General features: G+C 55.5%; 204 protein-coding genes, 1 tRNA gene and 8 pseudogenes (2 of these 213 cut by a window edge). 114 read left to right on the plus strand and 99 right to left on the minus strand.

The window, feature by feature from the left end; genetic code table 11:
• The 4 genes in view from DK510_RS03355 to DK510_RS03370 are tightly spaced (at most 28 nt apart) and all read left to right on the plus strand, a layout consistent with a single transcriptional unit that may run on beyond the window.
• Positions 1-1411, plus strand: the 3' portion of a protein-coding gene (locus DK510_RS03355; RefSeq protein ID WP_109310908.1) for a tripartite tricarboxylate transporter permease. 122 nt of this gene lie to the left of the window's left edge; only the last 1411 of its 1533 coding nucleotides appear in the window; its start codon lies beyond the left edge, outside the window; the stop codon is at positions 1409-1411.
• Between the two features lie 7 nt (positions 1412-1418).
• Positions 1419-2903, plus strand: coding sequence for an aldehyde dehydrogenase (locus tag DK510_RS03360; RefSeq protein ID WP_109310909.1), 1485 nt, complete (start codon positions 1419-1421; stop codon positions 2901-2903).
• Between the two features lie 28 nt (positions 2904-2931).
• Complete coding sequence (locus DK510_RS03365; protein ID WP_109310910.1) at positions 2932-4167, plus strand: Tm-1-like ATP-binding domain-containing protein; 1236 nt, start codon at positions 2932-2934, stop codon at positions 4165-4167.
• Positions 4164-5819 carry a sulfatase-like hydrolase/transferase gene (locus DK510_RS03370; RefSeq protein ID WP_109310911.1) on the plus strand — a complete coding sequence of 552 codons (1656 nt, stop codon included), beginning with the start codon at positions 4164-4166 and terminating at the stop codon, positions 5817-5819. The genes DK510_RS03365 and DK510_RS03370 overlap by 4 nt, the downstream gene beginning before the upstream one ends.
• A 456-nt stretch (positions 5820-6275) precedes the next feature.
• Here the strand turns inward: DK510_RS03370 and DK510_RS03375 are convergent, their stop codons facing one another.
• Positions 6276-6929, minus strand: coding sequence for a TetR/AcrR family transcriptional regulator (locus tag DK510_RS03375; RefSeq protein ID WP_109310912.1), 654 nt, complete (start codon positions 6927-6929; stop codon positions 6276-6278).
• A 109-nt stretch (positions 6930-7038) separates the two neighbouring features.
• On the opposite strand from DK510_RS03375, the gene DK510_RS03380 reads away from it, so the two are divergent.
• From DK510_RS03380 to DK510_RS03415, 9 genes are all read left to right on the plus strand, one after another.
• Positions 7039-7908: an ABC transporter permease gene (locus DK510_RS03380; RefSeq protein ID WP_109310913.1), complete on the plus strand. Its 870-nt coding sequence runs from the start codon at positions 7039-7041 to the stop codon at positions 7906-7908.
• Positions 7905-8693, plus strand: coding sequence for an ABC transporter permease (locus tag DK510_RS03385; RefSeq protein WP_109310914.1), 789 nt, complete (start codon positions 7905-7907; stop codon positions 8691-8693). Before DK510_RS03380 ends, DK510_RS03385 begins: the two co-directional genes overlap by 4 nt.
• Positions 8690-9787 carry an ABC transporter ATP-binding protein gene (locus DK510_RS03390; protein WP_109310915.1) on the plus strand — a complete coding sequence of 366 codons (1098 nt, stop codon included), beginning with the start codon at positions 8690-8692 and terminating at the stop codon, positions 9785-9787. The genes DK510_RS03385 and DK510_RS03390 overlap by 4 nt, the downstream gene beginning before the upstream one ends.
• Before the next feature lie 17 nt (positions 9788-9804).
• Entirely contained in the window at positions 9805-10866 is a 1062-nt protein-coding gene (locus tag DK510_RS03395; protein ID WP_109310916.1) for an extracellular solute-binding protein, read from the plus strand.
• A 60-nt stretch (positions 10867-10926) separates the two neighbouring features.
• Complete coding sequence (locus DK510_RS03400; protein WP_109310917.1) at positions 10927-12987, plus strand: FAD-dependent oxidoreductase; 2061 nt, start codon at positions 10927-10929, stop codon at positions 12985-12987.
• Positions 12987-14219 (plus strand): aromatic ring-hydroxylating dioxygenase subunit alpha, encoded by a 1233-nt coding sequence (locus DK510_RS03405; RefSeq protein WP_109310918.1) that lies wholly within the window; start codon positions 12987-12989, stop codon positions 14217-14219. The genes DK510_RS03400 and DK510_RS03405 overlap by 1 nt, the downstream gene beginning before the upstream one ends.
• The gene (locus DK510_RS03410) at positions 14212-15774 is read left to right on the plus strand and encodes a trimethylamine methyltransferase family protein (RefSeq protein ID WP_109310919.1); all 1563 of its coding nucleotides are present in this window, start codon (positions 14212-14214) and stop codon (positions 15772-15774) included. The genes DK510_RS03405 and DK510_RS03410 overlap by 8 nt, the downstream gene beginning before the upstream one ends.
• Positions 15767-15943: a hypothetical protein gene (locus DK510_RS23140; protein WP_234998868.1), complete on the plus strand. Its 177-nt coding sequence runs from the start codon at positions 15767-15769 to the stop codon at positions 15941-15943. Before DK510_RS03410 ends, DK510_RS23140 begins: the two co-directional genes overlap by 8 nt.
• A 145-nt stretch (positions 15944-16088) precedes the next feature.
• A complete protein-coding gene (locus tag DK510_RS03415) occupies positions 16089-16619 on the plus strand; it encodes an aminotransferase class III-fold pyridoxal phosphate-dependent enzyme (protein WP_234998869.1) in 531 nt (176 codons plus the stop codon).
• On the opposite strand, the pseudogene DK510_RS23580 reads toward DK510_RS03415, so the two are convergent.
• From DK510_RS23580 to DK510_RS03435, 4 genes and pseudogenes are all read right to left on the minus strand, one after another.
• Positions 16590-16769 (minus strand): annotated as a pseudogene (locus DK510_RS23580) (hypothetical protein); the annotation flags it as partial. The gene DK510_RS03415 and the pseudogene DK510_RS23580 overlap by 30 nt on opposite strands.
• Positions 16702-16884 carry a hypothetical protein gene (locus DK510_RS03425; RefSeq protein ID WP_109310920.1) on the minus strand — a complete coding sequence of 61 codons (183 nt, stop codon included), beginning with the start codon at positions 16882-16884 and terminating at the stop codon, positions 16702-16704. The gene DK510_RS03425 and the pseudogene DK510_RS23580, both read right to left, overlap by 68 nt.
• Before the next feature lie 12 nt (positions 16885-16896).
• On the minus strand, positions 16897-17763 hold the full coding sequence (locus tag DK510_RS03430) for a trimethylamine methyltransferase family protein (RefSeq protein WP_255414851.1): 867 nt from the start codon (positions 17761-17763) through the stop codon (positions 16897-16899).
• Complete coding sequence (locus DK510_RS03435; RefSeq protein WP_109310921.1) at positions 17711-18577, minus strand: LysR family transcriptional regulator; 867 nt, start codon at positions 18575-18577, stop codon at positions 17711-17713. Before DK510_RS03435 ends, DK510_RS03430 begins: the two co-directional genes overlap by 53 nt.
• A 96-nt stretch (positions 18578-18673) precedes the next feature.
• Here DK510_RS03435 and glyA point away from each other — a divergent pair, with 96 nt between their 5' ends.
• The gene (gene glyA, locus DK510_RS03440; protein WP_109310922.1) at positions 18674-19981 is read left to right on the plus strand and encodes a serine hydroxymethyltransferase; all 1308 of its coding nucleotides are present in this window, start codon (positions 18674-18676) and stop codon (positions 19979-19981) included.
• Between the two features lie 174 nt (positions 19982-20155).
• Here glyA and DK510_RS03445 read toward each other — a convergent pair whose 3' ends face one another.
• Positions 20156-20872, minus strand: a complete 717-nt coding sequence (locus tag DK510_RS03445) for a glutathione S-transferase (protein ID WP_370246164.1) — start codon at positions 20870-20872, stop codon at positions 20156-20158.
• Positions 20873-21466: 594 nt separating this feature from the next.
• Between DK510_RS03445 and DK510_RS23145 the strand changes: the two genes are divergently transcribed.
• Both DK510_RS23145 and DK510_RS23150 read left to right on the plus strand, forming a co-directional pair.
• Positions 21467-21865: a transposase gene (locus tag DK510_RS23145; RefSeq protein WP_255414858.1), complete on the plus strand. Its 399-nt coding sequence runs from the start codon at positions 21467-21469 to the stop codon at positions 21863-21865.
• Positions 21795-22027: pseudogene (locus DK510_RS23150) on the plus strand (transposase); the annotation flags it as partial. The gene DK510_RS23145 and the pseudogene DK510_RS23150, both read left to right, overlap by 71 nt.
• Positions 22028-22081: 54 nt before the next feature.
• On the opposite strand, the gene DK510_RS03455 reads toward DK510_RS23150, so the two are convergent.
• From DK510_RS03455 to DK510_RS03465, 3 genes are all read right to left on the minus strand, one after another.
• The gene (locus DK510_RS03455) at positions 22082-22447 is read right to left on the minus strand and encodes a hypothetical protein (protein WP_109310923.1); all 366 of its coding nucleotides are present in this window, start codon (positions 22445-22447) and stop codon (positions 22082-22084) included.
• A gap of 290 nt (positions 22448-22737) precedes the next feature.
• The gene (locus DK510_RS03460; protein WP_109310924.1) at positions 22738-24111 is read right to left on the minus strand and encodes a hypothetical protein; all 1374 of its coding nucleotides are present in this window, start codon (positions 24109-24111) and stop codon (positions 22738-22740) included.
• Between the two features lie 115 nt (positions 24112-24226).
• The gene (locus tag DK510_RS03465) at positions 24227-25129 is read right to left on the minus strand and encodes an AraC family transcriptional regulator (RefSeq protein ID WP_109310925.1); all 903 of its coding nucleotides are present in this window, start codon (positions 25127-25129) and stop codon (positions 24227-24229) included.
• A gap of 146 nt (positions 25130-25275) precedes the next feature.
• Here DK510_RS03465 and DK510_RS03470 point away from each other — a divergent pair, with 146 nt between their 5' ends.
• The 4 genes from DK510_RS03470 to DK510_RS23165 are packed head-to-tail and all read left to right on the plus strand — an operon-like array spanning position 25276 to position 26887.
• Complete coding sequence (locus DK510_RS03470) at positions 25276-25839, plus strand: SDR family NAD(P)-dependent oxidoreductase (protein ID WP_234998871.1); 564 nt, start codon at positions 25276-25278, stop codon at positions 25837-25839.
• On the plus strand, positions 25731-26015 hold the full coding sequence (locus DK510_RS23155; protein ID WP_234998919.1) for a hypothetical protein: 285 nt from the start codon (positions 25731-25733) through the stop codon (positions 26013-26015). Before DK510_RS03470 ends, DK510_RS23155 begins: the two co-directional genes overlap by 109 nt.
• Positions 26016-26042: 27 nt before the next feature.
• Positions 26043-26552 (plus strand): SDR family oxidoreductase, encoded by a 510-nt coding sequence (locus tag DK510_RS23160; protein WP_234998872.1) that lies wholly within the window; start codon positions 26043-26045, stop codon positions 26550-26552.
• Positions 26552-26887, plus strand: coding sequence for a hypothetical protein (locus tag DK510_RS23165; RefSeq protein WP_234998874.1), 336 nt, complete (start codon positions 26552-26554; stop codon positions 26885-26887). The genes DK510_RS23160 and DK510_RS23165 overlap by 1 nt, the downstream gene beginning before the upstream one ends.
• 608 nt (positions 26888-27495) lie before the next feature.
• Here DK510_RS23165 and DK510_RS23460 read toward each other — a convergent pair.
• Both DK510_RS23460 and DK510_RS03480 read right to left on the minus strand, forming a co-directional pair.
• Entirely contained in the window at positions 27496-27621 is a 126-nt protein-coding gene (locus DK510_RS23460; RefSeq protein WP_255414853.1) for a hypothetical protein, read from the minus strand.
• Between the two features lie 92 nt (positions 27622-27713).
• Positions 27714-27953, minus strand: a complete 240-nt coding sequence (locus tag DK510_RS03480; RefSeq protein WP_109310926.1) for a MarR family transcriptional regulator — start codon at positions 27951-27953, stop codon at positions 27714-27716.
• 884 nt (positions 27954-28837) lie between these two features.
• On the opposite strand from DK510_RS03480, the pseudogene DK510_RS03490 reads away from it, so the two are divergent.
• The 4 genes and pseudogenes from DK510_RS03490 to DK510_RS23585 form a co-directional block, all read left to right on the plus strand.
• Positions 28838-29197 (plus strand): annotated as a pseudogene (locus DK510_RS03490) (DDE-type integrase/transposase/recombinase); the annotation flags it as partial.
• A gap of 333 nt (positions 29198-29530) precedes the next feature.
• Positions 29531-30136 carry an outer membrane beta-barrel protein gene (locus DK510_RS03495; RefSeq protein ID WP_109310927.1) on the plus strand — a complete coding sequence of 202 codons (606 nt, stop codon included), beginning with the start codon at positions 29531-29533 and terminating at the stop codon, positions 30134-30136.
• A gap of 233 nt (positions 30137-30369) precedes the next feature.
• Entirely contained in the window at positions 30370-31017 is a 648-nt protein-coding gene (locus DK510_RS03500) for a sulfotransferase family 2 domain-containing protein (RefSeq protein WP_160116438.1), read from the plus strand.
• Positions 31018-31159: 142 nt separating this feature from the next.
• Entirely contained in the window at positions 31160-31309 is a 150-nt protein-coding gene (locus tag DK510_RS23585; protein WP_370246192.1) for a DDE-type integrase/transposase/recombinase, read from the plus strand.
• 169 nt (positions 31310-31478) lie between these two features.
• On the opposite strand, the gene xylB is transcribed toward DK510_RS23585, so the two are convergent.
• A complete protein-coding gene (gene xylB, locus DK510_RS03510; protein WP_109310930.1) occupies positions 31479-32915 on the minus strand; it encodes a xylulokinase in 1437 nt (478 codons plus the stop codon).
• A gap of 120 nt (positions 32916-33035) precedes the next feature.
• On the opposite strand from xylB, the gene DK510_RS03515 reads away from it, so the two are divergent.
• The 7 genes from DK510_RS03515 (at position 33036) to DK510_RS03545 (ending at position 40572) form a co-directional block, all read left to right on the plus strand.
• Complete coding sequence (locus DK510_RS03515) at positions 33036-34061, plus strand: LacI family DNA-binding transcriptional regulator (protein ID WP_109310931.1); 1026 nt, start codon at positions 33036-33038, stop codon at positions 34059-34061.
• 94 nt (positions 34062-34155) lie between these two features.
• Positions 34156-35457 (plus strand): sugar ABC transporter substrate-binding protein, encoded by a 1302-nt coding sequence (locus DK510_RS03520; protein ID WP_109310932.1) that lies wholly within the window; start codon positions 34156-34158, stop codon positions 35455-35457.
• A 107-nt stretch (positions 35458-35564) separates the two neighbouring features.
• The gene (locus tag DK510_RS03525) at positions 35565-36431 is read left to right on the plus strand and encodes a carbohydrate ABC transporter permease (protein WP_109310933.1); all 867 of its coding nucleotides are present in this window, start codon (positions 35565-35567) and stop codon (positions 36429-36431) included.
• Between the two features lie 12 nt (positions 36432-36443).
• The gene (locus DK510_RS03530; RefSeq protein WP_109310934.1) at positions 36444-37274 is read left to right on the plus strand and encodes a carbohydrate ABC transporter permease; all 831 of its coding nucleotides are present in this window, start codon (positions 36444-36446) and stop codon (positions 37272-37274) included.
• A gap of 12 nt (positions 37275-37286) precedes the next feature.
• Positions 37287-38291: an ABC transporter ATP-binding protein gene (locus DK510_RS03535; protein WP_108859808.1), complete on the plus strand. Its 1005-nt coding sequence runs from the start codon at positions 37287-37289 to the stop codon at positions 38289-38291.
• The gene (locus tag DK510_RS03540) at positions 38288-39061 is read left to right on the plus strand and encodes an L-iditol 2-dehydrogenase (RefSeq protein ID WP_109310935.1); all 774 of its coding nucleotides are present in this window, start codon (positions 38288-38290) and stop codon (positions 39059-39061) included. Before DK510_RS03535 ends, DK510_RS03540 begins: the two co-directional genes overlap by 4 nt.
• A complete protein-coding gene (locus tag DK510_RS03545; RefSeq protein WP_109310936.1) occupies positions 39061-40572 on the plus strand; it encodes a mannitol dehydrogenase family protein in 1512 nt (503 codons plus the stop codon). Before DK510_RS03540 ends, DK510_RS03545 begins: the two co-directional genes overlap by 1 nt.
• A 229-nt stretch (positions 40573-40801) precedes the next feature.
• Here DK510_RS03545 and DK510_RS03550 read toward each other — a convergent pair whose 3' ends face one another.
• Positions 40802-42397, minus strand: coding sequence for a GMC family oxidoreductase (locus DK510_RS03550; protein ID WP_109310937.1), 1596 nt, complete (start codon positions 42395-42397; stop codon positions 40802-40804).
• A 109-nt stretch (positions 42398-42506) separates the two neighbouring features.
• On the opposite strand from DK510_RS03550, the gene DK510_RS03555 reads away from it, so the two are divergent.
• From DK510_RS03555 to DK510_RS03575, 5 genes are all read left to right on the plus strand, one after another.
• Positions 42507-43745 carry a TRAP transporter substrate-binding protein gene (locus DK510_RS03555; RefSeq protein ID WP_058273422.1) on the plus strand — a complete coding sequence of 413 codons (1239 nt, stop codon included), beginning with the start codon at positions 42507-42509 and terminating at the stop codon, positions 43743-43745.
• A gap of 66 nt (positions 43746-43811) precedes the next feature.
• Positions 43812-44477: a TRAP transporter small permease gene (locus DK510_RS03560; protein WP_058273421.1), complete on the plus strand. Its 666-nt coding sequence runs from the start codon at positions 43812-43814 to the stop codon at positions 44475-44477.
• Entirely contained in the window at positions 44477-45835 is a 1359-nt protein-coding gene (locus DK510_RS03565; protein ID WP_058276698.1) for a TRAP transporter large permease, read from the plus strand. Before DK510_RS03560 ends, DK510_RS03565 begins: the two co-directional genes overlap by 1 nt.
• An 11-nt stretch (positions 45836-45846) precedes the next feature.
• Positions 45847-46626, plus strand: a complete 780-nt coding sequence (locus DK510_RS03570) for an IclR family transcriptional regulator (protein WP_109310938.1) — start codon at positions 45847-45849, stop codon at positions 46624-46626.
• 765 nt (positions 46627-47391) lie between these two features.
• Positions 47392-47997 carry a YrbL family protein gene (locus tag DK510_RS03575; RefSeq protein ID WP_109310939.1) on the plus strand — a complete coding sequence of 202 codons (606 nt, stop codon included), beginning with the start codon at positions 47392-47394 and terminating at the stop codon, positions 47995-47997.
• Between the two features lie 41 nt (positions 47998-48038).
• Here the strand turns inward: DK510_RS03575 and DK510_RS03580 are convergent, their stop codons facing one another.
• Positions 48039-48692 (minus strand): YrbL family protein, encoded by a 654-nt coding sequence (locus tag DK510_RS03580; protein WP_109310940.1) that lies wholly within the window; start codon positions 48690-48692, stop codon positions 48039-48041.
• Between the two features lie 436 nt (positions 48693-49128).
• On the opposite strand from DK510_RS03580, the pseudogene DK510_RS03585 reads away from it, so the two are divergent.
• A pseudogene (locus DK510_RS03585) lies at positions 49129-49883 on the plus strand (IS5 family transposase).
• Here the strand turns inward: DK510_RS03585 and DK510_RS03590 are convergent.
• The 5 genes from DK510_RS03590 to ugpB all read right to left on the minus strand — a co-directional run bounded on the left by DK510_RS03590 (position 49878) and on the right by ugpB (position 55006).
• Complete coding sequence (locus DK510_RS03590; protein ID WP_234998875.1) at positions 49878-50837, minus strand: glycerophosphodiester phosphodiesterase family protein; 960 nt, start codon at positions 50835-50837, stop codon at positions 49878-49880. The pseudogene DK510_RS03585 and the gene DK510_RS03590 sit on opposite strands and share 6 nt — an antisense overlap.
• Positions 50837-51892, minus strand: a complete 1056-nt coding sequence (gene ugpC, locus DK510_RS03595) for a sn-glycerol-3-phosphate ABC transporter ATP-binding protein UgpC (RefSeq protein WP_109310942.1) — start codon at positions 51890-51892, stop codon at positions 50837-50839. The genes DK510_RS03590 and ugpC overlap by 1 nt, the downstream gene beginning before the upstream one ends.
• Before the next feature lie 3 nt (positions 51893-51895).
• A complete protein-coding gene (gene ugpE, locus DK510_RS03600) occupies positions 51896-52732 on the minus strand; it encodes a sn-glycerol-3-phosphate ABC transporter permease UgpE (RefSeq protein ID WP_058274572.1) in 837 nt (278 codons plus the stop codon).
• A 20-nt stretch (positions 52733-52752) separates the two neighbouring features.
• Complete coding sequence (gene ugpA, locus DK510_RS03605) at positions 52753-53634, minus strand: sn-glycerol-3-phosphate ABC transporter permease UgpA (protein WP_058274560.1); 882 nt, start codon at positions 53632-53634, stop codon at positions 52753-52755.
• 61 nt (positions 53635-53695) lie between these two features.
• Positions 53696-55006, minus strand: a complete 1311-nt coding sequence (ugpB, locus tag DK510_RS03610) for a sn-glycerol-3-phosphate ABC transporter substrate-binding protein UgpB (protein WP_109310943.1) — start codon at positions 55004-55006, stop codon at positions 53696-53698.
• A 173-nt stretch (positions 55007-55179) separates the two neighbouring features.
• Here ugpB and DK510_RS03615 point away from each other — a divergent pair, with 173 nt between their 5' ends.
• The 9 genes from DK510_RS03615 (at position 55180) to iolB (ending at position 65155) form a co-directional block, all read left to right on the plus strand.
• Complete coding sequence (locus tag DK510_RS03615; RefSeq protein WP_109310944.1) at positions 55180-56082, plus strand: LysR substrate-binding domain-containing protein; 903 nt, start codon at positions 55180-55182, stop codon at positions 56080-56082.
• A 76-nt stretch (positions 56083-56158) separates the two neighbouring features.
• Positions 56159-57157 carry an inositol 2-dehydrogenase gene (gene iolG / locus DK510_RS03620; protein WP_109310945.1) on the plus strand — a complete coding sequence of 333 codons (999 nt, stop codon included), beginning with the start codon at positions 56159-56161 and terminating at the stop codon, positions 57155-57157.
• A gap of 136 nt (positions 57158-57293) precedes the next feature.
• Complete coding sequence (locus DK510_RS03625; protein WP_058274571.1) at positions 57294-58235, plus strand: sugar ABC transporter substrate-binding protein; 942 nt, start codon at positions 57294-57296, stop codon at positions 58233-58235.
• Positions 58236-58316: 81 nt separating this feature from the next.
• Positions 58317-59441 carry an ABC transporter permease gene (locus DK510_RS03630; protein WP_058274556.1) on the plus strand — a complete coding sequence of 375 codons (1125 nt, stop codon included), beginning with the start codon at positions 58317-58319 and terminating at the stop codon, positions 59439-59441.
• Between the two features lies 1 nt (position 59442).
• Positions 59443-60261 (plus strand): ATP-binding cassette domain-containing protein, encoded by an 819-nt coding sequence (locus DK510_RS03635; protein ID WP_058274555.1) that lies wholly within the window; start codon positions 59443-59445, stop codon positions 60259-60261.
• A gap of 81 nt (positions 60262-60342) precedes the next feature.
• A complete protein-coding gene (gene iolD, locus DK510_RS03640) occupies positions 60343-62175 on the plus strand; it encodes a 3D-(3,5/4)-trihydroxycyclohexane-1,2-dione acylhydrolase (decyclizing) (RefSeq protein WP_109310946.1) in 1833 nt (610 codons plus the stop codon).
• Positions 62172-63071 (plus strand): myo-inosose-2 dehydratase, encoded by a 900-nt coding sequence (gene iolE / locus DK510_RS03645; protein WP_109310947.1) that lies wholly within the window; start codon positions 62172-62174, stop codon positions 63069-63071. Before iolD ends, iolE begins: the two co-directional genes overlap by 4 nt.
• A gap of 47 nt (positions 63072-63118) precedes the next feature.
• Complete coding sequence (locus DK510_RS03650; RefSeq protein WP_109310948.1) at positions 63119-64300, plus strand: phytanoyl-CoA dioxygenase family protein; 1182 nt, start codon at positions 63119-63121, stop codon at positions 64298-64300.
• 48 nt (positions 64301-64348) lie between these two features.
• The gene (gene iolB / locus DK510_RS03655) at positions 64349-65155 is read left to right on the plus strand and encodes a 5-deoxy-glucuronate isomerase (protein WP_109310949.1); all 807 of its coding nucleotides are present in this window, start codon (positions 64349-64351) and stop codon (positions 65153-65155) included.
• 9 nt (positions 65156-65164) lie between these two features.
• Here iolB and DK510_RS03660 read toward each other — a convergent pair whose 3' ends face one another.
• The 3 genes from DK510_RS03660 to iolC are packed head-to-tail and all read right to left on the minus strand — an operon-like array spanning position 65165 to position 67827.
• Complete coding sequence (locus DK510_RS03660; RefSeq protein ID WP_109310950.1) at positions 65165-66004, minus strand: class II fructose-bisphosphate aldolase; 840 nt, start codon at positions 66002-66004, stop codon at positions 65165-65167.
• Positions 66001-66837 carry a 5-deoxy-glucuronate isomerase gene (locus DK510_RS03665; RefSeq protein ID WP_109310951.1) on the minus strand — a complete coding sequence of 279 codons (837 nt, stop codon included), beginning with the start codon at positions 66835-66837 and terminating at the stop codon, positions 66001-66003. Before DK510_RS03665 ends, DK510_RS03660 begins: the two co-directional genes overlap by 4 nt.
• 9 nt (positions 66838-66846) lie before the next feature.
• Positions 66847-67827 carry a 5-dehydro-2-deoxygluconokinase gene (iolC, locus tag DK510_RS03670; protein WP_255414854.1) on the minus strand — a complete coding sequence of 327 codons (981 nt, stop codon included), beginning with the start codon at positions 67825-67827 and terminating at the stop codon, positions 66847-66849.
• Between the two features lie 115 nt (positions 67828-67942).
• Between iolC and DK510_RS03675 the strand changes: the two genes are divergently transcribed.
• Positions 67943-69046 (plus strand): Gfo/Idh/MocA family protein, encoded by a 1104-nt coding sequence (locus DK510_RS03675; RefSeq protein WP_109310952.1) that lies wholly within the window; start codon positions 67943-67945, stop codon positions 69044-69046.
• Positions 69047-69085: 39 nt separating this feature from the next.
• Complete coding sequence (locus tag DK510_RS03680; protein ID WP_109310953.1) at positions 69086-70219, plus strand: Gfo/Idh/MocA family protein; 1134 nt, start codon at positions 69086-69088, stop codon at positions 70217-70219.
• Here DK510_RS03680 and DK510_RS03685 read toward each other — a convergent pair whose 3' ends face one another.
• The 3 genes from DK510_RS03685 to DK510_RS03695 form a co-directional block, all read right to left on the minus strand.
• Positions 70220-71218, minus strand: a complete 999-nt coding sequence (locus DK510_RS03685) for a LacI family DNA-binding transcriptional regulator (RefSeq protein WP_108859781.1) — start codon at positions 71216-71218, stop codon at positions 70220-70222.
• 268 nt (positions 71219-71486) lie between these two features.
• Positions 71487-72326, minus strand: a complete 840-nt coding sequence (locus DK510_RS03690) for a hypothetical protein (protein ID WP_109310954.1) — start codon at positions 72324-72326, stop codon at positions 71487-71489.
• A 74-nt stretch (positions 72327-72400) separates the two neighbouring features.
• The gene (locus DK510_RS03695; RefSeq protein ID WP_109310955.1) at positions 72401-73315 is read right to left on the minus strand and encodes a LysR family transcriptional regulator; all 915 of its coding nucleotides are present in this window, start codon (positions 73313-73315) and stop codon (positions 72401-72403) included.
• Between the two features lie 100 nt (positions 73316-73415).
• Between DK510_RS03695 and DK510_RS03700 the strand changes: the two genes are divergently transcribed.
• The 4 genes from DK510_RS03700 (at position 73416) to DK510_RS03715 (ending at position 77532) form a co-directional block, all read left to right on the plus strand.
• The gene (locus DK510_RS03700) at positions 73416-74375 is read left to right on the plus strand and encodes a tripartite tricarboxylate transporter substrate binding protein (RefSeq protein WP_109310956.1); all 960 of its coding nucleotides are present in this window, start codon (positions 73416-73418) and stop codon (positions 74373-74375) included.
• A gap of 69 nt (positions 74376-74444) precedes the next feature.
• Complete coding sequence (locus DK510_RS03705; protein WP_109310957.1) at positions 74445-74912, plus strand: tripartite tricarboxylate transporter TctB family protein; 468 nt, start codon at positions 74445-74447, stop codon at positions 74910-74912.
• A 6-nt stretch (positions 74913-74918) separates the two neighbouring features.
• Positions 74919-76433 (plus strand): tripartite tricarboxylate transporter permease, encoded by a 1515-nt coding sequence (locus DK510_RS03710; RefSeq protein WP_109310958.1) that lies wholly within the window; start codon positions 74919-74921, stop codon positions 76431-76433.
• The gene (locus DK510_RS03715) at positions 76426-77532 is read left to right on the plus strand and encodes a lyase family protein (RefSeq protein ID WP_109310959.1); all 1107 of its coding nucleotides are present in this window, start codon (positions 76426-76428) and stop codon (positions 77530-77532) included. The genes DK510_RS03710 and DK510_RS03715 overlap by 8 nt, the downstream gene beginning before the upstream one ends.
• Positions 77533-77595: 63 nt before the next feature.
• On the opposite strand, the gene DK510_RS03720 is transcribed toward DK510_RS03715, so the two are convergent.
• Genes DK510_RS03720 through DK510_RS03730 form a run of 3 tightly spaced genes read right to left on the minus strand, consistent with a single transcriptional unit; the run spans position 77596 to position 81124 of the window.
• Entirely contained in the window at positions 77596-78372 is a 777-nt protein-coding gene (locus tag DK510_RS03720; protein WP_109310960.1) for an enoyl-CoA hydratase-related protein, read from the minus strand.
• Positions 78373-78374: 2 nt separating this feature from the next.
• Positions 78375-79688 carry a hypothetical protein gene (locus tag DK510_RS03725; RefSeq protein WP_109310961.1) on the minus strand — a complete coding sequence of 438 codons (1314 nt, stop codon included), beginning with the start codon at positions 79686-79688 and terminating at the stop codon, positions 78375-78377.
• On the minus strand, positions 79688-81124 hold the full coding sequence (locus DK510_RS03730) for an amino acid adenylation domain-containing protein (protein WP_234998880.1): 1437 nt from the start codon (positions 81122-81124) through the stop codon (positions 79688-79690). The genes DK510_RS03725 and DK510_RS03730 overlap by 1 nt, the downstream gene beginning before the upstream one ends.
• A 343-nt stretch (positions 81125-81467) precedes the next feature.
• Here DK510_RS03730 and DK510_RS03735 point away from each other — a divergent pair, with 343 nt between their 5' ends.
• From DK510_RS03735 to DK510_RS03755, 5 genes are all read left to right on the plus strand, one after another.
• Complete coding sequence (locus DK510_RS03735; RefSeq protein WP_109310963.1) at positions 81468-82298, plus strand: DUF6502 family protein; 831 nt, start codon at positions 81468-81470, stop codon at positions 82296-82298.
• A 2-nt stretch (positions 82299-82300) separates the two neighbouring features.
• Complete coding sequence (locus DK510_RS03740) at positions 82301-83170, plus strand: DUF5666 domain-containing protein (RefSeq protein WP_109310964.1); 870 nt, start codon at positions 82301-82303, stop codon at positions 83168-83170.
• Between the two features lie 256 nt (positions 83171-83426).
• Positions 83427-84311 (plus strand): phytanoyl-CoA dioxygenase family protein, encoded by an 885-nt coding sequence (locus DK510_RS03745; RefSeq protein WP_109310965.1) that lies wholly within the window; start codon positions 83427-83429, stop codon positions 84309-84311.
• Between the two features lie 127 nt (positions 84312-84438).
• Positions 84439-85563 carry a GDP-mannose 4,6-dehydratase gene (gmd, locus tag DK510_RS03750; protein ID WP_109310966.1) on the plus strand — a complete coding sequence of 375 codons (1125 nt, stop codon included), beginning with the start codon at positions 84439-84441 and terminating at the stop codon, positions 85561-85563.
• A 10-nt stretch (positions 85564-85573) separates the two neighbouring features.
• The gene (locus DK510_RS03755; RefSeq protein WP_109311183.1) at positions 85574-86551 is read left to right on the plus strand and encodes a GDP-L-fucose synthase; all 978 of its coding nucleotides are present in this window, start codon (positions 85574-85576) and stop codon (positions 86549-86551) included.
• 33 nt (positions 86552-86584) lie between these two features.
• Here the strand turns inward: DK510_RS03755 and DK510_RS03760 are convergent, their stop codons facing one another.
• The 7 genes from DK510_RS03760 to DK510_RS03790 form a co-directional block, all read right to left on the minus strand.
• Positions 86585-87724, minus strand: a complete 1140-nt coding sequence (locus DK510_RS03760; RefSeq protein ID WP_234998882.1) for a DUF2793 domain-containing protein — start codon at positions 87722-87724, stop codon at positions 86585-86587.
• 184 nt (positions 87725-87908) lie between these two features.
• On the minus strand, positions 87909-88802 hold the full coding sequence (gene galU, locus DK510_RS03765) for a UTP--glucose-1-phosphate uridylyltransferase GalU (protein ID WP_109310967.1): 894 nt from the start codon (positions 88800-88802) through the stop codon (positions 87909-87911).
• A 310-nt stretch (positions 88803-89112) separates the two neighbouring features.
• Positions 89113-90918, minus strand: coding sequence for an ABC transporter ATP-binding protein (locus DK510_RS03770; protein ID WP_109310968.1), 1806 nt, complete (start codon positions 90916-90918; stop codon positions 89113-89115).
• 1 nt (position 90919) lies between these two features.
• Positions 90920-91849, minus strand: a complete 930-nt coding sequence (locus tag DK510_RS03775) for an ABC transporter permease subunit (protein WP_058274595.1) — start codon at positions 91847-91849, stop codon at positions 90920-90922.
• A gap of 10 nt (positions 91850-91859) precedes the next feature.
• The gene (gene oppB, locus DK510_RS03780) at positions 91860-92783 is read right to left on the minus strand and encodes an oligopeptide ABC transporter permease OppB (RefSeq protein ID WP_058277210.1); all 924 of its coding nucleotides are present in this window, start codon (positions 92781-92783) and stop codon (positions 91860-91862) included.
• 65 nt (positions 92784-92848) lie between these two features.
• Positions 92849-94477, minus strand: coding sequence for a peptide ABC transporter substrate-binding protein (locus DK510_RS03785; protein ID WP_109310969.1), 1629 nt, complete (start codon positions 94475-94477; stop codon positions 92849-92851).
• Positions 94478-94881: 404 nt separating this feature from the next.
• A complete protein-coding gene (locus tag DK510_RS03790) occupies positions 94882-96105 on the minus strand; it encodes a lytic transglycosylase domain-containing protein (RefSeq protein ID WP_370246169.1) in 1224 nt (407 codons plus the stop codon).
• 199 nt (positions 96106-96304) lie between these two features.
• Here DK510_RS03790 and DK510_RS03795 point away from each other — a divergent pair, with 199 nt between their 5' ends.
• Genes DK510_RS03795 through DK510_RS03820 form a run of 6 tightly spaced genes read left to right on the plus strand, consistent with a single transcriptional unit; the run spans position 96305 to position 102836 of the window.
• A complete protein-coding gene (locus tag DK510_RS03795; RefSeq protein ID WP_200833203.1) occupies positions 96305-97267 on the plus strand; it encodes a ubiquinol oxidase subunit II in 963 nt (320 codons plus the stop codon).
• Positions 97264-99354 (plus strand): cbb3-type cytochrome c oxidase subunit I, encoded by a 2091-nt coding sequence (locus DK510_RS03800; protein WP_109310971.1) that lies wholly within the window; start codon positions 97264-97266, stop codon positions 99352-99354. The genes DK510_RS03795 and DK510_RS03800 overlap by 4 nt, the downstream gene beginning before the upstream one ends.
• Positions 99351-99983: a cytochrome c oxidase subunit 3 gene (locus DK510_RS03805; RefSeq protein ID WP_109310972.1), complete on the plus strand. Its 633-nt coding sequence runs from the start codon at positions 99351-99353 to the stop codon at positions 99981-99983. The genes DK510_RS03800 and DK510_RS03805 overlap by 4 nt, the downstream gene beginning before the upstream one ends.
• A complete protein-coding gene (locus DK510_RS03810; protein ID WP_058277205.1) occupies positions 99976-100302 on the plus strand; it encodes a cytochrome o ubiquinol/quinol oxidase subunit IV in 327 nt (108 codons plus the stop codon). The genes DK510_RS03805 and DK510_RS03810 overlap by 8 nt, the downstream gene beginning before the upstream one ends.
• Positions 100303-100335: 33 nt before the next feature.
• Positions 100336-101316, plus strand: a complete 981-nt coding sequence (locus DK510_RS03815) for an HlyD family secretion protein (protein WP_109310973.1) — start codon at positions 100336-100338, stop codon at positions 101314-101316.
• Complete coding sequence (locus tag DK510_RS03820) at positions 101313-102836, plus strand: DHA2 family efflux MFS transporter permease subunit (protein WP_109310974.1); 1524 nt, start codon at positions 101313-101315, stop codon at positions 102834-102836. The genes DK510_RS03815 and DK510_RS03820 overlap by 4 nt, the downstream gene beginning before the upstream one ends.
• Here the strand turns inward: DK510_RS03820 and DK510_RS03825 are convergent.
• Both DK510_RS03825 and DK510_RS03830 read right to left on the minus strand, forming a co-directional pair.
• Positions 102833-103195, minus strand: coding sequence for a CrcB family protein (locus tag DK510_RS03825; protein ID WP_109310975.1), 363 nt, complete (start codon positions 103193-103195; stop codon positions 102833-102835). The two genes, DK510_RS03820 and DK510_RS03825, sit on opposite strands and share 4 nt — an antisense overlap.
• Positions 103192-103683, minus strand: a complete 492-nt coding sequence (locus tag DK510_RS03830; RefSeq protein ID WP_234998883.1) for a CrcB family protein — start codon at positions 103681-103683, stop codon at positions 103192-103194. Before DK510_RS03830 ends, DK510_RS03825 begins: the two co-directional genes overlap by 4 nt.
• 132 nt (positions 103684-103815) lie before the next feature.
• On the opposite strand from DK510_RS03830, the gene DK510_RS03835 reads away from it, so the two are divergent.
• The 3 genes from DK510_RS03835 (at position 103816) to DK510_RS03845 (ending at position 107922) form a co-directional block, all read left to right on the plus strand.
• Entirely contained in the window at positions 103816-105396 is a 1581-nt protein-coding gene (locus DK510_RS03835) for an FMN-binding glutamate synthase family protein (protein WP_109310976.1), read from the plus strand.
• A gap of 61 nt (positions 105397-105457) precedes the next feature.
• Positions 105458-105997 (plus strand): RNA polymerase sigma factor, encoded by a 540-nt coding sequence (locus tag DK510_RS03840; protein WP_109311187.1) that lies wholly within the window; start codon positions 105458-105460, stop codon positions 105995-105997.
• Positions 105994-107922 carry a VWA domain-containing protein gene (locus tag DK510_RS03845; RefSeq protein ID WP_109310977.1) on the plus strand — a complete coding sequence of 643 codons (1929 nt, stop codon included), beginning with the start codon at positions 105994-105996 and terminating at the stop codon, positions 107920-107922. The genes DK510_RS03840 and DK510_RS03845 overlap by 4 nt, the downstream gene beginning before the upstream one ends.
• 43 nt (positions 107923-107965) lie before the next feature.
• Here DK510_RS03845 and DK510_RS03850 read toward each other — a convergent pair whose 3' ends face one another.
• Genes DK510_RS03850 through DK510_RS03865 form a run of 4 tightly spaced genes read right to left on the minus strand, consistent with a single transcriptional unit; the run spans position 107966 to position 111876 of the window.
• Positions 107966-108616, minus strand: a complete 651-nt coding sequence (locus DK510_RS03850; RefSeq protein ID WP_109310978.1) for an ABC-type transport auxiliary lipoprotein family protein — start codon at positions 108614-108616, stop codon at positions 107966-107968.
• Positions 108613-109929 carry an MlaD family protein gene (locus DK510_RS03855; RefSeq protein ID WP_109310979.1) on the minus strand — a complete coding sequence of 439 codons (1317 nt, stop codon included), beginning with the start codon at positions 109927-109929 and terminating at the stop codon, positions 108613-108615. Before DK510_RS03855 ends, DK510_RS03850 begins: the two co-directional genes overlap by 4 nt.
• A 5-nt stretch (positions 109930-109934) precedes the next feature.
• Entirely contained in the window at positions 109935-110750 is an 816-nt protein-coding gene (locus tag DK510_RS03860; RefSeq protein ID WP_109310980.1) for an ABC transporter ATP-binding protein, read from the minus strand.
• Between the two features lies 1 nt (position 110751).
• Positions 110752-111876 (minus strand): MlaE family lipid ABC transporter permease subunit, encoded by a 1125-nt coding sequence (locus DK510_RS03865; RefSeq protein WP_109310981.1) that lies wholly within the window; start codon positions 111874-111876, stop codon positions 110752-110754.
• A gap of 296 nt (positions 111877-112172) precedes the next feature.
• Here DK510_RS03865 and DK510_RS03870 point away from each other — a divergent pair, with 296 nt between their 5' ends.
• The 3 genes from DK510_RS03870 to DK510_RS03880 all read left to right on the plus strand — a co-directional run bounded on the left by DK510_RS03870 (position 112173) and on the right by DK510_RS03880 (position 116399).
• On the plus strand, positions 112173-113705 hold the full coding sequence (locus DK510_RS03870; RefSeq protein WP_109310982.1) for an alkaline phosphatase family protein: 1533 nt from the start codon (positions 112173-112175) through the stop codon (positions 113703-113705).
• Positions 113706-113835: 130 nt separating this feature from the next.
• Positions 113836-115701: a PAS-domain containing protein gene (locus DK510_RS03875; protein WP_234998885.1), complete on the plus strand. Its 1866-nt coding sequence runs from the start codon at positions 113836-113838 to the stop codon at positions 115699-115701.
• Positions 115701-116399: a response regulator transcription factor gene (locus DK510_RS03880; RefSeq protein ID WP_058274613.1), complete on the plus strand. Its 699-nt coding sequence runs from the start codon at positions 115701-115703 to the stop codon at positions 116397-116399. Before DK510_RS03875 ends, DK510_RS03880 begins: the two co-directional genes overlap by 1 nt.
• Positions 116400-116470: 71 nt before the next feature.
• Here the strand turns inward: DK510_RS03880 and DK510_RS03885 are convergent, their stop codons facing one another.
• The 5 genes from DK510_RS03885 to DK510_RS23590 are packed head-to-tail and all read right to left on the minus strand — an operon-like array spanning position 116471 to position 120101.
• Positions 116471-117694 carry an HlyD family type I secretion periplasmic adaptor subunit gene (locus DK510_RS03885; RefSeq protein WP_234998887.1) on the minus strand — a complete coding sequence of 408 codons (1224 nt, stop codon included), beginning with the start codon at positions 117692-117694 and terminating at the stop codon, positions 116471-116473.
• Between the two features lie 57 nt (positions 117695-117751).
• Positions 117752-119245, minus strand: a complete 1494-nt coding sequence (locus tag DK510_RS03890; RefSeq protein WP_234998889.1) for an ATP-binding cassette domain-containing protein — start codon at positions 119243-119245, stop codon at positions 117752-117754.
• Positions 119167-119628 carry a hypothetical protein gene (locus DK510_RS23170; RefSeq protein ID WP_234998921.1) on the minus strand — a complete coding sequence of 154 codons (462 nt, stop codon included), beginning with the start codon at positions 119626-119628 and terminating at the stop codon, positions 119167-119169. Before DK510_RS23170 ends, DK510_RS03890 begins: the two co-directional genes overlap by 79 nt.
• Before the next feature lie 9 nt (positions 119629-119637).
• Positions 119638-119898 (minus strand): hypothetical protein, encoded by a 261-nt coding sequence (locus DK510_RS23175; protein WP_234998891.1) that lies wholly within the window; start codon positions 119896-119898, stop codon positions 119638-119640.
• Positions 119895-120101 carry a hypothetical protein gene (locus DK510_RS23590; protein ID WP_109310983.1) on the minus strand — a complete coding sequence of 69 codons (207 nt, stop codon included), beginning with the start codon at positions 120099-120101 and terminating at the stop codon, positions 119895-119897. The genes DK510_RS23175 and DK510_RS23590 overlap by 4 nt, the downstream gene beginning before the upstream one ends.
• A 114-nt stretch (positions 120102-120215) precedes the next feature.
• Between DK510_RS23590 and DK510_RS03900 the strand changes: the two genes are divergently transcribed.
• Complete coding sequence (locus tag DK510_RS03900; protein WP_109310984.1) at positions 120216-120431, plus strand: hypothetical protein; 216 nt, start codon at positions 120216-120218, stop codon at positions 120429-120431.
• Between the two features lie 13 nt (positions 120432-120444).
• Here DK510_RS03900 and DK510_RS03905 read toward each other — a convergent pair whose 3' ends face one another.
• The 3 genes from DK510_RS03905 to DK510_RS03915 all read right to left on the minus strand — a co-directional run bounded on the left by DK510_RS03905 (position 120445) and on the right by DK510_RS03915 (position 125612).
• Positions 120445-121758: an HlyD family type I secretion periplasmic adaptor subunit gene (locus tag DK510_RS03905; RefSeq protein WP_109310985.1), complete on the minus strand. Its 1314-nt coding sequence runs from the start codon at positions 121756-121758 to the stop codon at positions 120445-120447.
• Complete coding sequence (locus DK510_RS03910) at positions 121758-123455, minus strand: type I secretion system permease/ATPase (RefSeq protein WP_109310986.1); 1698 nt, start codon at positions 123453-123455, stop codon at positions 121758-121760. The genes DK510_RS03905 and DK510_RS03910 overlap by 1 nt, the downstream gene beginning before the upstream one ends.
• Before the next feature lie 897 nt (positions 123456-124352).
• Entirely contained in the window at positions 124353-125612 is a 1260-nt protein-coding gene (locus tag DK510_RS03915; protein WP_109311189.1) for an aminotransferase class V-fold PLP-dependent enzyme, read from the minus strand.
• A 557-nt stretch (positions 125613-126169) separates the two neighbouring features.
• Here DK510_RS03915 and DK510_RS03920 point away from each other — a divergent pair.
• The 8 genes from DK510_RS03920 to DK510_RS03955 all read left to right on the plus strand — a co-directional run bounded on the left by DK510_RS03920 (position 126170) and on the right by DK510_RS03955 (position 133732).
• Positions 126170-127909 (plus strand): ABC transporter substrate-binding protein, encoded by a 1740-nt coding sequence (locus DK510_RS03920; RefSeq protein ID WP_058274618.1) that lies wholly within the window; start codon positions 126170-126172, stop codon positions 127907-127909.
• A gap of 82 nt (positions 127910-127991) precedes the next feature.
• Positions 127992-129041: an ABC transporter ATP-binding protein gene (locus tag DK510_RS03925; RefSeq protein WP_109310987.1), complete on the plus strand. Its 1050-nt coding sequence runs from the start codon at positions 127992-127994 to the stop codon at positions 129039-129041.
• Position 129042: 1 nt separating this feature from the next.
• Positions 129043-130119, plus strand: a complete 1077-nt coding sequence (locus DK510_RS03930; RefSeq protein ID WP_109310988.1) for an ABC transporter ATP-binding protein — start codon at positions 129043-129045, stop codon at positions 130117-130119.
• On the plus strand, positions 130116-130979 hold the full coding sequence (locus DK510_RS03935; protein WP_109310989.1) for a carbohydrate ABC transporter permease: 864 nt from the start codon (positions 130116-130118) through the stop codon (positions 130977-130979). Before DK510_RS03930 ends, DK510_RS03935 begins: the two co-directional genes overlap by 4 nt.
• Positions 130976-131773, plus strand: a complete 798-nt coding sequence (locus DK510_RS03940; RefSeq protein WP_109310990.1) for a carbohydrate ABC transporter permease — start codon at positions 130976-130978, stop codon at positions 131771-131773. The genes DK510_RS03935 and DK510_RS03940 overlap by 4 nt, the downstream gene beginning before the upstream one ends.
• A gap of 8 nt (positions 131774-131781) precedes the next feature.
• Positions 131782-132186 carry a DUF2160 domain-containing protein gene (locus tag DK510_RS03945; RefSeq protein WP_058274638.1) on the plus strand — a complete coding sequence of 135 codons (405 nt, stop codon included), beginning with the start codon at positions 131782-131784 and terminating at the stop codon, positions 132184-132186.
• A gap of 66 nt (positions 132187-132252) precedes the next feature.
• On the plus strand, positions 132253-132648 hold the full coding sequence (locus DK510_RS03950; RefSeq protein WP_058277187.1) for a BlaI/MecI/CopY family transcriptional regulator: 396 nt from the start codon (positions 132253-132255) through the stop codon (positions 132646-132648).
• On the plus strand, positions 132635-133732 hold the full coding sequence (locus DK510_RS03955; RefSeq protein WP_109310991.1) for a M56 family metallopeptidase: 1098 nt from the start codon (positions 132635-132637) through the stop codon (positions 133730-133732). The genes DK510_RS03950 and DK510_RS03955 overlap by 14 nt, the downstream gene beginning before the upstream one ends.
• Before the next feature lie 320 nt (positions 133733-134052).
• Here DK510_RS03955 and DK510_RS03960 read toward each other — a convergent pair.
• The 3 genes and pseudogenes from DK510_RS03960 to DK510_RS23185 all read right to left on the minus strand — a co-directional run.
• Positions 134053-134214 (minus strand): annotated as a pseudogene (locus tag DK510_RS03960) (glutathione S-transferase N-terminal domain-containing protein); the annotation flags it as partial.
• A 208-nt stretch (positions 134215-134422) separates the two neighbouring features.
• On the minus strand, positions 134423-134566 hold the full coding sequence (locus tag DK510_RS23180; RefSeq protein WP_234998892.1) for a hypothetical protein: 144 nt from the start codon (positions 134564-134566) through the stop codon (positions 134423-134425).
• Positions 134567-134952: 386 nt separating this feature from the next.
• Complete coding sequence (locus DK510_RS23185; RefSeq protein ID WP_234998894.1) at positions 134953-135129, minus strand: hypothetical protein; 177 nt, start codon at positions 135127-135129, stop codon at positions 134953-134955.
• Between the two features lie 665 nt (positions 135130-135794).
• Between DK510_RS23185 and DK510_RS03970 the strand changes: the two genes are divergently transcribed.
• The 4 genes from DK510_RS03970 (at position 135795) to DK510_RS03985 (ending at position 140362) form a co-directional block, all read left to right on the plus strand.
• Positions 135795-137000, plus strand: a complete 1206-nt coding sequence (locus DK510_RS03970) for a YcaO-like family protein (RefSeq protein WP_109310992.1) — start codon at positions 135795-135797, stop codon at positions 136998-137000.
• Positions 136997-138355 (plus strand): TfuA-like protein, encoded by a 1359-nt coding sequence (locus DK510_RS03975; protein WP_109310993.1) that lies wholly within the window; start codon positions 136997-136999, stop codon positions 138353-138355. The genes DK510_RS03970 and DK510_RS03975 overlap by 4 nt, the downstream gene beginning before the upstream one ends.
• Positions 138342-139637, plus strand: a complete 1296-nt coding sequence (locus tag DK510_RS03980) for a hypothetical protein (RefSeq protein ID WP_109310994.1) — start codon at positions 138342-138344, stop codon at positions 139635-139637. The genes DK510_RS03975 and DK510_RS03980 overlap by 14 nt, the downstream gene beginning before the upstream one ends.
• 149 nt (positions 139638-139786) lie before the next feature.
• Positions 139787-140362: a pentapeptide repeat-containing protein gene (locus DK510_RS03985; RefSeq protein WP_186437474.1), complete on the plus strand. Its 576-nt coding sequence runs from the start codon at positions 139787-139789 to the stop codon at positions 140360-140362.
• Positions 140363-140417: 55 nt separating this feature from the next.
• Here the strand turns inward: DK510_RS03985 and DK510_RS03990 are convergent, their stop codons facing one another.
• Entirely contained in the window at positions 140418-142187 is a 1770-nt protein-coding gene (locus DK510_RS03990) for an adenylate/guanylate cyclase domain-containing protein (RefSeq protein WP_255414857.1), read from the minus strand.
• A 94-nt stretch (positions 142188-142281) separates the two neighbouring features.
• Positions 142282-142884 carry a GNAT family N-acetyltransferase gene (locus tag DK510_RS03995; protein WP_109310996.1) on the minus strand — a complete coding sequence of 201 codons (603 nt, stop codon included), beginning with the start codon at positions 142882-142884 and terminating at the stop codon, positions 142282-142284.
• A 278-nt stretch (positions 142885-143162) separates the two neighbouring features.
• On the opposite strand from DK510_RS03995, the gene DK510_RS04000 reads away from it, so the two are divergent.
• Positions 143163-144005, plus strand: coding sequence for a fumarylacetoacetate hydrolase family protein (locus DK510_RS04000; RefSeq protein WP_109310997.1), 843 nt, complete (start codon positions 143163-143165; stop codon positions 144003-144005).
• Positions 144006-144060: 55 nt separating this feature from the next.
• Here DK510_RS04000 and phnY read toward each other — a convergent pair whose 3' ends face one another.
• Together phnY and DK510_RS04010 are read right to left on the minus strand one after the other, a co-directional pair.
• The gene (phnY, locus tag DK510_RS04005; RefSeq protein ID WP_109311190.1) at positions 144061-145509 is read right to left on the minus strand and encodes a phosphonoacetaldehyde dehydrogenase; all 1449 of its coding nucleotides are present in this window, start codon (positions 145507-145509) and stop codon (positions 144061-144063) included.
• Positions 145510-145695: 186 nt separating this feature from the next.
• Complete coding sequence (locus tag DK510_RS04010; protein ID WP_109310998.1) at positions 145696-146715, minus strand: GlxA family transcriptional regulator; 1020 nt, start codon at positions 146713-146715, stop codon at positions 145696-145698.
• Between the two features lie 150 nt (positions 146716-146865).
• Between DK510_RS04010 and DK510_RS04015 the strand changes: the two genes are divergently transcribed.
• The gene (locus tag DK510_RS04015; protein ID WP_109310999.1) at positions 146866-147546 is read left to right on the plus strand and encodes a GntR family transcriptional regulator; all 681 of its coding nucleotides are present in this window, start codon (positions 146866-146868) and stop codon (positions 147544-147546) included.
• 13 nt (positions 147547-147559) lie between these two features.
• Here the strand turns inward: DK510_RS04015 and DK510_RS04020 are convergent, their stop codons facing one another.
• The 7 genes from DK510_RS04020 to DK510_RS04050 form a co-directional block, all read right to left on the minus strand.
• The gene (locus DK510_RS04020) at positions 147560-148516 is read right to left on the minus strand and encodes an ABC transporter ATP-binding protein (RefSeq protein WP_109311000.1); all 957 of its coding nucleotides are present in this window, start codon (positions 148514-148516) and stop codon (positions 147560-147562) included.
• Positions 148513-149490 carry an ABC transporter ATP-binding protein gene (locus DK510_RS04025; protein ID WP_109311001.1) on the minus strand — a complete coding sequence of 326 codons (978 nt, stop codon included), beginning with the start codon at positions 149488-149490 and terminating at the stop codon, positions 148513-148515. The genes DK510_RS04020 and DK510_RS04025 overlap by 4 nt, the downstream gene beginning before the upstream one ends.
• Before the next feature lie 4 nt (positions 149491-149494).
• A complete protein-coding gene (locus DK510_RS04030) occupies positions 149495-150400 on the minus strand; it encodes an ABC transporter permease subunit (RefSeq protein ID WP_082637042.1) in 906 nt (301 codons plus the stop codon).
• Positions 150397-151404: an ABC transporter permease subunit gene (locus DK510_RS04035; RefSeq protein WP_109311002.1), complete on the minus strand. Its 1008-nt coding sequence runs from the start codon at positions 151402-151404 to the stop codon at positions 150397-150399. Before DK510_RS04035 ends, DK510_RS04030 begins: the two co-directional genes overlap by 4 nt.
• The gene (locus DK510_RS04040; RefSeq protein WP_109311003.1) at positions 151404-152498 is read right to left on the minus strand and encodes a Xaa-Pro peptidase family protein; all 1095 of its coding nucleotides are present in this window, start codon (positions 152496-152498) and stop codon (positions 151404-151406) included. The genes DK510_RS04035 and DK510_RS04040 overlap by 1 nt, the downstream gene beginning before the upstream one ends.
• Before the next feature lie 67 nt (positions 152499-152565).
• Positions 152566-154149, minus strand: coding sequence for an ABC transporter substrate-binding protein (locus DK510_RS04045; protein WP_109311191.1), 1584 nt, complete (start codon positions 154147-154149; stop codon positions 152566-152568).
• 225 nt (positions 154150-154374) lie between these two features.
• Positions 154375-155295, minus strand: a complete 921-nt coding sequence (locus DK510_RS04050; RefSeq protein ID WP_109311004.1) for a LysR family transcriptional regulator — start codon at positions 155293-155295, stop codon at positions 154375-154377.
• A 344-nt stretch (positions 155296-155639) separates the two neighbouring features.
• Here DK510_RS04050 and DK510_RS04055 point away from each other — a divergent pair, with 344 nt between their 5' ends.
• From DK510_RS04055 to DK510_RS04065, 3 genes are read left to right on the plus strand one after another with little or no spacing between them, the layout of a single operon-like run.
• The gene (locus tag DK510_RS04055) at positions 155640-159359 is read left to right on the plus strand and encodes a calcium-binding protein (RefSeq protein WP_160116440.1); all 3720 of its coding nucleotides are present in this window, start codon (positions 155640-155642) and stop codon (positions 159357-159359) included.
• Between the two features lie 59 nt (positions 159360-159418).
• Positions 159419-161176: a type I secretion system permease/ATPase gene (locus DK510_RS04060; protein ID WP_109311006.1), complete on the plus strand. Its 1758-nt coding sequence runs from the start codon at positions 159419-159421 to the stop codon at positions 161174-161176.
• A complete protein-coding gene (locus tag DK510_RS04065) occupies positions 161173-162543 on the plus strand; it encodes an HlyD family type I secretion periplasmic adaptor subunit (protein ID WP_109311007.1) in 1371 nt (456 codons plus the stop codon). The genes DK510_RS04060 and DK510_RS04065 overlap by 4 nt, the downstream gene beginning before the upstream one ends.
• 70 nt (positions 162544-162613) lie before the next feature.
• Here the strand turns inward: DK510_RS04065 and DK510_RS04070 are convergent, their stop codons facing one another.
• Complete coding sequence (locus DK510_RS04070; RefSeq protein ID WP_109311008.1) at positions 162614-163231, minus strand: TetR/AcrR family transcriptional regulator; 618 nt, start codon at positions 163229-163231, stop codon at positions 162614-162616.
• Positions 163232-163438: 207 nt separating this feature from the next.
• Between DK510_RS04070 and DK510_RS04075 the strand changes: the two genes are divergently transcribed.
• The 5 genes from DK510_RS04075 to DK510_RS04095 all read left to right on the plus strand — a co-directional run bounded on the left by DK510_RS04075 (position 163439) and on the right by DK510_RS04095 (position 167980).
• On the plus strand, positions 163439-164368 hold the full coding sequence (locus tag DK510_RS04075; protein WP_109311009.1) for an AEC family transporter: 930 nt from the start codon (positions 163439-163441) through the stop codon (positions 164366-164368).
• 101 nt (positions 164369-164469) lie between these two features.
• Positions 164470-165303 (plus strand): S-formylglutathione hydrolase, encoded by an 834-nt coding sequence (gene fghA, locus DK510_RS04080; RefSeq protein ID WP_108859720.1) that lies wholly within the window; start codon positions 164470-164472, stop codon positions 165301-165303.
• Positions 165304-165306: 3 nt separating this feature from the next.
• Complete coding sequence (gene sthA / locus DK510_RS04085; protein ID WP_109311010.1) at positions 165307-166764, plus strand: Si-specific NAD(P)(+) transhydrogenase; 1458 nt, start codon at positions 165307-165309, stop codon at positions 166762-166764.
• On the plus strand, positions 166761-167216 hold the full coding sequence (locus DK510_RS04090; protein ID WP_109311011.1) for a YaiI/YqxD family protein: 456 nt from the start codon (positions 166761-166763) through the stop codon (positions 167214-167216). Before sthA ends, DK510_RS04090 begins: the two co-directional genes overlap by 4 nt.
• 143 nt (positions 167217-167359) lie before the next feature.
• Positions 167360-167980, plus strand: a complete 621-nt coding sequence (locus DK510_RS04095; RefSeq protein ID WP_109311012.1) for an HAD family phosphatase — start codon at positions 167360-167362, stop codon at positions 167978-167980.
• Between the two features lies 1 nt (position 167981).
• Here the strand turns inward: DK510_RS04095 and DK510_RS04100 are convergent, their stop codons facing one another.
• Positions 167982-169220 carry an MFS transporter gene (locus DK510_RS04100; RefSeq protein WP_109311013.1) on the minus strand — a complete coding sequence of 413 codons (1239 nt, stop codon included), beginning with the start codon at positions 169218-169220 and terminating at the stop codon, positions 167982-167984.
• A 146-nt stretch (positions 169221-169366) separates the two neighbouring features.
• Here DK510_RS04100 and zapE point away from each other — a divergent pair, with 146 nt between their 5' ends.
• On the plus strand, positions 169367-170425 hold the full coding sequence (zapE, locus tag DK510_RS04105; RefSeq protein ID WP_109311192.1) for a cell division protein ZapE: 1059 nt from the start codon (positions 169367-169369) through the stop codon (positions 170423-170425).
• 77 nt (positions 170426-170502) lie between these two features.
• Here the strand turns inward: zapE and DK510_RS04110 are convergent, their stop codons facing one another.
• From DK510_RS04110 to DK510_RS04125, 4 genes are read right to left on the minus strand one after another with little or no spacing between them, the layout of a single operon-like run.
• The gene (locus DK510_RS04110) at positions 170503-171777 is read right to left on the minus strand and encodes a folylpolyglutamate synthase/dihydrofolate synthase family protein (RefSeq protein ID WP_109311014.1); all 1275 of its coding nucleotides are present in this window, start codon (positions 171775-171777) and stop codon (positions 170503-170505) included.
• On the minus strand, positions 171774-172706 hold the full coding sequence (gene accD / locus DK510_RS04115; protein ID WP_109311015.1) for an acetyl-CoA carboxylase, carboxyltransferase subunit beta: 933 nt from the start codon (positions 172704-172706) through the stop codon (positions 171774-171776). Before accD ends, DK510_RS04110 begins: the two co-directional genes overlap by 4 nt.
• Before the next feature lie 60 nt (positions 172707-172766).
• On the minus strand, positions 172767-173663 hold the full coding sequence (locus DK510_RS04120) for a CPBP family intramembrane glutamic endopeptidase (protein WP_109311016.1): 897 nt from the start codon (positions 173661-173663) through the stop codon (positions 172767-172769).
• Positions 173656-176754: an ABC transporter transmembrane domain-containing protein gene (locus DK510_RS04125; protein WP_109311017.1), complete on the minus strand. Its 3099-nt coding sequence runs from the start codon at positions 176752-176754 to the stop codon at positions 173656-173658. Before DK510_RS04125 ends, DK510_RS04120 begins: the two co-directional genes overlap by 8 nt.
• 245 nt (positions 176755-176999) lie before the next feature.
• Here DK510_RS04125 and DK510_RS04130 point away from each other — a divergent pair, with 245 nt between their 5' ends.
• The 3 genes from DK510_RS04130 to DK510_RS04140 all read left to right on the plus strand — a co-directional run bounded on the left by DK510_RS04130 (position 177000) and on the right by DK510_RS04140 (position 179749).
• Positions 177000-177761: a DUF6478 family protein gene (locus tag DK510_RS04130; protein ID WP_109311018.1), complete on the plus strand. Its 762-nt coding sequence runs from the start codon at positions 177000-177002 to the stop codon at positions 177759-177761.
• Positions 177762-177772: 11 nt separating this feature from the next.
• A complete protein-coding gene (locus tag DK510_RS04135; protein ID WP_109311019.1) occupies positions 177773-178132 on the plus strand; it encodes a hypothetical protein in 360 nt (119 codons plus the stop codon).
• 90 nt (positions 178133-178222) lie between these two features.
• A complete protein-coding gene (locus DK510_RS04140; protein ID WP_109311020.1) occupies positions 178223-179749 on the plus strand; it encodes an MFS transporter in 1527 nt (508 codons plus the stop codon).
• Positions 179750-179797: 48 nt separating this feature from the next.
• Here DK510_RS04140 and DK510_RS04145 read toward each other — a convergent pair whose 3' ends face one another.
• The 7 genes and pseudogenes from DK510_RS04145 to DK510_RS04175 form a co-directional block, all read right to left on the minus strand.
• Positions 179798-181138, minus strand: a complete 1341-nt coding sequence (locus tag DK510_RS04145) for a S41 family peptidase (RefSeq protein ID WP_058277149.1) — start codon at positions 181136-181138, stop codon at positions 179798-179800.
• Positions 181139-181144: 6 nt separating this feature from the next.
• Entirely contained in the window at positions 181145-182275 is a 1131-nt protein-coding gene (locus DK510_RS04150) for a murein hydrolase activator EnvC (protein WP_109311021.1), read from the minus strand.
• Positions 182272-183789 (minus strand): 2,3-bisphosphoglycerate-independent phosphoglycerate mutase, encoded by a 1518-nt coding sequence (gene gpmI / locus DK510_RS04155; protein ID WP_109311022.1) that lies wholly within the window; start codon positions 183787-183789, stop codon positions 182272-182274. Before gpmI ends, DK510_RS04150 begins: the two co-directional genes overlap by 4 nt.
• A 103-nt stretch (positions 183790-183892) precedes the next feature.
• Positions 183893-185536: pseudogene (locus DK510_RS04160) on the minus strand (sulfatase-like hydrolase/transferase).
• Between the two features lie 75 nt (positions 185537-185611).
• Complete coding sequence (gene nqrM, locus DK510_RS04165; RefSeq protein WP_058277146.1) at positions 185612-185848, minus strand: (Na+)-NQR maturation NqrM; 237 nt, start codon at positions 185846-185848, stop codon at positions 185612-185614.
• A gap of 15 nt (positions 185849-185863) precedes the next feature.
• The gene (locus DK510_RS04170) at positions 185864-186889 is read right to left on the minus strand and encodes an FAD:protein FMN transferase (protein WP_109311023.1); all 1026 of its coding nucleotides are present in this window, start codon (positions 186887-186889) and stop codon (positions 185864-185866) included.
• 67 nt (positions 186890-186956) lie between these two features.
• On the minus strand, positions 186957-187142 hold the full coding sequence (locus DK510_RS04175) for a hypothetical protein (RefSeq protein WP_109311024.1): 186 nt from the start codon (positions 187140-187142) through the stop codon (positions 186957-186959).
• 121 nt (positions 187143-187263) lie between these two features.
• On the opposite strand from DK510_RS04175, the gene DK510_RS04180 reads away from it, so the two are divergent.
• The 3 genes and pseudogenes from DK510_RS04180 (at position 187264) to DK510_RS04190 (ending at position 190185) form a co-directional block, all read left to right on the plus strand.
• Positions 187264-187788 carry a CBS domain-containing protein gene (locus tag DK510_RS04180; protein ID WP_109311025.1) on the plus strand — a complete coding sequence of 175 codons (525 nt, stop codon included), beginning with the start codon at positions 187264-187266 and terminating at the stop codon, positions 187786-187788.
• 84 nt (positions 187789-187872) lie between these two features.
• Entirely contained in the window at positions 187873-188886 is a 1014-nt protein-coding gene (locus DK510_RS04185) for an NAD-dependent epimerase/dehydratase family protein (protein WP_109311026.1), read from the plus strand.
• A 72-nt stretch (positions 188887-188958) separates the two neighbouring features.
• Positions 188959-190185: pseudogene (locus DK510_RS04190) on the plus strand (nucleotide sugar dehydrogenase).
• Between the two features lie 44 nt (positions 190186-190229).
• Here DK510_RS04190 and nqrF read toward each other — a convergent pair.
• From nqrF to DK510_RS04220, 6 genes are read right to left on the minus strand one after another with little or no spacing between them, the layout of a single operon-like run.
• Positions 190230-191453, minus strand: coding sequence for an NADH:ubiquinone reductase (Na(+)-transporting) subunit F (nqrF, locus tag DK510_RS04195; RefSeq protein WP_109311027.1), 1224 nt, complete (start codon positions 191451-191453; stop codon positions 190230-190232).
• 10 nt (positions 191454-191463) lie between these two features.
• Positions 191464-192072 (minus strand): NADH:ubiquinone reductase (Na(+)-transporting) subunit E, encoded by a 609-nt coding sequence (gene nqrE / locus DK510_RS04200; protein WP_058272100.1) that lies wholly within the window; start codon positions 192070-192072, stop codon positions 191464-191466.
• Positions 192072-192725 (minus strand): NADH:ubiquinone reductase (Na(+)-transporting) subunit D, encoded by a 654-nt coding sequence (locus DK510_RS04205; RefSeq protein ID WP_109311028.1) that lies wholly within the window; start codon positions 192723-192725, stop codon positions 192072-192074. The genes nqrE and DK510_RS04205 overlap by 1 nt, the downstream gene beginning before the upstream one ends.
• A complete protein-coding gene (locus DK510_RS04210; protein ID WP_109311029.1) occupies positions 192725-193540 on the minus strand; it encodes a Na(+)-translocating NADH-quinone reductase subunit C in 816 nt (271 codons plus the stop codon). The genes DK510_RS04205 and DK510_RS04210 overlap by 1 nt, the downstream gene beginning before the upstream one ends.
• The gene (locus tag DK510_RS04215; protein ID WP_109311030.1) at positions 193533-194741 is read right to left on the minus strand and encodes an NADH:ubiquinone reductase (Na(+)-transporting) subunit B; all 1209 of its coding nucleotides are present in this window, start codon (positions 194739-194741) and stop codon (positions 193533-193535) included. The genes DK510_RS04210 and DK510_RS04215 overlap by 8 nt, the downstream gene beginning before the upstream one ends.
• Before the next feature lie 5 nt (positions 194742-194746).
• Complete coding sequence (locus tag DK510_RS04220; protein WP_109311031.1) at positions 194747-196090, minus strand: Na(+)-translocating NADH-quinone reductase subunit A; 1344 nt, start codon at positions 196088-196090, stop codon at positions 194747-194749.
• A gap of 288 nt (positions 196091-196378) precedes the next feature.
• Here DK510_RS04220 and DK510_RS04225 point away from each other — a divergent pair, with 288 nt between their 5' ends.
• From DK510_RS04225 to DK510_RS04235, 3 genes are all read left to right on the plus strand, one after another.
• Positions 196379-197494, plus strand: coding sequence for a class I SAM-dependent RNA methyltransferase (locus tag DK510_RS04225; RefSeq protein WP_109311032.1), 1116 nt, complete (start codon positions 196379-196381; stop codon positions 197492-197494).
• A gap of 94 nt (positions 197495-197588) precedes the next feature.
• Positions 197589-197665, plus strand: a tRNA-Pro gene (locus DK510_RS04230).
• A 436-nt stretch (positions 197666-198101) separates the two neighbouring features.
• Positions 198102-198308 (plus strand): hypothetical protein, encoded by a 207-nt coding sequence (locus DK510_RS04235; protein WP_109311033.1) that lies wholly within the window; start codon positions 198102-198104, stop codon positions 198306-198308.
• Between the two features lie 335 nt (positions 198309-198643).
• Here DK510_RS04235 and DK510_RS23190 read toward each other — a convergent pair.
• Positions 198644-198819 (minus strand): annotated as a pseudogene (locus DK510_RS23190) (IS3 family transposase); the annotation flags it as partial.
• Between the two features lie 170 nt (positions 198820-198989).
• Between DK510_RS23190 and DK510_RS04240 the strand changes: the two are divergent.
• Complete coding sequence (locus DK510_RS04240) at positions 198990-201782, plus strand: bifunctional aconitate hydratase 2/2-methylisocitrate dehydratase (RefSeq protein ID WP_109311034.1); 2793 nt, start codon at positions 198990-198992, stop codon at positions 201780-201782.
• A 37-nt stretch (positions 201783-201819) separates the two neighbouring features.
• Here the strand turns inward: DK510_RS04240 and DK510_RS04245 are convergent, their stop codons facing one another.
• The 6 genes from DK510_RS04245 to DK510_RS04270 all read right to left on the minus strand — a co-directional run bounded on the left by DK510_RS04245 (position 201820) and on the right by DK510_RS04270 (position 208089).
• The gene (locus DK510_RS04245) at positions 201820-202752 is read right to left on the minus strand and encodes a hypothetical protein (RefSeq protein ID WP_109311035.1); all 933 of its coding nucleotides are present in this window, start codon (positions 202750-202752) and stop codon (positions 201820-201822) included.
• 6 nt (positions 202753-202758) lie between these two features.
• Positions 202759-204072, minus strand: coding sequence for a TRAP transporter large permease (locus DK510_RS04250; protein WP_109311036.1), 1314 nt, complete (start codon positions 204070-204072; stop codon positions 202759-202761).
• A gap of 4 nt (positions 204073-204076) precedes the next feature.
• Complete coding sequence (locus tag DK510_RS04255; protein ID WP_109311037.1) at positions 204077-204610, minus strand: TRAP transporter small permease; 534 nt, start codon at positions 204608-204610, stop codon at positions 204077-204079.
• Between the two features lie 68 nt (positions 204611-204678).
• Positions 204679-205656, minus strand: coding sequence for a TRAP transporter substrate-binding protein (locus DK510_RS04260; RefSeq protein WP_109311038.1), 978 nt, complete (start codon positions 205654-205656; stop codon positions 204679-204681).
• A 52-nt stretch (positions 205657-205708) separates the two neighbouring features.
• Positions 205709-206959, minus strand: coding sequence for an FAD-binding oxidoreductase (locus DK510_RS04265; RefSeq protein ID WP_109311039.1), 1251 nt, complete (start codon positions 206957-206959; stop codon positions 205709-205711).
• Positions 206956-208089 (minus strand): enolase C-terminal domain-like protein, encoded by a 1134-nt coding sequence (locus DK510_RS04270; protein WP_109311040.1) that lies wholly within the window; start codon positions 208087-208089, stop codon positions 206956-206958. The genes DK510_RS04265 and DK510_RS04270 overlap by 4 nt, the downstream gene beginning before the upstream one ends.
• Positions 208090-208188: 99 nt before the next feature.
• Here DK510_RS04270 and DK510_RS04275 point away from each other — a divergent pair, with 99 nt between their 5' ends.
• Positions 208189-209109: a LysR family transcriptional regulator gene (locus DK510_RS04275; RefSeq protein WP_109311041.1), complete on the plus strand. Its 921-nt coding sequence runs from the start codon at positions 208189-208191 to the stop codon at positions 209107-209109.
• On the opposite strand, the gene DK510_RS04280 is transcribed toward DK510_RS04275, so the two are convergent.
• Positions 209070-210764 (minus strand): thiamine pyrophosphate-binding protein, encoded by a 1695-nt coding sequence (locus DK510_RS04280; RefSeq protein ID WP_109311042.1) that lies wholly within the window; start codon positions 210762-210764, stop codon positions 209070-209072. The two genes, DK510_RS04275 and DK510_RS04280, sit on opposite strands and share 40 nt — an antisense overlap.
• Positions 210765-210872: 108 nt before the next feature.
• Here DK510_RS04280 and DK510_RS04285 point away from each other — a divergent pair, with 108 nt between their 5' ends.
• From DK510_RS04285 to DK510_RS04330, 9 genes are all read left to right on the plus strand, one after another.
• Positions 210873-211577, plus strand: coding sequence for a GntR family transcriptional regulator (locus DK510_RS04285; RefSeq protein ID WP_109311043.1), 705 nt, complete (start codon positions 210873-210875; stop codon positions 211575-211577).
• Positions 211574-212293: an aspartate/glutamate racemase family protein gene (locus DK510_RS04290; RefSeq protein WP_109311044.1), complete on the plus strand. Its 720-nt coding sequence runs from the start codon at positions 211574-211576 to the stop codon at positions 212291-212293. Before DK510_RS04285 ends, DK510_RS04290 begins: the two co-directional genes overlap by 4 nt.
• Before the next feature lie 117 nt (positions 212294-212410).
• Positions 212411-213109: a 7-cyano-7-deazaguanine synthase QueC gene (gene queC / locus DK510_RS04295; RefSeq protein ID WP_109311045.1), complete on the plus strand. Its 699-nt coding sequence runs from the start codon at positions 212411-212413 to the stop codon at positions 213107-213109.
• Complete coding sequence (gene queD, locus DK510_RS04300; RefSeq protein WP_109311046.1) at positions 213109-213462, plus strand: 6-carboxytetrahydropterin synthase QueD; 354 nt, start codon at positions 213109-213111, stop codon at positions 213460-213462. The genes queC and queD overlap by 1 nt, the downstream gene beginning before the upstream one ends.
• Positions 213459-214160, plus strand: a complete 702-nt coding sequence (gene queE / locus DK510_RS04305; RefSeq protein ID WP_109311047.1) for a 7-carboxy-7-deazaguanine synthase QueE — start codon at positions 213459-213461, stop codon at positions 214158-214160. The genes queD and queE overlap by 4 nt, the downstream gene beginning before the upstream one ends.
• Positions 214161-214176: 16 nt before the next feature.
• Positions 214177-214641, plus strand: a complete 465-nt coding sequence (gene queF, locus DK510_RS04310; protein WP_108859684.1) for a preQ(1) synthase — start codon at positions 214177-214179, stop codon at positions 214639-214641.
• Between the two features lie 225 nt (positions 214642-214866).
• Positions 214867-216723, plus strand: a complete 1857-nt coding sequence (locus tag DK510_RS04315; RefSeq protein WP_109311193.1) for an SLC13 family permease — start codon at positions 214867-214869, stop codon at positions 216721-216723.
• Positions 216724-217156: 433 nt separating this feature from the next.
• Positions 217157-217678 carry a hypothetical protein gene (locus DK510_RS04325; RefSeq protein ID WP_109311049.1) on the plus strand — a complete coding sequence of 174 codons (522 nt, stop codon included), beginning with the start codon at positions 217157-217159 and terminating at the stop codon, positions 217676-217678.
• 232 nt (positions 217679-217910) lie between these two features.
• Positions 217911-219899, plus strand: coding sequence for a PA14 domain-containing protein (locus tag DK510_RS04330; protein ID WP_109311050.1), 1989 nt, complete (start codon positions 217911-217913; stop codon positions 219897-219899).
• 6 nt (positions 219900-219905) lie between these two features.
• Here the strand turns inward: DK510_RS04330 and DK510_RS04335 are convergent, their stop codons facing one another.
• From DK510_RS04335 to bioB, 6 genes are read right to left on the minus strand one after another with little or no spacing between them, the layout of a single operon-like run.
• A complete protein-coding gene (locus tag DK510_RS04335) occupies positions 219906-220664 on the minus strand; it encodes a methyltransferase (RefSeq protein WP_160116441.1) in 759 nt (252 codons plus the stop codon).
• Complete coding sequence (locus DK510_RS04340; RefSeq protein ID WP_234998898.1) at positions 220661-221242, minus strand: pimeloyl-ACP methyl esterase BioG family protein; 582 nt, start codon at positions 221240-221242, stop codon at positions 220661-220663. The genes DK510_RS04335 and DK510_RS04340 overlap by 4 nt, the downstream gene beginning before the upstream one ends.
• A 35-nt stretch (positions 221243-221277) precedes the next feature.
• Positions 221278-222564 (minus strand): adenosylmethionine--8-amino-7-oxononanoate transaminase, encoded by a 1287-nt coding sequence (gene bioA, locus DK510_RS04345; RefSeq protein ID WP_109311053.1) that lies wholly within the window; start codon positions 222562-222564, stop codon positions 221278-221280.
• Entirely contained in the window at positions 222561-223181 is a 621-nt protein-coding gene (gene bioD, locus DK510_RS04350; RefSeq protein ID WP_109311054.1) for a dethiobiotin synthase, read from the minus strand. The genes bioA and bioD overlap by 4 nt, the downstream gene beginning before the upstream one ends.
• Positions 223178-224311, minus strand: coding sequence for an 8-amino-7-oxononanoate synthase (locus DK510_RS04355; protein WP_109311055.1), 1134 nt, complete (start codon positions 224309-224311; stop codon positions 223178-223180). The genes bioD and DK510_RS04355 overlap by 4 nt, the downstream gene beginning before the upstream one ends.
• Complete coding sequence (gene bioB, locus DK510_RS04360) at positions 224308-225288, minus strand: biotin synthase BioB (RefSeq protein WP_109311056.1); 981 nt, start codon at positions 225286-225288, stop codon at positions 224308-224310. Before bioB ends, DK510_RS04355 begins: the two co-directional genes overlap by 4 nt.
• Before the next feature lie 389 nt (positions 225289-225677).
• On the opposite strand from bioB, the gene DK510_RS04365 reads away from it, so the two are divergent.
• Positions 225678-227657: a bifunctional 2',3'-cyclic-nucleotide 2'-phosphodiesterase/3'-nucleotidase gene (locus DK510_RS04365; RefSeq protein ID WP_109311057.1), complete on the plus strand. Its 1980-nt coding sequence runs from the start codon at positions 225678-225680 to the stop codon at positions 227655-227657.
• Between the two features lie 102 nt (positions 227658-227759).
• Here DK510_RS04365 and DK510_RS04370 read toward each other — a convergent pair whose 3' ends face one another.
• The 3 genes from DK510_RS04370 to DK510_RS04380 all read right to left on the minus strand — a co-directional run.
• Complete coding sequence (locus DK510_RS04370) at positions 227760-228869, minus strand: AI-2E family transporter (RefSeq protein ID WP_109311058.1); 1110 nt, start codon at positions 228867-228869, stop codon at positions 227760-227762.
• 6 nt (positions 228870-228875) lie between these two features.
• The gene (locus DK510_RS04375) at positions 228876-229679 is read right to left on the minus strand and encodes a TIGR03084 family metal-binding protein (protein ID WP_109311059.1); all 804 of its coding nucleotides are present in this window, start codon (positions 229677-229679) and stop codon (positions 228876-228878) included.
• 86 nt (positions 229680-229765) lie between these two features.
• On the minus strand, positions 229766-230686 hold the 3' end of the coding sequence (locus DK510_RS04380) for an acetyl-CoA carboxylase biotin carboxylase subunit (protein WP_109311060.1). Its footprint extends 1053 nt past the window's final position; the window shows 921 of its 1974 coding nt (coding positions 1054-1974); its start codon lies off the right edge, out of view — the gene reads right to left on this strand; its stop codon occupies positions 229766-229768.

The raw sequence follows: 230686 nt of genomic DNA on the forward strand, positions 1-230686 counted from the left end.
CATCGCAATCCTGTTGCCTGCCACCTTTGCGTTCGAGCCCATCGTAGGACTAACCCTGTTATTGGGTATCTACGGCTCGTCCATGTATGGCGGAGCCATTCCCGCGATTCTGATCAACGCCCCCGGCACAGCGGTGAACGCGCTGACCACTTATGACGGATATCCCATGACCAAACGGGGGCAGGGCCACCGTGCGCTGTCTCTGGCGTATTCGGCCTCGTTCTTCGGCGGCGTTTTTGCGATCATCTGTCTGATGGTTTTGTCACCGGTTCTGGCCCTTGTTGCCCCACATTTCGGCAGCCGCGAGATTTTCCTGGCCGCGCTATTGGGCATCATTCTGGTTGTGCTGGCCCATCGGGGGCAGATCTTTGCCGCTGGTATGCTGGCGGCATTTGGCATTTTCCTGAATTCGGTCGGGCTGGAGCCCGTGAAATACACTCGCCGGTTCACCTTTGATCAAAGTTGGCTGGCTTCGGGTATTGATCTCATTGTGGTCGTGCTGGGTCTGTTTGCGATTAGCCAGGCATTTCTGCTGCTATTGGAAAAGAACCACGCGCCAGGCGACACCCATGTAAGTGGCAATATCTCTGCCGGCCTCAAAGAACTTCTGGGCGTGAAACGCGTTGCTACCGTGTCCTCAAGTATCGGTGTTTTCATGGGCATGGTGCCGGGCACGGGCGAGTTTACATCGCAATTTTTATCCTACACCTATGCTCAAAAGACGTCAAAGAATCCAGAAAAGTTTGGTGATGGCTCACCCGAGGGCCTTGTGGCGTCCGAGGCAGCTAACAACGCGGTTCCGGGCGCTGCAATGATTCCTCTGCTGGCTCTGGGTATTCCCGGCGAGGCACTGACGGCGATGATGCTGTCGGTGTTTTATGTCCACAACGTGATCCCCGGACCGCAGCTGTTCGAAAATCAGATGGATTTCGTATTGGCCCTGTATATGGCGCTGATCCTGCTTAACGTGATCGTTCTAGTGTTCCTGCTGTTTTCTACGAATCTGCTGCTGAAGATTATCCAGATCCCGACCCGGTTCCTTGGTGTCATGATCCTGATACTTGCCTTCGTGGGAGTTTACAGCCTGCGCAACTCGATCACCGATTGCGCCATTGCAGCCGGGTTTGGGGTCTTTGGGCTGATTCTCAAACGGCTGGACCTGCCGATTGTTCCAATCATTTTGGGCATGGTTCTTGGCGGCATCATGGAAACCAAGCTGCGCAGCGCAATGGCAAGGGTCAAAACGCCGCTCGATTTCATTGACCGGCCTATCGCGGCCATTCTGTTTGGCCTGATCGTTCTGATCATGATCCTGCACTGCCGAACGCTTTATTTCGAATTCAAATACAAACTGCGGCCGGAACCTACGATGCAACCCGTGGATTCCGATAATCCGAACCAGCAAGGATAAGCGACCTATGGATCAACTTGCTATAGATACGCTACGTGGTCAGCCCGTACCGGCACGGAGCCTTCTGATTGATGGGCGTCACGAGGCTGCAGTGGCAGGAGGGCAACTGGATGTCATTTCTCCAATTGACGGTCAGGTTCTAACGCAAATTGCCGAGGGCACCCCCGAGGATATGGAGCGGGCTATTGCGGCGGCCCGCACGGCGTTTGAAGACGGACGCTGGTCGCGGGCTGCACCTTCTGTACGCAAGAAGGTGTTGTTGAAACTGGCCGATCTGATTGAAGAACACGCTTTGGAACTGGCCGTTCTGGGCGTGCGGGACAACGGCACTGAGATCAACATGGCCATGAAGGCCGAGCCGATGTCGGCTGCGGGCACGTTCCGCTATTATGGCGAGGCCATAGACAAGATCTATGGTCAGATTGCGCCCACAGCTGAAAATGTGCTGGGTCTCGTGCACCACGCGCCTGTCGGCGTTGTCGGGGCGATTGTGCCTTGGAACATGCCGATGATGATCGGTGCGTGGAAGATCGCGCCGGCGCTGGCGGCGGGCAACTCGGTGGTGTTGAAACCTGCGGAATCGGCCTCGCTATCACTTTTGCGATTAGCCGAATTGGCGCTTGAGGCAGGTGTGCCGGACGGTGTCCTGAACGTTGTCACAGGCAAAGGCAGCGTGGTTGGTGAAACACTGGCCCTGTCGATGGATGTTGACATCATGGTTTTTACTGGTTCGGGTGCGACAGGGCGGCGGCTTCTGGAATATTCCGCGCGCTCGAACTTGAAACGCTGCTACTTGGAGCTTGGCGGAAAGTCCCCGAACATCGTGTTCAACGACGCCCCGGATCTCGCGCAGGCGGCCAAGGTCTCCGCCGCAGGTATTTTCCGAAATTCAGGTCAGATTTGCGTCGCGGGATCGCGCTTGCTCGTTCAGGAGGATATTCATGAAGACTTCGTCGCCGAGATTGTCAAACACGCGCAAGCTTTCCGCGTCGGCGACCCGCTGGATTTGAACACACAGATCGGGGCAGTGCACTCATTGCCGGAATTGAAAAGCAATCTGGATTTTGTCGCCCAAGCCGAAGCGGAAGGTGCTGAGCGCCGTGCCGGCGGTGACCGAATTCTGACGGAAACGGGCGGTTATTATATGGCACCCACTGTAATGAACGGGGTCAAACCCACCGACAATCTTTTCCGCAATGAGGTCTTTGGTCCGGTTCTGGCCGTGACACCGTTCAGGGACGAAGATGAGGCACTGCGCCTGGCAAATGACAGCGTTTATGGATTGGCCTCGGGCGTGTGGACTGCAAACCTGAGCCGTGCACATCGCATGGTGGCGGGCATCCGCTCTGGCGTCGTTCACGTCAATACTTACGGCGGTGCTGACGCCACTGTGCCTTTAGGTGGTGTAAAACAGTCGGGCAACGGCCACGACAAGTCTATGCATGCAATGGAAAAGTATTTCGATCTGAAAACAGCCTGGATTCAGCTGTAAGACGATAGCCTGCAAGGAGAAGATTACCATGGGCGAAAAGACTATCTTGCTGATAGGCACCTATGACACCAAAGACCCCGAGATGCGATACATCGAAGAATGCATCACTGCGCAGGGTGGCAACGTGCTGACCATGGACGTCTCGGTTCTTGGGGATCCAACCACGCCCACAGACATTTCCAAACATGATGTGGCCGCGGCCGGTGGTATGACCATAGAAGAGGTGATCGCGCTCGGTGACGAAAACAAGGCTTTTCGCGTGATGTCGCAGGGCGCAGCAACGCTTGTGGCACAGGTCTACGCCGACGGCAAATTTGATGGGATGCTCGCAACTGGTGGCACAATGGGGACCGATCTGGCGCTGGATTGTGCGCAGGCTTTGCCAATGGGTGTGCCGAAATATATCGTCTCCACCGTCAGTTTTTCACCGCTGATTCCGCCGCACCGTTTGGCGCCGGATATTCAGATGATCCTGTGGGCGGGCGGGCTTTATGGTATGAACTCGGTTTGCCGCTCATCGCTAAGTCAGGCCGCAGGCGCTGTTTTGGGCGCAGCCCGCGCGGTTCAACGCCCTCAGCGCGATCGCCCGATGATCGGGATGACTTCGTTGGGCTCATCCTGCCTGCGTTATATGAAAACTTTGAAACCTGCTTTGGAAGAACGGGGATACGAAGTGGCCGTGTTCCATTCAACGGGTATGGGCGGTATGGCATTTGAGAAGCTTGCGGGTGAGGGCGCGTTCTGTTGTGTAATGGATTTCTGCATGCAGGAATTTGCCAACATGCTCGCAGGTTCGCTGGTGTCCTCGGGGCGTGACCGGCTGACAAATGCCGGGCGCGTGGGCGTGCCGCAAATGGTGGCGCCAGGCGCGCTGGATCTTTTGGATTTTGCTGGTTGGCAGGACATTCCCGACCAATATGCCGACCGCCCGTTCCATGAACATAATCGCCTGATCAAAAGTGCGGTGTTTAGTGCAAAAGAGCGACGGGCCGCTATTCGGGAAATGGCTGGTCGTCTGAAACAGGCTACCGGCCCAACCCATTTTTTCCTGCCCACCGGCGGTGTTGAGGAATGGGATCGCGAAGGTCAGGAAGCGCATGACCGGGAAGCGCTTGCCGAAATGGTTGACGAGGCTCGCAACGTGATGCCTGCGGTTGCATCAACTACGGAAATTGACGCCCATATCAATGACGACGCCTTCTGCGAAGCGGTACTCAAACAGTTCGACAAATGGATGAATGACGGGGTGGTTAAGGCGACATGACCAGAAAAGCCAAAAACATCCTGTTTATCATGTTCGATCAGCTTCGGTACGACTACCTGAGCTGCACCGGACATCCGAGTTTGAACACCCCCCATTTGGATGCGCTTGCTGCCAAGGGAGTGCGGTTTTCCCATTGTTATGTTCAATCGCCCATCTGCGGGGCCTCAAGAATGAGCTTTTACACAGGGCGTTACGTACACAGTCACGGCGCTGCCTGGAATAATTTTCCGCTCAAGGTTGGAGAGGTCACTCTGGGCGATCATCTGCGCGAACGTGGGATGGATAGTTGGTTGATCGGAAAGACGCATATGAGCGTGGATCAGGCAGGGATGGATCGTCTGGGCATTTCGCGCGATGGCGTTATCGGAGCACGTGTCGCGGAATGTGGTTTTGATGTCTTCCTCCGTGATGACGGCTTATGGGGTGAGGGGCCGCAAGGCTTTTATGACAAAAGACGTTCGCCTTATAATGAGTATCTGAAAGGGCAGGGGTATGAGGCTGAAAACCCCTGGCAGCACAATGCCAATGCCGGGGTTGATGAAGATGGTGGTGTCGCTTCGGGTTGGTTTATGCGGCACGCTGATAAGCCTGCAAACATCAAAGAAGAAGATAGCGAAACGCCGTGGCTGACGGGACAGGCGATTGAATTTATTAAAACGCAGGATGCAAATTCCGCTGGGCCATGGATGTGCCACCTGTCCTATATCAAGCCGCACTGGCCTTACATTGTTCCAGCGCCGTATCATGACATGTACGGGACGCAAGATGTTTTGCCAGTGGTTCGCTCGGATGGCGAGTTACATAATCCTCACCCTGTCTATGATCAATTCATGCAGAACGAAATTGGCCAAACCTTTAGCAAGCCGGGTGTGCGTGAAAAGGTGATACCCGCCTATATGGGGCTGATCAAACAGGCTGATGATCAGATGGGTCGCCTGTTCAATTGGCTAGAAGAGAGTGGCCACATGGAAGACACGATGATCGTCGTGACCTCCGACCATGGGGACTACCTCGGTGATCATTGGATGGGTGAAAAGGATCTCTTCCATGATCCGTCGGTGCGCGTTCCACTGATCATCTATGACCCGTCACCAGAAGCAGACGCAACACGCGGCACTGTTTGTAGCGCACTGGTCGAAAGTATTGATCTGGCGGCAACATTTGTTGATCTGGCAGGTAGCGATGTCCCGGATCACGTTATCGAAGGCGGCTCGCTACTGCCGTTACTGTATGGTCAAAACCCCAAGGCATGGCGCGAGTATGTGGTTAGCGAATATGATTATTCTGCCACGCCCGAAGCCGCGGCTCTGGGCCTTGACCCCAAACAAGCACGCCTGTTCATGCTGGCGGACAAGGATTGGAAATTCATCTTTGCCGATGGTGGGTTTCGCCCGTTATTGTTCGACCTGAAAAACGACCCTAAAGAGTTGAATGATCTCGGTGCCGACTTGGGCCATGCCGAGGTGATCAACATGTTCATGAAGCGCTTGTCAGAATGGGCGCGCCGTCCATCGCAACGTACAACAGTTTCAAATGAAACGTTGATGAAGAAGCGAGGCGGGAGTGCGGCTGATGTCGGTATTTTTATCGGTGTTTATGATGAGCGTGAATTGCCCTACGACGTAATAGAGAAAACGATCAGACGTCGGTGAGACATGCTGGGGTTTTGTCATGTTGTGGGTCTTTTGCGGATCTGTCGCAAAGTTGTTTAGGCAGTTGCGATGACCCCATTCAACTATCTTCAAGGCAACAACGCAAACAACAACAACGAAAAATGAGAGTAAACGGCCTGGATCCGAGAACATAGTTAATCAGCACCAGGCTTTTCAAATTCGGCAAAAAAAATGGGTGGTATGGCACGTAGTTCTCTCAAAAAAACGACCCATAGGTCATACCGACGTTTATTGGATGGCATTGTCGGGTTATTGAGCAGAAGGTATGTATTGGTTGTTGGTGCACATGCAACATTTCTCCAGCGCAAAGCGGGCGTCGAGTTTCATCAAGCGCAGGCTGGGTGCCACTTGGTTGGTAGGGGTCTCACCACTGCCAGTCGTCGGTTTTCGAAAAAAAGGCTTTGTCTCTAAGTCAAATCTGAGCGTCGCTAAGGCTCATAACACGAATTTGCCGGGAAAAAGTCCGCCTAAAAACCTTCGAATAAGTTCAGCAGAGCGTTGTCGCGAAAAAATCTGCACATCGGTAAGGTAATTTACCCACATACCTTCCAGCAAGGCCAGCGTTCCGCTGGTGGCATCATCCACCAAGTTCGGATCATGTCCGTTTTGTTGGGCTATCTCCATGAACGCAAGTCGCAAAGTCTCGACGAGTTTAGGGTCCTGAGTGCTACTGTAACGGGCAATACCTGGGTGTGAGCTCGCGATGCCGCGGAATGCATGCCAGATTTTCGTTGTTCGTGGATTGAGTAAGGCTTCAGACAGATCGGCCTCAATCACAGCCATCACTCGGTCTTCGGGTGATGCATCCGAGCCCAGATCGGTCAATCTGTCCATCTCGGCATAATACTCGGTACTGAAATGCTGGGCCGCTGCCGTCAGTAAATTGTCCTTCCCCCCGAAATGCAAATGGATCATTCCGCGCGACAGACCGGAGCGCTCGCAGATGCGACTGACCGAGGTATCGGTAACTCCAATATCAGCAATAGTATCCAGTGTAGCCTTGATCAGAAGCTGCCTGTTGGCTTCCGGATCGCGCTTCGAACTACGCTTTCTTCCTTTGGGTTCTGTCACTCTATTAAATGATTCCATAAGCTTAGGGTCTTCTCATGTGGGCGGCTCACAGGAAGATTGACACGAAAGGCCTTTCTGGCGCAACATTAAATGGACGATCGTCCATTAGAGACTCGTAAGTACCGAGATGGGAGATAGGGTGATTTTTCGTAGCGAAGCGTCCCGGGGTTATACCCTCAGCGCACCAGCCACGGCATACGTGGGCTTTCTGGTGGCGGCGCCTTTGGTGATCCTGATCGCCTATTCGTTCTGGACCCAAACCTACGTAACGCTCGACAAGACACCGACGTTGAAAAACTATAGCGACGCGCTTGCTGATCCGCTGGTTCGACACTTAATGCTAAGGTCGATCTGGATTGCCGGAGCAGTTACGGTGGTCACTGTCGCATTGGCCTATCCCATCGCCTACTTCATCGCGATGAAGGCCCGGAAAAAGACTATCTGGCTTCTGCTCATCACCATTCCGTTCTGGTCCAGCTATCTGCTGCGCGTATTTGCCTGGAAACTCATCCTTGGGTTCAACGGGGTGATGAATTCTGCACTGCTGATGCTTGGTCTGATCGACGAACCGCTCGACTTCTTGCTCTATAATGAATTCGCCGTTGTGCTGACGCTTGCTCATGCCTGGGCACCTTTTGCGATCCTGCCGATCTATGTCTCGTTGCAGAAGATCGATCCAAGCCTGTTGGAGGCCGCCACAGACCTCGGCAACAGTCCTTTGCAACGCTTCATGCGGGTGACGCTGCCGCTGACGATCCCGGGGATCATTGCTGCTTGCCTGATCATCTTCATTCCGACTGTCGGCGACTACGTAACGCCCGCACTGGTCGGCGGATCGGACGGGAAGATGATTGCCAATCTTATTCAGGTGCAGTTCGGGGCCGCCAACAACTGGCCTCTCGGCGCCACACTTTCGCTGATCGCGATGCTGTCGGTCGGCTTCGTCGCCATCGTGTTTGTCATTACCGCCACCCAGCTTGGGAGGAGGATCAGATGAAGCGCCCCTCGACCCTGACAGCCTATGCTTTTCTGTATTTGGTTTTTCTGTACCTGCCGGTTCTTTTCCTACCTTTGTTCTCGTTCAACAGCGGTACAATTGTTGCCTTTCCGATCAAGGGCTGGACGCTGGACTGGTATCGGAAGCTGGGCGAGCAGGATACGTTGATTCAGGCCCTTTGGAATTCGCTGGGTGTCGGCACGGTCGTCGCACTTCTATCCACCGCTATGGGGCTGTTCGCTGCGCGCGCCTTTGTTCGCTATCGTTTTCGGGGTCAGCGTGCAGCTGAAGGACTGGTGATGCTGCCTTTGGTTATTCCGGGCATTATCGTAGCTTCGTCAATGCTGGTTCTGTTTCTGTTTCTCGGCCTCAAGCCATCTCTGCTGACCGTTGTTCTGGGCCATACGTTCCTCGCCTTGCCATTTTCCGTTTCGATCTTGAAGTCCGCGTTCGATGACTTCGACGCGTCGCTGGAGGAGGCATCTTACGATCTGGGTGTCGGTGTGTTTGAAACCTTCCGCCGCGTGACGCTTCCGGTTGTTTCCCCAGGTATCATAGCTAGCATGCTGGTCACGTTCACGGTCAGCTTCGATGAGTTCGTCCTAGCCTTTTTCCTGTCCGGCAACCAACCAACCCTGCCGGTCTATATTTGGAGCCAAATTCGTTTCCCGGCCAAGCTTCCAAACGTTTTGGCCTTGGGCTCTATCCTGCTGCTTACCTCGGTTCTGCTTTTGGTATTGGCCGAGTATTTCCGGCGCCGCTCATCCGCATCAGAGGTCCGATGACAGACAGAAACATCATAGAACTCAGGGGCGTCGAAAAGCGCTATGGCACATTCCTGGCGGCCAGCGGGATCGATCTCGATCTCAAAGAGGGTGAGTTTTTCTCACTCCTCGGTCCATCGGGATGCGGCAAGACCACGGTGTTGCGGATGATCGCGGGTTTCCAAGAACCGACCGAGGGCACTGTGCTGATCGATGGTCAGGATATGGAAGGTGTCCCGGCCAACAACCGCCCAACAAACATGGTCTTTCAAAGTTACGCCATCTTCCCGCACCTGAACGTCGGGAACAACGTGGCCTATGGATTACGGGGCAAGGCCCCCAAGGCAGAGATCGACCAGCGCGTATCCGAAGCGCTAGAAATGGTCGAGCTTGGAGGTCTTCAGGAGCGCGGCGCAAGTGAGTTGTCGGGTGGGCAGCGGCAAAGGGTAGCGCTCGCCCGGGCGCTGATCATGCGACCCAAAGTGTTGTTGCTGGACGAGCCCTTGTCCGCTCTCGACAAGAAATTGCGCGAACAGATGCAGTTTGAAATGCGCAACCTGCAGCAATCGCTTGGCATCACTTTCGTGATGGTCACACACGACCAATATGAGGCGATGACCATGTCCGACCGCATCGGTGTGATGTTCGACGGACGGCTCAAGCAGGTGGACACACCAACCACGCTTTATGCCCGTCCTTGTGATCAGCAAGTGGCCAGTTTCATCGGTGAAATGAACATACTGCCTGCCCAGTTGTTGGGTGAAACCGGCGATATGTTGTCGATCGATGCAGCCGCCTTCGGGCGGATTGAGATTGAGAGAAACCCCAACGTTGCGACCAGCTCTAAAGACATGAACATCGGTATTCGCCCGGAACAATTGGAAATCGCTGCTGAAAAGCCCGAAGACTATCCATCAACAGTTCAGGGCACTGTCAGCAACGTCGCATTCTATGGCGAGAACATTCACTACCACATTCAGGTGGCGGGAGCTGAGAAACCAATCTCGGTCTCAGTTCCAAACTATTTTCACACGGTCGATTTCAAACGCGGCGACGCAGTTTGGCTGGGGCTTCAGGGGGCAAGCGTGATCGATCTAGGTACAGACACAAAGTAAAATAGTGGGAGGATAAAATGAGACTTCAGGGAATTGCGGCCTTCGCATGTGCGACGGCGATAAGTACGGGAAGTGCCATAGCAGGTGGCGCCGATCTGACGGTTTTTGACTGGTCGGGATATGAAGATCCCGGGTTCTTTGCCAGCTACATGGAAAAATACGGGAATGAGGCACCAAGCTATTCCTATTTCGGAAGTCAGGAAGAAGCCTTTACGAAACTGAGTTCGGGTTTCACGGCGGATCTGGCGCATCCTTGTTCTGACGCGGTCCGGAAATGGGTCGCAGCCGACCTGATCCAGCCGCTGGATGAAAGCAAACTGACCAACTGGGCCGATGTTCTGCCCGAGATCAAGGAGGTCGACGCCATCGTCCTAGACGGCAAGCTTTACATGTTGCCGTTCGAGTGGGGGAACACGGGCCTTATCTATCGCACCGACAAAATCTCAGGCGACGATATCTCGCTGCAAATGCTGGCGGACCCGGCTTATGCAGGCAAGATCGCCGTCCCGGATGCCGCGTCATCTGCGTACGCCCTGGCTGCGCTGGCCACTGGAAACGCCGACGATTACACCAATCTGAGCGACGAGCAGTTCAAGGAAGCATCTGATTTCCTGCGCTCGATCCACCCGAACATGCGCTTTTACTGGTCCGATGCGGGTCAATTTGATCAGGCCATGACCAGCGGTGAGATCGAATTGGGTTGGGCCTGGAACCAGTCAGAACTGAACCTGATCTGGAACGAAGTGCCTGCCGCGATGATGCGTGATGTCGATAAGGGCATCGCGACTTGGGCGTGCGGCTACGTGCATCTGAAGTCTTCCACGACTCCGGTCGATCAGGTCTACGATCTGTTGAACGCGCTCACTGACCCTGCCAGCGGTCAGTACATCATCGACAACTGGGGCTACCCACATTCCAACGCAAAAGCGTTCGAAGTTGCCGATCAGGCCAACATCGAAGCCTATGGTTTTGCTGACCCAAAAAGCTTCTTCGAAGGCAGTTTGTTCTTTGATGCGGTAAATCCCGAGCTTGAGGCGAAAATGCTGGCAGAATTTGAACGGATCAAAGCCGGCTTCTAACACAACCACATTTCCGGGGCCTTACGGCTCCGGATCCCAGATACAGGAAAACGCGTGAACATGTCGAACGCGAACCCATATGCTCTGCTTTTCGAACCGGTTCAGATCGGACCAGTCACAGCCAGAAATCGCTTCTATCAGGTGCCGCATTGCACCGGGCTGGGGCATGTGCGACCGCGGGCGGATGCCGCCGTTCGTGGGATGAAGGCCGAAGGCGGGTGGGCGGTGGTTTCCAATCAGGAGACCGAAATCCACCCAACCTCAGACTTATCTCCTTATGCCGAGGGGCGGCTGTGGGACGGGCGCGATGTGCCCGCGTTGCGGCTGATGACGGATGCGGTACATGCGCATGGGGCGCTGGCAGCTATCCAGCTGGTGCACAATGGCAACCATGCGCAGAACCTGCTGACCCGGGCTCCGGTCCTTGCACCTTCTGAGATGTCCGTCGATACGACGCATCCCAAGCAGGCGCAGGCCATGGATAAAGCTGATATTCGCGAGTTCCGCCGCTGGCACCGCGAGGCCGCCCTGCGCGCAAAAGATGCCGGATTTGACATCATTTACGTCTATGCCGGACACAACATGACTTTGGCGCAACATTTCATGCTGCCGCATATGAACCAGCGTAGTGATGAATATGGCGGGTCGCTCGAAAATCGTGTGCGCCTGACACGCGAACTACTGGAAGACACCCACGAAGCTGTAGGTGACAGCTGCGCTGTGGCGCTCCGTTTTGCCATTGATGAGATGGTGGGCGCTGACGGCATGCAGGCTTCAGAAGAAGGCCGTGCCGTGGTCGAGCTTTTGGCCGATCTTCCTGACCTATGGGATGTGAACGTTGCCGACTGGTCCAATGACAGTGCCACAACCCGCTTTCAACCGGAGGATGGCTATCAGAACGCGTTTCTGTCGCACGTCAAACAGATCACACGGAAACCTGTGGTTGGTGTCGGTCGCCTGACGTCCCCCGATATGATGCTGTCGATGGTCAAAAAGGGAATTGTCGACCTTATCGGAGCGGCGCGACCTTCCATCGCGGACCCATTCATTCCCAAAAAGATTGAAGAGGGCCGCATTGACGAAATCCGCGAATGCATCGGCTGTAATATCTGCGTCTCATCTGACAATCTGGGCATCCCGATCCGCTGCACTCAAAACCCGACCATGGGTGAGGAATGGCGCCGCGGTTGGCACCCCGAGATCATTGCGCCGAAAAAGAGCAACGCGGATACTTTGGTTATTGGCGGTGGCCCCGCCGGTCTTGAATGCGCCACGCAATTGGCAAGGCGAGGATATCAGGTGACCTTGGCCGAAGCCTCAGCTGAATTTGGTGGACGTGTTGCAAAGGAAAGCAAACTTCCCGGCCTCGCGGCTTGGTCGCGCGTCGTCGACTATCGCCTGAATGACCTAAAGCAGCGCGGCAACGTCCAGTTGTTCACTGACAGCAGGCTTAATGGCGATCAGGTCACAGAACTTGGTGTCGAACACGTCTTTGTGGCCACCGGCAGCCATTGGCGCACTGATGGCATGGGGCGCAACACCCAACGCCACCAGCCCACGATTAAGTCCGATGCCAAAGTGCTGACGCCTGATGATATTATCAGTGGCATTCTACCTCCGGATGGGCCGGTAATGATCTATGATGATGACCACATCTATCTGGCAGGGGTAATCGCCGAAAAACTGGCGACTGCAGGATACCAGGTGGTCTTTGTCACGCCGGAGAGTTTAGTTTCAACTTACGCCGTCAGTACTTTGGAGCAGCCTCGCATTCAGGCCCGTCTGATCGAGCTTGGCATCGACATTCGCTGCAATCAGGTATTGACCGCTGCTGAAGGCGACATGGCGCGCATCGGGTGTGCCTTTACCGGTCGCGAAACGGATATTCCGTGTGCCTCGACAATTCTAGTTACCGAGCGCCATCGAGAGACAGCGCTTTATGACAGCTTGCGCGGGCTCAGGTTGAAGACCCTCGAGATTATTGGCGATGCCGCGTCTCCGGGGTTGATCGTGGACGCAGTCTTCGCGGGCCACCGCGCGGCACGCGATTTTGAACGCCCAAAGGCAGAAGCAGACAAGGATTGGTTTCGCCGCGAGATAATCGATTTGGAGGAGACGTGATGAACAGCCGACCGTTTGCGTTAGATGCTTTGATGGCCTCGCACCAGTACGGCCACGCGCTGCCGCGTGAATTCTATACCTCGCAAGACATCTATAACTATGACATTGCCCAGGTCTGGAACCGTAACTGGCTTTGGGCAGGGCATGTCGGCCAAATCCCAAACCCCGGAGACTATTTTCTGTTCGACTATGGCCCGGAGAGCATCATTATTGTTCGCGACCGCGAAGGCGAAGTTCGCGCTCATTTGAACGTCTGTCGTCATCGTGGATCTCGCGTCTGCACTGAACAGTCCGGCAACTCCCGTGTTCTTGTTTGCCCGTATCACGCCTGGACATATGAGCTTTCGGGAAAACTTCGTGCAGGCCATAACATGGGAGAACACTTTGACCCATCCAAATTCGGGCTCTTTCCCGTTCAGGTGAGTGTCTTCAAGGGCCTGATCTTTGTCTGTGCCGATGCAAATACACCATCGCTTGATCCTGTCCTCAGCCAACTTTCGCCATTCGTCGAACCCTATGGCTTGAACGATCTGAAAGTGGCGCATACGGCGTCATTTCCCGTTCCCGCAAATTGGAAACTAGCAGTTGAGAACTACCTTGAATGCTATCACTGCGGGCCAGCGCACAAAGAGTATTCTCGTTCTCATAGCCTGAAATCGCCGCAAGACATGGCTGGATTGGTGGAACCGCTTAAAGCAAGGGCTGAGGAAGTCGGCCTGACACCTGGTGAATTGGCGCTTGTTGGCGAGGCTGCGCCCACCCCATTCACCAGCGGGTACTATCGGCGCTACCCGCTTTACCAAGGTTACAAAACCGGCAGCAAATCGGGCGAGGCGCTTGCGCCATTGCTTGGAACGCTGAAAGGCTTCGACGGTGGCGCAACTGACTTTGATATTGGTCCATTGAATTGGTTCCTGATCTATTCGGATCACATGGTGGGTTACCGCTTTGTTCCACGTGGTCTGCAGGAAACCGACATTCAGGTGGTCTGGCTGGTTCGCGCTGACGCCGAAGAAGGCCAAGACTACAACAAAGAAGACCTGACTTGGCTTTGGCATGTCACATCTTTGGATGACGAACGCATCATTCGCCACAACCAGTCCGGCGTTAATTCTCAATACTTCCAACCGGGCCCCTTGGGTGAAATGGAAACCGCGATCCAGGATTTTTACGATTTCTATTTCGCCATGATCAGCCCGGAACCAGAACAAAGGATGGCCGGTCATGGCTGAGGTAAAATCACGCCGTCGCGGTGGCGGCGGGCGTGCCGCGCGCATAAAAGTGCAACAGGCAACCACGGGCAACGAGGCCGTGCGTGGAGGCTTAAGCGGCGGGCGCTATAAGCCGTTGACCCAATCAGATATGGAGAATATCCACCAAGCGGCCCTGACCGTTCTGGAAAACACCGGCGTCACCGACCATTTCCCGGAACTGCTTGATCTGCTGCTGCCCAAGGGTGCGGTGATGAATGACCTCAATCGGCTATGCTTCCCGCGCGCCCTGATGGACGACATCCTGGCTGGTGCTGCCAAGGAATTTTACGTCTATGCCCGCGGAGAGCGTGAAGGCAAAGACGACATGCATTGCTCGGCAGAAAGCGTTTACTTCGCCAACTCTGGCACCGCCGTCACCACCTTCGATTCCGAGACCAAAACTTATCGCCCTTCGGTCCTGCGCGACGTTTATGATTTCACCCGTCTGGTGGACTGTTTGGACAACATCCATATGCTGGGCGACACGGTTTTGGCCACCGACGTGACCGATGATTTCGCTCACGACATGAACACCATATATGCAATGCTCGCAGGCAGCCAAAAACCTGCCTGTCTGACCTTTCGCGACCGTAGCCACATCCCACATGCCATTCGCATGTTCGATATGGCGCAAGGTGGCGATGGGGCTTTCATGAAGAAGCCAAGCGTCATATTTGGCGGCTGCCCTATGGTTTCCCCCTTGCGGATCGGCAAGGAGAACATGGAAATCCTGATTGATACAGCCAAGTTGGGCCTGACGGTTGATCTGGCAGTGCCTCCTCAGGCCGGAGCCACAGCTCCCGCGACGCTTGCGGGAACACTGGTTCAAACCGTGGCCGAAACACTAGCCTGTGTTGCCATTGTAAACCTCATCAAACCGGGCTGTCCGGTCTGCTTCGCCGCCTGGCCTTTCATCACTGACCTGCGCAGCGGATCGTTCACCGGCGGCAGTGGCGAACAGGCACTGATCGGGGCGGCAGCCATTCAGATGGGCAACTTCTATGGCCTTCCCACATCCGTTGGCGCAGGTATGACTGATGCCAAAATACCCGACGCGCAATACGGGTTGGAAAAGGCGCTAACCTTCACGCTTGCCGCCCATGCTGGTGCCAATCGGCTGTGCGAGTTCGGCGGGATGATCGGCAGCCTGATGGGATGCAGTTTTGAAAGCATGGTCATCGATGACGAAGCAGGTGGTATGATCCTGCGGTCGTTGCGCGGGATAGAGGTCACAGATGAAACCATGGCGGTGGATGTGATCCACCAATGCGCCATCGACCCAGGTCATTTCCTCGGCAACCCACACACGCTGAACTATATGAACACCGAATTTGTCTACCCGCGGCTCATGGATCGTGAGCGTACAGATACATGGGAAAACGAAGGCAAAACTGATCTGTTGGACCGCGCCCGTGACAAGGCCAATTCCATTCTCGACAGCCATTTCCCCAACTACTTCGGCGCTTCAGACGCTCAGGTGCGTGAAGAGTTCCCAATTGTGATGAGTGCAGAAAGTATGGCCCGCCGTGGATAACTCTAACGCCAAGCACTGGGACAACGACCACTTCCTGCACCCGTGGGAAGGGATGGCAACCTTGGGCAAAAACGACCGAACATTTATTGAAGGTGCCAGCGGCATCCATGTGGTGAACGAAAAAGGCGAACGCTTGATCGACGGACCGGGAGGCATGTGGTGCACCTAGATCGGTTATGGGCGAGAGGAGATTGCAGAGGCCATGGCTGAGCAGGCTCGGAACCTTGCTTATTTCTCGCCCTTTAACAACTCCAACTCGACTACCGCGCGGTTCGCACGCGAAATCGCCAAACGTGCGCCGGGCGACTTGAACAATGTCTTTTTTACCACCGGCGGTTCTACTGCGGTTGATACGGCCATCCGGTTTGTCCATTTTCCGCAACAACCTCTTGGGACGCCCCGAGAAAAAGAAAACCATTTCACGGCAAAAAGCTTATCATGGAAGCACTTATCTGGCGGCCAGCATCAGTGGAAAAGAGCGCGACAGGCTTTGGCTAGACAAGGCGGATGACCTCGCACATTGCCTGCCAGACGAGAATCCGCTTTATCTTGCGCCAGGTCAAAGCGAAGAGGGCTTTCTGAAAGAGAAAGTTTCGGATCTGGAAAACGCCATTGTGACGCTGGGTCCAGAAAATGTTGCCGCGTTTATCACCGAATCGGTTCTTGCCTCTGGTGGCGTGATCGTGCCGCCAAAAAAGTATCACGAAAGTTGCCCAAACATCTGCAGGAAGTATGATGTTCCATACATTTCCGACGAAGTAGTGACGGCTTGCCCAGGCCTCCAAAAGCGCCATCGTGTCACCGGAACCATGAACGATCATCCACTCGTCTTCGCCATTGTTTGACACGATGGTATCATCCGCGATGTCGCCCGCTTCGGTCAGAATACACAGACAAGCCGCCTTGCCAGGCGTGATAGGCAACAGATCACGTGTAGTCAGGTGAATCCAGCACAGCCTGTGCATCGGCGCCGCGCACTGCCTCATGTTCATCATTCGGGTTGGAATCGTAGCTCCAGGCCGTACACATTCCGTTCCAATCTTCTAGGCCGGATCCAAGCGCCGTGTAGCGGGAAGGGAGCGCAGATGTGAGGCTGAGTTCTTCGGTCATCTATGTTCCTTCCTAGTACCATTCGTCGGGCATTGCGGCCTTGCGCTCAGAGACAAACGCCTCAAGCGCGGTTTGGGTGCGGGTGTTCATTTCGGGTTGTTGGTAGTCTGCCAGCATCTGCTGCCAGCAAACTGAAGCCCGTTGCTCTGATGTTTGGAAACCGGATTCGACCCAAGCCGCATAAGGCCCGGCGTCGGATATTTGTGGTTCGAAATTGGCCGAGGTGTAATGGCGCAGGGTGTGACTGGTAGACAGGAAGTTTTTACCCGGTTCGGTTTCCAGATAGGCGTCGCGGCCAAAGGCCTCGTCGTCGGTCTCGAACCCCTGCAACAGTTTAAGCATTGCACCGCAATGATCGAGGTCCATGACAAATTTCTCACACGACATCACCAGCCCACCTTCGAGCCATCCCGCCGCATGCCAGACCTGATGCCCGCCAGACAAAAGCGTCGCCCATATCGCGCCGGCACTGTCCTGCATGGCCTGCCCATCGGGCGAATTAGAGGCGGTAATCTGCCCTCCGCCAGAGCGCACGGGAACACCTAACCTGCGCCCTAGTTGGCTGAGCGCCATGGTCGTCATATTCGCTTCGGGGGACCCGAAAGTCAGCGCACCGCTGCGCAGGTTCATCGTGGAATGAAAGCTGCCGAAGACGACTGGGCAGCCGGGGCGAACCAGTTGAGTTAGTGCGATGCCGACCATCGCCTCTGCCAATGTCTGTGCCGCTACCGCCGCTGGGGAAAGTGGTCCCATCGCACCGGCAAAGATTGCGGGGGACACGCAGACGCATTGATTGGCCCTAGCATAAGGTCTGGAATGGGCCAATCTAGGACAGTAGCGACAAAACCTGTTGGGTTTCGGTTCTCTGTCTGGAGGCATCAGGGATTTGGTAAAAAAGAAAACGGCCACTGAGGCATGAATGTTCGCTTGCCGGTCTAAGCGAATTATTGGCCAAAGCATCTTCGATTAAGCAGAGATGTCCCATCAAAACACCTGCGCCTGCCTTCGCCTCTTCTACGGCCAAACTATAGAGCGAAAACTGCGGGCCGTTTCGTGATTCTTTCAGAGTAACGCCAGTTGCCTCTGACCAAATGGTCCAGTCATCGGCCCATGTCTGATCGTGAAGAAGGACCATTGTATCAAGCGCATCCCTGCGCTCCAAAAGTTCTGGTGCGCAAACGGGAACGATTTCATCGGCACAAATGGGGATTTGCGTGTCAGTTCCGTCAGGATCTCCGATGAAAATCGCCAAGTCGAACAGTTCCCGTGACAGGCTAGGCGGATGCTCCACTGCCGTGACCGAAAAGTTGACTTCGGGAAAATGCACCCTGACCCGGCTCAACCTTTTCGGCAACCAAAGCTGCGCGACAGATGGCAGGGCCGCAATATGAAAATCTGCTTTGGGCTTGAGGTTGCGCAGCGCGCGCGTGGCATCCGCCAGCCCGTCGAAGGCGGAGGTGAAGCTTGCTTCCAAAGACGCGCCTGCCTTGGTCAACGCGATGCCCTGCGCATTGCGGCGAAACAGCGGGGTGCCCGCCCAGCTTTCAAGTGTTTTGATATGCTGCGATATCGCGCCGGGCGTGACGTTCAACTCCTCTGCCGCGGCGACAAAGCTGACATGTCGCGCCGCGGCCTCAAAGGCGCGCATGGCATTTAACGGAGGCCCTTTGGGACGCTTGGGTGCAACACTCACTTCCTTAGCCTTAGTTTTTCTACGTCAAGAAATAGCAAATCTAATTTGCGCTGTCACGGTTCCACCGTCAAAACATTCTGAAAAGGAGGACGGCCAATGACACTTGCAGAACGACACTGGGTGCCAAGCACAAGCGAAACACTGGTTCAGGACATCGCTCGGAAAACATCAACTGCCACATCTGACGGTCTTCTGGCGCGGATCGAAGCACTGGCCGAACAGAACCGCATGATCCACGAGGAAGAGTGCTTCAACCTCAACCCCGCAACCAACGTGATGAACCCCAAGGCCGAGGCGCTTTTGTCCTCAGGTATCGGATCACGCCCGTCTTTGGGCTATCCCGGCGACAAATACGAAATGGGGCTGGAGGCGATTGAGGAAATCGAAGTGATCGCCGCCCAGCTCTGCGCGGATGTCTTCGACGCCAAATATGCAGAGGTGCGTGTGCCTTCTGGCGCGATTGCCAACCACTATGGCTTCATGGCGACCTGTAAACCAGGGGACACGATCATCGCTCCCCCCGCTTCGATCGGAGGCCATGTCACGCATCATGTTGCTGGCTGTGCGGGGCTCTATGGGCTACGCACTATCGAAGCTCCGGTCAACGCTGATGGCTATACCGTCGATCTAGAGCAGTTGCGTGCTTTTGCCTTGGCCGAGACGCCTAAGCTGATCACAATTGGTGGCAGTCTGAACCTGTTTGAACATCCTGTGGCTGAGGTGCGTGCGATCGCGGATGAGGTTGGCGCCAAGGTCATGTTCGACGCCGCGCATCAATGCGGTATTATCGCGGGGCGCGCGTGGTCAAACCCTCTGACCGAGGGCGCGCATTTCATGACAATGAGCACCTACAAGAGCCTTGGCGGACCCGCGGGCGGGCTGATCGTGTCCAATGATCCCGCAATCGCACAAGCCTTGGATGCGATTGCCTTTCCCGGCATGACCGCCAATTTCGACGCAGCAAAAACTGCAGCATTGGCCGTCACGATGCTGGATTGGAAAGACTTTGGTGCGGCCTATGCGAAAGAGATGATCGCCATGTCGCAAGCCTTGGCTGTCGCGCTGGATGCGCAAGATGTGCCTGTTTTTTCGGGTGCCCAAGGGCTCACCAATTCTCACCAATTTGCAGTCCTGGCAGAGCCCTTTGGCGGCGGGCAAGCTGCCTCGAGGATTCTGCGCCAAAACGGGTTTCTTGCTTGTGGAATCGGCTTGCCGTTGGCGCCGGTTGAGGGGGATATGAATGGTCTACGGATCGGCACACCAGAGCTTGTCCGCTGGGGTTTGACGTCGGCGGATGCCGAGCATCTGGCCGCTTTGATCAAACGCGGGTTGAGAAACGAGCAGGTGGGCGTTGACGTTGCGTCCTGGAGGCGCGAGCTTCGAAAGCTCTGCTTTGTCCATTAACAGCATCCGGGCACCTTAGCCGTCGCAGCAAGCAGTAGAAATGTCACAAGTACATAGAGTCGGAGTATGTCCAGAATTCGCACTCGCGGCGAATGGCAATTAAGCGGGTTGAAACCGCAGTGATGAAATGACGTGGTCAATGTCCGGGTTGGGCTGTGATACGACGTTTTGGGCTCAACCGTTGAACAAAATCGGAGCATCGCCTTCTGACCAAGTTGCGTATTTATTCATCACGAGCAAAAATACTTCACTGTCCAGGAAATGATCCAGCCACGCCGTTAAATTCGGCCAATCCTGTGCACCAAACCACGCCCGGTCTATATACGCAAACTGGCGAACAAATGGTAGAATCGCCAGATCGGCAACGGTGGGGTGATCTCCGAAAAGCCAGGCCTGCCCGACTAACCGCTCGTCGAGGCTGAGTAAGTAGCCTGCTGCTTTCCTGCGTTCCTGTTTGGCGTCTAAATCCGGATACCGCGTGGTGTATTTTGCGTGATCTAAAGCCGCCTTGAATGGACCATCATTTACCGTAATCAGGCCCCAACCTTCTTGAGGCATGTTCAAAAGCCGTTGAGGATCATTTTGTTGGAGCGCCCAAACCATGATTTCCAAGCTTTCATCAATAACTTTGTCTGGAAGTCGAAGCGTGGGCACTGTTCCGGATTGGGATGTTTGTAAGAAGGCCTCTGGTTTATTCCGTAAGAGAATTTCGCGCAGCTCGACTGTAACTCGAGAACTCGCCAATGCGAGGCGGGCCCTTATCGCGTACGGGCAGCGACGGAACGTCCACAAGATTGGTTGGTGAGCCATATGAGGATCTATCTCCAATCTACCAGCTGGGTCAAACCTCACATCGTTTCCCAATTGGCACTCTTGCTTAAACGCAATCATATTGTGATATAGAGTCACGTGACACTAAATGTTATGATCTTTTGATTTTTCTCGATTTGAAAAAATTCAACGCAGCTAACCGCTGACGATGTCCTACCAATGGTGTGTTGAGACCCGTGCGGCCCACGTTGATCATTTGACAGGGCAGGGGGTCGACGCGTCATAGCGCACTCACCCCGACCCGACATTAAACTATGCGATAGCAGACGGCCTTGCGGTCTGAGGTGTTTGTATTCGCCGAGCGTCAGGGGGCCAAAAATCTCTCGTATCTGATCCGGTCCATGGGTAAGGCTCGAAGAAAAAGCCGTACCCTTGGTCCGGTTCAAGCCTATCTTACTCATGTGCCTCAAGCAGAAATCGCGAAAATCTCGGTTCTTCCCACACGGCTCGCGTGGGTCCGTCCAAAATTTTCCAAATTTCAGCCTGACCCCCAGCCCTCGGAGCTGAGAGGCCGGGATGCCGGATACCGCATCGTCGAAAGACGACGTCATCATGAATGCAAAAGTCGCAGAAACCACAATGTAACAAACGCAGATTACCTATCGGCGCGACATGCGTAAGTTCAATCACTGATGTGACCCACATTTTGAAAGCATCCGACAAATCGACAGAAAGTGGCGAAACAACAGGAACAAAAACGAACACGCTGCGCTTAAGCGTCTCCTGGGCTTCCGGCAAAGCTTCCGATCTTTGCGATCGGCAAAGGCGACCTTGAGCAGGATTGAGACCATCCGAACCATCAAACACGGCCAGCTCTATTACAAGCAACGAGGTGTCAGAGGTGAGATCGAGTTCATCGACAGGCTTTCAAAGCCGTCGCGTGAACCCAAGTATCACCCGCTCTCAATGCAGACTAAAAAGCTAACGCAAAAGCTCCCCTCGGCCATACCGGGTGCGAACGAGGCCGTGGGTGCAATAAAGGGCTTGCATCGAACAAAGAACACCTTGGGAAAACGGGTACTGCAAAAGCTTCAATACCCGGTTCGGGGATGAGTTTTAGAATGGTGAGAATTTCTACAGCCTAAGCGAAGTCCAATTCCTGATCGAATAATGGAGGAACCCTACAACACCAAACGACCGCGCAGTGCTCTGGGCTACCGCCCTCCGGTTCCGGAAACCATCGTCCAGATAGACCAGAGGTCAATCATTCACTAGTTGTCAAAATGGGCCACTCAAGGGTGGGTAATCAATATCCTTTGTATCGATCTATCAAAGCTCGGGCTGCGCTGACGCCTCATCGTAGACTGGTGTTTGCTGATGTGACACGAGCTTCCAAACATCTGCATCGTTCAAATAGGTCGACGCACATAGTGCGTGGTAAATCGGAGCGTCAGGACGCTCGGCTGAAACCCGATATGCCAGAACAGCTATCTCACCTTTGAGATTGAAATGTCGGTCGCTCATTCGAACCGTCCGCCATCCTGCCGTTCCTTGTGCACCAGTCGTGCCGCGTTGTATTTTCGCCGGGTACGGGAAGATCATCATTGCATCTTCAGACATTTCTGAATGTGCGGAATCGAAACCGTTTAACCATAGCCGCTCTTCTGTTGCCCAAAGTTGATCTTCAGTGGTCATTTCCCTCTCCTTTATTGCGTTTGCCTCAATGGAATATGGCGCTTTTTGAATTCAGCTTTTGAATCGACCCCATGAATTTGGAAACAAGAACAATTTCTTTCATAGGTTAGGCGTTCTGGACCTAGCCGTCACCTCAAATGGTGTTCTGGGCGCTATCGGGTCAAATTTCCAGGGTCTGCGAACCATTAACGCCACTTCAGTTGATCTAAGCGAGGAGGCGAAGTCGGCTTCGTTCGGACATAACCGAGTGTTGAAAGCGTTCGGTTTTCCATTCCTTGGTGCAATCCTATTCAACCAGCAGGAACCCCAAAAATAAAAACCGCTCCGGAAACAACACTTAGCGCCAAAAAGGCAGCGGCTTTTTTCTCGTCACCCTTACGCTTACGTGCAGCTTCAAATGCGACCAGGCATTGAAGGGCATAAAACAAGGCAAAGGCACGGCTTGCCAAGGCAATCACCTGGTCAACATCAGTCGACCACAGAATGCCGATTCCAACCAGCGCAATTAAACCATAGGCGTGGTTGGGGTTTACGCGATCATGAGTGATCTCGCCGATCAGGCCGGCATCCCCAATACTGTCTGCAACAGATGCGCTAAATTGGCTGGCTGTCGCAGCAATTGTCAAAGAAATCGGCAGTATGCCCGCGACCAAAGCCGAGACAGATATAACAGCAGCAACTCCCTCTCCCTGAGACAGATCTATCAGCAGCGGCGAAAGGAGTATGAAGAAGAAAATGTAAATAATCCCGGAGAGCAATTGCGCATTCCACATCGCCTTAATTCTGGTCTGCGCATCAAATTCCTCGCCCATGAACCTTGTCGTTTCAAATCCCTGCACAACAATCAGCAACCCGAGAAGAACAGGAAGTGACTTAAGCTCGAATTTGCCAGCAGCTGACAGAAAGTCGCCCGGCCCGACGATCTTCCCGAATGCAAAAACCGCAAGAGCCGCAAGAAAACCAGCTATCACTGATAGATTTAAAGCTGTCGCATAGCGTTCAACGCGGGCAACTTTTTGCGCTCCACCGCTCCAACCTAATAGCCCAATCACTATCAAAAGACTTATCGCGATGGGTTTTGCTAACTCTGGCCGGTCGATATTTGCGCCCTGTAGGACAAAGTGCCCGAGAAGGGCAAGGTAATAGGAAACGGAAATGAAGTAGGCAAATGCGAGAACAATATGACTGAGTTGCTCAATCGAATGCAGAACATGATCCTTGTCAGCTGCCAATTGTGGTTCGACAACTCTGATGTTGTAGCGAATTGTCCATCCAATCAGCATTGCCACAAGAATTAACAGCGCCATCGCAAGCGCAGCAAAGCCCCCGAACTCCCGGGCAAGCAGAGGGGCGGAAACCAGAAAACCACTCCCGATGATTGAGGCGAGTGGGGTAACAGTGGCGCGCCAAATCGCGGTTCGTGAAAACGGCGCGAACAGCAATCCCACAAGAACGACTGCTCCAATGGCCACAAAGGCTATTGTCGGTATCAAATCAACAGACCTTTCCGCTTCAGGCGTGTTCTTCGCCTCTTGAGAAATTCTATCCGAGTTAATTTCTTCTAGCTGTGTTTCGGCCTTTTCCCTATGATTAATCCAAGCACTGATTTTTTTGTCTGTTGTTGAGGAAATATCCTGAAAGGCTCCATTGCGCGTTGCGGCCATCCATAGAGATGCCACTCTCAGACGTGCGGTGAGTGACCAATTTGACGAAGCGGCACCACAGTACTAGCGATGACCATGAAGGTCGGCTTTGGGACGGATCTGTAACATGTTGCTATTACTTTACAGGAGCTTTGTTGCGATCTTGACGCGGCGACTTGCCAAATTTGCGAGAGTATTCCCGGGAAAACTGTGCCGAACTTTCATACCCAACCCGCAATGCGATCACTGATACTTTCGTCTTTGTAGTCCGAAGCGCATCCCGCGCCCGAAGCAAACGCAAGTCTTTCTGGTATTGTAAAGGCGACGTCCCGGTTATTGCTTTGAACTGTTCAAAAAAAACGGAGTTACTCATACCGATACGCTGTGCCAGATCGCCGACTACAATTGTCTCCGACAGGTTGCTTTGAATATCACGGGTCGCCTCTTGAATACGACTGGCTGCGCTGTCGTGCCAAAGAAGCCTTAGGAGGACCTCAGCGTGACGTCCGATTAACAGTCGGGCATGGATCTCGCGGGCCGTGATCGGGGCCAACAAATGACGCGTGTTCTTTGCTTTGCACTGCACAAAGTATCGCAACAGTGCATCTTCCAGGCCTTCATCCATGTCGCGTCGGAAAATGGAAAACGGGTCTGACGCAGCTCTATCAAAGGTTGGAATTACGGCGGGTGCCAAAGACCGCAGCTGATCAAGGTCTAGCGGGAAGACCAGCGCGATATAAGGCCGATCAGGCGATGCTTCCGTAATCCGGGAAACAACCGGCAAGGCATGGCTCACGATCAGGGATTGACCGGCACACACTTTGAGTAGTTTAGCGCTGGTTCCAACTTCCTTCGCGCCTTGCAGGATCAGGCAAAAAAGCGGGCGATAGACTGTTGCATCCAGATTGGTTGTCACCTCATGCCGCAACAAGTGTGTGTTGGAGTGCTCGTCGTGCATTGAGCCCCGCTTCACACCAGCGGCGTCCAGGATTGAGGCCACATGTGACAATAACGTCTCGCTGATCGTTGCCTTTGCCATGTGGCGACGGATACCACAGTTGGATATTCAGGTATATCAAAAAACTAAAGTTTGTGGAGGATTGTGCAAGAAAAATAGATAATTCTAAAAGATTAACACGTTCTTTTAAAGTATTGTGCTTCGATCAAGTCGAAGAGGGCTATGACATGATTACAATTCTGATCACTGGTGCCTCGTCTGGCATCGGGGCGGCAACCGCCAGACAATTTCAGGCAAACAGTTGGAATGTGGTCGCCACAATGCGCGATCCTTCTGGCAGCGTCGAACTTGGCAAGCTCGACAATGTTCACCTGACGCGGCTCGACGTAACAGATGCGGGGTCAATTGCTTCATCTGTTGCAGAAAGCATTGACCGATTTGGTAAGATCGATGTCCTTCTCAACAACGCGGGCTACGGTGCCTACGGCCCGCTTGAGGCATTCCCGATGGACCGCATCCGGCGACAGTTCGACACCAATGTAATCGGCCTTTTGGAAGTCACAAAAACCGTTTTGCCTCATATGCGCGCAAACCGCACGGGCACTATTGTCAATATCTCATCCATCGGGGGGGGTAGATCGCGTTCCCGCTCGGCATCTGTGTTCGTATTGTCGAACCGGGCGTGGTCAATACAAACTTCGGAGGCAGTTCGTTTGATTTTGCTATCGACGACAGCCTTAAGGACTATACGCCGACGGCCGAAGCCATGGGTCGCCGGTTTGGTGAACTGACCTCAAACCCATCCGCACCCGAAGCCGTGGCCGAAGTAATTTGGAAGGCAGTCAACGAAACGGGAAATCGCCTGCGTTTCCGAGCTGGTCCGGATGCTGAAACGCTTCTTGATAGACGAAAGGCCCAGGACGATGCGATGTTCATAAACGGCATTAAGGGCTTTATGGGACCGTAACCACGCCCAGCACTGCAGGAGTTTCAGATGATGTATAGAAGAGCGATTGAACAAAGTGGTTTGGCCGTTGTTACCGGCGCCGCAAGCGGTGTTGGAAAGGCAGCAGCTCAGAAGTTCATGGAAGACGGGCTGGGCGTTGTGCTAGTTGATCTACCCGGCGAGGCGCTGGAAAACGCTGCTGCGGACCTGAATGCGATATCAGGGGTGTCTGTTAGCGTGGCGGCAATACCAACCGATGTCAGTGACGCAACCGCCATGCGCGATACGGCAGATCAGGTCTTTGGGCTTGGTGAGGTTGCAGTCCTGATGAACAATGCCGGGATCGCAATTCCATCCGGCAGTTGGGAGAATTCGGAGAACTGGCGCAAACTGCTGGAGGTGAACCTTTTCGGAGTCATGAACGGCACCCATGCCTTCCTGCCGCGGATGACAGCGGCAAACCGCCCTGCTGTCGTCATCACACCGGTTCAAAGCAGGGGATCACCACACCACCCGGTAACCCTGCATACAATGTCAGCAAAGCTGCGGTTAAGGTGATGACAGAGATGCTGGCCCATGACTTGCGTGAAGCAGGTGCATCCATCTCCGCCCACCTCTTCGTGCAGGGATTTACCTATACCGGTATGATACAACGGTTCATGCCCGAGAAGCCTGATAGCGCCTGGACCAGCGAACAGGCGGTCGAATACCTTGTGCGGCGTATGTCGGTAGGAGATTTTTACATCCTTTGTCCGGATAACGATGTCTCTGCGGAGCGCGACGTCAAACGCGTAGAATGGGCGTTGGGAGACATCACAAATAATCGCCCGGCCCTGTCCCGCTGGCACCCTGAATTTTTGGATGCATTTGCCCAGCACGAAGCCTCTGGCTAAGTGTCCCAAACGGCGGTGCTAATGAGAAAAGCTCGTGATTCTTGGAATCTCTGCGTTGGAGTTCAGATTCCATGAAGGTAGCAGTCCCAGCAAACTGCCAGTTTGCCGGGTATCCAATTTTGCGATTGCAGCGAAAGCCCGGCCTGAAGGCCCGCACCGTAGAGTCGGAGATGGTCGTTGGATGCTGCCATTGGGCCTATTACGTGGGCCATTGACCCTGGATTCTGCTCTCGTTTCTGCTGCAAAGCAAAGTAGTTTCAAGCCTTGAATTGGGCGGTTTGAGCAGGATAGGAAGCTGATTGGCACATCCCCCTCTATCTCTGCGCATGTGGTAGGAAATGACGAAAGCAACTCGCGCCGGACCAAATGCCTCAATTTTAGCTGCGTGACGGAGATATATGGCGACGGGGGAAACCCAGTGAACCCTGTGGGACTTTGTTCGAAAGATGGAACGAAATTGACGAGTTCCATTGCTGCGAACATAAACACTCCCAGCGATAACATTTCATAGCAACTTCATTTGAGTTTTGTCCGACATCTAATCTGAGAACTGCCACGGGAGAATTCTCCTTGGCCAGATACTTAGTCCCGGCGTCTGTTGGATCAGATCAATCTGAAGCGTCGGTTTCACCACTGCCCGATACCATGACGTCGTTGAACGTGCTCTGAACTTCGAAGTAGGCGCGGATTTCCTCATCTGTGAAACGCTCAACAAACTGCGTCATACGAGTCATCTAGGTCGCGCGTATCCCTTCGATTGCCGCTTTACTCTCTTTTGTGAGGCGATGGAAGTTCAAAGTCCGGTACTGAGGGTTTGGAAAGACTTTCAAGAGTTTTCGTCAACAAGATCTTTAAGGAGTCGCCCAACCAGTTGGCGCTTCACCTGCATGATTTGAGTTAATTCAGGCGCCGTTGCTTGTTGCGCCGATAGCAAAACCTCGAGAATGGCACGTTCTCCGACACTAACGCCTGTGCCATCCAGGCCCGCTTCTACGCGTGTTTTTATGTAACGCAACAAGGGTCGGGTCAATTGTATCCCGGCAAACAGCATCTCAGCAGGCGACATGTTATCGGTGTCGGTAGCGATTTGCGAGCGCCCTTCAAATTAGTTGTCAACGGAGATGACGCTTTCCTCTAGCACCCTATGTACCCAACAAGGCCCCAAAACTCCAGCGGTGGAACAAACTGATGCCTGATGATATGCGTGTAAAACTCACAGATCCAAGATCCCGGAACCCGCTTGTGTTTCCGGATGGCACTCAATGATCCTGCGACAGTGTTTTTGTCGGAGGTCATAGATCACCCTAATATCAAAATCGGCGACTGGACATACTAAAATGATCGCAGTCTGCCGGACGATTATGTTGAAACCCTAGCGCCCTATCTGTTTCTAGGAGCGCCTGAGAGGTTGAGTATCGGCCGCTCCTGTCAAATTGCTCAGGGTGTGCAATTCATAACCGCGACAGCCAATCACCCAATGGCCGGTATCTCAACATTTCCGTTCGCCGTCTTTGACCGTGACCGGATAGGCGGCTACCGGGCTTCATTGCCAAGGGGTCGAGACACCAAAATTGGTCACGATGGCTGGATAGGCAGAGAAGCTGTGTTGATGCCCGGTGCAGAACTCAGATGTGGTGCAATCGTTGCTGCAAGAGCAGTGGTTCGCGGAAAGATATCAGACTTTGCAGTTGTCGCTGGAAGCCCGAAAAAGGTCATTCGAATGCGGTTTTAACCTCCTGAAATTTCAGAACTTCTCGAGATCGCCTGGTGGTTTTGGGATCCCAACAAGATCGCAAAAACCTGCATTTGATTGAACAGGGCAATGTCGCTGCTTTGGCAAGGTGTAGCAAAGATAGGACTCTAGAATAAAAGCCACTTCAGCTTAGTTCATGTAATATAGCTTCAGTATCACAACGCAGAATTGGTGCTGCATGCTTGTGGGTTTCGGCCCGCAATAAACCGGGCGCCACGAAGTTCTTCGCCCGGATGCTGGAAGTTAATGAGTTGCCACGGTCGATTGTTATCGCCAAAAGCGCCTCCAATACTACGGGCCTGAAGGCAATCAACAAAATGCTGAGCAGCTTCGGCTGCCCGATACCAATCGAGATGGTGAGGCGAAAGTACTTGAACAACATCATCGAGCAGGGCCACTGTTTCATCAAATGGCAAACTCGGCTAATCCTCGGTGTCAAATCACTAGCCTTTGCCGCTTCGACATTAGTAGGCATCGAAGTGCCAAACATGATCCGTAAGGGACAGCTCATGCCAGGAATCTGTCCTTTCAATCAATTCGTTGAACTGGCTGCATAAGTACGATCCGGTCACTGAAATAACGCATCGCGTTCAAAATTTTTCGAAAGAGCTGATCCGTTGTAAACCCTTTGCCATTGACGGTCGAGCCACCAGCGGATGAATGAGTTCTGATAGAATGGACATCCACTGATCTCTCGTCTGGCAGGATTTTGAGATGGAAACCATCAAGAGATTAGCAAGAAACTTCGCGACAGAACCGCACCCAGGTCTCCCGCATTTCAAGATCATTGCCGCCTTGTCACAGCATTCGTAGCATAACTGTGGTTTCGGATTCTATGCCTAGAACAAAGCGAGGCATCTGCGATAAGGTAGGGACTCATTGAAGTTGCTATGGGTCTGATCAGCATGACAATGCGCATCTACGTCGTCGCCATGGTCGTTGCTGGGATGTGCCCGGCGACCTCGCTGGCAGACAAAAACAATAATATCGGTGCAGTAACGCAGTTCAAAAAGCCAGCTGTAGTATCTGCTGCGGGGGTCGACTGGACCGGTTTTTCCGTCGGTTTAGAGCTTGGCTATGCTCCTGATGTGGAAGACTCGAGTGGACCGATTTACGGTGCGAAATTTGGTTGGGACTACGATTTTGGCAAGGTTATTGTCGGATATTTCTTGCAATACACCCGGACGGAACTGGACATTGACCCTGGTTTCGAACTTGGTTCGTACACTCGTTTTGGTGCGCGCAGCGGCTTCGACAGTGGGTTGAACATGTACTATGCCAGCGCCGGCTATGCAGAACTCGACACACACGCTAGTGGCGATATTAACCCCGGCGAGGGTAGGGGTTATTTCGTTGGTCTTGGTTATGAACGTTTCATCCGCGAGAAGGTCACGCTCGGCGCTGAGTTGGTGTATTCTGAATACTCGGATTTTGAACGTGAATTTAAAGATTTGGGTGTGGCCACACTCTCTTTTTCATTGAACTACAGATTTTGAGTCCCAGCGGTATTATTTTCGGTATTCGTGGCTTCGCTTTGAGCTTTGTAGTATCAGCGCAGTATTGATGCCCGTTGAGAAAGGACGGCCAAATAGAAGAACACATCATGATATCATGATAATGCGCTTTTCTTACTTGCCGCCGGAGTGTAGCATCGGGCTAGCGCAGGTTGCGCGAGTTTTTCGACGCACTTGCGCCCTACCTGTTCTCGGCAAGGAGGCGCAGAACGTCGGTGCCAATCTATCCCACGCTAAAGACCGCCTTTGTTCATATTCCAAAAACCGGAGGATCAACGATCTCCACTATCATGCGTCGTCCGAAGTTTGGAAGTCTGACTAAACAAGAGCCTTGTCCCACGGTAAACAAACACGCGTCTGTGTTTGTACATCTCGATCAATTGGGGCTGGAAGCGCAGAACTACTTCAAATTTAGTTTTGTTCGAAACCCCTGGGACCGATTGGTATCCGCCTATCACTATATTATCGTACGGCGTAAGGAATTGGACTTGGTGGTGAATCACGCCACGTTTGAGAGCTTTTTGGGTTCGTTTGTTGAAGAGCCGTTACATTACCTCAACATACCGTACTTCAAGCCGCAATCTAGTTTTCTCGTAAATGACAATGGAGATATGCCATTGGACTTCCTCGGTCGCTTTGAGACATTTGAGAAAGACCTCAGCGAAGTGCTTAGAGAGATTGGCAGTAGGCGTATGTTCTTCCGGCACCGAAAAAAATCTAAGAGACGCGACTACCGAGAATACTATTCTGCTGAAAGCAGTGAAGCAGTTGGCGAGATATACATCCGCGATGTCCAGAATTTCGGGTATGACTTCAATGACGGCTTAATTCGCAGCAAAAACTTCTCTCTTCGAAAATTGTAGAACCGGGTAGTGCCCGCAGACGAAGCGCCGACTTGTTTCTGCTCGAATTTGAAGCCTACCTCTGTGTTATGGACAAAAGGCGGATGTAAAGTGCGGATGGGATTCCGGCTCAATGCCGAACTTGCTGCGCTGATCTGCTACAATCAGGTCCAAAAATTCTAACACCATGATCGAACAGGATCACAGATTCATCAAACGACGTGTACGGCACATGTGTGGGTTCAATTCTTTGAGATCGGCTTCAGCCTCACTGGATGGCATTGTGGTAGCCAACATCATCCAGAAGAAATAACCCTCTAGTGATACAACCTCTGTCTTTCGGATGTTTGCTGAGATCGCAGAATAACTGCGTCTACCATAACGCTGACTCTGGTCTATCGAAAATCTTGCGACACAACCGGTGTTTATCCTAAAAAACGAAAAACTGATTCACACGACAAATGTCAGGGATTGTACCGAGGTCAGTCGACCGCACTCACCGCATTGTAAAGTCGGCGAAACAAATTTAGCCTGTCGTGCAGCGCTCCGAGATCAACTGGTTCAAACCTGTCTTTTGTTTCGGGCTGAACCGCCAGATCGGCAATACCAAAGGTACCAACTCCACAGGCGGCCAAAAGGGCTGCGCCATAGGCGGGGCCAGAATCCGATCCTACTGAGCGTATCACCGGCTTTCCTGTCACCGATGCAATCAGGCCCAACAAGAGGTCCGATTGACTACCGCCGCCGATGGCCGCTAGTTCCGGTAGATTTTCTACAGTGTCTCCGAAGCTCTGCGTGGCATCAGCAAAACAAAAAGCAATTGCCTCGACCACGGAACGACAGAGATCCGCGCGCGTTGTCGAATCCTCAAGACCAAAGAAACAGGCACGAATATGCGGATCCCCGAGGGGGCTGCGTTCACCCGTCAAATACGGCAGGAAAATCGGCCCGCGATCACCGCTGACAGTTTCAGCAAGCGCAACAACTTCGGCAGCGGACAGCTCCAATTGACCACCAATCCACGAAATCGGCCTTGCGCCGTTCAGCATAGCGGCCATTTGATACCAACGGTCGGGCAATGTGTGCGCAAACGCATGCACATAGCGTTCAGGATTGGGCTTGAACCGACGGTCCGCCACGAACAACTGGCCGGACGTCCCCAGAGAAATGAACCCACGTCCCGGTTCGGTGGCGCCCAGAGATACCGCCCCTGTTGCTGCGTCTCCGCCTCCGGCAACGACGGGCACGCCGGGTTTCAGCCCGGTTTCAGCTGCGGCTTGCGCCGTCACGGTTCCGACGACGACGTGACCGTCGAAAACCTGCGGCAGCCAATCGGGCGCGACATCTGTGGCTTCGGCAACTCCGACATGCCATTTTCGCGATGCCTGATCGAGCCACATTGTACCGGCTGCATCGGACGTGTCGGTTGCCAACTCTCCATGCAGGCATAACCCGATGTAATCCTTGGGCAGCAGGATATGAGCAAGTCGGGCATAGTGTGCCGGCTCATGTTGTTTCAACCAGGCGATTTTGGGTGCCGTGAAACCCGGCAAAGGGAGGACGCCAGAGATATGACCAATCTGCGGCTGGGCTTCGCGCAGTTCATCGCATTCACGTACCGCTCTGCTGTCATTCCACAGGATCGCCGGGCGGATCGGGCGCAGATCGCGATCCAGCAAAACGGCCCCATGCATCTGACCGGACAACCCGATGGCCTGCACCTCAGACAGCGTGACTTGTTTTGCAAGTTGGCTCAATGCATCGCGTGTCGCCTGCCACCAAATATCCGGGTGCTGCTCTGACCAACCAGGCTGCGGCGAGGAAGTCTTTATGTCTATTGAAGACGTTGCAAGAATTCGATCGGTATCCGCACAGACAAGTTTGACCGCTGACGTTCCGATATCAATCCCGAGAAACATTCAATCCCCTTGCCCGCAGAAACGCCCGGACCTTGCATGGCTATTGATTTTTTAGCGCGCGCAAAGAATATGTAAAAATATGATAAGATCAAGGCGGCTCAGATCCGCAGGCAGACTGACATGACCAAAATAAAGAATATGGAAGAGTTCGCAGCCCTCAGTGGCATCTCGCGGCCTACGGTATCCAAGTACTTTCACGATCCCGACAGCGTTCGCCCGACAACGCGGGCCCGTATCGAAGAGGCGCTGGAGCGGTTCGACTATCGCCCCAATATTTATGCGGTGAACCAGAACCGGAAGCTAACCAAGAATATCGGCATCGTGGTGCCCTATCTGGCTGATCCGTTCTTTGCTGAAATCGCGCGCTATTTGGAACAAAGCTGTATCGCGGCGGGGTATCGTCCGTCCCTCTTTAGCTCTCATGGTGAACAAAAACTGGAAAACGACATTCTGGACGGGCTGCAATCCATGAAGCCTGCCGGGGTTTTGTTGGCGCCATTGGGACGGACCTCAGACCAATCAGTGATCGAGAGATTCTGCGCGAATGTGCCGACTGTTTTGTTCGACAGTAACCTTGATGGTCTGGGTGCCGCGTTTATCGGGTCGGACAATTTCAGCTTTGTGTCGCAAACCGTGGAATACATGATCCGGACGGGCGAGCCCCCGTCATTCTTCGAAATGCGAACGCCTGCAAACCCGAACGCCAATAAACGCCGAAAAGCCTATGTTGAAGTCATGGAGCGTCTCGGGTTCGAGCCGCATATCATCAGAGTCGACGGTAAGGGCTGGGCGTTTGAAGAGATCGGTCACAAGGGCGCGCTGAAAGTTCTGGCGGAAAATGAGCTGCGAACAAACTCGGTCCTGTGCAGCAATGACCGGCTGGCAATCGGTTTTCTGGCGGCTTGCTACGAACAAGGGATTCGAGTCGGTCGACGGGAAGATTGCGCGCTGCGTCTGGCTTCAAATGACGATCATCCCTTCGCGAAATTTACGTGTCCCTCTCTGACCACGGCTGCGCATGATTATGACAACGTTGCCGGGCGTAGCGTCGAAACTCTGTTCGAACTCATTGAAAGTGGAGGGAAATTTGAAACACGGTCGGAAACGTTGTTCCCTGCAAGGCTGGTTTTGAGGGATTCCGCGTAATCCTAAAATTTAACGCGCGTAAAGTTTTCATTGACGGCGCGACAATTTTTGCATTACGTTCTCTGTACGACATCCAAGCTCAGGGAGGACAGGGATGTATTTGAGAAACGCACTTCGTGCGGCGACTGCAATGACACTCGTCGCGACGGCAGCAGCTCATGCGGATACCTTAACAATAGCGACCGTGAACAACGGCGATATGATCCGGATGCAAGGCTATACCGATAAATTCACCGAGGCGACCGGCATTGACGTCGAATGGGTGACGTTGGAAGAAAACGTGCTGCGTCAGCGCGTAACTACCGACATCACGACCAAGGGCGGTACGTTCGACATCATGACAATCGGCATGTATGAGACGCCGATCTGGGGCGCGAATGGCTGGCTGGTACCGCTGGATGGCCTGTCCGAAGAATACGACGTTGGTGACATTCTGCCAGCGATGGCAGGTGGGTTGAGCCATGACGGAACGCTTTTCGCGGCGCCGTTCTATGGTGAAAGCTCGATGATCATGTACCGCACTGACCTTATGGAAAAGGCGGGCATGGAAATGCCTGATGCGCCGACCTGGCAGTTCATCAAAGAAGCCGCCGCCGCGATGACCGACCGCGACGCCGAGATCAACGGCATCTGCCTTCGCGGCAAAGCCGGTTGGGGTGAAGGCGGAGCCTTTATCACTGCGATGTCCAATTCATTCGGTGCCCGCTGGTTCGACGAAGAATGGAAGCCTCAGTTCGATCAGCCCGAGTGGGCAGATACACTGAATTTCTACGTTGCAATGATGAACGAATCCGGTCCTGCCGGCTATGCCACCAATGGGTTTAACGAAAACCTGTCGCTGTTCCAGCAGGGCAAATGCGGCATGTGGATCGACGCGACAGTTGCGGCGTCTTTCGTGACCAACCCTGACGACTCTACAGTCGCGGATCACGTAGGATTTGCGCTGGCACCTGACACCGGATTGGGCAAGAGGTCCAACTGGCTTTGGGCGTGGGCACTGGCTATTCCTGCTGGCACACAGCAAGAAGATGCTGCCAAGCAATTCATCGAATGGGCGACCTCAAAGGACTACATTGAGCTAGTGGCCGAAAGCGAAGGATGGGCAAACGTTCCCCCGGGTGCGCGTACGTCTCTGTACGAGAATCCGGAATACCAAAAGGTTCCGTTCGCCAAGATGACACTGGACTCAATCCTGTCAGCTGATCCGAACAGCCCGACGGTGAAACCCGTCCCGTACGTTGGCATCCAGTTCGCCGCAATCCCGGAATTCGCAGGCATCGCCACACAGGTGAGCCAGGAGTTCTCGGCGGTATATGCCGGACAGCAAACGGTTGAGGAAGCACTTGCCAAAGCGCAAGCTTTCACAGCCGAAGAAATGGAAGCCGCCGGTTACTGAGGCATCCTCCCAACGGGTGGGCAGAGGTCTGCCCCCCGTTTCAACCCTTCCACAATTCGCGTTTTTCTCGCAGGCTGAGTTATGCCTGAACAGAGAGGGTTTGCCTAATGGCTACTCAACATTCCCGATCAGTTGCCCGCCTGATGATGGCACCAGCAGTGGTCCTGCTGCTTGGCTGGATGCTCGTGCCTCTGACGATGACGCTGTATTTTTCTTTCAAGAAATACCTGCCGCTGCGTGGAGGCGATCTGGGTTGGGTCGGGTTCGACAATTACGTTCGTTTCGTATCCTCCAGTTCCTTCTGGCCCGCGGTCCAAGCAACATTGGTGATCGTTGGCGGCGTGCTGGTGATTACGGTCATTCTGGGCATTCTGCTGGCCATGCTGCTGGATCAACCCATGTGGGGGCAGGGCGTTGTCCGCATCCTTGTGATCGCGCCATTCTTTGTCATGCCGACCGTATCAGCTCTGGTTTGGAAGAACATGTTCATGGACCCGGTGAACGGTTTGCTGGCCCATCTGTGGCGCTTTTTCGGGGCTGAGCCGATTTCGTGGCTGTCCGAGGCTTCGATGACCTCGATCGTTATGATCGTTTCCTGGCAGTGGCTGCCCTTTGCGACGCTGATCCTGCTGACCGCTATCCAGTCTCTGGACAGTGAACAGCTGGAAGCGGCCGAGATGGACGGTGCGCCGGTGCTTAAACGCTTTTATCACATCATCCTGCCGCATCTTGGTCGCGCCATTACGATTGTGATCCTGATCCAGACGATCTTTCTACTGTCGATCTTCGCCGAGATTTTCGTGACCACCGGCGGCGCCTTCGGCACCCGTACACTTACCTACTTGATCTTCCAGCGCGTGTTGGAAAGCCAGAACGTTGGCCTCGGATCAGCCGGTGGTGTCTATGCAATCATCCTGGCCAATATCGTTGCCATCTTCCTGATGCGCATCGTTGGCAAAAACCTGGACGCGTGAGGAGACAAAACCATGGCCCGCACCGTCACGACACAACGCAAAACACTAAACACCGCCCTTGCCTGGGCCGTAGGTCTGCTGATCTTTTTCCCGATCCTCTGGACGATCCTGACCAGCTTCAAGACCGAGGCACAGGCGATTGCAAGCCCACCGATCTTCCTCAACTTCGACTGGACGCTCGAAAATTACGCCATCGTGCAGGAACGCTCTGACTATATGCGGTTCCTGTGGAATTCAGTCATCATCGCAGGCGGATCAACACTTTTGGGTGTAATCGTCGCGATACCCGCAGCCTGGGCGATGGCGTTTGTTCCGTCCAGACGCACCAAGGACATTCTGTTGTGGATGCTGTCCACAAAGATGTTGCCCGCAGTTGGTGTTCTGTACCCGATTTACTTGCTGTTCATTCAGCTGGGATTGCTGGACAGTCGCGGCGGGCTGGTCGTGGTGCTGATGCTGATCAACCTGCCGATCATCGTCTGGATGCTCTACACCTATTTCCGCGAAATTCCGGGGGAAATCCTCGAAGCGGCACGAATGGACGGTGCGACGCTGAAAGAGGAAATCCTTTATATCCTGACGCCCATGGCCATCCCCGGCATTGCATCGACCGTTCTACTGAACTTCATCCTTGCCTGGAACGAGGCGTTCTGGACCCTAAACCTGACGGCCGTCGATGCAGCCCCGCTCACCGCATTTATCGCCAGCTATTCCAGCCCTGAAGGCTTGTTCTTTGCCAAGCTCAGCGCGGCCTCGACCATGGCGATTGCACCCATCCTGATCCTTGGCTGGTTCAGCCAGAAACAACTTGTCCGCGGCCTGACTTTCGGCGCTGTGAAATAAGGAAGACTTCGTATGGGACGTATACAACTCAAGTCCGTGACCAAAAGCTTCGGCGACGTAGAGGTCATTCCCCCGCTGGATCTGACCATCGAAGATGGCGAGTTCACCGTATTTGTCGGCCCCTCGGGTTGCGGCAAGTCCACTCTGCTGCGCCTGATTGCGGGACTGGAAGACATGACCTCTGGCTCCATCGACATTGACGGCGCCGACGCAACCGACGTGCCGCCTGCCAAACGCGGGCTGGCGATGGTGTTCCAATCCTACGCCTTGTATCCGCACATGACCGTTCGCAAGAACATCGCATTTCCGCTGCGCATGGCGAAACTGGATCAGGCTGAGATCGACAAGCGAGTTGAAGGTGCGGCGAGCGTTCTGAACCTGACCGACTACCTGGATCGTCGTCCCGGCCAACTGTCTGGCGGGCAACGTCAAAGGGTGGCCATCGGTCGGGCCATTGTACGCGAGCCGGCTGCGTTCCTGTTTGATGAACCGCTGTCGAACCTGGACGCCGCCTTGCGCGTTGGCATGCGGCTGGAAATCAGCGAACTGCACGAACGTTTGGCGACTACGATGATCTACGTCACCCACGATCAGGTCGAAGCCATGACTATGGCCGACAAGATCGTTGTGCTTCAGGCAGGTGTGATCGAACAGGTAGGCAGCCCGTTGGAGCTGTACCGAACGCCGCGCAACCTGTTTGTTGCAGGCTTCATCGGTTCGCCCAAGATGAACTTCATCGAAGGCCCCGAAGCAGAAAAGCTCGGTGCCCAGACCATCGGAATTCGCCCTGAACACATTGCGGTGTCTGAATCTGAGGGAGACTGGTCCGGCGTCGTAAGCGTTTCTGAGCACCTAGGTTCTGACACTTTCTTCCACGTCCACGAAACAGGGTTGGCCGAGACCATCACCGTCCGAGCAGATGGCGAGGTCAGCTTTCGCCACGGCGACCGTATCCACCTGACGCCACGCTCGGATGCCATCCACCGGTTTGACGCGAAAGGTCTGCGGTTCGAATGACGCGTCTGACCGGAAAAACTGCCCTGATCACCGGGGCCGGGCGGGGCATCGGACTGGCGTTTGCCAAGGCTTATGTGGCTGAGGGCGCGCGCGTCGCCATCGCGGACATAGACGGGCAGCGCGCGCAGGAGGCAGCAACTGAGATCGGCGCAGCCGCGTTGGCCGTCGAGATGGATGTGACCAGCCAACAAAGCATAGAAGACGCCGTCGCACGAACGGCTGCACATTTTGGCCCAATCGACATTCTGATCAACAACGCGGCCATCTTCTCCGCTGCTCCAATCGTTAAAATTGAGCGTGCTGACTACAATCGCGTTTTTGACATCAACGTTGCTGGCGCGCTGTTTACGATGCAGGCCGTTGCGCGCCACATGATTGATCAAGGGACCAAAGGTCGGATCATCAACATGGCATCGCAGGCGGGGCGTAGGGGCGAGCCGTTGGTCGCCGTGTACTGTGCCAGCAAAGCCGCGATCATATCCTTGACCCAATCGGCCGGGCTGAACCTGATCTCTCATGGGATCAACGTAAACGCCATTGCACCTGGTGTTGTTGATGGCGAGCACTGGGATGGTGTTGATGCGTTTTTTGCAAAGCACGAAGGCAAACCACTGGGCCAGAAGAAACGCGAAGTGGCTGCAGCCGTTCCTTATGGCCGAATGGGTCGGGCCGAAGATCTGACCGGGATGGCAGTATTTCTGGCTTCTGAAGATGCAAAGTACATCGTCGCACAAACCTACAATGTTGATGGCGGAAACTGGATGAACTGATGGACCCTGTGGCGAATGCAAAACCTTCGGTACGGCTACGGCGTGACAGTCTTTCAGACCTGCCAGAGATTGTCAGGACACCGACCTATGCCCGCTCTGACCTGACACCGGGCATTGTCCATATCGGACTTGGCAACTTTCATCGCGCGCATCAGGCCTGGTATATTCACCAGTTGATGCAGCTGGGCCAGGCCCATGACTGGGCAATCATCGGGGCAGGTGTTCGAAGCTATGACGCAAACATGCGAGAGCGACTGTTGGCGCAGGACTGCCTGACAACGCTGATCGAACTGGACCCAAAAGGAATGTCCGCCGAAGTGATTGGTCCGATGATCGATTACCTGCCGATCGAAGACGACAATACCGCGCTTATCCGGACAATGGCCGACCCGGCCATTCGGATTGTTTCGCTGACTGTAACCGAAGGTGGGTATTTTCCAGACGCCGACACTGACGCGTTCGATACGGATCACGCAGATATTCGGCACGATGCCGAGAACCCGGAGCAGCCGCGTACGGCTTTCGGCGCCATGGTCGCGGCGCTCAGGCAACGGCGTACAAATGGTTTGAAACCCTTTACCGCTCTCAGCTGCGATAACCTTCAAGGTAACGGTGGGATTCTGCGAAACTGCGTTGTTGGTTTGGCGCGTCTATCCGATCCGGATCTGGCCGATTGGATCGATCAGAATGGAGCGTTTCCGAACTCGATGGTGGACTGCATTGTTCCCGCAACGACCGAGGAGGTCGTAGCGCAATGCCGGGCACTGGGCGTCGACGACCGCGCACCGGTCACGCATGAGAACTTTCGCCAATGGGTGATTGAGGACAATTTCTGCGCTGAACGACCGCCCCTTGAGCAAGTTGGAGTAACCCTGACGCAGGACGTCCACAGCTATGAGGCGATGAAGCTGCGTATATTGAACGGCGGCCACCAACTGCTCGCAAATGTCGGGGAGATTCTGAATGTGCCCACAATTTCAGACTGCATGCAGGACCCGGACATCGTGGCGTTTTTCTGGAAAGTTCAGACGGAAGAAATTCTGCCTCAGGTGGAAGCCGTCCCCGGAACCACTGCCGCCGAATATCTTGAGTTGGTTGAGAGGCGATTTTCCAACGACACCATCCACGACACAACACGACGCGTGGCGTTTGATGGATCTTCACGACACCCGGGTTTCTTAATGCCGTCGCTGCGCGATGCACTTGCGTCCGGGTCGTCCGTAAATGGGCTTGCGCTGGCCGAAGCATTCTGGTGCCGGATGTGTGCAGGCATTCGCGAAGATGGTTCAGAAATTGCCCCAAACGATCCCCATTGGGAGCATTTGCAAAAAACCGCACTGGCTTCCAAGGCCAATCCGATTTTGTGGATTGAACAAAGCCAGTATTTTGGTGACTTAGGCCGCGACACGCAGTTCACAGACGCTTTTTCCACCTGGCTGGCTGCGATTTGGCAACGTGGTTGCCGCGAGGCGATAGCTGACTTTACCGCTCTTGAGCCAAAGTCCCACTGATTCTGCGGCAGGCATGCTTCAAGCCAATCTCTGTGGTAGAGGCCAGTTTGGCACGAGGTTTAATGATGGCTGAAAAATAGGCACTCTTTGAGCGTTCTATTCTGGCTGTCCAAAATGCGTAAGCGCCGTAGGCCATTGTCTTCGACATGCCCGTGGAACTTATGGAATCTGACCATCTTGTACAGGTCAGATCCAGGCACGGATAAGGAAGGTCACAAAAAGCCCAAAATCACTTGTTTGCGCATAGCAACACACTGGCTTTTTCACCGATCATGATTGCTGGAGCATTAGTGTTGCCGCTGACGATTTCCGGCATGATTGAACAGTCGGCAACGCGCAGATTTTCGATTCCTTTGACCTTCAGGTTTGGATCCACAACAGAGCTTTCCGAGGTACCCATCGCGCAGGTTCCTGTCGGGTGATAGATCGAGACGGAATTAGAGCGCGCCCAATCCAAAGTGCCTTCGTAGTCATCGCGGGACAGATCAGAGGTTGGCCGGAACTCTTCTGAAATCTTAGAAGCCAGTGGATTATGCCGGGCGATGTCCCGCGCGATGTTCACGCCGTCGACGATCGTTCTGCAATCAGTTTCCGTCGACAAATAGTTTGGAATGATCTTGACGTAACTGGCCGGATCGGGGCCATCCAGACGCAGTTCTCCGCGGCTTTCCGGCCTCAGCTGACAGACGGACATTGTGAAGGCAGAAAACGGGTGCACGCCCTCTCCGGGGCTGTCGGCGGACCAGGGTTGAACGTGGAATTGAATGTCAGGAGTCTGAACTTCCGGGCGGGTTTTCAGAAATCCGGTGGCCAGGCTGGCCGCCATTGTCATAGGTCCGGCCCGGAATAGCGCGTATTTCAGCGCGATCCGTGCCTGATTGAACAGGCTGCGCACTTCATCATTCAGCGTTGGCTCGTTGCATTTGAAGACCAGGCGTGCCTGCAAGTGATCCTGCAGTCCTTTGCCGACGCCGGGCAGCGAATGAACGGGTTCAATGCCGTTGGCCTTCAAGTGATCCGGGTCTCCGATGCCTGACAACATCAAAATCTGAGGTGAGTTGATGGCACCACCGGACAAGATGATTTCGCGGCGCACTTTGATCGACTTCACTTCACCTGATCGGTCGCGATAAAGAAGACCGGTTGCTTTTTTGCCGTCCAGTTCGACCTTGGTTACCAATGCACGGGTGATGATGTTCAGGTTTGGCCTGTTCCTGATCGGTTTGAGGTATGCAATGGCCGCACTGCAGCGACGCCCGTTCCGAGTGGTCAACTGGAAATAGCCAACGCCTTCCTGATCGGCCCCATTGTAGTCAGGATTAAACGGGTAACCCGCCTCTTGGGCGGCGGCGACCCAGGCGTCACAGATCGGTCTTTGAATGCGCATGTTGGATACCGACAGCGGGCCGCCTGTACCGTGAAATGCGTCTTCGCCGCGCTCTTGATCCTCGCTGCGTTTGAACAGAGGCAAGACGTCATCCCAACCCCAGCCGACGTTACCCATCTGACGCCAGCGGTCATAGTCCTCTTTCTGACCGCGAACATACAAAAGCCCGTTCAACGAGGATGATCCCCCAAGAACCTTTCCGCGTGGCCAATCAATCGAGCGTCCATTCAAACCTGGGTCTGGTTCAGTGCGGTAACACCAATCCAATGAGGGGTTATGCATGGTTTTGAAGTATCCAACCGGTATGTGAATCCACGGGTTGGTGTCAGGTCCACCAGCTTCCAACAATGCCACTGTTGTGCTGGGGTCAGCGCTTAGCCGATTGGCAATGACGCAGCCCGAAGAGCCTGCTCCGACGACTGCATAATCCACCTCCATGACGGTCTCCTCTCAAGGTAACTGAAAAAAACACTATGCAAATTGCCGGAACTATACTAGCATTTTTTGATACAAAACGTCTCAATAATTGCGATCAGGGAGGTAAGCAATGGAGATCGGTAAGAAACTAAGCGGTGTCTCACGGCGGGATTTTTTCCGCGTAGCCGGGCGCTATGGCATGAGTTCAACGCTGCTGGCGGCAGGTGGATTTGGCGGCGCGATGAGTTTGGCCAATTTGGCGCAAGCCGCAGAATCAACTTATGAAAAACGGTTTTCGAAAGAACCTAAACACACGCTGAAATTCGGCGCTTCGGGCTTCAACACGCGCAACCTGCTGATCGAACGGGCTGGGGCCATCGAATTCGCCCGAGATCTGGAAGAACGCACTGACGGTGAGATTCGGATCGAGTTCATTGGCGACAACCAGATCTGCGGACAACTGAGCTGTGTTGAGAAGACTCAGCAGGGAATCGTCGACATCTATGCGGCGTCGACCCAGAACTCTGCGGGCGGTGCGCCATATCTGAACGTGCTGGACTATGCCTATATGTTCCCCAGCAGGGCGGCGCAGTATCATTTCTTCTACAGCCCCGACAGCCAGCGTATTCTGCGAGACCCCCTCGAAAAGCGCCACGGGCTGAAATTCCTGTTCACCCACTGTGAACTGCGCGGTCTGCAAATGGGCTCGACCTTCTCTGACAAGCCAACTGTCACCAAACTGGAAGAACTGTTCGGGACGAAGAACCGTGTGACAGGGACACAGCTTGGCCGGATCGCCATGCAGCTGCTGAACCTGAATCCCGTTCCGGTGGCATGGGAAGAAACACTGGACGCACTGAAGACCGGCCTGATCGACGGAGCGGAAACTTGGGCATCAGCCGTTGCCTACGCAAACATGGCTCCGGTCGTCTCGCAATCCGTCAATCTAAAATTCTTCTGCGGTACTGAACATACGTCAATGTCGGCCAAAGTGTTTGACGGTCTTGGCGGTGAACTTCAGGACGCGGTTATGGAATCGTCCTATTTCACGCAGGCCCTTATTCAGGGTGCAAACGAAGCTGCACTGCTGAACACGGTTGGTTTCTCGGAACCACAGCTGCCTAACACCATCTTTGCGGAAAACGGTGTACGTGCAGCATTCCTGCCGGACGATCAGATCAAACTGGCCGAGGAAATGTGTGCGCCGAACTTTAATCCTGAACCCTGGGCGCAGTGGCGCGAGCGGCTGAACAAATGGGCCGGTGGCATCGACACCTATCAGGAAATCTACGACATCGCGCGGCAGATCCCAGCAGACACACTGCCCGAAAACGTTGAGCCCCGCCGTTGGTGGAAAGGCGCGGCCTGATCTAACATTTCGAACCGGCCCCTCGCGGGCCGGTTTCTCTAAACACCGACTGGGAGGACGGGGTTCATGTCACTATGGGCAGATATCGGGGCAATATTCAGCGCCTTGCTCACTCGCGATTCATTCGAAATCCAATCCGCATTGGAATCCGACGCCGCCTGGGTTGTCGGCACTGTTGCCGCCGCGCTCGGCGGTTTTCTTGTAATGCTGATCTATCGCAAAGTGCCCTTTATTGAACGCCACTTCGAACGGTCGATCATGGTCTATTCCTACCTTGCGATTGCGCTGATCATCTTCTGGGGTGTGATTGACCGCTTTGTCTTTAACGATCAGGAACCCTGGTCTACCACCATTCCTCCGCTTCTGTTCATGATAATGGCCTGGTTTGGTGCGTCCTATAATGTCCGCCTGCGCACGCATCTTAGCTTCAGCGAGTTTCGCACCGCGATGCCACGCGGCGGTCAACTGGCGTGTTTGTTTTTGGATGCCATTTTGTGGTTCATCTTTGCAGTAATCGTCATCGTGACCACAACACGCCTCGTTGCGCTGTCAGCATCGAATTTTCAGATCGTACTTGGGACAGACAACATCATGCAGTGGTGGTTTCTGTTGGCCGCGCCTGTGTCCTTCTTTTTGATGGTCGGTCGCGTGTTTCAAAACCTTGCTGACGATCTGCACAATTGGAAAACCGGAGAGCCGCTGATCAAGCAGGCCGTGATAGGGGCAGACTGATGACAGACGGAACTTTAGTTACACTTATTTCGCTGGGCGTGACGTTTCTGTTCATGTTGGGCGTGCCGGTGCTGCTGGTCATCGGATACTGGGTGATCGGATGCTCATTCGTTCTGGGGCTGACACTCGACAATATGGGTGCAGAGCTACTGAACGTGTTCAACAAAGGCTTCGCCTTGTTGGCGATGCCGCTGTTCATCCTGACCGGCGACCTGATCAACAAATCGGGGATCGCGCGGCGGCTGAGTGATTTTGCCTATTCCTGTTTAGGCTGGATACGCGGCGGGCTGGCTATGGCATCGCTTGGGGCGTGTGGATTGTTTGCCGCGATTTCCGGGTCGAACTCTGCAACGACCGCAACGATCGGTTCAATGCTGCACCCTGAGATGGTCAAAGGCGGCTATGACGAACGCTTTAGCGCGGCCACGGCGGCGGCGGGCGGTACGGTTGGGATCATCATTCCTCCATCCATCATCTTCATCGTCTACGGGTTCTTGATGAACCTGCCCATTTCTGAGCTGTTCGTCGCCGGTATCATACCTGGTGCGCTTATGGTTTTTGGTATGCAATTCGCGTGCTGGATCATCTGTCGGATCAATGGATGGGGGCACCTGATTCCGCTGCAACTGAACCGGATTCTCAAAACGGCATTTGGTGCATGGCTCGGCTTTTTCGCCATCGGCCTCGTGCTATGGGGCATCTATACAGGCAAGTTCTCGCCGACCGAGGCGGCGGGTGTAACCGTTGGTTTCTGTGTCATCGCGGGCTTGGTCAGCTATCCGATCAACCGGATCATGGGCGCGCGGGATAATATCTCGCCCACAGACAAAAGCTTTGCCGAAATGCTGGTTGTCGAAGGCTTCACGATCCCTGAGATCCCCTCGATCGTGATCCGCTCCGCCCAGATCACGGGTATCCTTGCGCCGCTGATTGCGATCTCGGTGGTCATGCAGCAAATTCTGTCGCTGCTTGGAGCACAACAAACGATCGGAGATTTCGTGACTTCGATGGGGGGATATTACGCGGTCCTTTTCACATCGATGGTCATCGTCTTCTTCTCAGGCATGGTGCTAGAAAGTCTGCCGGTCACGATTATCCTTGCGCCGATCCTCGCGCCAATTGCTGCGTCGGTAGGGGTCGATCCGATCCACTTCTCGGTGATCTTCCTTGTGGGTGCGTCAATTGGGTTCATCACGCCGCCTTATGGCCTGAACCTCTATGTTGCGTCCGGTGTGACAGGCGTGCCTTACTTCCGGCTGCTGCGCTACACTGTGCCGTACCTTGTGGCGTTGCTGTCTGTGTGGATTTTGGTCTCTCTGGTGCCTGATCTGGCCTTGATCTTGTTGCCAAACAACTAGAGTTTAGCGGGATGGCAAACGCAGACACGCGAGAGAAAGAATCCCAAATCCCGACGAACCTGCGTTTGCTATTGATCCTTGAAGAGGTTGCAAAGCGCGGGGTCGCAGTCAAACCGTCAGACCTGATTGAATCATTGGGTCTGGCGAAACCGACAGTCCATCGCCTGCTTCTAACGGCTGAGGCCGAAGGGTTCCTACAACGTGATCTGGATGGCCGATCCTATGGTCCCGGGCCACGTTTGCGGCAACTGTCGGTGAACACGGTCTCGTCGGAGCACCTTCGAACGGCCCGCCTTGCGATCCTTCGAGGTGTCGCCGATGAAATTGGCGAGACCTGCAACCTCGCCATCCCGGATCGGGAAAGTATGATTTATCTGGATCGGGTGGAAACAAAATGGCCCTTGAGGATTCAATTGCCGATTGGCACTCAAGTTCCGTTTCATTGCACGGCCAGTGGAAAGATGTATCTTTCTACGCTTCGTCAGAACACGCTGGACGGGTTTCTCTCCGCTCGCAAACTGAACCCAAGTACAAAAAAAACAATAACTGACCCTGATGCCCTACGCGCCGAAGTCATGGACATTGCAAAAAGAGGGTACTCAACGGATGACGAAGAATTCATGCACGGGATGGCCGCCGTAGCTGTCCCGGTCATAGATAAAAACAACAGACTCGTGGCCACACTGTCAGTTCACGCTCCAACCCAGCGCCACGATTTGGAAAGTTTAATGCGGTTCGTCAATTTGCTGGAGGTCGGAGCCAACAAAATTTCGGGATTGCTCGTATCATAGATACGTTTTGAAAGAGTCATCACTTAGTGAATCATCAACAATATTCTGGAATGCCCAGTCAGTGACGGTACCTGTATCTAGGTCAGACGTGACCATGCCTTCATGCCAGTTGAAAAACGCTCTCTCGCCGCGTCTAATTTCAAAACCATCGCCTTTGGCTATAACGTGAGGCTGAAGGGTCAGAAGAACTTTTGATGTTTGTAGCGCACGGGCTGCGGGATAACTGTGTCCGCCCGATAAACCTGACCATACGCGTTTTATAGCGAGAGCCTAAGTGTCTGCTATCGATAGTGGATACCACGAGGAACTCTAAGAGAAAGCGGAAGGCGTGGTTAAAGGCCACTGCAGTGCCGCGTGAAGCAAATGCAAGAAAATTCCGCGATGGCGACTTCTGCATAGATTTCGAAGCATAAGGTGCTCCTAGAGTTGTAGACGCTTTGCGGCCGATTTGTGAGGCAACTGTCAAACGGTATCGCTGCGAAAGCCAAGACCAGGTTCGCTCGAATTTGAAATACTCCCTTGATGCCTTCAACTACATCCGCCGTTTGAAGTCACTGAGCGGCTTCAAGGCAATCAAATACTTCCGCAAAATCTGGACTTAAGAACCGTACTGATTCACTATCGATACGTTCCGCAAGATGCCGGTACTAAATGTCTGGTTTCGGCATCTGGTTGTCGTCAAACATGAAACGGACTAATTGAAGACTTTGGTTTGAGAGTATCACTGTAATCGGTGATCTTCTTTGTTAGGATCGGCAAAACAACATGATAAACTTAAGTAAAATTCGGCCATTGCGAAGAAGCCGCAACTACGAAATTTATCAGCATCCGTTTATTGAGCGCGCGCTGTTGAAAGTCCGGGTGGATGAACCGGTGCGTAACCACGTAATTCCTCGTTATGCCGAGAGGCGCTATGGCAACCTCCGTCAGTGGAACCGGGAATCAAACGAATACTTAGCCGCGTTGACACGAGGCTGCCCCGAGATTGAACGCCTTGCGGATTTTATGGGGTATGCTGCAACATCTCAAGGACCAGCACTAGTGGTCGAAAAGATGACCGGTCCTGATGGCGATTTGGCGCCAACGCTGGAGTCGGAACGGGCCGCATTGGGCGATGACATGTCAGAGCGCAAGCAGTTGCACAGTGAATTCATGGAACTCATGGACGACCTTGAACGTGGCCGGATTATCGTGGGCGACCTAGGTTTTGAAAACATTGTACGGGCGCAAGAGCGCAATGGAAAACTGGTCGTTATCGATGGCTTGGGCGAAAGAGTGTTGTTTCCGCTGACGCTGGTTTCTGACTTAGCATTCCGCAAATCCATCGAGCGCCGCCGGACGCGCATGGGCCAGGCATTTGGCCTGGGCTGATAGAACCCTCTCTACGGCAATTAACTGGGCTAGTCTGACGACTAGCCCTTTGCGGCGTCTATCAAGTCAAAGAACTTTTTTCGAACTTGGCCAAGCTTGCGGTCATTGTAACTGCGAACCCATCTTCGCAGAGGAATGACTTGTTTAGACCCAAAGCTGTCAATCCAGACCCATCGCCCGGCTCCGTCGGGCCAAGTTTGATAGACAAGATTGCCAGTGTTCTTGTTGCTTATGATGACACGTTCATCTGACAGTTGGTCGAAGTGACTATTGAGATCGCTCAAATGCTGAGGGGTGAGACGATCTTCCGCAATCAACTGACCCAGGCTTGGGGAAAGCTGTCCATCCGGATCAGAAATGCGTTCATATACCAACGCCAAACCTTTGTCTGTTGGTGCTGTGCCAAACACTCTGCAAACGGGCATGACGTCCGGATTTTTCTGATGGCGGATCATCAGAAAAAAGGCTTCATCAAACTCACGCATGAAACCCTTAAAAGCGGTAGCTCTGCGAAACAGTCGGTCATACCACTTGTCGGTTACAAGCCTCGAACCTGCATCCATTGTATGAGGTTGCGGAACCTTTAACAGCAACCCCTTATCAAATGGGTGTTCATATACGAATTGCCTGTTTCCCTTCGCGATAACAGGGCTGTTTCCTAGTTCAAGCAGAATGGGATTTTGGTGGCATTTCATATTTTCTGTTTAAGTTGATTCCGGACCAGCGCAAGTTGTTTTTTGACCATTGATATTGTTACGTTAAACGCCGGGGACAATTGCGATCATGGTGCTTGGAATTCAAGCTGCACAGGGACGGTCAACATCTTGATTGTTGCCGGGAACCTATGGGGTCGCCGCAGTACCTGTTGCTACGCCCCAGCGGATGCGCCAGATTTCTGGAAGGGTCATGTCCAAACGCTGACCACTTGGCTGAACCATCCGACACTGCCTGCAAGCAATGTTATACAACTTGGAAATACCGGTGCGGTGTCCTGAACTTTTCAGATCTTGCGACCCTTTCGCGCGCCCGTAGTTTTCCAATTCGTTGGGGTTTCAGGTTCAGCGCATGGCACAGTTCGCGCTCCATTGCTTTCAGCTCGGGGGTTGTCCGGATCGAGAGGTATCCAAGCGGTTGGGCGTCCACACGCATTCTTTGCGCAAATGGGTGAAGCAACATTCAGACCCCTGCCTGAAGACGCACGGCAAAACTGGGGGCGATAGCAAACGGGTCTGAGTGGGACTGTCTTCATCTACCGTAATGGTTTCCGCTGGCGACACGCGCCTGCTGAATATCGGCCTCACAGGACGCTACATAGCTGGTGGAAACGCTGGAACGAGAACGGTATCTTCGCTCGGATGATGACCGGGTTGGCCGATATGCATAGCAAGAAAAAGTCGTCAATGATCGACTCGATCTTTCTCAAAGCACAACGCACCCCGACTGGCATGGCTGCAAAAAATGAGGCGTGGCTGCCTGTTCGGTCGAGCCAAGGGCGCCAAGAACACTATGCTGCACGCGATCTGTGATAACCATGGGCGTCGGCTCAGCCTCTTCTTTACCGCAGGGCAAGTCCGCGATTACATCAATGCTGGGGCTCTGCGCAGCAGAATGCCAAATGTGGGCCGGCTTCCAGGAGATCGTGGCCATGATGCTGACGGGTTCCGAGACGCGTTGAAAGACAAAGGGGTACACGGCTGCATCTCTGGTAGAAAACAACGCAGGACATTGATAAAATTTGAAAAGCGAAGATACAAACTGCAAAACCGCATCGAGATCATGCTTGGTAGGATTAAAGATTGCGGGTGAGTGGCAACCGCCATGACCGGTGCCCAAGGTTCTTTCTGTCAGCCATCGCACTCGCAGCAACCGTCATGTACTGGTTATGAATACTGATCCCAGTGGATGGCACTCCACCTCATCCCCAAATCCGACAGATGCCTTTGAACCCGGCCGGGATAGTCGGATACGATTGCGTCCACGCCTAGATTAGTCATCTTGCCAATGTCTTCGTGTTCATTGACTGTCCACACTGCGACGCACAGGCCCAGCTTTTTGGCCAGAGCCACGCTTTCTGCAGTCACATCCGCAAAATACGGGCACCAAAGCGCACCGCCCGCTTCTTTGACCAAATTTGGAATTTCATCGCGACGGCCACGAAAATCCGGACAAACTGCTTTTGATGAGTCCTCGCCCACATCATCCGCGTTATCGGGAAGCTGCGTCAGGTACGAAGACGGCATATCAGGGGCCTGTCGCTGACATTCCTCCAATAGAGCCCAGTCAAAGCTGTGCAGAACCGCACGCGACGACATATCCTTGGCGCGAACGTCTTGGAGAACCCGCCCGACGAAGTTCTGTCTGTAAAACGCATCGTGTGTCAAATCAGGATCAGACTTTAGTTCGAGCATCAGACAGGCATCGCTGTATTTTGGGTCATCGACCAGTTCCAGCAGGTTTATCAGCGTTGGAACACGAACACCGTCCATTTGGGCCTGGTCTGGAAAACGACGACCATAGGCCGAATGCCCATCCAACCGTCCGATGTCGAATTGCCGAATCTGTTCGAGGGTCAACGAGGAAACCTTTGGCTCCTCTCCCACCAAAAATCGACCATTGGCGTCACGAAATGTCGGTGCGTGCAGTCGGTGGTTATGGGTTATGACCGGAACGCTATCTGCGGTCAGAACGACATCAAATTCCAGAAGCGGGACGCCGATGGACAGCGAAAAGTCAAAGCCAATCATGCTGTTTTCAGGTAAAACGCCGCGGGCACCCCGGTGCCCCACAACCCGGATCAGGTTTTCACCGCCGCGAAAGGCTTCAACCTGTGGAAACGTCATCAGCTTTGCAGCCTTTCGCCGGTTGATTGGTCAAACAGGTGCATATTCTCTGAGGCAATCGAAAACCGCATGTTCGGATGCTGGCCTTCGATTGGGTGGACACCCGGAAGGCTTATCGTAATCGCGCTGCCAGAGCCTATGAGCTGACCGTGCAATAGAGTGTTTGCCCCCAACGGTTCCGCAATCTGGATTGCTGCTTCCAACGGACCGTTTTCGTCCAATAACAGATGCTCTGGTCGTATCCCCAACTTTACCGCGATATCAGGCCCCTGGGATGCGCCGACCTCAATTTCTCCGATCCTGACCGTCCCGTTTTCACGTCGGGCATCAAACACATTCATCGCAGGGCTGCCAATAAACTGCGCTGCGAACAGAGTTCTGGGAGTTTCGTAAACTTCCAAGGGGGTCCCGATTTGCTCGGCGATACCGCCATTCATCACGATCATTCTGTCGGCCATCGTCATGGCTTCGACTTGGTCGTGCGTAACGTACAGGGAGGTGACTCCAAGCTTTTCCTGGAGCTCTCGGATTTCCAGACGCATCTGAACACGCAGTTTGGCATCGAGGTTCGAGAGCGGCTCATCAAACAGGAAGACTGCCGGTTCGCGGACAATGGCACGGCCCATGGCCACCCTTTGGCGTTGACCGCCAGACAGTTGTCTGGGCTTACGATCCAGCAAAGGTTCCAACTGCAATAGCTTTGCCGCGGCAGTCACCTTTTGATTGATCTGATCTTTGGGAAGTCCGGCAATCTTCAGGCCGTAACCCATATTCTGACGCACGGACATGTGCGGGTAGAGCGCATAGTTCTGGAACACCATCGCGATGTCCCGATCCATTGGCTCTTTGTCGTTGGCCCGTTCCTCGCCGATCCGGATTTCTCCGGACGTAACCGTTTCCAGCCCCGCCACCATTCGCAGCAGCGTGGATTTACCGCAGCCCGAGGGGCCGACGATCACGATGAACTCTCCGTCTGCGATATTGACATCAATACCGTGGATCACATCCGTCGGGCCAAAACTCTTTTTGACGTTCTCTAGGGTTACTGTTGCCATTTCTTATTTCTCGCTATCGACAAGGCCGCGGACAAAGAGCTTTTGCATCGACACCACCACGATGACCGGCGGGATCATTGCCAGAATTGAGGTCGCCATGATCGTCGGCCAATGCGCAAAATCATCACCCGACGGGAACATCTGCTTGATGCCCATCACGATGGTGTTCATTTCAGGGTCTGTCGTGATCAGCAGCGGCCACAGGTATTGGTTCCAGCCGTAGATGAACAAGATCACAAACAGCGCCGCGATATTGGTCCGGCTCATGGGCACCACGATGTCGATGAAGAACCGCATCGGTCGCGCGCCATCCACGCGGGCAGCTTCGGCCAGTTCATCAGGGATCGTCAGGAAGAACTGACGGAACAGGAAGGTCGCCGTTGCCGAAGCGATCAGGGGAAAGATCAGACCGTAATAACTGTTGAGCATGCCAAACCCGGCAACTACCTCGAAGGTTGGAACAATCCGCACCTCGACCGGCAGCATCAGGGTCAGGAAGATCAGCCAGAAAAACGTCGTACGGCCTGGAAACTTGAAGTAGACAATCGCAAACGCTGACAGCAGCGAGATGATGATTTTGCCCACCGCGATGCCAATTGCCATCACCAGGCTGTTGAACAGCATCGTCGCAACGGGCACGTTTACACCCGAGAACAGCGCCGCTTTGTAGTTCACCCAGAACTGATCACCCGGCACTACGGGCATAGGTGGCGAAACGATGTCTGCCTGGGTCACGGTCGAGGCTACAAAGGCCAGCCAGATCGGGAAAAAGATGATCAAAACGCCTAGGATCATGAATGCATGGGTAAACCATATGCCTACGCCGCGTTTTTCGACCATTCCGTGTTGTTGGGCTGCCATCAGTAATGCACCCTCTTTTCCACGTATTTGAACTGAATGACGGTCAGTAGGCCGACAACAATCAGCAAGATAACAGATTGCGCCGAAGATGACCCAAGATCTTGCCCGACAAACCCATCTGAGAAGACCTTGTAGACCAGGATTGTTGTCGCCTGTTGCGGGCCGCCGCCGGTGATTGTGTGAATCACCCCGAAGGTTTCAAAGAAGGCATAAACAACGTTTACCACCAGCAGGAAGAATGCAGTCGGGGACAGCAGCGGCAGCACAATCGTGAAGAACCGGCGCCAGAAATGCGCGCCGTCAATCGCCGCCGCTTCGATGACCGAGCGGGGAACGGATTGCAGCGCTGCAAAGAAGAACAGGAAGTTATAACTGATGCGGCCCCAGGCCGAGGCGACAACAACCAACCCCATAGCTTCGGTATCGTTCAGGACATGGTTCCAATCATAGCCAAGCTGGCTGAGATACCACGCCACCACACCAACGCGTGTATTGAACATAAACAGCCACAGCACACCAGCCACGGCGGGGGCCACGGCATAAGGCCAGATCAGCAATGTGCGATAAACACCCGAACCTTTAATGAGCCTGTCCGCGATAACTGCCAGAAATAGCGCCGGTATCATTGAGCAGAGCGTCACAAGCGTCGAAAACACGGCGGTTGTGACGAAAGATGCGCGATAATACTTGTCGCTCAGCAGGAACTCAAAGTTGCCGAGCCCCACAAACTGCGACGACAGACCGAACGGGTCGGGAATGAACAGGGACTGCCACACCGCCTGACCGGCGGGATAAAAGAAGAAGACGGCGGAAATGATGACCTGTGGGGCGATCAGCGCCAATGGCAATAGCCAGCCGCGAAAGGTGACGCGTTTTTCCATCCTGAATTTCCACCGAAGAAAGATAATGCGGGCCCGAAAAGGGCCCGCATGAAGTTATGACTTATTGATTGGCGGATTCGAAGCGGCGCAGCAGCGCGTCACCACGTTCCTTCGCGCTATCCATCGCTTCCTGAGCAGTTTTCTCACCGGCCCAGACGGCCTCAAGCTCTTCGTCGATGATACCGCGGATCTGGTCGAATGATCCCAGACGCAGACCTTTGGAATTTGCTGTCGGCTCTTTCGCGGTCATCTGGATCACAGCGATGTCGGTGCCGGGGTTTTCGTCATAAAAACCTGCCGCACGTGTCGCATCACCCGCTTCGGCCGTGATTGGAAGGTAGCCGGTGTTCTGGTGCCAGGCCGACTGCACGTCGGACGATGACAGGAAGCTCAGGAACTCTCCGACGCCCTTGTACTCCTCAGGGTCATGACCTTCCATTACCCAAAGGGATGCGCCACCGATTATGGTGTTCTGCGGCTCACTTGTGACGGCTTCCCAGTAGGGCAGCGGACGGACGTCGAAATCGAACTCGGCCTCTGCCTTAATGCCCGCGTAACCTGCCGAACTTTCAGTGAACAATGCGCATTCGCCTGACCGGAAGTTCGCGCCACCTTCGTTTCTGCGACCGGTATAGATGAACTTGCCATCCTTGGCCCAATCACCCATCGCGGTCAGGTGTGCCACTTGCGCCGGACCGTTCAGCATCAGCTCGGTATCCAGACCGGCAAAACCGTTGTCCTGAGACGCGAATGGAACGTCGTGATAGGCCGACATGTTTTCAAGATGGATCCAGCTCTGCCATGCCGTGACCAGCGGGCAGTCTTCGCCCCCAGCCTTGAGCTGTTCAAGTACGTCTCCAACCTTTTCCCACGTGGACAGATCCGTGTCTGGATCAACGCCTGCCGCTTCGAACGCATCGCGGTTGACCCAAAGAACTGGTGTGGATGAGTTGAAGGGCAGCGAAAGCATGTCCCCGTCAGTGGTCGTATAGTACCCTTTGACGGCACCGATATATGCGTCGGGATCAAAAGACGCGCCACTTTCAGCCATCACTTCGTAGACCGGTCGGATCGCACCTTCGGCTGACATCATCGTTGCCGTGCCGACCTCGAATACCATCAGGATTTGCGGCTGCTCACCCGCGCGGAAGGCGGCGATGCCCGCGTTCAGGGTTTCCGAGTAGTTGCCCTTGTGGCTTTCGACCACGACAAACTCGTCCTGACTGGCGTTGAACTCTTCCACTTGGGCTTTGACAAGCTCACCAAGGCGGCCGGTAAAGGCGTGCCAGAACTGAACCTCGGTTTGTGCCATTGCCGCCACTGGGGACAATGCAGTTGTTACGGCGAGAGCGCCGAGAAAATTCTTTTTCATGATTCCTCCCATGCATCAGGTTCGATGCTTCGTTGAATACCGACCGCAACGGGTAAACGGCACACATGACGATTTCACGACGTTAACGTTACAGAAATATAATTCAAGCCCAATTTACTGGATAAAAAAATAACATAGTGTTATGAGGCGAGGGCGGTAGATTGGGATCGGTAATGAGTCAAATTCTTAGGGTCCGGCAGTTAGAAGCCCTTATGGCTGTCACCACCAACGGCTCTGTTACGGCGGCAGCGACCGACCTGGGGGTGAGCCAGCCAGCCGTCAGCAGGTTGCTTTCGGATCTTGAAAAGTCACTTGGGTTTCAGCTTTTCGATCGCCGCGAAGGCCGTTTGATGCCGACACAGGAAGTGCGGTATCTTTTGCCCAGCGTCGAGCGCGTTCTGGAACTGATGAAGCAAATTTCTGACGTCAGCCAGGACATCACACAGCGTAAAGCAGGGCACATCCGTGTTGCATGCCTGCCCGGGTTCGCCACCAGCCATTTGCCCGATGTTGTCGCCAGATTCTTGAAGGATCGGCCCGGCGTCACCCTGACGATCGAACCTGACAGACCTGAGCGCATTCTTGAATGGATGATCGGCGAGCAGTATGATTTCGGGATCACCGACAGCTTTAACGGTCACCCCGCTGTCGAAAGCTGGGATATCGAGGTCCGGACGGTTTGTGTGTTCCCCACCGGAAGTGAATTGGAAAACCTCTCTGAGGTTACACCGACGGACCTCGTAAACAGCAAAATTATCCACACCCGACGCGACAGCGACTTTTTCGGACGGCTCTCAAAAGCATTTCAAAGTGCCAATGTGGAATTGAATTCCCATATTGAAGTCAGGCAGTTCACGGCGGCATGTGAATTGGCCGTTAAAGGCGTTGGTGTCTCCGTCGTGAGCGAACTTGACGCCGTCCAATACGCAGCGCTCGGATTAAGCTATCGACCGTTCAAGCCATTCTTGCCGCATACTCTCTCGCTTGTTCGCCCGATTTTGAAACAACCTTCACTAGTGACGTTGGAATTCATCGAGCAGTTCCGAGACAGCCTTGAGCCTTTCAAAGCAGAATAGGGCCGTCGAAATTAATTCTTGCAACCGGTTGCAAAAAAATTGATTGTGTCACCTGAGAATTGATTCGGGGGACCGTATGTTGAAGATCGGATTGCTGGGGGCCGGACGTATCGGTCGCGTGCATGCGGAAGCGATTTCGGCACACCCCAAAACCGAATTGACAGTTATTTCAGATGCGGTGAATGATGCCGCTGTCGGATTGGCTGCTGAGTACGGGGCCAGGGTGCAAAGCTCTGACGAGATTATCGGTGATTCTACGATTGATGCGGTTCTGATCGCAACGCCAACAGATACGCATTCCGACCTGATCGAAGCGGCAACGCAGGCCGGCAAAGCGGTCCTGTGCGAAAAACCCGTCGATCTAGACCTTGAGCGAGCAAAAATTTGCCAAAAAGCTGCGGGCGCGACTGGTCAACCGGTCATGCTTGGCTTCAATCGTCGCTTCGACCCAAATTTCCAGGCGCTCAAAGCCGCCTATGATGCGGGCGAGGTCGGTAAAGCTGAACTCTTGTCCATTACGTCGTTTGATCCGGCGCCGCCTCCGGTAAGTTATGTCAAGGTATCGGGCGGGTTGTTCCGGGACATGATGATTCATGATTTTGATATGGCCAACTACCTGACGGGGCAAATTCCTGTCACCATTTCAGCCGTGGGAACCTCGGTCGTCGATCCGGAAATAGGGCAGGCCGGTGACGTGGATACGGCTGTGGTAACAATGGCTTACGCGGATGGTAGCCTCGCTGTTATCAAGAACTCGCGGCGGGCAGCATACGGATATGATCAACGGGTCGAACTGCTAGGCTCAAGAGGCCTTTTGCAGGCGCATAATGTCCTTGAGAATTCAATTGTTAAATCAACGGCCGACGGTGTGACCGGAGCGAAGCCAACATACTTCTTTCTTGAACGCTACATGGCCGCTTACCGCGCCGAATGGGATGCGTTTACGCGTGCCATTCAGTCCGGCTCGGACGTGCCGGTAACACTTGAGGATGGTGTCGCGGCGTTGGCAATGGCCGAAGCCGCAACGCGCTCGGCGAAGTCCGGAAGGCCCGTGGCGATGGAGGAAGTTTTTTGAAACCGGTTGCAAAATGATCGGATTTCCGGAAACTGAAGGAAGCCCGGTCACCGATCGGAGCAGACGAGATTCGGTTTAGCCGAATGGCCGGGCAGACCCGGCACCAAGATTGAATTTTCTATTGGGAGGAATGGAAATGAAAAAAATCGTTAAAGGTGTGCTGATGGCCAGCGCAGTCGCATTTGCCGGCGCCACAGGCGTTGCGGCAGAAGGCGAGAAGTATATTCTGGTCAGCCATGCTCCGGACAGTGACAGCTGGTGGAACACCATCAAAAACGGTATTGCCCTGGCGGGCGATCAGATGGGTGTTGAGGTCGAATATCGCAACCCGCCTACCGGTGACCTTGCCGACATGGCGCGGATCATCGATCAAGCCGCAGCTTCGGGACCCAATGGTATCATCACTACGCTGGCCGACCCGGACATTTTGGAAGGTCCGATCAAAGCCGCCGTGGATTCCGGTATCGACGTCATCATCATGAACACTGGCACGCCGGAAAAGGCGCGCGAAGTTGGTGCGCTGATGTATGTCGGCCAACCGGAATATGACGCTGGATTGGCCGCTGGCCAGCGCGCCAAAGACGATGGCATCGGCTCGTTCCTGTGCGTGAACCACTATATCGTGCAGCCATCCAGCCAAGAACGCTGCCAGGGCTTTGCAGACGGTCTGGGCATTGAACTGGGTGAGCAGATGATCGACGCGGGTCAAGACCCGGCCGAGATCAAGAACCGAGTTCTGGCCTACTTGTCGGCAAACCCCGAAACGGAAGCCGTTTTGACACTTGGCCCGACATCGGCTGACCCAACCATTCTGGCGCTGGAAGAAAATGGCATGGCCGGTGACATTTACTTCGGCACCTTCGATCTGGGTGGTGAAATCGTCAAAGGCATCAAAAGTGGTGTGATCCAGTGGGGCATCGACCAGCAGCCCTTCCTGCAGGCCTACCTGCCAGTCGTCGTGATGACGAACTACCACCGCTACGGCGTTCTGCCGGGCAACAACATCAACTCAGGCCCCGGTTTCGTGACCGCTGACGGGTTGGAAAAGATCGAAGAGTTCGCGGGCGAATACCGCTGATCTTCAAGACGGTGCGGACGCATGACGTGTGTCCGCACCACCTGATGCAAGCATTCAGACGAACGCGCCAAGGAGGCAACAATGGCTGAGTCAGCGCAATCCGCAGTCGGTGGTGACGAGCGGGTAAAAGAGATATCACCTCTACGCCAGGCCCTGATACGCCCCGAATTGGGCGGAATGGTTGGCACAGTCGCGGTATTCACGTTTTTCCTGCTGTTCGCTTTTGACAGCGGCATGTTCACCAGCCAGGGCGTGATGAACTGGTCCGTGGTTTCCGCGCAGTTCATGATTATCGCAGTTGGTGCCTGTTTGCTTATGATCGCGGGGGAGTTTGACCTTTCCGTCGGCTCAATGATCGGGTTCGCAGGCATGATGATCGCGATTTTCTCGGTTACTCTTAGCTGGCCGGTCTGGATTGCCATCATGGTGACCTTTGTACTTTGCGTCTCAATTGGGGCGCTGAACGGCTTTATCGTCGTGCGCACCGGATTGCCCAGCTTTATCGTGACACTGGCCTTCCTGTTTATTCTGCGTGGTTTTACCATTTTTCTGCCGCAAACAATCGAGCGGAAAACAATCATTGGCGGCATTCGGGATGTAGCCGAGGGCGATTGGCTGGCATCGGTGTTTGGCGGCAAGATAGGGCAGGGCTTTTTCGTCTGGTTGGGTGATAATGACCTAATCGGAACTTTTGAACGCGGCACGCGCGAGGGTCAGCCGGTGGTTGACGGTATCCCCATGCTGATTATTTGGGCCATCGCGCTTATCATCTTCGGCCATGTGCTTCTGACCAAAACAAAGTTTGGCAACTGGATCTTCGCCTCGGGGGGTGACGCTGAGGCTGCGCGAAACTCGGGTGTTCCGGTGAACAGAGTCAAAGTTCTGATGTTCATGTTCACCGCCTTCTGCGCGACGGTTTTTGCGACCTGTCAGGTTATGGAATTCGGTTCCGCCGGTGCAGATCGCGGGTTGCTGAAGGAATTCGAGGCAATCATCGCCGTGGTGATCGGCGGTGCGCTGCTGACCGGCGGTTATGGCTCGGTCCTTGGGGCGGCGCTTGGGGCATTGATCTTTGGCGTGGTGCAGCAGGGGCTGTTTTTTGCCGGGGTCGAAAGCTCTTTGTTCCGGGTGTTCCTGGGCGTGATCCTTTTGGGTGCCGTGATCCTGAACACTTACATCCGTCGCATCATCACAGGAGAACGCTGAGATGACCGAAGATACCAATTTCCATCACGGTGATGTGCAGGGTCAGGATCCGATTATCCGGATGATCGACATTGAAAAGCACTTTGGCTCTGTGATTGCTCTAGCCGGGGTCAGCTTTGATCTGAAGCCGGGTGAGTGTCACTGCCTTCTGGGTGACAATGGTGCAGGTAAATCGACCTTCATCAAGACGATGTCCGGGGTCCATAAGCCGACAGCTGGCGAGATCATCTTTGAAGACAAACCCATGCATTTTGAGGACCCGCGTGATGCCATCGAAGCCGGGATCGCAACAGTACACCAGCATCTGGCTATGATCCCGCTGATGAGCGTCAGCCGCAACTTCTTCATGGGCAATGAACCCACGCGCAAAGTCGCCGGGATCAGCTTTTTCGACAAGAAGTTGGCCGACGAAATCACCATGGAAGAAATGCGCAAAATGGGTATCAACTTGCGTGGTCCCGATCAGGCTGTGGGTACGTTGTCAGGTGGTGAGCGTCAGACGGTTGCGATTGCACGGGCCGTGCATTTTGGCGCTAAAATCTTGATTTTGGACGAACCGACATCGGCTCTTGGCGTGCGCCAGACTTCGAACGTTTTGGCGACCATCGACAAAGTGCGCAGTCAGGGTGTGGGTGTGGTGTTCATCAGCCACAATGTTCGTCACGCGCTGGCGGTCGGCGATCGGTTTACAGTGTTGAACCGGGGTAAAACTCTGGGCACTGCCAAACGGGGTGAGATTTCGCCCGAAGAACTACAGGACCTGATGGCAGGTGGTCAGGAATTGGCTCAGCTGGAAGGGTCTTTGGGCGGAACGGTCTGACGCGGTCCCGCGCAGACCCAGCTTTCGAAAAACTGGTATTCAACGGACTGGCCGGGTGGCCTTGAGTTGAAAGGGATCAATATGGGCAAAACTATCAGACTGACCGCAGCGCAAGCTCTGGTTCGCTACCTGGGCGCGCAGATGAATGAGGCAGGAGAGCCGTTTATAGCAGGTGTCTGGGCTATTTTCGGCCACGGCAACGTGGCTGGCCTGGGTGAGGCGCTGCATGCTGTGAAAGACAGCCTGCCGACCTATCGCGGCCATAACGAACAGACGATGGCGCATTGTGCTATCGCGTATGCGAAGCAGATGCGGCGCACGCGCGCGATGGCGGTGACGTCGTCCATCGGGCCGGGCGCGACCAACATGGTGACAGCCGCCGCCTTGGCGCATGTGAACCGGTTGCCGGTGTTGATCATCCCCGGGGATATCTTCGCGACGCGCGGTCCTGATCCTGTGTTGCAGCAGATCGAGAGTTTTGGGGACGGATCGGTCAGCGCGAACGATTGTTTCAAACCTGTCAGCCGTTACTTTGACCGCATCTCAAGGCCAGAGCATCTGCTAACCGCACTGCCAAGGGCTTTCCGCACGATGACGGACCCGGCTGATTGCGGACCGGCGACACTGGCCTTCTGTCAGGACGTTCAGGCCGAGGCCTACGACTATCCTGAAAGCTTCTTTGAGCCGCGCGTCTGGTATCAGCGTCGCATTCGCCCTGACGAAGGTGAACTGGCCCGCGCCGTCGCTGCCGTCAACGCGGCAAAGCGCCCGGTCATCGTGGCCGGGGGCGGAGTTCACTATTCGGGCGCGACGGACGCGCTGCAGAGTTTCGTGGAAACGCACAATATCCCGATCACCGAGACACAGGCAGGCAAGTCTGCTCTTGCATGGGATCACCCGTTGAACCTCGGGCCCGTAGGCGTGACTGGCGGCGAACCGGCCAATTCTGTTTGCGCTGAAGCGGATCTGGTGCTGGCCGTTGGCTCGCGCTTGCAGGATTTCACCACCGGGTCTTGGGGTTTGTTCTCAAACCCTCAGCGCGAGATGATCTGCCTGAATACCGCTGCCTATGATACTGAAAAGCACGGCGCGATGCCCCTGCAATCAGATGCGCGCGTTGGGCTTGAGGAGCTGGGTTCGGCTTTGCAAGGATACCATGCCGATCCTGTGGCAGATACGCTTAAGGCGGGTTGGTACGGCAAGGTCGACAAACTGACCGATGCCCCTGGCGACGGCAATGCGCTGCCGACCGATATGCAGGTGGTTGGTGCGGTTCAGCGAGCCTCGAACAACGATACTGTCGTCATGTGCGCGGCGGGCACCATGCCCGGAGAACTGCACAAGCTGTGGAAAGCGCCGCGTTCGGGTGCCTATCACATGGAATATGGTTTCAGTTGCATGGGGTATGAGATTGCCGGTGCGATGGGCATCAAGATGGCGCAACCGGATCGCGATGTGATCTGCTTTACCGGCGATGGCACCTATATGATGGCGAACTCGGAAATGGCTTCGGCTGCGATGATGGGCATCTCGTTCACCGTGATCATTACCGACAATCGCGGCTTTGGCTGTATCAACCGTCTGCAGATGGGCACAGGTGGAGCCGAGTTTAACAATCTGCTGGATCATGCTGTGCACGAGAACCCCTCGGCCATCGATTTCGCGGCCCACGCCGCGGCAATGGGCGCGACCTCGGTCAAGGTCAGCTCGATTGCGGAACTGGAAGACGCGCTTGCCAAGCGTGGCGATATCAAAGGGCCTTATGTGGTGGTCATCGACACCGATCCGTACCCCTCGACCGAATATGGCGGGACGTGGTGGGAAGTGGCGGTTCCGGAAGTCAGCATCCGCCCCGAAGTGAACGAAAAACGCGCGGCCTATGAGCTGGCGATTAAGGAAAGAAACACGAAATGAGCGTGAAAATCGGGATTTCTCCGATCGCCTGGCAGAATGATGATCTGCCAGATCTGACGGCGTCGTACACGATGGAACAGGCCCTTAAAGAGGCGCGTGAGATTGGCTATACCGGCGTCGAGCGCGGCCAGAGGATGCCCGGCGATACAGAAGGGTTGCGTGCTTATCTGGATGGCAATGACATTGCGCTCTGTGGCGGGTGGTGCTCGGGCGAATCGCTGATCAATGATTTTGCGGCAGAACGCGAAGCAGTTCGGGAGCAGGTTGAACAGTTTGTCGCCTTAAACAGCCCTTGCATCGTCTATGCGGAATGCTCGAACACCGTGCAGGGTCAGGCTGGAACACCGGTCAATAGGCGTCCGAAAATGTCCAGGGATGAGATTTCAGCCTATGCAGCCAAGATCACCGAACTGGCGAAATGGATGGCCGACCAAGGTATGCCGATGGCCTACCACCACCATATGGGCACGATCATCGAGAACGAGGATGACGTGAACTGGCTAATGGAAGGTTCAGGTCCCGAGGTGAACCTTTGTTTTGACACCGGCCACCTGCTATTCGGTGGTGGCGATGTGATGGCAACGCTGAACCGTTGGGGCGATCGCCTGCATCATGTGCATTTCAAGGACATCCGCCCGGCCATTGTGCAGGACGTAAAAGAAAATGACCGCAGTTTCCTAGACGCGGTCGTTGCCGGAGCTTTCACCGTGCCGGGCGATGGTTGTATCGATTTTCAGGCTGTGGCGAATGCCCTCAAGTCCATGGACTACGACGGCTGGATCGTTGTCGAAGCCGAACAGGACCCGGCCAAGGCGCCGCCATATGAATACTCCAAGAAAGGTTACGAGCATATTCTCGACGTCTGTGGACGGGCAGGATTGGAGGTCCAATTGTAACTACCCCCTGCGGGGCGACACCGAAGCCATGAAAAAGGAGAAATCTCATGGTAAATCAGGAACTAGGTTTTGTCGGCTACTTCGACCGGGAATCCTGTGATCTGGATGAATTCAAGGTGTTGACCTCGCAAAACCTTTTGGCCGAGGACGTCCCGCACGCCGCCGCGATCGAAAAGAACGTTCCAGTCTATGACATGGACGAGCTGCGTCCTGCGCTGGAAAACGTAGGGAAGCGCAAGGCTCTGCTGACTGAGTGGGGCCATGTGTTGGACAAATCGTCAGGCGTGATCGTTCTGAAACGTGCGTTCGCGGATACCTCAGTGATTGACCGCGGAACCGATGTCTTTCGCCAGATCATAGTTGACGAAAGACAAAGCGACGCTGGAGTGGGTGACCACTTTGCGGCGTCCGGGGCCAATGATCGGATCTGGAACGCCCTGCAAAAGCAATGTCTGCGCGACCCCGAGGGCTTTGCCCTCTATTTCGGGAACACGGCTATTGCTGCAGCCTGCGAGGCGTGGTTGGGGCCAAACTATCAGGTCACGGCACAGATCAATCAAGTGCGTCCAGGCGGTAAAGCGCAGCAGGCGCACAGGGATTACCACCTTGGATTTCAGAGCGCAGAAAGTGCTGCGCGCTATCCAGTGCACGCACATCTGGTCACGGCATCACTGACGTTGCAGGGGGCGGTTGCCCATTGCGACATGCCGATTGAAAGCGGCCCGACCAAACTGCTCCCATTTTCGCAGCTTTATCCCCCGGGCTATCTGGCGTTTCATAACGAAGATCATCGCGCATATTTCGAGGACAGCTATATCCAGCTGGCGCTGGACAAGGGGGATGCTGTGTTCTTTAACCCTGCGCTGTTTCATGCCGCTGGTGAAAACTGCAGTGCAGATATCGACCGGATGGCGAACCTGCTGCAAATCTCATCCGCCTTTGGCCGCGCGATGGAAACCGTTGACCGGCGGTCCATGTCTGAGGCGGTGTTTCCTTCGCTTATTGCGTTGAAACAACGTGGTGAGCTGATCGGGGCCGAGCTGGATGCAGCCATCGCCGCCACGGCAGAGGGATACCCGTTCCCAACCAATCTGGATACGGACCCTCCGATCGGTGGAAACGCCCCGGAAAGTCAGGCCGACATTTTGCGTCGTGCTGTGTCCGAAGGCTGGACCGAGCAACAATTGGCCGAGACATTCTCGGCGCTGCAAACAAGGCAAGCTGCCTGAAGGAATACGGGCGGGCATTCCAAGCCCGGCCAACACGGAGAAAAACACATGGCGGACCTGCTCAAAAAGCCCTTTGGGACCAGAGGTAAAGTGCATGACATCACTCCGGCTAGTGCCGGGTGGCGCTATGTGGGGTTTGGGCTTTACCACCTTCGGGCAGGCGATACAGTGGCCGAGGCAACGGGTGATCGCGAGGTCATTCTGGTTATTGTCGAGGGCAAGGCCCGCATAGCTGGGGCTGAGCGTGACTGGGGTGTTCTGGGCGATCGGATGAACGTTTTTGAGAAGACGCCGCCGCACTGTCTTTATCTGCCGAACGGCACAGAATGGACGGCCACAGCCGAAACGGATTGCGTGATTGCGGTGTGTACTGCCCCGGGCAAGAATGGCCACTCTGCGCGACGCATCGGCCCCGAAGGCATTACTTTGACCGAGCGCGGCAAGGGCGTAAATACGCGCTATATCAACAACATCGCGATGGAGAATGAGGACTATGCTGATAGCTTGCTGGTGACCGAAGTTTTTACGCCAAACGGGCATTGGTCATCGTATCCCAGCCATCGACACGATGAAGATGATTTTCCGCGGATTACCTATCTGGAAGAGACCTACTATCACCGTCTGAACCCGGCGAATGGGTTCGGGATTCAGCGCGTCTATACCGATGACGGGCAGTTGGATGAGACTATGGCTGTATCCGATGGCGATGTTGTTTGCGTGCCCCGCGGTCATCACCCATGCGGCGCACCTTATGGGTTCGAGATGTATTATCTGAACGTTATGGCCGGACCGCTGCGCAAATGGCGCTTTGTTCCGGCCCCCGAAGTTGAATGGATCATGGAGCGCGACGCGTAACGCCCACGCCTACCTTTGCGCAGAGGAACCAAAGCCCCGAATGACCATGCGGGCTGCCGCCTCAACCGGGTCGTGGGTCTCTTTCAGGATCGTCACGCGGTCAAATCTGTCAGGGTCTCGGTTGACTGCCTCGCGCAGCGCGTTACCAAATGCCATGCGCAGTTCGGTACCGATATTAAACTTGCAGATCGACGTTTCCCGCGCCAACCGGCTGCGTTGTTCCACAGGCACGCCAGAGCCGCCATGAATGACCAACGGAACATTTGTCGCAGCGTCGATTTCGGCGATGCGAGCCTTGTCTAATCCGCCTTCTTTGTTCTGTTGCAGATGAACGTTTCCGACTGAGATAGCCATTGCGTCCACGCCGCTTTCACGAGCGAACTGCGCGGCCTCGTTTGGGTCTGTCCCGTTCGATCCTTCGCCGCCGGAATAGCCGACAAAACCGATCTCACCTTCGCAGGAAATACCGGCCGAATGGGCCATTTCGGCAATGGCAGCAGTTTCGTCGATGTTTTGCTGCAGCGGCTTGCGTGACCCGTCAAACATGAGCGATGTGAACCCGCTGTCCAATGCGATCTTGCAGTCCTCGAATGTATAACCGTGATCCAGATGGGCCACGACCGGAACCGAGGCATTTTCCGCAAGGAAATGAAACATCTTGCCCAGAACAGGCAGGGGTGTGTGCTCGCGGCAGCTTGGACCAGCCTGAAGGATCACCGGCGCATTTTCCGCCTCAGCTGCGGCTACATAGGCGCGCATATCCTCCCATCCCAGCGTAACAAGCCCGCCAACAGCGTAGCCGTTTTCGTATGCGGGGGTGAGGACGTCTTTGAGTGTGGCGAGGGTCATTTGAATTTGGCAATCATGTCTTTGATGCCTGGAATGGTCTCGACCTGATAGGCATGGGTTGGTTGGAAGTACTGGACCAGAGAACGCTGAGTCAGACCGCCAAGGATGGTGAAATAGTACATCTCGTATCCCGGCAGAACACAGCAGGGGTGATAGCCCTTGTCGATGCAGATCGTTGAGCCGTCGACGATGTGATAGGCGTCGCCCGGTTCGTTGTCCTCACGCTGCAGCATCTGAAGGCCCGACCCCCAGTTGGGTTTGAAACGGAAATTGTAGGTCTCGTCGTGCCGCGTCTCGTCGGGCAGACGGTTCGTGTCATGCTTGTGGCTGGGGAAGCCGGACCAGCCGCCCTGACCCACGGTGAACAGCTCACTGATCAGCAGACGACCCACTTTGTCGTGCTGTTTCTGACCGAGGATGTGCTTAATTTTGCGATGCGTTTTAGTGTCGTCGCTGCCGTATTGCACGAGGTCGTGTTCACGCACATCGAACGGATCCAGTACCTTGCCGTACTTGGCGCCCGCTATGAAGATTTCGGTTTCATCCGACACGCAGACCAGTTGGACCTTAGCGCCGACCGGCACATAAACGCCTTCCGGATCCCCATCCCAGACGTCTTCGCCCCGCTTGCCCAGCTTGGCGAACTGCTCGCCTTCTACATCGACATCGACACTGCCCGTGGCGGGCACGATACACGTCTCATAACCGGGCACCTGATACTCAAACGCTTCGCCCTTTTTCAGTTTGACGATGTTGAAGTAATTCAGCGGAACCGTTGGATCATCGGCGTCGACGATCGGTTTGTTCTGATTGTCATAGGGAGCGATGTGCATGAGAGGTTCCTATGTCGTTGGGCCGGGATGGGCGGCAAGAAATGCGTCCAGTTCCGGAGTTGTTGGCATGGCCGGAGCGCAGCCGGGCCTGGACACGACGATCGAGGCACAGGCTGAGCCGCGCATAACCGCTTCTTTAGGCTCGCTTCCAGCGGCGATCGAGGCCAGCAGGCCGGCCATGAAACTGTCGCCAGCACCGTTGGGTTTGACGGCCTCTACCGGATAGATGCCGGTTTCGATTTCCTGCCCATCCACCAGAGTTACCGCGCCTTTTTCGCCCATCTTGTAGATCACGATCCGGCCCGGTTTCGCCGCCAACTCCTTGGCTTTGGCGAAGCCTTTTTCGATGCCGCCTGCCATGAAACCAAATTCTTCGTCATTGCCGACGATTAGATCGCTTGCTTCGCCCGCGCGCGACAGGACTTCGGCGGCCACCTCAGGTGATGGCCAACTGTAGGGGCGGTAGTCTATGTCAAAAATTACCGGCAAACCCGCCTTGCGTGCGTTTTCGAACGCGCGAAACGTGGCGCTGCGCGAGGGTTCAGCGGCAAACACCGTTCCGGCAGATATCACGGCTGAAAATTTGCCGTAGTCGACCTTGTTCATGTCATCCTCGGTCACCTGAAAGTCGACTGCGCCGTTGCGGTAGATGACATTCTGAAATTCTTCGATCCGGCTTTCGTAAACGGCCAGAGACATGCGGTATTCACCACCGACGACGCGGATATAGGATGTGTCTACACCGTAGTGAGCAAGTTTATTCAGGCAGAAGCGGCCAACCGCATCATCTGAGACTGAAGTGATCAAGGATGCCTGGCTGCCCAGTTTGACCAGCCCCGCGCAGATATTTGCCGATGAACCGCCCAGATCGGCGTGAAACGTGTCGGCGTCTTCGCTTTTAACACCAACGGGATCGGCATACAGGTCCATGCCCGCGCGCCCAAAGACCGCGAACCGGTTTCTTTTGATACCGTTTATCAAAGCGCTCACGTCATGTCCTCCGGCAAAAATGGGCTGGCGAGGATCGTTGGTCCTTGCGTTGAATCGATTCACACGATACTGATTTTGCAACCGGTTGCAAATACATTGTTCGGAGCCGTTGCAGATGCCTGAAATCGGAATTGGAATAATCGGCGGTGGCTATATGGGCAAAGCTCATTCAGTCGCGATGTCAGCCGTAGGCGCAGTGTTCAACACAGCCTTGCGGCCACGACTTGAGATGATCTGCGCCTCCACGCCCGAAAGCGCCGAGCGATACCGCGCGGCTTACGGCTTTCGTCGCGCGACCTCGGATTGGTCAGTGCTGGTCAATGACCCGGCAGTGGATGCTGTCGTGATTGCCTCGCCTCAAACAACGCACAGACAGATTGCAGAGGCCGCGTTAGCCTTGGGCAAGCCTGTGTTGTGCGAAAAACCCCTCGGATCTTCTTTGTATGATGGGCGCGCAATGGTTGCCGCGGCCGAAGCCACGGGCGTCACCAATATGGTCGGGTTCAACTACGTCAGAACGCCCGCAACACAGTTTGCCCGTCAGTTGATAGCCAACGGTGAATTGGGGGACATAACCTGGTTTCGCGGCGAGCATACTGAGGACTTCTATGCCGACCCCGACGCTCCGGCTACATGGCGAACGTCCGGAATGGCCAACGGCACAATTGGGGATCTTGCCCCACATATGGTCAACGGTGCTTTGGCCCTGATCGGTCCGATTGTCGAGGTTATGGCCGAAGTCGAAACGGTTCATACTGAGCGCCCAGGCGGCACCGTCACCAATGATGACCACGCGCAAATCATGTGCCGGTTTGCCAGTGGCGCGATGGGCAATATCTATGTCAGCCGCATCGCGACAGGTCGAAAGATGGGTTATGCCTATGAAATTACAGGCACCAAAGGCGCAATCCGTTTTGATCAGGAAGATCAGAACGCCCTGTGGCTCTATCGGCGCGAAGGACTAGAGGAAGAAAGGGGCTTCACTAAGATCCTGACGGGTCCGGCGCACCCCGACTACGAGCCTTTCTGTCAGGGCCCCGGTCATGGAACAGGTTATCAGGACCAGATCATCATCGAGGCCAAAGATTTTCTTGAGGCCATTCACACGGGCAAAACGATTTGGCCCACATTCCGTGATGGGCATGAGGTCAACTGCGTTCTGGCCGCCGCGTTGAAATCGTCAGAGCAGCGGCAGTGGCAGGACGTCAGTACCGTCTGAACACAAAAACTAAGAGATCATCTAAGAGAGACGAGAACCATGGCAAAGCTGAAATGGGGCATGATTGGTGGTGGTGAAGGCAGTCAGATCGGACCCGCACACCGGTTAGGAGCGTTGGCGGACGGGATGTTCGAATTCGCTGCGGGTGCTTTGGATCACCGACCCGAAGTCGGGCGAGAATATGCGCAACGGCTTGGAGTGGCGTCGGATCGTGCCTATGGCGACTGGCAGGAAATGCTGGCCGGGGAAAAGGACCGTCCCGACCGGGTTGATCTGGTGACAATCGCCACTCCGAACTCCACCCACTTTGAGATTGCCAAAACGTTCCTTGAAGCCGGGTTCAATGTGCTTTGCGAAAAGCCAATGACAATGACCGTGGAAGAGGGCCAAGAGATCGTTCGCGTTGCAGAGGCCTCGGGCAAGATTTGTGCCGTTAACTATTGCTATTCCGCTTATCCGATGGTGCGCCAGGCGCGCGCGATGGTTCGCGCCGGGGATATTGGCAAGGTTCGCCTGGTTGTGACGAATTTCAGCCATGGCCACCATGGCGACGCGACTGACGCCGATAACCCGCGCGTACGCTGGCGCTATGATCCAGCGATGGCGGGTGTGTCTGGCCAATTCGCCGATTGCGGTATCCATGCGCTGCACATGGCCAGTTTCATCAGTGACGATGAAGTCAAAACCTTGTCTGCAGATATGGCGTCTACGATTTCAAGCCGCGAACTTGAGGACGACGCCATGGTCAACTTCCGGACCGAAGGCGGTGCTGTCGGGCGGTTGTGGACCTCTTCGGTGGCAATTGGGCGTCAGCACGGGTTTGATATTCAGGTGTTTGGCGAAACCGGAGGTCTTCGCTGGACGTCCGAGCAACCCAATCAGTTGATTTATACGCCTGTAGGTGGCCGCACGCAGATCATCGAAAAGGGCGAGGGCGGTCTTCACGACGATGCGCAACGATTGTCCCGTGTGGCGATTGCCCATCCCGAAGGGTTCCCGCTGGCCGTTGCCAACATCTATTGCGATCTTGCCGACGCTATTCGCGGAGAGGCGCGTGATGGTCTGCCTACACCTGCCGACGGGGTGCGGTCGATCGCAGCCGTGCATGCCGCAGTGGCGTCTGCGAAAAATGACGGGGCATGGACGGACGCGCGCCCACCGATGTTTCGCTGATCAGGGTCGGGGCCGCAATGTGCCCCGCTCGATCACACGGCAAGGGAAAATTCGGGCCTCGGGATAACGCTCGGGGTCTTTCAGCATCTCTTCGACCAGATCGACGGATGCGGTAATTATTTGCTTGATTGGCTGATGAATCGTCGTCAGGTCCACGCTTTCCCAGCGCGACATCTCCATGTCGTTCAGGCCGATGATGCCGATGTCTTTGCCCGGTTTCAGCCCGTGATCGGATAATGCGGACAGGGCACCTATGGACAGAATGTCGTCGCCGCAAAAGTACCCTTCTGCAGGGCCTTCCGCCAGTTGCTGAAGCATTTCTTCTCGCCCAGCTTCAAATGAATAGGCGCCTGCGAAGCAATGCGTCACTTCGAGTTCCGGGTGCTTTTCAACTTCTTCCATGAAGCCGCGATACCGATCCATCGCCGATGTCGCATCTTTCGGGCCGCCCAGATAGCCGATACGGCGATACCCCCGCGACGACAGCTCGCGCGCGGCCATGCGTCCGCATTCAACGTTGTCTATGCCTACAACATGCACCTCAGGTGACGTCGCAGATCGACCGAAAGTGTGCACTACCGGAACACCTGCATCGTGGAACGCCTTGGCAAAGCTAGGGGGCAAGGTAGATGAGGCGACGATGGCGGCATCCACAGAATACTGCCGCAGCATTCGGACCGAATTTGTCGGCTCGGTTTCGTCGGTCAGGTTCACGATCAGCGGGCGCAGGCCGCGTTCCTGCAAAGCGCGGGTGAACTGGTCAAAGACCTCAAGAAAAATGGGGTTGTGGAAGTTGTTAGAAATCAAACCGATCAACTTGGTGCGTCCGGTTGTCAGCGAAGAAGCCAAGGCGTTTGGGCTATACCCCAGTTCGGCTGCAGCCTTCTCCACCTTGCTACGTGTCTTTGGTGAGACGGACGCGCCTTCGGTAAAGGTCCGCGATACGGCAGAGCGGGATACACCGGCCAGTGCGGCCACTTCTTTTAGGGTCACACTCATGGCGGGCACCGATGGGTTCGGGGATGGCTTTCAGTCAAATTCATGGGAAAATACTACGCCCTATTGCGTCGGGTTTGCAATCGGTTGCAAGGGTGTGTTGAAAAGACGTTGGGTTCCTTGCAAAGAAGCATCGAAAATCTCAAGCCCTCCGACTTGGATGCAATCTATGGATTCAGACGCTGTATCGAAGGGGGTTTAGGCAAGCACATCGCTCTTAACGACCCTGACATTATGTGGCCTGCAACTTGAGAATGCCCCTTTTCCGACCTCATTGAAGCAATGACCATTCAAGACGGTTATCTCCGCACACTTCAGCCCGAACACGCATTGCCCCGCCTTTGGTGGGCGCAGCGACAATTGTGCCTTCTTTGACCGGCGTCAAGGGTGTTGTCGTCCATCGCAGTCTTTGTTCCATGGTAACATGCTTAAGAGGGCGCTGCAGACTGGGTTCTTCGTAAAAAACGGGGCGATGAGGTGCATAAACGTTCAGGGACGTCATCTTGTAGGCGGTGAACACATCAAACGGCTTACTCCGTTTTATGGCCGCCCGCATGGAATACCTCCACGCATCCAGACCTGCTGGTGACACATAGAGAATAGCTATTGCACCGGCCATAGAATGCAGCCTCAGCCAATTACTGTTCTCAGTCGAAGTGAGTGCAAGGTTGTAATGCGCGCGGTGGCTGAAACGTTGAACATAGCGACGTGTCCAGGGAAAGCAGCCGAAGGGCGAAACCCCCAAATAAACGACGTCCGCATCTTTTGGAATTTCAGGAATGGTCAGGTCTTCGGTCAACGCGGAGACATCATCCTCCAGAACCAATGCCGGGAACATTTTGAGTGACTCAAGCGCTGCAAGGTGGGCGCGGGCGCAGTTTAAGGCATGGCTTTGTCCGGCGCTGCCTTCTGAAAATGAAAAACTGATGTCGTGCTTGTTCATCAAGTTGGTCATATGAAGCCGTCTGCTATTGTTATCGGGTAAATTGATGACCAGGCAGTCTGCGACGATTGCGCTCAACTTTTTCATTTTGGTGTCCGTCAGCTGCGCCACGCAATTCGCGCAGCCCATGAATGATCGTGGATCGGGGGTTTCAAGATGCTTGAGCATCGGCTCTGTTGCAATCGTTGCTTTGGCCTATGCATGGCATGGGACATGGGCCTGAATCCGCCTGGCAACGATTGTCAGGCAAGAGACAAAGTTGGGCTGTTTTTGCATAGCTCGGACGCCTGCCAAAAAAGAACATCCTCAAAATCCTGAAGCGCCTGTGACTTCTCCTGCGTTGCGGGGTACAACAAACCAAAGGTCATCCAACGCTCTGGTACGATCGGAACCAGGGCCAAACGTTCTTTTGTTTCCTGTGCTGCGACCAACTCGTCAGCAATGGTTATACCGGCGCCTTCCGCGACAAGCGAACAGGCAAGTTGGGACGCCGCGACTTCGCAGGTATGTCTGGGATTGACGCCCGCAGACCGGAAGATGTCATCGAGCTGTTCGCGCAATAGAAGCCCGTTCATCAGCCGAATGACCGGCTCGCGGGCGAGATCAGTGGCGGTTACCGACTTGCGATCAGACAATGCATGCGCAACCGGCAAAACGGCCTGCGCCCGCACCCGCAGCAGGGGTTTTGTCCTGACGCCCGGATGCTCGACCGGCAATGCCCCGATGCCGATGTCATATTCACGTCCGGCAAGCCATTTGCTGGCCTCTCGCCGCGCCCGGATGTCCAGGGTTACGTTTGTATCAGGGTGGGCTTGCAAAAACATCGCAAGTGCAGGCGCCGAAATTGCCCGTGCGATACGCGGCATCGTGACTACGCGCAGTGTTTCCGTACGTCCGGCTTTAATCTCTGCAGCGATGCGGGGCACTTCATCAAGGTTGTCCAGGATACGCCCGGCTTCGCGGTAGAATGCCAACCCTTCGCGTGTCGGTGTCAAGTTGCGGCCGCTGCGGTCAAACAGGGTCAGGCCCAATTCCGCCTCAAGCCCGGAAATCAGTCGGCTGATTGCAGGCTGACTCAGGTGCAGGATTTCAGAGGCAGCAACCAGCGTTCCTTCGGAGAGGGTGGCACGAAAGGCGCGAAGGGCTTTGATGTTCATCAGGCAGACTCTTTACTATTGCGCAAGATAAGATAACATCTTTGCATTTTTATTAACATTTAATTTAAGCTAATTTTGATCGCATCTTAGGGAGGATGCTATGAAGCGTAGAACAATTCTCACTGCTGTTCTGGCGGCAGTAACCGTGACTGCAACAGCAACAGCAAGTTTCGCAACCGACTGGCCGAAACGTCCGATCAACCTGGTTGTTCCTTACAAAGCCGGCGGCGGTACAGACGCTTATGCACGCGCTATTTCGGCAGCAGCCGAAGGCATTCTGGACGTTCCAGTTGTCGTCGTGAACAAGCCCGGCTCGGGCGGTCTGAATGGTGCGAACTCGGTCGTGGGTGCACGCCCTGACGGCTATACATTGATGATGACTTCGGGCGGTTCGTTCCTGTTGTCGACCATGACACGTGACACCGATATCGATGCGCTGGACAGCTTTGAGTTTGTTGCTCAGGTAGGTCAGCTGCAAACGTCGCTGATGGTGCCGCTGAACAGCCCGTTCGAGTCCGTTCAGGACGTGATCGACGCGGCCAAAGCCAACCCCGGTCAATTGCGTTGGGCCCATTCGGGTCGCGGAGGCTTCCACCACGTTGGCGGCATGGGCTTCCTGGCCAGCAATGACATCGAAGCGCAGGATGTACCGTTCAAAGGTGGCGGACCGACCCGCGCGGCACTGATCGGTGAACAGGCCGACTTTGGTTTCCTGGGTGTTCAGCAGCTGGCAGGGTTTGAAGAGCAGCTTCGCGCCTTGGCCGTCAACAGCCAGGAACGCGATGGCATCATGAAAGATGTGCCTGCATTTGGCGAGCTGGGCATCCCGTTTGCCGCTGTTTCTTCGCCGGTAATCGTTTTCGCTCCGAAGGGCACACCGGCCGAGGTCGTTGCTGCGATGGAAACCGCGCTGGAGCAGATCGCCGCGAAACCTGAATTTGCCGAACTGCTGGCCTCGCGCGGAACAGGCCCGGTCTATCAGAATGGTGCGGACGCAAAAACAACGCTGTCCGCCATGAAAGAGGACGCCGCTCCCCTGGTCGAAAGTCTGACCAACTAAAGTCCTCGGGGCCGGGTGGATATTCTTCCCCCGGCCTTTTTGTATCTAACGCAATCAGGGAGGAACGATATGCGCGCCTATGCAGAAGGCCTTGTGCTTGCCCTTATTTCCATCGTTGCCATTTGGGGCGCCTGGCAAGTGCCAGCAGCTTCGCCGGGGGATACCTGGGCTGGCATCGTACCATTTTCAGCATCCATCGCGCTGCTGTTTCTGTCCGGCCTGTTACTGTTAGGCGCCGTCCGTCAACCGGCTGGCGATACCGGTCAAGAACAGGATAACGGCGCAACCCTGCAGATCATCGGCCTGTTCATCATTGCCCTGATCTATCAGCAGTCATTCCGCTGGTTTGGCTATCTTTTGCCAACAGCGATCGCTGCGCCGGTCGTTTTGTACTTCTTCGGAGTTCGCAGCTGGATCGGTCTGGCGGTTTCCGTCGTTCTGTGCCCGTTGATCTTCCACCTCATCTTTTTTGTGCTGCTTGGTGTGTACCCGCCTTATGGCGAGGTCTTTGACCTGCTCAGCTGGATACAGGGGTAAATCGTCATGGAAATTTTTCCCGCACTTCTTTCGGTCATAACCGACCCCAGTTTGCTGTTTGCCATCGTGCTGGCCGCAGCTGTGGGCATGGTCGTTGGGGCCACGCCCGGTCTGACCGCATCGGCGGCGATTGCCATGCTGCTGCCCATCACCTTTTACATGTCGCCACTATTCGCGCTCGCCTTTCTGTATGTGATCGGTAAATCCGGTCGCTATGGCGGCTCGATCGCGGCTATTCTGTTCAACACGCCGGGCACTGCAGCCAGTGCCGCGACACAGATTGACGGTTATCCCCTTGCACGCGCTGGTCAGGCCGGAAAGGCGATGAAGGTCGCGACCATATCATCAGTCATCGGTGACCTCATGGGGGATATCCTGCTGGTCGTCGGCGTCGGTTTCATTGCATCTATTGCCCTAAAGCTTGGCCCGCCCGAAACCTTTGCAATCTACTTTGCAGCCTTCGTGGTCATCGGTTCGGTCATCGGCAGTTCAATCGTCAAAGGGTTGGCATCTGCCCTGATGGGTATTTTGATCGCTATGGTCGGATTGGACCCAATCTCAAGCGAAGAGCGTTATACCTTTGGCTCGTTCGACCTGTCCAACGGGATTGGCCTTGTGCCCCTGATGATCGGTGTATTCGTTTTGGGTGAGGTTTTTGCCCAATTGGAAACGCGCCGCAAGGCAACCGGTGAAACCAAAGAAAATGAAAGCACGGAAGACGGCAACAGCCTGACATGGGAAGAGTACAAACCTTGCTTGCCCCATGCGTTCCGTGGTGGCTTCATCGGTGCAGGTATCGGTGTGCTCCCAGGTTTGGGTTCGGCTATTGCGGCCTTCATTTCGTACGGTGAAGGCAAACGCCGCGCCAAAAACCCCGAGAAGTGGGGCAAGGGCGCGCTGGAAGGTGTCGCAGCACCCGAAGCCGCAAACAACGCGGTGTCCGGTCCGTCGATGGCCCCGCTGCTGACGCTGGGCATCCCGGGGTCTACGATTGGTGCGATCCTTTTGGGTGTTTTCCTGATCCACGGCATCCAGGTAGGGCCAACCCTGTTCCTGACCGACAAGGAGCTGGTCTACAAACTGTTCGCCTGCGGGATGCTGGGTATCGTGGCCTATGGTCTGATCGGTTACTTCGGTGCCACTCAGGTTGCACGAATTATCCTGAAGATCCCGGCCAATGTCCTGTACCCGCTGATCTTCCTGACCGCGTTTGTCGCAGCCTATTCGGCGCGGGGGTCAATGTTTGATGTCACGGTCATGACCTGTGCGGGCTTTGCTGGCTGGTTGATGCGTAAATTCGACTTCAACGTTGCGGCGTTCGTCATTTCCTTCGTGCTGGCCAAAGGTGCGGAAGAGACCTTCCGCCAGTCGTTGCTGATGTCGGAAGGTGGCGCTTTGATCTTTGTCGAACGTCCGATCGCGCTGGCTTTTCTGGTCATCGGCGCAGGCGCAATTGCTTTCCGTATCCGAGGGATAATGAAAGAGCGCAAGATCGCAAAGGGAGAGCTGGAAGATGCTTGAACACTCCCTATACCGCGATTGCTTTTCCAGCGCCGATATGCGGTCCGTCTGGTCGCAACACGCCACGATCTCGGCTTGGTTGAAGGTTGAACAGACGCTGGCCCGCCACCAGGCGCTGGAAAACCAGATCCCGCAAGAGGCTGCAGATGCGTTGGACGCGGTGTCAGTCTGCAATCTGGATACCGAGCGGTTGCACGAAGACATGATGCTTGTCGGGCGCCCGATCGTTGGTCTGGTCGAACAATTGCGAAGGCAGGTCGGCGAGCACGCGACAAAAGTCCACTACAGGGCGACAACACAGGACATTATGGACACCGCTCTGGCCCTTCAAATGAAGATCGGTCTGGAGCACATCCAGACCGGACTGCAAAGACTAACCACCGCTATTGAGCAACATATCGATCAGCTTGGTGATACTGTCATGATCGGTCGCACGAATGGCCAGCATGCCTTGCCCATTCGGGCCGAAACTAAACTGACCGTCTGGAAAGTTGAACTACAGCGGCGGGCACAAGCGTTGGAAGAAGCAGGCGTTCGCGGCCTGAATGTCCAGATTGGTGGCCCCGTTGGCGATCTGCGCGGTTACGAAAACGGGACCGGACATCGCATCAAGGAAGGCGTTGCGGCCACTTTGGGTCTGAATGTAGTTGAACCCCATTGGCAAAACGCCCGTGACGGGCTTGCCGATGTTGTAACTGCGCTGGGAGGGCTGTGTGCGACGCTGTGCAAGATCTCGCATAACGTCAATCTGTTGTCTTCATCGGATATTTCCGAATGTTCCGAGGTGCATGAAGCCGGTAAAGGCGCATCTTCGGCTATGGCGCACAAACAGAACCAGCGCGCGTCAGAATTCGGAGAGGCCGTCGCCCGGCTTGGACGACAGCGGGCCGAACAGATCGGCGAGTTCACCACCCATCAACACGAACGTTCGGGTGGTATGTGGATTGGCGAATGGATCGTTATTCCCGAGACGTTCTTGATGACTTCAGGCGCATTGTCATGGGTCGAAACGATTTTTGCGAACCTGGTTTTGGATTCTGAATCCATGGCCCGCAAGGTTTCAGACTTTGAGTATAGCACGGCTGGGAAAACGCACTGAAGCGAAAAGACTGGTCATATCACCGCTCGTTTCTCGAGCGGTGATTGACGATGCGGGATAAGGTCACTGGGTCCTGCGCCTGAACTGCGGTTTTCGCTTTTCCAGAAAGGCATTCATGCCTTCTTGTTGGGCCGGCAATCCATAAAGCGCGTGATACATCTGCCGCTCGAACCGCACACCCGATTCAAGTGTGCTCTGGTCGGCCATGTTTACGCAGGTGCGCGCCATACCGACAATATCATCAGCGTAATCTGCAATGGTCTCGGCCACCTCTTGCGCGGTGTCCGATAAGGTATCCAGCGGTACAACCCGACTGACCAGACCCATCTGCAGGGCCTCTGGCGCGTCAATCATGCGCCCGGTCAAGATCATGTCCATAGCTCTGGCACGACCGATTAACCGCGTAAGCCTTTGCGCGCCACCAATCCCTGGAATGCAGCCGATTTTGATTTCGGGCTGGCCGAATTTCGCGGTGTCCGCGGCCAGAATGACGTCACACATCAGGGCAACTTCACATCCACCGCCCAGGGCATAGCCACTGACCGCTGCCACCTTGGGCAGGCGAAGCGCCGCAAACCTATCCCATTCGGCAAAGTAGTCACTTGCCTGCATTGTCGCGTAGTTTTGCACCGCAAGCTCGCCAATATCTGCTCCGGCAGCAAAGGCCCGGTCACTACCTGTTAGGATCAGGCAGCCGATGCCGGAGTCCCTATCGAATTCGGTGGCGGCGGTCAGGACTTCGTGCATGAGCCGCGTGTTCAGCGCGTTTAGCTGATTGGGACGGTTGAAGCGGATCGTTGCGACCCGCCCCCGTGTTTCGGTTTCGATTGTCTCAAACATGCTCAGCTATCCCAAATTGCGCCATAGGCAGGAATGCCCAGGCTTTCCATGTCATGCACAACCTTGCGGGTCAGCTTTTGGTTCGAGATCACAATGACCGCCTCAGCCCCACTGTCGCGAACGGCTTGCACGGCTAGGGCCGACAGATTGGGTTTGCCGTCTTTGTCCGTGTCCCAGATCAAGGGCTGCTCGGTGTTGGCCTCGATCTCATCCACCAGTGCGTCACCATAGGTTTTGCGCGGGCTGCGGGTGGACCAGATCAGGCGGTTCGGCACCTCTTTGGCCAGCAGATGCGGCAGGATCGGCCCTATGCCCGAACCGGTGCCCACATACACCACCTTTTTGAACAGCACTTCGATCCGCGCGACACCGGATGTGGTGATGCCCTTGACCCAAACCTTCTTGGGCGGATTGTCGATAAAGCGCCCGGTCCAGTCCCCGGCGCGGCTGATGGCCAATCGATAGCCGGACCGGTCAGGAGCGGGGATATTGGCGAATGAGTGATACTCGCCAAACGGGGTGTGGCTGATCGCGTTCGAGCTGCCGGGGAATGGCGTATCCCCATAGTCGAAATGCGCAATTACCGCATGGTTTGACGGCTTTTCAATCCTGATATCGACGCGTTTCAGTGTCAGCCACGGCGACAGGATCGACAAGGTGATCAGGCAGAGCATCCAGAAGGCTGGGCTGTGCAACAACATGCCCCCCATGTCATTTGTGATCGAGATCGTCTGCGCCCAAAACAATCCTAAAACCGCCCAGCCGACAAAGCGGTGCGTTTTCTCGAACGCATTGTGAAACCGCGCGCGGATAGGGCCGAGGGCCGAAATCACCATCAATGTCATCAAGACAACCATTGTCGCGCTCAGGCCCAGTGTCAGGTTTGAGGGTAGGGTGGCTCCGTTGGCGCGATTCCAAATTATCGCAAACAGAAGAAAGCCGAACCAGATGGTCCCAGTGACGGTGCCGCCGGAATGCAACCCGCCAAAGTGGAACACCTTGCCGGCCCCCCAACGGATCCACAGTGGCCACGATGTGGGAATGCGTGTGGCCAGCCAGAACAGGGCGTTGACCACCCGCTGTTGTCGGATCAGTATACCAACACTGAGGTTGATCAGCGCCATATCCGCAATTGGGCCGAGCGTGAATGCATTCTCAGCGAACCAAGTCCCATCGCGCAATCCAAACCCAAAGACGGCCAGATTCACCAATGCAACAAGCATCACTAGGCGGCGGTATTCCATCAGGGCCGGGTGGCGGGTCACCCGCCGCCAATTCAGGCCGCCTGTGTCTAGATTTGTCGTCTGCGTCGTCATCAGTTCAACTCCGCACCAGTTGTCGCGATATGGTTGCGCGCCAGATCCAGCAAAAGACGCTTGTCCAGCTTGCCGCGCGGAGTGCGGGGCAACGTGTCCACCGGGACCACAACGGCGGGGCTGCAGTAATATGGCAAGCGATCTGAGACGGATTGGGCCGCCTGCTTAGGGCAGGCCGACGACGGTGAGATAAAGCTGACCAGATTGCGGCTGTCATATTGCAACGTCACCGCCTGCTGACAGCAGGGCGAGGCCTCAAGCGCAGATGTAACGCCGTCCAGCTCAACCCGAAAGCCCCGTACTTTGACTAGGTCGTCAACGCGCCCGAAATGTTCTAACTCACCGGTCTTCGTCCAGCGTCCCAGATCACGGGTGCGGAACATCATATGTCCCGGTCGAAATGGGTCGGGTCGGTAACGCTCGGCCGTCAGTTTGGGGTTGGCGAGGTAACCGGCTGTGACGCAATCGCCGCCGGCCCACATCTCGCCCTTTTCGCCGATGGGCAAAGGGCGCAGGTTGTCGTCCAGAACATAGACCGTGTTGTTCGGTGTCGGGCGCCCGATCGACAGAACCGGTTTGTCGGGGTGATGCGGTTCCGCCGTATTGATGATGGTGGTCTCGGTCGGACCACAGGAATTGTAGAAGGTGCAAAAGGAAGACCAGCGATCGGCCAGCGGGCGCGGACAGGGCTCACCTGCCACGGCAGCTGTTTTGACCTGCGCGCAACGGGTGTCGTCCAGTGCGTTCAGGATCGACGGCGTGGCGATCAGAACATCCACCTTCTCGGCCGTTTCCTGAATCGATTTGCCACGGATCACCAAAGTTGCGCCATTGGACAAAGCGCCAAGGATCTCCCACGCTGCCATGTCGAATGAGATCGACAGGATCTGTCCGACCCGCAAGCCCGGTCGCATCCCCAGATCCCCGGGGGCGGTCAGCAAGATATTGGCCAGGTTCCGATGGCTAACTTGTACGCCGTTTGGTACGCCGGTTGTGCCGGACGTGAACAATATCATCGCCAAATCGTCGGGGCTGGCCCGATAGGCAGGGCCGGGGGCCGGTGCGTCCAGCATCGGGTCAAACATCGTCGTATCAATGGTGATCAGGGTCTGATCCAATCCAACGGGGATTTGGTCTGCCAGTTCGCTCAGGCCGAGTATGATTTTTGCACCAGTTACATTCGCAACGTGGCGTAAGGTTTCCGTTGGCGCGACACCAACATGCTGCGGAATATAGGCGGCCCCAAGCTTTATGGCGGCGACGATACCTACGACCATCTCGACCGAACGATGAAGGAACAGGCACACCGCGTCGCCGCGTTTCACGCCATGGGCGCGCATGACATTTGCCAATCGGTTCGAGGCTACGTCCAGCGCCCGGTAGCTAAGGTTATGGTCCGCGCATTCCACCGCGTTGGCATCGGGTTGGTCTCGCAACGACTGGCGCAGCGCGTCGGCGATAGTGGCATGGCGTGGCGGAACCTGCGGCCCCCAGCCAAAGGATAGAAACAGTTCTTGATCTTCGGGGCTGAGCGCGTCCAGCGCACCTGGTTTTTTTTGTGCGAGTTAGATCTGTCTGAGATAGGGGGGGGTAGTTTGTCTGGGGATCGGGTGCGATGAGGTGCATGGCATTCTCCAGTTCAAGAAGGGGTCACACCTTAGTGATAATGGGAAAAATTCCCATTAGATGTCATATTCGATCACATTTTGAACACGAAAGCGTTGAATTCGTTAATTCTAGGAAAATGTTATCAACTACCAATCCGTGACGAGTTCCCAAATGTCGAATGATCCCAAACCTCCTCTTGAAACCGCGCTGTCTGCGTTGCTGGTCCCACTGGCACAGGCAATGGTTGCGCATGGGGTCACGCTTGGCTCCGCGACCGAAGCTCTAAAACTGGCCTTGCTGACGGCAGCTGAGCAAAGCACAGACGGAAAGCTAAGCGACAGTCGCGCCAGTCTGTTGACGGGTCTGCATCGCAAGGATGTTAAAAGGCTACGCCACATCGACGATGATGCCCCGTTGAAGCGCAGTTGTAATGCGGCGGCACTGGTCATCAGCTATTGGTCGACGACGCCCGAATTTCTGGACGACTTGGGCGCGCCTCGGATTCTAAGCCGTAAAGGCGACGAAACTGGGCCGGGATTTGATGATCTGGTGCGGCGCGCGCGTGTGGACATGGCCCCAGGTACCGTTCTGGAAACCTTGGTCGTTCAAAAGAATGTGGAACAGGTCGGAAAAGGCGAGCTTCGCCTGTTGTCCCAAGCCTTTCTTCCTTCTGCTGGAAGCACTGAACAAGTGGCGGCCTACGAGGCGACGCTGTCTGCGCATTTGGCAGTGGCAACACAGAACCTGCTGGCAGAACCGGATGCCCTACGCAATTTTGACCGTGCGGTGCGGTATTCTCATCTGTCGTCAGAATCGATTGAAGAGTTGCGTCTATTCTCGTCAGACAGAGCGCAAAGGCTGCTGCAAGAGATCAATTCCTTGGCCCGCGAGCTGCAGGATAAAGACAGTAATGGCGATCACAGTGGTCGATTTGCAGCGGGCGCTTTTGTCCTGCCCTCGCCGCAAAATGCGCAAAGTAAAAACCCGATAGAGGATGAGTAAGCATGGGTGTGTTTCTTCGTGTGCTCGCGGCGTTATTCATGGTGTCTTGGTTGCCTGCTCCGATTCAGGCCGAAGACAAAGGTGAAACTGATCGAGAAGGTGGCATTATCGGCACCGGTATCGTGGGCACGATCACCCATCTGGGCAGCATCCATGTAAATGGGCAGCATATTCTGTTCGATGACCAGATGCCGGTGGCCGACTCGGTACCTCTGATCTCTGCAGGCGATTTGAAACCGGGTCATACTGTTGCGATTATTGTAGCGCAGGAAAATGGCGAGTGGCACGCAAAGCATATCCGTCAGGTCCTGCCTTTGGTCGGACCAGTGTCCAGCGTGCAGGATGGTAGGGTGTCGGCTCTTGGGACGGACGTTGTGTACGAAGGGTCAATTGACATTCAAATCGGTGATTGGGTCGCCATCAGCGGATTGTGGCAAGGTCAGTCAGTGCGCGCTTCACACATCGAAAAACTGACAAGCGTTGGGCATCAGGCGCGGTTGTCCGGCACATATCTTGGGTCTGACCCTCAGGCCCAAACAGCGATCGGGGCGAGCGTTGTCAGTGGGCTTGAGCCGCAACATCTGTCGCCGGGTGATCTTGTCCGGGTCGTCGGGCAGCCAACACGCGACGGGATCATGGCCGAGCGTCTAGAAGTCGGGCTGTTCGCCGGTGCGGTCGGCGTTGTTCAGGTTCAGGGCTATTACTCGGAACCCCAGCCCGGTGGGCTGTATACGGTGCTGGGAAGTGGCTTGATCGCCTATAGCGATCAGCCCGAGATGATAGACCCGAACACCCTTGTTATCCGCTGCGGCGATGGTAGCGGGCTGGTGAATGTAGGCAGCATAGGTGCTTTCGCTCAGCTGGGATGCTGAAACGTGAACTCTGGTTTTGGCTTTCCGGCGACACGTTTGATCCGGGAGGGTTTAGCCGGGCCCTCAATCTAAACATAGGGTCTGATCCGTGTGGATCCGGCCGGAGTTTTGAAAGCACGAAAGCGTTTCAGAAATGAAACGCGAGGTGACTTGCCCCAAAGGCTAAGCTGAACTTATCGTCGCAGGTAGGATAAGCACCCTGCGGGCAGCGCAGGGTAAAACTCTGGGAAAGCAAGTTTTCAAGAAGGTATGCCAGATGTCTGAAAGCACCCCAACGCGCGACGTCGTACTTAGCCAGGCGCAATCCGACAAATATTGGGGGGATGGGTTTCTTTTTCCGCTGACCATCTTTTCCGAAAAGGAGGCTGCCGAAACCCGCGCTGAGCTTGAGCGGATTGAGCGGGAGTGGCTTGACGCGGATTTGCCCTTGCCGTTGAACACCTATAAACGGGTCAACGCACATCTGGTGATGCCGCTTGCGGCGCGTGTCGCGACGGATCCCCGCGTATTGGATGTGGTTGAGGGTGTATTGGGGCCGGATATCATGGTCTGGTCAGCTGAATTCTTCATTAAAGAGCCGCACACAGCCCATACCGTCGGGATGCACCAGGATTTGACCTACTGGGGTATGGGTGAAACCCCGGATCAGGTCACCGCCTGGATTGCGTTGTCGCCGGCAACGGTTGAAAGTGGGTGTATGGATTTTGTGCGCGCCAGCCACAAGAACCCGATCCTTCCCCATAAGGACACGTATTCAGACACCAATCTTCTGTCGCGCGGACAAGAGGTTGCGGTGGATGTTGCCGAGAAAGACAAGACCCACATCGAATTGGCACCGGGGCAGATGTCTCTGCATCACGGGCTGACGATCCACGGTTCGGGTCCCAATCAATCGGGTGACCGGCGTATTGGTCTTGCGATCCGCTATCTTAACCCGAATGCCAAGCAACTGGTGGCCGAGCGAGACTATGCCATGCTGGCGCGCGGGCAGGACGGCCAAAGCAATTTTGTTCATGTCGAGCCGCCAACCGAGTTGTTTTCTGCTGATGCGCTTGCGCTATACGACAGGGTTCGCAGCGATCAAAGCGCAGCGCTGGAAGAAGGTGCAAAAGGCTCGGTACCGTTATATGCGTCGTCCTAAGGCGCTTGCGCAAACGATGGTCAACTGAAGTGGAATCAAGCCTGACTGAGGCGCAGGGTTGCATTCAGGGGTATATTGCTGTTTCTGAGGCTGTGAAAAGCAAATCAGAAATTCTCGGATCGTGGCTATGACAAAAACAGCATTGGTGACTGGTATTACAGGGCAAGACGGATCTTATCTTGCTGAGCTTTTGCTGGAAAAAGGGTATGAAGTCCATGGGATCAAACGCCGTGCGTCTTCGTTCAACACGCAGCGAATTGACCACATATATCAGGACCCACATGTGCCCAATCCGCGCCTGCACCTGCATTACGGTGACCTAAGCGATACATCGAACCTGACGCGCATCATTCAAGAGGTTCGGCCGGACGAGGTGTATAACCTTGGCGCACAGTCCCACGTGGCGGTCAGTTTTGAATCGCCCGAGTATACCGCCGATGTGGACGCGATCGGTACTTTGCGCCTGCTCGAGGCGATCCGCTTTCTGGGTCTTGAGAAAAAGACTCGCTTTTATCAGGCGTCCACGTCCGAATTGTACGGATTGGTTCAAGAGACACCGCAACGCGAGACAACGCCGTTTTATCCGCGTTCCCCTTACGCGGTGGCCAAGCTTTATTCCTACTGGATCACCGTCAACTATCGCGAAGCCTATGGCATGTATGCCTGCAACGGCATCCTGTTCAATCACGAAAGCCCGCGCCGGGGTGAAACCTTTGTGACGCGCAAGATCACCCGTGGTCTGTCCAACATTGCACAAGGTCTGGAAAGCTGCCTGTACATGGGCAACATCGACAGCTTGCGCGACTGGGGGCACGCCAAGGATTACGTCCGGATGCAATGGTTGATGCTGCAACAGGACGCCCCCGAGGACTTCGTTATTGCAACGGGTGTACAGTATTCGGTGCGTCAGTTCATCGAATGGTCTGCCGCTGAACTGGGTGTGACGCTTGAATTCTCAGGCACAGGCGTCGATGAAATCGCCACGGTCAAATCCGTCGAGGGCGATAGTGCAGCTGCATTGAAACCCGGCGATGTGATCATGCGCATCGACCCGCAATATTTCCGCCCGGCCGAAGTGGAAACATTGCTTGGCGATCCTTCGAACGCTAAAAACAAACTGGGATGGGAGCCGGAATTGACGGTTCAGCAGATGTGCGTTGAAATGATTACCGAGGACCTGAAGACAGCCAAACGGCATGCCTTGCTGAAACAGCATGGGTACGAATTGCCGATCACTCTGGAAAATGGCTGAGGCGGGGGGCATGCGCAAGATCTACGTCGCCGGGCATCGCGGCATGGTCGGCGGCGCAATCCTGCGTCGCTTGCAAGACCGTCAGGCATCAGGTGAGGCGCTGCAACTTGTAACTCGGACCCATGCGGAACTTGATCTGACCAATCAAGCCGCTGTCGCCGATTTCATGCAAGCCGAGCGCCCAGACGTTGTCATTCTGGCGGCGGCTAAAGTCGGCGGTATCCATGCCAACAACACCTACCCGGCGGATTTCATTTACAAAAACCTGATGATCGAGTGCAACGTGATCCATCAGGCGTTTGCCGCGGGGGTCAAAAACCTGCTGCAATTGGGCAGTTCCTGCATCTATCCGCGCGCTGTGCCGCAGCCAATGCGCGAAGATGCCCTGCTGACAGGTGTGCTAGAGCCGACAAACGAACCCTATGCCGTGGCAAAGATTGCCGGAATCAAGCTGTGTGAAAGCTACAATCGGCAGCACGGCGTGGACTATCGTTCCGTGATGCCGACAAACCTGTACGGACCTGGCGATAATTTTCACCCTGAAAACAGTCACGTCCTACCCGCCCTGATCCGCCGATTTCACGAGGCACAGCGGAATGGGCTGGAAGAAGTTATCATCTGGGGCACAGGTAAGCCCCGGCGCGAGTTTCTGCATGTTGACGACATGGCTGAGGCGTCTTTGTTCGTAATGAACCTACCGAGTGCTGCATATGAGGCAAATACCCAACCCATGCTGAGCCATATCAATGTTGGATGTGGTGAAGATATCTCAATCGCGGAACTGGCAGCGATGATTGCAAAGATCACCGGGTTCACCGGGCGGATTACGCAAGACGTCAGCAAGCCGGACGGTACCATGCGAAAGCTGATGGACGTTTCCCGGCTGGCCGACATGGGATGGCGCGCGACTATCAGGATCGAAGACGGTATTCGCGAAACCTATGCCTGGTTTCTAGAGCAACCCGAGGCAGAACTTCGCGCGAAGTGACCGCCCGGACACAGATCCGGGCAGTCTGGCGGATCAGAACCAGCGGCCAATTGCTATGGCCGTTGGAGGTAAAGCCGTCGCGTCAGAAGCAGACGAAAGAACTTTGTACACGACCTGAGTTTCGGACGGTTCATCAAAGCCCATAAACCTGTTGATCGCGCCCCCACTGCCGCTGATTGCCGGGTTGGTGCCAGTAGCAAAGGCAGCCGGGAAAACCCATGTTTCCGACGAGCTTGCATACAGTGGACCTTCTGTGTCTGTGCACGTCGTTGCATCCAGTGAAGCGGTGCAAATCTGGGTACCATCAGCAAATCGGACGAAATCACCACTCGGTGTGACTCCTCGTTCAATCACAGCGCCGGTCGGGGTTCCGTCACTTTGCGTGACCGCCCCCAAAAGATTTCCGGGCCCATAGCCATAGTCAGCCCGCATCAGGCGGCCGGATGTTGTGTCCTCTGCGCTGTTTTGCACGGCCGTGCCAGAGGCCACCCCGGACGTTGGATCAAAGCTCAACGCTTCGGACCAATTGTTCCCATCCGGCGAGACCTTGATGGAAAAGCCTGTGCTACCGGACAGACCCATTTCCGCATGTCCGGTCCAGTTGGATTGAAACAAAAGGGATGCAGTCTCACCGGCATTTGCCTTGTTGATCTTCAGTTGATGCCCGGCACCCTCGTGGCTTAGCAAGGTTGCCGGCGCGCGCACTGACAGACGATTGGTCGTGTCGTGCCCGGTGGCAATTCCGACGCCTGGCAGGTTCTGCGTCGTGGTCGGGGGTTCGATCCATGCCGACCCGTCCCAAATTGTCAGACGACTATTCTCCCGGTCCCACGCGCGCCAGCCCGATTTGGGCGCTATGAAATGCCAGCCATTGTCTAACCAAGCTGCAAGTTCTCCCGCATGATCCGACCAATCGCCGGAGGGCGTCGACCCAAGGGCATAAAGCTCACCCTGCGCCGGAACTGCGGGCGGCGCCGAGGCATCAGTAGACGCAACACTCAGCTGGACGATCAGATCAAGGCGTCTCAGGGCTTCGTTATGCGTGACGTGCTTTTGCGCTTGCGACGGTTGCAGGAATGGCAAGTTCAATCTGGGCGAATTTTGGGACAAAGGGCATTCTCCGTTGGTTGTCGGATCGACAATTGCGTTGCGCGCCAGACTGCCACGCCTCACATGAACCCCGCCTGACCGGGACGAACGCTCGGTTAATGTCGTACCAATATTTTGCCTAAGCGAAGGGCTGTCCCATCACCTCAGGGCCTTTGATCCACACCGAAAGAAAAGGGCAAACTGCAATGCCTGCAGTTTGCCCTTAATTCGATACCGTTTGCCTCGTTTTCGAAGCCACAATCCCTGGTTACTGGGCTGCCTGACCCGTGGCGACAAAGTCGTGCAAGTATTTCTGCAAATCCTCTCGAAGGTCATCGCGCGCCAGTGCAAACGCGACGGTTGCCTGCAGGAAGCCTGCTTTGGACCCGCAGTCAAACCGCTGGCCGTCGAATTTGTATCCGAAGACCGGGACACCGTTTCTGATATCTTCGGCGATTGCGTCCGTCAGTTGAATCTCGCCGCCACTGCCCAATTTGTTCTGGTTAAGGTTGTACAGAACCGATGGGCGCAGAATGTAACGACCGATTACCGCCAGATTGGACGGTGCTTCCTCGGGTTTCGGTTTCTCGACCATGCCGCGCGCGCGCACCGCTGTTCCGATGTTATCGCCCACATCCAAAACGCCGTAAGAGCTTGTCTTTTCCGGGGGAACTTCCATGGTGGCAACCATATTGCCGCCGGTTTCTTCATAGGCTTCTATCATCTGCTGCAAGCAGGGCTTTTCCCCTGCGATGACGTCGTCGGGCAGCATGACCGCAAATGGTTCGTCTCCAATCAGGCGGCGTGCGCACCACACGGCGTGACCCAAACCCAAAGCTTTGTGTTGCCGGATATAGGCGATAGCCCCGCTTTCCATGTTGGTCGCATTTAGCGTTTCCAACAGGTCGTCTTTGCCTTTTTCCTTAAGCGTTTGTTCAAGGATTTGGTTGTGGTCAAAATAGTCCTCAAGCGCTGACTTTCCGCGGGACGTTACAAAAATGAATTCGGTAATCCCGGCCGCCCGAGCTTCGTCGATTGCGTATTGAACCAGCGGGCGATCGACCAGGGTCATAATTTCCTTAGGTACCGATTTTGTCGCGGGCAGGAAGCGAGTACCAAGACCCGCAACCGGAAAAACCGCCTTTGTGACCTTACGTGCCATGCTACCTCTCAGCAAAAAGTCTTATCCGTATGAAAGTGTTTTGTCGACGCCACCTCATATTGCGCGCGATTAGAACAATCAACGCAATTAGGCAAAGTCGGTCAACTTGGAGAGATCGTGCCACCGTTGAAATCGGAAGTCAAAAGCTCTGCACATGCTGGCTATGACATAGCCTTATAGGTTGCCAGTTTAGGGTTAAAATGGATGAAAATGTGCACATTGGATGCAATGTGGAGACAAAAGGAGTCGCTGAAACACCCAAAAAACGAACCTGCCCCGAAGGCTGTGAATTGCTTCGGAGCAGGCGGCTTTATGCCTTTGCCATGATCGCCTCGAGCGGGTCGTGCTCGGCCACAAAATGATTAGGCTTCACTTCACTCAACTGAGGAACATAGTCATTCTCACCAACCGCCAAACGACTTGGGAGGAAACGCAACGCGGCTTTCGGATCCATTGGTGAGGGCAGTTCGCCCGGCAGTTTTAGGCGCGTGCGGCTGCGCTCCACGTCCGGGTCCGGAATTGGAACGGCCGAGATCAGCGATTTAGTGTAGGGGTGGATCGGATCAGAACAGATCACTTCTCCGTCGCCCAGTTCCACGATCCGTCCCAGATACAGCACCATGATCCGGTTCGATACTGCTCGTACAACCGAGAGGTCGTGGCTGATAAAGATCATCGACAGACCGAACTCCTGCTGCAACTCGCGCAGCAGTTCAACGATCTGCGCCTGAATCGACACGTCCAGCGCCGACACGGCCTCGTCACAGATGATCAGCTTGGGCTTGTTGATCATCGCCCGTGCAATGCCGACGCGCTGATTCTGACCGCCCGAAAGCTCGTGCGGATAGCGGTTGATCATATTGGCCTTCAGGCCGACCCGTTCCATCATTTCGGCGACAAGCTTCTTGCGCTCCCGCTCTGTCAGGTCAGGGCGATAGGTCTTCAGCGGTTCCGCAATTGAGGCCGAGATGGTCATACGCGGATCAAGGCTGGCCAGTGGATCCTGGAACACGATCTGCAAGTCCTTGCGGTACTTGTTCAACTCGGCCCTTCTAAGTCCGACAATGGGATGACCCAGCCAACTGACATTTCCCGCACTGGGTTCGATCAACTGCAGGACGGCCCGTGCCAGAGTGGACTTTCCGCAACCAGACTCGCCCACAACTCCCAATGTTTCGCCCTTGCGGATGTCAAAACTGACACCATCGACGGCTTTCAAAGGTACTTTGTGCCCGAACAAACCCCCCGAGACGTGGATTGGGAAGTGCACTTTGACGTCGTCGACTTTCAGCAGCGGCTCATCGACTTTTTCCAGCGCCTTGGGTGCGTCACCGGCGTCGATGCGGGGCATCGCGGCCAGCAAAGTCTTCGTGTATTCGTGTTTAGGCGCCCGGAAGATTTCGCGCGTCTCGCCGGCCTCAACGAATTGACCCAGCCGCATGACCTGAACGCGATCGCACATTCGTGCCACGACACCCATGTCATGGGTAATCAGCGCGATCGCGGTGCCTTCGTCCTTTTGCAGGCGTACCATCAGGTCCAGAATGTCGGCCTGAACGGTTACATCCAGCGCCGTTGTAGGTTCATCAGCGATCAACAGCTTTGGATTACACAACATGGACATTGCAATCATGACCCGCTGGCGCATGCCGCCAGAAAGCTCATGCGGATATTGGTCCAGCCGCCGTTTAGCCTCAGGGATGCGTACACGGTCGAGCCATTCAAGACAGCGCGCCCGAGCAGCCGAACCTTGCAGCCCTTCGTGAACCTGCAGGACTTCGCGCATTTGTTGGCCAATACGTAGGTGCGGGGTCAGGGCGGTCAGGGGATCCTGGAAGATCATGCCGACATCGTCGCCACGGATCTGGTTCAGCTTGTTCACCGGCAGGTTCAGAATTTCCTGACCGTTCAGCATGGCGGAACCGGTTGCCTGCCCGGCTGGTGGCAGCAGGCCCATCGCGGCCATGAATGTCTGGCTTTTGCCGGACCCGCTTTCTCCCACGATACCCAGGCATTCGCCGGGATTGATGTCAAAACTGATGCCTTTGACGGCCTCTACAACGCCGTCGGCGGTGTTGAACTGGACGCTCAGGTCTTTTACGGAAAACAGGCTCATATCAGCGATCCTTCGGGTCCAGAGCGTCACGTAAGCCGTCACCAATGAAGAACATGGTGATGATGATTGCGACGTAGAATGTCAGTGGGAACAACAACTGCCACAGCGTGCCATAGCCCATCGTCCCGGCCCCTTCGGCGATCAGTCGACCCAGAGAGGTATAGGGTTCGGAAATCCCAAGACCGAGAAACGAGATGAAACTTTCGGTCAGGATCATCTCAGGCACCAGCAGCGAAGCATACACAATCACCACGCCAAGAAGGTTGGGCAGGATATGGCGATACATGATGGTGAATTCGCTGACCCCAGCTGCGCGTGCAGCTTCGATAAACTCTCGGTTCTTCAGGGTCAGGGTTTGCCCCCGGACAATTCGTGCCATCGTCAGCCAACCAACCGCACCAAGTGCGATGAACAGCATGACGAATGATCGACCCGCGACAACCAGCAAAAGGATGATGACCAGAGTTGCTGGAATGGCCAGCAGGATATCGACGAAGCGCATCATCACACCGTCGGTGCGGCCACCGATATACCCTGCGGCAATACCGTAACATGTACCGACGATCAGGGCGGTCGCGGCACCGATCAGACCCACCAGCAGCGATGTCGTCGTCGCCTGAATGATGCGGCTGTATAGATCGCGCCCCAGATCGTCGACGCCGAAGAAATGTCCAGTCTCTGCGGACGGCATTCCCATGCCGCGTACGTCGCCCATGACGTTCCAGTCGATTTCCTCGTTGCTCCAAACGGCAAAGTAGGGGCCAATGATCGTGAACAACACGATCATCGCCAGAATGAATAGGCTCGCCATGGCGGCCTTGTTGCGAACAAAACGCATCCGTGCGTCCTGCCACAGTGAACGCCCCTGAATGACCGTGTAATCGGTGATGTCTTCGGCCAGGTGGGCGGCTTTTTGTGATTTACCAAGCATTGCCAGCCCCTCAGTAACGGATTTTCGGATCGAACCAGGCATAGGCCAGGTCGGTCAGCAGGTTTACGAGTACGGTCAGGACGCCATATAGGATCGTGACACCCAACAGCACCGCGTAATCACGCGATAGCGCGGACCCCACATAGGCCTGCCCCAGTCCACCGGTCGAAAAATAGATGTCCACAAAGACCGAACCCGTCAGTACGTAGACGAAAACCGGACCCAGATAAGACACGACGGGCAGCAAGGTTGGTTTCAGTGCATGGCGCCAGATCACGGTTCTTGTCGGCAGACCCTTGGCGCGAGCCGTGCGGATGAAGTTCGAGTTCAGAACTTCAAGCATCGATGACCGCGTGATCCGCGCAATGGATCCCATGTATGAAGTCGCAAGCGCGATAACGGGCATAATCAGGTACGGCCACTGGCCGCCATTCCAGCCACCGCCCGGCAGCCATCCCAGCCACAAGGTGAAGGTCAGGATCAGGATCGGACCCATGATGAAGTTCGGCAGCGCCTGCGCTGCGATACCCAAGCCAACAGCGAAATAGTCGATCCAGCTGTTGTGCTTGATCGCCGCGGCAATCCCCAGCGCGACTCCGACGGTTGTTGCCACCAAGAAGGAAAGCGAACCGTAGGTCAGCGAGATCGGGAAACCCTGCGCGATGATGTCATTCACGTCCCGGTCCTTGAATTTAAAGGACGGGCCGAAATCGAAATGCACGACGATGTTGTACAGATAGTCCCACAGCTGTTTCCACAGCGGTTGGTCCAACCCGTACCGCGCCTCGATATTGGCCAGAACCGCAGGCGGCAGTGGCCGCTCCGAGGTGAAAGGCCCACCTGGCGCGAAGTGCATCAGAAAGAAACTTGCAACGATCAGCAAAAGGATCGTTGGGACGGCGATCAGCAATCGCCGGACGATATAGGCAAGCATTTCATGCCCCCATTATTGGCTTTGCCCCGGAAAGAACTCCGGGGCAAAGCTTGGTCTAAGGAAGATTATTCGGCGGTTTTGTAGAGGTTCTTGGAATACCAGTTCTGCTCTACGTTTTTGACCGGCCAGTTACCGACATCGCTGTCCATCATGTAGACGCCAGCATAGTGATAGATAGGGATAACGGGCGTCTCTTGCGCGATGATACGCTCGACCTCGGTGTACAGAGGTGCCGCATCGTCAGAGGTTTTGGCTTCGGACAGCAGTTCATCAACGCGGGCATTGTTGTACTTGCCGTCGTTATAGCCGGAATCCGACTGTAGCAGATCGAGGAAGGTCGAGGCTTCGTTATAGTCGCCACACCATGCGCCGCGTGCCATATCGAAGTTCTGGTTGCCACGCTCTTCCAGGAAGATCTTCCATTCCATGTTGGCCAGTTCGGCATTGACGCCCAGCTTTTGCTTCCACATCTGGCTCAGGGCCACGGCAACTTTCTTGTGCGCTTCCGAGGTGTTGTAAACCATCTCAAAGCTCAGTGGGTTGTCGGGGCCATAACCGGCTGCGGCTAGCAGTTCCTTGGCCAGTTCGTCGCGCTCGGCCTGCGACATGGACGCCATTTCTACGTCTGGAACGTCAAAGCCAGCGGTTGCTGCCGGGGCAAAGGTATAAGCCTGCGGCTGCCCACCTGCCATGATGTTCTCGGTGATGATCTTACGATCAACTGCCAGGGACAGCGCCTGACGGACGTTAGGGTCCTTGAAGGCTTCGGGGCCACCATCGGACAGGTTGAACGTGTAATAATAGTTACACAGGCGCGGGAAGCTGATTGCTTCTTCCGGATGCTCTTTTTGCAGGCGTGGGAACTGACCTGCGGGAACTTCTGTGCGGTCCAGCTCACCTGCTAGGTAACGGGTCAGCGCGACGTTTTCGTCGTTGATGACCAGTGCCACGACTTTTTCGATGATCGTGTTGTCGTTATCCCAGTAGTTTTCGTTCCGCTCACGAACCGAACGTTCCTGCGGCAGATGCTCGGTCAGGACGTATGCACCGTTCGATACGATGTTTTCAGGCTTGGTCCAGGCGTCGCCAAACTCTTCGATAACTTTCTGCGGGGCAGGGAAAGTGGTCGAATGCGTGGTCATTTGCGGGAAGTACGGCAGCGGTGCGCTGAGCGTCACTTCAAGCGTGTGGTCGTCGATGGCTTTGACGCCCAAGTCGTCAACCGACTTGTCACCTGCGATGATTTCAGATGCGTTCTCGATCGACATCAGTTCCATGAACCATGCATAGGGCGAGGACAGGGCGGGATCGACGGCACGTTTCCAGGCAAAAACAAAATCGCTGGCGGTTACCGGATCACCATTCGACCACTTCGCATCGTCGCGCAGGGTAAAGGTGTAAACGTCTTTGGAGTCGTTGGTGGTGTAACCGGTGGCAACACCGGGGACCAGATTGCCGTCTTCGTCCTGGTTCATCAGGCCTTCGAACAGGTCACGCACGATCTCGGCGCCGGAAACATCCTCAACAACTTGAGGATCAACCGAGCTGTGTTCGTCCAGAATACGATAGGTAAAGGTTTGGTCATCCGCCAACGCTTCGCCGGTAGTCGGATGGGTTCCGGCGGCAAATGCAGCACCGGTTATCATGGTCGAGGTCAACAGCCCCGCAAGAGATGTACGAATATACTTGTTCATGTTTTTCAACTCCCGTTTTTTATTCAGCAACCCACGCGCATCCCTTCAGGATGGCTGAGGGCCACCATGTTTGTCCGACCCAGAAAGAGACCGGGACTGGTTCGAATTTTGCTTTTTCAGATCGCAATGAACACCGCGTCGCAGTCTTTCGGTTTGCAGTCGGGAACGTGTTTGCAAAAGTCGCCTTTCACTGATGTCGAACGTGGCATTATTTCAAAAAAGGTTAAAGCCTTTGCCTTAAAATTGGGCAACCATAGGTGGAATGTGAATGGAAACGGGGGTGCAGTGGAAATTTTATGTTGAAACTCGGAGGCTTCGTGACATTTTCGTGAAGGCTGCCGATTTTCGTTTGGTTGTTTCCGTCGGGTCAAACAGCTGAGGGGTATCTGGATCAGGGCGAATCGCTACTGTTTCAGGCTGGTCTTCATTCCCGCATCAGGAAAGCAGGTAGGAGCTTGGCCGATCGATTCTTGCCAGCGTCCGATCGAACGACGGGTTTTGAACCCGGGTAGGCCATCCGCCCCTCCGACGTCGTGCCCTTGTTGTTCCAGTGTGCGCTGCATGGCAGCGATATCGGATCGGTACATGGCGTCGATCTTGCCCCAGCGACCAGAAAAATTGCCAACGCCATATTGAATGCGGTCTCCGACGTGTCCAACGAACAAGGCATACAGATCGCTTTTGTTGTATTCCTTGAGGACATAGAAGTTCGGCGTGACGACAAAGGCAGGGCCGTTCCGCCCGGCGGGCATCATCAAATACCCATCTCCGGCCAGTTCATGTTTTGGAAACGGCTTGCCTGACACGCGCGCAATTCCCATTGCGGCCCAGTCCCGAATGGGTCTGCCTTGGTCAGGACCTTCCAGCGCGCAGGATATTGTGTCAGGAACAACGACTTCGAACCCCCAATCGCGCCCGGCCCTCCAGCTATGCTGCGCCAGATAGTTCCCGATAGAGGCAATTGTATCTTCGGCTGAGGTCCAAATGTCAGCTTTCCCGTCCGCGTTCCCGTCGGCCGCATAGGTCAGGAAATTGGAGGGCATGAATTGCGGTTGGCCCAAAGCGCCCGCCCAGCTGCTTTTCATTGTGCCCGGCGGTGCATCGCCCGCTTCGGCGATTTGCAGCGCCGCGATCAGCTCTTTGGTAAAATAGTCAACGCGGGTACTCATGAACCCTTTGGTGCCCAGCACCTGGAAGGTGTTGTGTCGAATGGGAACTTTCCCATAGCCGCTCTCACGACCCCAGATGGCCAGAATGATGCGGGCGGGCACGCCTGTTTCGGCCTCGACGCGCGCCAAGGTTGCGGCGTGTCGCCGGGCCATCTGCCGCCCGACGGATGTCGCGCCCTGAACGGAGCCCGCGTTGAAGTATCGACCCGGGGAGCCAAATTCAGCCTGTTTTTGCCGTTTCGGGGTTTTGATCGGTTGCCCCGGAGGCACCAGATCCGGCAATTTCCAGTTCAGCGTCACACCGTCAAAGGCCTGTTGCATCGTGCGCCTGGAAACACCCTTGGCTCTGGCCTTTGGCCAGATGGTGTCTTGCAGCCAAGACTGGAATTGTCTTTCAACCGCAGCACGATCTTGCGCGGTTGCACTTGTGGACAGGCACCAAAGACCCAGGACGAACATGATCCATCGCATCGCTTAAGGTCTGGCTTGGTCAAAGCCGCAAGTCAACAGCGGTTTTCCCGTGGTTTTGTCTGCGCCTATTCCCACCGTTGATCAGGGTCGGCGGCCGAGCACCGACCTATTTGGGAAAAAGCCTTGAGAAATTTCATTTGTCTGCCGATAGTTGGCGCGAGAGATTGCTTTAGGAGGACAATCAGGCGTGGCCCTATTCCGAATGTCACCAAAGGCGATGCAGGTTGTGATTGTCGCTGCGGCTCTCTCTGCTACGGCGCAAGCTGCCGGTGCAAGTGACAGTTTTATGGACCCACAAGGTCCGATTGCCGCTGTCCAAAAAGTGCATCTTTTCCGCGCAACTGTCCTGATCCTGTTGGCGGTTGTTCCGGTTCTTGTTCTGGTGCCGCTGATTGCCTTTCGGTATCGGCGGCGCAAAGAAGGCGGAGCCATATACCGGCCCAAGTGGGATTTCTCCGGTCCGTTGGAGTTCGTTATGTGGGGCGTGCCGGTTCTGATTGTCGTGCTGCTATCTTTCTATCTGTGGAAGGCGACCCACCGATTGGACCCATATTCGGATCGCTTTGGCGAAATGCCCGCGCTGAACGTTCAGGTCGTCGGATTGGATTGGAAATGGCTGTTCATCTACCCCGATCTTGGCATCGCCAGCGTCGGAGAGCTTGGCATCCGCGTCAAACAGCAGGTCGCAATGACACTGACGACCGATACTGTGATGCAGTCCTTCATGATCCCTGCTTTGGCAGGCCAGATTTATGCAATGCCCGGTATGACTACGGAATTGCATGTTGTGTCGGATGTGGCTGCAACAATGCAGGGCGAAAACACCCAGTATAACGGGCGCGGGTTCACCAAACAGAAGTTCCAAACCGTTGCCATGTCCGTCGAGGAATTCAACGAATGGGTCGACAAGGTGCGCAGTAACGGCATTGCGCTGAATGACGAGACCTATCGCATTTTGGCCATGCGGACGGACCGGGACGAGGTGCAAGCCGCGTTGGGAACCGCGCAAATGCCAGATAACGCGTTGTATTTCACGCTGGAGGACAGCAACCTGTTTCATTCAATTGTGCATCGGTATCACGGCAACAATGCTCTGACGGCCGACCAGCAGCCGGGGACGGTAGAATTCGGGCAGGAGGCGCAGCAATGACCACCAATGGTTCTGGCTTCTTCGGCCGCCTGAATTGGGACGCGTTTCCGATTACAGGGCTTATTCAGAATCCCAACACGAACGAGATTGTCGCCAACACTGCCGCTGCGATAGTGATTGTCGGTGTCATCGTCGTCGTTGGATCATTAACGTGGTTTCGCCTTTGGGGACCATTGTGGCGCGATTGGCTAACCAGTGCGGATCACAAGAAGATCGGCATCATGTACATCGTCTTTGCAATTGTCATGCTTGCGCGCGGCGTTTTGGAAGGCGTGGTAATGCGGGCGCAGCAGGCGGCCGGTCCGGGCGATGGATTTCTTGAGGCCGAGCATTTCGCCGAGCTATTTAGTACCCATGGCACGATCATGATCTTCTTTGTCGCCGTTCCGTTTGTGTTTGGGTTAGCGAATTTCTTGATACCGCTGATGATCGGTGCGCGCGATGTGGCCTTTCCTGTGATGAACCAGATCAGCCTTGGTCTGACCGTCTCAGCCGGGATGATGCTGATGGTGTCGCTTGTGGTGGGCGAGTTTTCGACCGGCGGCTGGACAGCATATCCGCCATATACCGGTGCGGCGTTCAATCCCGGTGTTGGCCCTGACTACTGGATCTGGGCGATCGTGGTCTCTGGTGTCGGAACCACTCTGACGGGCATCAATTTTGCTGTCACGATCTATAAGTTGCGCGCACCTGGCATGAAATTCATGCGGCTACCGATGTATTGCTGGACAATCATCTGTAGCTCGATCCTGATTGTCTTTGCCATGCCGCCTCTGGGCGTTGCCGCACTGATGCTGGCAGCGGACCGGTATCTGGACTTTCATTTTTTCACCAACGACCTTGGCGGCAACATGATGAATTATGCCAATATGTTCTGGCTGTTTGGTCATCCCGAAGTCTATTTGCTGGTTCTGCCGGCCTACGGTATCTACTCTGAGGTCTTCGCAACATTCTCGGCCAAGCGCCTGTATGGCTACAACTCGCTGGTTATCGCCACCATGTCGATTGCGGTGTTGTCATTCACTGTCTGGCTGCACCACTTCTTCACCATGGGTCAAAGCGCGCTGATCAATGCCGTTTTTGGCATCGCGACAATGCTGATCGCTATCCCGACCGGCGTGAAGGTCTATGACTGGATGGCTACCCTGTTCCGCGGGCGCATCCGGTTTTCGGTGCCGATGCTCTACGGGTTATCTTTCTTGATGTTGTTTGTCATCGGCGGGCTTTCCGGTGTGATCCTCGCAAACCCAACAGTGGACTATCAGGTCCACAACACGCTATTTCTTGTCGCCCACTTCCACAATGTCCTTTTGCCGGGTGTGCTGTTCGGACTGCTTGCCGGATACAACTATTGGTTCCCCAAAGCTTTCGGGTTCCGCCTGAACGAATTCTGGGGCCGCGTCTCGGTTGCGTTGTGGACCGTCGGGTTCATGCTGACATTCCTGCCGCTGTATTTCGTCGGCCTGATGGGAATGCCACGCAGGTCATTCAGTTGGGAGGACCCGAGCTTCCACCCGTACATGATCGTCGCCGTCGTCGGCGCGCTGATCATATTGGCGGCTTTGCTGTCGGTGATCGTGCAACTGTGGGTTAGTATCCGTGATCGGGAAAAGGCACGAGTTCCGGTCGGTGATCCGTGGGATGCGCATACGTTGGAATGGTCGATCCCGGCCCCGCCGCCTTCCTACAATTTTGCCATCATCCCCCATGTGACCGATCGTGACGATTTCGCTGCCGCGAAAGAGCGCGGCAACGCGTACCCGTCGCCAGATGCTTATGAGGATATCTCGGTTCCGCTGAACACTGGAATTGGGTTCAGTCTCTGCGTACTCAGCGGGGTTTGGATGTTTGCGCTGGTTTGGTGGATCTGGTGGCTGGCGGCGCTGATGACAATCTTTATGCTCGCGACCTTTATCGCATGGACGTTCAAGGCCGAAACAGAGCGGGTCATTCCGGCAGACGACGTGCGTAAGCAGCACGAAGCCTGGTTGGATCTGGTTCACAATTCTACGCCCGTAGATCGTGATCACGAAACTGCCCCGGAAAATCGCGGATTGCCCCGCCCTGATCTGGAGGCCGTGACATGAAACGCGCGCCCACCCACAGCTATCCCGGCCTGAACCTTGGACGGCGGCACGCAAGTGCCGACAAGGCAAGCGAAGTCGTCACCTTCGGGTTCTGGGTCTTTTTGATGAGCGACTTGGTTTATTTCGGACTGATGTTCGCGATCTACATCACGATGATTGATGCACAGGCCGGCGGACCGGGGCCACACGAACTATTCGACCTGAAAAGCATCTTTGCCCAGACACTTATTCTTTTGACCAGCAGCCTGACCGTGGGGCTGGCGATGCTGGCGCTAAAATACAACCTTCCGCGGTGGCGGATCGTATTCTGGTTCTTCGTGACACTGGTTCTTGGTCTCAGTTTTCTGGTTCTGGAAATGCGCGACTTCATGTCGATGGCCGAAAAGGGGGGTATCCCACAGCGCAGTGGGTTTTTGTCAGCATTCTATGGGCTGGTGCCTTTGCACGGTCTGCACGTCACGGCCGGGTGCATTTGGTTGATCGTGCTGGGTATTCAGCTACGAATTTTTGGCCTTACCGATTTGTTGATGTCTCGCGTGGTGCGGCTGGCGCTGTTTTGGCACTTTCTGGACCTGATCTGGATTGGCATCATCACTATCGTTTATTTCGGAGGGCTGACCTATGGATAAGCGCAGCGAAATGCATCGCCGCGAGCGTCGCCGCTATGTAATCGGTTATGGTGGGTCATTATTGTTGACCTTTGCAGTATTTGGAATCGCTTACCGTTTCGGTATTGAGACAAAGGGCGTTTACCTTGCAATCAGCCTGCTCGGATTGGCTCAGCTGATCGTACAGCTGGTTTATTTCCTGCACATCGACCGACGTCGCAGCAGCCGCGAAGATCTGGACCTTATCCTGTTTTCCACGATGGTGCTGCTGATCATCATTCTTGGAACTGTTTGGATCATGGGTAATCTGGCGGTTCGGATGCACACGTTTCCAATGTGACGTTCGGCCAAGCCAAATGAAGGGGGCTGGTTCATGAAATCTCTAAAGGTCGTTGGCGCGGTGGTCATCTTGGGCGCAATTGCCGTCGGGCTGCTGTTGTACTGGCGCCATCAGGAACGATACCCCTCGACCGATGACGCCTATGTGGGGGCGAATATCATATACGTGGCACCACAAGTCACCGGTCAGGTTGCCGAAGTGCTTGTGATTGAGAACCAGCCGGTCAAAACCGGGGACTTGCTGTTTACGATCGACGATACGCAATTCAAAGCTTCGGTTGATCAGGCCAAGGCCAATCTCGACAGCGCGGTGCAGCAGGCGCAGTCTTACGGTACGCAGATAGCGGCTGCGCAAGCGGTGGTCGAAAGTACCCAGTCGGCCTACAATACGGCTCAGAGCAATCTGGAACGTGCTAAGGCGCTGTTTTCAGATGGTGATCTGGCGCAGGCGTCACTGGATCAGACCAGTTCGGAATTTGCGCGCGCCGCGGCGCAGCTTACCACAAGCCAATCCGCCCTGTTGGCCTTGCAAAGCGGTCTGGCGGCCAAACAGGATGATATTCTGTCATCGCAAGCTCAATTGGAAATTGCGCAGGCCAATCAGAATTGGACCAAGATCTTTGCATCGGCAGATGGGTGGATCGCCAACCTGACACTCAGACCTGGATCGTCGGTTTCAGCCAACGCGCCGCAGTTTTCCATCGTCGAGTCGTCTGATTGGTGGGTAGACGCCAATTTCAAAGAGACTTCTCTGCCACGAATTCGTCCGGGTCAGCAGGTCACGGTAAAGATCGACATGATGCCGGGCGTCACCCTGACGGGCAAAGTTGCGTCAATAGGACGGGGGTCGGGGGATACGTTCTCGCTGTTGCCATCCGAGAACGCTAGCGGGAATTGGGTCAAAGTCACGCGGCGCTTTCCGGTGCGGGTTGAACTTGATCCTACGGATGCCCCCTTGCGCGTGGGTGGCAGTAGCAAGGTGACCGTGGATACCACACCGCAGGCCCAAAAATGACATCCCCGGCAGCAGGCCACATCAATCCGGTGATTGTGGTTGCTGTTGTCCTCAGCGCTGTTCTTGAGGTGCTCGACAGTACAATCGTCAATGTTGCGCTGCCCCATATTCAGGCGGCATTCGGGGCAACAACCGATCAGGCCACGTGGATACTGACCAGTTATATTGTGTCGGCCGTTGTGGTCATGCCGCTGACGGGCTTTGTCGCCCGCCGTGTCGGCCGTCGACGTCTGATCCTGACCGCTGTGACCGGGTTCGCGACGATGTCGGTCATGTGTGGCCTGTCCTGGAGCCTTGAGACCATCGTCGCCTTTCGCCTGGCCCAAGGCATGTTCGGGGCGTTTCTGATCCCGTTGTCCCAATCCATTCTATTCGACGCCTATCCCCGTGAAAAACGCGGGCAGGCGATGGCGGTCTTCGGTTTGGGAGTCGTCGTAGCCCCGGTGTTGGGCCCCACAGTAGGAGCAATCCTGACCGAGTATTTCTCGTGGCGGATGGTATTTTTTGTGAACCTACCGGTTGCCGCGATGGCACTGCTATTGTTGGCTGGAGAGTTGCCAGACGACGAAACCGAAGAGGTTCGCATCGATTGGAAGGGTCTTGCCCTTCTGGCCATTGGCATAGGCTGCCTGCAATTTGTTCTGGATCAGGGAGAGACCAAGGACTGGTTGTCATCGCGTGTCATTCAGGTTGCCCTCATCGCGTCGGTTTTGGGCGCGTTTGGGTTTATCATCCATGTGCTGACCACGGAAAAGCCGGTTGTCGATCTGCGCTTTTTTGCGGATCGCAATTTTGCACTGTGCAATCTGGTTATCGCCGGATTTGCCATTTCCCTGTTCGGCGGTATCGCGATCCTGCCAACTTTCGTTCAGAACTTGCTGGACTATCCAGTCATCACATCGGGCCACTTGTTTATCCCGCGAGGGGTCGCCGCCGGCCTGTCGATGGTCCTGACCGGCGCTGTTCTGGTTACGCGTTTCGATCCACGCGTCCTAGCGGGGCTCGGTATGCTTTTGACGGCTGTCAGCAATTTCATGATGGGGGCGCTCAACATGGATGCGGGATTTTGGGAGCTTGCCTGGCCAGGCGCCGTAAGCGGTCTGGGAATGGGGCTAGTGTTTGTGCCGATGTCGATATTGGCCTTCGAAAGCATCTCCAAACCGCGGCAGGATGAGGCATCCGGCCTGTTCAATGTGACCCGTCAGCTTGGATCATCGGTTGGAATTTCCTTGGTCGGAACTTGGGTCGTTCGGGGCCTTCAAACAAACACGGCAGTTCTCAGCCAAAACGTGACGCCCTATAACCCCGCCGCCCAAGACTATCTTGCGCCACTGAACCTGACGCCAGACAGTGCGCAGGGGGCGGCCATTCTGGGGCAGGAGATCGCGCAGCAGGCTGAACTGATTTCATATCTGACCGTCTTCAACAATCTAGGGCTTTTGGCCTTGGCGACCATTCCGCTGCTGTTCTTTTGCAAAGCACCTAAACCTGGAACGCAGGCGTCAGTACCTGCACATTAACCCATCAGGAACAAGCCAAATGCCAGCGCCGCCCAGCAAAGACCCAGGCTGAGCAATATATTGCCCGCCGCCAGCGCGACGGTCCGTTCGCGTCTGAGTTCCAGCGACTGATAGGCAAAGCTGGAAAACGTCGTGAAGCCGCCGCAAAAACCAAAAACCAGGCGTTTTTGTTCTTCGCCCATCTCTATTGATCCGCCGAGATAGCCGATCCACAACCCCAGCAGCAGACTACCCAGAATGTTCACAATCAGAGTTGAAAACGGCAGGTCATGGACAATCCGCAGAGCGATCCAGTGGCGCAAAACAGCCCCTAAACCGCCGCCTAATCCGAACATCGCGTGCAGGAACAATTCGCTCATTCAGTCGCCCTCGGTGGATGAAAGCGCCTTCCGATAGCCTCACCCAGAATGGCGGCTGCCAGTCCCGCCACGATTTCCAACGCAGCGGCCGAAGCCGCAACCCAGATGTTGGACAACGCCAACCGCTCCAATTCGAAAACAAATGAGGAAAAGGTCGACAGGCCACCACAAAAGCCGACAGCTCCAAGATGCAGAACATGGGCATGGACTCGGTTTCGCACCGAATACAGCCACCCCAGTATGAAGCAAGCCACTATATTGATGCCAAAGGTCTGCGTCAGAAATCCGGCATGCGGTATGCTCACCGAGAACAACTCGCGCAGCAGCGACCCTGCTGCGCCACCAATAAACACGGCTCCGAACATCAATGCCGTGGTCCGAACATGCGTTCGTTTCTGTGTCACAGCCTGCCGTCCTGCCCCTATCCCGTTTCTTCGGGCATAATAGCTGACGTTGTCCGGATCAACCGTGACCAATGTCCGCGCCATATTTCACATCTTCGCCCGATTACGTGAAGGCGGGCACAATCGCTTGCAATCTAACAGCGATTTGGCCCACGTTTGGCGAACACCTCGCCTGCTACAGCAGGCTGGAAAGCACGCGACCCTGGGAGAGCACGAATGATTGTACGCAGACTCTATTACTTCATTACATATGCGTGTCTGCCGCTGACCCTGTTGTGGGGTTTTTTCTGGCCGCCCGCCCATTGGTTGCTGGTGGTGCTCATTCCATATGCCGTGATCGGCCTTTACGACATGCTGACGACCAAACACAACGTGCTGAACAACTATCCGGTCCTGGGGCATTTCCGGTACATGCTGGAGTTCGTCAGCCCCGAAATCCGGCAGTATTTTGTGGAAACCAACGAAAGCGGTCGCCCTTTCAACAGGATCGTACGATCGCTTGTCTACTCGCGCGCCAAGGGACAGGTGGATACGCAGGCCTTTGGTACGCAATACGACGTCCTGTCAGTCGGATATCATCGTGCTAACCACTCGCTTGCGCCCAAGCATGTGGATGAAAGCGAAGAACGGATCATGCTGGGTGGGTCGCAATGCACGCAGCCATACAGTGCATCGCGGCTGAACGTCTCCGCCATGAGCTTTGGGGCGCTCAGCGCCAATGCGATCCGGGCACTGAACGGCGGGGCCAAGGACGGCGGATTTGCGCATAACACGGGTGAGGGTGGCCTGTCCCCGCACCATCTGGCCGAGGGTGGCGACATCATTTGGCAGATCGGAACAGGCTATTTCGGCTGCCGCACGCCCGAGGGTGGTTTTGACAAGGACCTGTTTGCCGAAAAGGCAAAAAAGGACGTTGTCAAAGCGATTGAAATCAAGCTGTCGCAGGGGGCCAAACCCTCGCATGGCGGGGTGCTGCCTGCCGCAAAAGTGGATCAGGAAATTGCCGAAATTCGCGGCGTGCCCGAACATCAGGACGTGATATCTCCGCCTATCCACTCTGCCTTCGAAGGCCCGACCGGTCTGATCCATTTTGTGCAGCATCTGCGGGAAATGTCTGGCGGCAAACCAATCGGGTTCAAGCTGTGTATTGGTAGACCGTCCGAGTTTATGGCGATTTGCAAGGCGATGCTGGAAACAGGAATCCTGCCGGACTTCATCACAATTGACGGTGCCGAAGGCGGTACCGGTGCTGCCCCGGTCGAATTCACCAACCGTTTGGGCATGCCGTTGAACGAGGCGCTGATTTTCGTAAACAACTGCCTGCGTGGCGTCGGTTTGCGCGACAATATCCGGATCATCTGTTCGGGTAAGGTGGCAACCGGCTACGACATGGTCGAGAAATTCGCGCTGGGGGCCGACATGTGCAACGCGGCACGCGCGATGATGTTTGCCGTGGGGTGTATTCAGGCGTTGCATTGCAACACCAACCGCTGCCCGTCCGGCGTTGCCACTCAGGACCCGATACGGGGCAGGGCGGTCAATGTTCCCCAAAAACGCCAGCGCGTACACCGCTTTCACGATGCGACCTTGGAAAGCTTCCGCGAACTTTTGGGCGCTATGGGCAAAGACAAGGTGTCCGAGCTTCACCCTGTAGATATCCGCCGCCGTACGGCAGACGAGCGGGAACGGTCTTATGCCGAACTCTATACCCTTATCGACGAGGGCGTTTTGCTGACAGACACAATACCGTCCGACTACGCGGCCGATTGGAAACTTGCCTCGGCGGATCGCTTTTAATTTTTTTGGAGATATCGCCAAGGATTGACGTTTTCGATCCGTCATACTCAGTGTGATGCGTATGAAAACATCGGATGAAGACTTGGCCAGGGCCGCCGCGGACGGGGACGCTGATGCGTTTGCGACCCTGTTGCAGCGCCATTACGAACGGGTCTTTCGTCTGGCTTTTCGTCTGACCGGACGGGCTGATCAGGCCGAGGATCTGACACAGGATATCTGTGCGGCGCTGCCCACCAAAATCGCGGGCTTCCGGGCGCAGGCCAAGTTCACGACCTGGCTCTACCGCGTTGTTGTCAACGCGGCCGAGGACGCCCGGCGTCGCCAGGCAAGTCACAGCCGCGCCGCCGCAGGGTGGGGTGATGTGGAGCAATTGCGCCGGGCAGAGGCGACCGAAACGGCCCAAGCAATGGATTGGTTGCAGCGCGCCATGCGGTCTCTGCCACCCGATTTGCAAGATACTCTGGCCCTGACGTTAGAGGATGAAATGACACACGCCGAAGCTGCTGCAGTTCTGGGCGTGTCCGAAGGCACCGTGTCCTGGCGCATGTCCGACATTCGCAAACGTCTGCGCGCCCTGCGACAAGAGGAATTGGCACAATGACCGATGATCTTGATGATTTCAAAGCCTTGATGGATGTCGCGACGCCGGCACCAGATGCCGAACGGCGGGCGAAAAACTTGAAATTGGCTCAGAAAAAATTTGCACACAACCAAGGATCGCATGCTGCTGTGCGTCCGACTGTTAAGCGAGGCCCAATGGCCCGCATGACAGAAGGAGCGAAATCCATGTTGAATGCCTTGTCCCATCGCGGCGCCCTGACCGCCACAACCGCAATTGCCGCTGTTGCGCTGATCATGTTCGTGCCGCAGTCCCGCGACATCGTTGTGCAGCCCCTATCGCGCAGTGAAAGCCCTGCGCCCGCACCCGAAGCAGATTCTGCCGCATTGGAAGATCTCGTCGTTGAGGCCCCGGTCGTAGTTGAAGAGTATGCCGCGCCCGTGCGATCCAAAGCGGCCGCCCCTCAGCAAGGCGTTTCGGGCTTGGTTGCTGAAAACACTGCGCGACTTGGCATCACTTCGGGCGATGCCACTCATATGATGGTTGAACCAGAGGTGGGAATTCTACCCTTCCCGGATACCGAGGCGTTTTCAAACGCTGAAGCCAATCCTCTGAAAGTCACCAGTGAAGAGCCTGTTTCCACCTTTTCAATTGACGTCGATACGGCCTCCTATTCGATCGTCCGGTCCTCTCTTATGCGCGGTCAGCTTCCACCCAAGGATGCCGTCCGTGTCGAAGAGATGGTAAATTATTTTCCTTACTCGTATCCCGCACCAGAAGGGGACGCGCCGTTCCGGCCGACGATCACAGTAACACCGACGCCTTGGAATGAGGGTACTCAGCTTGTGCATGTCGGTATCCAAGGGGCATTGCCGCAGATTGAGGACCGACCGCCGCTTAATCTGGTCTTTCTGATCGATACCTCGGGATCGATGCATGATGCCAACAAACTACCACTGTTAAAACAATCGTTCCGTTTGATGCTGTCAGAGTTGCGAGAAGAGGACGAGGTCTCGATCGTGACCTATGCCGGAAGCGCGGGGCAGGTTCTGGAACCCACCGCGGCCGTGGAACGTGACAAAATCCTCGGCGCGCTCGACCAGTTGGAGGCAGGCGGTTCGACCGCAGGTCTGGCCGGGTTGCAACAGGCATATCAGGTAGCCGAAAGCATGAGCGCTGACGGTGAGGTCACGCGCGTCATCCTGGCAACGGATGGCGACTTTAATGTTGGCTTGTCTGATCCTGATGCGCTGAAAGACTTCATAGCAAATAAACGTGACAGCGGTACGTTCCTGAGTGTTTTGGGTTTTGGCCGGGGTAATCTGGACGATGCCACGATGCAGGCACTTGCCCAGAACGGAAACGGACAGGCCGCGTATATCGACACGCTGAGCGAGGCGCAAAAAGTCCTGGTCGACCAGTTGACGGGCGCATTGTTCCCAATCGCAAACGACGTCAAAATCCAGGTTGAGTTCAACCCGTCACAAATCGCCGAATATCGCCTTATCGGATACGAGACGCGCGCGTTGCGTCGGGAAGATTTCACCAATGACAAAGTGGACGCCGGCGATATCGGCGCAGGCCACTCGGTTACGGCGATTTACGAGGTCACGCCTGTTGGTTCAGACGCGATCCTGAACGATCCGTTGCGTTATAATGCCCAAGTGGTACGTGACGGTTCGGATGAGATCGGGTTTTTCAAACTGCGTTATAAAACGCCGGGGTCCGACCAGAGCCGGTTGATCGAACAGCCCATTGCGGCGACGCAGGACGAGGTTTCAGACGATGTCCGCTTTTCCTATGCCATCGCCGGGTTCGGGCAGTTATTGCGCGGTGCAGAATATCTGGGGAACTGGTCCTACGACGATGCGATCGGATTGGCAAACGCAGCCCGCGGTGAAGATCCCTTTGGGTACAGGGCCGAAGCTGCCACGCTCATGCGGCTTGCGCAAACGTTGTCACGGTAACAGCGGGCAATGGGGCGCTGCGTTGGGCAGCGCCCGTGTCCCGTCAATACGATCTTTGGTTGTTGGCCGCATGTGTGTTGATCCGGCGCACGCTCCACTCTACGGCGTCGCGCATGGTCCTGCCCAAAGCATCGTCAAAGGCTTTCACAAGGTCAGGCGTCGCATCGCTGGCAGAGGCAACAACTTCCCGAAATGAACTAGACGCGATGATCTTGTCTTCGAATTCATCAATGATCTTAATGTTCATGCGCACTTCGACGCGGATGGTTTTTGTCCCCTCAACATCGCTGACGACGAACCCCTGAAATTCGCGTAGGTCCGGAACGATGACATAATCGGCGCGCAGGCCCACGGTTGAGCGACCAACAGCGGCCACCTTGCCACTGTTTTCATAGCTTTCGACCAACAGCGCCTGTACGATAAGCGGTGCACGGTCGACCCATCTGGCGCGCGGTAGGTATTGCACCTGCAATGGGGTCGGCTGAATAGCGATCTGATCGGTATTGACCGCCGCCGTTGCTGTCGGTTCCTGTACAACGATTTGTTTCTGGACGCGCGGCAACGAAGACGAAAAGGTGCTTTTCGGCGTCAAAAGATACAGGTCGTTTGGCTTGGATGCCTGCCTCAGCGTGCCCAACCCAGTGCACGCGCCCAGCGACCCCAACGCCAGAACCAAAAGAAACAGCCTGATCATTGGCGAAACTCCGAAGCTTGGGTTCCCAGTAAGAAGCGTGCCGGGTCACGTTCGACCTTGTCCACCAGCCGATCCAGGCTGATTACCAATCGTTGCGACTCTTCTACGAAACGTGTGAATTGCGGCAGGCCGACGCGGAGGAAGTCGGACAATTGCCGTCGGTTGTCCTGAACGATGCCGTCGATGGTGCCCAGCAACTCGGACGCCGATCGCGATGCATTGAGGATATCGGCCGAAATTTCGTCCAACTTGCTTGTGACATTAGACACTGTTGAGGCGACCTGATTGGCCGCATTGCGGATATCGTCCATGACTGCGCCGACGTCTTTGTTGATGACCTCATTGGCCGAGTCAAAAGCGCGTTCCGCAGAAGCCAATGTGGTGTTTGCTGTATCCATCGCTGCCGTGATCGACCCCAGTGTTTTGTTTGCATTCACAAAGGTCTCGGTCGCGGTCGCCAAGGCAACGCTGCCTTCGTCGGACAGGCCGGTCAGGCGTTCTGCCAATGTTGAGGCTCGATCGATAAATGGTTTCACGTCGTCCTGTATTATGCGATCGGCCGATTCAATTGTTGTCTTGGCGCTGTTCAGTGTTTCTGTCGCGGACTCAGATGCAGTTTTTACGCTTTTGAGTGTGTCTGTCCCTGTCGTCAGGGTGGTTTCGGCTGTATCGGCCAATTTATCAAGCCGCGTTGTAAAGTTGCCCAGTTGCTTGGCAGCGCCGCCAAGGTCGGTGGACAAGCTTTCGAAATCTGTCAGCGTTTTGTCCAGCCTGCCGGACGCAGAAGCCAGGTTGTCCAAAATTTCGCTGACGGATTGGCGGTTCTTGTCGTCAACGACCGAGTTCAGACTTTCAAGCAGGGTAACCGCCTCATCCAGAACTTTCGGGGCGCCTTCGAACAAGGATTGAATTGCGCTGCGCTTGCTTTTGATTACGCTGTTTTCCGGCAAGGGTTTGTCGCCGCTTTTGCCACCTGTCAGCTCAACATAACTGACGCCTGTAACACCCAGAGATTGTAGCTGCGCGATTGTATCTTCGGTGACGGGTATGTCGGCATCTACTTCAAGCTTCACGCGCACCTTTGACGGATCGTCTTCGTCCAGGTTCAACGAGATCACCTGACCAACGGGCAAGCCATTGAAACTTACGCCACCTGCGGAGGAGAGGCCCGATACGTTTTCGAACAGAACGTCGTAATATGCGTATTGGCGCGACACCTCGAATTTCGCGAGCCATAGGAAAAACCCGAAGGCACCAAGGATGCCCGCGATTGTGAACGCTCCAATCAGGATATAGTTTGCCCGGGTTTCCATAGCCTTTACCTGTCCTGCCCCTTCTCTTGCGCCGCGCGGGCCCGGGGGCCGGTGAAATACTCTTGAACCCAAGGATGGTCGACTTTGGTCATTTCTTCAATCGGACCTTCAACCAGAACCCTTTTTTCTGCGAGCACTGCGACCCTATCGCAAATGGCATAAAGACTATCGAGGTCATGCGTGACCATAAAGACGGTCAAGCCTAAAGCATGCTGCAATTCACCGATCAACTCGTCATACGCCGCCGCGCCGATTGGGTCGAGGCCGGCGGTTGGCTCGTCCAGAAATACGATCTCGGGGTCCAAAGCCAAGGCGCGCGCAAGGGCGGCGCGTTTGCGCATCCCGCCGGACAATTCGGAAGGCAATTTACCGCAACTGAGTTGTGGCAATCCGACAAGGCTGATCTTCAGGTTGCCAAGCGCACACATCAGGCTTTCGCTCAACCCTGTATGTTCGCGCAGCGGGGCCATCACGTTCTGCAAAACCGTCAATGAGGAAAACAAAGCCCCATCCTGAAAAGCAACACCCCAGCGGCGCTCGATCCGGCGGCGTTCCTGCTCTGGGCCGTTCAACACGTCGACACCCAGCACCTCGATGCTGCCTGCCGCAGGTTTGTTCAAGCCCACAATCGTGCGCAGCAATACCGATTTGCCAGTTCCCGATCCGCCGACAATGCCCAGAACTTCACCACGCCACACATCCAGATTTAGGTTCTGATGTACAACTTGCGGACCAAACTGGTTTGTAAGATTGCGAACGCGGATCACCGCTTCGCGTTGAACGTCGGATTTAGATGTCTGTTCCAGCGTCGTGCCGTCCATCTCAGACCTCCATCACCGAAAAGAAGATCGAGAACAAAGCATCCAAAGCGATCACCAGAAAGATGGATTGCACGACCGAAGCCGTGGTTCGTTGCCCGACGGATTGGGCAGACCCCTTGACCTGCATGGCCTGCCAACAAGCAATTACGCCGATGACCAAAGCAAAGAAGGGGGCCTTGATCATGCCAATTGCGAATTGCCAAATACCGGTGTTCTCTTTTAGGCGTGTGACGAACATGCCGGGGCTGACACCAAGGTCAATCCAACTCATCAATCCGCCGCCGATCAGGGCGGCAAGGTCGGCGATGAAACCAAGGATCGGCAGCATGATCAACAGGGCAACAACACGCGGGATCACCAACACCTCGATTGGGTCCAAACCCAACGTGCGCATTGCGTCGATCTCTTCCTGAACCTTCATCGAGCCAATCGAGGCGGTAAAAGCCGAGCCTGAACGCCCAGCAACGATGATCGCTGTCAGCAAAATGCCGAGCTCACGCAAAACTGAGATCGAAATCAGTTCGACCACGAAAATCTCGGCGCCGAACTGCTTTAGCTGGGTCGCGCCCTGAAAGGCCAATACGACGCCGATCAGGAACCCCATAAGGGCAACGATCGGGATGGCCTTGAGTCCGGTCTCTTCCATTTGCGAGACCAAGGCCGCTTTGCGCAGACGGTGCGGCATTAGAATTGTACGGACAAGGCGATGCAGCGTCAGACCCAGGAAGCCCAATAGGGATAGCATGTCTTTTCCGGCCTGGGCGGTGCGTTCCCCGACACTTGCGACCCAGTCGGTAAAACTGCGCTTTTTAGTTGCCACACCGGGGTCGTCGGGAATGTTTTCCGCCACAGTCTCTAAAAGAGCGGAATGAGCGGGCTTTAACCCTTCATAATGTACGTTTGCTCCACTTGCCTTTGCGCGCCGCGCAACATCGGCAATCAGCCATGCGCCACCGGTATCCAGTGCTCCGACCTTCGAAAGATCGACAGTTAGTTCGCTACTGTCTGCTCGAAACCCTTCAAACGCCTTTTCGACCATGTCCAGGGATTGAGTCACCAGATCACCCGAAACCCGCAGGTAAACGCCGTTGGCGTCACGGTCCGACTGTATCACTGGCTGCGTCATGAGCGTATGTGATGGCAAAGGACATTGACCTGCAACGGATTTTTGCGAACTACGTTGTATTTCTTGCCGCTCAATAGCGTCTAAGTGACATCGCCAGACACCAAAGTCATGGTTGTGGTCGGTTTTGTGCTCAACTGGGCCGACCGGTGCAAGATCATTTCAAATTAATCTGTTGCTTCTGTTGCAAGGGCGCGCGGGGCGAAAATCCGATGGGTTGTGACTCAGGTATTGCGGGGTTCTGCGAACCAAGACAGAGTTCGCTCTGGCGCCACTGACGTGGAATCAGGGAGAGCGAAATGCGGCACGCTAAGAATGTTTTGTTCATCATCATAGATCAGTTGCGCGCCGACTGTCTGAACGGCGCTTTAGCGGCCCATGTCGATCTGCCAAACCTGCGTGCATTCATGGACGAGGCGGTGACGTTTGACCGGCATTTTTCGGTGACCAACCCCTGTGGCCCTTCGCGTGTGTCAATCCTGACCGGGCAATATGCGATGAACCACCGGTCGGTTCGCAATGGAACCCCGTTGCGGCATGATACCCCGAACATCGCGACCGAAATGCGCAAAGCCGGCTATCTGCCCATGCTGTTTGGATACACGGATACATCCGCCGACCCTAGGGTACATGATCATAACGATCCGATCCTGAAATCCTATGAACACCCAATGGCTGGGTTTCATGAGGTCCTCGAAATGCGGTTGGAGGAATCCTATCCTTGGCGCGGACATCTGATGCAAAAGGGTTATGCGTTCGAAGACTACTGGGACGTTCACAAGCCGGTCGCGCCGGATGGGGGTGATCCCCGATTGAATGACCCTGCGATGTATCGGGCGGAAGACAGTGATACCGCCTTCCTGACGGACGTGTTCTTGAACAGCATGGCGCCTTATGTTGGCCAAGACTGGTTTGCCCATCTGACCTATATTCGACCACACCCGCCATTGGTCGCCCCGGCACCCTACAACGATATGTATGACCCAGCGACCCTGCCTCGGCCCGAAGGGTTCTCCAATTCGTTGGATGAGCGGGCGATGCACCCGTTTATTGGCCCGACAATTGACAATACGTCTGCCGGTGATTTTGTTCTGGGCTTTGACGGGGTTGAGCCGACGCTTGAAAACACCCAATCCCTACGCGCCGTTTACTTGGGCCTTGCGACCGAGGTTGACCACCACATCGGGCGTGTCGTCCAGTTCCTGAAGGATAGCGGCCAATACGACGACACGTTGGTTGTCATCACTGCGGACCACGGAGAAATGCTGGGCGACCGACACAGCTGGGGCAAGATGGCGGTGTTTGATGCAGCCTATAAAACACCATTGATGATCCGGGACCCGAACAATCAATCGCGGGCCGGATCAGTGATTTCCGTACCGACGGAATCCATCGACATAACGCCGACAATACTGGATTGGGTCGGCCAGCCGATCCCAAATTCCATGGACGGTCGATCGTTGCTGCCGCTGATGCAAGGGCAAATCCCCGAAGATTGGCGCACATATTCCTTCAGCGAATTGGATTTTGCCGAACCCGAGCAGCCAACAATCTGGCAGCAGGTTTTGGGTACGGGCAATAGCGATTCATGTCTGGGCATCCTGAGGGATGAGCGTTTCACTCTGGTCGAATTCGCCGCAGACCTTCCGCCCATGCTGTTTGATCAGCAAGATGGTGGAGAATTGCGGAACAAAGCAAATGATCCCGAATGTATGTCGGTCTTGATGCGCCTATCCAGACAAATGTTGCGCCATCGGATGCAAAATATGGATCATACGCTGTCCCTGGATTCCATTACGGTGGATGGTCCCAAGACCAAATCCAGGTATTGAACGCCAAATATGTGCGGCCCGTTGTTCCAATCTGTCGCGCTCTTGCCCTCTACACCTGTTGCAGATCCGGTGTTACGCATGTGTCGCGGGGAGGATGGGTTTGGAAATATCCGAGCAACAGATAAAATCTATGACGACAGCTGGTCTGAACCTGATCGGCCAGGCCCTGTCGATCTATGACAGTCAGCTTCGGCTGGTGGTCAGCAATCGCCCGTTTCAAACGATGTTTGATTTGCCGGACCATCTTGTCCAGCCTGGTGCGTTGTTCAGTGACACAATTCGACACCTCGCATCCAGTGGCGAATACGGCGATGTCGATGATGTCGAAGCGGCTGTCGATCTGCGTGTCAATCAAGCTCTGACCTTCGAATCTCACTATATTGAACGTGTTCGGGCCAATGGCCAGGTCATATCGGTCGAAGGGGCCCCTCTGCCCAAAGGCGGATGGGTGGCGGTCTATACAGACATCACCAATACGAAACAGGCTGAGGCGCTGTTGCGCGCCCGTTCCGAGGAGCTGTCTGGTCAGTTGCTCGACCGGGCTGAAGAACTGTCAGCAACGAATAGAAAGCTGGCCGCAACAAATTCGGCGCTGGAAGAAGCCAAGCGCCAATTGACCGAGATCGAAGCGCGCACCCGTATGACGACCGAGATGATGCCGGCCCATATTGCACATCTGGATGCCGATGGCCGTTACGATTACTCCAACCGGCGGCTAAACTCGGTCATGCCAGGTCGCCCGTCCGAGATTTTGGGTATGCATATTTCTAAGGCATTGGGATCTGCCGCTTTTAAACGGGTCCAGGCGCATCTGCAAAAGGCCTATGCCGGAGAAACCTCTGTTTTCGAATTTACCGAAGATCAGGATTCCAGGCGCATTCGCGTATCCTTCACACCTGATGGCGAAGGTGGTGTTTACATCATGTCCGTCGATATCACTGAGGAAACGCAGGCGCGCGTCGCGCTGCAACAAACCCGCCGCCGCGCGATGGCCGCACAAATGACCAGCGGGTTGGCGCATGATTTCTCGAACCTGTTGACTATTATCCTGGGCATGCAGTCCCGATTGGAAAAGATGGATTTGCCGGAAGACGCCCGTGAGCTGATCGACGCGACCAAGCAGACAGCGCGCAGGGGCGGACAATTGCTGAACCGGATCGCCGACATGACGGGCAACCGGACACCTCAACCCAAAGCGACGGACATGCGCGGGTTGCTCGAGGATTTGCGCATTCTGGCCTCTCCATCCTTACCGCGCGGGGTTGGCTTGTCGGTGGTCAATGCGTTGCCGGACAAAGCCCTTATGCTGGATCCCGGGATGGTTCAGGATGCCTTGCTGAACTTGGTTTTGAATGCGCGCGATGCTTGTGGAGAATCCGGTCAGATCACAATCAGCGCCCATACCATCGGTGAGATATGGACCGAAATCGCAGTGTCAGACACTGGCCCCGGGTTTTCGAAAGATGCGTTGGAAAAGGCCTTAAACCCATTTTTCACAACCAAAGGCGACAAAGGGTCGGGCCTTGGTCTGCCGATGGTCTACGACACCGTCAAGCTGGCCGGGGGCGACCTGAGTTTGCGCAACACCCCGTCAGGTGCGTCGGTTATTTTGCGACTGCCATACCGTGCGGCCCCGCCGGTACAGGAGGGGTTGGTTCTGTTGGTCGAAGACAGCAACGATCTGCGCAGTCAGTTCCGCGATATGTTGGTCGACATCGGGTTTGCAGTGATCGAGGCGACGTCATGCGACGAAGCCATCGCCCTGGCAAAAGATGTCAAAGACATTGCTTTGGTGCTGTCCGATATTCGCCTTGAAGGGCAGGAGACGGGTTTGGATCTTTTGGCAAAACTGGAGCCCGCCTTGCCCCGTATCCTTATGACATCCTTGCCTTATTCCGATCCGTTGTATCGCGAGGCGCTGAAACGTGCGCCGGTGCTGCGGAAACCCTTTACCCGGGCGCAACTGTCCGCCCTGATCCGTGACGAGGCTGCCTGATGACTCAACCGCTGGTGACCATTGTCGATGATGAGCCCGAGATACGGCGCATTCTGACCGACGCGCTTGAAGAAGCAGGCTTTCGCACCCAGAGCTTTGCGCGCGCGCGGGAATTCGAAGCGTCGCTCAAACGGGTCACGCCGGACGTATGTCTGGTTGACTTGTCATTGCCGGATACGGACGGGTTGGCACTGGTCCATCGGTTGGCGCTGGAGCAGGGGGCTTCGGTCATTATCATATCCGGTCGTGCTCAGGTTCAGGATCGTGTCACCGGTTTGGAACTGGGGGCGGATGACTATATTACCAAGCCATTCGACCCGGCCGAAGTTGTGGCACGCATTCGGGCGCGGTTGCGGTCTCCCAAGGCGCAGACCACACAGTCTGACGTGGCGCGTTTCAACGGTTGGACGGCTTATTTTGATCGCTACATCCTAGAAGACGGATCCGGCGCCGAGACCCCGTTCAGTCATGCAGAGGGCGAAGTTCTGAGGCTGTTTCTGGAAAGTCCCAAGCGATTGATCAGCCGCACTCAGATGCAAGATGCCCTGGGTGGCGCTGCCGGCGACAGTTTCGATCGTGCGATGGATGTCAGAATTTCCAGGTTGCGGACCAAACTGGGCGAAGACCCCAAAAACCCTCGCCTGATCAAGACTATCTATGGTGCCGGATATATATTTTTGGGTGATGTTGAATGGTAAGCAATGGTCTAAACGACGTCCTGCCGCGTTAATACTTGGGGCCCCAGTTTGTCGTTTGACGCTGCACTTTTTTATTCGCGCAGAGCGCGATCCTTGATCTTGATTACGGGTTGCAAAAGGTAGTCCATAACTGTTTTCTTGCCTGATAAGATATCCACTTCGGGAATGATCTCGACGGCAACGCCGCTTGCGTCCAGAATAGCGTGACGTGTCTGGATTTCGATGACGAATACCTCTTCATCACTACGTTCCGGCTTTGTCACCGTGTTCGCGCCTATGCGGGTGATCTCACCATCCAGCGCGCCGTAACGCGCAAAGTCATAGGCCGTAATTTTCACCTTAACTGGCTGGCCTGCGTGCAAAAACGTGATATTTTCTGGGCGAACATAGGCCTTGACCAGAAGCCTGTCGTCTAGTGGAACAATCTCGATCAGCTCTTCGCCGCTGCGTGCCAAACCGCCAATCGTTGTCCGGTGAACGCGATTTACGATTCCCCGCACCGGTGATCTGATCTGCGCGCGATCCGCGCGGTCTTGCAAGGCCGGCAAAGACGGCCGAAGTGCTGCGAGTTCGGCTGTTGAGACGGCAAGGTCGGTCAGAGCTGCGCTCTGGAACCTGCTATGTGCCGCTTGAATACGATCGTCGATTTCTTCCAATCCGGTTTTCAACCTTTTGGTCACTGCAACTGCACGGTTCTTGCGACCCTCCCATTCGGCGGAACTGCGGCGCAGCGACAAAAGCGTTGTCGCAGGCTCCATCCGTTTTTCCACCAAGGGGGTCATGATGGCAGGTTCTTCGGCCAGAATCCCAAGCGTCTCTTCGGCTGTCACCTGGTCCACCAGTCCTTTCTCATACTCGCGGTGGCGCTGCTCACGCTGTCGCTCCAGAATGGCAACTTCAGCAGCCAGTTCCGCCTGACGACCCTGATACAAAGCAGTTTCGGATCTGACGACTCCTGGCGCGCCTTCAATTAGCTCTTCTGAGAAGGTAAGCTGGGTGCCGTCAATCTCTACCTGCAATCGTTGGGCACGAGCCATTAATCCATACGCGCGCTGTTGTTCCTGGCTCAACTGACTGTCGATTTGCGTTGTGTCGAACTCCATCGACAGTGTTCCCTTGTCGACAACCAACCCTTCCGCGACGTGCAAGGCTTGCAATACTCCGGGTTCTGTTGCCTCGATTAGTTGAACGTCTGCCGACGGCACAATCCGCCCGTCCACGCGGGTCACGTCGTCCAGTTCCGTCATATAGGCCCAAAGCCCGGCGGAGACGAGACGGGCAAGGATAACAAGCAACAGGAGAGACCCCCCAACGGAGATTTTCCCCGCATTTCTCTTGCCATCATGGCAAGGTCAGGATGCCGCGACATTCAGATGCCTCCCTGTTGAGCGCGCGCGCTGGGTCAGCATGCTTTTTGGACCGTCTGCGCCGACCCGGCCGCGTTCGATAACAATGACCTTGTCGACCAGATCAAGCAGGCTGCTCCGATGTGTGACGATAACCATTGTGGCGTCATTGGTTTCTTGCTTCAGACGCTTGACAACTTCGGCTTCGGTCTTCACGTCCATTGCACTGGTAGGTTTATCCAACAGCAACACTGGTGGGCGTCCAATCAACGCGCGGGCAAGCGCGATGGCTTGACGCTGGCCGCCCGATATTCCTTCGCCACGTTCTGCCAGTTGTTGGTCATAGCCGTAGGGGCGGTGCGCGTTAAAGTCTTCAACCCCGGCCACCTGGCCGGTTCTGATCAAATCTTGATCCCTGGCCCGGATCGCACCGCTGGCAATGTTTTCGCGAATTGAGCCGGAAAAAAGCCAAACGTCCCGCAAAACCGAACCGACATTGCGACGTAGGTCGCCAGGGTCAATCTGACGGATATCGACCCCATCCAGCAATACCGAACCGATTCTCGGCTCGAATAAACCGAGCATCAAACGCGCGATGGTGCTTTTCCCAGATCCGATCGCGCCCAGAATGGCAACTTTTTCACCCGGTTCTATGTCGAATGAGACACCTGAAAGGGCATTGTCGGCTTGTTCGGGATAGGCAAAATGCACATCTTTGAAAGAAATTCGGCCTTTAACATGTGGTCGACTAATCCAGTTGCGCCCTTCGGGCCGCTCATTTCCCGCCTGCATCAAAGCGTTCAGATTTCGATACGCGCTGCGCGCCTGGTTCACACGTGTGAGTGTTTGGGCAAGCTGCCCCAATGGCGCCAGCGCGCGTCCAGTCAGCATTACAGACACGATTAACGCACCCATACTTGCCTGCCCTTCAGTGATCAGGAACACGCCGAAGAAAACAATCAGGACCTGCGCGGCCTGTTGCGTGAATCCTGTCAGGTTCAATGCGAATTGGGTAACTGTCCGGCTGCGGATTCCATGCGAGGACTGCCGCTCGATAGCATCTTCCCATCGCGCCCGCATTTGTTTTGCCGCTGCAGTTGTTTTGATGGTTTCAAGACCGGAAACCGTCTCGACCAGTACGGATTGTTTTGACTGACCGTCCGCAAAGCTTTTTTCGGCCAAACGCGATAACATTGGTTGCACTACCAGGCCCGCAATCAAAACAATCGGAACGGCGAGGGCAGGTATCAGCGCCAGGGGTCCACCAACGAGGTGAATGACCAATATAAAGAGGGCGATGAAGGGCAGGTCCACGAGGGCGACCAGAGTTGCTGATGTAAAAAACTCGCGCAGAGTTTCAAATTCGCGGATCGTGCTGGCCATAGCACCGGTCGATCCGGTCCGCGATTTCATTTTGATGTTCAAAACCTGGTCAAAAACGCGCCGCCCCATAAACATGTCGGCCTTTTGCCCGGCCCGATCAATAAAGCCAGCGCGCAAGAGTTTGAGGGCGAAATCGAAAGAAAGGCAAGACCAACCCCTACGGTTAGTGCGATAAGGGATTCCGTCGCCTCATTCGGAAGAACCCTGTCATAGACGACCATGATGAAAACGGATGTGGAAAGGCCCAGAAAATTCGCTACCGCGGCGGCAAGCACCACTTGCGCATAGGACCAGCGGTTTGCCAACATGGCTGACCAAAACCAATGCCCGGATGCGGTCTTGTTTCGACCTGGCGTTTCCTCATTGTGGCTGCGCCGAAACAAAAGTGCGTAACCGGTGTAGCGTTTCCCTAAAACTGTTTCTTCAACCTCTCCGATGCCTTCACCCATCTCAGGGTCGAAAATCAGAAGAAGGCCGCTCTTGGTACGCCCGTGAAACACAACTGCTTTTTAGTCCTCTAAAAGAAATATTGCTGGGACCAGTGAGTCATCGAAATCCGCAAGCTTTCGCGACCCAAATCCAGCCTGCAACCCGGCATGGCGGGCCACCTCAATCGCATCGCGCGGGGTCAAATGGCCTGTGGTGCCGGATTGCGCCGCGTGAAGTGCCCCGACCGTAAGTGAGCGATCAAGATGCGCGGCGACGTGCATCAGGCAGGTTTCTAACGGAGAAAGCTCTTGTCTAGGTGTTAAAGGTTTCAACGCGGTCATGAATCTTCACCTGTGTTTGCAATTGAAATGCCGAGGTAATCCAGCTGGTCTCCGGTCAGACTGAGGGCGGCGTAGTTTGTAAGGAAGAAGCTTTGTTCCGCCAAAATCAGCCTTTGCTGCGCGTTCACATAGTCTCGCTGGGCATCCAGTATCTCTACCAGGCTGCGTCGGCTGATGGTGAATTGGGCTCGCGCAGCTTCCACGCTTTCGGCGTTGGCCTGGGCAGCTAAACGAGCCGCTTGCAGGCGAACCGCGCCTGCATCCTGATCTGACCGGATGAACTCTAATTAGCGGCGGATTTCAACCGGGATGGTTCGGTGAATGCGCTCGATGCATTGTCGATTCTGCAAGTAGCAGTCGGACAGCCGACTGCCGTTCGCCCGGAATGGGTTTTCATCGACAGTGACGCGGACCTTTCAGGGATCACGCGCGCCGACGTTTCTTATGATACCGGGGCCAATGTAGTGGCTGTGGATGGCGTGATTGCCACTGACATGACCTCAATCCTGTTAGGCAACCTCGAAGCGCCTTAGTGCGACCGGGCGGTCACTCTCGGAACGCCCGGTTGAAGTAATCTGCCAATGGTTTGACCAAATAAGACATTGGCGTACGTTCGTCCGTCTTGATCAACGTTTCCACTGGCATACCGGGCAGCAGTTCCTGCCCTTTCAGACGATCAACTTGCCCGTCTTGTGGAACGACTTCGGCGCGATAGAATGTCTGGCCGGTGTTTTCGTCGGTAAACGTATCGGCAGATACATTCATAACCTGTCCGTCAATTTCAGGCGTTTCACGCTGATTGAACGCGGGAAACCGCAACAAAACCCGCTGGCCAACATGCAACTGGTCCACGTGAATTGCATCGACGCGCGCGGCGACGACCAGGGGCGTATCCTGCGGTACCAGATACATCATAGGTTCCGCCGGTTGGATCACGGACTGCAGGGCAAAGACTTGACTGCCGTAAACCGTTCCCGAAACTGGGGCGCGGATATCCAGTCGCGAAAGGCGGGTGTCCAGTGACAGACGGCGCTCGGCCAATTCAGCAATCTGGGACTGAATATCACGCAGGGTCGTGATGGCCTCTTCTCGCCGTGTCGCCTCTAGCTCGACGATCGCGATTTCAGTCGCTGAAATCTCGCCTCCCAGACGTGCAGTCGCGGCTTCCAGGCGACCAATATCCCCGGTCAGGCTTGCCTCTTCGCGTTGCAGGGCTGAAACACGACTGGCCTGAGTGAGGCCGCGCTGAAGCAAGCTTTGCTGATCGTCCAGTTCGGTTTGGATCAATTCAACTTGACGCCGCAGCGAAACAAGCTGCGCTTCGGTACCGTCGATTTCACTTTCGATTTGAACGGTCTGTTTGCCCAGTTGCTCAGTTTGCTGGTCCAATGTATTCAATCGCGCCTCGAACAGGCGTTGCTGACCGGCGATCAGATCAGGGTCGATGTTTTCTTGTTGCTGAATCTCGGCCAACCGGGTGGCCAGAGCTTCGGCATTTGCGCTATCGCGCTCGACTTCCAAACGGGCCCGGCGGGCCAGCAGTTCGAACAGCTGGGCTTCGACAATGGTCTTCTCGGACGACAGAAACGTATCATCCAACCGCAATAGTAATTCGCCGCTGGTTACGGCATCGCCATCGCGCACATAAATCTCACCAACAACGCCGCCGTCGGGGTGTTCAATCACCTGACGGTTGCTTTCGACCTCGATAATGCCCTGAGAGATAATGGCACCGGCCAAACGCGTGTTGACCGCCCAAACACCTAAACCGCCAACAAGGATGCCGAGGGCCGCAAATCCGACCAGGGCAGGGATCGTAATGCGCCATACTGGGCGCGGATTATTTGTTTTGTCCTGCATCAGTTGCCAGCCTTGCTGAGGTTGCGCTTGATCGATCCGGCATTTTGAACGACTGCGCCCAAAACCTCATCCCTTGGGCCGGATTTGACAACCTGTCCTCGTTCGACCACCGCAAGATCATCACATTCCGAGATCGCTTGGGGACGGTGCGTCATAATGATCGTAGACTTTCCCGCGGCCTTAAGATCGCGGACAGCGGCGTTCAGCGCCTCGGTTCCATCGGCATCCAGCGCCGAGTTCGGTTCGTCCAGGATCAACAAAACGGGGTCTCCGTACAGCGCGCGAGAGAGCGCGATCCGCTGCTTCTGACCGCCTGACAGCTGACTGTCATTACCTTCCAGAATGGTATCGTAGCCTTTTTCCAGCGTCAGAATTAGTTCATGCGCGTTGGCTTTCTTCGCGGCTGCTACAACGGCTTCTGGGTTTGGGTTTTCAGACATGCGCGCAATGTTTTCGGCGACAGTTCCGTTGAACAACGTAACTTCTTGTGGAAGGTATCCGATATGCTGACCCAGATCAGTTGGATCATACTGATCCAGCGTTGCACCTCCCAAACGGATCTCGCCTGCTGCAGGACGCCAAATACCCAAAAGCGCCTTGGCCAAAGTGGATTTTCCTGACCCGCTTTTTCCGATAACACCAAGTGCCCGCCCGGGCTCGAGGTTCAATGAGACGTTACGGAGGGTTGGAGTATCCGCTCCAGGCGGGATGACCGTCAGACCCTTGGCCGTCAGCCGGGCTTGGGGCACAGGCAGCTTGGTGCGCTGTTTTTCGGGCGGCGTGGCATCCAGAAACTGGCTCAACGAGTTCCACGCCGTTCGGGCGCGTTCAACGACAGCCCATTGCCCAACAACCTGCTCGACCGGTGCCAAAGCACGACCAAGCAGGATCGAACCTGCGATCATCGCGCCGGGGGTCAATTCATTGCGCAGAACAAGCAAAGCCCCAAGCGCCAGCATTGCAGATTGCAAAAACAGCCGCAGCGATTTCGTCACTGACGTAAAGCTGCCGGTCCAGTCACTGGCGGCGATTGTTTGTTGCAAGGCGTCTGTTCGTTGACGCTGCCATCTACGCGTGATGTCCTCTTGCATGCCTTGCGAGTGTACGACCTCGGCTGCTTGTCGGGCATGCTCGGAAAAGATGTTGGCTTTTGCCGACGCGGATTGAGCCAAGGCGACCTTGCGACGAGTCAGTATTTGGTTCAGCAACGCGATCACAACTAAAAGCGAGCCACCACCAACGGCCAGCCAGCCCAGAAGAGGATGGAACAGAAAAATTGCCGCGATAAAGATTGGCGTCCAAGGGATGTCCATGACGGCCAGCAGAACTGGAGAAGAACACAGGTTTTGGATGGACTCCAGATCGCGCAACGCTGTTGCAGGTGCAGCCCGGGCGCGTGGGTGTAGAGATCGGCGCAGGGTCGCATCAAAGACGCGTTCGTCCAACTGCGATTGAAACCGAGCGCCGAAACGGGCCACGATTCGACCCCGCGCGAAATCGAGCATGGCCATAAGGCCGTACAAAAGTGCCACTAGCAGAAACAGCGCAGCCAACGTCTCGACCGCTCGGGACCCAAGAACGCGATCATAGACCTGCAACATGAACAAAGGCCCGGTCAGCATCAGCAAATTGACAAAGATACTGAACAAAAACGCCAACGCCAGGAATGTAATCCCTTGGTTACGTGCAGATTGCATTTCACGTCTCGGCTGTACGACCATATGGTTCATAATATTCACGAACGAAGCTTCTCGCGTTTGTTGCTCGGGTTTCGAATGGGCTAGCATTCGCGCGCATCCTAGACTGATGTTCTAACAGTGGAAACACATGTCGTCCCGTATGGTCCATATGCCGCCGACCGATCATCGTAGTCGGCGTTTTAGGTGCGGTTTATGGGTACTAACTAGCACGTTGATTGAATTGATTCTCCCTTGACCATCAAGTAGCGCAATCGAGGTAGAGTCCACATGGCAAACCCTTCTTAAAATGAGACTTCGGGTCCGGTACAGGCGGCCATTGTGTCCCTAGCAATGGCACCACGGGTATAAGCGCAGTTGTGTTTAGTGACGTAGATGCGTCCGATACCGTATCGGTTTCAACGAGTTGGACACCTGACTCAGCAAACGGACAATGCTCTGCGTCACTGGGTGCTCAGCGGTGCCACATTGGGTGCGTTGGACACAATGGCGACGTCTCAATCGACTAGGCGGTCTGCGGTGGGCCGCGATAGGATCGAAAATGCTGTTCAACTTTGGGGTGGGCTCCTGGCTTCTAAGGAGCATTTGCCAAAACCTTCAACGGATGGCAGGATGGCTTAAGCGGTGTTCACCTGACCCATGAATTAACCCGACAACTGGTTGACAGAGTGGCAGCCGAAGCCTGTGGAAAATTGCTGGCCAAGCCGTCAACGAAACACGATGCAAGAATCGTTGTCAGGCTAAAGCCGAATGTAAGTTTGCGCTGACATTTGTTAGGTACGCAAGGTTTCACCACGGCCATCATCGAACTGACGCCGGTCGTGTCTTTGCTGCGATTCTGATGACGCTCGGATGCGCGGCTACAGGCCGCGCACGCGTATGTATTCACCAGTCTAGTCAGCCGTTTTCACCCAAAACCTTGATGGCCCCCAGAAGACGGGCGATTTCCTGCTGCGTGTTGTAGTGACAGAAGGAAATGCGGATGCAATCTGACAGACCCAGCGGCGTAAGAACGTTGCCGGAATAGTGATCGGCCTTTCGCGTATGGGTGCGAATGCCCTGTTGATTCAATATCTCGACCACATCTTCGGATGCATGCCCCTCGACCACGATTGACACCAGTCCTTCGCGTGCCGGGTTATCGGCGCCCGCCAAAATGGTCACGTGGTCCATATCACGCAGTCCTGGCAGATTGCCTGTGCCGTTAACTGCAGTATTGGTCAGGTGGGTTTCATAGGCGTGAATGGCGCGACCTGCAGCCTCGATCCGCTTACGCGGTTCGGTCTCATCCGAGACTTCGCTACCGAGCCAGTCAAAATACGCCACTACGTCCGATACAGTTGCGTAAGTTCCCGCGTCACGGGTCCCGAACTCCCACCCGGTTGCGGGTGCGTCGATCAACATGTCATGCGGCAAAGCGCTGAGTTTGTCAGAAATCCAGGCGATGCCATATCCGTGACGCGAAAACACTTTATAGGGCGAGATCGCGTAGCCATCGACATTATAGCCATCCAGATCCAGTTGCCCGTGGGCAGCATGCTGAATGCCGTCGACGATGATCAAACAATCCGGTGCCACAAAACGGATCGCCGCGGAAATTGCAGCTACGTCCATACCCATGCCTGTCACGGGGGACGCATGCAGGATCGTTGCCACTGCGACATCTGGCGTCATCAGCGCGGTATAGTCATCGGCCGTAACCAATCCGGTGTCGTTGCCGTGGGGCACATTCACATACTCCAGCCCTGCGATTTCAGCCCAGCGGCAGGCTGCGCTTCGGGTGGCCGGGTGCTCGATGGATGACCCTATCACTTTTGACCCTTTGGGGGCGACCAGGCACGCGGTGCGGATCATGCGAAATAGCAGCTCGGTTCCGCTTTCACCTGCGAAGAACTGCCCGGAAGATGCGTTCATGAACACGGCTAGGTCGTCCTTTGCCTTGTTAATAACGCCTTGGGTTCCCTGCCCTGCCGGATTCATGCGCCCGGGATTGTCTGGGATTGCTGCATAAAAAGCCGAGGTTTCAGCGACGGATTTCAATGTCAGTGCTCCGCCCGCATTCTCGAAAAAGATGCGTTCGCCCTGAAACGGGCAAGTGCCGACATGGGCGAACCGGTCGCGGATGGCGTCGATGAGGGCAGGGTTGTCTTGGATCATAGATTTGTCCTGTGCATAGTCAGAGCGCGGTTCACGATCGTGCGGCGGAGCTTGGCCACCGCGATAAGGCTTTGTTCGGAAAACCGTCGACAGAGTCATCGAAAATTCCGCGAACTGAATTGATCAGGCCGTATGCTGCCATCCTGTCAAGCGACAACGCGACATGATTGCGCTGCACCGGCGTTTTTTGTCGCTATCGAACTATTCTTTCATAAAAATATTGCGCGTATTATCGGGAGATCCAGATGAGAATGGCGCCTTCTGTTGGCTCGTGTGTGTGGTGAAGCAGGCGATATGTATCGTGAACGGTTTCATATCCTCGACAAAGGTTTTTGTCAGCTTTAGCATACTTACCGCAGGGTGTTTTTCACGATGATCGGGCACTATCCTGCCGTTGGGTGATACGCTGGTTTTCTAAAAATATATAATATAATCAAAAATTTGATCAGAGTTTATCTATTTACTAAAAATTTAGTTTGACAGGTGCGCAGAAAATCGCTGATGCTGTCTGCTATCCGGTTTGCGCCGGAAAACCATAATTTTTTGGGAGGAAAGAGATGCGGAGACATCTACTTTCCGCAGTGGCGGCTGTGGCCGTCATTGCGGGGCACGGTCCCGTTTGGGCCGACGAAGCCGCAGCACAACGTTGGATCGACGATGAATTCCAGCCGTCGACCTTGTCGAAAGACGAACAGATGTCGGAAATGCAGTGGTTCATCGAAGCTGCACAGCCTTATGCTGGCATGGAAATCAACGTCCTGTCCGAAGGTATCCCGACACATTCCTATGAATCCGAGGTCCTGACCAAGGCGTTCGAGGAAATCACCGGCATTAAGGTTAATCACCAGATCCTTGGTGAGGGCGAAGTGGTTCAGGCGGTTCAGACCCAGTTGCAGACAGGCCGGAACCTGTACGACGGTTATGTCAACGACAGTGACCTGATCGGCACGCATTCGCGTTTGCAGCTGGCCTATCCGCTGACCGACATGATGGGTGGCGACTGGGCCGGTACGACCTCACCGACGCTGGATCTGGATGACTTCATGGGCATTCAGTTCACCACCGGTCCGGACGGCAAGCTGTATCAGCTGCCGGATCAGCAGTTCGCAAACCTCTATTGGTTCCGCAAGGACTGGTTCGATGATGAGGCCAACAAAGCCGCGTTCAAAGAGAAGTACGGCTACGATCTGGGCGTTCCGGTCAACTGGTCAGCTTACGAGGACATCGCAGATTTCTTCACCAACGACGTAAAAGAAGTCGACGGCACCACGATCTACGGTCACATGGATTACGGCAAGCGTGCGCCCGACCTGGGCTGGCGTATGACTGATGCATGGCTGTCGATGGCTGGTGCAGGTGATAAAGGCGAGCCAAACGGTATCCCCGTCGACGAATGGGGCATCCGCATGGAAGCGGGCACCTGTAACCCTGTTGGCGCTTCGGTGTCGCGCGGTGGTGCTGCAAACGGTCCGGCCGCGGTCTACGCAATCCGCAAATGGGACGAATGGCTGCGGAACTATGCGCCTCCGGGGGCTGCGTCTTATGACTTCTATCAGTCGCTGCCGGCGCTCAGCCAAGGCAACGTGGCCCAGCAGATCTTCTGGTACACAGCCTTTACCGCCGACATGGTGAAGCCGAAGTCCGAAGGCAACAACACCGTGGATGACGAAGGTACGCCGCTGTGGCGGATGGCGCCCAGCCCGCACGGCCCCTACTGGGAAGACGGTCAGAAGGTTGGTTATCAGGACGTGGGTTCCTGGACCTTCCTGAAGTCGACCCCTGCGGATCGTGCTCAGGCGGCTTGGCTCTATGCCCAGTTCGTGACGTCCAAGACTGTCGATGTGAAGAAATCCCATGTGGGTCTGACCTTCATCCGCGACAGCTCGGTCAACCACGAGTCGTTCACCGAACGCGCACCCAAGCTGGGTGGTCTGGTCGAGTTCTACCGCTCGCCTGACCGTGTGGCATGGTCGCCGACCGGCATCAACGTGCCGGACTATCCGAAGCTGGCCCAGATCTGGTGGCAGCAGATCGGTGACGTGAACTCGGGTGCCTTCACCCCGCAAGAGGCGATGGACCGTCTGGCCGAAGAGATGGACATCACCATGGCCCGCATGCAGGCCGCGGATGAAAGCGCCGGTGTCTACGGTGGCTGTGGTCCCCGCTTGAACGAACCGCAGGATGCGTCGTTCTGGTTGGAAAAAGCAGGCTCGCCCAAAGCCAAGCTTGAGAACGAAAAGCCGCAGGGCCAAACCGTCAACTACGACGAACTGGTTCAGCGCTGGCAGTCTCAGTAAGCCATTGAAACCCGGGGATGCCGTATCAGGCATCCCCACCTCAAGACCAGTGCGACGCACTGAAGAACCGGAACCCACGGACATGATCGAACTACAAGATGCCACCAAACGCGTTGGCAACGTTATCCATATCAAGCCCACGACCCTGACGCTGCAAACCGGCCATTTCAATGTGCTGCTGGGCGCGACGGGATCGGGCAAAACCTCTCTGATCAAGATGATGGCCGGGCTGGACCCGATCGCCTCGGGCAAGGTGCTGATGGACGGGCAGGACGTCACAAGGCTGAACACGCAAAAGCGGCAGATCAGCCTCGTGCACCAGTTCTTCGTGAACTATCCGCATATGACTGTCTTTGACAACATCGCCTCGCCTTTGCGCGTGGCAGGGATGGCGAAATCCGAGATTGAAGGGCGCGTGGAAGAGGCCGCCGACTTGCTGCAGCTGCGCCCGATGTTGCATCGCCGACCGCATGAGCTGTCAGGCGGACAACAGCAACGTACCGCGTTGGCCCGTGCCATCGCAAAAGAAAGCCGAGCCGTGTTCCTCGATGAACCGTTGGCTAACCTGGATTACAAGCTGCGCGAAGAACTGCGCGAGCAGCTACCCGACCTGTTTGCTGGTCGTGGGGCGGTGGTGGTTTACGCCACCTCGGAACCCGAAGAGGCGCTGCTTTTGGGTGGATATACCGCCCTTATGGAAGACGGTCGCGTTACGCAATTCGGCCCGACTGCTGATATCTATCGCAACCCTGAGAATATTGCCGCTGCGCGCGTGTTCTCAGACCCGCCGATCAATGTGGCCCGTGTCACCGTGTCAGCTAACCAGGCACAGCTTGCAGGCGGCGGCGGCTGGGCGGTTTCGGATTTGGCGGACGGCGAGTACATGGTTGCAGTACGACCGCACCGAGTGACTCCCACCCGCACCTCGGATGCCGATGTGGAACTGACAGGTCGTGTGATCGTCACAGAGCTATCGGGTTCCGATTCCAGCGCGCATTTCCAGCACGGGGATGATGCTTGGGTCTCTTTGGCGGCAGGCGTGCACCCTTATCGGGTGGGCGAAGATCACCGATTTTATATGAACCCGGCCCATTGCCGGTATTTCGGCCAAGACGGCAAAAGGGTGGCCTGACATGGCACAGATCAAGCTTTCAAACCTAAAACACAGCTACATGCCGACGCCGGCAGGTCCGGAAGACTATGCGCTGAAGGAAATCGACGTGACATGGCGCGATGGTGGGGCATATGCGCTGCTGGGGCCGTCGGGTTGTGGCAAGTCCACGTTGTTGAACATCATCTCGGGCTTGTTGATGCCGTCCGAGGGCCAGATCCTGTTCGATGATCGCGACGTGACAGCTCTACCGCCTGACCAGCGTAATATCGCGCAAGTATTCCAGTTCCCGGTGATCTACGACACGATGACAGTAGGCGAGAACCTGGCGTTTCCGCTCAAAAACCGAGGAGTTGATACGGCGACGATCAAACGTCGCGTCGATGAGATTGCCGAGATGCTGGATGTCACTGAGTTGCTCAAGACCCGAGCGTCAGGACTCAGCCCAGACAATAAGCAGAAAATTTCGATGGGGCGCGGTCTGGTCCGCGACGACGTGAATGCGGTTATGTTCGACGAGCCGCTGACTGTGATCGATCCCCACCTGAAATGGAAGCTGCGGTCGAAACTGAAGGAACTGCATCAGCGCGTCAAAGCCACGATGATCTACGTGACCCACGACCAGACCGAGGCGCTGACCTTCGCGGACGAAGTGGTCGTGATGCAAGACGGCGAAGTGGTTCAGATCGGTACACCTGTCGAGCTGTTCGAACGTCCTCAGCACACGTTTGTTGGTCACTTCATCGGCTCACCCGGCATGAACGTGCTGCCCTGTGAAGCCAAGGGCGACCGCGCCGTTTTTGAAGGCCACGACGTGATGTTGGAAGGTCCGATCCATGGTGATGGTGGTCGAACCGATCTGGGCATCCGCCCCGAATATGTGGGGTTCGGTGACACCGGTATCCCGGCACATGTAACCAAGGTCTCGGATATTGGCCGTCACTACGTGGTCAGCGCTATGGTCGGTAACACGGCCCTGAAAGCAGTAACTGAACACAGTGTCCCGGAACCGGGATCACAAGTCTTCCTGCAATTCAAACCTGAACAATCGCGCGTCTACCGCGACGGCTGGATCGCTAGCGAGGAGCGGGCACAATGAGAACGGAAAACCAAAAGGCATGGTTCTTTGTCTTACCGGTTCTGGCACTGGTCGCCTTCAATGCGCTGGTGCCGATGATGACGGTGGTCAACTACTCAGTGCAGGAGACCTTCGGCAACAACCGGTTCTTCTGGGAGGGTCTGGGCTGGTTCGAACAAATCCTGCGGTCCGACCGGTTCCAGGCCGCACTTGGACGGCAGTTCCTGTTCACTTTCCTGATCCTGCTGATTGAGGTGCCCCTGGGCATCATTGTGGCCCTGTCGATGCCGCGCAAAGGGTTCTGGGTTCCAGTTTGTCTGGTTCTCATGGCTCTGCCGATGCTGATCCCGTGGAATGTAGTCGGGTCGATGTGGAATATCTTTACTCTGCCCAAAATCGGCTTGCTGGGCTATTTCCTGAATGACGTTTTAGGCATCAACTATGACATGACGCAGCAACCGCTGTCGGCATGGATCACAGTCGTCATCATGGATGTCTGGCACTGGACTTCATTGGTTGTACTACTCTGCTATGCAGGCCTCGTATCGATCCCGGACGCCTATTATCAGGCCGCCAAAATTGACGGCGCCAGCCCGTGGTCGGTATTCCGCTATATCCAGCTGCCCAAGATGAAAACAGTCCTGACAATCGCGGTACTGCTGCGGTTCATGGACAGTTTCAACATCTATACCGAGCCCTTCGTTCTGACCGGCGGCGGCCCCGGCAATTCAACCACCTTGCTGTCGATCGACCTTGTGAAGATCGCGCTGGGACAATTTGACCTTGGCCCTGCAGCCGCGATGAGCCTGATCTACTTCGCCATCACGCTGCTGGTGTCTTGGGTCTTCTACACTCTGATGACAAAGGATGACGCGCAATGAAGAAGCGGTCCCTTATTCCGATCCTCTATATCGCGTTCCTGATGCTGCCGATCTATTGGCTGGTGGCGATGTCCTTCAAGACCACAAACGAGATTCTGTCGGGCTTTTCCCTATTCCCTCAGACCTTCACGCTGGAGAATTACATCACCATCTTCACAGATCCGACGTGGTATTGGGGCTACATAAATTCGATTGCCTACGTGACGATCAACACGATGCTTTCAGTTTGTGTGGCCTTGCCCGCCGCTTATGCGTTCTCGCGCTATCGGTTTCTTGGTGACAAACAGTTGTTCTTCTGGCTGCTGACCAACCGGATGGCTCCGGCTGCGGTGTTCGCGCTGCCTTTCTTCCAACTCTACTCCTCTATCGGATTGTTCGATACGTATTTGGCCGTGGCTTTGGCCCATACACTGTTCAACGTGCCGTTGGCTGTTTGGATCCTGGAAGGTTTCATGCGCGGCATTCCCAAAGAACTGGATGAGACAGCCTATGTGGATGGCTATTCGTTCCCACGTTTCTTCGTGACGATTTTCCTGCCGAACATCAAAGCGGGTGTTGGTGTCGCGGCCTTCTTCTGCTTCATGTTTTCGTGGGTCGAGATGCTGTTGGCCAAGACCCTGACTGCGGTAGAGGCTAAACCCATCGCGGCCGTGATGACGCGTACTGCCTCCAGCGCCGGGTACGAGCTGGGTCTGCTGGCCGCTGCCGGAACCCTGACCATCATCCCCGGAGCCATCGTCATTTGGTTTGTCCGCAACTACATCGCGCGCGGTTTCGCGATGGGTCGTGTATGAGGTTCGATATGCGTAAACTTCTTCTCATCCTCCCCTTCCTGCCCACGACGGCCTTGGCTCAGGCTCAGACCGGATGGGGCAACGTTGGCCAACAAGAGGAAAAGGGATTTTCCTGGACCGACCCTTTGTGGCCCGATTTCTGGATGGCCTGGACGCCTGCGACACTTGCAGTTTTCGTTGGGATATTCTCAGCCATCGCGCTGATTGGCGTTCTAGAAGGCTTCAAATATCGCGACGGGATTGAGCGGCGTGGCGTATTGGGTCTGACCACCACGCTCGGCGATCGTCTCTTCATCACGCTTCTCGGGGCTGCCTACATCTTTCTGGCCTGGCTCGGATTGGTTGGGCAACCGGTTTGGACGCCGCTGTTTTTGTCCATCGGTTGGGGCATCTTCGTCTTCTGGAAAGTTTAGGCTTTGCGAAACAGTGAAAGGATGCTTGTCTGTCAGGCATACTAAAAAATGGCGACACCGAGATTGATGCGAAAGAAAAAAACTACAAACTTGCTGACCGAAGTGGAACTTGAGTTCATGAATGAACTCTGGGCGCTGGGTCAGGGCTCAGTCCGAGATGTTCTTGATCGTTTGGCGCCAGATCGAAATCTGGCCTACACATCCGGCGCAACAATTTTGCGCATTCTCGATGAAAAGGGATTTGTAGAAAGCAAAAAGAACGGCAAATCGTTGATTTATAGGCCACTTCTGGAAAAAGACAGGTATCAGTCGCGTTCGCTGCAAAATCTCTCCCGAACGTTATTCGACGACACCCCCGCAACTTTGGTTGCCAGGTTGGTCGACGATGCGGGGCTGACAGAAGATGATCTGGAGGAAATTCGAGCACTGGTAGAGAGGAGACTGCAAAATGACGGCGGTTAAACCGGTTCTCGACGCTTTTCTCGAGTTAAATGTTGTACTTGGATTGTCGGCACTTATCTGGCTGGCGGTGCGCGTCGTGTTCGCGCGATCTTCTATGCGATATGGGTTTGTTGCACAACTTCGATCGCTCAAAGCACTTTGTATTTGTGTTGTGCTGAGCCCGGTGCTGGCCATGGGTGTCTCGGCCTTTATCGGTTTTCTGTGGCCTGGACGCGCAGTCGCGCTGGGGGATCTGGCCGTGGCTGCCTACTTGCGTGGTGATATTGCCATGCCGGCTGCGCAGTTCGAAACCCTGCTGAACACGCGTGAACGTTGGCTTGATCACGTTCTTTCTGGTTCGTCTGTCCTTGTAACATGCGTTTTGATTGCATTCGCCCTGGTGTCGACTTTCCTGACAATTCGTGTGCTTCGCGATGCATGGGCAATTCGCAAAACCGTGAGATCCAGCTTTCTTTGGCGGCGGTCGTCGAGGGTAGACATCCGTTTGTCGGACCGGATAACCGTACCCTTCGCTGTGCGCGGCCTACGTCGCCGCCACGTCGTCTTACCCAGCCATTTGCTGAATACACCGCGTGAATTGCGGTTCGCTCTGGCACACGAATTTCAACACATCCGTGCCATGGATGTGGAGTGGGAGCTGGGCTTTGAGCTGATGCGGCCGCTACTGTTCTGGAACCCGGCATATCTGGTGATTAAGCACCAGTTTGACCGACTGCGCGAGTTGGCCTGTGACCAATCCGTTGTCTCGCGTAAGGGGATAGACGCCAAAGACTATACGGCCTGTTTGCTGGATTACTGTTCGCGATCTCTTACAATGAACTGCCCACGCATTCTTCATGTGGCCTTGGTGAACGGGACAAAAGCAAAGCATGTGTTGCGTTTGCGTGTGATTGCCTTGACCGAAGCGTCGTCGGCAAGTCCTCCTCTGCCTGCCGTATTTCTTGGGATGACCCTAGCATTGGCAACCATTCTTGCCATCAGCTCGGCGTCAGTACGCCAAACTCAGGATTGGAGCCACGATCGCTTGATGCTGTCGACAGTTGTTAATCTGGAACGGCTTGAGGCTCGCACTCAGGGGAATTGATATGCGGTGATGCTCTCCGGCCAGGGTTGGAGAAGGGGGCACTGTCCTGCGACCCGAACCTACGCAAGGCGATCATCAGGAAGATTCATGGTGTCTGGAAAAAAGTGATGCAAGTGCTCACTGGTTTCGCAAAGTACGCGATTGAGTGCTACAGCCAGCGCCAGGATTTAGGCACCTGGATAAGCTTCGCAATTAGGAACAGCCATCTTGAATTCGACAGATCCTTTGTTCTACCTTCGGGAGCTGTTCTCGTCAGCGAGATATCAGAGTCTCAAATAGATTTCCCGAAGATATGGATGCTATGGATCATTGTGTCTTTTGGCAGGGATACGGTTGTTTGGTGCGATCTTCAGAAATTCAGGGGCAAATTGCTCGCTTTTCGAGATGTCGATGGAATGTGTGCTAAACGGTACGCCAAGCTCTTCGAGCATGATCGAGACTTTTCGACCGTTGGGAGTGGCCCAAGTATAAAGGTCTATCAAGGCATAACTGTCCTAAACTCAGGTTGCATCAACGGATATCAGTTTGTTGCAGCAAAAGCACCGGCACAGCGAAAATTCGTTAAATAAGTGTCCCATAGCGGGTGCTATCAGAACACTTTAACCTTACTAGACCCAAGGACCTGTTCCGCTCGTTTCTCTCTGTTTGTATCTGAAAGTACCGACCGACGCGCTTTGGTTGTATCAGCTCTTATTCCCTGCCCAGAAAACCGCGCATCCTTACGATAGCGCGTGTGATGTTTTCCTGGCTGTTGCCGTAGGACAGGCGAATGTAGCCTTCGCCCAGATTACCAAAATCTGGCCCGCCGGGTAGATCGTTCAGTAGCTTGACCACCAGCTTTCGGCGAGTCGGTCAGGGCTTCTAAGGCGGCGAATTGCGCAGGAGCGTTCACGCACTACCAGCAATTGAGCGCCAGTTTGCGAGCTTTGTCATACAGCGCGTCGGGTCAGATCGAATTGTCCAGCCGCCAGCCGGTCATCGCATAGGTCTTGGACCAGCCGTTCAACAAGTTCAACCGGTTGCGGATCGGCGGGTAGGTCAGCAGGCCAACGTGCTGATTACCGTCTACAGCATATGATCATGGAATCCGTCCGACAGGATGGCAACCTGCGGACGGTTGCTGAGCCCCGCGACCAGCTTGTCGACATAGGCTTTTGGCGTCACGCCACCGCAAGGATTGGCCGGAGAATTGAGGAAGATCAGCCGAGTTTGCGGTGTAATCAGGCCATGCTTTCATCGGCATTGAATGTAAAGTCATTTTCCTCGCGGATCGGAATCGGTATGGGCGGGGTGCCGGTGAAATCAATCATAGAGGGGTAGATCGGAAAGCCGGGATCAGGATACAGGATATCGACGCTAGGTTCGCCGAACATCAGGATAACGGCGGACATTGTCATCTTGCCACCCGGCACGATCAGCACATTATCGGGTCTGGCCGATACCTAGGTTTATGACATCCATACACTTGGCGGCTAAAGCCTCCGCACGCGCCAGAACAGCAAAAGCGTATTCCTCACCAATGCGGTCGAAAATTGCGACTGTGTTCAGGCTGGTCCACTTTGCAGTTTTGCTCTAGTTTTTGCGGATCGCACGAGGGTTTGGCGGGTCGCGCTGTAGGATTCAATGAGACCGTTCAAGGCCCACTTTGGGCCGAGTGCTGGGGCAGAATATTCTGTCCGTCAACCAAGTCCTAGCAAGACACTCAGCGCCGGTTTCTAGGTTGCGAAGAGGCTCATTGGCTTTCTGTAAACGTCGACTTGAAGCGCTTGAACCGTCGAAACACTCAAAAAGCGCAAAAAACTTAAGGTGTTGAATTCAATGGGAGGCGAGTCTCAATAATTCGGTCCCATTATTTACGTACTCCGACAAACCCACTCGGATACATCGCGAAAACGCATAATCCGTCTTATGTTAAGAAAATTGTGTTGAAGTTGCCGCCAAGTTTCAAAACCGACGCCAGAAACCAGCAAGGTTGACCCACACGAATTCATCTACCATCCTATTTGCGTATAGCTTGTTTTATTGTGCGAACCTGCACGTTTGTTTTGGCAAGGTCGATGAAATGACCGATAATTCACAAAAGACCTACGTGCATGACACTCATCGTCTGCGCGACCCCGCGCACACCCTAAGCATTGTGCAACCATTTCTTAGGGAAATGGGTATAACTAGGATCGCGAATCTGACCGGTCTGGATCGGATTGGTTTGCCTACCGTCATGGTTGCTCGTCCCAATTCCCGATCTGTTGCGGTGTCACTTGGTAAGGGACTGTCGTTGCAGGCAGCGCAAGCTTCAGGCGTTATGGAAGCGATCGAATCCTGGCATGCCGAACGTGTGCGACTTCCACAACGGCTTGCCAGAATTACCGATTTGGCTGATGAAGCGGCCGTAGTGGATGTGGATCGATTGCCTAAGGTCACCGGCGCGCAATTTGATCCCAATAGCAACATGCTGTGGGTCGAAGGCCAGGATTTGAAAAGCCAACACGCCTGCTGGGTTCCGCTTGAGATGGTGGACACGGACTACACTGCTGCTCCACTCTCCGGACAACGCGCCTTTCCCAGAACAACAAACGGTTTAGCTTCGGGCAATAATAATGCCGAAGCGAGTTGTCATGCGATTTGCGAATTGATTGAGCGCGATGCAACGACGCTGTGGTCTCATCAAACCACGACCGCGCGCGTTGATCTCGGCACTGTCGACGACCCACGATGTCAGGCGGCCATTGAAAAAGTCACCGGCGCAAATCTGGAGATCGGGGTGTGGAACACCACGTCGGATATCGGAATTGCCAGTTTTCGGTGCGTGATCTGTGAGGCCGGCGGGCAGCCTGGTCACATCGGCATCGGCGACGGGTGCCATCCGGATCGAGCAATCGCGTTGCTGCGCGCGGTGACAGAGGCTGCTCAGACCCGGCTAACCTATATCTCGGGCGCGCGCGATGATCTGGATCCGGAAGAATTCACTGACCAGGCGCAAACGGATCGGTGTAGATATGTGCGGGATCTGATCGATCGTGCCCCTCCGACAGAGAATTTCCAGGACTGCCCGACGCATTCAACCAAGACATTCGAGGATGACCTGGCTTTGCTGTTAATCAGGTTAGAGGCCGTCGGGATTTCTCAGGTGGTGATCGCGGACTTGTCTCGGCCTGAATATGATCTATCGGTCGTTCGGGCGGTCATACCGGGCTTGGAGGCGCCACAGGACGACGCGGATTATGTACCGGGCCTAAGAGCACTGCAGATCAGGCAGGAAACCGCATGACCGTCGTTGTGTTTGTGGGCCCTACCCTGCCAGCGCACGAAGTCACCGCACGGGTGAATGCTGCGATCCTACCCCCTGTTCAGCAGGGTGATGTCTATCGCGCAGCCAAGGATCAACCGCACGCCATTGGGATCATAGATGGGTTCTTCGAAGGTGTGCCCTCGGTCTGGCACAAGGAAATCTTGTGGGCGATGGAACAAGGGATACCGGTTTTTGGCAGCGCCAGCATGGGCGCTCTGCGGGCCGCTGAACTTGCCGATTTTGGAATGATCGGTGTTGGCGGGATCTTTGAGGACTACCTCAGCGGCGTTTTGCAGGATGACGATGAGGTCGCGGTTCTGCACAGCCCGGCAGAGCTGGGGTTTCAACCGCTCAGTACACCGATGGTGTCTATCCGGGCCACAGTCAAACAGGCGCAGGCTCAGGGGATTTTACCTTCTGAAAGCGTCGCCACTATCCTAGAGCATGCGAAATCCAGACATTATCGGCACCGCATCTGGCAGAATATCGGCAAAGAGTTAAGCGACCTGCCCGGAATGGTGGCCTTTTTAGATTGGCTACCCGACGGCCAAATTGATGCCAAGGCAGATGACGCACGGGCGATGCTGGCCCTTATGGCGGATTGCCTGTCGCAGGGCACCCTACCCCCAATTCCCGTAACGCGGACCGAACCAACATTGGTGTGGAAACAGTTGCGCAACCGCATCGACACCAACGAGGCACAGAACCACGCGGTGATCGACGAGTTGAGGTTAGATCCCGTGCTTTACACCGAATTGCGCAACCGCGCAGTGCTAAGCGTAATGGCACAGGAAGAAGCCGCCGAGCTGGATCGGCAACCTGATCGTGACGCCCTGATCCGGCAGATGACGGACCACAGGGCCAAGGCTGGATTGTCTCATAAAACGCATTTGATGGAATGGCTGACCACCAATGATTTGAGCCTTGCGGAATACGAAGACATTCTGGCAGATGCCGCCCGGATCGATGCGACGGTCGCCGCGCGTTTGGCCCAATTGGATGTGCCATTGCTGGCTGAACTGAAGCGAACCGGAAAGTATGCGGATCTACGGGAACGGGCGGCCGCCAAGGAAAAAGCTGCGATTGTGAATGGGCACCTCTCGGGCGCAGATCGTCTGCGTATGGTCGTGTGGTATTTTGAAACGCGCCTTGACCAGGACGTGCCGGATAACCTGGACAGCTACGCAACCTCGCTTGGCCTATCCGGGCGCGTGGAACTTGGTGAGTTGATCGAAGCAGAGTATTTGTTTTGCCACAGGAGTGCCTGTGCGGACGTCCCAAAAAGCAAGGTGACTTCCGCCCGACACGAGGGGTCGATTGATGAACACACATGAGACTGTAAGCGACGAAGAACCCGGCACACGGTTCCTGCTGTATCCGCAATCACCTTTTCTGGAACCGGGCGCGCAACCGGAGCTTGTCGAAATTTCGGCTCCGCTAGGTAGCATCGGGCCGGGGCCGTCCGGTCCGCGCATGTACACTGTAAATCCTGTCGGCAAAACCACACCTTACGGCGCCATTGTTCCCGGGCCAAATGGACCGGGTATGTATCTGCCTCCTTGGAACGGATACATCCAACCGCCCGCGATGCCTGATGAGTTAGGGAACTTCTTTCATATTGCCCCATCCGACCCCGCATTTGAGGCGGCGCATTTGTTCGGGTCGGCCCATTTTACAATGGATGTGTGGCAAGGGTATTTTGATCGACCAATCCCGTGGCATTTCGCGCGCGATTTTGACCGGCTTGAACTGTCCCTGCTACCCAGTCTGGACAACGCACATATTGGTTGGGGGTTTCTGGAAACGGGCGGCACACACGAACATGGAGACGAGTACCGCCCATACAGCCTGAACTTTGACGTTGTCTCCCATGAAATTGGACATGCCATTATCTATAGCGTCATTGGTATGCCGTCAGATGGAGATGCGTCGGGCGAATATTACGGATTTCACGAGTCCGCTGCCGATATGGTCGCCCTTCTTGCGTCGCTGCATTTTGGTTCTGTTGTTGACGCTTTGTTGAAAAACACGCGGGGCAACCTGTACACATTCAATCGTCTGAACCGGTTTGCCGAACTGGGGGAAAACGCGCAGATCCGAATTGCCGCCAACACACGGTCCATGTCAGAGTTTGCGGCCGGATGGACTAGCGAACACGATCTGTCCGAACCATTGACTGGAGCGATGTTCGACATTTTCGTAGATATTTATCACGAACGCCTGCTGCTGCATGGGCTGATCTCACCTGAAGAAGAACACCTTTCCGATCAACTGGAAGACTCTCCGGATTACAGCGAAGTTATGCAGGGTGTGTTCGATGCCCGTTATGCCGAAAACCCGGAAGGTTTCCGGATCGCTTTGCTTGAAGCGCGCGATTTTTTGGGAACCTATCTGGCCGACACATGGGAGCGGCTGGATGCCGATATGCTCAGCTATTTCGGTGTTGAAAAGGCCCTGCTGGCAGTCGATCAGGAAATCACTGGCGGTGCGTTTCGCAACATCATCGAAGGCAACTTCCGCATGCGTGATATTGGTCTGACATCTGCCGGTCCACGTCTTCCCGACCCCGAGGAAGACAGCCACTCGGCTTCGGTTCGTACGCAGGTGCCAGGGTAACTTGTAAAATCCTTTATTTTTAAGCGGTTTTATGGCATGCAATCGGAAGAAGATTATTGGAACGCATTTGCTCGAATATTTTTCGAGTTTATTTTGAGGGGGAGATGAGGGTTCTGGCTTCGTCGATCCCATAATTGGGAGATAGAGATATGCCTGAATCCTTGCTCAGTTTTTCAGAAGTGTTGATATATGGCCGTGAGCTCGAAGATTTAGAATACAAACGTATCCCGTCCAAAGGAAAGGGCGCCAACAAGCATCTCGACGATCAATTTGGGGTGGAAAAAGGGGAGAAAGGTCCTCGGTTCGCCAAGATTTATGGCTTTGCCTTTGAGGGCACCTATTACGATATGCCGGAGCCGGTGATCTTTCTGGTTCATGGTAAAGGTGAGCTGGTCGCTGATCCCAATAAGCCTGCAGACGACGCATCCCGAGCGCCGCAAGACCCGAGTATTGGCGGCGTCGCAGCGGCCGACTATCAGGTCGCCGATGGTATCCGCGTCTGGCGGTACGACAAATCTGACCAGACCATGCGTATGGACGTGATGACCGGCCAGTTCGAACAAGTCCTGCTGGACATCTATTTCGGCTTTGACAGCCCGGCTATCAGCGGTGCCAAAGTCAGCGGCGCGAAAGTTAGTGGGGCCAAAGTCAGCGGTGCCAAAGTCAGTGGCGCGAAGGTGAGCGGGGCCAAAGTCAGCGGCGCAAAGGTACGCGGCGGCGACTAAATCCAGTTTTCGAAAGTAAGCTCAGGGGCACCGGAACGCGGTGCCCCTTTGCATTTTAGAACCCGGCCTTTTTCAGACCTTCCACAAAGTGCTGCGTGTCTTCCTCTAGCCGATCCGGTTGAACGGTTGTCCACCGGGCCAGCGAAAAGTTCGGATGCGCCTCGCGGTGCTTTTCCCTTATGAGGCGGGCCATGTCCGTTTGACCCAGCTGAGCATAGCTGGCGGCCAGCATACGCTGCCCTTCAGTCGGATTGTTCATCTTGTTGACCGTCTCAATTACATCCTCATAGCGTCTGAGGTTGTAATACGCTCCGCCCAAGTGCCAAAGGTACTGATCCGGGAAATAGGGATTTAGACGCATTGCCTGCTGAAGATGCGTTATGGCCGTCTCGTTGTCGCCTGAATGGGCCAGAGCATCGGCAAAGTCAGAATGCATATCTGCGTCATTTGGGTTTAACGCCAGCGCCCTCTGATAGGATTGGATGGCTGCGTCATGCTCTTTGCGGTACAGGTGCACATAGCCCAATTCGCCGAAACCACGCGCGTCGGTCGGGTCCAGCTCGATCGCGCGCTGCGCCAACATCAGCGCCTTTTCCAAGGATTGTGACGGCTCTTCGGCCCAGGAATAACGCCAGTCGATATTTAGAGTTCGCGACAGCGCTGCTGCAGCACGGGCATATCCTTCGTCCCGTTCAAGGGCTGATTGATAGAAATTCTGTGCCTTGCGGTTGTCGTTTCGGGTATATTTGAAGATGTGGTGCTGACCTTGAAGGACCGAACCATAGGCCTCAAGATCGTTTGGAATCGCCTGAATCATGCGCTGTTTTTCATGCGACTCGATCATCACCGCAGTGGCCGCAACAATGCACTCTGTGACCTCATCAAGAATGTCGAAAATATCGTCAATCTTGCGATCGAACCGTTCGCCCCAGATCGTGCGCTCGGTGTTGGCATCAATCAACTCTGCGGAAATCCTGATCCGACTTGCTGACCGACGTACGCTGCCGCGCGCGACATAGCGGACATTCAATTTTTGCGCGGCCTCTTTCGGAGGCATCGATTGTGTCCTGAAGAAAAACGACGAGTTTCGGGCGATGATAAAAAGGTTCCGGAACTTGGACAGATTCATGATGATGTCGTCCGTCAGACCTTCGGCGATCCAGCTGTCGGACTCATCGCCGCCAGAGCTGCTGAAGGGCAGAACGGCCACCGACGGCGTATCCGGCCGTTCGAATATGTCCCCTTTCAAATCCGGGCGCATCGTGCCGGCCATGGTCGCGCCGGCCACTTCGCTGCGGACGCAGTAGGTCGAGACAGGATTCATGATGTTCTTGAGCTGTTTTGGCCCCAGAAACTCGTACCCATATCGCAGGCGATTACAGACCTGATCATACACGGCAGAGCTGACATAGACCCGCTCAGGCTCGGCTATCTCTTGCAACCGGGCCGCGATATTGACGTTATCGCCGTGAATGCCACGTTCGTCTATCAGTATCTCACCAAGGTGAATCCCGGCCCGGAACTTGATTCGCTGATCCTGCGCGCGGGTTTTATTCTGATCGCTTGCGATTTGATGCAATTCGACCCCGAATTCTACTGCGCTGGTGGCAGTTTCGAACAGGGCCAAAATCCCGTCCCCACGTACCTCAACCACTCGGCCGTTGTACTTTGCGCACGATGTCTCAAGCAAAGAAATCAATGCTTTCAATTCATTATAGGTATCCAGCTCATTCTCGCTCATGAGCCGGGAGTATCCTACGACATCAGCGAACAATACTGCGCCAAGCCGTTGAGTAATTGGAATGTCAGAAATTGTCGTACTCACAAGTGTTACTCTTTTTTCGGATTCGTAGCGGACCCGTAACCAACATATATCAAAAAACGTTTTTGACGACCGAAGCAGTTTTGATCGGAACTGATCACACCTCTGCGATCCGAGGTGGCCATGACCAGTCGGCGCAATCATTCGGCCCCAAAGTCACGATCGTATTCGCATCCAGTTCCTGTGCCAAAACGTTCCGGCGAACCATCCACTCGGGCTTCAGAATGCCCACAACAACCATATCTTGAAACTCACCTTCAGCGAACCACGCTTGACGCATCGTTCCTTCAATCCGGAATCCTATCTTGGCAACAAGATCACGGCTGTGATGATTGTCCTCACGATAATAAGACGTTATGCGGTTCAGCCCCAGCTGTCGAAATGCCAGATCCAACACCAAAGCAGATGCCCGGAGCCCGACGCCGGATCTGCGCATTGCCTTGTTGACGAAAACTGCAACCACTGCATCGCGATTGATGTTCGAGATAGACTCGAGCCCGGCCAGCCCAACGGCCTCACCTGCGGAGGACTCGATGACAAACCAACATTTGCGGCTGGCATCGGAAGACGTAAATGAATCTCTCCAAAATTCTTCGGCATGCGATGTATTGAGGGGCACGCGCGTTGTACGATCGAAACGCGCAAGGTCTTCAACGTCCTGAAACCAACTCAGAACGGAATCCAGATCTGCCCTTTCCATCGGGCGCAACCTGAACGTGTTTTGTGAATTGTTGCTCACGATAAATAGTACCTTTGAAAGAAATCAGTAAAATCTGTTCGGACACTAGCACAAAAAAATAAAAATTACGAAATGAGATTACAGTATCTCTGTCCTCTGTTTAATTCACCACAAGATTTGAGTTTTTGGTGCAGGGGGTCGATAAGTGTGCTGTCCGGTCAAATACAACGGAATTTCCCATCCGCACACCTGTTGGCTAATGATGGCCGCGGACGCTCTGAGCAAAGGGAACACTATCAATGAAATTACTGCGGTTCGGTCCCAAGGGCGCGGAAAAGCCCGGTCTTCTGGATTCCAAGGGCGCAATTCGTGATTTGTCAGGTGTGATTGATGATCTCACAGGCGAGTCGCTTGGCGATGAAGCCCTAGACCGATTGCGCAGGTTGGATACAGCAAGCCTGCCTCTGGTGGATGGTCAACCGCGGATTGGCGCTTGCGTCGGTCAGGTCGGCAAGTTCGTTTGCATAGGTCTAAACTACGCCGATCATGCGGCCGAAAGTGGGATGGAGCTGCCGCAGGAACCGGTGATCTTTTTCAAGGCGACATCAGCTATTGTTGGCCCCAACGATACGGTCGAAATCCCTCGTGGCTCGGTCAAAACCGATTGGGAGGTGGAACTGGGTGTGGTGATCGGGAAAGAGGCCAAATACGTCTCGGAAGCCGAAGCCTTGAATCATGTCGCCGGTTATTGCGTCATCAACGACATATCAGAACGCGATTTCCAACTGCACCGTTCGGGCCAGTGGGTCAAAGGCAAATCCGCCGACACGTTCGGTCCTATAGGTCCATGGCTTGTGACACGGGATGAGGTGCCAAATCCGCAGGACCTGCAGATGTATCTTGAGGTTAACGGGCAACGGTTTCAGGATGGTTCGACCAGAACGATGCATTTTAGCGTGGCGACAGAAATCTCTCATCTGTCGCAGTTCATGTCGCTACAGCCGGGAGATGTGATTTCAACAGGCACCCCTCCGGGCGTGGGCATGGGCCAAAATCCGCCGACCTATTTAAAACCCGGCGACAGGATGGAGTTGGGCATCAAAGGCTTGGGCGTGCAACGGCAGAACGTTGTGCAGGGCTGAGCCCCCTGTTTGTGCAATTGTCACAATTTCCCGCAACAGAAAGAGGGCTAAAAAGTCACTCGGGCCAGGGCAGTGAATAAGTTTTGACGTTGGTGAAAAATTTCATCGCCTCGATCACGCCTTCCTTGACGCCGTTGCCGCTGTCCTTGATGCCGCCAAAAGGAGACATTTCGATCCGGTAGCCTGGCTGTTCCCAGATGTTGCAGGTGCCGACGTTCAAACCGTTGATGTAGGTAATCGCCCGGTTCAGATCATTAGTACAGACACCCGCCGACAAACCAAATGCGGTGCCGTTTGAGATTTGCATAACTTGCGCATCATCGTCTGGTACACGAACGATCGGCACGATTGGACCAAATGTCTCTTCCATCACCAACTCGCTGCCGTGGGGCACCTTGTCGACGACGATCGGCGGCAACAGTGCACCGTCGCGGCCGGGGTGATAGAGGATTTCTGCGCCCTCTTGCGCAGCCTTCAACACGCGGTTTTCGAACAACTCGGCGGCTTGTGCGTGGATAACGCAACCCAATTGCGTTTCCGGGTCCTGAGGGTCACCAAACCGGATCGCTTTTGCCTTTTCTAGAACAAGTGGCACAAATCTATCTGCCACGCTTTCCTGAACCAGAATGCGTTTGATCGCGGTACAGCGTTGCCCCGAATTCCCTGTGGCCCCGGCCACAGCTATACTGGCGGCCTTGTCCAGATTGGCGTCATTCAGATCATTCAGCACGATCAGAGGATCGTTGCCGCCCAACTCCAGTGCCTGCCGTTTGTAACCCGCCTTGGACGCGATCATCTTGCCTACCGGCACACCGCCCGTGAAGGTGACTATGTCGATGTGTTCATTGGTGATCATCTCATCGCCGATATCTTTCGGCCAGCCAGTCACGACCTGAAACATTTCGGGCGGCAGCCCTGCCTCGTATAGTATGTCCGCCAGCGTCAGGGCCGTCAGTGGGGTCAGTTCGGTCGGTTTGCAAACCATGCTGTTATTGGTGGCAATGGACGGTGCAATCTTGTGGCTGACCATGTTCAGAGGGTGATTGAACGGTGTAATTGCGCTGATGGTTCTGACCGGCTCGCGTTTGGTGAAAATCTTGCGCGCCTTGCCGTTGTGGGTCAGATCGCACGAGAAAACCTCACCATCGTCCTTCAGGGCCTCGGAGGCAGCGAACTGAAAAACGTCCTGCGCGCGCCTGGTTTCATAGATCGAGTGCTGATGGCAGATGCCAAGCTCAAGCGTCAGCCATTTTGCGAGGTTTTCGCGATTTTCACCAATCAACGCGCCGGTGCGCCGCAAAATCTCGCTGCGTTCGTAACGCGTCAATTTGGGCGTGTAATTTGCGGCGATCTCAAAAGCTATGCGTACATGTTCAGAAGTGCCGGCAGGGACGGTACCGACAACCTCACTCGTGTAGGGGTAGTGGACCGGGATTTTAGCATCGGTAAAGACAATCTCGCCGCCAATACGCATGCCTTCGTTGCGGATACCGGATGTGTTCATGATAATGTCCATGATAAAGGGGCCAACGCTATGCTGGCAAAAAGCGGTGCTTCAAAATTGCGCAATGGCAGGCGCAGCGAAGTGTCGATCACGCAATTGAAGATGAAGTGAACGCCCCGCTCGGTCAATCCACTGTGGCAGTCCAGAGCTGGATTGCACCTCGGTATCCAAGTCTCACCAACGGTCTTAGTTGCCACTTTCGTGCGACCACGATCTGCGGAAGTTATGCGGCGAAACATTGTACCGGCCTCGGAAATGAACTGAAAGCCTGTCCGTGCTGGAAAACCCGGATGCAAAGGCAATCTCGGATACGCTGAGGTCGGTTTCATTCAAAAGGGCGAAGGCACGATCTAGCCTGAGGTTGTTGTAATACTGGCCGGGCGACATCTTTGTGTGCTGCTGGAACAGCCGTTCCATATGGCGTCTGGACAGAGACGCCTGATCCGCTACCGCCTCAAGACTGAGCGGCGATTCAATGTTGTCCCGCATTATTTGGACAGCTTCGACCAGCTTGGCGTTGCGCGTCCCCAAAAGGGCTGAGACGGGCGAAACCTGATTGCTGCCACTTTCACCGACCCGCCGATGCAGACACATCTCAGACACGTTGATGGCCAGGGCGTTGCCGAACAATTCCTCGATCACTTCCAGCATCATATCGGTGCTGGCGTGCCCTCCCCCGCAAGTGCGCAGCTTGCCGTCTATCTCATACAGGCTCTGGGTTGGCGTCATTGTCGGAAAATACTCGCAAAACCCGGGGCTATTTTCCCAATGAACGGTGAACTTTCTGTCGCCGATCAGGCCTGCTTTGGCCAAGGCAAATGCCCCGGTGCAGATACCGCCAAAATCACATCCATGTGCCTTTTGCCGACGGATCCAATTCAGAACCCGGGTGTCAAACGAGGCCATCGGCTCAGTGCCGGAACACACGAAAGTATAGGCCCCCTGCTCCAGATCGTGCATGGGTTGGTCGGCTTGAATGCGGATTCCGTTCGAACACGTGACCGGTGCGCCATCTGCGGACAGGACGTACCATTCGAACAATTGCTTTCGTGCCAGTTGGTTTGAAATACGCAAGGGTTCAATCGCTGCGCTAAACGCCAACATCGTGGTATTAGGCAGCAACAGGAAATGAAAGGCCTTGGGTGGTCCATCATAGGGAACGTCGACGGAAATCGCCCCCTTGGGCAGGAAACGTTGGCTGTCCACTACACCCCTCCTTCGCGTTCGAATACCACATCGTCGCTGGCCTGCTGAAACGCTCGAGCAACTTTAAGATATCAATAGATGTAAGGCCCTTGGAAATCGAACGCTCATTTTGTATTTTGGATACAACTTAGACCGACCGAGACCACTCTTATGCCCAGAACCCGCGCGATCGCACGCCAAAGTCTTCCAGAAGTCATCACGAATGATCTGCGGGAACGTATCCTAAGTGGAGAGATGGCCGAAGGTGAAACCATCCGGCAAGAGGCCCTTGCCGAGGATTACGATGTTTCGCGTATGCCGATCCGCGAAGCCCTGAAACGGCTGGATGCGGAAGGCCTTGTGCAGCTGACTAACAACCGTGGTGCATCGGTGACTTCGCATTCGCTTTCGGAAATTGGCGAGATTTTTGACCTTCGCGTTCTTTTGGAAGTTGACCTGTTTAGACGGGCCATTCCGCAGATGACGGAAGCTGATTTCGCCAGATGCGAGAAGCTGCTCGACGACATGGAAAGGTCTTACGAAGCATACAATGTCGGGCGATGGGGCAGCCTGAATTATGAATACCACAAAGCTCTTTATGCGGCTGCTGATCGTGGGCTGACCAATGAGATTCTTCAACGGGTCAATCTGCAATCGGACCGCTATGTCCGTATGCATCTAAGCGTCATGGAACAGCGCGAGCCCGCCAAGCAAGATCACCGACAGCTTTTATCGCTGGCACGCAAACGTCAGGTTGATGCCGCAGGTGAACTGCTGACCAAGCATATTCAACGGACCAAGGATCAGTTGCTGGCGATGGTTATTAAGACACGGAAAGGCGAAACTGGCTGAAGGTCCCCCATCCCTACCCCAGTGGATGCAGGCACGCCACTTTGTGGTCTGTCCCGCTCAGTTCTGGTGGCGCTGCGCGGCACTCTTCGGTTGCTAGCCAGCACCTTTGTGCAAAGGCACAGCCTTTGGGGATGTTCATCGGGGACGGTAGCTCGCCTTCCAGTTTGATCCGATCCTTGCGCGCGTCGGGATCTGCGCGAGGTGTTGTCGACAAAAGAGCCTTGGAATAGGGATGCCTAGGGGCAGCAAACAGCTTTTCTTTCGGTGCCTTCTCAACCGCGCGGCCTAAATACATAACGATCACATCGTCGGCAAAATGCTTCACCACCGACAAATCATGCGAAATGAACAGATAGGCAAGGTTCAGACGTTCCTGCAGTTCGACCAGCAGGTTCAGAATTTGCGACTGGATTGAGACGTCCAGTGCTGAAACCGGCTCATCCAGCACCAGCACCTTGGGGTTCAGCATCAAGGCGCGGGCGATTGCAATCCGCTGCCGCTGCCCGCCCGAAAACATGTGTGGGTAGCGGTCGTAATGTTCGGGGCGCAAACCCACGAGGTCGATCATTTCACGCGCGCGCGCCTCGCGGTCGGCTGCGGACATCTCGCGGCGGTTAATTATCAATGGCTCTTGCAGGATTTGACCGATCCGTTGGCGCGGGTTGAGCGAGCCGTAGGGATCCTGAAACACAATCTGCACAGTTTCACGCATTTGGGCCCATTTCGACGGAGTTATTTCAACGCCATCGATGGTCAGACTACCCGAGGTCGGTTCTTCGATCATCGTCACCACCCTTGCGAGGGTGGACTTCCCACAACCGGACTCTCCTACGATCGCCAACGTTTTGCCCGGCCGCAGTTCGAAGTCCACGCCAGACAAGGCCTTTACCGTTGCGGCCTTCGACAACAATCCGCCTTTTACGGTATAAAACCTGGCCAATTCACTGGCCTGAACGATGGGGGCGGTCATGCCAGCTCTCCGGTTGTTATCTTTTCAACGTAATGGCAACGCGCCTTGCCGAACTCCGCACTGTGCGGGGTTGGGGGCAACGATCGGCACAGATCATCTGCATATTGGCATCTGGGGCTGAACAGACACCCTTTTGGCCGGTCAAACTGCCCTGGAACGACGCCGGGAATAGTAGGCAGCATCTTCGACGTCGCCCGTTCCGGAAGCGCGTTAAGCAACGCAGTTGTGTAGGGGTGACGCGGGGTGCGGAACAGGCCTGTGACTGCCTGCTCCTCGACCTTTTGGCCAGCATATTGGACTTGAACCCGCTCGGCGGTCTCGGCGACAACGCCCATATCATGAGTGATTAGTACCAAACCCATGCCCTGTTCGTCCCGAAGGCGAACCAACAGATCAAGGATTTGCGCCTGAATTGTAACGTCCAGCGCCGTCGTCGGCTCGTCCGCAATCAACAGCTTGGGTTTGCAGGCGATGGCCATCGCTATCATCACCCGTTGATTCATGCCGCCGGACATCTGGTGCGGAAACGTGGTCAGGCGGCTTTCGGGTGCGGGGATTCCGACCTGATCAAACAGTTCGATGGCGCGTTGGTGGCGGTCCTTTCGGTTCAGGCCTAGGTGGATGCGCAAGGCCTCCTTGATCTGGAAGCCAACCGTAAAACAAGGGTTAAGCGATGACATCGGTTCCTGAAAAATCATGGCAATGTCTTTGCCGATGATCTTGCGACGGTCACGGGCCGAGATTTTGGTCAGATCAATGCCTTCGAAACTCAGTTGATCTGCGGTGATTGTAGCGGTCCATGGCAGCAATCCCATCAGCGCCAGCATCGACACGGATTTGCCCGAGCCGCTTTCGCCGACGATGGCCATCAACTCGCCTTTGTCGACCGACAGGTCAACACCATCCACAGCCCGGAACTGACCCGAGGCGGTTGCGAATTCGACGGTGAGGTTTCGGATATCCAACAGGCTCATGTCATCAGCTCCGCTTTAGCTTAGGGTCCAGCGCGTCGCGCAGACCGTCGCCCATCAGGTTGATGGCCAGCACCGTGACCAAGATGGCCAGACCGGGGAACGTCACCACCCACCACGCACGCAGAATAAACTCACGTGCTTCGGCCAGCATGGTGCCCCATTCCGGCGTGGGCGGCTGCGCTCCCATGCCCAGAAAGCCAAGGGCTGCGGCATCCAGAATGGCGGTCGAAAACGACAGCGCCGCCTGCACGATGATCGGGGCCAGGCAATTCGGCAGCACGGTCTTGAACATCAGCCGGGCCTTGCTGGCACCGGCAACGCGAGCAGAGGTCACATAATCCTTTTGCCGCTCTGCCAACACAGATGCCCGGGTCAAACGCACGTAATGCGGTTGAAACACAATGGCGATGGCGATCATCGCGTTGGTCAAAGAGGGACCAAGGATGGCAACCAGAACCAGCGCAAGCAGCAGTGAGGGAAAGGACAGGATGATATCCATCACCCGCATGATCATTGTATCGACCCATTTTGGCGCAAAACCCGACAGCAGGCCGACAATCACCCCACCCGTAACGGCCACACAAACCACCACGATGCCGACAAAGAAGGAATAACGCGATCCCATGATCAGCCGCGACAGCATATCCCGACCCAACGGATCGGTGCCCAACGGGAAGGCCCAACTGCCGCCCTCTTGCCACGCAGGAGGTTGCAGAATGTGATTGCGGAACTGTTCAGTCGGGTCGTAGGGGGCCAACAAAGGCGCAAAGGCCGCGCAGAAGACAAAAGCGGCAAAGACCCAAAGGCCCATTACCGCACCGCGGTTTTCGCTGAAGTAATACCAGAACTCTCGCAGAGCGCTGGGGCGGTCTTCGGTTTTTGGTGGGGTCGCGGACAATTCAGCCATCATCGCCTCCGGATTTTGGGGTTGATGACGCCGTAAAGGACATCGACCAGCAGGTTCACCAGCATGACGATCACGGCGATCATCAGCAGGCCGCCCTGCACCACCGGGTAGTCGCGGCGGAAAATGCTGTCGACCATCCACTTGCCGATGCCAGGCCAGCTAAAGATTGTTTCGGTCAGGATCGCCCCGGCCAGCAAAGTGCCGACCGACAGGCCAATCACTGTAATCACCGGGATCAGCGCATTGCGCAGCGCATGCAGCCCATTGATCCGCGCGGGGGCGAGGCCCTTGGCGCGGGCCGTGCGGATGTAATCCTCACCCAACACTTCTAACATGGCCGAACGGGTCTGGCGTGCAATTACGGCCAAAGGGATCGTGCCCAAAACGATGGTCGGCAGAATTAGATGGCGTACAGCCGATCCAAACGCCCCCTCCTGCCCGGACAGCAGACTGTCGATCAACATGAAGCCAGTGACGCTTGGAAAGTAGTACAGCAAGTCGATCCGGCCTGAGACAGGCGTCCAACCAAGGTTGCCGGAAAACACGATGATCAACAACAGCGCCCACCAGAAGATCGGCATGGAATACCCGATCAGCGCGGACGACATCAGCGCCCGGTCGAAGAATTTACCCCGATTCACAGCAGCAATAACGCCCGCGGGAAGACCCAAAGCTACTGCAAAGATCATGGCGCATATCGACAGTTCCAGCGTGGCCGGAAACAGGGCAAAGAATTCGTCCCAAACCGGCTTCTTGGTGACAAAACTTTCGCCCAGATCACCATGCAACACGCCAACCAGATAGTCCCAGTATTGCTGCAGAACAGGTTTGTCGAAGCCCAGCTTCTGAACCATCTCCTGATAGCGTTCTTCGGACATTCCGCGTTCACCGGCCATGACGATGATCGGATCGCCTGGAAGCACCCGAATGAACATGAACGAGATCAGTGTTACGCCCAGGAATGTCGGAATGAACATGCCGAGGCGGGTAAGGAAATAGCCAAACATCAGCGGCCTATGATTGTTAGTTCTTTGGGAAAGCTTGTCAGCGACCGGCAACCGTCTTTGGTCACCAGTACGTCATCTTCGATCCGAACGCCGAAATTGTCCAGATCATAGAGGCCCGGCTCGTTTGTCCAAACCATGCCCGCGCGCATGATCTGGCCGTTGCCACGCATGATGTAGGGCGCTTCGTGCACATCGCGGCCCAGCCCATGACCGGTCTTGGTGCGGATACGATCTGCATAGGGCGAGGCCTCGAGCACGCTGGTCACCGCGTCGTCGATATCGTGGGCAGTGACGCCAGGCCGGCAAGCTTCGAACCCGACCAGGTTGGCCCGCAGAACGGTGTCGTAGACCGCCCTGCCCTCATCCGAGGCTTCGGCTACAAAAAAGGTACGTGTGATGTCGGCGGCAAACCCATGTTTGCGTGCGCCGAAATCGAACAGCAGCGCGTCGCCTGCTTTGATCTGATAATCCGCGCGTGCTTTACCATGCGGTTGAGCCGAATTTCCTCCGGCCGTCACGATGGGCGAAAATGCCAGCGACGCGGCTCCTTCGGCGAACAGCGCCTGGATCAAGGCTTGCTCGATTTGTACTTCTGTTTGGCCAACGCGAACATCCGCAATGACCCGCTCCAGCGCTCGTTCCGAGATATCAATCGCCGCTTGCAGCGCTGCAATGTCATCGTCTGTCTTGATGATGCGCAGGCCGGATATCTCTCGTTCCGAGTCCACGATCCGCAGCTCGGGCAAGGCACGGGTAAAGGCTTTAGAGACAAAGACGCGCATCACCTGCCCTTCGACCGCCAGAGATCGCAACGGCATATGATCAGCCAGCGCCGCGAAGGCATCGTCATAGCCCGTCTGATCGCGCCAGTCGAAGACAGCGCCGTCAAACCCGACCAGCGCCCAAGAGCCCAATTCTAGGTTCGGCACAATCGCTGCCGGTACGCCTTCGGCCGGGATCACGACCACAAAAGGTCGCTCGTTGCTCATGAAGGGTTTTACCAAAGCGCGGGTAAAATTCGGGCCGGGCACCAGTGCCACGGCATCTACTGACATGTCCTTTGCCAGTTGTTGATACTCGGACAAATCCGGCATTCGCGCCGCCTCCCAATAAAGAAAACCGGAGCCGCCAATTGGGCGGCTCCGGTCGTTGAGTGGTGGTTTATTCGACGCTCACACCGTAGAAGATGTGGCCGCCCAGCGGGTGCACTTTATAGCCCTGAACCTTATTGCTCATCGGCATATATACTACCGAGTGCGCAATGGTTGCCCACGGGGCCTGCTCTTTGAAGATGACTTGGGCATCTTCATACAGCTTGGTGCGTTCAGCCTGATCCGTGGACTGTTTGGCCTTCAGGATCAGATCTTCGAACGGCTCATGGCACCATTGTGCTCGGTTCGACGCTTCGCGTCCGTCACAGCCCAGCAGAACCGCCAGGAAGTTGTCTGGATCGCCATTGTCACCGGTCCAACCCAGAAGAACGGCACCGTCACGGTCCAGATCTTTCGAACGCGACAGGTACTCGCCCCATTCGTAAGAGACGATCTCGACGTCCACGCCGACCTTCGCGAAATCCGCCTGGATCAATTCAGCCATACGGCGCGCATTCGGGTTGTACGGACGCTGTACCGGCATTGCCCATACCTTCATCGATAGGTCGGAAACACCTTCGGCTTCCAGCATCGCCTTGGCCGCTTCTGGATCATAGGCATCGTCGGTGATCGCGTCGTTATAGCCCCACATGGTCGGCGGGATCGGGTTCTTTGCAACCTGGCCCGAGCCCTGGAACACCACGTCGATGATCGCGTTCTTGTCGATTGCCATGTTCAACGCCTTGCGGACGTTCGGGTTGTCGAAGGGCGCCATTGTGGTGTTATAGGCCAGATAGCCAACGTTGAGGCCTTCCTGCTCCAACATGTTGATGTCGCCATCATCCTGCATCGCCTGAATGTCAGCCGGGTTCGGATACGGCATGATGTGACATTCGCCGGCCTTCAGCTTCTGATAGCGCACGGATGCGTCCGGAGTGATCGCAAAGATCAGGTTCTCAACATCCGCAGGATCCTTCCAGTAGTCGGCATTCTGGGCATAGCGGATCACGGCGTCTTTCTGATACGCTAAGAACGAGAACGGGCCGGTGCCGATGGGTGCGGTGTTCAGCTTTTCAGGTGTTCCGGCTTCCATCATCGCATCTGCATATTCTGCGGACAGTATCGAAGCGAAATCCATCGCCATATTGGCAACAAACGGCGCCTCAGGCTTGGTCAGAGTAAATTTGACGGTGTAGTCGTCGACCTTTTCAATGGACTCGACCAGATCGGGCATACCCATACCCTTGAAGTATTCCCACGTACCGCCTGACACCTGATTATAGGGATGGCTGTCATCCTTTTGGCGCATGAACGAGAAAATCACGTCATCCGCGTTGAAATCGCGGGTCGGCGTGAACTCGTCATTCGAATGGAACTTCACACCCTGACGCAGCTTGAATGTGTACTCCAGGCCATCATCACTGGCTTCGACGCTTTCGGCCAGACCGGGGATAACGTTGGTTGTGCCGGTTTCGAATTCCAGCAGGCGGTTGTAGATCGGGTGCGATGAGGCATCAAATGTGGTTCCGGCTGTAAACAGTGCGGGATCGAACCCCTCGGGTGAGCCTTCTGAACAATAAACCAGCGTGTTGGCCTGCGCGGCTGCACTGGACAGGGCAATAGCCGCTGTTGCAGCCAAAAATTTGAGTTTCATGATTGTCTCCCAGAAAATTTTCAATCGGCTTTCGCGTTGCTTTTGTTGACCAAGCAATTTCTGACGACTCTCATCGCCGCGAAATCTGTGCTCAATGTATCCAAAATACAAAATCCATTGTCAACTCACTTTGAGAGTTGAAGGAATGTGTGAGCCAATGCACCTCGCAAAGCCGAGAGACTACACATCTCGGATTCATTGATGATTGCAAAGATTGACGAGTGATTACGGCGTGAAGGTCGGCGCAACACCAACCGGGGGTTGATCTTGAATATATGCACCCACACGGTTCAAAACTTGAGTTCTAGGACATCCCGGGCGGGTCGCAGCACCAAGGTTACGCAGGTTGCCGGGCCCCTCAAAAGGAACAAAGCACAAGGGCCAGTTGTCTCGCTTGAATTGCTCGGCAGCCAGGGCCGACACAATTGTACAATCATCAGAATGAAAAATGTGTCGGCAGATCGTTTCAAACCTCAGCGCGCTCAGATCAAACCGCTTGGCGACTCGGATCGCAGGATCAGCTTTGGGCAAACGGTCCTCAAGTTCATAGCCAAAACTGTGAGGAAGCCGGATGAAGTCATGCGGAGGCACATCCTCTGGCGCGATAGAGGGAAGCATACAAAGTGGGTGCCCTTCACGCATGGCCAGAAACAACGGCTCGGCCCAAATTGACGTGAAAGCCAGAGCGTCGCTGTTGTTGACTTTGGCCACCAGCGCCATGTCCAATTGATGATCTTCCACCATCTGCAACATGTTTTGCGGAAGGTCCTCGATCATGGTCACACGCATCCGCGGGTACAGATCGCTGAACAACCCTGAGAAGTACTGCGTCAGGTAGGGTGCAAGCGTTGGCGTCATGCCAATCCGGTACGTGACGGCCTCGGGGTCGCGGTATTGGGTGGCAGTGTCGCGGATCTGTTGTGCATCAGACAGGATGGATTCAGCTATTTTGAGGATGCTTTGACCAAATGCCGTTGGGCGCACTTCGTTATTTAGTCGTAGAAACAGTTCAACACCCAGTTCGTGTTCCAGCTTCTTGATCTGGTTCGATAGTGCAGGTTGCGAAACGTTGCACGCAACCGCCGCCTGACTGAACTTGCCATGTTTTGCAATGGCGAGCACATACTCCAAATCTCTGAAATTCATCCGCTCAATCTCTCTGCGGTCATACAAAAGCGGCTCGAAACCACCCCTTTATGTACCTTAAAGCGGTTAAAACTGCATGAAATCCCGATCAACTCCGCTGACAAAACTGTTAACCGGCGCATTCGAATAGAACATCACGCGCGGCAGGAAAATTGTAACCTGTTGATTTATTTGATGTGGCATTTCCGGATTCTCACGGAAACCGTGACTATTTGCGTTGGTTATACGGCCGATTTGCAGGATGAATTTCAGATGACCCGGGGTGCCGTCTACCCCTTTGCTACGTGGAATGCCCGACACACAGGGCGGACTGCCAAACGTAACAATTTATGACGGAGTACCCCATGCTGTCCCAACTTCTGACAAGCCTGCGCGCTCGTCTCTTGACCACGTCTACAATAGCGCAAGAGACCACCCGCGACGGCCAAACCCTTTTCAACAACTTCTTTCAAAGCACCGTTGTAGATGACACCCCGGCTTTCGTGCTGGCAAATGACTTCTCGCGTCTGCTGAACTTTGGTGAAATCATCACCAACAACGCTGTTGCCGCCGTTCAGGCTCAGGGACAGGATGTTGACGTGTTCAACTTCCGCTCTGGGCGGATCGAAGCGAACAACGGCCCTGATGCATTGGCCACCGGCGTTCAGGTCACCGGCAGCGCACAGGTTCGCAACTTTGGTGAGATCGCGGGTGAATTTAACGGCGTTCAGTTTGCAGGTGCTCAAACTTCGGGCGGCCTGGACAACTTCCGCGGCGGCGTGATCAGCTCTGACAGCCGTGCAGTCGACATTCAGGGCCAAGGCATTGATGTGCGCAACTTCGGTGAAATCATCGGCACCGGCGATCAGCGCAATGGCACGATCTACACCAACAGCACAGCCGAAGACATCTCAATCTCAAACTTTACGGGTGGCACGATTGACGCGGGCGAAGGCAATCAGGGTGCGGGCATCTCGTTGCAGATCGGCGATGAGGTCGGCGATCGCGTGGAAACCGACATCTTCAACGGTTTCGGCGCGACAATCCAAGGCCGTGGCCAAGGGGCCGCCAATACCGGGCTGGCCGGCGACGGCATTCGCATTGACGACGGTGCCGAAGGTGCCACGTTGGAAACCGAGATCGTCAACAGCGGCCTGATCTCGACCGAAAGCAACCAAGGCACGGCCGCCGGTATCCGCATCGCGGATGGCGTAAACGCCGAAGGTGAGATCCTGAACACGTCGACCGGCGTGATCGAAGGCCCGCGCAATGGCCTTTACATCGGCAATGGTGAACATGATCTGGACGTGCTGAACTTTGGCGCCATCCAATCCGGAAGCCGCGCGGTGAACATCGACGGCTCAGGTGTCAACCTGATCAATGGCGGCGACATTCTGGGAAACGACGACCAGCGTAACGGCACCGTTTATGCCGATGGCACCGCAGATGACTTCTCGGTCCGCAATCTGGCCAATGGCACAATCGACGCGGGTGAGCACAACCAGGGCTCGGGTTTCGCAGCAGAAATCGGTGGAGCCGCAGACGGTGCCAACACGTTCTCGTTGGAGAACGATGGCCTGATCCAGGGTCGGGGCAACGGCGCAGCAGACACTGGCCTGGCCGGAGATGGTATCCGCATTGGCAACCCGGGAAATCAGGGCATCGCCGTAGGGGCCATTGTCAACCGTGGCGAGGTACGTTCGGAAGGTGCCAACGGCACTGTAGCCGGTGCGCGCGTTGTGGATGGCGTGAGCTTTCAGGGCGAATTTACCAACGCCGGCACAATCTCGGGTGTCCAAAACGGCGTCTACTTTGGCAACGCGGATCATACGGGTGGTCGTTTCGTCAACGAAGCAGGAGGAGTTGTGTCCTCGGACAGCCGGGCCTCCAACATTGATGGCACGGGGCTTGAGGTCGACAACCAAGGTAGCATCCTTGGCACCGGAGATCAGCGCAACGGTACGGTTTACGCTGACGGAACCGCGGATGACTTCTCGGTACAGAACTCAGGTCTGATTGACGCTGGTGACGGCAATCAGGGTTCTGGCTTTGGTGTGGAAATAGGTGGTGCAGAAGATGGTGCCAACACATTTACACTGGAAAACACGGGCGTAATCAACGGGCGCGGAAACGCGGGTACGGCCACGCCGCTTGCCGGTGATGGCGTTCGCATCGGCAACGTTGGCAACACCGGCACTTCCGATGCGACGATCTCCAACTTTGGCGGGATTTTCTCTGAAGGCGCCAACGGCACGGTCGCCGGCATCCGAGTTGTCAATGGCGTGAACTTCCATGGCACATTGCTTAACGCGGGCGCCATCCAAGGCGTGCAAAACGGTGTCTACTTTGGCACTGGTGACCATTCGGGCGGGTCGTTTGTTAATAGTGGCACCGTTTCCTCGGACAGCCGGGCACTGAACATCGATGGTAACGGGCTTTCCGTTCAGAACCTGGGTGCCATATTAGGTACAGGCAATCAGCGCAACGGCACAGTCTACGCTGATAGTACGGCAGACAACTACACCTTCACCAACACAGGTCTGGTGGACGCGGGCGAGGGCAACAACGGCTCGGCTGTTTTGCTGCAAACAGGTGACGTTTCAGGCGATGTCGTCTCGGCAGCGATTGTAAACGAAGGTGTCTTGCGGGGTCGCGGCGATGCAACCGAGGGCAATCAGGTCGGCGACGGCCTGCGTTTGTTCACCGGACAAAATGATGCGTCCTTTGCCGGAGTCGTTATCAACGAAGGCCTGATTGCCGGTTCCAAACAATCGGATGCTGCAGCCGGCATTCGTATTGACGGCGGCTTGAATCTTCTTGGTGCCGTCCTGAATGAAGGCGAAATTCGCGGCACGGTCAATGCGATCGACGCATCAGATGCTGGTGACGTTACCATCGTCAACGACGACGAAGGCGTGATCAACGGCAATGTCCTGCTGGGCAACGGCAATGACATTTTTGTGGATCTAGGCACCACTAACGGCGACATCAGCGGTGGCGCAGGTGATGACGTTCTAATCGCAGGCGATGCAGACAATCTGCTGACCGGTGGTCTGGGCAATGACTTCATCGATGGTGGAGAAGGCATCGATACCGCCGATTTCTCGGATCTTGATGTCGCGGTCGAGGTCCGTCTGGACGCCAATGGCAACGGCACCGCCACGCGCGATACCGGGTTCAACGTCTCGATCGTGGATGCGGCTGTTGTGGCTCCGGACCAGTTTGGTGCGAATATTCCGGATGGAGGCTGGTTTGTAGAAGAGGCCGTTCTGGGCAACCTGTACTACAACATCCACACCGCCGACTTACCTGGTGGGGAAATTCGCGGGCAGCTTCTGGTCGACGGCGACGTGACCGAGAACGGGATCCGCACCGTCACGCTGAGCGGTGGTCTGGACGCATCGCAAGAACCCGGGCCGACATCGGATAGCGAAGCCACCGGCAACGCGACCGTTGTCATCACTCAGAACCTGGCAACAGGCGAAGTCACCTACTCGAGCGAGTTGAGCGTTGGGGGCCTTAACGTGGCCGACCTGAACACGCCGATCCCCGGTGTCGTATCAGCCATCCATCTGCACAACGCACCAGCGGGCGCAAACGGCCCGGTCGTGCAGGACACGCTGGTGGACGCAGGCGCGACGCTTGATGTTGATGCAACAGGCGGCACCGGAGTTGTCGGTCTGACCGTGATCGACAATCAGATCGAAACCGACGTGCTGGTCTCGATCGAGAATGTCATCGGCTCTGACGATGGTGATGTGATTGTCGGCAGCGACCTGGAGAACGTTCTGAACGGCGCGGATGGCGATGACCTGCTGAACGGTGAGGGCGGCAATGACGTCCTGATCGGTGGCGAAGGCGCTGACACCTTCCTGTTCCAGGGCACCTTCGGTGACGACACAATCTCGGACTTTGAAACGGGCGTCGACAGAATTCAGATCGGAGATCTGGGCCCTGACTTCGACGGCGGTCCGAGTACCGTTCAGGATGGTGACGACGCCGTCATCAGCTTCGGCGACGCAGGCTCGATCCGTCTGGCCGGTGTCAACGCCGCGGACCTGACCGAGAACGACTTCATCGTTTAACCAATCAACAGCGGGGCGGCCTAGGTCGCCCCGTTTGCCAAACCGGAAAGGGTTCCCTGATGTCCCAGAAAACCAATCCCGTGAAAGCCGCCTGGGGGTCGCTGCGCAAGGGCTTTGTTGCAGTTGCCTTCTTCAGCTTGTTTCTGAACCTTCTTATGCTCGCCGGTCCGCTTTACATGTTGCAGGTCTACGACCGCGTCCTGACCAGTCAAAATGTCGACACCTTGATCGCGCTGTCAGCATTGTTGGCCGGTGTATTCGTCGTGGTCGCCTGCCTTGACCTGATGCGGATGCGCATTTTGGGACGTCTGGCCGCCCGCTTTGAGCTGAACGTTGGTGCCCCAGTTCTTGGCGCTGCGATGCGCCGCCGTGTCCATAGCGAAGCCGACGCTGGCGAAAACCTTGTCGAAGACGTGAACGGATTTAGCGAATTCATCTCGGGAACCACGCTGACCGCGTTTTTCGACGCGCCGTGGATCCCGCTCTATCTGTTGGTCCTTTATGCCCTTCACCCCTATCTGGGTTTGCTTGGTCTGGCCGGCGCCGTTACACTGACGATCATGGCGCTGATCAACAACTCCCGCGCCCGTGAACCGATGCGGTCGGCTTCGCAAGCGCGCGGTCGTTCAGATGCCTTGTTCAGCATCAGTGATAAAAACGCCGAGCTTGTTCAAGCGCTTGGCATGAAATCCGATTTGCTGCGACGCTGGACCTCGCTTCAGGCGGAGGCCCATCAGCACAAGACCCGCGCCGCCGACCGGATTGCTAGCTTTTCTGTCGTGTCCAAGACCGTTCGGATGGGTTTGCAATCGGCCATTCTGGGACTTGGCGCGGCACTGGCCGTCACCGGAGAATCCACCGCTGGCGTCATGATCGCGGCAACCATCGTTCTGGCCCGCGCATTGGCCCCAATTGACCAATTGATCGGTCAGTGGCGCAGCTTTCTGGCCGCGCGCGGATCTTACTCCAAGCTGACTAAACTGACCGAAGAGTTTGCCGAAGCCCCACCCAATCTGCACCTGCCGCGCGCGTTCAAATCTCTGGACGTCAAGATTGCGCAGGCAGGCCCCCCGCGCGCCGTCAACGCCTCGCTCCGCCAGATCGACTTTGGCCTTGTGCCCGGAGATGTGTTGGCAGTTATCGGGCATAGCGGTTCGGGCAAGACCACCTTGGGCAAGATGATTGCCGGTATCTGGCACCCCCAACGGGGCGAGGTTTTGCTGGATGGCAGCCCGATGTCCAAATGGAACCACGAGGATCTGGGCAAACAGATCGGTTATCTGCCACAGGATATCGAGCTGTTCGACGGCACGATCCGCGAAAACATCGGGCGCTTCTCTGTCGCCATAGACGATGCCGAAGTGCTGCGTGCCGCACGCGAAGCCGGTGTGCACGAAATGATCAGCGCCCTTCCCGATGGATATGAAACGCGCATCGGTCGGGGGTTCTTTTTGTCCGGTGGTCAACGTCAGCGGCTGGCACTAGCCCGGGCGCTTTATGGCGATCCGTTTGTGTTGATTTTGGACGAGCCGAATTCGGATCTTGATGCCGAAGGCGAACGGGCCCTGCGCGATGCGATCACGGCGGCGCAGTCCCGCGGCGCAATTGCCATCGTCATGACCCATCGTCCTGCAACGTTGCAGGCTGCCAACAAAGTAGTGGTCCTGCGAAACGGCGCCCAAACACAGTTCGGGGATAAAGAGGACGTCCTGAAGGTCAATCGCCGGAACGTTCTGGACAAACCGACCCAATCCGGGGCGCACGAACCCACTGTGCGCCCTGCCAATGCAACTCAGATCAGCGGAGCTGCCCAATGACCCAGTTGATGAAACGCCCACAATCCCCGAATGTGCTTACCGCCCACGATGTGCAAGTATTGGACATCACGACCGAAGCCTCTGGCATCAAACGCTATGTCCTGTTCGGGTTGTTTACCCTGACGGCTTTCGTCGGCGGCAGCATCTATTGGGCCTTCGCCTCGAAACTGGATGGGGCGGTGGTCGCGCCTGCCTCGTTTGTGGTGGAAGGTGACCGCAAGACGGTTGAACATCTGGATGGTGGCATCATTGACTCGATCTTGGTCACGGATGGTGAATTCGTTCAGGCAGGTCAGCCCCTCGTACGGCTTGACACCTCAGATTTCGACGTAGATCTGAGTGTTCTGGGCAGCCAATTGGGCGAGTTGTCGGTCCGGCGCGCCCGCTTGCTGGCGCAGATTAACGGCACGGACAGGTTTGACGAGCCAACCGCTTTGGCCGGGTTCAGCGATGGAATGCAGCGGCTGCATTGGTTGTCGCCTTACCTGACGCAGAAACAACTATTTGACGCCGAAGCCCGCGCCCGCCGGACCGAGGCTCAAATCAACGCGCAACGCATTCAGGGGCTGCGCAATCAGATCGCCGGCCTGAACGAACAACGTCTCTCGACCCAAAACCAGAAGGACATCACGCAGGTTGAGCTGTCCAATCTGAAATCCTTGCTGGACAAAGGGCTTGTGGCCGTCACACGGGTCAGCGCGCGCCAGATCGAAATGGAACGTCTGGGCGGTGTCGATGCGTCGTTGCGCACCCAGATCGCGCAGGCCCAGGACCAGATGCAAGAGTTGCAACTGTCCCTGCTCAGCCAACAAAAGCTGCGCGACGAGGTGATCGCCGGAGAGCTTGCGGTTGTGGATGCCCAGCTTGATCTGATCCGGTCACAATATTCAGGGGCATCGGAACGGTTGAAACGAACACAGGTCCTGGCCCCTGCCAGCGGGCGGGTCGTTAATTTGGCAGTATCTACAACCGGCGGCGTCATTCGCCCCGGAGAGGCGATCATGGATATTGTTCCCGCCAATCAAGCCCTGATCGTCGAAGCACGTATCAAGACCGCCGACATCGACAAGTTGCAGATCGGTCAGGCAACGCGCATTCGCCTGTCAGCCTTTACGCAGACCGATGTGCCTGAAGCCAGCGGCCGGATTTTTGACATCTCAGCCGACGCGCTGGAGGACGATCGCACAGGCGAGCCTTATTACAAAGCCCGGGTGAAACTGGATGCCGATCAACCCACCGAAGTCGCCGCACTGGATCTGTTGCCAGGAATGCCCGCGGATCTGTTTGTGAAAACCGGCGAGCGCGCAGTAATCAGCTACCTGTCACAACCAATCAGTGACCGGCTCGCCAAGACTTTTATCGAGTAACTTATTTTGCCCGCATCCGGCTTGCCGGGTGCGGGTCGTTCACGTCTTTCTCGTGACTAAATGCAGCAGGTTAGACGCCGTATCGCGCCATGAACATATCAACGGCCTGCGTCGCAATTGCATCCAACTCTGCTTTGGAAAAGCTCTTTTGAACGCCAATGGCAGCGCGGGTCCAAATCCGAACCTTGCATAGTTCACTGAACTGTTCGGCTGCCAATTGCAGGTTGTCGATGGTCAACTCTCCCTTGTTGACCGCCTTTTCCAGATACTCGACCATCTGGCGCTGACCGTTCTGCGGCCCGGCCTCATAAAATGTTTGGCCCAGCTCCGGGAACCGGTCACGCTCGGCGATGCAGATGCGGAACATCTGTTGCGAGAAGTCTGAGACCAAAAAACTCGTGAGCTCTATTGCAGCGATTGTCAGAACTTCGCGTGCCGGTTTGCAATCGTCCACCATCGCCACGACGTTTTCCGCCATCCGTCTACACTCGACCTGCGCCACTTCCATGAAAAGCAGCCGCTTATCGGGGAAATAGCTGTATAGCGTGGCCTTAGAGACCCCGGCAGCACGGGCTATATCGTCGACGCTTGCACCTTCGAAACCATCCGCCATGAAAACCTCTCGGGCTCCGCGCAGGACCTGATCAAATTTTCGGCCTGTACGCAGAATGACGGCTGCTTCGGTCATGTACTCTCCTTCGGTCGATTGGGTGACAAATGTTTAAACCGTTCAGTTCAGATACAACAAATCGCACAATTAGCAGGCATCTGGCAACACAGATGACGTTAGGTTTTCGATTAACCAGTTAAGTTAATTTACAACGCGCGTCCCCAAAACCCTATAACTGGCCCGTCATATCTTGCAGCCTGTGTGTTACGTGCTACCACTTTGCACATGGTCGATATCTTTCTGCGCACACTGCCCTTTTTTGCGATCATCGGCTTGGGATACTGGGCTGGGCGCAGTCGATTTTTTTCTGAAGAAGCAACGGCGTACCTGACGAAATTCGTTTTCTATTTTGCGCTGTCGGCCATGCTGTTTCGCTTTGCCGCCACCCTGCCCTTTGCGGATATCTTCAATGCAAGGCTAGTCGTTGGATACTTGATCGGAACCGCCGCTGTGTACGTCTTGGCGGCGGTTGTCGCATGGATACGTCGGCTTGATATCCCGACCGCAGCGGTAGAGGCACAATGCGCGGCCATCGGCAATGTCGGTTTTCTGGGCCTGCCCATGCTGGCGCTGCTGTTTACCGAAGCCGCGATTGGCCCGGTTATGCTGGTTCTGACGGTTGATCTGGTGGTGTTTTCATCCCTAATCGTCATCTTGATAAATGGCGGGCGCGACGGGCGGTTGAAACCTGCAACCTTCCGACTGATAGGGATCGGGTTGATCAAGAATCCGATGATCGTTTCGATCTCGGCGGGAATGCTTTGGTCCGCGTTGCAGATTCCTGTTCCTGTCCCATTAAACGATTTCCTGACAATTCTGGGCGGGGCCGCGACCCCGGGTGCCCTGTTCGCTATCGGAGCTTCTCTGGCCAGCAAATCCGCCGAACGCGTTCACATTGCAGGCTGGCTGAGCTTTTGCAAACTTGTCGTTCACCCTGTCTGCGTTGCCGTTGTGTTGATTTGGATTTTGCCCGTGGCTGCATTTCCTGCTTCTGTCGCAATCGCCGCCGCGGCACTGCCGGTGGCGGGTAACGTGTATATGCTGGCCGCCCATTACAGGGTGGCCCCGCACCGTGCATCAGCTGCGATACTACTTTCCACAGCGGCCAGCATTCTGACGGTGCCATTGGTCATCGCCTGGGTCGGAACGCCCTGATCTAAGCCTTGTGAAAAATGGCACACCAAAGCCGCGCAGCCTTTACGTATCGAGCGTGTAAGGATAGCCATGTCGCAAACCCAACGTAAGGACGAAACCAAATGGAAACCCTTTCGGAAAATGCATGTTTTGGAGGCGTTCAGGGCGTCTACCGCCACGCCTCGACTGCCTGCCAGTGCGACATGACCTTTGGCTTGTTCCTGCCAGCCGAGGCCAAGGACGGCCCGGTTCCGGTTTTGTGGTATCTGTCAGGCCTGACCTGCACTCATGAAAACGCGATGACCAAAGCAGGTGCTCAGGCCTGGGCGGCCGAACAAGGCATCGCGGTGGTCTTCCCGGACACCTCGCCGCGCGGTGAGGGTGTTGCCGATCACGATGATTACGATCTGGGCCAGGGTGCCGGGTTCTATCTGAACGCCACGCAGCAGCCTTGGGCACCGCATTTCAATATGTGGGATTACGTGGCCGAAGAATTGCCTGCTTTGCTGACCGAAAACTTCGCAATCGACGCGGAGCGTCAGGCCATAACCGGACATTCGATGGGAGGGCACGGAGCGCTGACTCTGGCCATGAACTTGCCGGGGCGCTTCCGGTCTGTGTCTGCTTTCGCACCCATTTCAAACCCGACGGGTGCGGATTGGGGTCGCAAACAACTTAGCGCCTACCTAGGCGATGATCAGGCAACATGGGCCAATCATGACGCATCGGTCCTGATGAAAGAAAAAGGCTTTGACGGCCCTATCCTGATTGACACTGGTGCCAATGACCAATTCATCGACCTGTTGCGCCCCGAAACTTTGGCGCAGGCGATAGCGGAACGTCGTCAGCAGGCAATCTTCCGTCTTCAACCAGGCTATGACCACTCATACTTCTTCGTGTCGACCTTCATGGAAGACCACATCACCTTCCACGCCGAGGCACTGTACGGAGACTGAGGCATGAGCAAATTTGACTATGACCTGATCATCATCGGGTCCGGCCCCTCGGGTCGTTCGGCCGCGATACAGGCGGGCAAACTCCAACGGCGTGTTCTGGTGATCGATCGCAAGGATCGGTTTGGCGGCGTGTCCGTCCACACCGGAACGATCCCGTCAAAGACCCTGCGTGAAACGGTACTGAACCTGTCCGGGTGGCGTGAGCGCAGCTTCTATGGCCGCTCGTACCGCGTCAAAGATCAGATCCGGGCCGAAGACCTGAAGGCACGTCTGCATATGACGCTGGATCATGAAGTTGACGTGCTGGAACACCAATTCAACCGCAACCATGTGGAGACCCTGAACGGGTTGGCCAAATTCGTTGGGCCTCACGAGATTGAGGTTGCCACTGATGCCGGCGAGACAACGAGACTTACGGCGGCCAAGTTCCTGATCGCAACCGGAACAAAAACCTATCGCCCGGATTATGTGCCATTCAACGGAAAGACCGTTGTGGACGGTGACGACTTTCTTGAGATGGCAGAGATCCCGCGCTCGCTGGTCGTGATAGGTGCCGGAGTGATTGGCGTGGAATACGCCACCATGTTCTCGGCATTGGACGTTCGGGTGACGTTAATTGAACCTCGTGAAACCTTCTTAGATTTCATCGACACCCGCCTAATCCATGATTTCACCCATCAGATCCGCGAAAACGGCGTTGACCTACGTCTCGGCTCAGCCGTTCAAAAGATAGAAGACGCTGGGGGCCATGTCGAAGTGACTCTCGAGAATGGCCGCCACGTGCGAGCTGAGATGTTGTTGTTCGCCGCCGGGCGCATGGGGGCGACATCGGCATTGAACCTGCAGTCCGTTGGCTTGGAAACCGATCATCGCAACCGGATCGACGTGGATCGCAAGACGTATCAAACTGCCGTACCACATATATACGCGACTGGGGATGTGATTGGGCACCCATCATTGGCCTCAACGTCGCTGCAGCAGGGCCGCGTGGCTGCATGCCACGCCTTGGAAACCCCTACCCTGCCGGAAAGTCCGTGGTATCCTTACGGCATTTATTCAGTCCCCGAGATCTCAACTTGCGGGATGTCCGAAGAGGAACTGCAAGAACGCGGCATCCCATACGAAGTTGGCGTGGCTCGGTTCCGGGAGACTTCGCGCGGGCATATCATGGGGTTGGAGCACGGCATGCTGAAGATGCTGTTTTCACTGAAAACCCGCCGGGTACTGGGCGTGCAGATCGTGGGTGAAGGCGCGACCGAGTTGATCCATATCGCGCAGGCAGTCCTGAACCTGAAGGGCACGGTGGATTACTTCGTGCAGAATACGTTCAACTATCCAACCCTGGCCGAGGCCTACAAGATCGCCGGTTTGGATGCATTCAATCGGATGCCAATCCCGGACGAGTTCAAAGTGCGCAAGAAGCCCGCTGAAAAGGCCGAGAAGAAGGCCGGGAAAGCGTGACGACGCTCTATATAGATGGCGATGCCTGCCCCGTGAAAGCCGAGGCCGAACGGGTTGCAACCCGGCACAAAGTTCCGATGGCACTGGTGTCAAACGGTGGCTTGCGGCCGTCTGCAAACCCATTGGTGCAGGTGGTCATCGTGTCTGAGGGTGCGGATGAGGCAGACAAATGGATCGCCGAACGATGCGGCGCAGGGGACGTAGTGGTAACCTCGGATATCCCGCTGGCCGCAAAATGTGTTGAGGTCGGCGCTCGGGTCCTGCGTCCAAACGGTGAAGCCTTTACCGCGGCCAATATCGGCCAGCAACTGGCCATGCGTGATTTGATGGCCGACTTGCGCGCATCCAACCCATCGGGCGCGGGTGGCGGCGGAAAACCCTTTGGCAAAGCTGACCGATCCCGGTTTTTGGACGCCCTGGAACGTGAGTTAAGGGCTGCGCAGCGGGGCTAATCCTCCCGCTTGCCAGCGACGCATCAAAGATGCGTCTTTGACAATTGGGCCGGGCAGCGCTGCGCGCTGCGGTTGTGCCTTGAACAATCCCGTCGCGCTTGGTTCAGTGGCACCATCTAAGGAACAAGAAGACAGGTACATACATGTCGGTGAAAGCTGTTGTTTTTGATATCGGGAATGTTCTGATCGAATGGCAGCCAGAACGCTATTATGACCGGGTCATCGGAGAAGACCGCCGTCGCGCGATGTTCTCTGAGGTCGATCTGCACGGGATGAACGACCTGGTCGATCAGGGTCATCACTTCACTGACACAATCTATGATTGGGCCGAGAAATACCCGGGATGGCGGGATGAAATCCGCATGTGGCACGACAAGTGGATCGAACTTGCCGCGCCCGAGATCCCCCACTCGGTCCGTCTGCAACGGGCCTTGCGGGCCAAAGGCGTGCCGGTTTTTGCATTGACCAATTTCGGGGTGCAAAATTTCGACTATGCGACAACGGTTTACCCGTTCCTCAACGAGTTCGACAAACAATACGTGTCGGGACGGATGCAGACCGTCAAACCGCATCTTCCTATCTATGAAATGGTCGAAGCAGATTGTGGACTGCCGCCCGAGGCGCTTTTGTTCACCGACGACCGACTCGAAAATATCGAAACGGCGCGTGCCCGGGGATGGCAGACGCATCACTTTACCGGCCCGCAGGGCTGGGCGGAACGGCTGCTGCAAGAAGGTCTACTGACGGTCGAAGAGTCGCTATAGCTCAGGCGGCGACGGGCGTTGGGCGGTTTTCGCGAATGGGAAGGTGAACGATGGCACTGAACGCCCCAATCGCGACTCCGATCCACCAGACCATGGTGTAGTCGCCGTACTGGTCATACATGCGCCCGCCCAACCAGACGCCCAGGAAACTGCCGACCTGGTGGCTGAAAAAGATGATCCCATACAGCGTTCCCATGTAGCGCAGTCCGTAGAGATGCGCGACCAGCCCCGAGGTCAGCGGTACCGTGGCAAGCCACAGCGACCCCATGACCAGTGAAAACACGATGACCGACAGCGGTGTGATCGGGAACACGATGAAGGCCACCGCGGCGAGTGTTCGCGCGGTATAGACTCCGGCCAGCAGGTATTTTTTGGGGAAATGGTTCCCTGCCCAACCGGCCATCAGTGTGCCCGCAATATTTGCCAGGCCTATCAATGAAATTGACACGGCCCCCAGTGCTGATGTGGTTGTGATGCCAATCGAATGCAGTACGCCACCGGGTTGTATGGGTCCGCACATCTCGGTCACGAAAGCGGGGAAATGTGCGGTGATGAAGCCAAGCTGATAACCGCAGCTGAAAAAGCCCAGAAAGATCAGCGTATAGGATGGATCGCGGAAAGCCCTGGTCAGGATCTGGCTCATGCTTTCTTCGATCTCTGCCTTGATGGCGGCCTGCGGGGCGCGCATGAACGGCAGTGTCAGCACCAGTGCCAAGATAGCTGCAGCGAATACGATGAACACCTGCTGCCAAGGCATAAAGCTAAGCATCCATTCGGCTGTAGGCGCCCCCAGAACCTGACCGAAACTGCCAGCAGCTGTGATAATCGCAAGCGACATAGAGCGGTTTTCGTCCGACGATGCCCGCGCCACCACGGCAAGCACCACGCCAAATCCTGTTCCCGCGATACCGAACCCCACAAGCCATGCGTACATTTGGTGCTCGAACGGAGTGACGGACCAGGCCGACAGAACCATACCCGCCGCGTAGGTCAGAGCCCCTAGAATAATTGCGCGCCTGTCGCCGACCTTTTCGGCGATGGCCCCGAAAATCGGCTGCCCAATGCCCCAGGCCAAATTCTGAATTGCGATTGCCATCGAGAAGTCCGAGCGCAGCCAGCCGAATTCATCTGCGATGGGGATCTGAAACACGCCAAACGATGCGCGCACGGCAAAACTGACGGTGATGATGATACATCCGACGATCAGGATGGGGTTCAGCAAGCGCGTGTGTTGGGGCATTAGGTCCTCGGGCGTTCAAGAACCAGACGTTACCGCGTTTAGGTTGTGCGTCAATTCAGGAGTTTTGCGGTCACGGATCAGCAAAATTGATGCGTCCGAGAAATGGCTGCTTTTCAACGGGCAAACCGGGCGCTATGCCTCAAAACATGACGGGTTTGATATCGCTTTATGACACGCAGGTGGCCGACGGCACCCTGACCAGAGACGACGCTCAAGAGGCCGTTCTTCCTCATTTCGAACGTATCCGGGCGGCATTGGCCGAACCTGTGAAACGGGGGTTCTTTCGAAAAGCCCCGCCGCCGCCCAAAGGTTTATATCTGTGGGGCGGAGTCGGGCGCGGAAAATCCATGCTGATGGATATGTTCGTCGACTCTTTGGCAGACATCCCCGCCCGCCGAGTGCATTTTCACGCCTTTATGCAGGAAATCCACGCAGGCATGCACAAGGCCCGTAAGGATGGAGTTGAAGACGCGTTGGCTCCGGTGGCCGCCTCGGTGATCAAGTCCGCGCGCGTACTGGCATTTGACGAAATGCAAATCACCGATATCACGGACGCGATGATTGTTGGTCGTCTGTTCGATCTGCTGCATGAGGGTGGCACCGTGGTCGTGACGACATCGAACCGCCATCCGGATGACCTGTACAAGGACGGGCTAAACCGTCAGCTATTTTTGCCCTTCATTGCACATATCAAAGAACAGCTTGAGGTGTGGGAGCTGATCTCACCCACGGATTATCGCCAAAACCGACTGGAAGGCGCGCCTGTTTATTTTACGCCCATAGGCCCCGAAGCACGCGCGAGCATTCGCAGCGTCTGGAATGACCTGGCCGGGGGGGCGGCGGACCCGCTGATCCTGCAGGTCAACGGTCGCGCGGTAGAACTGCCAGCTTTCCGAAATGGCGTGGCGCGGGCCAGTTTTTACGACCTTTGTGGAAGGATGCTGGGCCCGGCAGATTATCTTGCCATCGCGGAAGAGGTCAAAGTTCTGGTGCTTGAGGACATCCCGCGCCTGTCACGCAATAATTTTAACGAAGCCAAACGGTTCGTAACGTTGATCGATGCACTGTATGAGGGAAAAGTCCGCTTGATCTGTTCAGCTGCGGCAGAACCCGAGATGCTGTATGTCGAAGGTGAAGGCACGTTTGAGTTTGAGCGTACCGCGTCGCGCCTGCGCGAAATGCAGGATCAGGATTGGGGGCAATAGGGGCGCTGCCCCCGCCGCGCTTTGCGCGACTCCCCGGGATATTTTTGGCCAGATGAAGCTGTGCGGATGTGCGTTCGTCAGCCGTTCTCGCGCAGAATATTACCGGCCAAGTATAGTGATCCACAGATCAGAACCCGCACCTGCGGGTCATTTTCGGTAATGTTTTTCAGGGCCTCGGTCACACTGTCGGCAGTGGACGCTGCTAGCCCAACCCGAGAGGCGGCTTCTGCGGTGTCGTCAGCGCTCAGCGTATTGGCCTCGCCCGGGATAGAGACTGCCGTCAGACTTTGCGCCTGCGCGGCCAACGGAGCCAGATAACCGGTAACGTCCTTTGTGTTCAACATCCCACAGATCATATGGGTTGGACGTGCAGGCAGCTTCGCCAGTAGATCGGCCAATGCCAGACCTGCGGCGGCGTTGTGACCACCATCCAGCCAAAGCTCGGCCTCGGGGGCCTGTTCGACCAGCGGGCCGGTTTTTAATCGCTGCATACGGGCTGGCCATTCAGCCTTGATCACCGCAGCCTCATAGGCGTCGTCCCCAAGATCCAGATGACGCAAGACCGCTAGCGCGGCACCGGCATTTTGATACTGATGTGCGCCCAACAGATTTGGCAGCGGTAGATCGCGCAGGCCAGTTTCGTCCTGATAGACGAGCCGCCCGTTTTCTTCGGTGACGTGCCAGTGTTGGCCATGCACCAACAAAGGTGCACCCAGACGCGCGGCGGTGTATTCAATGACCTCCAGCGCCTCGTCCTGTTGCGGGCCAACGATGCAGGGAACACCGGGCTTGATGATGCCGGCCTTTTCCGCTGCGATCTTGCCCAAGGTATCGCCCAGAAATTGCTCATGGTCGATTGAAACCGGTGTGATGACCGTTACCACTGGGTCATGAATGACATTGGTCGCATCCAACCGGCCACCCAACCCGACCTCAAGCAACGTGTAGTCCGCCTTGGACCGGGCAAAAGCCAGCAGGGCCGCGCAGGTCGTGATCTCAAAATACGTGATGTTCTCGCCACCGTTGGCGGCATAACATTCGTCCAGAACCGCCGTCAGATCCGGTTCGGAAATCAGTTCACCCGCCAGACGAATACGCTCATGAAACCGTGCCAGATGGGGCGAGGTATAGGCATGGGCGGACAGCCCTGCCCCTTCCAGCCCCGCGCGGATCATGGCCTGGGTTGAGCCTTTGCCGTTGGTTCCGGCGATGTGGATCACTGGGGGCAGTTTGTTTTGCGGATGGTCCAGCGCGGCCAGCAGACGCCAGACACGATCCAAGGTCAGGTCAATGATCTTGGGATGCAGCGCCATCATCCTTTCCAGAATGATGTCCGATGTCTGAGAGGTCATTTCTCTTCCGCGTTTTCAGTCGGGGTTTCTGCCACTGCATCTTCGGGTTCGGGCGCAGGCAGATCGCCTTTGACCGCCGGAGGCTGGTTCATCAACATCCGCGTGATCGTGATCAGCTCATCGCGCATTTCGGTCCGCTTGGTCACGCGGTCCAACATGCCGTGATCCAACAGGTATTCCGCACGCTGAAACCCTTCGGGCAGCTTTTCCCGGATCGTCTGTTCGATCACACGCGGACCGGCAAAACAGATCAGCGCATTGGGTTCCGAGATATGGACATCACCCAGCATCGCGTATGAGGCCGTCACACCGCCCGTCGTTGGGTGAGTCAGCACTACGATGTAGGGCAGATTTGCCTCTTTCAGCATCTCTACCGCCACGGTCGTGCGCGGCATCTGCATCAGGCTCAGGATACCTTCCTGCATCCGTGCGCCGCCAGCGGCCGAAAACAGGATCAGCGGGCGTTTCAGTTTTACAGCCTCTTGCGCAGCCGCGATGATCGCGTTGCCGACATACATGCCCATGGATCCGCCCATGAACGAAAAGTCCTGCGCGGCCGCAACAATCGGGGTTCGCCCAATTTCACCCAAGGCGACCAACATCGCCTCTTTCTCGCCCGTTTTCTTTTGGGCGGCTTTCATCCGGTCGGGGTACTTTTTCTGATCGCGGAATTGCAGCGGATCGTCTTTGGGCGCGGGAACCTCGACCTCGGTAAAGATCCCACCATCGAACAGATGATCGAACCGCTCGCGCGGTGTGATCGCCATGTGATGATCGCACTGGGTGCAGACATTCTGGTTTTCTGCCAACTCACGGTGAAACAGCATGGTTCCGCATTCATCGCATTTGTGCCAAAGATTCTCAGGCACTTCTCGGCGCGAGAAGATCGAGTTAATCCGTGGGCGGACGTAGTTTGTAATCCAGTTCATATCGGAACCTTGGCTTGTGCGGCTTTGACGTCAAATAAGACGCTACGGAAAGAAATGCAATCAACGCCTGAGCGCAACCCGCGCTGTTAGCCAACTGACGATCATCACAGCAAAATCCACATACAGCCATTGCCGCAGCGCCCCGGTATCCGACATGTCGTAAGGAAGCAGATACAATGCCAGACCACTTAAGCCATCGGGTAAGGAAACAAACAGCAGAGCGACCATATTATTGAACAGGTGCAATGCGATAGCAGGCCCCAACGTCCCTGCCCGTGCCGTCAGATCCGCCGCCATCAGGCCAAACATCCCAGACCACACAGCAACCAATAGCGCGTTGTCTCCGGCCGCGCCGGGGGCATAGTGACCTGCCGCGAACAAAATCGACGGTACGCCCAACCAAATAACCGGCGATCGGAATCGCGCTGCCAAACTTTGTTGGATGTAACCCCGAAAGAGCACCTCTTCAGCGCTTGTCTGAATCAGCACTGCAAAAAGCGAGAAAGGCAGAAACAACAGCCAGGTCGACAGTGCCAAATTCTGCGTCAGCGTTGCGCCCATGCCATATGGCGGCAAGATGGCCACGACGATCCCAACGATCAGCAATGCCTTAAAAACATTCCAAAATTGCCCAATGCCCTCGCGCCATGGGCCACAGATTGAACTCAAGGTTCGATGCTGTAGGCGTTTTGCAGCGATGGACACGCCCAAGGTGATGAAGCCAAAGCTTGCCAGTAGCACCAAAAGTGCAACCGGGGATGCGCCAATCAGCAAGCCTTGGGCCCATTCGACGGATCCAAGACCCGCAACCAATCCAAAAAGTAGAAAGTTCAGAAGGATGCCAACCACGCCAACAATGGTCAGCCCGACCAGCAGGCGCCAAAGCTCTGGCCGTGCGCGCGAAGGTGCAACAAGTCGTTCATGCGCTATGTATCTGCCGGGGCGGGCGTCAGGCATTGTCGGCCGTTTCCCGGTTCGGCTCGTCATCATCGAAGATCAATGAGGTTGCATTGGCGGCGTTTAGCCTTTCGGAAATCGTAGTCAGATAGCCGGCAACCGTTTGCAGCAGCTGCATTGCAACACCTGCGTCACTTTCAATAACCGCGCGCAATTCCTCGGCCCCAATGCGCAGGAACGAACAATTCTTGACCGCAACCAAATCAAACTGCCGAATTTCGCCGGTGATAATCGACAAGTCTCCGATAAGACGCCCCGGCTCGATGACCGAGATCGTACGCGCGGTTCCGTTCCCTTCATTCCAGATCAGGTCGGCTTCTCCCGAAATACACAGATAAGCGGCATCTGGCGTTTGCCCTTCGGAAAAGATGATCTGCCCGGCTGCGGCATCGTACCATTGCGCCGAAAACGCCAGAAGGCGCTGGTTGCGACCGTCAATGCCGGAAAACAGCTCGGTCGACGAGATAATCTTGAGCTTACGGCTCAGGTCATCCGTTGAGCTGGCCTCCTCTTCTGGACGGGTCCGCGAGACGCCGTCAATTCGACCATCCTTGATCTCGACGAACAGATCATAGGCTTCGGGATGGGCAAAGTAATCCTCCATGAAGACCATGATGGAATCCGGCAACAATTCCCGCAGTTTCAGTCGGGTTCTCAGCCTGCTCTCGGAATCATGGCTGGCCAGAGCTTTGTCCAGGATCAACACATCAGGACGTTTGATTCCAGCGCGCGAGAATGCGGCGCGTTCCTGAAATACCGTCGGCAGATTATTCCCACCCAGACCCGAGGGCAGGTCATAGATAATGGCCGCCGCCCGGCGGCGCAGACCAGCTTCGTTCATGGCTTCGGCGACGACATCTTCGATTTCATCCGTGTGCGCCCCGGCCATCAAAGAAACCCGCCCGAACAGGGCATTTTCCATGACAGTCATGCGTTCAATATATGCATCTGGCGTGACCGGAACGAACATCCCATCCATCGAGGCACGCAGCTGTTCCGCCTGCCCCCTTCGGATGGCCAAGATTTTATCTTTGTACTCGTCTGGAAAATCAGGCCCGATCTGTTCCGCCGTCAGCAGGAAAGGAACGGTCAGCAACAAGGCACGCTCGCCCTCGCTGATTGCTTCATCCCCTTTGGCTTTGCGCCGATCCTCGATATCAAGCAGACGGTGGAACATATCCTTGGCCATACCCAGACGAAGGAACAGCGGGTGATCTGCCCCGTCCCGCCCAAACGTTTGGTGCAGTGTTTCCAGCACCGCGCTTGCAATGCTCATTGCGTCATCGTCCAGATCGTGATGGCGCAGCATCCACATGAACCGATCATCGCCCGCCAGAATTTCCGGTGAGATATCGCGAGACGGAGCGGCAAACAGCAGGTTGCCCCCCAACGGAACAGCCGGGTTAAAGCGGTCCGGTTCGAACCGATAGACATACCGCGCCAGGTCTTTTTCTTCCAACCTTTGCGCGACCGTTTCGCGCAGATTTACAATATCCCGCGCCAGGGCAGAATGTTGTTCTGGATCAAACTGGGTACGTAATGTCCGGCGAAACATGAACTCGTCGATGCCCATCGCCTCGACCAGCTGGAACCACCAGTTGCGGATATCCTCGATGTCTTCCAACCCTGCCAGGCCGGGATCGATCCACTCATCCGACAGGGAATCCGGAGGGTTCCCGGCCCGCACCGCTTCGATCTGCCACCGGCTTGGGGCCTTCTTTGCGTCGGGTTCGTGTTGTGGATGGGTTCGCAACGGCATCAAAAGGTTATCGCCCAAAGTCCCGTCAAACAGATAGGGTCGCGAATAGGCATAGCCGATCCGCGCCGCAATTACCGTCTGATGGAGTTTTAGCAAATCGTGACCCGCAATTGTGACGCTGCCTTGTATCGGCAAAAGCTCTCGTGTCAGCAGTTGCGCCAACGCGCCGCGCTCGGCGGCGCTTGACGACTGAATAGCAACGCGGGCGCCCTTGGGGATGGTCAGATCGATATCTTCAAGGATAGTTTTCCCGTCATCATCGCGCACTGTTACATTGCGCAGTTCGATATCGCCGCTGAGATGCGGAATGGACTCTGGCTCACCCACAAATAGCTCTTCAGGGATCATGTTGTCTGGGGCAAAACGTTCAATCACGATTTCCCAGCGCAAAGACATATCCTGAACCTGGTTGTAATAGGTCAGCAAGTCTTTCCATGGGCCACTAAGGTCCTTGTATGCCCCAAGCGCCGCGACCAACGCGCCCACTGTCACCTCACCCGTGATCGCCAGATAGCCACCGACCGAATAGAACAGGAACGGCGTCATCTGAGTAATCAGATTGTTGAGGAACTTCATAAAGAACTTCTTGTTGTAGATCTTGAACCGGATCTCGAACAAGGTTCCCAACCGATGGCTGAATTGTGCCAACCGATAGCGCCAGCCACCATTGGCCCGCAAATCGCTGATGCCCGCCGCGCTTTCGCCAATTTCCGAGCTGAGGTGGCGGACCTGCTGAATACGTTCCTTGTTCAGCAGGTTGATCTGGCGCTGCAGTTTTGGGATCAGCCATGCCTGCAACGGAATCAACGCGATGCTGGCCAGACCGAACCAAACGCTTTGCATGAACAGAAAGGTGACAATGGTCATCATCTGACCAAACTGGAACACCGGCTGGGCAATCGCATCACCCATCAGGCCGCCCATCGGTTCGGCCTCAGAGGTGATCATTGAAACAAGTTCACCTTGGCTGGTGGTGGCAAAATACGATTTCGGGAATCGCATCGCGCGGTGAATCAGCGTGAACCGAAGCCGGCGCAGCATACGCTCGGCCAATATGCCCTTCATCGTGTTGATGCGCATCTTCATCAAGCCGCTGGCGATTACAGTGGCCAAAAATGCAAAACAGAGGATCAGCAGATATTGGACCTGCGTGAAGGTGAACCCAAAAAGCGTAACGCTATCGTTGGGCGCACCGATTGCGTCGTTGATGATTTGCTTTGGCAGCTCAAGCGAGGCGTAGAGAAACGGAAACGACAATACCGTCAGAAACAACAGCACAAGCTGCTGCTTTTTCGAGTGTTTCCAGATGAACGAAAATAGTGTGGGTTCCATGCCCCGGCCTTGCCTCAAAGAATTTAGTACGCGGTTTTTCGGATAATCCAAAGCAATCAGGTGCCGGACGGTACGCACAGTCCCAGGTGATTGCAAGAACGGCGATGGGGGCCTTAGCAGACACAACCAAAACCGCCCAGTCACAACCACGTTAGTGTCGGGCAGTTTTATGCGGATTTCACCAATTCGGCCTTATCCTCGCCGTTGTCTTTGACTAAAGAAGGTCAAGTTCAGACGATGGGATCATGGGCAAACTTCTCGAACGATATCTACACCGCAAAACTATTGCGCGTTGGCAACGCGCCGTTCAAGACGCGGCCGGGGCCACGAACCCCCAATTGCGTCAACAGCGCGACGAGGCGCGCAAACTGCGTGCGCAATTGGACCGTTTGCTACGGGAAGCAAACGAAAGACTGACGCTGCCCCTGATTGGCTCAAAGCAATTTCCCAAGCCGCTAGGTACTGACTGGTGCTGGCGACCTGATTTGTGGCGGGGTCCCTTGCCCCGGCCTGGTCTCGCCTCAATCCCGCGTAAGGTCGAGTTGGATCAACAGGTAAAGATATTCCACGACTGCGCTCTATCCGAGATCAGTGTGCGACAGGCACGAAACATGGACGAAAAGGACCTGGCCGCTTTTGGGCTTGGCGTCGAAGTGTTTGGCTTTGCCGGGTCATTCCTTTCTGTGTCGCTGGATTTGCCGCCTGAGGCAGTGCAAGGATTGACGCGGCAGCACCTGATGCGGGTCGATGCCCAGATTGAAACAGAACGTCCGCTGGACGTGACCGCGCGATTGAATATTCGGCACGGCCCAAACACTGATTCCGTTCCACGGTCTATAGATTTGTCGACAAGTTCGAATGTTCTGGATTTCGATCTTGCCAGTTTGCCGCTGAACGAACGGCGTATAGACAAGATCTGGCTGGATCTGGTTCTGACCAATCCGGCTATGAACCGCATAGTTCTGCGGGACCTGACCCTTTGCCGCCACCACCGCGCCGACATGTGAGAGCATTGGCCATGACACAACCAACCTTGACCCCAACCCTGTTCGAAAACGGCCTCTGGCGCGGGTACCTGCAGGCCGACACTGAACCGCACGTCGAAGTCCGTTATATGGGCCAGGCGCTGGAGGGTGTATTCATGACCGCCACCGATGGTGGTTGGGAGCTGAGTGTGCCGGTGCCATCAACCGCGATTGCCGACGGTGTTCATTGCTTTGTAATAGCCGATGCAAACACATCACAGAAGATCGGTGAATTCACAATCATTGCGGGTGCATCAGCCGCGGATGATTTGCGGACCGAAATCGCTTTGTTGCGGGCGGAGCTGGACTTGTTGAAACGGGCATTTAGACGGTCTCAGGCACCTTCGGGCTGATCCGGGTTTTCTTCGTTTCCAAGGCTTTGTCTATCTTTCAGGCGAAATCCGTGCATCATAAATGTCATCCGAAGCAACCCGGGTGCGAAAATGGACCGCAGCAGTATCGTCAAGGTCATCGCTCTGATGGTGACAGGGTTCGGGATCGGTATCGACTTTACCGGCGCTCTTATTCTTGTCCCAGCCATCGAAAACAGCTTTGACGCTGATATTACCAGCACCCAGTGGGTTCTGAACATCTACGCCTTGTTTTTTGCCATGACCATGGTCGCCGGGGGGCGCATGGGGGACATGTTCGGGCATCGCAAGATGATGATCATCGGGCTGGCAATCTTTCTATTTGCGTCCGTCATGTGCTTTGTCTCTCCCAGTCTCGATTTCCTGATCGCCGCGCGTGCTTTGCAGGGGATTGGTTCGGGTTGCGTCTGGCCTTGCACGCTTGCTTTTGGCGCCACCAAAGTCTCGCGCCCCGAACACCGCGCCATGATCATGGGTATGATCCTCGCCGGTGTGACCAGCGGCAATGTCTTTGGTCCTCTCATAAGCGGCGCCGCAGTCAGCTTTGGCGACTGGCGCTTGTTCTTTCTTGCAAACGTGTTGTTTTCGACCATTTCGATGGTTACGGCCCTGATCCTTATGGAGCGTGAAACTCAACACAAACAGGGCGAACATATCGATTTCGCCGGAATAGGTATTCTTTCGTTTGCTGTGCTTTTGCTTCTTTACGGGCTGGACATCGGTGCGGACTGGGGCTGGACGTCTGTCCCGCTGCTGATGTTGTTTTTCGTCAGCGCCGCGTTGTTCTTCTTTTTCCCGCAGGTCGAGAAGCGCGTGAAAGAACCTCTTTTATTGCCTCAAATGATGCAAAACCGCGAGTTTCGGATCACGCTGGGACTGAACATGTTCAACGTGTCGGCGGCATTTGTAGGGCTGCTATACTTCCCTCAATACATGCAAAAGGTCCTTGGTTGGTCCGTGTTTGAATCCGCGATTGGGCTTGCCCCACTGACACTCCTGCTGGCCGTCGGCTCAATTGTTTCGGGCACGCTTTATAATGATTTCGGGCCAAAGCGCCTGCTGTTCTGGGGGTATTTGATCGCAACGACCGGCGCTCTCAGTATTATCATCTTGCCGGCGGGGCTGGGATATTTTCAGATTTTGCCCGGCATGGCGATGATCGGGCTGGGCGCAACGTTGACGGTTGGGCCATCAGGCACTGCAGCCGTTTGCGCCGTCAAACCTGAACGCGCCGGACTTGTCGGCGGGCTGAGCTTTATGATCCATCTGGTATACGGCGCTATATCCGTCGCCTTCGCGACCGCAATAATGTATGTCGTCAGCCTGTCCAGCCTCAGTAAACAGCTGGTTGCGGATGGGATCAACATGTCTGCAACCGATCAAAAGGCGATCAACGGTGGAACGCTTACGACCAGTACGGCCCGCGCTATCATGGAAAAGCTAAGCTCGGCAGAAGCCGAAAAGGTCAAATCCGCCGTCGCTGCCGCATTCGATGCAGGTATGAACATGGCCTTTGTTTTTGCGGCCATCTCGGTCTCGATAGGCATTGTTCTGGCGATGATGCTTGACGAAGAAAAACTGCACAAGGTTGAGGGCTGATCCTGGCCTTTGCAGAAAGGGCCGCCTGTATCGGCGGCCCTGTTTGTCTTACTGAGACGGTCCGTTGGGATTGAACGCCGACAAACCTTTGAGGATGTCGATGGCGTAAGCCAGCTGATAATCCTCTTCCCGCAATTCAGCCGTGGCTTCGGCTTTGGCGCGGTCTTCTTCGATCTGACGAATTTCATCTTCGCTCAGGCTGTCATTGTTCAGGCTACCGCGTAGATCAGCTTCGGACCGTGTACGTGCGTTGGCTTCCTCTTCTTCAGCATCCGGCGCAGGGCGCGGTTGCTCGACGATGATGTCGGGGCTGACGCCAAGTGCCTGAATTGACCGGCCCGAGGGCGTGTAATAGCGCGAAGTCGTCAGACGCATTGCACCATCGCCACGCAGCGGCATGACCGTTTGCACCGACCCTTTGCCAAAACTCTTGGTGCCGACAACGATCGCGCGACGGTGGTCTTGCAGCGCGCCGGCCACGATTTCCGATGCAGAGGCGGACCCGCCATTAATCAGGACAACGATTGGTTTACCTTCGGCCAGATCCCCCGCTGTTGCATTGAAACGCTCACCGTCGCTTGGGTCACGACCACGGGTGGACACGATCTCGCCTTCGTTCAGGAACGCGTCCGAAACTTTGATCGCCTGGGTCAGCAACCCGCCAGGATTGTTCCGCAGGTCAAGGACAAAGCCATTGACCTTGTCCAGACCACCAGCTTCTTCGATCTGTTCATTCAGGCCTTCCTGCAGGTTCGGGAAAGTCTGGTCGTTGAATGTAGTGACACGCAGAACAACGCTGGTGCCTTCGGTTCGGGCACGCACGGCTGTTAGCTTGATGGTGTCCCGGATGATGGTGATATCAAACGGCTCTTGCTCGCCCTCACGAACGACGGTGATCACGATTTCCGACCCGACCGGGCCACGCATCAGATCGACGGCCTTGTCCAATGTCAGGCCAAGGATGCTTTCCCCATCGACATGAGTGATGAAATCACCCGCTTCGATCCCCGCCTCATCTGCCGGGGTATCGTCGATCGGCGAGACAACTTTGACATAGCCTTCTTCCTGCGTGACCTCGATGCCTAATCCTCCGAATTCGCCACGTGTCTGCACACGCATCTGCTCAGCATCATCTGGCGAAAGGTAGCTGGAATGCGGATCAAGCGACGTGAGCATACCGTCGATGGCCGCTTCGATCAGCTCTTCCGGCTCCACGTCTTCGACATACTGGGCGCGGATACGTTCAAAAATATCCCCGAACAGATCCAGTTGCTCGTACACGCTGGCCTTCCGGTCAGCCTCTTGCGCCAGCAAAGGACCAGCAATTTGTGTAGTTGCGATTACACCTGCCACGGTTCCGGCCAGACCGGCCATCAGAAATTTCTTCATACTCGTTTATCCATCCTTGTCGGTCCGAAACCATGATTCCGGGTCCACGGGGCTATTATTCTGTCTTACCTCTATATAGAGCGTTTCTGACCGGCCAGTTCCAGTGCCATCACTGCTTGTTGACAAAATTGCGCCGATTTCGGGCGATTCACCCGGCATTAAACCCACCGGAGTGCCTTCGGGGATCACCTCGCCCATGTCTCCGTAAACGTCTTGCAACCCGGCGAACACGAACAACAAGCCCGGTTGCGGCTCGAGGATCATGACGTTCCCGAGCTCCAGCAATGGTCCACGATACCGGATCGTTGCCGCAGTCGGCGCTGTAACAATTGCCCGAGGACGGGTGGCCAGAACCACACCGGGGCGCGTCACACCAGCCGCGTCAGTCTCATCCGCGCGGTGCAAAACTACGCCTTGGGTCGGCAATTCAATCCGCCCCTTGCGGTCAGAGACATCCGCATCTGTTTCGGCAATTTCGCCTTCCGAGATTTCGGACAATCCACTGGCAAAGCCGTCCAACGTCTCGGTTGATGAAATCAGGATGGCCGTGCGAACCGGATCTTCGACAAAGCGACGGGGCAAATCCGTGCGGTCAGCGATGGCTTCACTGAGGCTGGTGCGCGCGTTTTGCACACCGGTTAACCCTTCGACCAGAGTGTCTGCAGCACTTTGCTGAAGCTTCCGAAGGGTCTGGACCTCTTGCAGATCATGGGCCAGTGCCTGCGCGCGCGCGTTCAGTCCGGGAGTAACTTCGGACAGCATCATGCCTGCCCGTGCGGAACCTAGGGGCCCGGACGGGTGCAGCATCAGAACGGGTGGTGCCGTGGTCTCAATGGTCTGCAATACACCCAGAAGCTGCGCGACCTCCTGTTCCCGCGACCGCAATTCTGCTGTCAGCTGTGCCTCGCGGGTCGCTGCCATGCGCAACCCGTCCCGCATCGCTGAAAGCCCGGCCTCATAAGCCTGGATAGTTTCGGTCAGGGCACGCACGCGGTCGCGGGCACCGTCGGCTTCGGTCAAGTTGATCGAGGCCTTTTCTAGCATGCGCGCCGCATTCAAGGCCGCCGTGGACGGATCATTCTGCGCGCTGGCAGGCGACGCGAAACACATCGCAAAGATAAGCGCGCGCATCCTCATGACAGCAGGCTCTTCCCCGTCATCTCGGGCGGTTGCTCAAGACCCATCAGTTCTAGCAGCGTCGGGGCCAGATCGGAAAGGCGGCCGCTTCGCAGCGAGACACCTTTTGGCCCACCGACCAGCGCCACGGGAACCGGGTTCAGAGTATGCGCGGTGTGCGGCCCGCCGGTTTCGGGGTCAACCATGACCTCGCAATTGCCGTGATCCGCAGTGACGATCATCGCGCCACCGACCTTGTTCAGCGCCGCGACAACCTGCGAGAAGCCCTGATCGACGGCCTCACATGCCTTGATTGCGGCTTGCAGATCGCCCGTGTGACCAACCATGTCGGGGTTGGCATAATTGGTGATGATCAGGTCATAGCCTGCCTCGATCGCCTCGACAAACTTCGCCGTCACTTCGGCCGAAGACATCTCGGGCTGCAGGTCGTAGGTGGCCACTTTGGGCGATTTCGGCATAAACCGGTCTTCGCCTTCCTCGGGCGTTTCCTTGCCGCCATTGAGGAAGAATGTGACATGGGGGTATTTTTCGGTCTCGGCCAGACGGAACTGGCGCAACCCCTTCTTGGCAACCCACTCACCCAGAGTGTTCACGATTTTCCGCTTGGGGAACACGGTTGTCATATAGGCATTGTGACCGTCGGAATATTCGACCATTCCCAACAGGGCGGAAAGCTGCGGGCGCGGGCCGGTATCGAAGTCCGAAAAGCCCGGTTCGCCAATCGCGCGCAAGATTTCACGGGCGCGGTCCGCTCGGAAATTCAGACAGAAAACCCCGTCACCATCCTGAATGCCGTCGTAACCTTCCAGAACAGTGGGAGCGATGAACTCATCGGTTTCAGACTGGTTATATGCGTGATCCACAGCGCCATGCGCGGTTGTGGCAGCCCGACCCTGGCCTTTGACCATCGCATCATAAGCCTCGCTGACGCGTTCCCAGCGATTGTCCCGATCCATTGCAAAATACCGACCACAGACCGTGACGATGCGCGCCCCGTCGGGCAAACGATCTTCAAGCTCAGACAGGTAAGTAAATGCCGATTTCGGAGCGACGTCGCGCCCGTCCGTCATGGCGTGCAGCGCCACCGGAACGCCTGCATCAGTAATAGCCTTGGCAGCAGCGACGATGTGATTCAAATGGCCATGGACGCCACCGTCCGAGACCAAACCCATCAGGTGCGCCGTTCCACCTGCTGCCTTCACCTTTGCTATGAAGGTCTGCAATGCGGCATTGTCGAAAAAGCTGCCATCTTCAATTGCCAGGTCGATCTGCCCCAGATCCATCGCAACAACGCGGCCCGCCCCGATATTGGTGTGACCCACCTCGGAATTGCCCATCTGGCCGCTGGGCAAGCCAGCATCCGGGCCATGTGTAATAATGGTCGCGTGCGGCCCATTGGTCATGATCGCATCAAAGGTCGGAGTATTTGCAAGGTACGGCGCGTTAGACCGTGTGTCTTCGGACAGGCCCCAACCATCAAGAATGCACAGGACGACGGGTTTGGGGGCGGTCATTGCGGCTCTCCGGATTTCTGCTCTGGTCGGTCTTGTATCGCCTGCCCTCGGGCAATTGAACCTTATTTTGTGCGCGGATGTGCAGATTTAATACTCAGTCCGCTCAATCCTTGTTTATCAAATCCGTATACGGACGCGTCGTGCGACCGCGATACTTGACGGTCAGGTCCAGCGGCGCATCGTTTTCATCATAGACCCCGACCACGATCCCCCTGCCCCGGCTTTTGCTCCGCATCTCAATCAACTGCTGTTCCGACCGTGTCGTGCGCTGCGACTGGCGGCGTGTCCAAACGAACAGGTGGTCGTACATTGTGGCAACAATATCGGCATGATCGGCACTGTTCCCCAGATCAAACAGGATAGACCGATGACCGCCTTCGCAGTGGATCAGCTTCCACTTTTTGTTGGCTGCCATGAACATGACTGCGTCCCGGACAGAGGCATTTAACATGTCTGCAATTGGTGATGCAGAGTAATCGTACTCACAAATCACCGCGTGGCGGGGTGTTTCGTTCAGCTGCCCATGCAGGATCGGAAGCAAGGAGTGCCCCTCAAGGATATGCCCTGCGATCTCACCGCCCGCCACATCCACAAATGTCGGAGCAAGGTCGATGGATTCAACCAGTGCATCGCTGACGGTGCCACGCGTTCCGTCTGCCTCGGGTGACGGGTCATAGATGATCAGTGGCACCTTGGTTGATGCGTCCTGAAAGAACGTTTTCTCGCCCATCCAGTGATCGCCCAGAAAATCTCCGTGATCGGAGGTCAGCACGATCATCGTGTCCTCCATCCGGCCGGTTTTCTCCATCCAGTCAAACAGCCGCCCCATCTGGTCATCGGCTTGCTTGATCAGCCCCATATAGGCCGGGATCACCGCATCACGTACATCCTGCCGCGAGAATGTCTGCCCGACTTTAGTATCCATGAATGCCTTGAGCACCGGATGCGCATTCTGACGTTCCGCGTCGGAGCGCACGACCGGCAGAACATGTTCCGGCCCGTACATCGAGACAAAAGGTTCCGGCACAATGTATGGCCAATGCGGCTTGATAAAGCTCAGATGACAGCACCACGGGCCATCATGGGTGTCCATGAATTCGATGCCACGTCCGGTCAGATAAGGGGTTTCGCTGTCCTTTTCCGCTATGTTGGCCGCCTCGGTTGAGTTCTTTAAAAACCAGCCGGATAGCACATTGCCGTCCTCATCCAGCCCCGAATTGGCAAAGTCGTGCCAGGGGTTGTCACTCTCATACCCTTTTGCAGCCAGATGCTTATTGTATTCCTGTGCGCCATCCGGATCATAAAATCCGTCGGGTCCTTCAGGCAGCATACCGTCATCGCGTTCATATACATCAAACCCGCATTCCGCGACGCGCGCGCCGATCAGACTGTCAGGCTCCAACCCCATCCGCTCCATGCCTTCCGCATCTGCGCGCATATGGATCTTGCCGACCAACCAACAGTCGATGCCTGCCTTGCGCAGGTGGTCCCCCATCGTGATCTCACCGACCTTCAGCGGAATGCCATTCCATGAGGCACCGTTTGAATGCACGTAGCGGCCGGTATAAGTCGACATGCGCGAACTGCCTCAAATCGGGGATTGGATGTAGGCCCGATCAAAGCGGACTCCGTCAGCAGCCAGCCGGTCAATGTTGGGGGTGTGCAAATGCGGATGCCCGTAACAGCTGAGGTAATCCCAGCGCAGCTGATCGAACATGATAAACAGGATGTTTTTGGCTTTGGCCAAACCCGCGTCCTCCCCCCTGATGCCTCAGGGGTCTATTTAGCCATTACCATCACTACAGCGAAGCGCAATCTGCGCTTAAGCCTGACGCTCCATCTGCTCAAGCATCTTTTTGGCACGTTTGCATTGCAACTGATCTCGCAGGGGCGAATCCGGGTCGACATCCTTTTGGCAGACCACACATTTGTCCGCGCCCGAGATTGCGTTCAGACCACCACAGCTGCCTTTGATCGTCTTGCCCATCAGCATGACGCCCAGCGACATGCCAACCACGATGATCAAAAGCAGAAAAAAAGCTATGATAAAGGTGCTCATCCCGGTTCCTACCTGTCAGTTGGTGCCTAGTGCGTCTTTGAACGCAGTGCTGTGAACCGTAATATAGGCATCGTCGCCGCCTGTCACATCCCGCGAGATGAAATACACGGCAAGCTTATGTTCTTCAGCCAGCTCCAGGCCCTTATCTTGACCCAGCGCCAGCATTGCCGTCGCCCAGGCATCCGCCATCATCGCATTTTTGGCCAGAACCGTGACCGAGGTCGTGCGATGCGTGATCGGACGACCTGTTGTTGGGTCGATGATATGCGAGTACCGCACGCCGTCCTGTTCAAAGAAATTCTTGTAGTCGCCAGAGGTCGCCATACCGAGGTTGTCCAGCTCAACTACCAACTGCAGGTTTTGGGCCCCCGCTTCGGGCTTTTCGATCCCGATCCGCCAAGCCTCACCCTTGTCGTTCTGGCCCATGGTGACCAGATCGCCGCCGATCTCGACCATATAGTTTTCGATCCCAGCGTCGCGTAGCGTCGCAGCCACGGCGTCGATGCCGTATCCTTTTGCGATTGCAGACAGGTTGATGCCCACGCCAGCATCTGATTTGGCCAGTGTTCCGCTTTCGCTATCCAGCGTTAGCAGGCGGTCTTGACCGACGCTGTCCAAAGCCGCCTGAATCTCAGCGTCAGATGGGACAGGATCTTCTGGCTTGCGTGGACCAAAGCCCCACAGTTCGATCAGCGGGCCAAGTGTTACGTCGAACGTGCCGCCCGATTTATTGTGCACGTCATTCGCTGCACCGATAACCAGCGCAAATTCTTCCGAAACCTCGGTGGGTTCCGTGCTGGACGACGCCGAAAATGTCGAAACCTCGGAGTTGGGGTCCCAGTTGGACATCTTGGCGTTCACATCTGCCAACGTCTCTTCGACGGCAGAGCCCAATGCAGTCTCATCCACATCCGTGCCGATAGCGGTGATGTTGAATGTGGTACCCATGGTCTCACCGGACAGGCGCACAACCTCGGGTTCTTTGTCAAAGAGACATCCCGAAACAAGTGTTGCAACAGCCAGAACAGGCAAAAGGCGCATTGAGAGACCTCCTGAGGAAAACCGTGCCCGGCATATGACAGCGCCCCCCTGCAGAGTCAAACCGACTTCACAGCTTTAGCGGCAGGAACCCCAGAACCAGCAAGCCGACGCCTGCTGGCACACCAAACGACCAAGCTTTTTTCTGCCAGCCTACAGACTGCTGTTTCCACGCCATTCTAAAGTTGTGGCCACAAACAACCACGACAAAGAAAATCAGCGCTGCGATGGGTGGGGTAAGATAAAGGTCAGACAACAGTCCGGATATCCTTGTTTTGCGGCAGTTTTCCCCGGTTTGGGCATTTGCACCCTATACAGGCCGCATTGCTGCGGTAAGGTGTAAGGGAAGCCATCTCAAAAATAAGAGGAGATTGCCAATGGCCCCAACCTCATATCAGCCCCCTACCCGCGGCGACAAGACCGATACAAGCACGCACAGCCAATCGGTTGAATCCAATCTGTCGCACTCGCAGACGACGGTGGCAAAATTGCTTGCGGGTAAAGGGGATGCTGTATTTGCGGTGCGCCCAAACGACACGATCCATTCGGTCGTGAATACCCTCAGTGAAAAGCGGATTGGTGCCGTGGTCGTGACCGACCAGAACGGCACCCTTCAGGGTATTCTGTCCGAACGTGACATCGTCCGGCGCATGGCTGATACGCCCGGCCAGACCTTGCCACAATCCGTCGAGGATCTGATGACGCGCGAGGTCAAGACATGTTCACCAGACGATCTGTTGAATGATGTCCTGAAAACCATGACCGAAGGACGTTTTCGCCACATGCCCGTTGTTGGCGACGGGAAACTGCGCGGCGTAATCACAATCGGTGACGTTGTTCATTTCCGACTAAAAGAGCTGGAGTATGAAGCGTTGCGTATGAAACAAATGATCGTAGGCTGATCCTTCCGGTAGAAATCCCTTGACCTTGGCTGACTGACAGTATCCTTGATGCCAAAATTTGTTCGGTTATAGGTCGAGGGTAAAATGAAGCACGTTCTGGTAACGGGTACAGCGGGTTTTATCGGGTTCCATCTCGCGAAACTGTTGCTTTCGGAAGGGTTCCGGGTGCACGGCTATGACGGGATGACCGATTACTATGATGTCGCGCTAAAAAACCGCCGGCATCAGATGCTGCTGCAAAACCCTGGGTTTTCCGTCACCGAGGATTTGTTGGAAAATCACGAAAAGCTCAAACAGGTTGGTGATGAATTTCAGCCAGATGTGATCGTGCACCTGGCCGGTCAGGCAGGCGTGCGTTACAGCCTGGAGAATCCGCGCAGCTATATCGACTCGAATATTGTGGGCACATTTAACGTGATGGAGGTTGCCCGCGAACATAAGGTTGAACACCTGTTGATGGCATCCACCTCGTCGGTCTATGGCGCGAATGAGGTGATGCCATTTAACGAGGTGGATAAGGCCGACGCGCCACTGACTATTTATGCGGCAACCAAAAAGGCCAGTGAAGCGATGGGACATTCCTATGCGCATCTTTGGAACCTTCCGACTACAATGTTCCGCTTCTTTACCGTATATGGCACTTGGGGCCGCCCCGATCTGGCGTATTACAAGTTTGTAAATGCCATTCTGGAAAACCGCCCAATTGACATCTACAACCACGGTGACATGTACCGTGATTTCACCCATGTAGATGATCTGGTGCGCGGAATCAGGTTGCTGATCGACGTTCCGCCAGTGCGCCCGGACAACGCAAACGACATCGAAGACGGAGACAGCCTTTCACCTGTAGCTCCCTGGCGCGTGGTCAATGTAGGTAATGGCGACAAAGTTCGGCTGATGGATTTCATCGATGCCATCGAGGAAGCCGTTGGTAAGAAAGCTATCCGCAACTACATGCCCATGCAAAAGGGCGACGTGCCCGCGACTTGGGCCAACAATGATTTGCTTCAGAAACTCACTGGTTATCGTCCCAAAACCGACTTCAAAGACGGGATCGTTCGTTTTGTCGATTGGTTTCGCGAGTATCACGGGAATTGAACTGAGTTCCTGCATGTACGAAACAAGTCTCGGTTCCCAAAAAAATGTCGTCATTAGGTTAGCTATGGCGATCTGCCACTGGCTGTGGTTTTTGCCGGCGAAGACCCGGTAGTAGGGTTTGATATCAATGCCGAACGCATTGACGCGCTGCGCGTGGGGCAGGATAGCACTCAGGAAGTCGAACCCAAAGATCTGACCGCTGCGACAGGTTTGACCTTTACTTCGGAACCTTCCGATCTGGCGGGATGTGACACCTTTATTTATTGTGACGGTTCCAACGCCAATCACGGCGGGCAAACAACCGGATTTGTCGCCTTTGCTGAGTGCGTCCGAGACGGTCGGGCGTATTCTGAAAAAAGGTGACTTGGTGATTTACGAGTCCACGGTTTATCCAGGTGCAACCGAGGATGACTGTGTACCGGTCCTCGAACGGGTTTCAGTACTTACATTCAACACGGACTTCTTTGCTGGATACAGGTCAGAGCGGATCAATCCGGGTGATAAGGCCCATCGCATCTCGAACATTTGCAAGGTGACCTCGCGCACGACACCCGAGGTTGCCGATTTGGTAGATGCGCTTTATGGCCGGATTATCGCGGCAGGTACACACAAAGCGGAAAGCATCCGCGTAGCCGAAGCCGCGAAAGTTATCGAAAACACTCAACGCGACCTGAACATCGCGCTGGTCAATGAATTGGCGATGATTTTTGGACGCCTGGGCATTGATACCGATGCCGTTTTGCACGCAGCTGGCACCAGGTGGAATTTCTTGCCCTTCCGTCCTGGCCTGGTCGGCGGTCACTGCATCGGCGTTGACCCTTATTACCTGACACATAAGGCAGAGGCGGTCGGCCATCATCCACAGATCATTCTGGCCGGGCGACGCCTGAACGACAGCATGGGCGGCTATGTAGTGTCGCAACTGGTAAAGCGGATGACCCGCGTCGGGATTGACGTGGGATCTGCTCGCGTGCTGGTCATGGGGCTGACATTCAAGGAAAACTGCCCGGATCTGCGCAACACCAGGGTCGTCGACATCATAGACGAACTGAAGGATTACGGTATTGAGGTAGATGTGCATGGCCCGCACGCCGATGCCTCCGAAGCACAGGTCGAGTATGGCATTTCCTGGCCGACACCCCTAAGGAACACGCCTATGACGGCGTCGTTTTGGCCGTCGCACATCGAGAGTTTTTGGATGTAGAGCCCGCGCAAATCAGAGCGTTCGGAAAAGACACAAGCGTGGTCTTCGACGTCAAGTCGGTCCTGCCGATAGAGGCCAGCGACCTTCGCCTTTGAGCACAAAAGAAAACCGGCGCGTATGAGCGCCGGTTCTTTATTTCTTACCCGCCGAAATCGTCGAGCATGATGTCTTCGCGGTCCACGCCCAAATCCAGCAGCATGTTGATGACCGACTGGTTCATGATTGGTGGGCCACACATATAGAACTCACAGTCCTCAGGCGCAGGGTGGTTCTTGAGATATTCTTCGAACAGAACATTGTGGATAAAGCCGGTGTAGCCTTTCCAATCGTCCTCTGGCTGCGCATCCGACAGGGCAACATGCCATTCGAAGTTATCGAATTCCTCGGCCAGAGTGTCGAAATCCTCGACAAAGAACATCTCTTTCTTGGACCGTGCGCCGTACCAGAAGCTGATTTTGCGGTCGCGATTTTCCAGACGCTTGAGCTGGTCGAAGATGTGGCTGCGCATGGGCGCCATACCGGCGCCACCGCCGATAAAGACCATCTCTTTCTGGGTGTCGCGGGCAAAGAACTCGCCAAACGGGCCCGAGATGGTGACCTTGTCACCCGGTTTCAGGTTGAAGATGTAAGACGACATCTGACCTGCTGGGATACCTTCGGAACCGGGAGGTGGCGAGGCAACGCGGACGTTCAGCATGATCATGCCTTTTTCATCCGGGTAGTTGGCCATTGAATACGCGCGCTCGATCGGTTCGTTCACAACCGATTCATACTGCCACAGATTGAAGCGGTCCCAATCTTCGCGGTATTCCTCTTCCACGTTGAAATCAGTGTATTTCAACGCATGCGCAGGGGCTTCGATCTGGATGTATCCGCCAGCGCGGAAATTCACGTCCTCGCCCTCGGGCAAATCCAGGGTCAGCGCTTTGATGAAGGTCGCCACGTTTTCGTTCGAGCGAACCGTGCATTCCCATTTTTTGACGCCAAAGACCTCTTCGGGAACTTCGATGTCCATGTCCTGCTTGACCGCAACCTGACAGGACAGGCGGTCGCCGCAAGAGGCTTCGCGCTTGGTAATATGGCTCTCTTCCGTCGGCAGGATCGAACCGCCACCGGAATGCACACGCACGCGGCACTGCGCACAGGTACCACCACCGCCACAGGCAGAAGGCACAAACAGTTTTTCGGCCGCCAGTGTCTGCAGCAATTTGCCACCTGCGGGAACGGAAATGGTTTTTTCGCCGTTGATTGTGATGTTCACATCGCCAGTCGATACCAGTTTCGAGCGGGCGGCCATGATGAGGGCCACCAAAGCGACAACGATCAGGGTGAAAAGGACGACGCCCAGGCTAAAAGTTTCCATTCGTCCCTCCTTACAGCTTCACGCCCGAGAAAGACATGAAGGCCATCGCCATCAGTCCCGCGGTGATGAAAGTGATGCCAAGGCCCTGCAAGCCATCCGGAATATCCGAGTACTTCAGCTTTTCACGAACACCCGCCATAGCGGTGATCGCCAGTGCCCAGCCAAAGCCCGAAGACACACCATAAGTGGCTGCTTCGGCAAAGTTATAGTCACGCTCGACCATAAACAGCGATCCCCCCAGAATGGCGCAGTTCACTGTGATAAGCGGCAGGAAGATCCCCAGCGCGTTGTAAAGCGGCGGGAAGTACTTATCCAGCACCATCTCAAGGATCTGCACCATCGCCGCGATCACGCCAATGTAGGAGATCAGACCAAGGAAGGTCAGGTCCACATCAGGGAAACCCGCCCAGGCCAACGCACCGGGCTTCAGCAGATAACTGAGCAGCAGGTTGTTCGTGGGAACGGTGATCGCCTGAACGACCATGACCGAGATGCCCAGACCCAGCGCGGTCGAGATCTTCTTGGATACGGCGATGAATGTACACATCCCGAGGAAGAAGCTGAGTGCGAGGTTTTCAACAAAGATGGCCTTCACGGCCAGTGAAATCAGACCTTCCATCAGTGGGCCTCTACCTGCTGAATTTTGTATTCACGTTCTTCGACCTGGTTCGGCTTCCATGTACGGAAGGCCCAGATGATCAGACCGATGATAAAGAACGCGGACGGCGGCAGCAGCAGCATGCCATTTGGCACGTACCAGCCACCATTGTTAACGGTCTGCAGAATGGTAACGCCAAACAGCGACCCGTTGCCGAACAGTTCTCGAATGAAGCCAACTAGAAGCAGGATCAGGCCGTAGCCCATGCCATTGCCCATACCGTCGATAAACGACGCGACCGGAGGGTTCTTCATCGCAAATGCTTCGGCGCGGCCCATCACGATACAGTTGGTGATAATAAGGCCAACGAAGACCGAGAGGGTTTTCGAAATCTCGAAAGCATAGGCTTTCAGGATCTGGTCCACCAGGATCACCAGCGAGGCGATGATCACCATCTGCACGATAATCCGGATCGAACCCGGGATCTGGTTGCGAAGGCACGAGATGAAGAAGGACGAGAACGAGGTCACGAAGATCACCGCCAGCGCCATCACCATAGACACCTGCAGCGACGAGGTCACCGCCAGCGCCGAACAGATACCCAGGACCTGCAGCGTAATCGGGTTGTTGTCGACAAGCGGGTCGACCAGCATCTCTCTCTTGGTCTGGGACATCAGAACTCTCCTGCTTGCAGTTTGGCCAGGAACGGAGCGAAACCCGCATCACCCATCCAGAATTTCACCAGGTTATCAACACCAACCGAAGTCAGCGTGGCACCGGCCAGCGCATCTACATAAAAGTCGGGGCCAGCGGCAGGTTGCGACTTGGATACAGTGATCTGCAGATCACCGGAATCGTCCCGCAGCTTCTTGCCGTTCCACAGTGCTTTCCAACGCGGATTGTCCACTTCGGCGCCAAGACCGGGGGTTTCGCCGTGCTGGTAGAATTGAAGGCCGTAGATATCGTTGCCGTTGTTTTCCAGCGCGATAAAGCCATAGAGCGTCGACCACAGACCGTAGCCGTGCAGCGGCAGGATCACCTTGTCCAACTCGCCGGATTCGTCGCGCAGTAGGTAGACAACACGGTACAACGCCTTGCGACCGATACCAGCCGGGTCATCGTCCAGCGCGACGCTCAGCTCTGGATCGCTTGCGGCGGCCAGATCGTCGAATGTTGCGGGATCGAACCGGTCGTCGACGAACTCACCCGTCGAAAGTTCAACAACGTGCGGCTCGAATGCGGCGAACGCCTCGGACACGTCGGTGCCAGGTTCGTAAACGCCTGCAACCTGCAGAACGTTGATCTGCTTGTCCTTCAGCGCATTGGCTTCTTGGACCGGGCGCAGGCTAACGGCTGCGGCTGATACAACCATCGAGGCCACCAGACAGACGGCAACTGCGATAAAGATCGTTTTACCGACCGAGTCCGGCGAAGCGGCCAGGAACTTGGCAATCGCGCCCTTGGGTTCTGGGGATTGCGTATCAGACATGGCGACGCGCCCTCCGTTTGATGTTTGCCTGAACGACGAAGTAGTCAATCAGCGGTGCAAAGACGTTACCGAACAGGATTGCCAGCATCATGCCTTCGGGGAAAGCGGGGTTCACCACACGGATCAACACAACCATGATACCGATCAGAGCACCGTAGATATACCGGCCCATGTTGGTATGGCTGGCTGAAACGGGCTCAGTCACCATGAAAGCCAGACCGAAAGCGTAACCGCCGACGACGACGTGCCAGTACCATGGCATCGCAAACATCGGGTTGGTATCCGATCCAATGAGGTTGAACAGCAGCGTCAGACCTATGGTCCCAGCCAGACAGCCGACAATCAGTCGGAAATTGGCGATGCGGGTCGTCAGCAGGAATGCCAGGCCGATCATACAGGCCAGCGTTGATGTCTCACCAAAGCTGCCCTGCATCTGACCCAGAAACGCATTCCACCATGTCAGCCCCTCAGTGGCCAACGCCTGATATCCTTCCGATGCGGATACCGACAGCGCCGTCGCGCCTGAAAAGCCATCAACCGGCGTCCAGACCGTGTCACCCGACATGTTCGCCGGGTAGGCAAAGTACAGGAACGCACGACCGACGAGTGCTGGGTTCAGGAAGTTCTTGCCAGTGCCACCAAAGACTTCTTTACCGATCACCACCCCGAAGATGATGCCCAACGCAACCTGCCAAAGTGGCGTAGATGCGGGCAAGATTAGCGTGTAAAGCATGGAAGTTACAAGGAAACCTTCGTTCACTTCATGGCCGCGAACAGTCGCAAAGATGACCTCAAAGATACCACCCGCCACAAGCGTGACGATGTATATCGGCAGGAAATACATCATCCCGTGCATCACATTGGCAAAGATGCTGGCAGGATTCAGCGAGATACCGAACATCTGCAGGATGGCGATCCGCCAGCCGGTGGCTGAATCGGGTCCAAGCGCGGCAATGGCCGAGTTCGCCTGAAAGCCGGTATTGTACATTCCCCACAGGATACAAGGGATCGTGGCGATCACGACATAGGTCATGATCCGCTTCATATCCACGTAGGACCGCGCATGGGGTGCAACGGAGGTTACGGTTTTCGGAGTGTAGATAAAGCTTTCGACCATCTCATAGATGGGGAAATACTTCTCGTACTTGCCGCCTTTGGTAAAGTTCGGCTCGATCCGGTCAAAGAAGTTGCGCAAACCCATTCGGATCAGCCCTCCTTTTCAATCTTTGTAAGGCAGTCGCGCAGCGCCAGCCCGTATTCATATTTCGCCGGACAGGCAAAGCCGACAAGGCCAAGGTCCTCTTCGTCCAGCTCCAGCGCACCCAGCGCCTGTGCGGAATCCGTGTCCATCACCAGCAATGCGCGCAGCAGTTGCGTCGGCAAATAGTCCTGCGGCATCAACTGTTCGAATGTACCGGTCGGAACCATCGCACGGCGTCCACCATTCAGATTGGACGTGAATGCAAACAGCTTCTTGGCAAAGGCCGAGCCAAGAACCGGCTGAACCGCGTATTTCGACGGCATCGGAAGAATCCAGCCCAACGTATGCTGATCATGGTCTTCGCGGATGATGCTGATCTGACGCGCGAAACGGCCCAGGTAGGCTTGTGGCCCCTCTGCATGACGGCCCGACAGGATCGAGCCCGAGATCACACGGGCCGTGCCGTCCACATTGATTTCGTCACGGGTAAGATCATCGGTCGAGGCCCCCATGACGGTGCGGATCAGGCGGGGTTGACGCGCGCCGGGGCCTGAAAGGGCAACCACGATGTTCGGATCCAGATGGCCAGTTTGCATCAGACGGCCAATCGCGATGACATCCTGATAGCCGATTGTCCAAACCTGCTTTTCGCCGGCCAGCGGCTCAAGGAAGTGGATGTGGGTTCCAGCCAGACCTGCGGGGTGCGGTCCGGAAAATGCTGCGGCTTCAACACCCGGAACGTTGGCGCCCGGAAGGGCTGCGCCCTCATCTTGGCACAGATACGTCTTACCCTCGGTCAGCTTGGCAACTGCGCTCAGGCCGACAGCAAAGGCGTCACCTGCATCCTGGATAATGATCTCGGCATCGGCGGCCAGAGGCTCACTATCCATCGCGGTCACGAAAATTGCTGCAGGCTTGGTACCCGGTGCGGGCATCTTGGAATAGGGCCGCGTGCGGAAAGCGGTCCACAGGCCAGCCGCACATAGACGTTCGGTCACGCCCTCGGCGGTATCGGCGTTGCCCACAGCCGAGAAATCCAGACCTGTGTCGTTGACGTCCGAGACTTCGATCACCACGCTCTGCAACACCCGACGCGCACCACGGTTGATGGCCACGATCTTGCCGCTGAGCGGGGCGACCATCATCGCCTCGGGCACGTCCTTGTGGCAAAACAACGGTGTGCCCCGCTGAACCTCTTCACCTTCTTGAACCAGCATGCGCGGTTTCAGGCCCAGATAATCAGCCCCTAAAACCCCGACAGACCTGAATTCAGGACCCGGTTGGATCGTCTGCTCTGGCGCGCCTTGCACCGGCAGCTCCAACCCTTTTTTCAGTTTGAAAGTTTGCATGTCGCTACTGTCTTCCAAGCCTCTTTCCTGCAACACATCGTTCCCACCACAGCATAGTGGCACAAAACGATCTATATGTGGGAGCCTGAGAGCAAAAAAGGCGCATAGCACCTGTTTTCATTCCAAGCTTCGTTTTGATCACGGTCCCTTTACGCGGGGATGTTGCCAAACGCAAACCCGTTGCCGCCTAAATTGCCGATATTTTGTCAAATTAACTTGAAGGCCTGCATTTTGGACCTGTTGAAATTGCATATCGCACCCGCAACACTTCCGGTGTAAGCACCCGGGATGGAACCAAACAACGATTTTGAGATTTTTCTGGTAGCAACGCCCGGCCTCGAAGCCCCGCTGCATGCCGAAGCGGTCGAACAGGGATTCGCAGATACAAAGCCGGTACCCGGCGGCGTCACCTGTAGCGGAAGCTGGCCTGAAGTTTGGCGCGCGAACCTGTGTCTGCGCGGTGCGAACAAGGTTCTGGTGCGATTGGGCGGGTTTCCCGCAGTTCATTTGGCACAACTGGATAAACGGGCCCGAAAATTTCCCTGGGCCGATTTTTTGCGCCCCGATGTGCCCGTCAAAGTCGAAGCGACAAGTCGCAAATCCCGAATCTACCATGCAGGGGCCGCCCGGCAACGTATCGAAGTGGCAATTACGGAAACTCTGGGCGCACCGGTTTCGTCCGATGCGACCGTGCGCGTCCTGCTGCGCATCGAAAAGGACCTGTGCACCTTTTCGATCGACAGTTCCGGCGAGCCTTTGCACAAACGCGGCCACAAACCGGCTGTCGCCAAAGCCCCGATGCGCGAAACGATGGCGGCAATGTTCCTCCGAGAGTGCGGATTTGATGGGTCCGAGCCAGTTTTGGATCCGATGTGCGGCTCTGGCACCTTTGTCATTGAAGCCGCCGAAATCGCGCTGGGGCTGCGCCCCGGCCGTTCTCGCAGCTTTGCCTTTGAAAATCTGCCAAGTTTTGACCCCAACGCCTGGTCCTCGATGCGCCAGCAACAACCTTTGGCCAAACCGGACGTCGTTTTTCATGGCTCAGACCGCAATAGCGGAGCGATTGAGGCCTCGACCAAAAACGCTGACCGGGCCGGGGTTGCCGATTTCACCATGTTTCAGACGCGCTCGGTCAGCGACATAAAACCCCCATCGGATGCCGCAGGTCTTGTTATTGTCAACCCACCCTATGGTGCCCGGATCGGGGATGAAAAACGCCTGCGATCCGTTTACGGCAGCTTGGGCAAGATACTGCAAACCAAGTTCAAGGGCTGGCGTATCGGTATCGTGACCAGCAACGCAGGCCTGGCCCGATCCACCCGCCTGCCGCTGTTGCCCCCCGGGCCAATTGTGGACCACGGTGGCACCAAAATCCGACTGTATCAAACTGGTGTTTTGACCTGATCCGATGCCCGGGAACGACGAAGGAAATTCGCACAAACGACACGGAAACCCCCTTGCACATCCAAAAATGCAAGTATAGATCACGCGCCACGGTCGGAGTGTAGCTCAGCCTGGTAGAGCACTGTCTTCGGGAGGCAGGGGTCGGAGGTTCGAATCCTCTCACTCCGACCAAATCAAGGCGCCCTTGGGCGCTTATAGTGTTTTTAAGACAATAGTCCGAAGTTCGTTGAACCTGAGCGTTAGCTGAACTCCAACGCGCTGGCAGCTTTACGCAGGTAATCCGAGCTGTAGTGTGCGAAAACGGACGCGGTAATCCGCTGCGATTGCGGCCGCCTTGATACCCTTTTGATCGATTTCTCTGGTACACCGACCCGTCCGCTGCCCTCTCCGTTCCAAGGTCAATCTGACCACGTACGAAACCGAAATTCTGAACGCAAACCGCCATGAGGGATTTTGAGAACACTTTGCATGCAGTGACTTGGGACAATCTTCGCCATTGCGTGGGCACGGTTCGTACCTGAAGAACAAAGATCAACTAGAACACCCTTCTCGTCAGACTACGCGTCGATGATCGGCGGCGATACCGCAAAAGAGGCGCGAGAAGAGTTTGAACGTTGCGCTGTCCGACAAGGGCCGGATCAAGGCGGCAGTCACCTTCATGGAAGGTAGTCTTAGCTCATTCGTCAACGAAGTGGCCGATTTCAGCGTGACCTGTGTTGCAACCTCTGCACTCGACCGTCTACGCAAGGAGGTGGCGATCACCGGTTTGCCAACGACGCTGCATCTCACCGACGAGAAGGCCAGAACGCTCTAATTCGAGCTGGTAACTGAGGCGTCGAAAGATAATTCCGTCGATTTGGACACTTCTTGCTAAAGATTAGTCAGGAGTACGGTGCCGGCGCGCAGGTTAGGTTGGGCTGGATTTGACAAATCCCGTGGCTGGCCGCGGATTGCAATACAATACGAATGGGCACCACTCTGTTCGGCAACATCGTCGACGAAGATTTCACTGCCCCTTCACTCGGGGAGGGGTGAGTTTAAGGCGTCACCTGCGCGCCTAACGGCGCGACAGATCAACGATTATGATAAGGTTTTCGTTATGTACTAGCAATTGCCAAAAGGGCCAATTCTCAAGACCGGCATTGGCAGTCACATTAGGACCTTTCGTTCGAAGGCCGGGGGCTTTCCAATCCCGAAGTTGAGTGACGCCGTCGCGGATTGTAGAAGCCGTTGATGTATCAAAAGATGGTAGTCTCGGCATCGCGGCGCGTCCGTGAATGTCGTTGCCATAAATTATTTAACTAAATCGTCTTGAAGAAGGTTTTGCCCCGCGTTCTGGATTTGAACTGGGTGCAATGGTGAAGCAAATCGATAAATTTCCAAAGCGGTATCTTGAATCCTTGGCAGCAAATGTATACCGGTGCATACAAATACGATCGAGCGGGTTGCCCAACACCTCTCAACAGCAGCAGATTCACACAAAGCGGAAACAGCCATGAGCCAGTATTCAGATTACTTGGATGAAATTGAAACGCGCAAAGAACAAGGGCTTAGCCCCAAACCCATCGACGATGGTGCGCTTGTCGAGGAAATCATCGAACAAATCAAAGATACCTGTCATCCGCATCGCGCAGATTCGCTGCACCACCTGATTTACAACACGTTGCCCGGCACAACCAGTGCCGCGGGTGCGAAGGCAACGTTCCTGAAGTCCATCATCGTCGGCGAGGTAACTGTTGAGGAAATCTCGCCAGAATTCGCGTTCGAACTGCTGTCCCACATGAAGGGCGGACCGTCGGTTGACGTGCTTTTGGATGTTGCATTGGGCGACAAGCAGGACACTGCGGTTCAGGCGGGTGAGGTTCTGAAAACTCAGGTATTCCTGTACGAGGCTGACACAGACCGCCTGAAAGCCGCTTATGAGGCGGGCAACAAGATCGCTGCGGATCTTCTTAAGAGCTACTCCAAAGCCGAATTTTTCACCAAGCTGCCCGACGTGGACGAAGAAATCCAAGTTGTCACATATATTGCAGCCGAGGGTGACATCTCCACTGACCTTCTGTCGCCAGGCAATCAGGCGCATTCGCGTTCCGACCGCGAGCTGCATGGCAAATGCCTGATTTCCGAGGCCGCACAAAAAGAGATTGAAGCGCTGAAGTTGCAGCACCCCGACAAGCGCGTGATGCTGGTTGCGGAAAAAGGCACTATGGGCGTTGGTTCGTCGCGGATGTCGGGCGTCAACAACGTGGCGCTTTGGACCGGCAAGCAAGCCAGCCCGTACGTGCCTTTCGTCAATTTTGCACCAGTCGTGGCCGGCACAAACGGCATTTCGCCCATCTTTTTGACAACCGTGGGCGTTACCGGTGGTATCGGTGTCGACCTGAAGAACTGGGTCAAGAAAGTGGACGAGGATGGCAAGGCGATCCTCAACAACGATGACAACCCGATTCTGGAACAGCGCTATTCGGTTGAGACCGGCACCGTGCTGACCATCAACACGAAAAAGAAAAAGCTCTATAGCACGGATGGCAGTGAAGAACTGGTCGACATGGCCGGCTCATTCACCCCGCAAAAGATGGAGTTCATGAAAGCTGGCGGCTCTTATGCCATCGTCTTTGGCAAGAAACTGCAGACATTTGCATGTGAGACATTGGGCATCGAACTGAAGTCGGCCTTCGCCCCTGCGAAGGAAGTCAGCCATGAAGGTCAGGGGCTAACGGCTGTCGAAAAGATCTTTAATGCAAATGCGCGCGGAGCGACCCCGGGCAAAGTGTTACATGCCGGCTCTGACGTGCGCGCCAAAGTCAATATTGTGGGTTCTCAAGACACCACCGGTCTGATGACCAGCCAGGAGCTTGAGGCTATGGCCGCAACCGTCCTGTCGCCCAGCGTCGATGGTGCCTATCAGTCCGGCTGTCACACAGCTTCGGTCTGGGACCTCAAGGCGCAGGCCAACACGCCGCGCCTGATGGCGTTCATGCACAAATTCGGCCTGATTACTGCGCGTGATCCCAAGAACGTGTACCACGCGATGACGGACGTCATTCACAAGGTGCTCAACGACATCACCGTGGATGACTGGGCCATCATCATCGGCGGCGACAGCCATACGCGGATGTCCAAAGGCGTGGCCTTTGGTGCGGACTCGGGCACGGTTGCGCTGGCGCTGGCCACGGGTGAGGCGACAATGCCTATCCCGGAATCCGTCAAGGTGACGTTCAAGGGCGAAATGGCACCGCACATGGATTTCCGCGACGTGGTGCACGCGACGCAGGCGCAGATGCTGGCGCAACACGGCGACAACGTATTCCAGGGTCGCATCATCGAAGTGCATATCGGTACGCTGCTGGCGGATCAGGCCTTTACCTTCACCGACTGGACGGCCGAGATGAAGGCCAAGGCGTCGATCTGTATCTCGAACGACGATACGCTGATTGAATCGCTGGAAATCGCCAAGTCGCGGATCAAGATCATGATCGAGAAGGGCATGGACAACGATGTTCAAATGCTGCAGGGCCTGATCGACATCGCCGACAAACGTATCGCCGAAATTCGCTCGGGTGAAAAACCGGCCCTGCGCCCTGATGACAACGCCAAGTACTTTGCCGAAGTCGTCGTGGATCTGGATCAGATCGTCGAACCGATGATCGCCGACCCGGATGTGAACAATGCCGACGTGTCTAAGCGCTATACCCACGACACGATCCGCCCGATCTCGTACTACGCTGCTGAAAAGAAGGTTGATCTGGGCTTTGTGGGCTCCTGCATGGTGCACAAGGGCGACATCAAGATCGTGGCCCAGATGTTGCGCAATCTCGAAGACGAGTATGGCAAAGTCGAGTTCAAGGCCCCGCTTGTTGTTGCTGCACCGACGTACAACATCGTTGATGAGCTGAAAGAAGAAGGTGATTGGGCAATACTGCAGAAGTATTCAGGCTTTGAATTCGATGACCTGTTCCCCAAGCAAACCGCACGGACCGAGTACGAGAATATCCTCTATCTTGAGCGCCCAGGCTGTAACCTTTGCATGGGCAACCAGGAAAAAGCAGCCAAAGGCGACACCGTTCTGGCAACGTCCACACGTCTGTTCCAAGGCCGTGTTGTAGCGGACAGTGAGACAAAGAAGGGTGAATCCCTTCTGGGTTCGACCCCGGTTGTTGTTCTGTCAGCCATTCTGGGTCGAACGCCGACGCTGGAGGAATACAAGGTCGCGGTCGAAGGCATCGACCTGACCAAATTTGCGCCACCGATGGAAGTTCCCGGTACTGCCCGCTCGGTGCATTTCTAATACAATAGGGGGCGCGGCGAATGTTGCCGCGCCCGCTTTACCCCAAGTTGCCCGACGCTTGGTAAAAACGGCGCATTACAATGGGGGTCAGGTACATCGGGATCTGATAGGCCCCGATGAACACCAAAAGTGGCGCTGTCACCTCGGGCGGTAACGCAATTAGGAAAATCGCGACATTCCGGTTTCCGGCGACAATGGACAACGCAGTGCCTATGTCTGCATCCACTCGGTTGCGTGTCAGAAAGAACATCACCAGTTGCGCGCCGAAATTGGCCAGACATGCGAAACCTACCCAGAAAATCGCAAGACCGGGGTCAACAAGCGCGGTTGCGGTCACGGACGGCATCAAGCCGATCACAAATACAGCGAGCGTGATCGTTGCCAACCCTTCCAGATTTTTTAGCGTAGTTTGTGACGGGTTTCTCAGAAACGCGAGGCGCAACAACACGGCTGCAACAGTCGCCCCCGCAATTGTCAAAAACAGGCGCAAGACGGCGATCAGAACGGATTGAAAGTCGCCCAGCTCGGGCATCAGAACGAATATGGGAAACACGGTTAACGGCAATACGGCGGTCCCGATCACCATCAGGCGCATGGCGTGTTCTGCCGGATGTCCCATCATCAGGCACATATTCGCACTGCCCGAGATGGACGGAGCCGCGGCCATGATCAGAAGCGACAGAAAGACCGGCGTGCCGGTCCACCCACCAATCATGCCAATAGTCACAACTAAAAGCGGCAAAGCCAACTGGAACGCGATCACTCTACTTGCCACCTGGCGCAAATCGACCAATGACCCCAACAACAAAGCAGGCTCAATTCTAAGGACCGTCAGAAACAGCAGCAGTGCGACAAGCGGCGGTAAGACTGCCCGCATCGGCTCGGCCAGCGCGGGCAGCAGCAATCCGGCGGCCAGCCCTGCGACCAGAACATAAGGACCGTTACGCGCCGCCAGATGAAGTGGGTTCAAAGCCCCCTACCCGCCCGGGCTTTGCCTAAGGTTTTCCGGCAGCCATGTGGCCAGTTCCGGGAACCAGATCAGGACGAAGACCATCACCACCATGATCAGAAACATCGGAATTGCCGCGCGGGCGATATAGCTCATCTCATGGTTCGTCATGCCTTGCATCACAAACAGGTTGAAGCCTATCGGCGGCGTGATCTGCGCCATTTCAACTACAACCACGATAAAGATACCGAACCAGATGAGGTCGATACCTGCATCCCGGATCATCGGTTCCACCACGGCCATGGTCAAAACGACCGAGGAAATGCCGTCAAGAAAACAGCCCAGAATGATGTAGAAGACCAGCAGAACCATCAAAAGCTCAAACCGCGTCAACTCCCACCCTGCGATCAGATCAGCCAGGCCCCGCGGCAGACCCGTAAATCCCATGGACAAAGACAGGAACGCGGCCCCTGCCAGGATCAGAGCGATCATCGCACTGGTCCGGGTGGCCCCCATCAGGCTTTCAGTAAACGTCTTCCAGGTCAGGGACCTCTGCCCTGCGGCCAGCAACAGACCACCGATCACGCCGAAGGCAGCGGCTTCGGTCGCCGTGGCATAGCCCAGATACATTGACCCGATCACCACCATGATTAGCAGGATTACCGGCAACAAGAAGCGTGAGTTCTTGAGCTTTTCAGAAAAGCTCAGTTTGCACTCACTGTTTGGGTTCCAGTCTTTCCCGAATTTCGAATAAATCGCGACGTATCCCATGAACATCGTCGCCAGCACCAATCCGGGCAGAATGCCTGCAAAGAACAGCTTGGTGATTGATTCATTGATGGTCACGCCATACACGATCAGCGTCAGCGATGGTGGGATCATCAGGCCCAGTGTTGCCGCGCCGGTCAGTGTTCCGATGATCATTCGTTCGGGGTAATTGCGCTTACGCAGTTCAGGGATCGACATCTTGCCAACCGTCGTCAGTGTCGCCGCCGACGATCCTGATACGGCGGCAAAGACTGTGCAGCCCACGATGTTAGTATGCACCAATCCACCGGGCAAAGGTGCCATCCACGGCGACAGACCTTTGAACATATCCTCGGATAATCGCGTTCGATACAGGATTTCGCCCATCCAGATGAACATCGGCAGTGCGGTCAGGGTCCAGGACGAGGACGCCGACCAGATGGTGGTGATCATCACGTCGCCGACGGGTCGTGTCGTGAACAGCTCCATCCCGACCCAGGCAACGCCCATAAGCGCCAGACCGACCCAGACGCCGGTGCCCAACAGGGTGAAAAGAACAAAAAGAAAAAGGATGATGACAGACAGATTTTCCATGCGCTTATTCCCCGTGGCTCTGATCGGCCAGATCACGGACGATACGGTGATTGCCACGGAAGAAGACGTGGACAAGATGATCGGTCAGGGCGATTGCAAGAATGACCCCGCCGATCAGCATCGCAGACTGCGGAATCCACAGCGCAGTCTTGTCCTGCCCCTGACTGATATCGTTGAACTTCCAGCTCCAGTAGACAAAGCGATAGGCATACCAGCAAAAGTACCACATCACCGCGGCACCCACGGAAAAACACCATATTTCAAGGACGCGTCGAACCCGATCAGGAACCGCATTGAGTAGGATCGACACACGAATGTGGCTGCCTCGGTTCAGCGCATTGGCAAAGGCCAGAAATGACGCGGCGGCCATGGCATAGCCGGCGTAATCAGGGGCGCCGGGAAAAACTTCACCGGTCCAGCGGGCCAGCATTTGCACAACGATCAGCAGCAAAATGGCGATCAGGCTAAGCGCTGCCAGAACCCCCGCCGCCTGATAAATGAAATCCAATACGGACCTGAGCCCTCGTAGTGCCGCCATGCTGTCCCCACTATTAGTTATTCTACGGAAACGGGCGGCAGGTTGATCCGCCGCCCATCTCTGGCCAATTACTGAGACGAATTGAACGCATCGACGATGGCCTTGCCCTCGTCACCTGCGGCCTCAAGCCACTCATTGGTCATTGTCACACCGATCTCTTTCAACTCGTTGGTCATCTGCTCGGACGCCGGACCGACTGTCATGCCTCCATCACGCAGACCTTGCAGGGTAAAGCCGGTGTATTCCTTGGCGCGCCAATTGCCGGCATATTCGGCAAGCTCTGCACAGCCCTTGATGACGTTCTTGTTGGCATCAGAAACGCCAGCCCAGATGTCTGAGTTGACCATGACGTAGTTGCGCGGCAGCCACGCGTCCACTTCGTAGAAATAATTTAGACTTTCCCAGACTTTGCGGTCATATCCGGTCGACCCCGACGACACCATCGAGTCCGCGACACCAGTGGCAAAAGCCTGGCTGATTTCTGCAGCCTCGATTGTCACAGGCAACATGCCGGTCAGTTCCGCCAAACGCGACGTGGCATTGTTATAGGACCGGAATTTGATGCCTTCCATGTCGGCGACAGAGTTCACCTCGTCTTTAAAGTACAGCCCTTGCGGCGGCCACGGCACGGCATAAAGCAACGTCAAATTCTGTTCAGCCAGCAGATTTTCAATCGAGGGTCTTGCAGCCTCCCATAGCTTGGCGCTGTCATCGAACGACGTTGCCAGAAACGGGATCGAGTCGAACCCGAAAAGTGCGTTTTCGTTCTGGTGACCGGACAGCAGACGCTCACCAATTGGGGCTTGCCCGGTTTGAATGGCACGCTTGATGTCGGCACCTTTGAATAGTGACCCGGACGGATGCGTGACGATTTCAACCTCGCCACCGGTGCCTGTGGTCACGCATTTGGCAAATTCCGCACCCGTGGCCGAATGGAAGTTAGATGCCGAATATGCCATTGGCATATCCCATTTCTCGGCCATCGCCGGTGCGGTTGCTGCGGCTGTCAAAGCGGTTGCCGCCAGAAGGCTTGTCAATTTCTTCATCTTTTTCTCCCTGTTTAATTTTGTGTTGCCGGCTTGTGTTACCGGACATTTCTTAAGTCGCGTAGCGAGACGGCGCATAGACGCTCATGTCTGCGTTTGGGGTCCTGCCCGCGATCATCTGCGCCAGCAGACGTCCTGTTTTCGGCCCGCCCGTGAGGCCGATATGATGGTGGCCAAACCCCATAAACGCTCCGTCAATTCCCGGCACCTCGCCAATGATCGGGATCGAGTCTGCCGGCGCGGGCCTGTGCCCCATCCATTCTACTTCGTCCTTCCATGTCACTCCCGGAAAGGCCGCCCGGGCATTCTTGCGCATCAGTTCGAACGGTGCCCTCGAAGGCGGCGCATCCAGCCCGCCGAATTCGACAATCCCAGCCAGCCGGATGCGGCCGTCCATCGGCGTGGCAACAAACTTGCCCGAAGCAACCATAACCGGACTTTTCGGCATCGCGGAAGGTTCCACCAATTCAAGATGATAACCACGTTCTGTCTCCAGTGGAACAGAAACGCCCAATTTGCTGGCCAAAGGCCCCGACCAGACGCCCGCAGTCACAATTGCAGTGTCACACGGGATGGTCTCACCAGCCACTCGAACGCCTGAGACTTTACCGTTCTCGTGTACGACATCCTCAACAGCAGCACGGATGACCCTGCCGCCGTTGGCCTCGACATGTGCGGCGAGGTCTTTCACGTACCGCCCGGGATCGGTAATGTGTCCGTGATCGGAAAGTTTGGCAGCAAACCCGATATCTTTGTTGTAGATCGGGTCGTGGGCGTGGAACGCGGCACCCTCTAGTTCTTCCCACTTGAACCCGTGCTTGCGCCGAACACCCCAACCAAAGGCATCGCCTTCGAAATGCTGGCGGTTTTCGTACAGGAACAGGTAGTCGGATGGCACAATCCATTTCTCGGCCGCCGTACCCTGAGCCAGCGCCTGATGATCGTTTAGGCTGTCTCCGACAATGGGGGTTAGCGCGGCCGCGATACGTTCGACGTCACCTGCGTTTGCGTGTTTCAGATAGCGCGTCAACCACGGCAAGAGCTTGGGTACATAGCCCCATTTCATGAACAGAGGTTGCGACGGGTCAAACAGCATCCTGGGCGCTTTCTTAAGCAGCCCCGGCACCGTGACCGGAATGATCGAGCAAGAGGCCAGCACACCACCATTGCCATGCGAGGTGCCCTCTCCGGGGCCGGCCTTGTCAATCAGGATGACGTTATGTCCGTCACGTTGCAGCCAGACGGCGGTCGAGACACCAACGATACCAGCACCGATAATGGCAATTGTCTTTTTCTCGCTCATGCCGCCACCGCTTTGGAAACAGCATAGTGGTTCAGCTTTGCCTCGTCCGGGTTTCCTCCAAGACCCGGTGAGTCGGGGACGACAACCTGGCCCTGTTTCACCTTGAAAGGCTCCTCAAGAATGTCTTCTGCCAAAAAATAAGAGGCCTGATAGAACTCGCAGCCCAGCGTAATTTCCGGTGTGGCGGCGATCATGTGAGTGCCTGCCAGATGTGCCAGGCCAGCCTCAAACATATCTCCGCCATAAGAACTCAGGCCGTGTGCTGCAGCCATGCGAGCGACTGTTTGCCCGCGCACCAGACCTCCGGATTTCATGATTTTAATCGACACACCGTCGCAGATACCCTCACGCGCAGCCCGTTCCATATCCTCGGGGCCAAAAACGCTTTCATCGGCCAGTAGCGGCACATCCGTCATTTGCCGTAGCTTCGCCATCATGCCGTAGTGATGTGCGCGTACCGGTTGTTCGATGAAATCGGGATTGAATGATGCCACGTCCCGTACCTGCGCCGGTGCGTCCTCGATCGACAGACCTTGATTGTAATCAACGCGCACCGAGAACTGTGGGTAATGCTTCGCCAAAAACTCAAGCCGCATGATATCGAAAGCATGATCCTTGAACCCAGTCTTCAACTTCACGATCCGCACACCGTCGTCCTGCAAACGGGCCAGAAGATCTATATCCTGCGCAAAATCGGGGTTGGCGATAGAGCAACTGAGCGGGATCGCGTCGCGGCATTTCCCTCCCAACAAGGCCCAGATAGGAACGGCGCTGATCCGGCCCGTCAAATCAAGCAAAGCCGCTTCCAGCGCCGCTTTAGCCTCGGTGCAATGCGCAACCGCATATGCGACCTGCACCATGATGGCGGCTCTGTCAGCAACCCTCGCCCCCATCACCAACGGACGCAGATACCTGTTCAATGCGGCGTAAGTTGCTTCGGGCGTTCCGGTGAATACGGACCAGGGTGAGGCTTCGCCATATCCGTGGCTACCATCCTCGGACGTCAGGCGTAGGACAACGACCTCGCACACACCTTCGACAGATCCAATACCGTGGTCCCGGCGAGATGTGACAGGCAGTTCAAGATGCCACAGGTCGTAACCTATGATTTGTTGTGTCAGATCGACCATTCGTCCTCCCCAGCGGTAGGTGGAAGCCTGCCTTGACCGGCATATCATTTCAAATACTATGTTTTCGTGAGTCCATCATAAGAAATGATAAGGTAAGCTATGTCTCTGCGCTTTCGTCAGTTGCAGGCGTTCCACGCTATCATGGAAACGGGTACCGTGACTGGGGCCGCGTCGGTTCTGGGAATCTCGCAACCGGGCATCAGCAATCTGTTGGCCCAGCTGGAACGCGAGGCCCGGCTGCCCTTGTTCGAACGCAACAAAGGACGTCTTTTGCCGACGCCAGAGGCCGAGCTTTTGTATCGAGAGGTCGATACCGTGGTCCGCGGGCTGGATCATGTCGCGCAGGCCGTATCGGATCTTCAGAACAAGCACCCCGGGCAATTGCAAGTCGCAGCGCCGCATTTATTGTCGTTCGGTTTCATGCCGCGAGAGATTGCCCGTTTTGCCAAATCACGCCCCAATCTATCCGTCAGCTTCCAGTCCCAGTATTCTTCGAAAATACAGGAGTGGGTAACCTCGGGCTTGTTCGAGATCGGCATCGTCGAGATGCCAATACTCCATGACACGCTGAACTTTCAGGTCTTCCAATTTGAAACGATGGCCACGTTCCCCGAGGGTAGCCATTTGGCGACCCATGACGTTCTGACACCAGAGCTGTTGGAGAATGAGCCGTTCATCGTCATGGGCCCCGAGCACCAAACCCATCGCAGAACCCGCGACATTTTTCAGACTGCAGAGCGCGCCTGGCAGACGCGAATTCACACGCATTTGTCGGAAAACCTGCTGAGCTTTGTCAAACAGGGCATGGGCGTGGCGATGATTGATCCGTTCACAGTGACCTTCGATGAAGAGGGCGGATATCAAACCCGCCCTTTCACACCAGCCGTTACGCTGGATCTTGCGATAATCACCGCAAAAGGACGCCCTTTATCAATGATTGCGCAGGAGTTTCTGGCCCAACTGACCCCGTCAATCGCGTCTTATGCCACCCATTCCGACACCGGTGCTGCAGCTTCGTGAAGCTGTTGTGAGTGGATGTCGACCAGCGTCGGGCCATCATGCTCAACGGCCTGCTTCAAAACTCTGCGCAGATCATCCGGGTCTTTCACTGTCCAGGATTTGACCCCAAATGCCGCCGCAACAGCGGCGTGATCGGTCCGATTGAAATCGACGTTGTAGTAACGCTGCCCAAAGCCTGCATCCTGACCCGCTTTGATCCAACCAAAGACCGAGTTCGAGAATACGATCGAGGTAATCGGCATTTTGTGCCGCACCATCGTTTCAAACTCACCGCAAGTGAAGCCAAACGATCCATCCCCCATAACGGACAATGTCTTGACCGATGGTCGACCTACATGGGCGCCCATCGCCGCACCAAGCGAATAACCCAACGCTCCATGCGCCCGATTGGTGATAAAATGCCGCCCCGGTTTGCGCCAGCGGTAATGGGCGCTGAAGTAAGGGCACGGGGTGCCCGGATCAGCGACAACAATCGCATCATCGTCCAGGATGTCTGCAAGAGCCGCCATTACGGCTTCGGGCCGGATCGGGGTGTCGCGACTGGCCGCAAGCGGTGCGAACGCTTGCAACTTGGCCTCCCAGGCCGCACGGGCTTGGGCCGCTCCACCAAAACTTGGCAGATCGTGCCGCGTCTCAAGCGACCCCGCCAAAGCCTCTAACGCCAAACGGGCATCGGCACAAATGGCGACTTCGGTCTGATAATTTGCGCCGATCACCATCGGGTCGCTGTCTATATGGATGATGGTGGCATCCCGCCCGGGGCTGCGCCAGCGTTCGGTCGTGACCGACCCCGCGCGGCATCCGACAAATATGACCACATCGGCCTGATCCACAATGGCGCGCGTGGCCGGAACACCACCGTTCGAGCCAACGACGCCCAAGGCCAGCGGATCCGTTTCGGCAATGGCACCCTGACCGGAAACTGTTGTGGCAACTGGGATATCCAACAGGGTGGCAACACGATGCAATGCCTCTTCGGCCCCGGACAGAACCGGCCCGCCGCCGCAAACGATGACTGCTGATTTGGCTTTGGCCAGGATATCCGCGGCCGCTTCAATGGCATCCAGATCCGGTCCAGCCCGTTCAGCGGGATAGCTGCGGTGGCGTGCATCTGCCCAAACCTCAGCTTCGTCCACCGGACCTTTCTGCGTATCAAAGGGCAGCGCCAGATGTGTGGCGCCCGGCGTTCCGGTCGTCATGGCCCGAAACGCAGCCCGCACCATCGCAGGTAAACGCGAGGCGTCGTCCAGAGACGCATTCCACTTTGCCAACGGCTTGAACAGCGCAGCCTGATCTAACTCAGTCAACGGGTATTTTCCGCGGCTGGTCGTCGCCACGTCAGAGGTGATCGCCAGAATGGGAACCGAGCTTTCGCTGGCCTCGATCACCCCCGGCAGTATGTAGGTCGCCCCGCCTCCGGACGGGCCTTCGCAGACGCCCGGCTTGCCGGTGACGCGAGCGTATCCATCCGCCATATAGGCCGCGTGACGCTCATCCCGGGTCAGAATGTGCTGAATACCATGATCCATCCGCGCCAATGCATCATAGAAAGGCAGCGTTGTATCACCACACAGGCCGAACATGTGTTTCACGCCGTGTGCTTCCAGCATGCGCACCATTGCTTCGGCTCCCGTCAGATAGTTCGTCCCTGTCATGGCTCGGTTCCCTTGATTCTGAACTGCACACAGAACTGTATACAGTTTTGTATATTGATTTCAAGAACGACCTGTGGCACGCCTTGGAAAACGAAAAAGGCAGTACTTATGGCGGGTCCACGCGTTGACGACATCTATGAACAGGTAAAGGCGATGGCCGTCTCATTTCGCCTGCGGCCGGGTGATCGATTGAATGAAGTGGCACTATCGAAAGAATTGGGTGTCAGCCGAACCCCCCTGCGCGAAGCTCTAAACCGATTGGTGGCGGAGCGCTTATTCGACTTTCGCCCCGGCCAGGGGTTTTTCTGCCGCCCGCTCGACGCGCAGAGCGTGTATGATTTGTTCGAATTGCGCCAAATCATCGAATCTGCTGCCGCGCGCAGTGCCTGCGACAAAGCGTCAGACGCAGACCTTCAATCACTTCGGGATGAGCTTTACGCGACCGGCATCGACATCACCGGCCTGACCGTCGAAGAAGCCGTCGGCAAGGACGAGGCCTTTCATCTGGGCATCGCCAAACTGTCTGGCAACAACGAGCTGGTGCAAACCCTGACCCGGATCAATGAACGCATCCGATATATCCGCTGGGTTTCCATGAGCTTGGATCGGGTTCAACGCTCGAAAGACGAACATAAACGGGTCATGCAGGCCTTGCTGGATCGCGACGCGGATGAGGCCGCGCGCGTACTGGGTGCCCATATTTCCAAGCGAATGGATCAGGTGCAGGACGCCGTGCGCCACGGGATATCCAGCATCTACATGGAAGGGTCCGAAGACATCTCGGCCCGCATTATCGAGGAGGCGCACGGATGATCGCCCAAGGTGGCAAATCCATTTACGGAGCGTCGGTGGGTATTCTGATGCTAGACGCCCAATTCCCACGCATCCCCGGTGATATGGGAAATGCGCTGACATGGCCTTTTCCGGTGCTCTATCGCATTGTGCGGGATGCCTCGCCGGACCTGGTCGTTCGGCACCGGGCTGAGGGCATGTTGGACGCATTCATCGATGCCACGCGTGAACTGGTCAAGGACGGCGCGGACGGCATTACCACCAATTGCGGGTTTCTGTCCCTGTTTCAGAAAGAGTTGTCCGAGGCTGTGCCGGTTCCGGTTGTGACCTCATCTTTAATGCAGGTGCAGATGGTAAATCGAGTTCTTCCCGCGGGAAAGCGCGCCGGAATTCTGACCATATCGGCATCCACACTGACCAACGATCACCTGCAAAGCGCTCAGGTTCCGGACGGTACACCCATCGGTACCACCGAAGGCGGGCGCGAATTCACACGTGCGATACTGGGGAACGAACTTAGCCTGGAGGTCGACAAGGCGCGTGCAGACAACGTCGATGCAGCGCTTGCGTTGCAGTCTCAAAACCCTGATCTCGGTGCAATTGTACTGGAATGCACGAATATGTGCCCTTACGCGGCAGATATTCAGCGCGCCACAGAATTGCCCGTCTTTTCCATCGTGACACTGGTCAGTTGGTTTCAGGCCGGGCTTTTGCCGCCGCGCTTCCCCGATCCTTAGGAGGCACAACGGCCGTTCGATTCCACCAATTCGTGCATTGCGCTTACCGGTAAAAGACCATAAGCGTCCCGCCCGCCGGTCGCAGCCTACCCGGTTATCAAAACAAGGACTGAAAACATGAAAACTACATTGGTCTGCTCCGGCGGACTGGATTCCGTGTCGCTTGCCCATGTGCTGGCCGCAGAAGGAAACCTGTCACGGCTTGTGTCTTTCGACTATGGCCAACGCCACACCAAGGAGCTGACCTTCGCTGCCCTCTGCGCAGAGCGGCTGAGCGTGCCTCATCATGTGATCGACCTGCGTTCTGTCGGCGCGTCGCTGACAGGCTCGGCCTTGACCGACGATGTCGACGTGCCTGACGGGCATTACGCGGAAGAAACGATGAAGGTCACGGTTGTCCCCAACCGCAATGCGATCATGCTGACCATCGCTTATGGCGTGGCAGCAGCGCAGGGTGACGACGCAGTCGCGACAGCTGTGCATGGCGGCGACCATTTCATCTATCCCGATTGCCGTCCGGCATTCACAGATGCGTTTGACACCATGCAGCGCGCCGCGCTGGACGGCTACGCGGATGTGGCGCTGCATGTGCCATTCGTGCACCGCAGCAAAGCCGATATTGTCCGCGAAGGCGCGCGCGTGGATACCCCGTTCGATCAGACGTGGTCCTGTTACAAGGGCGACGACGTGCATTGTGGCCGTTGCGGAACATGCGTTGAACGGCGCGAGGCGTTTGATCTGGCCGGTGTGCCGGACCCAACGCAATACGAAGACGCCGAATTCTGGAAGTCGGCCATCGCGGGGGCACAGGTCTGATGTACCGGATCACCAAAGAGTTCCACTTTTCCGCCTCGCACCAGCTGACCCACCTGCCCGAAAATCATCAGTGTGCCCGGATGCACGGTCACAACTATGTCGTCGTGGTCGAATTGGCCCAGCGTGAGTTGAACGCGGATGGGTTCGTGCGGGATTACCACGAGCTGAAACCGCTTAAGACCTATATCGACGATGAATTTGACCACCGGCATCTGAACAATGTGCTGAACGTCGTATCGACCGCAGAGAACCTTGCGCGGCATTTCTTTGACTGGTGCGCGGCCCGCTGGCCCGAAACCGCTGCGGTGAAAGTGTCCGAGACGCCCAAGACATGGGCCGAGTATCGCCCATGACCCTTAGAATATCAGAAATTTTCGGCCCCACAGTACAGGGCGAAGGAGCGCTGATCGGTCAGCCGACGGTATTTGTACGCTCGGGCGGGTGCGATTTCCGGTGCAGCTGGTGCGACAGCCTCCATGCGGTCGACAGCGCCTATCGCCACGATTGGGCAGCAATGGAAACGCAGGCCGTCTGGTCTGAGGTTCAGCGTTTGTCAGGCGGGCGGCCACTGACCGTGTCTCTGTCTGGCGGAAATCCCGCCATTCAGGATTTTGGCCCGCTGATCCGGCAGGGCAAAGCGGAAGGCTATGCCTTTGTATGCGAAACCCAAGGGTCAATCGCAAAGCCGTGGTTTTCCGACCTTGCTATGCTTGTTCTCAGCGCGAAACCCCCCAGCAGTGGCGAAGATATGGATTGGACGGCGTTTGACGCCTGCCTCAACGTGCGCCCCGCGCAAACTGTCCTCAAGATCGTGATCTTTGACGACACGGATTTTAACTGGGCACGCAGCGTAGCCGACCGGTATCCGGACCTTCCGCTGTATCTTCAACCCGGTAACCCGGAAGCCGACCCGGCCAGCCCTGTTGATTTGAACAATGCCACCAGCCGTATGGAATGGCTGATAGATAAGACTTTGAATGCCGGTTGGTTCGCGCCTCGCATTCTGCCCCAGCTACACGTGCTGATCTGGGGCAACAAACGCGGCGTCTGACCGCAGGAGAGACAAGATGACCGATAGTATCTACAGCAACCTCACCCAGTTGGGCGGAGACACCAAAATGCCGGCCAGCCCGGAAGAGGCGGTTCTGGAACGCGTGCAGAACCCGCAGGCTGATGTGGATTACAACGTGCGCTTTACCGCGCCCGAGTTCACCTCGCTTTGCCCAATGACGGGCCAACCGGATTTTGCCCATCTGGTGATAGATTACGTGCCCGATCAGTGGTTGGTGGAAAGCAAGGCACTCAAGCTGTTTCTGGGCTCGTTCCGCAATCATGGTGCCTTTCACGAAGATTGCACCATCTCGATTGCCCGCCGGCTGCAGGAGTTTCTGGAACCACGGTGGCTGCGTATCGGAGGGTACTGGTATCCGCGCGGGGGCATTCCGATCGACGTGTTCTGGCAAACTGGCCCAACGCCCGAAGGCGTCTGGATCCCGGATCAGGGTGTGCCGCCTTACCGTGGGCGTGGTTGACCACGATGATTTGAGAGGCGTGAAGGCCCCAGCCTGACAAGCAATCAAAGGGGCTCCACGCACCAGTTCGAAACGTGGCATTTTGGTAGTGGTGGTAATTTTGTTTCGCCCAGGCTTGCGGTTTTGAAACATCATGACAATCCAACATTGATGGGTTAGATGTTTCTTTAATGTAAGAACAAATTCCTGGTGACGATTGTGGAACAGGTGGCCTTCAATTTTGAGATGGGTGTCGTTTGCGCCCTTCTTGCCTTCACCGTTTTTCTCTTTGTATCCGAAATCGTCAGAATTGACCTTTCTGCCATCCTTGTTCTGGTCATTATTGGCCTTCTCAGTTACGCGCCCGGGCTCGAAAAGCTCGCTGACGTGCCGCACCTGTTTGATGGATTTGCATCCAATGCGGTGATTTCCATTATAGCGGTCATGATCGTTGGCGCGGGGCTCGACAAGACCGGCATTATGAACAAAGTCGCCGCTGTTATTCTCAAATATGGCGGAACGTCCGAGAAACGCGTGCTGCCGATTATTTCGGGCACCGTAGGGGTCATTTCCTCGTTCATGCAGAACGTTGGAGCCGCCGCGCTGTTTCTTCCGGTCGTCAGCCGAATATCTTCCCGATCAGGCATCCCATTGTCGCGCTTGCTGATGCCCATGGGGTTCTGCGCCATCCTTGGCGGCACAATGACGATGGTCGGATCTTCGCCTCTTATATTGCTGAACGATCTGATCCAGTCAGCCAACAATAGCCTGCCCGAAGGTCGAAAAATGGAACAGTTCGGTCTTTTTTCTGTGACGCCGATAGGGATTGTTCTGATCCTGACCGGCATCGCCTACTTTCTGCTGCTGGGTCGGTGGGTTTTACCGGGTGATGAGGGATCGGAAAACACCGGGACCGGACAGGGAACGCAGGAGTATCTACAACGTGTCTACGGCCTGAAAGCCGACGTTTTCGAAGTAATCGTTCCAGCCGAAAGCCCTTTGGTCGGGCAGATTTTGGCCGACATAAACCACGAAAACCACCTGTACATCATTTCGACATTCTATCGTGGTAAGACTTCGATGGTTCAGGTTTTGACAGCTGAAATTGCTTCGCCTTGCCGATTGGCGATCATAGGTCGGCGCTGGGTCGTAGAGGAGTTTGCTCAGAAATACGGGCTGACCGTGCTGCCGGCATTGGACATCTTTGTCGAAGAGTTCGCTCCAACCAATGCCGGTGTCGCCGAAGTCGTTGTGACACCGGACAGCAAGCTGATTGGAAAATGCCCTCGTGAGCTTCTGTTTCGCAAGACATATGGCATGTCGTTGCTTGCCATCCATCGCGGCGAGGAAACGCTCAGCCATGTTGAATCCGAAACGCACGAGTCCACTCAAATCGGGCTTGAGGAGTTTCACGCAGGCGACATGCTAGTAGCCCATACACGCTGGGACAACCTGATGCGAATCAAGCGCGATCCCGATTTTGTGGTCGTCACCACCGACTTCCCCCAAGACGAGTTGCGCCCGCAAAAGGTCGGTTGGGCGCTAGCGTTTTTCGCCGTTTCCTTGTCGATGATCTTGTTCACCGACATTCGGCTCTCGCTTTGTCTGTTGACTGGGGCCGCGGGAATGATGTTGGCACGTGTGTTGAGTGTCGATGAAGCCTACCGTGCGGTTGGATGGAATACTGTTTTTTTGCTCGCATGCCTTATTCCATTGGGTCAGGCGGTGCAGAATACCGGCACGGCCGCGTGGATTGCACAACAGATCATGGTCATTCTGGACGGCTGGCCGATCTGGTCCCTTCAGGCCGGCGTAGCGATTTTGGCCACGGCGTTTTCATTGGTGATGTCCAACGTCGGGGCCACCGTTCTGCTTGTTCCATTGGCCGTTTCCATTGCGGTGGCAGCTGGCGGAAATCCGGCCCTATTTGCTCTGACGGTTGCCATATCAACATCGAACAGCTTCATAATACCGACCCATCAGGTAAACGCCCTGATCATGGGTCCTGCAGGGTATAAAGTTATGGACTTTGTACGCTCAGGGGGGGTCATGACGATCCTGTTTCTTGTTGTTTCACTCCTGACGCTCAATTTGCTGTACTGATCGCCCATCGTCATTTCCGCAACAACAGTCATCCCAGCTTGAAGTGGGCGTTCCCACGGGCCCGTACCAACCTTGGTTTCGGCCAGTTGAAACGAGGTCCTGAAATAGGTTTCACCAGTTTGTTCATCTGTCAGAGGTACAGGATAGATGGATTGCGGGCGTCCTTCGACCTTACTTTTAACTCAACGAACACGTTGGCTAGGTCAATTGCACAGAACACCGAGGCAGAGGCGATGGAAATTATCGAAAACTCGGCCGGGGTAAAAACATTCAGAGCCGCAATTTCAACGCCCAAACAACCGAAGTTGGGGGAAATACCCATGTAAGCGGCCCGACCTCTCGTCCGGAACTGCCAAGCGTACCCAATCTGGATGCAACCCCGGCAGTACCAACCGCCACGCAGACCAAAAACAACGCGCCGCAAGATGTCACTGTGGACAACATTTCTGTCGCCGAGAACGCCAATGACGCGTTGATCGGGAACATCTCCATCGTCGACCCGGATGCGTCGGACACGCACAGCTTTGACATCTCGGACGACCGTTTTGAAATCGTGGACGGCAAGTTGCAGCTAAAGCCCTGCATTGCACTGGATCATGAAGAAGCGGCACAGATAGAGGTTACCATCACGGACGCTGGCGGAACCACCCTGACCGAGCGTTTCATCGTGGACGTTCAGGATATGAACGAGGGTCCGACAGATCTGGTGCTGGACAACACCTCTGAAAACCTTATTCAGAATGGCAGTTTCGAAGAATTTGACTTGGGAAATGGTAATGGAAGGGTTTTGGCTCGGATGAAAGCGGGTCCTGGCAAGACGCGCATGGATTGGAAATTTGGGATCATTAAGGCGGTACGAAAGCGTCCGATTGCGATCAGCTGCTTGAGATGGATCATGGTCGCGGCATCGACAGTATTTCCCAGGTCGTCCAGACAGAGGAGGTCAGCTTTATGATCTGGGCATTGACCTGCGTGAGCGCCTCGCAGGTGGAACCGATATAGTCGAGGTCCATTGGAACGGCAATCTGGTGGCGGAGCTGGACCCGCATTCCGCTGATTGGGAGACGTTCCAGATGTAAGTCGTTGGAACCGGGCAAGACACGCAGGAACTGCGCGAACCTGAGGGCCAGAATGATACCTACGGCGCCCTGGTTGATAACATCACTCTGACCGCCGCGCAGCAGACAGTGGCCGAAAACGTCGATGGGGCCGTTGTGGGGCAACTCAGTTTCGTGGATGCGGACTTGCACGATACCCATGAGTTTGAAGTCTCGGATGACCGGTTCGAAGTTATTGACAATCAACTGCGTCTGAAGCCCGGCGTGGCACTGGACTATGAAGAGGCATCCTCGGTCACTATTGATGTCACGGTGATTGACGAAGGCGGGTTACGTCAGACCGAAAGCTTTACGGTCAATGTGGCAGATACGGACGAGATGACGTTTTCGTCAGGGTTTCACGCCAAATACTTCGACGTTGATCATCGTCTTTCCAAACTGGAAGACATCAACTGGACCGCAGAGCCGACCCATGAAGAAGTTAAGCCCGAAGTCAACTACGCTAACGGTCACGACACATTCTGGGATGGAGGCGCAAAAGACACGTTTGGCGTCCAGATCAATGGCAGTATCGAGGTTGAGCAAGGCGGAACATTCACTTTCTTTCTGGGCGCCGATGATGGCGCGATGTTGGTAGTCAACGGCCAACCGGTCGTTGAAAATGACGGGCTGCACGGGTTTCGAACTCGAACTGGTGAAGTTGAGCTTGAACCGGGAACACATTCGATCGAAATCCGATACTTCGAAAATTACGGCCGGGCTGGACTGAAGCTTGAATGGGAGGGCCCAGGTCTTGACGGACGTGAGGTGGTTACAGCCCCGGACATGTCCGAGGCCCAAACCGTTTCGGGCACGCCGCTGGCCATTGATGTGGATATGGGAACGCTCAGCGTGACCGATGAAACCTCATTCGAACTGACAGGTCTGCCCACCGGAACAATTGTCGAGATTGGCGGAACCGAATTTGCGGCAAACACGGACGGGATCGCAGAGATGGGAGGCTGGCAAGGTGGGATGATCACCGTAACACCGCCGCCAGAATTTGAGGGAACGGTCGAAACGGCTCTGCATCATTCTACGCCAACCGGTGAAAACAGCAGTCACGACGGCGTAAAATATCTGACTTTCGAAGTAACTCAGGCTGACTTGCCCTCACCAGATGTCAAAATTGTGGGCGGATTCCGTGCCAGTTATTTTGACATGGACAACAGGTTGTCAAAGTTGGACGACATCGACTGGTCCGCTGACCCGGCGCATCGGGAATTTGTGCCTGAAATCAATTTTGAAAACAGTCGCAACTCGTTCTGGGAAGGTGGTTCAAGGGATACGTTTGGGGCAAAACTCGAAGGTAAAATAACAATCGAAGAAGGCGGTTCTTACGCTTTTTTTGCAGGTGCGGACGATGGCGTAGCGGTCTTCGTCAACGGGCTTAGGATCGTGGACAATAATGGTCTGCATGGGTTCCGGACGCGGACCGGAGAAATCGACCTGGAACCTGGCACTTATGATATCGAAGTTCGGTATTTTGAGAACTACGGCCGTGCGGGGTTGAAATTGGAATGGGATGGGCCCGACACAACGGGGCGTGAGCTTTTGCAGGCCGACCCAGCCCCGAATTTTGGTGAAAACGGGGCTTTTGAAGTCGCAATCGAGTTGGACCAAGCAAGTGATCAGGCTGCTGTATCATTGGAAGGGCTGCCACCAAATACGCTACTGATCAGCGGCGAGGATTCACTAATGACTGATGGCGGTTCGGCGGATCTGTCCGGCTGGGATCTCGGCTTTCTTGAGATATCCCCGCCCCCAGGATTCGAAGGCTCAATCGACGGGGAAATCTTGGTGACGGACACCGGATTTAATGGGGCGCAATTGACCTCGGAGATTCCCTTTGCACTGGACGTCGGGCAAACAGATGAAGTTGCAAAAGACTTTGCCCTTGATCTGTCCGAAACGCTTGCTGCGACAATGCAGGTTGAACCGCCGGCGTCGTGGCACATAGATCAGTCGCAAAGTGACGCGGAAACCGACGTTGATGTCATGGCCGAAACAGTACTGACCAACCCGAGCTCTGAGATCTCGTGTATCCAGACCGAAGCCTATGAGCGCATTGATTGGTAGCAATATTCAACCTTGTTTGCGGGCCACGATCCATGTTGGGTTATATGTCAGGGTCACGCCATCATCGTCACCAAAGTGTCGGACATAGTGTTCCGAGAATTGGGCAAGGGTGGTTTTGGTCCAGGCCTTCTGCGCGCGCCCGTTGACCCCAGTTCTTCGAAGGTGATTGAGAATGCCTCGGGGCGTATCAAAGCGCAATGCAGAGAGAATTTCGCCGCAACTGATAATCTCTAACCGGCCTTCGACCGCCGCGGCCAAATCTTCAGATCGGCACAGGCCCGGCGCTTTGGCTGTGGAGCCGACTTTCATCAGCTCCCGGTACTGTTCTGGTCCAAAGCCTGAAACCGCCAACCAACCTCCAGGAGCCAATGCGTTGGCCGCCTTTTGCAAGAAGGCTTCGGGATCGAACAGCCATTGGATCATGGATGCGGAAATGACCAAATTGGGCTGAGGTGGCCATTCAACAGTTTTGGCATCACCACACAAAAAGTCTGCGCCGACCGCTGTTGCGGTCTCAGCTGCTTCGGGCGACAGGTCATTGACCGTCAACTGGCCAATATCGAATGCGCTACACACCCGATGCGTGAGGTGGCCGGTACCACAGCCAAATTCCAATCCGGTCGCGAAACGATGCGGCGCGCCGCCGACCCGCATCTCTTGGACCAGCCGATCCGCGATTTTGGCTTGCTGGCTGGCCGAGCCGTGATAGCTGCGGAAACTGCGGCTGAAACTGCGCTGAACGCGGTCTGCGATCTGTACGTTCATGCGACCCACTCCTGCCAGTTTTGGCTGTCGCGAAACGGAACATGCGGGGTGGCAATACCACGCACGGCAGATTGTTGGTGCGCCCATGCCGCCTCTTGTGCGGGGGCCGGGATAATACGGTCCCGCTGGGGGATCCAAATCCGGTCAAACGCCACTTCGGGTGCGCCACCACGGTCGATCACGGCGTGAAGCTCTGCCTGCGCAGCCTCCAGATCAATTTCAGGAACCGGCCCGTTCATTCCAGCACGGCGACAGAACTTTGCGAAACTGGCTTCGGTCAGGTTTTCCGCCGTGGCGCGGATCATATCCGGCGCGATGCCACGCTCGGGGTCAGCCGGACATAGCGTGCCACTGACAGCAATCAGCCGATCGGGACGAAACCCAGTTTGCGCCAGCCAGTGGCCCGCAGATGCGACACCAAAAGAAAAGGCAACCAGATTGACGCGGTCATATTGCGCAATATCAGGCAGAGGATCGTCAAGGTGGCGGAAGTCGTCGACGAATAGCACATCACCGCGCCCTGAAAGCCCAGCAAAAGGCGCAGCCCCCAGCGCCCAACCACCAAAAATCAGGATCAATTCATTCGTTCCCGAACGCGATAACCACCGCTGTTTCATGACATGCCTTTGACGAGCGAGATCATGGCCGATGTTACACGGCTCAATTCATTCGCAGAGATGATGTAAGGCGGCATGCAATAGATGTTGCGGGCAAACGGGCGCAACCAAACGCCGGTATCGGGTGCGAGCGCATGCGCAACCGCAGGATCAACCCATTGCTCCATTTCGATGACCCCGATCGCGCCAAGCACGCGCACATCGGCAACGCCTGGCAATTCACGTGCGGGGGCAAGCTCTTGCTTCATCTGGTCGGTGATCGCGTGCACTTCGGCACGCCAATCTCTGACCGATAATTGTTCCAGACTGGCCACCGCGGCAGAACAGGCCAGCGGGTTGGCCATATAGGTCGGGCCATGCATCAAAACGCTGGCTTCGCTTTCCCCAATTCGGCGCGCGACATCTTCAGTCGTGGCGGTCGCGGCCAGAGTAATATGGCCGCCAGTCAAAGCTTTGCCCAAACAGATGATGTCCGGAACCACTTCGGCGTGGTTCATCGCGAACAGTTCGCCCGTGCGACCAAACCCGGTCGCGATTTCGTCAAAAATCACAAGAATTCCAAGTGCTTTACACAGGTCTTGCGCGCCTTTTAGCCACTTGGGGTGATAGAAGTACATGCCACCCGCGCCCTGCACCACAGGCTCAAGGATCAGGGCCGCGATTTGATCGGCCTTGGTTTCCAGCAGCTCTTCCAAAGCATCCAGCCCATTCAGGGTTGGATCATCCGTCCATTCCTGCTCAAACGATATCGGCGGGCGTGGCAGGAAATGTTGGATTGACAGCGCGCCACTGAACAGCCCGTGCATCCCATTCTCGGGGTCGCAGACGCTCATCGCTTTCCATGTGTCCCCGTGATAACCGCCGCGAATGGTCGCAAACTGCGTGCGCCCCGTGTGACCCAGCCCCATCTGAAACTGCACGGCCATTTTCAAAGCGACTTCAATCGCGACCGATCCGCTGTCGCTGTAGAAAATGCGATCCAGCCCGTCAGGCAACAGCTCGACCAGCTTGCGGCCTAGGTCAATTGCGGGTCGATGCGTCAGGCCACCGAACATGACATGGGGCAATTGCCGCAGCTGTTCCTGCATCGCAGCAGTAATGGCTGGATGACGATGCCCGTGCACCGCACACCACCACGACGACATTGCGTCGATCATCCGAGTGCCGTCTTCCCGGGTCAGCCATACCCCTTCGGCCTCGGTGATCAGATGCATCGGACCAGGGTTCAGAACATTCGTATAGGGATGCCAAAGGTGGCGGGCATCAAACTCCAGAGCGGTCACAGAGCCCTCCGAATTGTTGCGGTGTCGATCACATGGAAGGCATCCGATAGCGTTTCCCGCGTCAGGGTTTCAAGATACGGCAAGCGTCCCAAATAGGTAACCTGACACATCTCGGCGATGGTCTGTTCAACCTCTGGCTCAGCGTCGCCTACAAACGCCACGCCGACGACGTTGCAACCCGCACCCCGCAAGGCCATCAGGGACAGGCTTGTGTGGTTGATCGTCCCCAACGCGGTCCGGGCCACAAGAACCACGGGTGCCTGCCACCCCGAGATGACATCAAGGAAAAAGGTCTTGCGGTTCAGCGGCACCATGATCCCGCCTGCCCCCTCGACGACCAAGGGGCCGTTGACCTGCGGCAGCCCAAGCCGATCCGGCGAAATCTCGACACCCATGTCTTCGGCTGACAAATGGGGTGAGGCTGGCATGTTCAGGCGATAGGCTTCCGGCAAAATTTCAGCACCGGAAAGCGCCGCGACGGTTTCTGTGTCCGATGCATCCTCAAGCCCGGATTGCACCGGCTTCCAATAGGTTGCGCCAAGCGCGGTCGTCAGGCCCGCAGCAACAACCGTTTTTCCGACACCAGTGTCGGTGCCTGTGACGATAACAGCGCTCATGCCGCCTCCGCCCGTTGATGCGCCAGTGTTTCGAACAGGGCGCTTATGTCATCCTTGTCTACGTTGCCGGTGATCGACACGCGCAGGCGCGACGTGCCCCGTGGCACGGTCGGCGGCCGGATACCACGGACATCAAAACCTTTGGCCTGTAACGTTGCGGCCATTTCCATGGTTTTGGCGTCATCGCCCAGAATTATGGGGATAATCTGGCTGTTCAGCGCCTCTTGGGGTATTCCGATCTGACGTGCAACGGCATGCGCGTGGCGGATGCGGGACAGGGCGTTCTGGGCCGGCAAACTATCTGTTTGAAGATGTTGTAGAACCGCGCGAACAAGGGCCGCGTTGAACGGTGATGGGGCCGTGGCAAAGATAAACGGACGTGCGCGGTTGATCAGTGTTTCGATCATCACTCGAGGACCGCAAATCAATCCGCCCGAAACCCCTAACCCTTTGCCGCATGTGTGCAGAGTCAGCAACTCAGCCTTTAGGCCATGCGCCAGACCTTTACCATTAGCGCCAAATACTCCGGTCGCATGAGCCTCATCCACGACCAATATGGCACCGTGTTCGCAGGCCAGATCAGACAGCGCGGCCAAGGGCGCAATGTTGCCCTCCATGGAATAGATGCTTTCTACTGCGATCCAGATTTGACCAGACCCGCCTTCTGCCAACCACGCCTCAATGGCCAGACGTGCTGCGGTCACGTCATTATGAGCAAAGGCACGTGTTTGGCCGCGTCCCATCCGCATGCCTTCATGCGCGCTTGCATGAACCAAAGCATCGTAAAGGATCAGATCTTTGGCGGCAGGAAGGGTCGAGAAAATCGCCTGATTGGCCTGGAATCCTCCGCCCATGAACAAAGCAGCCTCAGCATCAAAAAAGGCGGCGGCCTCGTGTTCAAGCGCCTCATGTTCGGGATGATTGCCCCGCAAAAGACGGGAACCACCGGATCCCAACGGCACGCCCTGCGCCAATGCCGTTTGCGCGGCATCGCGCAGGAATGACGATTGCGCCAATCCGAGGTAATCATTGGACGCAAAATCCAGGCCGCGCGGTGGTGCCAACACCCGGCGGCGGTGCCGGGTGTCCAACAGTTCAAGCATCGAGTTCAACCGACTCAGTGCTTTCATTCAGCAGCATCCAAACAGGATTTTTCGACCGATGTTTCCGCCTGCAACCCAAGCTTGGCAAACAAAATGGCATCAGTGTCTTCTTCGGGGTTTTCTGCCGTCAAAAGCGTTTCACCAACAAAGATCGAGTTCGCACCAGCGAAGAAGCACATGGCTTGCAATTCCTCACTCATATCGCTGCGCCCTGCGGAAAGCCGTACATAAGATTGTGGCATCATAATCCGCGCAACGGCAATGACCCTTACAAAGTCGATCGGATCGATCGGCTTGGCGTCTGCCAAAGGCGTGTCTTCCTGCGGCATCAGCATGTTGATCGGCACCGAATCCGGTGCCGGGTTCATATTGGCCAAAGTGACCAGCATATCGACCCGGTCCTCAACCTCTTCCCCCATCCCGAGGATGCCGCCGGAACAGACCTTGATGCCTGCTTCCTGCACGCGGTTCATCGTGTCAATGCGGTCCGCAAAGGTGCGCGTGGTGATGACTTCGGGATAGTACCGCTCGGACGTGTCGATGTTGTGGTTATAGTAATCCAGCCCCGCATCGCGCAGACGAACCACCTGATTATCGTCCAACATGCCAAGGGTCATGCACGTTTCCATCCCCATCTCGCGCACACCTTCGACCATAGCGACAAGCGCATCCATGTCGCGGTCCTTGGGTTCGCGCCAAGCAGCGCCCATGCAGAAACGGGTTGCCCCACCGTCGCGGGCCTTGCGGGCTTCGGTCAGAACGCGCTGAACCTCAATCAGTTTCGAGGCCGACAGCTTTGATCCGTTCCGTGCTGATTGCGAGCAATAGGCGCAATCTTCGGCACAGCCACCTGTTTTGATCGACAGCAGTTTCGATGTCTGGACCTTGTTGGGGTCAAAGTTCTCGCGGTGTACTGTCTGCGCACGAAACAGCAAATCCATCAGCGGAAGGTCATACAGAGCTTGAGCAGCCTCACGGGACCATATCGGGGCGGTGTTTTTCATTTTATAGATACTTTTCGAAAACTCTCATGGCTATGCATTCTTTTATAGATAAAGATCATTTTCACAACTAGATTCTACCATCCACGCCACTCAGGCGGAAAAACGCGGATGTTTGCGATAGCCCGCTGTACCAACGCCGCTTTAGCAAACGATGCGGAGCATTCTGCCCCAATGCGGCTGCCACCATTTCCGTAATAAGCACCGCGCGATAATCCACCGTCTCAAACCGACATATGTTGCCATGGTTGGGTAAGCAGATCACAATGGGCATCAGTACCACACATTCCCGCATGTGCCGCGCCGCTGCAAACGCGTTGGATACCAGTGTCACACGGTTGTTTTGTAAGTCATGCAGAAGGCGCGTTAGCCAACATATTGAAAGGTTCCGAATGACCTCCTCCAACCATTTTTCGATGTCTCGCCGCCAGTTCCTTGCCACAACCACGGCCAGCGCCGCCGCAATCACCCTACACCCGTTTTCGGCCGCTGCTGCCGACAATCAGGCGCATCTTCGGATCATGGAAACCACCGATATCCATGTGCATGTCTTCCCTTATGATTACTACGCAGACAAGCCGCGCGACGCGTTGGGCCTGTCGCGCACCGCATCGATCATCAATGACATTCGGTCAGAGGCAACCAACTCGTTGCTGGTGGATAATGGCGACTTTTTGCAGGGCAACCCGATGGGCGATTACATCGCCTATGAGCGTGGTATGAAAGAAGGCGACAGCCATCCGATCATCGCCGCATTCAACACCGTGGGCTATGACGCCGCTACTTTGGGCAACCACGAGTTCAATTACGGTTTGGATTTTCTGGAAAAGTCACTCGCCGGTGCGGATTTCCCGGTCGTTTTGGCCAATATCGCCAAGGAACAAGGCGCGGGGCCACGCGATGATAAGACCCTGGTCAAGCCTTACGCCATTCTTGACCGCGAAATAGAAATGGGCGACGGCACCAAGCATCCGATCAAGGTTGGCGTCATTGGGTTTACGCCACCTCAGATCATGAATTGGGACCGCAAGCATCTGGAAGGCAACATTCAGGCCCGCGACATTGTCGAAACGGCGAAAGCTTATGTGCCCGAAATGCAAGAGCAAGGCTGTGATCTGATCATCGCCCTCTCTCATTCGGGCATCGGTGAGGCCGATCACACTGATGGGATGGAGAACGCCTCGGTCGTGCTGGCCGACGTCGATGGCATCGACGCGCTAGTCACTGGTCACAACCACCTGGTCTTCCCCTCGCCTACATTCGCGGATCGCCCGGGTATCGACGTCGAAAAAGGTACCTTGATGGGCAAACCAGCGGTCATGGGCGGTTTCTGGGGCTCGCATCTGGGTCTGCTGGACCTGCTGCTGGAACGCGACGGGAATGAATGGCGCGTTGTAACAACGACGTCCGAGGCGCGCCCGATCTCAAAACGCAACGAAGATCGTTCAATCACCGCGCTGGTGGGCGACGACCAGTCCGTGCTGGATTCGGTCGCCAAAGATCACGACGAAACATTGGCATATGTGCGCCGCGCCGTTGGGAAGACGTCCGCGCCTTTGCACAGCTACTTCGCACTCGTCGCGGATGATCCATCGGTGCAAATCGTGTCGATCGCGCAAAAATGGTATGTTGAAGAGATGATGAAGGGCACCGAGCACGAAGGACTGCCCATCCTATCAGCCGCCGCCCCTTTCAAGGCCGGTGGGCGTGGTGGGCCAGAGTATTATACCGACGTTCCAGCGGGCGATGTGGCTATCAAAAACGTGGCTGACCTGTACCTCTATCCAAACACCGTGCGGGCGGTCCGCGTAAACGGGGCACAGGTTCGAGGCTGGCTGGAGCGTTCGGCAGGCATGTTCAATCAGATTGAGCCGGGCTCAGCCGACGCAATCCTGCTGAACCCAGAGTTCCCATCCTACAATTTTGATGTAATGGACGGCGTGACCTATCAGATCGACCTGTCCCAGCCCTCGCGATTTGGACCAAAAGGCGAAGAAGTGAACCCAGACGCGGCACGGATTGTGAACCTGTCCTTCAACGGCACGCCGGTTACGGATGACATGGAATTCATCATCGCCACCAACAATTATCGCGCGTCTGGCGGCGGGTCCTTCCCGGGCGCATTGGGCGACACGATTGTCTTCGAGGCCCCTGATACCAACCGCGACGTCATCGTTCGCTACATTGTCGAGCAGGGCACAATTGATCCAAAAGCGGACGCCAACTGGTCCTTCGCCCCGCTCGCAGATACCACGGTGCTTTTCGAAACCGGCCCCAAAGCGCGCGACTATATGAGCGATGTCAAAGGAGTGGTGATCGAAGACGCAGGCGAAGGCGCCGATGGTTTTGCCGCGTTCCGCATTAAACTTTAAACGTCAAAGATTTTAAGCCGGCTGCCACCCCGACTAATGGGTGGCGGTCGCGCACCGAAGATGGCGAATTTTTTAAACACTTAAAACCGGGCTTTGGAGCAATCAGTCAAGTTCGCCGCTTTCTGACATCAAAATCGCCAGCGGTCGCGTAGAATGGATTTGCGACAAGATAATCATTACCACGGCAGTCAACGGTATCGCCAATATGGTGCCTGCCAGACCCCACATCGCGGTCCAGATCGTCAGCGAAAACAGCACCATAAATCCGCTCAGGTTCACCGAGTTTCCGACCAAGCGGGGTTCAAGGAAGTTTCCGACAAACAGCTGAGCGGCCATAAGCGCGATCAGCGCGACACCGGCGTGCCAGATGCCGCCGAATTGCACAAGGCTCAGCATGACGGGAAACAGAACACCCACGATTGAACCCAGATATGGGATATAGTTCAAAAGTCCGATCAATATAGCCCAGAACATTGCGAACTCGATCCCAAGCAACAACATGATCACATAGGAGATCACAGCCAGAATGACGTTGATCAGGGTCTTTGCACTTAGGTAGCTGCCAATCTTCTGGTTGATCTGGGCGACGATTTGCAGCGACCGGTCAGCTGTTTCGGCATCACCCAACGCCTTTCTAACTTTTTCCGGCATGTCATCCAGATCGGACAGGATGAACACAATATAAAGGATTGTCATCAACATGACCGTCCCGAAACCCTGCACTGTGGAAAGCGTCCCCTGCACAAAACCCAAAATATCGAACTTGCCAGCAATCGTCTGCTCGATCGTGGACCAATCCGGCAGTTTTTTGACGCCCAACATCGCCATTGCCGAGTCAATCAGCGCTTTTAAATTGGTTTGGTAACGCGGGATATTCTGGGCGACCGCTTGCGCGTTTGCCTCAAGAAAGACCCCTATCAGAACCAACGTTAGAAATATGGCAAGCAGCGCAAGCAAACGGCGCCCGCGGCGTGGTATGTGGCGCAACCCCGGAACACGGCCGATTGACGAGGCGGTCGAGTCCAGAATGTATATTCCGATTATGCCCAAAAGCACCGGAAGAAGGATGCTTTTGCCCAGCACCAGCAGCCAGCCGATGACAACAGCGACGATCAGGCCAGATGCAAGTTTTGTCACATTAAACAGCAGCATATCTTCGCTTTCGGTCGGACGGGTGGTTCCTTTTGTGCCGGGTTCAAGGCTTACATTCAACTTCTTTCACGCGATCTGCGCGCCCCGAGCGCGGTGACGGCTGCCCGGTGCAGGGGGCGTTTCGCGACCACCGGCAAAACACTGCGCGATTGACATCCATTCGGCAGCAACCGGCCCATCCACCTTCAGCGATGTATCCGCGATGTTGCGGGTTTGGGCTGAGACCTGTGCAAACTCTACCGCAGGGCCTGTTATCCGATTGTCCCCCCGTTCACCGAACTCCCACAAGGCTCCAGATGGCGCGGTCAGTTCAAGCCGCGGCATCGCCTCGGGCACAGGTTTGCCGTTGACCTGATAGGCCCAGCCAAACGTGTTCACACCCAGAATGACGATGTTCTTGACCCGGTCATGTTCGACGCGCTCGACACCAAGAACGTCAAAAACCTCTTGCCCATGCGCCCAAGTCTCCATCTGGCGGGCCGTGATCGACGAGCGTACAGACATATCCGGACCGGCCCATTTCACCCGGTGCTTTGGATCGAGATCGGCCCAACGCGCGCCAATATCTGTGTAAAGTGTCCGCCAGGAATCGCGCAGCTCGTTCCCGCGCAGCAAGATCGCTTCGTTCTCGGCTGCGCGCAGCCCTTCGGCCTTGGCTTTGACAAACAATGCGCCAATGCGGGCTGTGAACGCGTCGGGGTCCTGAAGCGACTGATCCGCCATCTGGTTCCAATAGTGCAGATGCACCAGAACATCGTTCAGCGTCCAACCCTTGAACTGAGTTGGTACTTCCCATTGATCGCCCGGAAAATCGTCCAGAATGGCAAACAATGCCTCGCTTTCTTGCAGAAAATCCGTTGCCTGTTGCACTGCTTGTTCCCTCGAATTTGTGTTTGCCTATTCGATGTCCCCGGATGCGGTGCCTGAGCGGCGGTGGCCGACACACCCAATTCTATCTATATTTCGTCAATCTCGATCATCACATCCCCCGCGCTCAGCTGCTGCCCGACCTCAACGTGGACAGAGGTGATGACGCCAGCAACGGCGGCAGTGATCTGGTGTTGCATCTTCATGGCTTCGAGAATGGCCAGACAGTCGCCTTTGGAAACGCTTTGACCGGGTCTTGCCGCCACCTCGACCAGGGCACCCGGCATGGGGGCGGTGACGCGACCGCTAGCGATCGTTCCCGCATCCAATGCACCGGGACGCAGGCGTCGAAACGCCAGGCGCTCGGCGCCGATGGCGATCTGGGCTGTGTCGCGGGTTATGTATGCGGTGGCGTCGACGGTGTTGTCATTTATGCGTGCCCGGACCTTCCCGCTGCTGCGCTTGATAAACGAGACATCATACGCGTTGCCTTCAACCCATACCGTCCATCCATCGGGGCGAGAGAGTGCGCGCGTTTGTATCTCTTCGTCACCATAGGCAAGCGTCACGGCGAACGGCGGTAACGCCGCGCTGGACCAACCCAGCTGTTCGGCTGAGACATAGCCCGCCGCAGCCCTTGCGCGAGCCTGATCCGCATCCAACAACAGCGCAACGGCCAAGGCGACATCCTGCGCAGTTACCCGGTACGCAGGAAAGCCCCGGGGGTAGGTCCGATCCAGAAATGTTGTCGTTGCATCGCCGGCAATGAAATCTCTGTGCTGCAGCACATCTGCAAGAAACCGCGAATTTGTCACCGTTCCCAGCAAAATAGTTTCATGCACAGCCTTGATCAGCCGCGCACGTGCCGTTTCGCGGGTTGGACCGTGCGCGATGATCTTTGCAAGCATGGCGTCATAGAAAGGCGATACCTCTTGTCCCTGCTGAATGCCTGAATCAACACGCACTCCGGGTCCAGTCGCAGCCTGCCAGAAATCAATTGGACCGGTTAC

The organism is Ruegeria sp. AU67 (genome assembly GCF_900312795.1).
GTDB classification, from domain to species: domain Bacteria; phylum Pseudomonadota; class Alphaproteobacteria; order Rhodobacterales; family Rhodobacteraceae; genus Ruegeria; species Ruegeria atlantica.

Bases quoted from the DNA above. Each gene is read 5' to 3' on its own strand.
- DK510_RS03360 (WP_109310909.1), top strand. From the start codon at position 1,419: ATGGATCAACTTGCTATAGATACGCTACGTGGTCAGCCCGTACCGGCA.
- DK510_RS03365 (WP_109310910.1), top strand. From the start codon at position 2,932: ATGGGCGAAAAGACTATCTTGCTGATAGGCACCTATGACACCAAAGAC.
- DK510_RS03370 (WP_109310911.1), top strand. From the start codon at position 4,164: ATGACCAGAAAAGCCAAAAACATCCTGTTTATCATGTTCGATCAGCTT.
- DK510_RS03375 (WP_109310912.1), bottom strand. From the start codon at position 6,929: ATGGAATCATTTAATAGAGTGACAGAACCCAAAGGAAGAAAGCGTAGT.
- DK510_RS03380 (WP_109310913.1), top strand. From the start codon at position 7,039: ATGGGAGATAGGGTGATTTTTCGTAGCGAAGCGTCCCGGGGTTATACC.
- DK510_RS03385 (WP_109310914.1), top strand. From the start codon at position 7,905: ATGAAGCGCCCCTCGACCCTGACAGCCTATGCTTTTCTGTATTTGGTT.
- DK510_RS03390 (WP_109310915.1), top strand. From the start codon at position 8,690: ATGACAGACAGAAACATCATAGAACTCAGGGGCGTCGAAAAGCGCTAT.
- DK510_RS03395 (WP_109310916.1), top strand. From the start codon at position 9,805: ATGAGACTTCAGGGAATTGCGGCCTTCGCATGTGCGACGGCGATAAGT.
- DK510_RS03400 (WP_109310917.1), top strand. From the start codon at position 10,927: ATGTCGAACGCGAACCCATATGCTCTGCTTTTCGAACCGGTTCAGATC.
- DK510_RS03405 (WP_109310918.1), top strand. From the start codon at position 12,987: ATGAACAGCCGACCGTTTGCGTTAGATGCTTTGATGGCCTCGCACCAG.
- DK510_RS03410 (WP_109310919.1), top strand. From the start codon at position 14,212: ATGGCTGAGGTAAAATCACGCCGTCGCGGTGGCGGCGGGCGTGCCGCG.
- DK510_RS03415 (WP_234998869.1), top strand. From the start codon at position 16,089: ATGTCTTTTTTACCACCGGCGGTTCTACTGCGGTTGATACGGCCATCC.
- DK510_RS03425 (WP_109310920.1), bottom strand. From the start codon at position 16,884: ATGACCGAAGAACTCAGCCTCACATCTGCGCTCCCTTCCCGCTACACG.
- DK510_RS03430 (WP_255414851.1), bottom strand. From the start codon at position 17,763: ATGCCTCCAGACAGAGAACCGAAACCCAACAGGTTTTGTCGCTACTGT.
- glyA (WP_109310922.1), top strand. From the start codon at position 18,674: ATGACACTTGCAGAACGACACTGGGTGCCAAGCACAAGCGAAACACTG.
- DK510_RS03445 (WP_370246164.1), bottom strand. From the start codon at position 20,872: ATGATTGCGTTTAAGCAAGAGTGCCAATTGGGAAACGATGTGAGGTTT.
- DK510_RS03455 (WP_109310923.1), bottom strand. From the start codon at position 22,447: ATGACCACTGAAGATCAACTTTGGGCAACAGAAGAGCGGCTATGGTTA.
- DK510_RS03460 (WP_109310924.1), bottom strand. From the start codon at position 24,111: ATGGCCGCAACGCGCAATGGAGCCTTTCAGGATATTTCCTCAACAACA.
- DK510_RS03465 (WP_109310925.1), bottom strand. From the start codon at position 25,129: ATGGCAAAGGCAACGATCAGCGAGACGTTATTGTCACATGTGGCCTCA.
- DK510_RS03470 (WP_234998871.1), top strand. From the start codon at position 25,276: ATGATTACAATTCTGATCACTGGTGCCTCGTCTGGCATCGGGGCGGCA.
- DK510_RS23160 (WP_234998872.1), top strand. From the start codon at position 26,043: ATGATGTATAGAAGAGCGATTGAACAAAGTGGTTTGGCCGTTGTTACC.
- DK510_RS23165 (WP_234998874.1), top strand. From the start codon at position 26,552: ATGACAGAGATGCTGGCCCATGACTTGCGTGAAGCAGGTGCATCCATC.
- DK510_RS23460 (WP_255414853.1), bottom strand. From the start codon at position 27,621: ATGACTCGTATGACGCAGTTTGTTGAGCGTTTCACAGATGAGGAAATC.
- DK510_RS03480 (WP_109310926.1), bottom strand. From the start codon at position 27,953: ATGTCGCCTGCTGAGATGCTGTTTGCCGGGATACAATTGACCCGACCC.
- DK510_RS03495 (WP_109310927.1), top strand. From the start codon at position 29,531: ATGGGTCTGATCAGCATGACAATGCGCATCTACGTCGTCGCCATGGTC.
- xylB (WP_109310930.1), bottom strand. From the start codon at position 32,915: ATGTTTCTCGGGATTGATATCGGAACGTCAGCGGTCAAACTTGTCTGT.
- DK510_RS03515 (WP_109310931.1), top strand. From the start codon at position 33,036: ATGACCAAAATAAAGAATATGGAAGAGTTCGCAGCCCTCAGTGGCATC.
- DK510_RS03520 (WP_109310932.1), top strand. From the start codon at position 34,156: ATGTATTTGAGAAACGCACTTCGTGCGGCGACTGCAATGACACTCGTC.
- DK510_RS03525 (WP_109310933.1), top strand. From the start codon at position 35,565: ATGGCTACTCAACATTCCCGATCAGTTGCCCGCCTGATGATGGCACCA.
- DK510_RS03530 (WP_109310934.1), top strand. From the start codon at position 36,444: ATGGCCCGCACCGTCACGACACAACGCAAAACACTAAACACCGCCCTT.
- DK510_RS03535 (WP_108859808.1), top strand. From the start codon at position 37,287: ATGGGACGTATACAACTCAAGTCCGTGACCAAAAGCTTCGGCGACGTA.
- DK510_RS03540 (WP_109310935.1), top strand. From the start codon at position 38,288: ATGACGCGTCTGACCGGAAAAACTGCCCTGATCACCGGGGCCGGGCGG.
- DK510_RS03545 (WP_109310936.1), top strand. From the start codon at position 39,061: ATGGACCCTGTGGCGAATGCAAAACCTTCGGTACGGCTACGGCGTGAC.
- DK510_RS03550 (WP_109310937.1), bottom strand. From the start codon at position 42,397: ATGGAGGTGGATTATGCAGTCGTCGGAGCAGGCTCTTCGGGCTGCGTC.
- DK510_RS03555 (WP_058273422.1), top strand. From the start codon at position 42,507: ATGGAGATCGGTAAGAAACTAAGCGGTGTCTCACGGCGGGATTTTTTC.
- DK510_RS03560 (WP_058273421.1), top strand. From the start codon at position 43,812: ATGTCACTATGGGCAGATATCGGGGCAATATTCAGCGCCTTGCTCACT.
- DK510_RS03565 (WP_058276698.1), top strand. From the start codon at position 44,477: ATGACAGACGGAACTTTAGTTACACTTATTTCGCTGGGCGTGACGTTT.
- DK510_RS03570 (WP_109310938.1), top strand. From the start codon at position 45,847: ATGGCAAACGCAGACACGCGAGAGAAAGAATCCCAAATCCCGACGAAC.
- DK510_RS03575 (WP_109310939.1), top strand. From the start codon at position 47,392: ATGATAAACTTAAGTAAAATTCGGCCATTGCGAAGAAGCCGCAACTAC.
- DK510_RS03580 (WP_109310940.1), bottom strand. From the start codon at position 48,692: ATGAAATGCCACCAAAATCCCATTCTGCTTGAACTAGGAAACAGCCCT.
- DK510_RS03590 (WP_234998875.1), bottom strand. From the start codon at position 50,837: ATGACGTTTCCACAGGTTGAAGCCTTTCGCGGCGGTGAAAACCTGATC.
- ugpC (WP_109310942.1), bottom strand. From the start codon at position 51,892: ATGGCAACAGTAACCCTAGAGAACGTCAAAAAGAGTTTTGGCCCGACG.
- ugpE (WP_058274572.1), bottom strand. From the start codon at position 52,732: ATGGTCGAAAAACGCGGCGTAGGCATATGGTTTACCCATGCATTCATG.
- ugpA (WP_058274560.1), bottom strand. From the start codon at position 53,634: ATGGAAAAACGCGTCACCTTTCGCGGCTGGCTATTGCCATTGGCGCTG.
- ugpB (WP_109310943.1), bottom strand. From the start codon at position 55,006: ATGAAAAAGAATTTTCTCGGCGCTCTCGCCGTAACAACTGCATTGTCC.
- DK510_RS03615 (WP_109310944.1), top strand. From the start codon at position 55,180: ATGAGTCAAATTCTTAGGGTCCGGCAGTTAGAAGCCCTTATGGCTGTC.
- iolG (WP_109310945.1), top strand. From the start codon at position 56,159: ATGTTGAAGATCGGATTGCTGGGGGCCGGACGTATCGGTCGCGTGCAT.
- DK510_RS03625 (WP_058274571.1), top strand. From the start codon at position 57,294: ATGAAAAAAATCGTTAAAGGTGTGCTGATGGCCAGCGCAGTCGCATTT.
- DK510_RS03630 (WP_058274556.1), top strand. From the start codon at position 58,317: ATGGCTGAGTCAGCGCAATCCGCAGTCGGTGGTGACGAGCGGGTAAAA.
- DK510_RS03635 (WP_058274555.1), top strand. From the start codon at position 59,443: ATGACCGAAGATACCAATTTCCATCACGGTGATGTGCAGGGTCAGGAT.
- iolD (WP_109310946.1), top strand. From the start codon at position 60,343: ATGGGCAAAACTATCAGACTGACCGCAGCGCAAGCTCTGGTTCGCTAC.
- iolE (WP_109310947.1), top strand. From the start codon at position 62,172: ATGAGCGTGAAAATCGGGATTTCTCCGATCGCCTGGCAGAATGATGAT.
- DK510_RS03650 (WP_109310948.1), top strand. From the start codon at position 63,119: ATGGTAAATCAGGAACTAGGTTTTGTCGGCTACTTCGACCGGGAATCC.
- iolB (WP_109310949.1), top strand. From the start codon at position 64,349: ATGGCGGACCTGCTCAAAAAGCCCTTTGGGACCAGAGGTAAAGTGCAT.
- DK510_RS03660 (WP_109310950.1), bottom strand. From the start codon at position 66,004: ATGACCCTCGCCACACTCAAAGACGTCCTCACCCCCGCATACGAAAAC.
- DK510_RS03665 (WP_109310951.1), bottom strand. From the start codon at position 66,837: ATGCACATCGCTCCCTATGACAATCAGAACAAACCGATCGTCGACGCC.
- DK510_RS03675 (WP_109310952.1), top strand. From the start codon at position 67,943: ATGCCTGAAATCGGAATTGGAATAATCGGCGGTGGCTATATGGGCAAA.
- DK510_RS03680 (WP_109310953.1), top strand. From the start codon at position 69,086: ATGGCAAAGCTGAAATGGGGCATGATTGGTGGTGGTGAAGGCAGTCAG.
- DK510_RS03685 (WP_108859781.1), bottom strand. From the start codon at position 71,218: ATGAGTGTGACCCTAAAAGAAGTGGCCGCACTGGCCGGTGTATCCCGC.
- DK510_RS03690 (WP_109310954.1), bottom strand. From the start codon at position 72,326: ATGCTCAAGCATCTTGAAACCCCCGATCCACGATCATTCATGGGCTGC.
- DK510_RS03695 (WP_109310955.1), bottom strand. From the start codon at position 73,315: ATGAACATCAAAGCCCTTCGCGCCTTTCGTGCCACCCTCTCCGAAGGA.
- DK510_RS03700 (WP_109310956.1), top strand. From the start codon at position 73,416: ATGAAGCGTAGAACAATTCTCACTGCTGTTCTGGCGGCAGTAACCGTG.
- DK510_RS03705 (WP_109310957.1), top strand. From the start codon at position 74,445: ATGCGCGCCTATGCAGAAGGCCTTGTGCTTGCCCTTATTTCCATCGTT.
- DK510_RS03710 (WP_109310958.1), top strand. From the start codon at position 74,919: ATGGAAATTTTTCCCGCACTTCTTTCGGTCATAACCGACCCCAGTTTG.
- DK510_RS03715 (WP_109310959.1), top strand. From the start codon at position 76,426: ATGCTTGAACACTCCCTATACCGCGATTGCTTTTCCAGCGCCGATATG.
- DK510_RS03720 (WP_109310960.1), bottom strand. From the start codon at position 78,372: ATGTTTGAGACAATCGAAACCGAAACACGGGGGCGGGTCGCAACGATC.
- DK510_RS03725 (WP_109310961.1), bottom strand. From the start codon at position 79,688: ATGACGACGCAGACGACAAATCTAGACACAGGCGGCCTGAATTGGCGG.
- DK510_RS03735 (WP_109310963.1), top strand. From the start codon at position 81,468: ATGTCGAATGATCCCAAACCTCCTCTTGAAACCGCGCTGTCTGCGTTG.
- DK510_RS03740 (WP_109310964.1), top strand. From the start codon at position 82,301: ATGGGTGTGTTTCTTCGTGTGCTCGCGGCGTTATTCATGGTGTCTTGG.
- DK510_RS03745 (WP_109310965.1), top strand. From the start codon at position 83,427: ATGTCTGAAAGCACCCCAACGCGCGACGTCGTACTTAGCCAGGCGCAA.
- gmd (WP_109310966.1), top strand. From the start codon at position 84,439: ATGACAAAAACAGCATTGGTGACTGGTATTACAGGGCAAGACGGATCT.
- DK510_RS03755 (WP_109311183.1), top strand. From the start codon at position 85,574: ATGCGCAAGATCTACGTCGCCGGGCATCGCGGCATGGTCGGCGGCGCA.
- galU (WP_109310967.1), bottom strand. From the start codon at position 88,802: ATGGCACGTAAGGTCACAAAGGCGGTTTTTCCGGTTGCGGGTCTTGGT.
- DK510_RS03770 (WP_109310968.1), bottom strand. From the start codon at position 90,918: ATGAGCCTGTTTTCCGTAAAAGACCTGAGCGTCCAGTTCAACACCGCC.
- DK510_RS03775 (WP_058274595.1), bottom strand. From the start codon at position 91,849: ATGCTTGGTAAATCACAAAAAGCCGCCCACCTGGCCGAAGACATCACC.
- oppB (WP_058277210.1), bottom strand. From the start codon at position 92,783: ATGCTTGCCTATATCGTCCGGCGATTGCTGATCGCCGTCCCAACGATC.
- DK510_RS03785 (WP_109310969.1), bottom strand. From the start codon at position 94,477: ATGAACAAGTATATTCGTACATCTCTTGCGGGGCTGTTGACCTCGACC.
- DK510_RS03790 (WP_370246169.1), bottom strand. From the start codon at position 96,105: ATGTTCGTCCTGGGTCTTTGGTGCCTGTCCACAAGTGCAACCGCGCAA.
- DK510_RS03800 (WP_109310971.1), top strand. From the start codon at position 97,264: ATGACCACCAATGGTTCTGGCTTCTTCGGCCGCCTGAATTGGGACGCG.
- DK510_RS03805 (WP_109310972.1), top strand. From the start codon at position 99,351: ATGAAACGCGCGCCCACCCACAGCTATCCCGGCCTGAACCTTGGACGG.
- DK510_RS03810 (WP_058277205.1), top strand. From the start codon at position 99,976: ATGGATAAGCGCAGCGAAATGCATCGCCGCGAGCGTCGCCGCTATGTA.
- DK510_RS03815 (WP_109310973.1), top strand. From the start codon at position 100,336: ATGAAATCTCTAAAGGTCGTTGGCGCGGTGGTCATCTTGGGCGCAATT.
- DK510_RS03820 (WP_109310974.1), top strand. From the start codon at position 101,313: ATGACATCCCCGGCAGCAGGCCACATCAATCCGGTGATTGTGGTTGCT.
- DK510_RS03825 (WP_109310975.1), bottom strand. From the start codon at position 103,195: ATGAGCGAATTGTTCCTGCACGCGATGTTCGGATTAGGCGGCGGTTTA.
- DK510_RS03830 (WP_234998883.1), bottom strand. From the start codon at position 103,683: ATGGCGCGGACATTGGTCACGGTTGATCCGGACAACGTCAGCTATTAT.
- DK510_RS03835 (WP_109310976.1), top strand. From the start codon at position 103,816: ATGATTGTACGCAGACTCTATTACTTCATTACATATGCGTGTCTGCCG.
- DK510_RS03840 (WP_109311187.1), top strand. From the start codon at position 105,458: ATGAAAACATCGGATGAAGACTTGGCCAGGGCCGCCGCGGACGGGGAC.
- DK510_RS03845 (WP_109310977.1), top strand. From the start codon at position 105,994: ATGACCGATGATCTTGATGATTTCAAAGCCTTGATGGATGTCGCGACG.
- DK510_RS03850 (WP_109310978.1), bottom strand. From the start codon at position 108,616: ATGATCAGGCTGTTTCTTTTGGTTCTGGCGTTGGGGTCGCTGGGCGCG.
- DK510_RS03855 (WP_109310979.1), bottom strand. From the start codon at position 109,929: ATGGAAACCCGGGCAAACTATATCCTGATTGGAGCGTTCACAATCGCG.
- DK510_RS03860 (WP_109310980.1), bottom strand. From the start codon at position 110,750: ATGGACGGCACGACGCTGGAACAGACATCTAAATCCGACGTTCAACGC.
- DK510_RS03865 (WP_109310981.1), bottom strand. From the start codon at position 111,876: ATGACGCAGCCAGTGATACAGTCGGACCGTGACGCCAACGGCGTTTAC.
- DK510_RS03870 (WP_109310982.1), top strand. From the start codon at position 112,173: ATGCGGCACGCTAAGAATGTTTTGTTCATCATCATAGATCAGTTGCGC.
- DK510_RS03875 (WP_234998885.1), top strand. From the start codon at position 113,836: ATGACGACAGCTGGTCTGAACCTGATCGGCCAGGCCCTGTCGATCTAT.
- DK510_RS03880 (WP_058274613.1), top strand. From the start codon at position 115,701: ATGACTCAACCGCTGGTGACCATTGTCGATGATGAGCCCGAGATACGG.
- DK510_RS23175 (WP_234998891.1), bottom strand. From the start codon at position 119,898: ATGACCGCGTTGAAACCTTTAACACCTAGACAAGAGCTTTCTCCGTTA.
- DK510_RS03905 (WP_109310985.1), bottom strand. From the start codon at position 121,758: ATGCAGGACAAAACAAATAATCCGCGCCCAGTATGGCGCATTACGATC.
- DK510_RS03910 (WP_109310986.1), bottom strand. From the start codon at position 123,455: ATGCAATCTGCACGTAACCAAGGGATTACATTCCTGGCGTTGGCGTTT.
- DK510_RS03915 (WP_109311189.1), bottom strand. From the start codon at position 125,612: ATGATCCAAGACAACCCTGCCCTCATCGACGCCATCCGCGACCGGTTC.
- DK510_RS03920 (WP_058274618.1), top strand. From the start codon at position 126,170: ATGCGGAGACATCTACTTTCCGCAGTGGCGGCTGTGGCCGTCATTGCG.
- DK510_RS03925 (WP_109310987.1), top strand. From the start codon at position 127,992: ATGATCGAACTACAAGATGCCACCAAACGCGTTGGCAACGTTATCCAT.
- DK510_RS03930 (WP_109310988.1), top strand. From the start codon at position 129,043: ATGGCACAGATCAAGCTTTCAAACCTAAAACACAGCTACATGCCGACG.
- DK510_RS03935 (WP_109310989.1), top strand. From the start codon at position 130,116: ATGAGAACGGAAAACCAAAAGGCATGGTTCTTTGTCTTACCGGTTCTG.
- DK510_RS03940 (WP_109310990.1), top strand. From the start codon at position 130,976: ATGAAGAAGCGGTCCCTTATTCCGATCCTCTATATCGCGTTCCTGATG.
- DK510_RS03945 (WP_058274638.1), top strand. From the start codon at position 131,782: ATGCGTAAACTTCTTCTCATCCTCCCCTTCCTGCCCACGACGGCCTTG.
- DK510_RS03950 (WP_058277187.1), top strand. From the start codon at position 132,253: ATGCGAAAGAAAAAAACTACAAACTTGCTGACCGAAGTGGAACTTGAG.
- DK510_RS03955 (WP_109310991.1), top strand. From the start codon at position 132,635: ATGACGGCGGTTAAACCGGTTCTCGACGCTTTTCTCGAGTTAAATGTT.
- DK510_RS23185 (WP_234998894.1), bottom strand. From the start codon at position 135,129: ATGACAATGTCCGCCGTTATCCTGATGTTCGGCGAACCTAGCGTCGAT.
- DK510_RS03970 (WP_109310992.1), top strand. From the start codon at position 135,795: ATGACCGATAATTCACAAAAGACCTACGTGCATGACACTCATCGTCTG.
- DK510_RS03975 (WP_109310993.1), top strand. From the start codon at position 136,997: ATGACCGTCGTTGTGTTTGTGGGCCCTACCCTGCCAGCGCACGAAGTC.
- DK510_RS03980 (WP_109310994.1), top strand. From the start codon at position 138,342: ATGAACACACATGAGACTGTAAGCGACGAAGAACCCGGCACACGGTTC.
- DK510_RS03985 (WP_186437474.1), top strand. From the start codon at position 139,787: ATGCCTGAATCCTTGCTCAGTTTTTCAGAAGTGTTGATATATGGCCGT.
- DK510_RS03995 (WP_109310996.1), bottom strand. From the start codon at position 142,884: ATGGAAAGGGCAGATCTGGATTCCGTTCTGAGTTGGTTTCAGGACGTT.
- DK510_RS04000 (WP_109310997.1), top strand. From the start codon at position 143,163: ATGAAATTACTGCGGTTCGGTCCCAAGGGCGCGGAAAAGCCCGGTCTT.
- phnY (WP_109311190.1), bottom strand. From the start codon at position 145,509: ATGAACACATCCGGTATCCGCAACGAAGGCATGCGTATTGGCGGCGAG.
- DK510_RS04015 (WP_109310999.1), top strand. From the start codon at position 146,866: ATGCCCAGAACCCGCGCGATCGCACGCCAAAGTCTTCCAGAAGTCATC.
- DK510_RS04020 (WP_109311000.1), bottom strand. From the start codon at position 148,516: ATGACCGCCCCCATCGTTCAGGCCAGTGAATTGGCCAGGTTTTATACC.
- DK510_RS04025 (WP_109311001.1), bottom strand. From the start codon at position 149,490: ATGAGCCTGTTGGATATCCGAAACCTCACCGTCGAATTCGCAACCGCC.
- DK510_RS04030 (WP_082637042.1), bottom strand. From the start codon at position 150,400: ATGATGGCTGAATTGTCCGCGACCCCACCAAAAACCGAAGACCGCCCC.
- DK510_RS04035 (WP_109311002.1), bottom strand. From the start codon at position 151,404: ATGTTTGGCTATTTCCTTACCCGCCTCGGCATGTTCATTCCGACATTC.
- DK510_RS04040 (WP_109311003.1), bottom strand. From the start codon at position 152,498: ATGCCGGATTTGTCCGAGTATCAACAACTGGCAAAGGACATGTCAGTA.
- DK510_RS04045 (WP_109311191.1), bottom strand. From the start codon at position 154,149: ATGAAACTCAAATTTTTGGCTGCAACAGCGGCTATTGCCCTGTCCAGT.
- DK510_RS04050 (WP_109311004.1), bottom strand. From the start codon at position 155,295: ATGAATTTCAGAGATTTGGAGTATGTGCTCGCCATTGCAAAACATGGC.
- DK510_RS04055 (WP_160116440.1), top strand. From the start codon at position 155,640: ATGCTGTCCCAACTTCTGACAAGCCTGCGCGCTCGTCTCTTGACCACG.
- DK510_RS04060 (WP_109311006.1), top strand. From the start codon at position 159,419: ATGTCCCAGAAAACCAATCCCGTGAAAGCCGCCTGGGGGTCGCTGCGC.
- DK510_RS04065 (WP_109311007.1), top strand. From the start codon at position 161,173: ATGACCCAGTTGATGAAACGCCCACAATCCCCGAATGTGCTTACCGCC.
- DK510_RS04070 (WP_109311008.1), bottom strand. From the start codon at position 163,231: ATGACCGAAGCAGCCGTCATTCTGCGTACAGGCCGAAAATTTGATCAG.
- DK510_RS04075 (WP_109311009.1), top strand. From the start codon at position 163,439: ATGGTCGATATCTTTCTGCGCACACTGCCCTTTTTTGCGATCATCGGC.
- fghA (WP_108859720.1), top strand. From the start codon at position 164,470: ATGGAAACCCTTTCGGAAAATGCATGTTTTGGAGGCGTTCAGGGCGTC.
- sthA (WP_109311010.1), top strand. From the start codon at position 165,307: ATGAGCAAATTTGACTATGACCTGATCATCATCGGGTCCGGCCCCTCG.
- DK510_RS04095 (WP_109311012.1), top strand. From the start codon at position 167,360: ATGTCGGTGAAAGCTGTTGTTTTTGATATCGGGAATGTTCTGATCGAA.
- DK510_RS04100 (WP_109311013.1), bottom strand. From the start codon at position 169,220: ATGCCCCAACACACGCGCTTGCTGAACCCCATCCTGATCGTCGGATGT.
- zapE (WP_109311192.1), top strand. From the start codon at position 169,367: ATGACGGGTTTGATATCGCTTTATGACACGCAGGTGGCCGACGGCACC.
- DK510_RS04110 (WP_109311014.1), bottom strand. From the start codon at position 171,777: ATGACCTCTCAGACATCGGACATCATTCTGGAAAGGATGATGGCGCTG.
- accD (WP_109311015.1), bottom strand. From the start codon at position 172,706: ATGAACTGGATTACAAACTACGTCCGCCCACGGATTAACTCGATCTTC.
- DK510_RS04120 (WP_109311016.1), bottom strand. From the start codon at position 173,663: ATGCCTGACGCCCGCCCCGGCAGATACATAGCGCATGAACGACTTGTT.
- DK510_RS04125 (WP_109311017.1), bottom strand. From the start codon at position 176,754: ATGGAACCCACACTATTTTCGTTCATCTGGAAACACTCGAAAAAGCAG.
- DK510_RS04130 (WP_109311018.1), top strand. From the start codon at position 177,000: ATGGGCAAACTTCTCGAACGATATCTACACCGCAAAACTATTGCGCGT.
- DK510_RS04135 (WP_109311019.1), top strand. From the start codon at position 177,773: ATGACACAACCAACCTTGACCCCAACCCTGTTCGAAAACGGCCTCTGG.
- DK510_RS04140 (WP_109311020.1), top strand. From the start codon at position 178,223: ATGGACCGCAGCAGTATCGTCAAGGTCATCGCTCTGATGGTGACAGGG.
- DK510_RS04145 (WP_058277149.1), bottom strand. From the start codon at position 181,138: ATGAAGAAATTTCTGATGGCCGGTCTGGCCGGAACCGTGGCAGGTGTA.
- DK510_RS04150 (WP_109311021.1), bottom strand. From the start codon at position 182,275: ATGAGGATGCGCGCGCTTATCTTTGCGATGTGTTTCGCGTCGCCTGCC.
- gpmI (WP_109311022.1), bottom strand. From the start codon at position 183,789: ATGACCGCCCCCAAACCCGTCGTCCTGTGCATTCTTGATGGTTGGGGC.
- nqrM (WP_058277146.1), bottom strand. From the start codon at position 185,848: ATGAGCACCTTTATCATAGCTTTTTTTCTGCTTTTGATCATCGTGGTT.
- DK510_RS04170 (WP_109311023.1), bottom strand. From the start codon at position 186,889: ATGCGCCTTTTGCCTGTTCTGGCTGTTGCAACACTTGTTTCGGGATGT.
- DK510_RS04180 (WP_109311025.1), top strand. From the start codon at position 187,264: ATGGCCCCAACCTCATATCAGCCCCCTACCCGCGGCGACAAGACCGAT.
- DK510_RS04185 (WP_109311026.1), top strand. From the start codon at position 187,873: ATGAAGCACGTTCTGGTAACGGGTACAGCGGGTTTTATCGGGTTCCAT.
- nqrF (WP_109311027.1), bottom strand. From the start codon at position 191,453: ATGGAAACTTTTAGCCTGGGCGTCGTCCTTTTCACCCTGATCGTTGTC.
- nqrE (WP_058272100.1), bottom strand. From the start codon at position 192,072: ATGGAAGGTCTGATTTCACTGGCCGTGAAGGCCATCTTTGTTGAAAAC.
- DK510_RS04205 (WP_109311028.1), bottom strand. From the start codon at position 192,725: ATGTCCCAGACCAAGAGAGAGATGCTGGTCGACCCGCTTGTCGACAAC.
- DK510_RS04210 (WP_109311029.1), bottom strand. From the start codon at position 193,540: ATGTCTGATACGCAATCCCCAGAACCCAAGGGCGCGATTGCCAAGTTC.
- DK510_RS04215 (WP_109311030.1), bottom strand. From the start codon at position 194,741: ATGGGTTTGCGCAACTTCTTTGACCGGATCGAGCCGAACTTTACCAAA.
- DK510_RS04220 (WP_109311031.1), bottom strand. From the start codon at position 196,090: ATGCAAACTTTCAAACTGAAAAAAGGGTTGGAGCTGCCGGTGCAAGGC.
- DK510_RS04225 (WP_109311032.1), top strand. From the start codon at position 196,379: ATGGAACCAAACAACGATTTTGAGATTTTTCTGGTAGCAACGCCCGGC.
- DK510_RS04240 (WP_109311034.1), top strand. From the start codon at position 198,990: ATGAGCCAGTATTCAGATTACTTGGATGAAATTGAAACGCGCAAAGAA.
- DK510_RS04250 (WP_109311036.1), bottom strand. From the start codon at position 204,072: ATGGAAAATCTGTCTGTCATCATCCTTTTTCTTTTTGTTCTTTTCACC.
- DK510_RS04255 (WP_109311037.1), bottom strand. From the start codon at position 204,610: ATGGCGGCACTACGAGGGCTCAGGTCCGTATTGGATTTCATTTATCAG.
- DK510_RS04260 (WP_109311038.1), bottom strand. From the start codon at position 205,656: ATGAAGAAATTGACAAGCCTTCTGGCGGCAACCGCTTTGACAGCCGCA.
- DK510_RS04265 (WP_109311039.1), bottom strand. From the start codon at position 206,959: ATGAGCGAGAAAAAGACAATTGCCATTATCGGTGCTGGTATCGTTGGT.
- DK510_RS04270 (WP_109311040.1), bottom strand. From the start codon at position 208,089: ATGGTCGATCTGACACAACAAATCATAGGTTACGACCTGTGGCATCTT.
- DK510_RS04275 (WP_109311041.1), top strand. From the start codon at position 208,189: ATGTCTCTGCGCTTTCGTCAGTTGCAGGCGTTCCACGCTATCATGGAA.
- DK510_RS04280 (WP_109311042.1), bottom strand. From the start codon at position 210,764: ATGACAGGGACGAACTATCTGACGGGAGCCGAAGCAATGGTGCGCATG.
- DK510_RS04285 (WP_109311043.1), top strand. From the start codon at position 210,873: ATGGCGGGTCCACGCGTTGACGACATCTATGAACAGGTAAAGGCGATG.
- DK510_RS04290 (WP_109311044.1), top strand. From the start codon at position 211,574: ATGATCGCCCAAGGTGGCAAATCCATTTACGGAGCGTCGGTGGGTATT.
- queC (WP_109311045.1), top strand. From the start codon at position 212,411: ATGAAAACTACATTGGTCTGCTCCGGCGGACTGGATTCCGTGTCGCTT.
- queD (WP_109311046.1), top strand. From the start codon at position 213,109: ATGTACCGGATCACCAAAGAGTTCCACTTTTCCGCCTCGCACCAGCTG.
- queE (WP_109311047.1), top strand. From the start codon at position 213,459: ATGACCCTTAGAATATCAGAAATTTTCGGCCCCACAGTACAGGGCGAA.
- queF (WP_108859684.1), top strand. From the start codon at position 214,177: ATGACCGATAGTATCTACAGCAACCTCACCCAGTTGGGCGGAGACACC.
- DK510_RS04315 (WP_109311193.1), top strand. From the start codon at position 214,867: ATGGGTGTCGTTTGCGCCCTTCTTGCCTTCACCGTTTTTCTCTTTGTA.
- DK510_RS04335 (WP_160116441.1), bottom strand. From the start codon at position 220,664: ATGAACGTACAGATCGCAGACCGCGTTCAGCGCAGTTTCAGCCGCAGT.
- bioD (WP_109311054.1), bottom strand. From the start codon at position 223,181: ATGAGCGCTGTTATCGTCACAGGCACCGACACTGGTGTCGGAAAAACG.
- DK510_RS04355 (WP_109311055.1), bottom strand. From the start codon at position 224,311: ATGAAAGCACTGAGTCGGTTGAACTCGATGCTTGAACTGTTGGACACC.
- bioB (WP_109311056.1), bottom strand. From the start codon at position 225,288: ATGAAAAACACCGCCCCGATATGGTCCCGTGAGGCTGCTCAAGCTCTG.
- DK510_RS04365 (WP_109311057.1), top strand. From the start codon at position 225,678: ATGACCTCCTCCAACCATTTTTCGATGTCTCGCCGCCAGTTCCTTGCC.